The sequence below is a fragment of the Wolbachia endosymbiont (group B) of Longitarsus flavicornis genome (assembly GCF_964028135.1).
In the GTDB taxonomy this organism is placed as follows: domain Bacteria; phylum Pseudomonadota; class Alphaproteobacteria; order Rickettsiales; family Anaplasmataceae; genus Wolbachia.
In genome coordinates this window covers 345,804-576,489 of sequence record NZ_OZ034758.1, presented here as the reverse complement: position 1 = coordinate 576,489, position 230,686 = coordinate 345,804, and the positions used below count along the sequence as shown (strand labels likewise).

Genomic DNA, 230,686 nt, shown 5'->3' with positions numbered 1-230,686 from the left:
ATGAGATTTCTCGTCTGTTGTCTCCGTTATTAAATGGAAACCGTCTACTCGTGAACAATGAAGCTAAATTTCAGGCTTTGTTGCGTGGGATATTTCAAAGTTGCGATAATCCTGCCAAGGTAATTATTGAGTTCCAGCTACAGAGAGGAAGGAAAATAGACCTAGTATTATCAAAATCTGCGGAAAATGATGATACTCATCCAATTGGAATAGAGTTGAAGTATGCTAACACCGCAGAACAAGTTGAACGAAAAAGGGTGGAGGCAAATCGACAGTTAAGTGAATACGAATTTTGTGGAGGATGCAAGCGTATTACTGGGGGAGATGCGATGGTTTTGTTATACGCTATATTAAATGCTGTAGGACAAGAGCAGGATCTGATATTGATTGGTGGGCTTCGTAGAGCATCTGGGTTTTCTAGATGACTTGTAACTAATAAAAGTACCAAAGATAAGGTTGTTTATGGGTAAAATTATGCATTAAGCTAGAGTACGTTTGAGTAAGGTTGGAGAAAAAGCAAGGTCTTTGAGCAAGAAAATTTGATTTATGTTTTCTTAAGTTAAAGTTAACCTGATGAAGTTTGTATAATTTATTGTTGGAGTTTTTTTGTTCTATTTTTACTGTAAGTTCAATCTGCTCTATCTTTGGTCTTTTTTTCTTAGTTTTGCGGCAAGTCTAATATTTTTACTACTTAATGGAATAACTTGCAGAAAGTGGAGATATAATGCTAAGGCAGAGGAGCTCAGACAGTTGTCTTAAACAATAAAGAAATACTAAAGGCAAAAGATACGCTTGCGTAGTTCGAAAGCTTTCTATAGGATAAGCCTCACCTGATTTACAAATAGAATTGTTATGTTAGATGTTTGCTATTTATTCTTAAGCTCATTTTAACAGCATTTTGCTTTTTTTAGTATGTAGGGGTTTTCTAGGAATTATCCTACTGAATTCTATGATATTATTTTTTGTAACATTGTTATACATTATAATGCACCCATTTGTCTAGACCATTTTTTTCAAAGTGATCCGATTTTTAAAATGAATATGTTGATAAATACGTCGACACATATTTAAAGTATTTATGAATATATTCATTTACTGTTTATGATAATAGAGATCAGCAGGAACTTTATAATGTAGAGTCTGATGTCGCCTTCTATAGTTATACCAAGCAACAAAATCGTTTATTATAAGATTCAAATCTCTGATACTATTTGGTCTATAATAATATATAGCTTCTTGCTTTAAAGTTCTCCATAAGCGCTCAACAAATATATTGTCGAAGCAACGTCCTTTATGGTCCATACTGATTTTAATATTAGCACGCTCTAATTCCATAATAAAGTTGTAGCTAGTAAACTGCACCCCTTGATCACTATTAAAAATCTCAGGTTTACCTGTATCCGTTCAGAGGTATGGTAAGGATAAAAAAGAATTGACATAACATATCAAAGTAATAATAACAGAAAATGTTGATAGTAAGGTAAGGCTAGATGCTTCAATTGTTGATCAGTATTGTAGAGTTATGTAAAAACTTAGAGCAAAAAGTAGCAAAGCTTGAAGAAAAAAATAAAATCTTAGAAATAGAGAATGCTGAACTAAGAGAGAGACTTGGCTTGAACTCAAGGAATTCATCTTTACCAAGTTCAAAAGAGCTGTACAAAATAAAAAAAGACACACCAGAAGATAAGTCAGAGGGTGGCAGGAAGATAGGGGGTCAAGTTGGTCATAAAGGAAATTATCGGATAAAAATGGAAGCAGATGAAGTAATTAGAGTAAGATTACATGATACTTGTGAATGTGGTGGAGAAATTGCAGTATGCAACAAACCCTATATTCACCAGAATGTTGATCTCCCAAAAATTAAGCCTTAGGAGCTTCACGAACGGTAAAGGGTATTATAAAATCCGAGCCAATGATGTGGACATTTTTGGATGATCCAGAGAATATTCCATTAACGAATAATCATGTTGAGCGACAAATACGGCATTATGTTGTCTATCGTAAGAATTCATATTTTGCACAGTCAGAGCGAGGGAATAGATTCCTTGAGCGGATAATTTCGTTGTATCTCACTTGGAGGCAAAAAAAGTTAAATCCATTTCAAAACCTTCTATCTATTGTCTCTTAAGCCACACCTCTGAACGGATACGAGCCTTGGCTTTCTAATATACTGCTGAAGCTTTATGAGCTTGATCAATATGATGATGCAGAGCTGGTGAGAAAGAAAACTGCAGCAATGTTTGCTGGATTTATTACGAGACTTGATCCAGAAGCAAATATCATGGGAGAAGGTGAAGCAAGTGAGCAAGGAGTAGCACTATCTGGCCTGGAACCTGGAACAATGCAGCTTTTAGACCCAGGAGAGGACATAAAATTTTCAGAGCCATCAGATGTTGGAGGAAGTTATGAAGCGTTTATGAGACAGCAACTGAGGGCAATAGCAATAGGTACAGGAATAACATATGAGCAGCTAACAGGAGATTTAACAAGCGTTAATTATTCATCCATTCGGGCAGGGTTGATAGAGTTTCGCAGAAGGTGCGCAATGTTACAGCATAACGTGATAGTGTTCCAGTTTTGTAGACCTATTTGGAATAGATGGCTAGAATTAGCAGTGTTTTGTGGAGAACTGAGTATAGATGAAAAAGTAGTAAAAGCAGCGAAAGAAGAAGTAAAATGGATACCACAGGGATTTGATTGGGTGGATCCACTGAAAGACCAGCAATCGCAGCAAATGGCAGTAAGGAATAGATTTAAGAGTCGATCGGAAGTAGTATCAGAAATGGGTTACGATGTTGAAGAAATAGATCAAGAAATAGCAGAAGATCAAAAACGTGCAAATAGTCTCAACTTAATGTTTGACTCTGATTGTAAAGGATTATGATGCTCTTAGGAAAACCATTAATTCTTGAACCAAGGAGTTTTGAGCTATTGTCATTAAACAATCAAAAACATCCCACGTTTAAAAACATAAAGCACTCCATCAAAAGTAACGTAGAAAGAACTGCAATTATAGCAATACATGGAATCTTGACTAAAAAACCAGGTGCGTTTGATGAAATGCTCGGGATGACATCATATGAGCAAATAGAAGAACAAATCAAACAAGCATTAGCAGATAGTAGCATAGAGACAATTATGCTGGAAATAGATAGCCCCGGAGGAGAGGTAAACGGTATATTTGACCTAGCTGACTTTATTTATGAATCAAGAGCAAAAAAGAGGATAATAGCGATAGCAAATGATGATGCATACTCTGCTGCATATGCTATAGCTTCAAGCGCTGAGAAGGTATTTGTGAGCAGAACTTCTGGTGTTGGCAGTATTGGAGTAATAGCAAGTCATATAGATCAAAGTAGATTTGATGAAAAGCAAGGTGTTAAGTACACCACAATCTTTGCTGGTAGTCGAAAGAATGATTTAAACCCACATGAGCCAATGACGTCTGAAAGTCTGGGAAGCTTACAAAAAGAAGTAGACCGACTATATGAAATGTTTTTGCAGCTAATAGCAAGGAACAGAGGTCTTTCAATTGAAAAGATTCGATCAACAGAGGCAGGGCTATATTTTGGGGAGAAAGCAGTAGAAATAGGCCTTGCAGACGGAATGACAATTCTTTCATCTATTAATAAAAACAGGAGTATTACTATGAATGAACAAACTACAAATGACCTAGAAACTGATAATTTAACCAAGTATCGTACTGAAGTTCTTGAATTAATACGTTTATGTAATTTATCGAAGATGCCAGAAAAGATAGGAGAATTTATTGAGCAAAGTGTAAGTGTTGAGCAAGCTAGGGAAGTTTTAATGGAATTACTTGCAGAGAGAACAAAGAAGACAGAGATACTGAGTGCAATACCACAGAATTCAGGAGAAGAATTGATGATGCAGGTAGCGAAAAGTCGTAGGAGTTAAAGTATTTTTATAACCGCCGTATATAGCATTGATAAAAGCGGCGGTAAGCAGTTAAGGAGAGAAATTTATGAGTTGTATAAGCGAACAAAATAATCTGGGTGACTTATTAAAGTATGAGGCATCAAGTCTATATTCAAGAGATCAGATAACAGTAGCAAAAGGGCAGAACCTAAAGCTTGGTACAGTAGTGGCTCTCGATAAAGATAGCATGGTTAAGATAATAAATCCAACTGCCACAGATGGTACACAAACAGCGATAGGTGCAGTAGTAAGTGATGTAAATGCGACAGAAAATGCTAAAGCAGTAATTATTACTCGTTGTGCAATACTAGCAGATCATGCGGTTGTGTGGCCAGCAAATATCACTGAAGAGCAGAAAGCTGCAGCAATAAAGCAACTTGAAGCACGAGATCCGCAAGGGAGCTTAAAAAACTATTAAAAACACAAAAGGGGGAAAATAAAAAATGCAAAATCCATTTACAAATACAGCATTTAGCATGACGGCACTAACAAATGCGATGAATATATTGCCGATAAATTATGGACGGGTTGAAAATTTAAATTTATTTCCAAATAGGTCAGTAAGATTTAGACATATTACCATAGAAGAACATAACGGAGTTTTAAGTTTACTACCAACGCAAGTTCCAGGAGCACCAGCAACAGTAGGAAAAAGAGGAAAAAGAAAGGTAAGAACATTTACGATTCCACATATTCCGCATGATGATGTAGTGTTACCAGAGGAAGTACAGGGAATAAGGGCATTTGGATCAGAAAGTGAACTTAAAGCGCTAGCAGACGTAATAACTGACCATTTACAGCTAATGAGAAACAAACATGCAATAACCATTAGAGCATTTGCGAATGGGAGCGCTGAAGGGAATAATTTTAGATGCTGATGGGTCAGAATTATTAAATCTGTACAACGAATTTGAAATAACACCAAAAGTAGTAAATTTTGCCCTTGGAACAGCAACAACTGATGTAAAACGTAAGTGTCTGGAAGTATTGCGGCATATAGAAGATAACCTAAGTGGTGAATATATGACTGGAATTCATGCCTTGGTAAGCCCTGAGTTTTTTGATGCACTAACTTCTCATGCAAAAGTAAAAGAAGCATATGAAAGATGGCAAGAAGGAGCAGCACTTCGAAATGATATGAGGTCAGGGTTTACATTTTGTGGCATAACGTTTGAGGAATATAGAGGGCAAGCAACTGACCCTGAAGGAACGGTTAGAAGATTTATTGAGAAAGATACAGGGCACTGTTTTCCACTAGGAACAGCAAGCACGTTTACAACATATTTTGCACCAGCAGACTTTAATGAGACGGTGAATACTCTCGGACAGCCACTCTATGCAAAACAAGAGCCAAGAAGATTTGATAGAGGGACCGATTTACATACGCAGTCAAATCCTCTACCAATGTGCCACCGCCCGCCGTTTTGGTCAAGATCGTTGCAGCATAACAATACTGGTAGAGTAACTACAAGGTGGTGAGGCACAGAACGACTCTACCGGTATGCGCTTTCTTAGCATGTAAAGGTTAGTATATCAAAAAGAAATATGCAAGAGAATATTAAGCGATTATTAGAAGATTGTTTTGCCCATTTAGGAGAAGTGGCTTTATATAAATCAAAGGATAAGTCATATATGGTACAGGTGTTAAAGCAAGAGCCAGATAAATTATACGAGATTGGTGAAGGGCAATTTGTAGGAGAAACTTTAGTGTTGGAAATAAGTGCGTTTGATGTACTGCAGCCAATTGTAGGAGATATTTTTGTTATAGGTGACCGTAAATATAAAGTATATTCTCCACCGCTGCAAGATAATTCAGGAATGGTATGGAAAATTCGAGCGTCAGATGCGTATTAACACCGGTAGTATTATACAAAGTATAGATGCTGAAAGGAAAAAAGTGGAAAAAGTGACGGTGAGCGTATTAAACAAAACAGCAATATGGCTAAAATCACAAGCAGCTAAGGAAATCAGTGAAGAAAAGAAGATAAAATTAAGTTTGATAAGAAAGAGATTAAGAATTTTTAAGGCAAAAACAAGCAGTGTTAATTAGAGCAAATCTCTACGACATTAGAGCATCGACAATTGGCAAAATACAAAAAACAAGAAGAGGATCGAAAGTAGGAAAGCATGAGTTTATAGGAGGATTTGCAGCAGTTATGCCAAAAGGAAATAGCGGTATGTTTAAACGTGAAGGAAGGGCAGCATTGCCAATAAAGGAAGTTAAGTTGCCACTCGAACCTGAGGCTTCAAGGATAATAGGGAATCTTGTTAATTATGAAGTTGAAAAGGTATTTGAAAAATATTTTATACATTACATGAGTTAAATTATATGCATGACAAAGTTCTGGAAAGATTTACATAAAGCAATTTGCAGCACACTGAAGGAAGAAATACTGGCTATACAGACATGTGAAATTTATCCAGCAATAAGGAAAGAATTAGTAGCGCCAGCGGTGTTTGTAGAACTAACAAGTTTAGAACCAGGTAAAGATGCAGGTACTGATGAATTAGCATTGAAAGCCAGGTTTGAGGCGAGGATTGTAGTTGATGGAACAGTAGAGGATTCCTCGGTAGTTGTTAGAACATTAGCTGCTGAGGTTGCGAGAGTAGTAAATAAAAATACTTGGAATGTGGAAAATGTTTCACCAGGAGAATTTATCTCTGCGGAAATTGACGGATTTAGGCCAGAGCTCGATGCATATTTAGTGTGGATGGTTGATTGGAGTCATCAGCTTCATTTAGGTAAATCAGTATGGGAAGAGGGGAAAATTAAACCACATACAATAAACGTAGGAAATATAAATGTTGGATCATAGTTTTGCGATTTCAGAGCTGAATAGGAAGCTAGCAAACGTTATTCGTATAGGAATTGTAAAAGAAATAGATTATGAAAAAGCAAAAGTAAGAGTGAAAATAGGAGAATTTTTAACAGATTATTTACCGTGGATAACAAGTAAAGCAGGAAAAGATAGAGATTGGTCTCCGCCAGATATTGATGAACAGGTTATGATATTTTCTCCTCTTGGTGAACTATCATTAGGAGTGGTATTAGGAGGAATATATCAGGAAAAATACCCTGCACCAGAGAATAAAAAAGAAATAAATAGTGTGAAGTTTCAAGATGGAACAAGATTGTTATATGATAAGGAAAAACATCATTTAGAGATTGAAGTAGTAGATAAAATAACACTGAAAGCTGGGGAATCGAGCATAGAAATGACAAAAAGTGGAATAAAACTGAAAGCAGAAAGGATCGACTTAAATTGAACAAAGGAATAGTGAGGTTAGGAGACTACTGTGGAGAAGCTATACCACATTTCTGCATTAGCGGAAGTAATAATGTTTTTGTAAACGGTAAGTCAATGTGTAGACAAGGAGACAGTTTTAGTGAAGGAAGAGCATTAACTGAAGGATCAAAAACAGTGTTTGCAAATGGTCTTGGTGTAGGAAGAGTAGGAGATATAGTTTCATGTGGGTTTAAAGTAATAAAAGGCAGTGAAAGCGTCTTTGCAAAATAGAAATGAAGGGTATGGATGCTAAAACAGGAAAAACGTTAGAAGGAATAGAGCACTTAAAGCAGTCGATAATTGATATACTGACCACTCCTATTAACAGTAGAATAATGAGGAGAGATTATGGCTCAAGATTATTTGAATTAGTGGATAAACCAATCAGTAGAGATTTTACTTTGAAGATCTATGCAGCAACAGCAGAAGCACTGGGGAAATTTGAGAAGAGATTTAAGTTAGAAAAAGTAAAGATTGCTGAAGCTAAAGAAGGAAAAATGACTCTTGTACTTGAAGGTATGTATCTTTCAGAAGGCAAGTTCATAAATATTAGTGGAGTAGTTGTTTAGAAATGCAAACATCTAATATTATTGAAAAACTAAGCTATGAGGAAATATTTTCGAGAATGAAAGAAGAGTTAGTAAATCGAGACACAAGTTTTACAGCATTAGTTGAAAGTGATCCAGCGATAAAGATTCTGGAGGTGGCAGCATGGAGAGAGTTGTTACTCAGAGAAAGAATAAATGAAGCTGTAAAAAGTAATTTACTAAAATTTGCAACGGGAGAAGATCTTGGTAATTTAGCTGAATTTTATGGAGTAGAGAGAGAAAAAGAAGAAGAGGACGAACGATTTAGAAAAAGAATAAAAGCAAAAATAAAAGGCTGGAGTACAGGAGGAAGTAAAGAGTATTATCGTTATCAGGCACTGTCAGCAGATAGTAGAGTAAAAGATGCATTAGTAGAATCACCTATACCAGGGAAAGTACAAATTTCAATCTTATCAACACAATTATCCACAACTGGCATAGTGTCAGAAGAACTACTAGAAATTGTAAAAAAGCAGGTTACTAGAGATGATATAAGGGTTTTAACAGATACGATAACAGTAATTGGTTGCAATATTACGGAAATAGATATTCACAGCAGAATGAGCATGAGTCCTGTAATATCAGAGGAAGAAATCAAGAAGCAGTTTATTAAGAAGTTTGAATTAGTAAAAAGATTAGGGTGGAGTGTAACAAGATCATGGATAATAGCGAATCTATTTGTAGATGGTGTAGAAAATGTGGAATTGATCGAGCCAAGAGAGGATGTTGTGGTTCTGGGAAATGAATCTGCAAATTTGAAAAATTTAAAGATTGAGTTGAATTAATGTTATTGCCACCAAATGCAACAAAACAGGAAAAAGCGCTAGTAGATGCGATAGATTATAAGGTTGATCCAAGCTGTATTAGAGGATTTAAATTTAGATTGGAAGAAGAAACATTGCCGTGGATAATAGAAGAATATGGTTTAGAAGAAATACTACGCTGGGTAAAAGATAGAAGAAAAGCAGTAGTAGAAGGAGTAAAATTTCAAAGACTGCGAGGAACACCTAAATCACTTAAAATAGCACTCAAGTGGGCAAATATAGAAGACATTACAATCATCGAAGAACCACCCGGTAAACACTTTTTTGAGTTGCAAGTAGGGATAAAAGAGGTACTAAATGACTTCTTCGTAGATGCAGTAGTAGAGCTGGCAAAACTATCACTGCCTGTAAGATCGAGGTTGATGAGGATTTTTAACGATTATTATAATGTGCAGAGATTTATATTGGATGAGAGTTTATTTGGAGATCTTCTTTCTGATTATTCAGGGGTAAAAATAGAAAAAGATGGACCAGTGTTATCATTTGGAAGAGTAAATTTTTTCAGGTCTAGTGGTCCAGTTATTAGGATTATAGAAAACTATCTACGCGATCATTATGAACGAGCTTTAAGCAATGATATATATCGCCTAGATGTAGCAATCCTTGGAGAAACAGAGCCTCACACAAAGAATTATAACGGTATTTATGAAAGAAATCATTTGTGGTACAACTTAAAAGCACTATATCCATTACCACAGAGTTTATTACCATCGATTAAATTTGCAAAAGCGCAGATAGTATTATCAGACAGTTGGGATTTAGGAGACATAAATACGTGCTTTCCAGTTAGTAGCGTAGAAGAAAGAGGAAATAAATTTGTATTGGGAAGCGATAAACTTTCAGGGCAATATTGGAATTTAAAACACAAGCCAATTTTAGAAAGATTTAGCGTTACTCACAACTATAAAGTAGAAAATTATACAGATCAGAAGGTCAGAAAATATGTTTTAGCAGAACACAACGTTTACTATAAAAACGATTTAGATTCAGAGCAAAAAGACTCAATACACGAATTAGAAAAGCACATTTTAGTATTTTACCCGGGAGTACTGAAGTGGCACGAACATCGACATTTGCACAGAAGTTGGAAAGATAGTCGAATAATATCTATAATAAGTTAAGCACTTATATTTAGATCCTCATATATTATATTAATAATAGGTAAAAGTGTATGAAATAAAAAGAAAAGGACTTGCTTTCTCATGCTAAAAAGGACATGACTTGAATAGCAGCAGGTAAATATAAGAAATTTGTCTGGCGCTAGAAAAGCTAATTTTGTGAGGTATGAAATGAGTTTTAGCAAGAGTAAGTTTTTTAAAGAAGTATCAAGTAACGGGTTTAAAAACATTAATAAAAGAAATGAAGAAGGAGAGACGATCTTGCATCAAGCAGTAGAAATCTCCGATTACACAACAGTGAGGTTATTAATAAAAAAAGGGGCAGAGGTAAATGCAAGAGATAAAAATGGTTATACACCACTACACTGTGCAGTATTTGCAAAAAGCTTAGAAAATGTAAAAGTGCTGCTAAGGGAAGGAGCAGAAGTAAATGCCACTCAATATATCGGTGGATGTACGCCACTGCACTCTGCATGCAAAATAGGAGCAGGAGTTGAAATAATAAAAGAGCTAGTAAAGGCAGGAGCTGAAGTTAATCAACTAAATAAGTATGGTGCAACACCAATGTATTACATCTGGGAAAGTGAAAAGTATTGTCTATGTGATAGCAAAGAAAGTGAAAAGGCAAGTAAATTTCTCAGAGAACAGGGAGGAATAACAAAAAGTAGAGAACTGACGTGCTATGGAATAGAGAGGCTAGTGGGAGAAATAGTATCTATGTTGGATGGAAGCTATTTACCGGAGTTAAAAATAATAGAGATCGAAGAAATAAGGAAGAGAGACAAGTCGCTAATAAAGGAAGAATGTCGAAATTTAGCAAGCAAGATAATGAGCCAAGTAAATGAAATGATAGATGAGGTGGTGAGAAGGAAGGCTTAAAGAAGGTCAAAGAAAAGGTGGGGTAAGTTATGGTAAAGCTCGGTAAAAAAGAGGCATTTAATAAGTCAGCAAAAGAATTATTAGAGAACTCATTTAAAAGTGTTTATGAAAGAGACGAAAAGGGCAGAACAGTTCTACATTACGCAGTAGACGCAAAAACAGTGAGATTATTAGTTGAAAAAGGAGCGAATGTGAATGCAGCAGATGTAGGAGGGTATACAGCACTGCACCTAGCGGTAACGGAGAAAAGCCTAGAAACCGTGAGAGAATTGATAAAATCAGGAGCGAATGTAAATGCTGAGGAGTATGGAAGTAAATGCACTCCATTGCACCTTGCATGTATGGTAGGTGAAAGAGAAATAGTGAAAGAACTAGTAAAAGCTGGAGGAGAAATAGAGCAAGCAGATAAATTTGGAATGACAGCGATGGATTATAGCAAAGAGATAACCGAAATATTGAAGAAAGAAACGGACAGAATAGAAAAATTGTTTAGCAACAGCAAAGGAAGAGTTGAGAGAAATGGCTGGAAGAAAAGACAAGCATAGGTAGCAGTGTAATAATTGGTCTTTTTCACAAGGATTTATGGAAATAGGAACAGCCTAACCTATGAGGAAATTTTACAGGAGAAAAACGTGCGAGAAAGAATACTTACTATTCATCGTCATTATGAACCAAGTAAGTTATCAGATAAGTGTTTATCAGATGCTTATGGAATACTACTAAAACGATTGATGGAAAGAAAGAAAAAGGAATTTTTAAATAAGAAGGAGATTGAAAGAAATGACAACAGTAGCCTTATATGCAAGAGTTTCATCGAGGAAACAAGAGCAGAACAATACAATAGAGAGCCAAGTTGTAGAGCTTGAGCGTAGAATTGCTACAGATGGACATAAGTTGTTAAGTGAAAATAAATTTAAGGACAATGGCTTTAGTGGATGGAATTTAAAACGAGAAGGTTTAGATGAATTACGCGATAAAGTAGGAGAAGGTCAAGTTGATAAAATTTACATTCATTCACCTGATCGATTATCAAGGAAATCTTCACATCAAATGATATTACTTGAAGAGTTTGAGAAAGAAGGAGCAGAAGTAATATTTTTAAATTATAAGACTGAAAATAATCCAGAGTCAAAATTACTGTTAGGAGTACAAGGATTAATTTCAGAATACGAATGCGCAAAGATAATGGAAAGGAGTCGAAGAGGAAAGCTTCATTCAGCGAGGAAAGGATGTGTAAGTGTAATGGGAAACGCACCTTATGGTTACCGCTATATAAAGCATGTAGATAGAGAAAAGGCAAAATTTGAAATTGATGAAGAGGAAGCAGAAGTAGTACGTAAACTGTTTGAGTGGGTAGGTCAAGAAAGAGTGAGCTTAAAAGAAACTGCAAGAAGGCTAAAAGAGAGATGTATTACTACTCCAAAGGGCAGAAGAAATTGGCATCCAGGTACAGTGTGTAGAATATTGAGAAATCCAGCGTACAAAGGACAAGCAGCATTTGGTAAAACGAATGTAGGTCCAATAAAAAAGGAAGTGAGAGCAATATGGAAGGTGAGGAAAAAAAGTTACTCCATTTATCAAACTGAGAAAAAGAATTGGATTCATATAGAAATACCAAATATAGTTGAAGAGGAGTTGTTTGACATAGTACAAGAACAGCTATCTGAAAATAGAAAAAGAGCAAGAATGCAAAGAAGTGGAAGAAAATACTTATTACAAGGGTTAATGGTATGTCAATGTTGTAAATACACTTATTATGGAATGAGTAATGTTAAGGGAGGAAGAAGTTACTATCGATGCCCTGGAACAGATGCAAACCGTTTTGGTGGGAATAGGGTATGTAGCAGCAAATCAATACGCGCAGATATACTAGAAGAGGTAGTATGGGAAGAAGTGAAGATGGTACTCAAAGAACCAGAGGCAATGACTAAGGTTAGACTTTTAAAATATGAAAATAAGCAAACAAACGATGAGCTTGAAAAACGTGCAGATAAAATAGAACAAGGTATCGAAAGATTAGCTTATGTATATGCACGAGGTCATATAACGAAGGAAAAGTATGATGCAGAAGTTGAAGCAATGGAAAAGGAGTTAAAAGGAATCAGAGACCAAAAGGAAGAAGTGAGTGATGAAAAGAGGCTAAAGAAGGAATTAGATTTTATCACAAGTAGCATAGAAAATCTTTCCTCTGAGATTGAATCAGAACTTAATCAAGCAGATCATGAAACTAAACTTAATATAATAAGAAAATTAGTTCAACGCATTGAAATTGATGATGATAACGTGCATATAGTGTTTCGATTGAAAGAACTTGCCCTAGAAAGGCAAAAAAAAAGTGTTCAACATTGTATCGGGATTCCAGTGTCACGCACTGGGATGACATCTTCCAGCTGTGCATGTGAAGCTAAAATGGCATTCTTTTTTCTAGATTCCAACGGTCTTGATAACAGGCAAGAAGTATATTTTTCATTGCAACTAATTTCCAGCGATTTTTGTTTTAATGTAAATGGAATATAGTCCTATTGCTGCTGCGTTTGAAACATTTAGACTGTTAATTACGTTTGACATTGGGATTTTTAAAAGATAATCACAATTTTCTTTAACTAGTCTCCGCATTCCTTTCTCTTCAGAACCAAAAACAATTACTCTTTTTTGCCCAAAATTCTTTATTTCATCTATATTTTCCTTTGCATTGCAATCAAACCCATAACACCAGTAGCCTATCTTTTTTAAAGACTCCATCGTCTTTACTATGTTTGTAACGTATATTAGAGGGACAATATCCAGTGCTCCACTTGCTGCTTTTGCGATAGATGCATTTTCGCCCGGCGAATGGTGATGTGGTAAAACCAATGCATCAATGTTGAAACAAGCTGAGGTTCTTAAAATCGAACCTATATTGTGTGTATCAGTAATTTGATCTAAAATGACTATAGTAGAGTTTTCACCTGATCTTTCAGCTATTTCTTCAATATTTAAGCTGTGAAAAATAGGAGTAACTTTTAAAGCAATTCCTTGGTGATTTACACCTTTGGGTAAAACATCATTGAACATTTTGTTCTCTACCAGTCGAGCTTTAATGCCCTTACTATCTGCACATTGTTTAATTTCTTTCTCAAATTCTCTGTAGAAATTTTCTGTTACTAACAGTTCTATACACCGCCTATTTTTGTTTCTTAATGCTGAAATACAAGTGTGCTTTCCATATATCCAACAGTTTTCATTAGCTTTTGATGATTTCATCTCATTATTAAAAATCAGATTTTTATAGAGTAAGCAATATTTTACTGTGTTTATATATTGTTGTAAAATTATGCAGTTCAATTAATGAATTTATGTCAGATGATGAGTTAGATTGGCAAAAAAATGTTAAGCCAATAGAATGTGGAAAAGTTACTTTGAAAGTTGATCACAAAGTAAATATAAAATCTATGATTGATAAAGGTATCTCTGGCTTACAAGAAAATTTTCTTAATACTGATAATGGTGATTCATCATTTTGTCTTGACTACAATACAAAATTAAAGATCGATAGGGGCAAATATTTTATAAGCGATAAACTCGATTTGCATGGCTATAGTATAGATGATGCTTATTGTAAATTGATAGATTTTATTATCAAAAATTATCAAGCAAGGAATAGGTGCTTATTGGTAATTACGGGGCATGGTAATAGTACAGATAAAATAGACACTATAAAGAATAGCTTAAATAAGTGGTTGAATGATACAAAAGTTCGAAATATGATCTTATACTATCAGCAAGCCATAAAAAAACATGGTGGCAAAGGAGCTTTTTATGTCTTATTAAGAAGAAATAAAGGTTAATTTTAGAGTACCTATTTAGGAGTACCTTTCTTAGAATTCACGTTTTGAAGAATGATTTCTGCTAAACCTTTACTAATTCCAGGTACGTTTTGAATTTCAGCTAGAGAAGCTTTGCTTATATTTTCTACCGAACCAAAATGAGACATGAGTGCCTTCTTTCTTTTACTGCCAACACCGGATATTTTACTTAATTGTGAAGCAAAAAACTGTTTATCGCGTTTTTTTCTATGCGAAGTTATCGCAAAACGGTGAGCTTCATTACGCAGCAATTGTAAATAAAGCATGACCTTGCTGTCACTTGCTAGAGTAAATTCTTCTCTGTCCGGCACATAAAATCTTTCATTTCCTGCATTACGATCATGACCTTTCGCCATACAAGCAAAAGGAACTTTTATATTCAATATTTCCAATACATTCTGCACTATGGAAACATGTCCTGGACCGCCATCAATCAGTAAAAAATCAGGGATTATATCTTTTATATTGCCAGAGAAACGTCTAGTCAGCACTTCTCTCATCATTTTATAGTCATCACCTGAAATTTCTTCTTTTATAGTAAATTTTTTGTATTCACTTTTTAAAAAACCTTCCTGCCCTGCAACAATCATCACACCAACTTGTTGATTTCCAGATATATGGCTATTATCATAAACCTCGATACGCTTTGGAATATTTGGTAACAAGAAAATCTTCCTAAGCTCTTCGAGCTTTTCTAGGTTATTTCTATAATCAGTAAGCTTCTGCTCTAGGCTATGCTTAGAATTATTGTAAATAAAATTCAACAAATCACGCTCTTTACTATTTTTCGCATACAAAACTTTTATTGATTTTTGAGTAAGAGCATAAAGTGCTTGTTCTATAATTTCCTTATCCTTAATAAAATCGGGAACGTAAATTTGTGCTGGTGGTGTGCTAACTGGATTATACAAATTGACCAAAAAGGTGGATAAAATTTCATTATTTGGATGATCACTACAATTCTCAATGAAGTAAGGAATGCTTCCATAGTTACCTTTATCTCTGAAAGATAGTACACCAATGCATGCTAAGTCTGCCTCACGTACAATGCTGAAGAAATCTGCATCTTCTTCAAAAGAAAAATCCATTGGCTGCATTTGAATTTGCTGAAGAAATTTCAATCGATCTCTATAGACAGCAGCAAGCTCGTAGTTCATTTCCCTACTGCACTTTTCCATTGTAGAAAATAGCTGTCTTTGCACTTCTTTATTCCTTCCTAGCAGAGTATCTTGTGCTTGTTTTACTGATTTGCAGTAATCATCTTTTGTAATTTTATCTACGCATGGTGCTGAACAGCGCTTAACTTGATACTCAAGACATGGTCTTTTTGTTGAAGAGAAATATTGATCTGAACATACTCTTAAGAGAAAAGCTTTTTGCAATGATAATATAGTGTTCTTAACAGCAGCAGCAGATGGAAAAGGGCCGTAGTAATGAAACTCATTCTTCTTAAACTTACCTCTATATTTCGCTATTCTTGGATAATCATGCTTAGAAATTGTTATATAAGGATAAGATTTTCCATCCCTAAGCAAAATATTATAAGATGGTTTTAACGATTTTATTAACTGTGCTTCAAGAAGCAATGCTTCGATTTCATTCTCAGTGATGAATATTTCAACCTTAATAACCTGTGAGATCATTACTCTGATTCGTTCAGAAAGGTTTTCGAATTGAAGGTAGTCGGATAATCTCGACTTCAAGTTTTTTGCTTTACCAATGTATAAAACCTTACTCTTATCTCCAATCATCTTATAAACGCCACAGGATTGTGGAGATGATTTGATTTGTTCCTTATATTGCCTGAGCATTTATCAATTGTTTAACCTGTATAAGGTTAAACTCTGCTACTAAATGAAAGGTAGAAACAACATTTGCAAGCAAAGATAACCTGTTTATTCTAAGCTCATTAGAATCACAGTTAATCTTTACACTGTCCATAAATTGATTGATAAACGGAGCAAAACGAGCAAGTTCATCAAGCGCTGTATTAAAGTCGTTATTTTCTATCGCTTGTTTGATGTTTTTACAAGCAGCTATAGCACAATTTGATAGCGCAATCTCCTCATCTTCAATCAAAAACTTCTTACTGTAAGATGCATTATAAGTAGTGCCATCACTTTTTCTCACTTTGCTCATCATGTTACTGGCTCTTTTATAAGTGCTTAGAACCTGTTCACCTTCTTTTGTACTAAGATAACGATCCAATATCACAGTTTGCTTTTCCGCTTTCAGCAGATCATTAATATCGACTTTATATAGTATTGAATCTACAACATCTTGCCTTATATTTCTATTTTTTAAAATAATCTTGAACCTTTCTAAGCAGAATTTAAATACTAGTTCTGAAATTTGTTTTTCACTTGGCTTATCAACTGGAGTTATATTTTTATTCAATAGAAGCCTTGAACATAAAGATACTGACTTATCTATCAGCAATCTAATTGGAATATGCAAATTATTTTCAAGTATTGTTCTAATTATACCAATTGTCATTCTCCGCAAACCAAACTGATCATACGAACCAGAGATTTTCTCACCTGCTGCAATTAAGCCAACCAAACTATCCATTTTGTCTGCAATAGCTACAGCAATCGCAGTAGGAGATTTAGGGCATTCTTGGTCCGATCCAATTGGCTTATAGTGCTCAGTTATAGCTTCCACTACTTCTTTATCCTCTTGAAAATAAGAAGCGTAGTATCCACTCATTACTCCTTGCAATCCCGGAAATTCTTTCACTATCAACGTTGCAAGATCTGCCTTTGCTAAATATGCAGCACGTTCAACTTTAATTAATGAAGCATGTGGAATAAATATCGCTATATACTTTGAAAGAGCGATAATACGCTTCACTTTTTCTTCTACGCTACCGAGCGAAGCATGAAATGAAATAGAGCTCAATTTTTTGACATAGTAATCTAGGTTTTCCTTCTTGTCTTGAGATATCAAAAACTGGGCATCAGCAAGACGTGCTTCTAATATTCTTTCATGGCCTTTGACAACTTCATTGTTGTTAACATTTACAACAGTAACAAAATGTGATATTTTCTGTCCATCACTTAAAGCAAGATACTTTTGCTGCGTATTAATTATACTAAGTATTACTTCCTTCGGTAATTCTGATGATTTTACTTTACCAAATAATACTATTGGCCACTCTATAAGCCCTGCCAATTCATTAAGTAAATAATCATTTTTTTCAAGTTGTAAGTTCTCCTCTTTTGTAAACTTATTAATCTGATCTAGTATAAATTGCTTTCTTTTGTCCAACTGGAGAATGACATTATTTTTTTCTAACAATTCAAAATAGTCTTTGGGTGTTTTAACAGTAAGTACTGCATCACCTGAAAGAAACCTATGACCATACGTAACGTTGCATGCTGTAACCCCTGCAAAAGATATAGGTATTATTTCGTCATTTAAAATACATAGAATATTTTTAATTGGCCTAACCCATCTCTCTTTTCTTTCACTCCATCTCATACTCTTTGGCCAAGAAAAGTTTTTTAGCATTTCCTCCAGTTGATTTTTGAGAAACCCGTTGATGTTAAATAAGCAGCTTTCTCTCTTAATGAAGTAAAAATCTTCATCGTTTACTTTGCGAATGAGTAAATCTTCTTCACCTTTCCGATTTTTTCTCAAAAAACCTTCGATAGCACTTTTCGGTGCATTAACTCTTGGTCCTTTAATCTCATTGTTAGAATCTTTTAGCTCCAAAGCACTTATGCCATCAATAAAAAGAGCAATGCGACGTGCAGTCACATAAACTTCTATAGATGCAAATTTCACATTATTTTTACTAAAAGCATTAGTGATATAGCTCTTAACCTGAGCTGCAGATGAATTCTGCATTCTTGATGGAATTTCTTCTGAAAGACATTCAAACAATAATTGTGACAACATATTCTACTTTGCTCTATATAATTCACAGCATTTTTTTGTTAACTCTCTCACTCTACCAATATAGGCTGTACGTTCATTCACACCAAGCACACCTCTTGCATCAAGTAGATTAAGTAGATGGCTCGTTTTAATACATTGGTCATAAGCTGCTATCGGCAATTCTTTTTCAACAAGGAATTTACACAGTTTTTCTGTATCCTCAAACTGCTGTTGTACTACTTTAGTATCATAATAATCAAGTGCCAGGTAAGAAAACTCTCGCTCTCTTTGTTTAAAAATATCTCCATAAGTTGCACCGCTACCGTTCCACATTATGTCGTAAACATTATCTACACCCTGTATGCACATTGCTAAACGCTCTAACCCATATGCTACTTCACCAGGAATTATTCTGCAGTCAATACCTCCCACTTGCTGTATATAAGTAAGTTGTGTTACTTCCATTCCGTTGCATGTAACCTCCCAACCAAGACCGGATGCACCAACACTTGGGTTTTCCCAATCATCTTCAATAAACTTAATATCATATTCTTTTGTCGATACACCAAGAGCTTTTAAGCTATTTAAGTAAACATCTTGCAAATTGCTGCCAGATGGTTTTATTATAACTTGGTATTGATGATGCTGATATAAACGATTAGGGTTGTCGCCATAGCGTCCGTCTGCAGGTCTGATTACTGGTTGTAGATACGCAATTTTTGTTGATTTTTCGTCAATCGCTGACATGATTGTTGCGGGATGTAGTGTTCCAGCTCCAACTTCAGACGTATATGGATGAAGTATAGTACACCCTTCATCTGCCCAAAAATCTTGTAATCCCTTTATTATATCCTGTAGATTCACGCAAACTGTATATCTTTTAAACTGAATACATAAGCAAATAAGTACTATTCTATACTTATTTTTTTAATAGTGCCATGAAAATAGTCACTCAAGGCTATTGAACGTATCCGTTCAGAGGTGTGGCTTAAGAGACAATAGATAGAAGGTTTTGAAATGGATTTAACTTTTTTTGCCTCCAAGTGAGATACAACGAAATTATCCGCTCAAGGAATCTATTCCCTCGCTCTGACTGTGCAAAATATGAATTCTTACGATAGACAACATAATGCCGTATTTGTCGCTCAACATGATTATTCGTTAATGGAATATTCTCTGGATCATCCAAAAATGTCCACATCATTGGCTCGGATTTTATAATACCCTTTACCGTTCGTGAAGCTCCTTTTGCTTCAAGTATATAAGATATTTTTATCATGCAGTACTGCATAAATCTTCGTAACTCTTTAGCTTGCTTAGTGAACTTTGAAATACTAATTTCATTTTCTGACAAAGCGTTTTTTAATGTAAATAATCCATTAGCTGCATCTTTTAAACAATGGCCAAGTCTCATTACTTCACTATTCCAGCTATGAGATAACCTCTCGAAATTTCTCAATAAGTGAGCCCAACAAATTTGTCGTTTTTCATCACTGAAGTGGTTGTAAACTCCATATCTGTCGGTAATTACCCGATTTTTGTAATCACAAAATGCACTATTCTTTAAAAACTTCATTCCTCTTGTATCTGCTAACTTCATAAGACTTGCTTTATTGTTGGCAAACATCCAGCACCATTCCAATTTACCTTTGTTATAGTGACTGGTTTCATCAATATGCAAAATTTCGCTTGCTTTCATTTCTTCCTCTATTTGTTCATAGGCTTCTTTACATTTTGACGAGACCCTTGCTTCGCTATTGGACACACTACCAACACTTATACTCATGTTAAAGATGTCTTTCATGATATTCGCTATTTCTCGCTTTGAATTCTTATAAAACCCACTTAGTGATGCAACTACTGACTTAACTCTAGGACCAAAGGTATCAGGTGTAACTCCTTCTGGTAATTTGCTACTCCTTCTTTTTCCGCATTTACGACAGCGCCCATGTTCTAGTTGGTATTCCACTACGTAAGGCTTAATTTTTGGGAGATCAACATTCTGGTGAATATAGGGTTTGTTGCATACTGCAATTTCTCCACCACATTCACAAGTATCATGTAATCTTACTCTAATTACTTCATCTGCTTCCATTTTTATCCGATAATTTCCTTTATGACCAACTTGACCCCCTATCTTCCTGCCACCCTCTGACTTATCTTCTGGTGTGTCTTTTTTTATTTTGTACAGCTCTTTTGAACTTGGTAAAGATGAATTCCTTGAGTTCAAGCCAAGTCTCTCTCTTAGTTCAGCATTCTCTATTTCTAAGATTTTATTTTTTTCTTCAAGCTTTGCTACTTTTTGCTCTAAGTTTTTACATAACTCTACAATACTGATCAACAATTGAAGCATCTAGCCTTACCTTACTATCAACATTTTCTGTTATTATTACTTTGATATGTTATGTCAATTCTTTTTTATCCTTACCATACCTCTGAACGGATACTATTGAACTTTCTTTTACATACTCAAATATGCTTTTATTTAAAACAATCGCATCATGCATAGTCAGATCGCAGAATATAAATGCAGTCAAGTACAATAAAATCACTGCATAAAACACATGAAAAATCCCTTCAAATGTGATTGATATTGCATTGTTATAACTAAGCTGTATCGTACTTATCGGCCATGGTTTTATTACTTCTACAATATTAAAAAATAAATAAGGTATTATAAAGAAAAAGAACAAATGCATAAGATCATTAAACCAAAATGAACATTGAAGTATTGCTTTACATATACTTAGATAGAATTTACTTACAATATAATAAATTGACATTATTGCCGGCATCGAAAGCGCAACAGTCAGCACCTGTCCTGATGCTATTTGTATTACTATATTCTCATCACTGCTGGCTGAAGGATCTTGAGTATGAAAAATAGATATGCCAACTAATTGCAGCACTAACATAACTATTGCTAGCTTGGTAAAAATAGCAGCTACAACTATGCCTGAATTCGGCATTTTATATAGTATAAAATCACCTCCGTATGTAAGCATTAATATAATGTCAGTAATAAATAATATTAGAAAAGAAGACCAATAATGCTGCCAACCCGGTAAATATCCTACTCCTAAAAAAGAGCTTACTATTTTGGCAGGAAAAACCTTGCCTAGCACCTTACCCAAAAATTGAAAAAAAATCCCCATGTCCTAACTAACACTTGACTTATATTTTTCACAATACTGAATTGTAATGGACTTATCAATACACTTCTTGCATAGAAAAAAGGCAAATAGTTAAAAACGATCTAAATTTACCAATAACCGTTATCCCTTCTTTCTTCATATTAGTGCCTCTATCCCAGTGCTCCTTTTCCTGTCATTCAAGTAGCCCCTTTGCGTCATTAGATCTCTTGCATAACTGGAATTCAAAAGTTGATGTCATTCCAGCTCATGACGCTGGAATCTAGTCTTTATTATGATTCAATTTGCGGTTAGTTTTTCTGGATCACAGTGTCACGCACTGTGATATGATGTCAGTATGTATAGCTAATTCAAAATATTAAAAAATTTACCAGGCGAAAAAAAAGGCAAAAGAATCCCCCAGTAGTGAGTTTTATAATTTAAATTGTCGTTGTAATAATGTGCTAACAAGCGCGATTTGGCTGAACGTAGAAAAAATAAAAAAGACATGCAGCCGCTATAATTTTATGTAATCTGCCAATATATACCTGAATTTTTTACTGAATTTTTGTTGTTAAATCTGCAGAGATTAAAAACAAGGATAAATACTCTTATTGATATGATAAGGAAAGTGGGAAGGTTTGTCAAGTCACTTCGGCCAGCTACCTACTTAGATGTTCCACACTGCTAAGTAGATACTAAATTTTTTGCAACATCAAGTGCAGCATAGGTAAATATTGCACTTGCACCTGCACGTTTAAAACCAATTAAGGACTCATAAATCACTCTGTTATAATCCAGCCAGCCATTATTTGCTGCAGCTTTTATCATTGCGTATTCACCGCTTACTTGGTAAGCAAAAATCGGAAAATTAAACTTTTCACTTGCTGTTTTTATTACATCTAAGTATGGCATACCCGGCTTTATCATAATAAAATCTGCACCTTCATCTATATCCATTTCGATTTCGCAGATTGCTTCACGTGCATTTCTATAATCCATTTGATAACCACTTTTGTCGATGAAATTTGATGATGCGCACGAACCGACAACTTGCCTGAACGGCGCATAGAAGCTAGAACAGTACTTTACTGCATAGGACAATATTGACACATTCTGAAAGTTATTATCATCCAATGTTTTTCTTATTTTTCCTATCCTGCCATCCATCATATCAGAAGGAGCAACTATATCGCATCCTGCTTTTGCTAAAACAAGTGCTTGCTTACATAATGCTGACACAGTCTCGTCATTTTCTACATCTATCCTACTGCTTTTTAAAATGCCATCATGACCGTGAGTAGTGTATGGGTCTAGTGCAATGTCTGCAATAATGCCAATATCCGGTACATTTGATTTTACAGCACAAATTGCTTTACAGATTAAATTTTCAGGATTGTACGCTTCCTCGGCGTTTTCAGATTTTAGTTTACTATCAACTACAGGAAAAATTGCAACAGCATTAATCCCCGAGTCCTTAGCTTTCTGAATTATAGAAATTAATCCATCTATTGAATAACATTTGATATCAGGTAAGCCAGAAATTGGCTCAATTGTTTCTTCTCCGTCATGAACAAATAAGGGAAAAATCAAATCATTTACTGATAAAGTGCTTTCACTTGTTAAATTGCGAATCCACTTGCCTGAGCGCCTACGCCTTAACCTTGTATTTGGGAAATTAAACATTGGATCCAGGCAAATTCCCAGTAAAAAGCAACACTCCTGAAATGAGTATTACCCAAAGTACCGATATTGGCAAAAATACTTTCCAACCAAGACGCATTAATTGATCATAACGATAACGAGGTATTGTAGCTCTAATCCAAACAAATATAAACAAAAGTACAACTATCTTCAAAATAAACCAGATTAAACTAGGAATTTTATACAGCAAACTAAGCTCTAATGGAGGATACCACCCTCCTAGAAAGAATATTGTCATCATAGCGCTTGCTAAAATCATATTTGCATATTCTCCCAAGAAAAAGAGAGCAAAAGGCATTGATGAATACTCGACGTTATACCCAGAGACGAGCTCTGCTTCAGCTTCTGGTAAGTCAAATGGGTGACGATTAGTTTCGGCAAGCAAAGAAATAAAAAATATTATTCCTATAGGCATTAGTAATAAATCAATCCAAAATGGCATATTATGTTTCGCTACCACCATCTCTCCAAGATTTAATGTGCCAGTTGTAATAACAACTGTAGCAACTATTAGACCTATTGAAACTTCATATGAAATCATTTGAGCAGCTGACCTTATAGCGCCAAGAAATGCATAATTAGAATTACTAGACCAGCCTGCAATAATAATGCCATATATTCCCAAAGAGGATATAGCTAGCACATAAAGCACTCCAACATTAATATTTGCTATTACCTTAGGGATTATTACCTGCTGTCCATTTTCTGTAATTATTTCAGCTCCAAATGGTATAACTGCCCAGGAAATTAATGCTAAAATAAAGGTGAGCATTGGAGCCATAATAAACAGTATGGTGTTTGCTCTAAATGGTATTATCGGCTCTTTAATTATCAATTTGATAGCATCTGCAAATGGCTGTAGTAGACCAAATGGCCCTACTACACTTGGACCATGCCTTAGTTGAATTGCACCAATAACTTTACGCTCAAAGTACACTAAATATGCTACTGAAAGCAAAAGTGGAATAAGAAGAAAAAGAATATCAAATATCAAGTACATGCAACCCTAAATCAAAAAAATAGTTCATAATTGTGGCAATAAAAAATACAGCAAATGCTCTAGACACAAAAGACAATGTCCCTATTGAAATCAATAGGACAACACTTTTCTGTACAGCATTTAGCTTAATAGAATAGTAAAATGATATGCATATGAATGACACTAGTGACATCATAATTAAGATCATTGTAAGAGGCAAATAATTCCCTCTTCCCTCGGTAACTATAATAAATGTTATTGCCATCCATACATATCCTTCCGTAAATAGTGCAATAATATCATTGATAAAATCAACTAGCTTATAAACGAACTGTTTTTCTAATGTATTTTGTTCTTTACACAAAAATATAGAGTTTAATTTTCGTTGAAAATATACCAGAGTTATTAGTAATAATGGTGTTAGAATAAATAAAATATTAAGTAGAGTGTTCATAAAAATCCTTAGTACAATCTGCCATTATTTTTGAAGCGCGACCTATTGAGTCTGTCATATAAAAATTACACTCCTTTAAAGTAAAAGGCGTATTACTTAAATTTATTTTACCATTGCTGATTGGTACCCATGTATTTTTTACCACTTGATCAACACTTCTAAACTGTGGACCGATAGTATCTAATTTTTTTCTCACATCAAATAAACTATCATATAACAAGGAAAGGCTCAAATATTGGGATAAATTTTTAATAATCAACCAATCTTCCTTTGCTTCACCAGGAGGAAAAACAGCTAAATTTGTTCTCTGTACTCGCCCTTCAGTATTTACATAAGTTGCATATTTTTCTGTGTATGCAGCTCCAGGTAGAATGACATCTGCTATATGCGCTCCCCTATCACCATGGTGGCCTTGATAAATTACAAATATATTTTCTAATTTTGATGTATCAATTTCATCTGCACCAAGAAGATAAACAACTTCCACCTCGCCACTTTCTGCCTGTTTTAGCATCTGATTAATGTCTTTTCCACCTTTGCTAGGAACAAATCCAATATCGAGTCCACCAACCCTTGCTGCAGCCTTATGCAGTACGTTAAAGCCATTCCAGTTATCTCTGATCATGTTAAATTTTTCTGCAATTTTGCCAGTTAGCGCTAAAATTGATTCAGAATCATCTCTTACTAATGCATCTTGACCGATGATGAGCATCGGATTTGAGGCAACACTCAGCAGCTTGCAAAATTTATGATTTCCTTTTGCTATTTCGTCTAAGATATTTGGGTTATTGCCTAACCTCTCAACATGGTATAAATACTCAACGTTAGGGCCAATGCTTGCAATAGGAAAATTGCCTTGTAAATATCTCTTTCTCAATCTTGCATTAATGATTGGTGCTTCTATCCTTGGATTCGTATTGATTAGCAAGCATAAATCTGCACTTTCTATACCCTGAATAGTGGTATTGAACACATAAGATCCACGATTACTTGATATAAGATTTGCACCATCTTGCCTGCAGTCTATATTCCCCGAACCAAGCTTCTGCATCACTTCTTTGAGTAGAAGCATAGACTCACAATCTGCTAAATCACCTGCAATTGCAGCTATTTTGTTTGATTTCGTACTCTTTAATTTCTTTGCAGCAACAGTTAGTGCTTCATTCCAATCAACTGGGGCTAATTTACCATCTTTTTTTACATAAGGTTGATCAAGACGCTGAACTTTTAGTCCATCATAGGCAAAACGGGTTTTATCTGATATCCATTCTTCGTTCACTTCTTCATTGAGTCTTGGCAATATTCGCATAACTTCAGGACCACGACAATCAACTCTAATATTACTTCCCACAGCATCTAGCACATCTATAGTCTCACAATGTGATAGCTCCCATGGACGCGCTGTAAAGGAGTAAGGCTTTGAAGTTAAAGCCCCTACCGGGCAGAGATCTATGATATTTCCAGATAATTCAGAACTAATATGCCTTTTTATGTAAGTGCTAATCTCTACATTTTCTCCCCTTCCGATTCCTCCAAGTTCATTTGTACCTGCAACATCAGACAAAAATCTAACACATCGAGTACAATGAATGCATCTATTCATTGCAGTTCCAATCAGTGGACCAAAATGTTTTTTTGGCACAGCTCTTTTATGCTCATCAAGTCTGCTGGTTCCTTTCCCATAAGCCATCGTGATATCTTGCAAATCGCATTCACCACCTTGATCGCAAATTGGGCAATCAAGCGGGTGGTTAATTAGCAAAAACTCAAGCACACCTTCACGTGCTTTTTTAACCTTAGGGGTATCAGTGTGAATAACCATCCCTTCTGCAACTGGCATTGCACAAGAAGCTACTGGTTTTGGAGGTCCACCCTCCACTTCAACCAAACACATTCTACAGTTACCAGCAATTGCTAAACGCTCATGATAACAAAAACGTGGAATTTCAACGCCCACAACTTCACAAGCTTGAATTATAGTGAGCCCATGCTCTACTTCACATTCCTTAGAATTAATAGTAACTTTAACCACAACTATTATACAGCTTCCCACTTTATAGGATTGCCGCTCACCTCATCTTCAACCAGATTGCCGTTGTCATATTGAGCAGACATATAATTCATGCGCGAATCACGATCTATATATCTAACAGGTTTTACCGGTTTATCTTTATACATTTTTTGCTCGGCTTTCTTACGCTGAGTAGGGTTATTTTTACTAGCTGTCTTTGCTTTCCCACCTGCTGCCATATAAACTCCTAAAAACTTCTTATTTTATTTTAACACTTAAGTATACACCGTCAATGCTAAATAGCTTTAAAGTTTTAATAGTCCATCATTACAATCATCATTTGAACAAAATACTTTCTCTTGATGCTGCTCAAGTGTGTAACTTTAGAATCCCCAAAAAAGAAAATGTAAGTTACTTTGATGATATCATTTTCTACGTCTTATAAATAGACATTCATGTAGCCGTAAATTAAGCTATAAACTCAATACAAAGATCCTTAATTATTAATCTCATAGTACTTCTCAACCAACTTATTTAGCAACCTTACACCGAAACCTACTGCCCCTCTTGGAGAAATATCAGTGCCTTTTTCGTGCCAAGCAGTGCCTGCAATGTCTAAATGTGCCCAACAAGTGTCGTTTACAAAACGCTGTAGAAACTGTGCAGCCATTATACTATCTCCACCAGAACCTGCAGGAGCTATATTTTGCACATCAGCAATCGGCGAATCAATAATTTTGTTATAAGTTTCATTCATAGGAAAGCGCCATAATTTTTCATTTACTTCATTTCCTGCATCAATCAGATGATTTGCTAATTCATCGTTATTTGAAAAAAGACCAGCATATTCATTATTTCCAAGCGCAACCACTATAGCACCAGTTAAAGTTGCAAGATCAACCATAAATTTAGGTGAGAATCTGTCTTGCGTATACCACAAAGCATCTGCAAGTATGAGCCTTCCTTCTGCATCAGTGTTCAACACTTCTATCGTCTGTCCAGACATCGAAGTTACTACATCACTTGGTCTTTGAGCATTACCGTCCACTGCATTTTCTGCAAGTGCAACTACACCAACTGCATTTACCTTTGCTTTTCGTCCAGCTAGAGTACGCATCACCCCAACCACAGTAGCAGAACCCGCCATGTCATATTTCATTGACTCCATGCCACGCGAAGGCTTGAGTGACACTCCACCAGTATCAAACGTTATGCCTTTACCCACAAAAGCTACAGGCTTTTGTTCCTTGGAAGCTCCATTCCATTTGATCACTACTAATTTTGGCTCTTTACTACTTCCCTGTGCTACCCCAAGCAATGCTCCCATTTTTTTCTCTTCCATCTGTTTCTTACCAAGCACTTCGATTTCAAGGCCAAGCTTAGTAAGCTCGGTTTTTATATAATCAGCATAGGATTCTGGATATAAAACATTAGGTGGTTCAATGGTAAGAGTACGTGCAAGAAATATGCCTTCACCTTCTTGTCTTAAACGCTCAAATGATTTTTCAGCACTACTGAATTGCTCATCTTTCGTTAGCACTGTGATCTCCTCTACTTCTGTAACTTTTTCATCCTTTTTGGTTTTATACTTATCAAATTTAAAACTGCGCAAAAATGCACCGTATGCAACATTTGCTGCATTGCCTTCGATTGAGATTGCCGCTCGCTTGATTCTTAATCTGCTTAGCTCACAATATATTTTACCACCAATATTTAATCCTTTGCTTTCATCCCATTCATCTCTCATTCCAAGACCAGCAACTATAATATTTTTTCCCTCTGATGAAGTAATGGAGAAAAATTCACCAAAACCTCCATTAAAACCACTAAATTTCTTGATGTTATCTATAGCTTGCTTATCTTGTAGAACATTAGTTATAAACTTATCACCCTCAAACAAACCTACCACTAGCGTCTCAAAATCGGGTAAAGCTTTAGAAATTGTTATCTTCATCGTTGACATCTCCGTTGCAAATAATTGTAAGCTGCACATAAAATATAGTAAAAACATTAGTAAGATATTTTTCATATACATTTTAAGTACAATAGCGCTTAAGACTACTATGAACTCCCCTGATATGCAAGGGCTTTATCTTTTATCAGAAAATTTGTTATGCCCACCTAGGGTTATATTAAATGTGTAGGTCTTCATGGCCTGATTGTTATAAGTAAATGGTGCTATCAGAAGGCTTGCAAGTCCACTCTCAATAAGATTACCAAGAAGAAGATCATCACAGTTATCGCAATTATGATCAGCAAAAAACATTTGTGTTGTGAATTCTGGAAAATCTGGATGTTGGACCAAAAAGTTGATGTGTGGAGCCCTATCACCAATTTTACCTGGTACTATTGTAATAAAATTATAATAGCCAAGGTTATTTACTACAAATCTTCCTGATCCAGCAAAATTTGGATCAAGCTCCACATTTTCATCATAATAGCTCATGCCAAGTGAGTCTGCGTGCCATATAGAAACCACAGCATTTTGTATCGGTAAGCAATTTACATCAGTAACTCTACCCACTACATTTATTAATTCTCCTGCTGCATTATTTGGAGAGCCAGGTTTTCTTCTTAAATTATTTGAAGAGTTAAAGCTTTTTGGCCTTGTTTCAAGATCATAAATCCCTGGAGTTTCAATACAATTAAGCAAAATAGGATCAGCTGCAAATAATGACAAATCGAATATAAACTGTACTAAAAACGCTAATAAGATATTTTTTACATTCATTTTGTTTATAGTGCTTTTATCAGAATTATAGCAACCTTTTTCTTTTATTAAAGACAAGACTTTCTTTGAAGCCTCCTTAGAATCACAACTATCCTTTCAGTGTATGAGTTTTAGGTTTTAGTACTGCATACACAACTGCACGGACTTCCAATTTAGAAATTGCAAATCAATCCAAACACGCAAGTGTAATGTTACCGCCACATGCTGTAGTGTTGACACTTACAACCTTTTCTATAGAAAAACGTTGCAGATAATTAGGACCACCAGCTTTTGGTCCGGTACCTGACAGTCCTCTACCGCCAAATGGTTGTATTCCAACTGCTGCACCTATTTGATTGCGATTGATGTATACATTTCCAACTGATATTTTCTTGCTTATTAAATCGATCTGACTTTGTACACGGCTTTGCAAAGAAAACGTAAGTCCATATCCTGTATTGTTTATATCACTTATAACTTCATTTAACTGCGACTTATTAAAACGTATGATATGTAAAATAGGCCCAAACACTTCTTGCTTTAATTGCGAAATTTTTTGTATCTCATAAATGTACGGAGGAAAGAAATAACCATTATAAGAATTTGTATCCATGGGTACCTTGGACAAAAGGTTTGAATCTTCATCCCTTGATATCTTTTCCGTATGTTTAGTGAGCATATCAATAGATGCTTTGTCAATTATTGGACCAATATCTGTGCTCAGTTGTATTGGGTCACCTATCTTTAGTTCTTGAGCTGCATTGCATATCATTTTTATTTGTTTTTCTGCTATATCTTCTTGAATAAATAGCACTCTGAGAGCAGAACAACGTTGACCGCCACTGCGAAATGCAGAAATTAAAACATCCTTAGTTACCTGCTCTAAAAGAGCAGAACTATCAACAATCATAGCATTTAATCCACCAGTCTCAGCGATAAGTGGCACAATAGGACCATCTCTACTAGCAAGCATTCGATTAATTATTTGAGCAGTTTGTGTTGAACCAGTAAAAGCTACACCGGAAATTCTATTATCTGGCACTAATGTTTTACCTAAATACCAACCATCCCCTGGAATAAGGTGTAGCACATTTTTTGGTATTCCAGCTTCGTGTAGTATCTTAACGGCTTCACAGGCAATAATCGGCGTTTGCTCTGCCGGTTTTGCCAGCACTGCATTACCTGCTGCAAGTGCAGCTGAAACCTGTCCAATGAAGATAGCGAGTGGAAAATTCCACGGTGATATGCATAAGAAAACTCCTCTGCCTTCAAAAAAGATGAAGTTATCTTCACCTGTTGGACCTGGCAATTTTTTCCAGTCATTCAGTTCATTTTTTGCTATCATTGCATAATAGCGCAAAAAGTCGATTGCCTCTCTTACTTCTGCTATTGCATCGGATAAAATTTTTCCTGCTTCTACAATCAGAATATAAATTAACTCTTTCATCCTTTCCTCAAGCAAATCTGCAGCTTTTTCAAGGCATTTAGCGCGCTCTTCTGCTGAAACATTCTGCCACTTAGTAAAAGCACTATGTGCTATTTCAAGAGCATTTAAAGCCTGAGCACTTGTTGCACTTGACACTTCTCCAATTACATTTTCCAAATGTGCAGGATTCACTACTTCGGTAAATTCCGCACTGTCAAGAAACGACTCTCCATCAATTATTGGGCCAACTTGCCATTTCTTTTCACTAAATTCCCTTATATCATTTGCAAATTGTGAAACTGCAATTGAATCGCTAATATCCATCCCCAAGGAGTTTTTTCTTTCCTCTCCAAAAATATCTCTTGGCAACGGGATGCTTGGATGAGGCTCATATTCTAAGCTTTTAGCTTTTTCTAATGGATCTGAGACTAATTCTTCAATTTTAACGTCAGAATCATTTACTTGATTGACAAACGAGCTATTAGCTCCATTTTCAAGAAGGCGCCTAATAAGATATGGTAATAAATCACTATGTTTACCAACCGGTGCATATATACGACAATTGATGCTTGTTGCAAGTTCTGAAATTGCATAATCATACAAACTTTTACCCATTCCATGTAAGCGCTGAAACTCAAACCCAGGATGATTTTTATCGGCAAGCTCTATTATAGTAGCAAAAGTATAAGCATTATGAGTTCCAAAACATGGATAAAAGTGATTCTCTTTGCTTAAAAGTTTCTGCGCACAGGCAAGATAGCATACATCTGTGTGGCTTTTTCTAGTAAACACCGGATAACCAATTAACCCTAATTCTTGTGTGCGCTTGATTTCTGAGTCCCAATATGCTCCTTTTACAAGCCTCACCATAATTTTATGCTTTGATCGAATGGCAACATCTTCAACAAAATCAAGAACAGATAAAGCACGTTTTTGATACGCTTGCACAGCCAAGCCAAGCCCCTCCCACTTAGAAAGTGAATCATCAAGACGCAATTGCTCAAATAAAACTAATGACATCTCAAGTCTTTCTGATTCTTCTGCATCTATACAAAGTGAAATGTTATATTTCTTCGCTTCATGACACAGTTCCAGCAACTTAGCTCTCAGCTCTTCAGCTATATTACCAAATTGGCTAAATTCATAACGTGAGTGCAGTGAAGACAATTTGATTGAAACACCTTGAGATTTAAAGCAATCATTTATGTCAGCAGATTCACCTATGGCTTTTATTGCATGCATGTATAAATTAAAATACTCTTCCGCATCCTCAACTGTGCAAGCAGATTCACCAAGCATATCAAAAGAGCATAAATACTTACTGTAGTCATCTGATTTCACACTTTCCAATGCTTTTTCTATAGTTTCTCCAACAATAAAATGCTTGCCAAGAATGGATATTGCTTGTTTCACCGCTTTGCGGATTATTGGCTCTCCTAAATTTTTCAATAACCTGGAAATTATGTGATAGAATTTTGAATCCTCTTCATTGTTTCTCAATATACTGCTTCCTATAATTAAACTCCATGTAGAAGCATTAACAAACAATGAAGAGGAACGCCCCAGGTGTTTATTCCATTCTTGGTTGGCAATTTTATCTTTGATCAATTCATCTATTGTGTAATCGTCTGGTATTCTAAGTAATGATTCAGCAAGACACATTAGCGCTACTCCTTCTTCGTTAGAAAGTGAGTACTGTTGTATAAAAGAATCTATAATGCCTAATTTACTACCTCTAATCTTTTCGACAATTTGTTTTGCAATATTGTAAATTATGTTTTTTGAATCAGCCGAAAGTTCTGATTTTTCTACAAGATAGCGTACGTGACTTTTTTCATCAGCACGATAAAATGCCTGCAATCGTTTTCGTAATGCGTTAGGTTCTTGTATAGAACTGATCATAATTATCTACAAAACACCCTTTACCATATATAAGATAAGATTATATCATAACTTTACATCGAATAAATTACTATTTAAATAAAGAGCCAGAATCGATTCAAAAAACCTAGTTGATGACTGTGATAGCTCAAAAGGACTGCGCAAGTATATAGCTCAACACTCCACCACTAATCAAGTACTTAACCTCAGTTGCAGTTTGTACACAGCACTTGAGTTGAATGGATTGCTCTGAATCATCCTTTCTTTTAATGATACATTCTAGATTTCCATTTGGTACTACTTCACCTTTTATGCTCACTATCTCACTACCATCAAATATCTTTCTCGTTACTCCATCCTGAAATGCAAGTGGAAGAACACCCATACCGACCAAATTGGACCTATGTATGCGTTCAAAACTTTCTGCAATCACAGCTTTAATTCCCAGCAATGCAGTACCCTTTGCTGCCCAATCCCTACTTGAACCCGTACCATATTCTTTTCCTGCAATGACAACTAATGGAACAGCTTCTCTTTTATATTGCATTGCTGCATCAAAAATTGACATAGTTTCTTGAGAAGGAATATGTTTTGTATAGCCACCCTCAGCGCTCACCATTTTATTTCTTATTCTGATATTAGCAAAGGTTCCACGCATCATTACGTTGTGGTTACCGCGGCGAGATCCATATGAATTGAAATCTTGCGGTTCAACTCCAAGACCTTTTAAATATATGCCTGCAGGACTATTTGAGGCAATATTTCCAGCAGGGGAAATGTGGTCGGTAGTGACGCTATCGCCAAACATCGCTAGTATTTGCGCATTCTTTATATCAACTATGTTGCTTTTATTGTTCTTAGTCGATAAATTATCAAAATAGGGAGGGTTTTGTATATAAGTGCTTTTCGCGTCCCAATCATAGATTTCACTTTTCTCACACTTTATCTTTTGCCAATGCTCATCACCAGAAAAAACATCCTTATACTTTTGTATGAACATTTCACGCGTCACAACACTTTTAACACAGCTCTCAACTTCACTATTTGTTGGCCATATATCTTTGAGATAAACATCACTTCCATTCTTATCTTTGCATATAGGATCTTTTGTCAGGTCAATTTGTACAGTACCTGCAAGTGCATATGCAACAATAAGTGGCGGAGATGCCAAGTAATTAGCTTTGACTAAAGGATGGATTCTTCCTTCAAAGTTACGATTACCGGATAAAACTGCTGCAACAGTCAAGTTTTTATCCTTAATATCACTTTCTATATCTTCATTAAGCGGACCGGAGTTTCCAATACAAGTTGTACAGCCATACCCAACCAAATTAAAACCCAAAGCATTTAGATCTTCCTGTAACCCTGACTTTTCTAAATATTCTGTTACAACTTGTGACCCTGGAGCAAGAGAAGTTTTAACCCAAGGCTTTGATTTTAATCCAAGGTTGACTGCATTACGCGCTACAAGTCCAGCAGCAATCATTACACTTGGGTTTGAAGTATTAGTGCAGCTTGTTATTGCTGCAATAACTACACTTCCATCTTGGAGTTTATCGCTTTCCTCTGACTCATTAACTGGAAATGATTTAGAAAAAGATTCTGCCACTTGCGAAAGAAAAACCTTATCTTGCGGTCTTTTTGGACCGGCCATTACTGGCTCTACGCTCGATAAATCAAGCTCCAGTATGTCAAAGAACGCCAATTCGTCATTACTACGCCACAGCCCTTGTTCTTTTGCATAGACTTCAACCAATTTAACCAACTCTTTTGGCCTTCCGGTTAAGTTTAAATAATCTAGTGTCTTCTGATCAATTGGAAAGAATCCACAAGTTGCACCATACTCTGGAGCCATATTAGCTATGGTTGCTCTATCTGCCAAAGATAAACAATCTAAGCCATCACCATAAAATTCCACAAATCTGCCAACAACGCCTTTTGTTCTTAGGATACTGGTAACCGTCAGCACTAAATCAGTCGCAGTTACTCCTTCCGGTAGTCTGCCAATTAATTTAAATCCAACTACTTCTGGAATCACCATACTAATTGGTTGACCAAGCATCACAGACTCAGCTTCTATGCCTCCAACACCCCAACCAAGGACTGATAACCCGTTAATCATTGTAGTGTGACTGTCAGTACCAACTAAAGTGTCAGGATATATGACCCCATCATTATTACACACAACTTGCGCTAAATACTCAAGGTTTACTTGATGGCAAATTCCAGTACCTGGTGGTACTACTCTAAAATTTGTGAAGGATGACTCTCCCCACTTTAAAAATTGATATCTCTCCAAATTTCTTTTTACTTCTAGCTCAACATTTTTACTGAATGCGGAAGTGCTTCCATAACTATCTACTTGAACAGAGTGATCGATCACAAGATCAACAGTTACAGATGGATTTATTTTGCTTGGATTACCTCCGTTTTTCTTCACATAATTACGCATTGAAGCTAAGTCAACGACAGCAGGAACTCCTGTGAAATCCTGCATCAAAACCCTTGCTGGCTTGTAGCTAATTTCGTGATTAATGTGTTTCTTGACGCAATTTGCTAATATCTTTATGTCATCTAATTTAACGCTTACTCCATCTTCGTTGCGCAATAAATTTTCAAGCAATACCTTGAGTGAACAAGGCAATTTGGTTAAATTTACTCCTAAGAATTTACCAGCGTTACTTAGGTTAAAGTAGTTATATAACCTTCCATCAATATTTAAAGTCATCTTTGCATTTAAAGAATTGTTCATCCTGTATTAGTTAAAATTGGAATTACTAGCGCTACTTTTTTGTTGTTGACTTTGCTGCTGATACATAGTTTCAAAATCTATAGGATCTAGCATAAGTGGAGGAAACCCACCACTACTTGTAGTTCTTGCAATTATTTCTCTTGCAAAAGGGAAAAGAAAAGTAGGTCCACCAATAAATAAAGCTTGTCTCACCTCTTCTTCACTTAGCTCTGTAAAGTTTTCTATTGAAAAAATACCGCAATACTTTACCTCGCAAATGAAAGCTATATCATCTTTTACATCTTCATCTTTTACCGTTGCTTTGGCTTCTATATGCAAAGTAATTTCATGAAAAGGCTTTTCTTCACTTATTCCTTTTTTATTTTCTGTTCCTTCTAATTTTGCTGAATTAATATTAACCATTACATTAATATCAGGAGCTTTACTAGAAGGAAGGAATGGCGAATTTGGATTCTCAAACGAAAAATCTTTGACATACTGACCATGAATTTTCATTTTGTGTTGTAACATTTCTTACTTCTCCTTTAATTAAGTTGAGATATTTAATACTTTCTTATATAATATATTCATTTATAAACGAATAGCAAACCTAACTATAGGCTAATATGCAAAACATATTTTTATCAAAAATTAATAATATTTAGATACTTTATATACCAAGGGGTTAAGTTACCATGATAGAGCTTGTAATATATGCTTTACTAGCGGCGTTTATTTTTTCACGCTTATATAATTCTTTAGGAAAATCAGCCAGTCTCAACCTAAAAAAGCTAACAGGTGTATTGGATGTAAGTCAAAGTAAAGAGGATGTAGTAGAAAATATCGAAGATTATATTTATAGCAATGACAAAAATTCAATAGAAGCTACTTATGAACAAATATTACAAAAAAACAGAGAGTTCTCTATTTCCAATTTTATCGAAGGTTCAAACATAGCTTTTGAATTAATAATTAAATATTTTAACCAAGGAAATTTACCTCAATTAAAATCCCTTCTGGACAAAGATTTGTATAACAGCTTTGTGGACAAAATTAAACATCGTAAAGAGGTACACGAGTCTATAATTGTTTCTATCGTTTCACAAAAGATCTTAGAAATAAAACTAGTAAAAAACGTAATATTTGTTGCAGTATATTTCCTTTCAGAGCAAATTAACTTTGTTAAGAATAATGAAGGAGACATCATATCAGGTAGTATGTCTACCATTAACAAAGTTGAGGATGTATGGCAATTCAAAAAAAATATTAATTCATCAGACCCAACTTGGTTACTTGTTTCTATTAACTATAAGAAGGCAAGTAATGATAAAAATTTAACAACAAATGACAACTGATGGAAAGTAGGCTACGAGAAATAGTACTTGATACTGAAACTACAGGTCTTGACACTGAGTCTGGTCATCGAATTATTGAGATAGGATGTGTGGAATTAATTAATCGTATTCCAACAGGTAAAACATTTCATCGATATCTTAATCCAGAAAGAGATATACCTTACCACTCATTTAAGATTCATGGTATTAGTGAGGAGTTTTTGGAAGATAAACCACTATTTTCAGATGTTACACTTGAATTTCTTGACTTCATATCTAATGACATTTTGGTAATTCATAATGCTGAGTTCGATGTTAAGTTCCTTAATATGGAATTAGGCAAGTTAAATGCTAGGTTAATTTCCTCAGATAGAGTGCTAGATACATTGCCACTTGCAAGAAAAAAATTCATAGGGTCACCTGCTTCTTTAAATGCATTATGTAAACGTTTTGATATATCGCTGGAAGGTAGAGAGTTACACGGAGCATTAGTTGATGCTCAATTGCTTGCAAAGGTCTATGTTGAGCTTACAGGAGGATTGCAAACCTTTCTGTTTAATAATGAATGTGATCAGGACAATAACTCCACGTTTATCCAGCACAAAGTGCGAAATTTAGCTCGCAGAGAACACTCACCAAGTAGTGAAGAATTTGATGAGCATAAGAAACTGTTAGACAAAATTAACAATCCACTTTGGAAGGAATATGTTGAATCAGTCAACTAGTTAATATATGATTTAATTTTATTAGGAACGCTTTAATGGTAAAGTCTATAAGGTTATTGTCTAGTCTACTAATAGCATTAGCAGCTGTCTTCTTAGGTTATTGTTATTTTACTAAGAAAGGCATCTTTGTCCCATACAATACAGAAATTAAAATAGGTGGGGATTTTTCTTTGATTAACCAAAACGGGCAAATAGTACGCAGTAGTGATTTCAAAGATAAGTATATGATGATTTTTTTTGGATTTTCCTCATGTAAAAGAATTTGCCCTATGAACCTTGGAATAATTTCAGAAACACTTGCAAAGTTAGACGAGAAAACTGACAACAAGCTACAAACATTTTTTATCACAGTTGATCCTGAGCGCGATAATACAGAAAGGCTTAAAGAATTTCAGCAGCAATTTGACCATAGAATACAAATGCTCACTGGTGAAAGACAAAAAATAGATGAAGTAGTTGCAAAGTATAAAGTATATGCAAGTAAAGTAGATGGAGAAGAGGAAATTAACCATTCTTCAATGATATACCTTATTAGCCCTGAAGGAAAATATGTCACACACTTTGTAGCTGATTTAAATTCAGATGAAAGTCAATCTGATAAGATTCTGGCTGAGATAAAAAAATATGTAAGCTGAACTAAAGAGCTTAGCTTACTTTAAATTTATGCTAACAGCTATTTTGATTAAACTAAGTCGTTTTTTTAATTTTTTCTAGGATCAACTCAGCAGCTTTTTGTTCAGCAATTTTCTTACTAGGAGCGCATGCAGAAACTTTGTCATAACTCTCTATGCAAACTGATATAGTAAATTCAGGATTGTGTGCTGGTCCAGTTTGTTTTACAAGCTCATACTTCGGTAAAGGTAATTTATTTCTCTGAGTCCATTCTTGCAGTGAAGTTTTAGGATCTTGAGGAGGATCGAGGATGTCCTTAGCTAGCTTTTCCCAATGTCGGATAATAAATTTCTCAACACTCTCAAGTCCGCCGTCAATATAAATTGCACCTATTAGTGCTTCAAGCGAATTTTCTAAATTTTTTAAGTTACATTTTCCTCCGTTACAACGTTCACTATTATTCATGATAATAAAGTTACCTAACTCTATTTCTTTAGCAACATTAGCAATGGTACTGCCACAAACTAAATCCGTTTTTCTTTTTGCCAATGCTCCTTCTTTTTCTTCAGGAAACATTTTAAACAGCATAACAGACACAACCATATTCAAAACACTATCGCCCAAAAACTCTAGCCTTTCGTAGCTTACAACCTGGTCTTCGCTATTTCTCTTATTTACGCTTGGGTGGGTTAATGCCTCTTCTAATATTGCATAATCTGTAAATTTATAATTAATAACTTTAGATATTGTATCGTTCAAAACTCTCATATTAATCATTCAATAGAAAAGCACTCTCTATCATACCTCTACACTAAAAAGTTAGCTCTACTTTACTAAAACAATATCAATAACTTCCAAAATTAATGTATACAACCCACTGCTTCAGTAATGTTACTAAATCCATCTCTTTTTACCAATTCTGCAAGCTCCAGATTGATTTTGTTCACAACTTGATGCCCCTGGTATACAAGAGCAGTGTACAGTTGTACTAAAGAGGCTCCTGCCTTTATTTTTTCATATGCATCAACACCACTTGAAATTCCTCCGCATCCTATCAATAGAATTCTGCTTTTAGTAAGCTTGTACATGTCACTCAATAACTCGGTTGAAAGTTGAAATAATGGCCTGCCGCTCAACCCACCACTCTCATTATAGTAAGAATCTCGACTTATCGTAGTGTTGCTTACTATTAAGCCGTCAATTTTATATTCTAGTGTAAGCTCAGCGATATTTTCTTTTGTTTGCTGATCTATATCTGGAGAAATTTTTAATATTATCGGTATGGATTCAGAGCTATCGATTGATTTCCGGGTTAGAGTGATAGATTTCAACAATTTGGATAATTCTTGTTTATTGTGCAAATCGCGCAAGTTAGGTGTGTTTGGGGATGAGATGTTCAGTACTATATAATTGCTCTTTCCATATACTATCTTTATTAAGTCAACATAATCGCTGATTTGGTCCTTTGATGTACTGTTTCTTCCTATATTTATACCAAAAATACAATCACCAAGTTTAGTTTCACTTATCTGTTTAAGAAAATAGTCTACTCCTTTATTATTAAATCCCAATCTATTAATTATTCCTTCATCTTTAATTAATCGAAAAATTCTCGGTTTTTTGTTTCCATATTGGGGATGTTTAGTTACAGTACCAGCCTCAATAAATCCAAAACCAAATGAGAGCATCGGCTTTACAACTTCCGCATTTTTATCAAAACCTGCAGCAAGACCTACAGGACTCCTAATTTTATTACCAAAAAAGTTTACATTTAAAGACTTAGGTAGTTCTATAGGTTTCCTAGAGGGCATCTTTTTTAACGCCGTTATTACCAAGGAGTGAGCAATTTCAGGCGGCAGTAAAAACAATAAATTACGTAATATCATTTTGTAAAACACTTTGCTTATTTTTAGTTTATTTTTTACCATGCAACAAGAATAACTTAGAAAGCTTGAGGTTTATCAAAATAGTAAGTATATAGTTTCTATGAGTAGTAAAAACTAATTTTTCTGAAGGGAAACCAGAACTTGATCAGTATTTTTATCTACTAATTCGAGGTAGCCAAATTTGTTAATTTGAGATTTTATTAGTATAGGAATCTTATTTCGATTTAAATAAAATCCCTGTTTTGATTGTTTATTAATCCGCAACCTTACATCCCCATTTTTCCAAGCAAGCATCTTATTTATTCCAGATTTTTCTTTACAATTATCTTCATTTACAAATCCTAAGTATTCATCTTCTGAAGAAGATATTGCAATCTTGCATATTCTATACCCTATCCAATTCCCTAGATATGGATCAGTATCGTCTTTTTCGTGAAGCTTGAACTCTCCTTTGACATATTCCCATGGAGCTTTTGCATCACCTACCTTTTTTAGAAAGAGTACGTCCTGATCAAAGTTTATAATGGTCCTTGTATGAAATGTTGTTAAGCTTGTGTCCCATAATAGTTTTTCTGTGATGCTAAAATGCTCTTTATCCTTTTGCATATTTTGAAATGATACGATTATCACATCTGCTCCAACTTCTCTTCCATAGTTAACATATTGACTAGCACGCCCATGTTTGGCTGTGAATGATGACTTACCTATTAACAGAAAGTCATTAAATAACGCATTATATATAGTCTGTGCACTGTAAGCTGTACCGACGTAAACCGGCTGTTTGTTGGATGAAGGGTACTTTTCTGGTGCAAGATGAGTATACGAGCTCTTTAATAAATAGTGAAAAGTGCAACTGGTAAGCAAGAAGGGCAAACCAATCAATAATAAAACTTCTGTTAATCTCTTTGGCATTTTACTGCTTATATTTTGAATATAGTATCTTATTTTTTTAAATATTTCATTAAAAGCCACACTTCTTGTTAAAATTTCAGAAGAAAAAACGATCTAATTGGAGTAAGAGGCCGGGACCGGAATTGAACCGGTATAAAAGGATTTGCAGTCCTCCGCATAAGCCATTCTGCCACCCAGCCGTTTTTTATGCGTAGATATCCATTATATCTTTTAGCATAGATAAAGCATCCTCTCTTTTTCTTTGAAAAGTGTTACGCCCGATAATTGAACCATTACCACCGCCTTGCTTAATTTCTTTCGCTTCATTGCATATGTCATTCACTGATTTCGACTCGCCACCAGAAAAAACTACTATTCTTTTCCCTGCAAAACAAGATCTTTTAACATATTCAATTCTTTTAGATAATGACTCAATATTTTCTGTTTCTATTTTCTCCCTTTCCAAATAGTTAATTGGAAGTTTGACTTTGATTATATTAGCGCCAAGTAAAGCTGCTATGTGCGCAGCATAGGCAATAACATCAACTGCTGTTTCGCCTTCTTTGGAAATTCCTTCACCGCGTGGATAAGACCATAGCACTACGGCAAGGCCGCAAGACTTAGCCTCAGCTATAATTTCGCGAGCTTCTTCCATCATATCGAAGCACTTAGCAGAACCAGGATATATAGTAAACCCAACAGCTACGCAACCCAAACGCAGCGCATCTTTTACAGAAGCAGTTATTGCTTGATCAGAAGTTAAGTTTTTCGAGTGCAAGGAGTTAGCACTATTAAGCTTCAAAATAAGTGGTAGCATTCCAGCATAAGTTGAAGCACCAGCTTCGATCATACCAAGCGGAGCAGCGTATGCACTTACTCCTGAATCAACTGCAAGCTGAAAATGATAATGTGGATCGTAAGCATCAGGGTTAACTTCAAAACTTTTTATTGGTCCGTGCTCAAATCCCTGGTCTACAGGGAGAATTACTAACTTGCCAGTTCCACCAAGTTTCCCATGCATAAGAATGCGAGTAAGATTCGCTTTTACTCCAGGGTTTTCACTTTCGTAGTAACTTAGGATTTGTTTTACTTCTTCACTCATTAATATCTTCAAATTTACTCAAAGTGTAGCAAAAACTATAGTTGAAGCAAAGACCTTTTTATGCTCTTGTTCCTACGCCTATATTTAAAGGTGTAACTTTAGGATCAGTAGTATGCTGTTGTGGTTTTTCTTGAACTAAATCTTCAAAATACATTTTAACAATAGGAAGAACGAGCGGCATAAGTACTAATTTGTAGTCATACCATGCAAATTTTTCTTTATAACTAAATTCCGCATCTTCTTCATATAAACACTGGATACAGTATTCACCATATAGTTCAAAAGCTTTTATAAAAGTTCTAAGTAAAGCAATAAGTAATAAATCTAATACTAAATTAGCCATAAGCACCATTCCATATTGAACAGGCCAGCCATTTTGTGCAATTTCCGATACTAGACTGCACACAGCAAACGCTGCTGCTATACATAGCACATAATTATCAGCAGCAATAAGTAGATTGTATCTTCTATTTAACCTATCTAGATTTTCTTCTTGTGAGCCTCTTTGTTTACTTGCTGCATAGATAATACTACAAAAGGATATAATAAATAACCATGGCCAAACTCCGATGCTGAATGCATAAAATTTATAAGCAATATTTTGCACTTTGCCACTGTTAGCAAGTTGTGATAAGCAATATTTGACTTGAGGCGACGGACCAAGTACCACATTTGCTAATATAAAAAATAAACATGCTCTATTCACAGCTTTCTCTCTACGCAATAGAATCTCATTGATTCTCCTTTGTTTTTCCTGCACTTCTCGCTGTAATGTTATAGATATGCCAGCTGCTTTTAAGTCGTTAAGATATTTCTCTAGCTTATCTTTATCTGCACTAAGTTTTTTAAACTTTTCTTCAGCTATTTTTTTCTCTTTCTCTCCTACTACTTTATCAGGGTAACATTTTAATGAAGCTCTTCTAAAGCGCCGCTCAACTAACTTAAGTACATCATCAAACTCCTGGCTTATTACTTCTTCTGCTTTTATTCCCAGCCTTGAAAATAAGTTCTGTAAATCTTGATTACTGTAATATTGATTTCTGGTTAAACTTGCCACTATAGCCTCATTAAAAAATAGTGACTATACTACAAATTTAATACTCAAGCAAGAATTTAAACTATATCAAAAGCAATTCCGTGTTTACCAATATAAATCCTTAATTTCTTTCCTTTAATTAATCGACGATTCAGTATTTCTTCAGCCAAATGACTTTTTATCTCTTTTTCAATCAGCCTCTCTATTGGGCGTGCTCCCATTTCTTTGCTATAACCTGTTTGCGCAAGATAAGACTTTACTTCTTCTTCCACTGAGCAGCTTATACCCTTTTGCACAAGTTGTTTTTTTAATTCCTGAATAAATTTATCCACAATGTGCAAAATGACATCCGCATCCAAATCAGAAAAGGAAATGACTGCATCAAGACGATTACGAAATTCAGGGCTAAAAACCCGTTCCATTGCTTTTTCGCTGTCACTGATGTTAAAGTTTTTATACCCAAAGCCAATAGAACTTTTGTTACGTTCAAATGCCCCTGCATTGGTTGTCATAATTAAAATCGTATTGGAAAAATTAACCTTACGTCCGTAAGTGTCTGTAACACAACCATAATCCATGATTTGTAGTAATATATTATAAATATCACTATGAGCTTTCTCAATTTCATCAAGAAGTACTACGCTATATTGATTATTAGATACAGATTCTGTAAGCAATCCACCTTGGTCGTAACCCACATATCCAGGAGGGGAACCAATCATTCTAGATATTGTGTGAGGTTCCATATACTCAGACATATCAAACCGAATAAGGTTCATACCCATATTTTGTGCTAGTTGCTTCGCAAGCTCAGTCTTACCTACACCAGTTGGCCCTGCAAAAAGATACTTTGCCAAGGGTTTATTGTAACTTCTCAGACCAGATTTAGCAATTTTAATAGAATTAACGAGAAACTCTATCGCTTGCTCTTGACCAAAAATGGCCCTATTGAGATTTTCTTTCAAAGATTTTACTCTTTGCATATCATCAAACCCGCAAGGTACGTTTGTAATCCTAGCGATAGTACTCTTAATGTCTCTACTGTTTATAATTTTTCGCCTGCTTTTTTGTAACTTACAATATGCCCCTGCTTCATCTATAACATCAACTGCTTTATCAGGTAATATTCGCCCAGTAATATACTTGTGTGAAAGTTCAGCTGCAGATTTAATGGCATGTTTCGTGTAATATACTCCATGATACCTTTCATAGTAATGCTTTATACCATCTAGTATCTTTACTGTATCATTAATAGAAGACTCTTTTACATTAATTTTTTGAAACCTCCTTGCTAATGCTTTATCCTTTTCAAAGCTATTGCTATATTCTCTATATGTAGTTGCACCTATACAACGCAACGCACCTCTTGCAAGTGCAGGTTTGAGCAGATTGCCAGCATCAAGAAAGCTGCCACTTGTTGAACCTGCTCCAATAATAGTGTGTATTTCATCAATGAAAAGAATAGCGCCAGGTTTTGCCTCAATTACTTTTATTATAGATTTTATTCTCTCTTCGAAGTCACCTCTATAGCGTGTTCCTGCAAGAAGTGATCCTAAATCCAAAGCATAAATTATGCTGGATCTCAGTGCACTCGGAACACTACCTTCAATAATTTTCAATACCAAGCCTTCAACTATTGTTGTTTTACCAACACCTGGTTCTCCGACATATAAAGGGTTATTTTTTCTGCGTCTTAGCAAGATTTCTATAGTGCGATTTAATTCATAATCACGACCAATGACATAATCTATTTTTTTGCTTCTTGCATAATCATTTAAATTTCTACAATAATTTTGTAGAACTTCTTCATCTTTTAATAATTCACCTTTATTTGCTACAGTAGAGATATCGTTATTCTTATCAAGTTTTATCTTGCGATTAGTTACATATTCTTCTATATCACCTGAATATTTTATATTGGATATGTTATAAATCAAATTAGAATCCTTTGCATTCTGTTTGCATAATAGCTCTTCAATGTATAAATCTTGCTCAGACAGAATCTCTAATAGAATACTTGCTCCATTTATTTCTTTTCTTCCCAGACGATGAGCTCGTATCATGGCTTTATGTATTATGCGTTGAAATAGCACATCAGGCTCAACTTTATTGACAGTTAATTCGGAGTTGTCTTGTAAAAAACCTTTTGTATTATTACCACGATCATTCCTTAATATAATATTATCTATATTTATGATTTCACCAGCTCTGATGTTACATCTTGATAAAACATAATTTACATCCACATCTTTGGTTAATGCTAGCAACAAATGTTCCACTTTTGCATATTTAAGCTTACAATCAGAAGCAATCTGTAACGCTCTATTTAAACTTGCCTCTAAATTTTTAGAAATCATCTATTCTCTTTAAAAGTGTAAATTTATATATAATTAGTAGCACACAATTATTAAAAAAACTGAAATCTAGCAGCTCGTTGTAGCCAAATTGAATTAAGCTACAGATTATAGTCCACACAGCCTAACATTATACCGTTGTGATAATCTCAAAACGTTATAAGCAGCAGAATTAAGATTATCAAATTGTAGGTAAATCTAATTTGGGCTAGCTATATATTCTTTCTACCATCCTGCAATCACTTCACTTTGCAGCAAGCTTACTGGAGCTTTTAAAGAATAGAAGAATAGTTAAGTACATTAATACGCTTTTTCTAGTACTCTGCTTTTCTTCTTAAATACATTGATCTTTTTTCTACCGTATTTAGCCTTTAACGTACTTGGCCTTTTAAAGATCTTTTTGCTGTTACGTTTTTGAGATTGCATACTACAATCAAAATTTGGCTCTCCTTCTTTATCTGCTAGTGAAGGCAGTCTTCTCTTATCTTGAGGTGTAACAAAAGATAATGCAAATCCTTCAGCTCCCGCACGTGCAGTTCTACCTATACGATGAACATAATCAGCTTGCGATTGTGGTACATCATAATTGATAACATGTTGAATGTGCGGAATATCAAGGCCGCGAGAAGCAACATCTGTTGCAACCATGATTTGATTGCGGCCACGACGAAAAGAATCAATGACTCTTTCACGCTTGTGCTGCCTTAAATCACCATGAATTGCCAAAGCGCTATAGTCATCTTTGTGCAATTTGTCAGCTAGCTGATCCGCTCCTCGCTTTGTTTTGACAAAAATAATGATCGATCCTTTGCGCTGACATAATTGTGTAACAAGCTTGCCATATTTTTCTGATTCTGATGCATAAACAACTTCTTGTTTAATTTTTACAGAAGTTGTAGCCTGGCAATCGACAGAAACACGCTCTGGTTGATTAAGATATTTTTCAGTAAGTTTTACTATTTCTCCAGGAAGAGTTGCAGAAAACATAAGAGTTTGCCTTATTTTAGGCAAATGCTTCATAATTTCTTCAATCTGAATTCCAAAGCCCATATCAAACATACGATCCGTCTCATCAAGCACAAGAATACCAACATTCCGAGTAACTAAAGTTTTACGCTCAATATGGTCTATAATACGACCAGGAGTACCTATTATAATTTGTGGTTTTTTCTGAAGCTGATTTAGCTGCCTAAAAATAGGCTCGCCTCCGATCAACAAAGCAACTCTTAGTAAAGAACTTTGAGATAAGAGTTTTCTTATCTCACTTGTTACCTGATGAGCAAGCTCTCTGGTTGGCACGATGACTAAAGCTGAACCAATGCTTGGCTCATTCATCAATTTAGCAACCAGTGGAATAGCAAACGCTAAGGTTTTTCCAGTTCCCGTTTGAGCAGACCCAAGAATATCTTTGCCCTGAAGAGCTAGAGGAATCGCTTGCACCTGAATCGGGGTTGGAACACAAAGATTATTTTTACTTAGAGCTTGCCTAAGCAAAGTTGGAAGCCCCATTTCATGAAAATTACTCACAATACATTACCCTATTAAAAAGCTTCACGATAGACTAATCTTCCAATCTTAAATTTATTGCAGACTTTTTATCTTCTCCGTTCCTACCACGCTCTTCTTTAAGCTCATAACTTACTCTTTCCCCTTTCATTCCTCTCTTTTTATCCTCTCCTCGAAGTTCATCAGGTCTTATTCCTGAACGTTCTAATGTACTAACATGTACAAAAACGTCCTCACCTTTACCTTCTGGCTTGATGAAACCATAGCCTTTTTCAACATTAAACCATTTTATATTACCAAATTCCATATGGATAACTCCTAAACTACTAACTAACATTATTAATGTGATGAAAAACTTTGAAATTACGATTTAGAATGCTTTAAGCTTAGTTACTGCAACTAAACTTCTATACTCCATAGTCTATTCTTAACATTACATAGTAATAGTACACAATTATTGTACTTAATGCAACTAAAATTTTTAATCACTAAGTGAACCTGCTACTGTCATTTCGCTAACTTTAATCGTTGGTGAATTAAACTGCCCACAGAAAGTTAGGTCATTTGCAACAACTAAATTGCTAAACATATTTTTCAAATTGTCGGCAACAGTAATCTCGTGTATTGGATACGTTATTTTACCATTTTCTATAAAAAATCCGCATGCACCTTGACTATAATCGCCATTGATTAAATTAACACCAAAACCAAATAAATCAGTTACATATATTCCTTCTTTTACTTCCTCAATTAATTCCTTAAACGATCTATTACCATTTTTGAAATAGAAATTACTAGCTGAAGGAATAATTGCAGCATTACTTGCACGAGTTGCATTTGCGGTCGTTTCCAAGTTTAATTTCCTAGCCGAATATAGATCTAAAATCCAGTTTTGCAGTACTCCATTTTTTACAAATTCATTTCTTCTGCTCATTATTCCTTCCCCGTCAAACGGTCTTGATGTTATACCCCTTGGTAACAATGGGTCATCAATAATGCTAATCTCAGTATTAAAAATTTGATTATTTAAACTATTTCTCAAAAAAGAGCTATTATTTACAATATTGCTACCATTTATGGCAGAAGCAAAGCTCTTTACTAGCTCTTTTGCTGCTCTTTTTTCAAAAACAACCGGAAATTTGCCTGTCCTGATTGTACATGAACCCAATTGATCTATTGCTCTTTTTGCTGCTTCTTTCCCTATTGACTCCGGTGTTTTTAAATCACTGAAGTTGCATGCTACATCGTAATCGTAGCCTATTTTCATTTCACTCTTTTCTCCAGCAACAACAGAAACCTGATTAACAAAAGTTGACTTACTAAATGAACCAACAAAACCAGAAACGGTTGATAATAATGTATTTACTGAAGTATGTGAAGATGAAGCTCCTTCGGAATTAATAATATTTTTATGTGCAAGAGCTGAATTTTCTGTAGCTTCAGTAATTTCTTTTAATTTATCAATTGTTACAACATTATTATCTGAGATATTTAAATCTGCAGAAGAGATATAATTACTGCCATCTACAGCAAAACTAATATAAGGATCTTCCTGGGCATTCTTTGCCATTTCCACCACTTGGCTCACTGCACTACTAAGATTATTCAAATCGTTTGTGGAAATATACGCAGCTTTGTTCTTACCTGCTATAGCTCTAATTCCGACAGTACAGTTTCTAGATTGTGATATTTGTTCAATTTTTGATAGACGCTGAGAAACCGAGGTCTTATTAGTTTCATATATTGTAACTTCTGCGTCTTGATTCTGCTTTTTTATTAGTTTAGTGATATCTGCTGCAATATTTAATATATTCATTTTTCATTCCTTGAGTTTCTATAAAGATTCTGCACCACCTATAACTTCAATCAAATCAGTTGTAATTGCTGCTTGACGAGAACGATTATAAAGTAATGCTAGTTTATTTAGCATTTCTTTTGTATTTCTGTTTGCTGATTCCATAGCAACCATCCTAGCACTATTTTCACTTGCTGCACTTTCAAGTAAAGCAGAATAAAGAGCAGCTGTAACATAATCTTGAGTCAAAGATTTTAAAATAAACTCAATATTTTGTGGTTCATACTCATAGCTGTAATCTGTTAGAGGACTAACTACAGAATTATCAATTAATAATGAGTCTTTACTCCATGGTTTTATTGTTTCTAATATTGGCTTTTGCATGAAGGTATTATAGAATTTACTGTAAAAAACCTTAACTTTATTGTATTTACTTAGATCTATATCACTAACCAAGGCTTCCACACGCTTTAGTGTGATTCCCTTACTATTTTCAACCTTCAAGATATTTTTAGAATTAAATCTATTTTTGCCTGTCTCAAAAGCTTTCTTACCAAAAAAAACAATGTCTACTTTCTTATCATTTGCAATTAATTTGTTTATATGCTCCTGACTGAATTTAACAACAGAGGAGTTAAAGCTGCCACATAAACCACGATCAGATGCAATAATAAATACTAGGAAAGAATCTTCATTATTGATATTTAGAATTCTTGCTAGTAACTCTTGATCCGCTGATAGCACTAGTGAAGAAATAATGCTATGCAGCTTAGATATATGCAATTTTGAATTTGATAATTTCTTTTGGCTTTGTAATAATTTTGCTGCAGAAACCATTTGCATTATTTTCGTGGTTTTCTGCACAGACTTAATATTTTTAATTCTTAAGGATAATTCCTTTAAGCTCTTCATTTTGTATATAATTCTAATTTATTAAAATATATAACTGGTAATGTCTAAAAACAAGTTTTTTTGACATTGGAGTCAAACCTAACTAAGAAACTCACAGATTTACTGTTTTGAGATAGAGATTATATTAAAGCAATCTCGATGTAAAAGTATCAAACCTTATGGAGTCTTATAATATAAGGTAAATACAATTAAGACTATTGCAACTTGAGCACTTATAATCCCATTGCTTTAGCTCTTTATTACAATCAGCACATTTCCAACCTGGATCAGGCACAGCTTCTGAGTCCATCCTGTTTAACCAATAAATTGCTTGATCATACTCTTGCAACATAATCTTGAGCTGTACCATAACAAGGTAGATTGATATGTAATTAGCTTTTTTCATAGCAATATCTAAATGCTGACTTGCAAGATCATATTTCCCTAAGCTAATTGAAGACAAAGCAAGCAAGCAATAACTAAAATAATAATCAGGGCGTAAGTTATATAGTCTTTCAGCGCCTTTATTATTTAACTTGATATACATTCTAGCTGATTGAGGAGTAGGATTTACTCTATACTCTTCCTCTAATACTGTGGAAGCTTTTCTGATTTTTTCAAGCTTGATATATAATTCTGCCTTTAAATAATTGATGGGCTGAAAAGTTGCATAATAACTTTGTGCTTTAGCTAAATAATCTATAGCTTTGTAAAAACTTCCTTTACTTTCGTATTGCTTTGCTAAAGCGCAATAAAAAACCGCTAACATCTTTTTACGATCAAAGGGAAGAAAAATATTGAATTTGATAGCTTCCTTTAACTTTGAAATTGCATTTATCCAATCTTCTTGCAATATACAATGCTCTATTTGAAAGGGAATAGACAAAATTTTATCATTAATTGAACTAGAGCAATATTCTATAAATTTTTGAAAGACTAACCTTTCTTGCTTTAGGTGAATAATCAGTTTATTGATCAGAAGTAGAGCTAAGTTGCGATTTTTACTTGCAATACTCGTTAAATTATGGCTGAAAAAGCTGTAATTTCCCGTTTTACCTGAATTAAAGAGCTTTACTAAAGATAATTTATCACTTTCTTCATTTAGATTTTTAATTAGCTTATTGGTGTTCTCTATATTACCTAAGTCTAAGCTAAAGAAAGCTTCAAAGAGAAGCAATTCTTCCCTACTTCTTCTTCTATTTTTTATGTTAGCAAATGTTGATGAAATAGAAGAACAAAAACGTGCAACTGCAATCAATAAAAATAATAAGACTACGCAAGAAAGAATAACGAAATATAGATCAACACTTATAGTGTAATTGCCTAATTCCAGTTTTATTACTTCACCACTTACCTTGATCCATATACCAAATAAAAACGAAAAAGCAAAAATTATAAAATAAATCATGAGATGTATTGTAATAAGTGATGATATATTATTGAAGTATTCTTGAAAGCTACAATAAAATCATTCAATTTATTAAGCCATGGCTTGAATTCTGGGTATGTTAAGTCACTTATTGCGGTGGCTATGCTCTGCCAATCATTATCGCTTATTAATTCTTCAATTTCCGCAAGCTTTAACCTGAGTGGATCACTACGATCATCTATCTTTATCCAATTTGAAATGATTTTTTTAAACAAGTTACTTTTATTGTAGTTAATAACAGTCATGTTCTTCTCAAAAGACAATTTCAACCCGCGTAAAGTATCTAACTCTTTCAAATTTTCCAATTCATTTACTGCATTTTCTATCTCTGGATCGTCAAGCTCTGATATCAAAGGCTTTATTGAATTTATATGATTATCAAACTTGGCTTCTCGCAATAACGAATTCTTCATCTTAATCACAAGTAGCAGCAACTTTGCGAGGTTCTTATGCCTTAAACTACCATCACCTTGCTCACATTGAGTGTACAGATTTCTCTTTAAGTCAAATATCCTTTTCTCTACCCTAGATTGATTCACTTCAAGCAATACTCTAAGTTCATCCATCTTTTCCGTTAAACCATTTATACTATTTTCACTTTCTTGCTGATTTATTTTGAAAAATATTATGTTATTTATTGCAATATGGCTAACAAATAACAATATAATTAAGAACCAACCTATGCATTTTTTTCGAGTATCATTCATAACGTAATATCTCCGCTGGGTCTTGTGCAGCTGCCTGCAATACAGGAGGAATTGTTGCTAAAAATGACAAGAACAATGCAAGTGCAGAAATGTTCACTACATCTTGAGAAACTAATATCACTGGCAAACTTGAAAAAAAGTATATCATAGGATCAAATAGCTTGATGTTGGTAATGTTTTCTAAAAACACTCTAATATTTTCAATGTTGAGAGAAAAAATAACTCCTATAACAGAGCCAAGACAAGTTCCTGTAAAACCAATTAATAGCCCACAAGCACAAAATATGCGCATAATGCTTCCACTTGTTGCACCAAACGTACGCATAATTGCAATTACGGATTTCTTTTCTTGCACTATCATCATCAAACTTGAAACAATATTGAATGCTGCCACAACTATAATCAAAGTAAGAATTAAAAACATCACATTTCTTTCAGTTTTTAAAGCATTAACATAATGGCTTTGCTGAGATTGCCAACTTTCAGCTTTCATTCCTGTTTCTTCTACTATAGCATTTGCTAGCTTATTAGCCGCAGCAATATCGTCTATGAACACTTCTATATTTCTCACACTATCTTTATAATTAAAAAAAGCCTGAGCTGATTTCATGGGCATATACATCAAGGTATTGTCGTACTCAAACATACCCATATCAAATATTGCTACAACTTTATATTCTTTCATTTTTGGTATTTCACCAGACAGTGCGTCAAATCCTTCAGGTGATATAAGCATAATGTTATCACCATAATCAATATTCAAAGCTTCTGCTAATCTTGCCCCTATTATGATACCTTCATCGAATTTTTCCACGTTACCCATAATTACATTATTCTTAACGGTAGTATTATTAAGTAAGTCTTTAGTTGACACACCACGGACTACGCTACCCACAATTCCACCATTTGATGCAACGATCACTTGATCATTGGTCATAGAAGTAGCTTTTAATACACCTGGGATTTTCTCAATAGATTTTAACACTGCGTGGTAATCTGAACTTATGCTTCTATCAAAGTAAACATTAATATGGCCATTAATGCCAAGTACAGAGTCGAGCAGCTTTGCTCTGAACCCATTCATTACAGACATTACTACTATTAGCGTTGCAACTCCAAGAGCAATACCAATAATAGAAAACAAGGCCATTATAGAGCAAAATCTAGAATTCTTTGCTCGCAAATAACGAATAGCCATAGTAAATTCAAAGGCAATAGACATTATACTAAGATTTAAATATCATACTTTTTATGCTTCATATAACTGTAATTTTTCCTTTACCTCAAATTAGGTTGTCTAAATTTAGCAAGCTTATAGAATATATTCAATATTCTATATTAAGACCTTCCATATATATCGTCCAATCTTACTATATCATTATCAGATAAAAACTTTCCTACCTGAAACTCAACTATCTCAAGAGGAAATCTTGTACTTTTATTCTCAATTTTGTGAAACACCTTCCTTGGAATCTCTATTACATGATTTTTCGTTATAGCATATGTTTTGTCATCTAAACTCACGCATCCAACCCCTGATAGTATTATATGGTACTCATCTCTATAGTGGTGAAATTGCTTAGAAGTGCAGCTCAGTGGATTTATAAAAAGGTATTTTATAAGAAAATCCTTACCCATTAAAATCACACTATAAAATCCCCATGGCTTAATCTCTTTCCTTGTTGGCTTTGCTTCTTTAACTTTATTAATGAACAACATTAGGCTCTTATTTTGCCGTTTATAAACTCTACCTAATAAAATCTTTTCATCATTTTCTGTCATCAAAACTGGCTCTCTTCCTTTTGTTACATGCTGAAATGAAACTAAATTCTCACTAAATCTCTTACTCAGTTCTAAAACTGAACTCCAAGTACCAATATCCATCCAATCAAAATTAGCTTCTACCATTGCAATATTTTCTGCTTTTTCTATCACTAGGTGATCAATAGATGTATCACCCATTCCTGCACAATTTTGCTGTTCTAAATACAGAAATCTCTCTCGTGGTACAAAATGCTTCATACTTTCACAACATAAATTATAGAGAGTCGGAGCAATTTTTTTTATCTCATCTATATAGCGTTTTGCTCTAAACACAAATATTCCAGAGTTCCAATAATGATCGTTACTTACCTTACGCTCGGGTTTTTCTGTAAAATCTTTTACTATATGACATTTTTCTTTCTGACCATATACTGCATTTATATAGCCGTATTCAGAATTGAATTCATGAGGCTTTACCCCAAAAGTGACTATAGAGTCAGTTTCAGAGGCTAGCTTAGACGCTTTCTCAATAGAAACATAAAAACTATTCAAATCACCTATAAAATGGTCTGAAGGCAGAACTAAGATTGTCTCGTTCCTATCGCAGAGAAGCACAGCAATTAGTATTGCTGCCGCTGTCCCAATTTTAACTGGTTCAAAAACTACTTTACATTCCTGTAATGCATGTAATTCCTGCATCAATAATGACTCATATTGTATATTTGTGGTAATGATGGGTGGCATATAATCGCCTTTTAGCCTCAACAAAGTGTTGTGAAACATAGTATTCTGACTAAATATTTTCTGAAATTGCTTTGGCTTAGATAGAGGCCAAAGTCTGCTGCCACTACCACCACACAGTATTACAGGGCGCATTTAATTAAGATATTAACTATTTGATTAATATCTTATACTAACGGCAAAATGCATGCAAGTTTTTATTGTGAGATGATTAAAGTAAAAAGTAATTTAAAGTGATGGTTGACTACGAGCGTGATGGAGTCCCTACATTTCGTGATGAGTCTTGTCTTCTTTCTATCTCTCTATCAATATGAGGAGTGTTGCTTTTTTGATTAACGGCTGCAGCTATTTTTTCATCAGTTTTGTTTTGCAACTTTTCCTTTAAGCTTTCTCCAACACCTAGTTCTCTAGATTTATCTATACTTTCACTATTTTTGCTCAACCCCTTCTCTAAGTTTTTTTCAATATCTGATTTTCTAGCGTTAAGCTCTTTCCATGTACCCGCTATGCTAAGTGGCTTATGATCCTTCTGCTTCGGCTTTGGCCTTTCCCCATTTGTAACAACATTAAAGTCGCTTTTTACTTCTTTCCAACATTCTTTCAATTGATGTTTCCACATAGTAAGATAAGCATCACCATACTTTTTCTCATTTGCTACAAATAATAAAATTGGAACCTTAAGTATTGTAGCTCCCATATTTACTAAATTTTTTACTGCCACTGCAGGAGTGAAAAAAAGATAACCAAAAGATTTTGCAATTGGATTTTGTCTGCCTATCAAATTCTCCCCTAATTTCATAGGAATAAAAGTTAACAGTTTAGCGCAAATCTTAGCTAAACCCGCAGCAGAAACAATAGGAACAGATATAAGACTCTTATCCAGTTCTAGATTACCACTCTGGTCTCTAATTTCAGAAAAATGGGTGCTTAGTTTTTTATAATTACTAGTGTATAATAGCTTACCGTTTCTCCCTTTCTCATCTCTATACTCTTCATTAACCTTTCCTGTTTTATCATTGATAGAGCAGCCTTTTTTAGCAAGAAAAGAGGAATTAGTTAGCTCAAACTTATCATCTTTTTCCCGAGCTTCAAAAATTGGAATATGTTTTTCAAGATCAATTTTTGAAAACCCAAATGGTTTATAGTAGCTATCATAATGCTTAACATCCTTGTTTTTTTCCCGATTAACTAAAAAGTCAATGGTAAAATAGGACCTATCATCCGTTTTCTCGACAAGAGCTAATTCAAAAGTTTTCTTGTCATACAAAAGTTTATATATAGTCTCACCATCACTATTCTTACTTTCTATAACTTTCCAAGATTCTACAATCTGATCGTAATTCTTTGGATATTTGCATTTTCTTCCATCTGTATAGGTCATTACCTTTCTAAGATCCTTGACATAAATTTGAGATTCAGATGAAGCAAATAAACCTTTTGCTTTAAGTGTAAAATCTGTTACTGCTTTTTTTAACACTCCGAACATGTTGTCAAACCAAAATCGCTATAGTTCAATAATAAAACTAGTACACTAATAATATATTAACATAAAACTGGCAACTTTACAAGAAAATATGCCTATAAAAGAAAAAAGTCGTAAAAGCAAGGACTATATAAGTAATGCTTGATAAGTATTTCATGCATGTAATTGTAAAAATCCTTAGAGGTACGCTGTCTATATAATCTTCACACACTACCTGCATTCCAAGAACTGCATGCCAAAAAATGCAAAACACCAGTATAACAAAAAACAAAAGCTCTAGTGGATGATTAATAGCCTGAAATAATTTTTCATTAAAAGATAAAGGGCTATCAACATAAAATGTGCAAGAAAATGAGTAAATAAACCAAGGAAATAAAAATAACAAAATCACCGCAGAAACACGCTGGATCCACCAATGATGTACTGAATTTACAGATTGACTCATATAAATATAAATAAAAAAGCCATAGTAGAAAGAAATAGCATTATTGTTAGTAATATAGCACTTTTTAAAACACTAGCAATTTCTAAATTAAGCCCAGCATCCCACAATAAATGACGAATACCATTAAGAAAATGATACATAAAGCTTACAAAGCATAAGATATAAGCTAATTTAGCAACAGGAGTGAACAATAATGCATTTAAGCACCTTACTATAATTAACTTAGGGGAGTAAACATATAATATAAAATACCAAGAAAGTATGATTAATAAAAGAAATAGCAAGATACCAGTCAATCTATGCATAATAGAAAAAAAACTAGTAACTTGTACTTTATATATTTGTAAATGTGGGGAAAGAGGCCTGTTACTCATAAAATTTCGTTATCGAGAAATTAAAAAATAAAGTAGAAGTAAAGACAGCAGTATAGTACATAATGACACTATTATTTGAAATGGTGAATTACGTACAAAGCCTAAGGAGGTAATCCAGCTGCAGATTCCCCTACTGCTACCTTGTTACGACTTCACCCCAGTCACTGATCCCACTTTAAATAACTCCTTCCTTGCGGTTAGGCCATTAGCTTCGAGTGAAACCAATTCCCATGGCGTGACGGGCAGTGTGTACAAGACCCGAGAACGTATTCACCGTGGCATGCTGATCCACGATTACTAGCGATTCCAACTTCATGTACTCGAGTTGCAGAGTACAATCCGAACTGAGATGTCTTTTAGGGATTAGCTTAGGCTTGCGCACCTTGCAGCCCATTGTAGACACCATTGTAGCACGTGTGTAGCCCACTCCATAAAGGCCATGATGACTTGACATCATCCCCACCTTCCTCCAGCTTATCACTGGCAGTTTCCTTAAAGTACTCAGCATTACCTGATAGCAACTAAGGATGAGGGTTGCGCTCGTTGCGGGACTTAACCCAACATCTCACGACACGAGCTGACGACAGCCATGCAACACTTGTGTAAAATCCGGCCGAACCGACCCTATCCCTTCGAATAGGTATGATTTCCATGTCAAGAAGTGGTAAGGTTTTTCGCGTTGCATCGAATTAAACCACATGCTCCACCGCTTGTGCGGGTCCCCGTCAATTCCTTTGAGTTTTAATCTTGCGACCGTAGTCCCCAGGCGGAATGTTTAACGCGTTAGCTGTAATACAGAAAGTAAACTTCCCATATTTAACATTCATCGTTTACAGCGTGGACTACCAGGGTATCTAATCCTGTTTGCTCCCCACGCCTTCGCGCTTCAGCGTCAGATTTGAACCAGATAGACGCCTTCGCCACTGGTGTTCCTCCTAATATTTACGAATTTTACCTCTACATCAGGAATTCCTCTATCCTCTTTCAATCTCTAGATTAATAGTTTTAAAAGCAATTCCAAGGTTAAGCCTCGGGATTTCACTTTTAACTTATTAACCAGCCTACGCGCCCTTTACGCCCAATAATTCCGAATAACGCTAGCCCTCTCCGTATTACCGCGGCTGCTGGCACGGAGTTAGCCAGGACTTCTTCTGTGAGTACCGTCATTATCTTCCTCACTAAAAGAGCTTTACAACCCAAAGGCCTTCTTCACTCATGCGGCATGGCTGGATCAGGCTTTCGCCCATTGTCCAATATTCCCCACTGCTGCCTCCCGTAGGAGTCTGGACCGTATCTCAGTTCCAGTGTGGCTGATCATCCTCTCAGATCAGCTATAGATCATTGCCTTGGTAGGCTATTACTCCACCAACTAGCTAATCTAATATAGGCTCATCTAATAGCAATAAATTTTTCCCCCGTAGGGCGTATACGGTATTAGTTGCCGTTTCCAACAATTATTCCGTACTACTAGGTAGATTCCTATACATTACTCACCCGTCTGCCACTAAGTTATACCATAGCAAGCTACAGTATAACTCCGTTCGACTTGCATGTGTTAGGCCTGCCGCCAGCGTTCATTCTGAGCCAGGATCAAACTCTCAAATTTAGACTTCAACCTATAAAAGGTTGAGGGTACATCGGATAAATCCGACAAAAAATAATTTAGCTTAATACTGCTGTCTTTATTTCTACTTTAGAAATATTTTAATCTCCAACTATTCAAACAACTCTAAGAATATTATTATGTGATATAATCACTATGTCAATATGTTTTTGCAAATCAAAAGCATTAATGTATAAATATATAACTATTTGGAATATTACCATGAAAAAATACATCTTTCTGCTTGCACTCGCGCCAATGTTAGTTGGCATCACATTATACTTATTGCGCAACATTGATAACACAAAACAATCTATAACTGCAGGTGACAAGTTTTACGAAATATTATTCTTAAAAAAAGATAATAAGTCACTGCTAGAAGAAATAGATTCAAATTGGGAGTATTTAGCAAATTTTGAACGCGCATTCAATCATATCTCAGATTCAATGCCAATAGACACAGCATCTATTATTTATAATGATTTGGCAGACGATAAAGATGCTCCTGATGTTTTGCGTGAGTTAGCACAATACTTAGAAGTAATGAGCTTACTTCACTCCAGCGGTGAAAAAACAAATAGAGATAAAATTAGTAATTTAGAATCAAATGCAGTGTACCCTTATTCAAGCCAAGAAGCTATCGCTATAGTAAAGATACACAGTAACGACATTAAAGGTGCAATTGAAATATTGCATTCATTATTAAATGATAGAGAATGTCCGACTCTAATCAAGGCCAATGCACAAGAATTACTTCGGATATACGAAAACTAAAAAACTTGCTTGCATAACAATTTGGCAGCGCATCTGATGAAATAAAGAACTTTACTTGACAAACCTCCCTATTTTATTATGGCACTAAAAGTATTTATGACTCAAAATTTGTTTTTGACCTGCAGAATCAATCACAAAATCCAGTAAAAACTTAGGTGTTTATTGGTAGATTACGTAAAATTATAGCGGTTTTTTAATTTTTTCTATACTCAGCCAAGTCACGCTTGTTAGAACATCATTACAGCACCACTTACAGTAATATAGAGTCAAAACTTTACTACTCAGAGGTTCTTTTACCTTTTTTATTTAGTAAGACTTCTCTATATTTATAGTTAATATATCAAAGAATAAACTTCACTCGCAGAATGTCATTCTAGCACTAAAATGACAAAAAGAGGATAAAATCGCAATAGCTATGTATCAAGCACCGTTGTATTTTCTCTATATTTTAGATTACTTTGTTTACCCCCCTCCCTTTACCATTCAGCTACGCAGATAGTTACTACAAACCGTAAAGATGTTTAAAAGAAATCTAATTTTTTATCAACTCATACATTTCATTACCAACTTCACAATAAGGTTCTGCAGTTGGATAAAAATAATCAAAAAAGAAATAATCCTTTAGTATTTCTGTGCTGCATCCAGAATTATAGTAAGTATCAAGCCTTCCTTTAAATATCAACAAGAGTATCTTTATACTTTTTCCAAATCACCCTCCCCCAAACTGGTCTACGATGTTTGATAGGTATGCATCTCGATCATTTAACCCTTTGCTCTTATATTTACCAAGCATACTTTTCATTTTAGAATTAAGATCGAATGCTTTTATTTCAAGATCTGCACCTTTCTTCATATAATCTAAATCATTAGCTAATTTTGTATTGAAACTCTGTGTAAGCTTTGCAGCCAGCTCTCTTGCTTTTCGTCTTTATTAAATCTAGTATCAAACCAACCTCAGTCACATTTGCAACAATCACATGCTTTACACCATATTCATTTAGAACCAAATGCATTACATATTTCACTAACCCCTTTATTTCAATACTTTTTCTGCTTTAACATTGTTATAAGCAGTGGCACCCATAATATTATTTCCTCGATTATAATGAAAAATAAAATCTCCTTTACCTACGTCTGGATGATGTTTAATTACTGCGTTTAGCTGATTAACTAAACGAAATTTATTGAGGAAATAAGAAAAAATAGGGTTAAGAATTTCAGATGCTGTTGCATATAAAATCGCATAGTTATGACCTTACTGTTCATAGTATCGATCAAAAAATGAGCATCTCCATGATGACTTAAATTCTTCTAAACCTAAATACCTTGCTACATATTCAACAACAGTAAGGCCATTGCTAAAAATCCTCCTTAATAAAAAGGGGCATTAAGTTTCACGTTTCTTACAAAGGATAAGTTATTAAAATTTCAATAATTACACCATTATCAGATAAACTATCACCCAGAACACAAAAATTTTTACACTTTGAATTAGAGTTATTCTTTTCATTTGCCATAACATTCAATATCTAATCATACTGCTCTATGAAGCCTATAAAAAAAGAAAAATAGGGTAAAATTATAGAACTTTGGCTGAATTTTACCTATTTTTTGAGCAGCCCTTCTGCCTTAAAAGAAACCTCTAAGTTTTTTAGCACGGCTTGGATGTTTCAACTTACGTAGTGCTTTTGCCTCTATTTGCCTAATTCTTTCACGTGTAACATTAAAAATTTTTCCTACTTCTTCTAAGGTATGCTCCTTTCCATCTTTACCAAGGCCAAAGCGCATCCTTAGAATTCTTTCTTCTTTTGGTGTTAAAGTTGCAAGAACATTGGTCGTAATGCCACGCAAGTCGGCAAGTATTGCAGCATCCTCTGGTTTAGAAACTCGCTTATCTTCTATACAATCACCGAAGGTACTACTATCATCCTTTCCTGTTGGAGCTTCAAGACTTACTGGATCTCTTGCTATTTTCATAACTTTACGTATTCTTTCTATCGGCATTGCCAATTCTATACTTAATTCCTCTAATGTTGGCTCTCTACCCATTCCATGAGTCATCTTTCTTAATGCTTTATTGATTTTACTGATAATTTCCACCATATGAACTGGTATTCTAACTACTTTAGACTGTTCAGGTATTGCCCTAGTTATTGATTGTTTTACCCACCAAGTACCATAAGTCGAAAATTTATATCCACGTTTGTAATCAAACTTATCTACAGCCTTCATAAGACCAATATTGCCTTCTTGTATCAAGTCAAGTAGATCAAGTCCTCTTTTTGAATACTTTTTAGCAATTGAAACCACTAGCCTTAAATTAGCCTTTATCATCTCTTGCTTTGCTTCAGAGACTTCTCGTTCGTGTTTTTGTATTCTCTTGATTAGCTCCTTAAACTCTTGTACTTTATCTCCTTGTACATAACTCTTAATATTTCTTAAGGCACTAGCTATATATTCATAGTTATCGTTTATAAACCTTAAGAATTTATTTTTTAATTCACCTGTAAAAAGGGACTGCTTTTCATTCTTCTTTAAAAGACTGATTTCGCTCAATTCGTGCTCTAAAAGCACAGCACAATAAATATTATAGAAACTTTCTCTATCAATATCGTACTTTCTAGCCTCAGTAATAAGATTAGCTTCTTCAAACGTGATTAGTCTATTTATTTCGTAAAGTTTTTGTGTAATTCTGGCAATAGCAGCATCACTAAACTGAATTTGTAATGCTACAGACCATATTTGATTATATAAATTTTCTAGCTCATTAGAGAAATCTTTAGAATTTTTTTTCAATACCAATGCTTCATTTGTTAAAGTAATGATCTCATCCAATGCTGTGATAACCTTTGGCAATAAATCACTTTCCATTTCAAGAACAGAAATGTTTAAATTCGCTGAACTTATATCTTCACTCTCATTTCCCTTTTCATCGTTGCCTTTTTCCTCATCATCAACATAATCTTTAACATCTTCAGCTTCACTTTCTTCTTTGGCTACCATATTGAAATCAGAGTTATAAATTGCATCTAGATTTATCATTTCTCTCAGCAAAAAAGTTCCCCCACTTAAATCATCACGCCATGTTTTGATCATGTTGAATGCCACTGATGTTTCAATTATTGCACGTAACATGTTATGCTTTTCAGATTCAATTTTTTTTGCTATCTTAATTTCATCTGCTCGTGACAAAAGCTTTACAGAGCTCATATCTTGTAAATAAATCCTTACTGGATCATCATTTTGCACTAAAGTTGTAGTAGTATTCAACGATGTCTCATCATCAAGCTTATTACCATCATCATTAGAAGGAGCTTCTTCCTCATCTTCACTACTTTCGAGTATGTTAATTCCAGAGTCTTGCAATAAAGCTATAGTATCATCTATAAAATCAGGTGGAAAACTTTCATCTGACAACTTATCATTTATATCATCAAAAGTGATAAAACCGCCCTTTCTTATACTTTTGGTTACAAGATCTTTGATGATCTTTTTCCTATCTTCCGTACCATTAATAGTTGACATCATTACCTTTACAGTTTATAATTTTATTTCTTATTTATCAAATAAACTTACAATTAGCAAGCTTATAGTTTTATTCTTAATTTATAGTTACTTGCTACTTCATATAGTTTAAGATACTGTCAATTTATTCACACTCTTCTTAATTAACTAATCTCTCCATTCTTACTACTATGGACAATCCAACTGAAAATGTTGCAATTCCAACCACTATAGCAGTAAGCATTAAGACGTGAGGTATAGGATTGGTATATAAGTGAAAATTTGAAGTCAATATAGGAGGTAAAGAACTTTTTACATACCCTAAAGATATGTAAAACAACAAAACAGATGCTTGTAAGACACTTAATCCCATCATTTTTTTGATTAAGTTTTTATCATTTACAATGATATAGAAACCTAGCACCATCAATATAGTAATGCCTACATAATTATATAGAGTCATTGTTTTTTCTTGCGAGCAAAATTTATATATATGATTAACATGGAAGAAGAGACGGTAAGCAATACACCCAGCTCCACTAAGAAAATACCCAATTTTTGACCTGTTCTACCATCAGCTGACAATATACTATAGGATAAAAAATTTTGGCCAAATAAAACTGTTATAATACCAGCTCCTCCATAGGTTAAAATACCTAGTACGTTAGTAAATTTGATAATAGAGTAAGGTATTGCTTTTAAAGTTGTAGGTACATCAAATAACATAGAATATAATATTATCCCAGAAGCAATAATTATTCCCGCCTGAAAACCTCCACCTGGAGTATAGTCACCATGAAACTGTATGTATAAACCAAACAAAATGATAAAAGGTATCATCAAAAATGTTACTGCACTTAATACCGGATCTTTAATCACTTTCTTTCTCTTCTAATATTAACATTATACAAAGTGCAGCAGTAAAAACTACTATAGTTTCTCCAAATGTGTCATAGCCACGAAAGCTTGCTAAAACAGCTGTCACTATATTAGGAATACCAATAGCTTTTTCAGTATTTTCTACATAATAAGGAGCAACGTGCAAGTGAACTGGAGCATTATGACTGCCAAAATCTGGTAATTGAATCATAAAGTATGATAAACATGCAGTCAAAAATAACATAAAAAAAAGTGTTGTGGGGCTATGAGATAAATTTGCTTTGTAATTCTTTACCAAAGAGAGTGCTGCAAACGTAAAGACTGTGCTCAATCCTGCACCAACAGAAGCTTCAGTAATTGCAACATCTGGCGCATTCATAATCAAGTACATAAGTGCAATAAGTGCACTAAATACACACATTAGAACAGCACTTACAACCAAATGTTTCGAAAGAACTATAAAAACTGTAACCGTGAGTAACAGCAAAAGTAATATTAGATTCAGTATTTCTAGCATCTTAACCTTCTTTAATAGTCTTTACTTTTATAATAAGTACGCGCTAAAATATAACTGTTAGTTGAATTGGCTATCCATATTATAAAAATCAATAATATAACTTTAATAGTATTGATTGAAAATTCATTTTGCCAAGCAAAACCAATCAACAACAACATTGCGCCACTAGAATCTGCAATACCTGCAGCATGTAGTCTAGTATAGAAATCAGGAAATACTACTACTCCTACGCTTGAAATGACTATTAAACAAACACCTAAAAATATGAGAATGGATGCTACCATAAATTATCAAAACAACATTAATCTCATTAGCGCTATAGTTGATATAAAGCTGATGCTAGCATATAGTAATGCTATATCAATTAAAAAAAAATCATTCAGAATAATCGATATTGCTGTTATGAGTAAAACTACTTGTGTTGATAAACTATTGAATGCTAAAATCTTATTGTACACATCACTTGACCTAAATACTATACAACATAACATTACACTCATACAGAACAAAAGCGCATAGATAGCAATACTAATCATTTATAAGCTATTATAACCTCTGCAGATTTCTAAATCGGTACTTCTTCACCACTATCTTGATCATCTATTTCATCATCGTGGCTTTCTTGACTTACATCCAGACTTGTGTTAAGTTGATGATCAGAAAAATTTAACAAATTTGCTAGCTTACTTGGACTATTAATATAAGTATTATCTGTGTTTCCTTTCATGTGCTCCTTGCACCTTTTCACCAAAAGGTTAAACAATTCATGAGTATTCACCTTCTTTTCTGCTATTTCATATAAAGAAACTATCGTATCCTTATGATCTTTAAACTTAACCATTTCAACGGGATCGCTTGCCCCTGTACTCAAATCATGCGTTCTTTGACTTGCTAGCAGAACCAATTTAAAACGGTTGTGTACCTGTTCTACACACTTTTCTACAATAGACTCAATCATAAAATACTACCTTGATAAACTTTATACTATATCACAAAAAATAAGATGTCAACTTCGGATCTATTGAGATCCAATTCTACATTCTACTTTTTCTTCTTTAGCTTTTACTGATTGATTTTCTGTTATTGTAATTGTTATTTCATGATCAAGCTTTTTCAAAAAACCTAACAGTCTCTCTAAAGAAAAACCACTTGTCTTACCACTTTTAATTTGTGACACCTTTGGTTGATCAATACCAAGTTTCTCAGCCGCACAAGCTTGAGTCCAAGTATTTTTTCCTATAATTTTACTTATTATGCTCAGCAATTTTTTTTTTATTGCTTCACTATCCAGATTGTTTAATGATATTGTTTCCATAATTTTTACTCTCACATACCAACTAGCTTTATTAAATATTATATTATAATATTAATATTATATAATTTGTCAATAACTATAATGATATACTGATACTCAAAATTTTAAATTGACTATAATTTTTATCAAAATACTAGTAATTTCAAACTATTATTTTGTAAAAAACTTACTATTAAAGAGAATAAGTTGAAATTGCAAAGTTTAAAATACAGAAATAATCATTTTACAAACTCGTTTTAGAGACTGTACATGATCTCAAGAAAGGAATAAAGCAGGAGATAGAGTATGTAAATTATGAAAACAGAGCAAGATGAGTAGGAGAAAAACTGAGTAGAGTTCTGTAGAAAGAAACAAAATCAAGAAGATTTAGGATATATTTTACATAGTGTTACAGGTCCTAAAAAGTGGCTTCAGTGAATCAACAATGTTTTCAAAATGGCAAGATTATTTTAATAAATGAAGTAAAAAACATAGCGGAAGTAAAGAAAGTGTTTTGAAACATATATAAAAAAGTAATTGCAAAGAAACAAATAAAAGGATGTAACTGTAGAAATCTTTGCCGTATTGTCAAAAGGTAAGTCTCTAATACTCTTATAGAAAAGTGTAGACAATTGTGATAAGCAAAATTCAATACTAGCTTACAAATCGTCTTCTTGCTTCCACCGCTTTGCTTCTAAAAAGATTATGAATAGACCCTTATATCCGAAATTTATACCTCTATATTTTAATATAGGGATTCATTTCAATTTTTAAAGTTTCTATTTAATAAGAATGCTATATCATATTCGTAATTTAATTTAAATATCTGTTGCTTCTGAAATACTATTTGGTTAGTAAATAAAATCATGTCTAATACAGAAAAAATGAAAAAGGATGTTGCTGTAATTATGGGAAGCGAGTCGGATTATGGCACTATGGTGCATGCTATTAACCTATTAAAAGAATTGGAAATTTCACATGATGTATTTATAATATCCGCACACAGAACACCAGAGAGACTCTTTAATTTTACTAAGTCTGCTCAAGAAAAAGGCTTTAAGGTTATTATAGCTGGTGCAGGAGGAGCGGCTCATTTACCTGGTATGACTGCATCGCTTACTTATTTACCTGTTATCGGTATTCCTGTGCATAGCAAGCAATTAAATGGGCTAGATAGTCTATTATCTATAGTGCAAATGCCAAAAGGTGTTCCAGTTGCAACAATGTCTATAGGAGAGAGTGGAGCATGCAATGCCGCTATTACTGCTGCATCTATATTGTCGATTTCTAATAGTGAAATTGCAGATAGATTAAAAAAATGGAGAGAGGGGCAAACTAAAGCAGTAAAAGAAAAACCAACATTATAATGGCAATAGTTCTTTTAGATACAAAAACCATAAATCGTATAGCAGCAGGAGAGGTAATAGAAAGGCCTGCAAGTGTGGTAAAGGAATTAGTGGAAAATGCAATAGATGCCAGAAGCTCAGAGATAGAAATTAAGATAGAAAGTGGTGGGCGTAACCTCATTACTGTAATCGATGATGGTAGCGGAGTAAAAAAGGATGATTTAGAACTTGCGTTTATGCGCCATGCTACTTCAAAATTGAGTGACAGTGAATTGATAGAGATCAAGCATCTTGGCTTTAGAGGAGAAGCTTTGCCTTCAATTGCAGCAGTAAGCAGAATAAAATTATCATCTAAGGCAAGCAAAGCAGATCAAGCATGGTCTATAAGGTATGAGGGGGGAGAAAAAATAGGAGAGCTTGTTCCTTATCCTTTATCGATAGGAACATATATTGAAGTACGAGATTTATTTTTTGCCACACCAAATAGACTAAAATTTCTCAAAACCGAAAGGGCAGAAACACAAAGCATTGTTGATATTGTAAACAACTTAGCAATGATCAATTATGGAATTGAGTTTACTCTTATCTCCGATAATAAGAAGCTTCTTAAGTATGCTAAGCAGACCTCATTATTTAGCAGGCTATGCGAAGTAGAAGAAGAATTTCATGAAAACTCTTTGCAAATTAGTGAAGAAGAAGATGGCATTAGACTTACAGGATACATCTGTAAACCTACTGTCAATCGTAGCAATTCAACTCAGATCTATACATTTGTTAATGGTAGACCAATTAAAGATAATCTACTTATTGGTGCAATTCGTTATGCGTATCACGACCTTATTCCAAGCAATAGATATCCTTTTGCAGCGCTGCACTTAGAGATACCGTATGATCAAGTTGATGTAAATGTGCATCCAAATAAATCAGAGGTAAGGTTTCAGAACAAGAGGCTAATATATGAAATAGTGAGAAGAGGGCTAATAAAAGTGCTATCAAAGAGAATAGATCTTGCAGAAACTGTATTGGCCCAGAATGGAACAACAACGAATCATCTATCATCAGATCCTTTTAGTAGGTCTAGTCTTAAAAATGAATTTTATGGAAGAAGGTCGGATCCTTTTGAAAACCAGTTAATGAGAGAATTTACTTCTCCAAATATAGAGATAAAAAGCTTATCAGAACATTCAAAATCGTTTGATTATACTGGTATGCAAAAATCTCCTCCACGAGCAGAAACTACAATTTTGGAAAGGAAACAAACCGATCTAATAAGGGACTATCCACTTGGGTTTGCACACTGTCAAATCTACAATACTTATATTATTGCCGAGGTAAGAGACAAACTAATTATAGTAGATCAGCATGCAGCCCATGAAAGACTAGTATACGAGTGCTTAAAGGAGAAATCAAGTATAAAAAGACAAAAACTTCTTTTGCCTGAAATGGTTGAAATCAAAAGTCAAGCCGGTATGGAAATGATAGAAGTTTATAAGGATAAGCTTTTCGAAATGGGCTTTGATATCGAAATTAAATCAGAAAATGCGATCATAGTAAAAGAAATACCTGCAATCTTAGGGTCAATAGATGTGAAGAAAATGCTAATTGATATAGTGGATAGATTAATAGAAATAGAAGATACTCTACCTATAGAGGATAAAATAAATAAAATACTAGCTACAATTGCTTGTCATGGATCAATTAGAGCAGGTAGAAAGATGAAATTAGAGGAGATGAATGAGTTGTTGAGGCAAATAGAAAAAACACCATATTCTGGACAATGCAATCACGGAAGACCAACCTATATAGAAATGAAATTAAGCGATATTGAAAAGTTATTTGAGCGAAGGTAAGAAATTGTCACAAATGTGTATAGATTATACAACCCTAGTTTCGTCATCTCAAAACTCAGATACACAATTGTTCGAACATTGCAATTTGCAGGTAATTTGTATAGTGGATAATGTCATTCTATTACTTGACGATGATTTATTATGCAGCTACTTGATTAAAATTAAGTTTCCTAAATCCCAGGCATTGTCTTTTATGTTAATAATTAATATACAACTAAAGATACTTATCAAAAACGACAATAAAGAATTCAAAAAAAGCCAGAAATTCTGTAGAATTGACCATATCATATAGAGAAAAAGGAAGTGTATGATCACATCCTTCACTCCGATCATTAATCTGCAAACAAAATAGTTTTGCATTTTTTGATAAGATTAAGTAATATCAGCGTATTAGTTATACAATTAATAATTTTTATGGATGAGCGTAATCCTTGGAATCTTGGAAAGAAACCGTCAGGTTCAAGTAATGAAGATATTTTAAGTAAAGCTGTGTCTGATATAAGATGCTTTTTTAATGGCTTAACCAGAAATAGAGGGAAAAAACCTTATTTCATCATTTTTATTGTTTTGTTGTTTTATCTTTGTACTGGTTTCTATATTGTCCATCCGAGTGAGGAAGGTATAGAACTTACTTTTGGCAAATATTCCAATACAGAAACATCTGGTTTGCGTTATCACTTTCCCTACCCTATTGGTAAGGTTTTTAAAGTAAATGTTAAAGAAGTAAATCGTGAAGAAATTGGGATAAGCAGCTCTTATGGGCGAGATACAGATCGTGGTGAAGGAGTGATGCTTACCGGAGATGAGAACATAGTCAACGTTAACTTTGAGGTCCAATGGAGAGTCAGGGATGCTAAAGATTATTTATTCAAAGTGCGGGATTATAAACCTGGTTTTAGCGTTAAAAATGCTGCTGAAAGTGCTATGAGAGAAATAATAGGTAAGAATACGATCTCTTTTGCACTCGAAGGTCAAGGCAGAGCTGAAATTTCCAGAGATACTATAATTTTATTGCAACAGATTCTTGATGGATATCAAATGGGTATAGAGATTTTATCCGTTCAAATGAAAAAAATTGATCCACCAGAAAAGGTGATTAGCTCATTTAGGGATGTACAAAGTGCTCGCGCAGATAAGGAGCGTACCATAAACGAAGCATACGCTTACAGTAATGATATTATACCTCGTGCAAAAGGTGAAGCAATAAAGATAAAATTAGATGCAGAAGCATACGAGAATGAAATAATAAATGAAGCAAAAGGTAATGCAAATCGCTTTTTATCTCTTTACGAAGAATATAGACAAAATCCTTCTCTTGTTAAGAATCGTATTTATCTTGAAACTATGGAAAATATTTTCAGCAAGGTAGATAAGTTTGTTATAACAGACGATCTGAAAGGTATGTTCTCTTATTTACCTCTTACAAATTTAGGAAAATAGCCATGAGTAGTAATATAAAAATTGTTTTTGCTTTTATATTTGTTGTATTATTGATTGCCTTATCTAATTCAATCTTCGTTGTTCAAGAAACAAAACAAGCAATAGTTATACAACTCGGTAAAGTCGTAAAAGATGTTAGGGACAGTGGTTTATATTTTAAATTGCCATTTATAAATAACGTAGAATTTCTTGATAAGAGAATTTTAGATTTAAGTCCTGATAAAACTCCAAGGGAAGTGATAACTGCAGATCAAAAGCGTATTATAGTAGATGCTTATGCAAAATATAAAATAATAGATCCTATCACTTTTTATCAAACTGTGAAAAATGAATCAGGGCTAGTTAGAAGATTATATCCTGTCATAGAAGCTCACATAAGGGAGAATATAGGAAGATTTTCATTAATTAGTTTGTTGAATGAAAAGAGATCAGAAGTTATGCAATTAATTCAACGTGGAGTTTATTCTGAAGCTGGAAAATTTGGCATAGAAATAATAGATGTAAGAATTAAGAGAGCAGATCTACCAGAAGAAAATAGTTCTGCAATATTCCGCCGCATGCAAACTGAAAGAGAAAAGGAAGCAAAAGAAATTAGAGCAGAAGGAGAACAAGCTGGACAAGAAATTAGATCAAAAGCTGATAAATTAAAAAGGGGAATTGTCTCTAGTGCAGTAAAAGAATCACATGAAATAAGAGGCCGTGGTTATGCTGAAGCAACTAGAATCTATAATGAGGCATTCAAGGTTGATGAAGAGTTTTTTAACTTTTATCGCTCTATGAAAGCTTATAGTAAATCATTTGCTAAGGATAATACTAAATTTGTGCTTTCACCAAATAATAATTTCTTAGATATTTTGAACAAGGGATGGAAATAGTTTATGAAAAGTAAAGCATTTATTTTATCTATATTTGCATATTTTTTAATTTCATTTTCTTCATATGCTAATCTGTTTGCAAAAACAGTTGCAGATCCTGTATGTAGTTGTAATAAAGGGCTTGCTGATATAGTGGAAGAACTTATTCCCGCAGTTGTAAATATTTCAAGTGAGCAAATAGTTAAGCAAGAAAATAACAGTAGAACTAAAATTCCCTTTACGCCAAGAAATAATTTCTTTGATGACTTTAGAGAATTTTTCGAGCATTTTGATCAATTTTTCGATAGAGCTCCTAGCATTAATAGAGAAGTGACGTTACTTGGGTCTGGATTTATTATAGATAAAAGTGGAACCATAGTAACCAACTATCACGTTATTAAAAATGCCCAAGATATTACAGTTACTATGAACGATAATACTTATTTCAAAGCAGAAGTTTTAGGCTATGATGCAAAAACTGATCTTGCTGTGCTTAAGATTAATTCTGATAAAGATCTTCCTTTTGTTGAATTTGGTAATTCTGATAAAGCAAGAGTTGGTGATACAGTTATTGCAATAGGCAACCCTTTTGGTTTGGGTGGCTCTGTAAGTACAGGAATTGTGTCTGCAAGATCTAGAGACATTAGTATTGGTACTATGAATGAATTTATTCAAACTGATGCTGCAATTAATAGAGGTAACTCAGGGGGACCACTATTTCATCTAAATGGAAAAGTTATAGGTATTAATACTGCTATTTATTCCCCATCTGAGTCTGGCGGTAACGTGGGTATAGGCTTTGCTATACCATCTAATCTAGCTATTTCAATTATTGACACATTAAAAAGTGGTAAAAAAATAAAACATGGTTGGCTTGGCGTGCAAGTTCAGCCTATAACAAAAGAATTTGCTGAATCCTTGAGTTTAAAAGATATCAAAGGTGCATTAGTTGCAAGCGTAGTAAAGGGCAGTCCTGCAGAGAAAGGAGGAATCAAAGTAGGTGATATACTATTAGAGTTTGACGGCAAAAAAATTGATAGAATGACGCAATTACCTCATATGGTTTCACGAACTGAGCCCGGAAAGAAAGTACAGGTTAAGTTACTTAGAAAAGGTAAAGAAGTCAATATCAAGGTTGCAATCGAGGAATCTACAAATGATGATTCAGGTAATAATCAAGAAGAAAATAAATCAACATCTAGTTATATAAGTGGTTTAACCGTTTCAAATTTGCCAAAAGAACTAAAAAACAATGCACCCACAAAGGGTGTAGTAGTTACTAGTGTAGATAGTAGTAGTAATTCTACACTACGTGTTATTAAGAAAAGTGATATAATTATCCAACTAGATGGAATCGATATTGAAAATACTAATGATTTTCAAAAACAAATTGATTCAGCAGTAAAAAAAGACGGCAAAGATTCAGTAATGCTGCTTATTTACCGCAACGGCAATCAATTTTTCACCTCAATCAAATTGAAGAAGTAGCTATTTATCTAGCTGGTCATGAAAAAATTGCTTGACAAATTTAACTAGCTTCTTTATCCTGAGGGTAAGGGTGTTTCTGTAGATTAATAAAATTTATCCCTATACTGAAAACGTTTCCAACGAGATTATGGAAGAACTAGATTTCAGTATCAAGCACTGGAACATCATCATCTATAAGATGAAAGAGCTGTAGTGGTAAGAAACTGGATGATATAAAGGCTTTTTATAATCAGTTTAAAAAGGATAACTTTCTTTCACAAATTAATTTATAACTAAATTAGTATAAAGCATAATCATATTTACTTATCATCATTATTAATCAATAATTAATACCCATAAATTAATTATATCTAATCGCAAAGGGAGGTGGAGATGCGTTTTAAACTAGAAAAAGAAGATATTCCACAAAACGATTGTAATAATAGAATTGGTCGTAGGATACCTGCACAAATAAGATTAAATAACAAAACAACATTTAGCCTGCCTAGTGTATCTTACATTATTCAGGATGACGCTACTGGTCAGCGTTTTGAAATTTGGGATTTGAAGCATGACGTGGCAAGTATACTAAACGACTTATCTGAATGGCCACAATTAAAGCTAGAAAGGGTAGGAAATGATTACAAATTCGCTTTAGTTACTACCTCTGATCAACCTTATTATTATTACTATGATGGCAAAAATACTATGATAGATACTATTGATCGTATACCTCATGGTTACACAGATGGTTTCTATGTTAACGCATATAATCGTGAAAACTGTAGTATTTATTATGAACTGCTAGAAAACAGGAAGGTTTTAATAGATCCAAAAGACATAATTAGTAGCGAAAATATCAGTCTTATTTTGGAAGATCTTAAAAGTTCACCTGATAAAAGACTCAAAATAAAAATAGGAGACTATTTGTTTAAAGAATCAAGAAATATGTACAAAGGATATAGGAGCGCTCAGGTATATAATTTAACTGGTGGAAAAGTTGGCATATTGAATAATATCCTTTCAGCATTTACTCGTATAGACAATATATTCCAGCTATTCCCTTTTCATGAAATGGAGAGCTTGAAAGCACAAGATACCTATTTCGCAGTAAAAAAGTTAGGCAATAGTTATGTTGGTTGCATATCGTATGAAAATAGCACATGCAAAAATTTTTATAATTTTAACCCTAATTTTTTTGGGTATGAGAACGACAATAGACCAGGTCCATATCCTTATTATTATAACTTAGAAAATTTTGATAACTTTTTGGAGGTTGATGTGAATATTCAAGAACATATAAATTTAGAAACAGAAATTGAACTTTTAAAACGCAGAATAGACAGATTAGAACGTACTGGTGTACAAGGTCCTAAAGGTGAGCCAGGTGAAAGGGGACAAAAAGGTGATAGAGGCTTCTATGGAGAGCCTGGTCCTCAAGGTATACAAGGTCCTCCAGGACAAAAGGGCGAACTAGGTTATACCGGTGCACCCGGTGAACCGGGGTTCCACGGTAAACAAGGTTCCAGAGGTGATAAGGGTGACCGAGGTTTTCCTGGTCCTCAAGGTAACAAGGGGATACTGGATCGTCAGGTGCGCATGGATCAAAAGGCGATAAAGGACCTAAAGGAGAAAAAGGAAATCAAGGCACTAATGGAATAACTCCAAGTATTAATCAAGTTGTTACCGAATTTTCTTCTAACAGAGCCCATCTATATCCTTTAGCAGCAGCTATAATGGAAGAAGATAAGCGTAATTCCATGGGATTTTCAGAAAGAATAGCACATTTTTTTGGTGAGCGTGTAAAGCGAGAAGATTCTTTAAAAGCGTTAGTTAAAGGCGTACAAGGTCCTCCAGGCCAAAAGGGCGAACCAGGTCGTAACGGTGAACGGGGGTTAAAGGGCGAACAAGGTTCCAGAGGTAATAAGGGTGACCGAGGTTTTCCTGGTCCTCAAGGTAACAAGGGGGATACTGGATCGTCAGGTGCGCATGGATCAAAAGGCGATAAAGGAGACGCTGGATTGCCAGGTCCTCAAGGTAAACCGGGAGCAACTGGTGTAGGTCAGATAGGTAAAAAAGGTCGTGACGGCGAAAAAGGTGAGACTGGCGCACAAGGTATACCTGGTTCTAAAGGTGATAAAGGCGTACAAGGTCCTCCAGGCCAAAAGGGCGAACTAGGTCTAAAGGGCAACCAAGGTTTCAAAGGTGGTAAGGGTGAACGAGGTTTTCCTGGTCCTCAAGGTAACAAAGGAGATACTGGAGCGTCAGGTGCGCATGGATCAAAAGGCGATAAAGGAGACGCTGGATTGCCAGGTCCTCAAAGTAAACCGGGAGCAACTGGTGTAGGTCAGATAGGTAAAAAAGGTCGTGACGGCAAAAAAGGTGAGACTGGCGCACAAGGTATACCTGGTTCTAAAGGTGATAAAGGCGTACAAGGTCCTCCAGGCCAAAAGGGCGAACCAGGCCGAAATGGTCAAAAAGGTGAGCTAGGTCCTCAAGGTAACAAAGGAGATACTGGAGCGTCAGGTGCACCTGGACCAAAAGGTGATCAAGGTCCTCCAGGCACACAAGGACAAAAAGGTGATATCGGTCCTAAAGGAGAGCCAGGCATAAAAGGTGAGCCAGGTATAAATGGAACAAAGGGAGATATTGGTCCTAAAGGATTAGATGGAGCCATGGGAATAAAAGGTGATATGGGTGAGAAAGGAGAGATAGGTTCTAAAGGTGACAAAGGAGATACTGGGTCTAAAGGTAATAAAGGTAGAGATGCAAGTCCTGAAGAAGTTGCACAAAAATTAATTAATAATGGCACTATTGCTAATCAGGTGCTTGAATATCGTGACCAAGGCGGAGATTTAGTATTAGAGAAGCAAGTTGCAGGAAGAATTATTAGTAATCAAGATATTCAAACAGGAATAGCCATTGCATTAGCTGATAACAGAATGGAAGAGCTAGCAGATGTGTTACTAAGTGATGCTAATCATACATTAGTAGAAAACCTTGCAAATAATACCGAGCTCACACAAAGCATTGCAGAAGAACTAAGGAAAAATCCAGGAGAAGTCCAAGGTCCAAAGGGAGAAAAAGGAGATATTGGTCCTAAAGGATTAGATGGAGCCATGGGAATAAAAGGTGATATGGGTGAGAAAGGAGAGATAGGTTCTAAAGGTGACAAAGGAGAACCAGGTGCGAATGGGTTGCAAGGTCCAGAAGGTACTAAAGGATCAGATGGGTTGCCAGGTTCAAAAGGAGAGCCAGGTCTGAGGGGCTTCAATGGTACGCAAGGTCTTACAGGTAACAAGGGTGAGCCGGGTATAGACGGATTAAAAGGAGATATTGGTCCTCAAGGCATAAAAGGTGAGCCAGGTATAAATGGAACAAAGGGAGATATAGGTCCTAAAGGATTAGACGGAGCTATGGGAATAAAAGGTGATATGGGTGAGAAAGGAGAGATCGGAGCTCCAGGTGCAAATGGATTGCAAGGTCCAGAAGGTCCTAAGGGAGAGCCAGGTCTGAGGGGCTTCAATGGTACACAAGGTCTTACAGGTAACAAGGGTGAGCCCGGTATAGACGGATTAAAAGGAGATATTGGTCCTAAAGGCATAAAAGGTGAGCCAGGTATAGATGGAACAAAGGGAGATATTGGTCCTAAAGGATTAGACGGAGCCATGGGAATAAAAGGTGATATGGGTGAGAAAGGAGAGATAGGTTCTAAAGGTGACAAAGGAGAACCAGGTGCGAATGGGTTGCAAGGACCTAAGGGAGAGATAGGTTTGCAAGGACCTAAAGGTCAAGTTGGTAGATCTGGTCTTAAGGGTATGCCAGGTCCACAAGGTCCAAAAGGAGATACCGGAGCTCCAGGTGCGAATGGATTGCCAGGTTCCAAGGGAGAAGATGGAATAGGTGCTGACGTAGCTAATCAATTTTTACGTGAAATAAAAAAAGCAAAAAATGAAACTCTGGATGCTAAAAAAGCAGCAGAGATAGCTAAAAATGCTTCAGAAGGTTTTGCCAAAGGAGCTAAAGACGCTGAACATAATGTTAAAAGACTACATGACAAAACAGTGAATCTTACAGCACAAGCTAAAACTTTTAAAGAAGAGGCTGACAGTTTTGCTGATAAAGCATTTAGATCAGAAAACAATGCTAAAGTACTTCATGATAGAGTGCAAAATATATTTTGTAAGGCAGAACCCACAGATCAAATGTGTCCTAAATCTAGAAATATAGGAAAGAGGGAAATAAAAGAATTAAATAATCTACCAATAACAAATGGAGCAAGCAGGCCAACTTCATTTATATCGCAAGTAATAAATTTCTTTTATCCTTCTGTACGCCAAGGTGAGTATAAAGCAAAGAGTAAAATACAGGAGCTCAATCAAGCAGTAAAAACAATAAATGCAGCAGATATTATAGCAAAATTTGAAGAGGTGTTAGGAGAAACAGCTTTAAAATGCGGCATCGCAAAGAAAAGTCTAAATTTTGATCCAGTGAAACTACAGTTAATTATTGTAAGTAAATCATTATCTAATGATGAAAATCGTAACGAGCTGTTGAAGTTTTTACACTCAACGGCGAAAGAAGCTTGCCCACATTGTAGGCAAATTAAGAGTTTTTTAGTCAAATTTAGAGATGGTATGGAAAGAGGGTTAATAAACAACGAGCAGCAAAGGGATATCATTAATACTGAAAAAATAGTAGCAGATAGTGAGCAGCCAAGAAGTTTTATGAGTGATGTCCTTTCTCTAAACAGCTCCAGTGCCATTAATCAGAAAGTTGTTGGTTATTTAAGGTAATAGTATGGAAAAATATACATTTAAAATAGACGATAAAAATCCACTTTACAAAAAGCTGATTAATCTTCCTACTGCATATTACAGACTAGAGAGCAGCAGTAACGGGTATACTATCCATTCACAAAATGGTACAGCGGAAATAAAAGATATTCATGATGTAAAATTAAAGTGGGAGAATAATACAATAGTTTTGTATGAAGGAAATTTACCTCTGAAAGCGAGAAAACATGACGAACGCAATAATCTTATTGAAGAGGACTTTACTATAGCACAAGAGGCTATCACAAATGCAAACAGGAATGAAATTATAGAAAACCTTAAATCAAACCAAATGGGAGTTTTGCTTTATGAAATAAAAGGTAGTTCACATTTTGGTGCCAAATTATCCGTTTCTAGACACAATAAAACTGGTCTACTAAACTTTATTAATTTCATCGATTTTAATGATGAAAATGACCCAGTGCTGCAAATGATCAAGAAAGAAACAGATGGACTTTATTTTACAATAGAAGATGATAATATTTATATATCAGACAAAGAAGGAAACTGTCTTCCAGTGTGTGAAGATGGTAATTGCTATAAATACACAAAAAATGAACATGATATATTAGAAATAAGTGAGATATCAGCAATAATAGAAAACTTAACTAAGACTGAGCAGTGTGGTACATCAGAAGCAATAGAAAGCTCAACCAAGACCGTACAAGGTTTTACTTTGCAGAAGGGAAAAGAATTATCAGATGATATCTATGAAGCAGAAATTATGTCAAATGGTAAGCTTATAGCTGTTTTACCAAAAATTGGCTATCATATGTTCAATGGTGAGCTTGTAATATAATTATATTACAAAAGAAGAGGTAAGAATTCCTAAAGATTTTCATTACCTTAAAGTCGTTAAGCCCAGTAATAATGATGATTATCAATTAACGTTTTGTAATTTTTTAGGTAATGAGTTTTTTGAATATAAAAGGTATGATCCACAATACTCGGAGATCCCAGATGAATATCAGTATATAAGTTTAAACTATATGAAAAAGGAATATGAGCCAAATTTCTGCAAGTTGCTTGACCATAAACCATCGTTTTTTATCACAGAAGGAACTACTAATTCAGATTCTTTAAGTCACTGTCCAGCTGATGTATTTGAATTAACAAACAATGGAAAAGGTAAGAAAATGGCTACATTAATTGATCAATTTGGCTCTTTCAATAAAGAGGGTAAGTTTCAATATTGTGATTACCATAGAAAAGCAGATTACGATGTTTATGATTCTTATAAAATTAATAAAGAGTACAAAACAACAGATGAATTTCTCTTCAATGATGACATAGTTCTTTATACTATTCCAGAGATATCTTAACCACATACACGGTATATTATAATTGTTTCAATGATTGTTTTTAAAATTGAATTAAGTAGAATTCAAAGAAGTGTAAAAATGTATTCTTTTTAGTTTAGATTCGCTACCATTTTGCCGCTCGTTAGTACCGCAGTGGTTTTGTAATAGAACACAAGCTGCAAAAACTTAAGGAAAAAATGGGTCAGTGCTTGACACTGGCATCTAGTTCTTTCCATCAAAAATGCTGTAAAGTGTTTACCAATTTAGTTGGATCCCAGTACTCGGATGACAAGAAAAGAAACACTGGTTTCAATATTTGCATGCATCTGAACAGATACAGATGGCTAAAATGTTGAAAAAAGCATATGCGTCAAAAGTTTAAAGCTCGCTACCCTAGACTTCTTTGACTTGTTAAGAAAGGTACCATTTTCTTTTTTTCCCCAGATTCTATTATCACATGCTGAAATGACATCGAAGGATGCTCTTGTTTTTTCATATCATTATGCAAAAGTCCTTTGCAGCTTGAAAAATCTTTATAAAATTTGCTTTCTTTAAATGCTTTAACTTTCTCTTCATTATTTAGTGAGCCATGTTTAGAAAAATATTCATCTGTCGCTTGAATATATAAATTAATCAGCTCAGGAAAAGTGTAATCAGTTTTGTTGGAAGATTTTAAGCACGTAATTGGCAATTTATGTATATCTTTCTCAGCTTTTTTAGGATCAATATATTCATCATTTTTTCTTAATATTGTATACTGCTTGAAAAATTCTTCATATTCCTCAAAATCTTCAAATACTTCTTTTTTTTGGTAATCTTTTCTTCTACCGCTTTGATCTATTTTTTCTATTTCTGTTGCAAGTTGCGCTGGCTGTTTTATCGTTTTATCTCCCTCTCGATTAAAGTACATTGTATAAGGAGTAATTGAATTTACGATTTTATATGTCTTCCAGTGGCAGCCAAAAATCTTTAGTACCAATTTGATTATCGGAGCAAGAAAAATTTTTAATTTTGCTATGAATCCAAAATAATAAAGAGAAGCTTGTTTAAGTGAACTTGCAGCATTGCTAACGATGCATCTTAAATGTATATCCTTATACTTAAAATTTTTATGAACCTCTGCAGCCACATGTCCACCTAGGCAGTCTCCAAACAATATAATATCATCTGGCTTTATACCTTTTTCCAATAAGTTAATTACAACTGCTACACCAGATTTAACTCTATTACTACGTATCAATGAGGTATTTTTACTTAAACCAAGTCCAGGATAATTAAAGAGATGTACAGTAATGCCTTGTTCTGTAGCCCAATTCCAATTTTGGGAATAATCTTTACTAGGACTTAATGCTCTATTTCCACCAATAAAATATACCAGATGTTTTTCACTTAGATTATTTACATTTTTACCAGAAAGCGTAATTGTATGGATTTTCATCCCGTTTTGAGTTCTGACAAATTCTTCCTTAGTTTGTGTTTTAATTTTTCTCATATTTCAACCCTCAATAGCCTAATTTAATAATACATAAAATCTTAAAAAAATCAACAAATCTTAATTTTATGAACAATATAAACCTTCTCAAATTCATTGAATTATGCTTTCAAACGGTAGTGCCGGGGTGTGAGTATAATGATTATCAATATATAAAAGTCATAGCAGACAGGCTTGAAGCAGCAAGCGCTGGTGAAGCAAGAAGAATAATATTCAATATGCCGCCGCGTTCAATGAAGTCCATTTGTGTAAGTGTTGCATGGCCCGCATGGATACTAGGAAATCAGCCAACTGCAAGAATAATAGTTGCAAGTTACTCTCGTTTGCTCAGCGAAAAGCACTCACTCGATACAAGGTGCATAATGCAGTCTGATTGGTATAGAGAGCTATTTCCGAAAGTAGAATTATGCAAAGATCAAAACACTAAATATAAATTTCAAACAGTGCAGAGAGGATGTAGGATTGCAACATCAGTTGGGGGAACATTAACCGGTGAAGGTGGAGATTTCATTATCGTGGATGATCCACTAAGTCCCGCACAAGCTTTGAGCGAAACATTTAGAAAGCGTGCTGCAAACTGGTTTGATCAGGCTTTAGTAACCAGGCTCAACGACAGAAAAAAAGGAGTTATCGTTCTTGTGATGCACAGACTCCATTTAGAAGATTTAACTGGTCACCTCCTCTGTAAACCAAGAAACATATGGCATCATGTCTGTTTACCAATAATAGCTGAAGATAAGGAGATTATTTATTCAGTTAATAATCATATTCCAGAGCATGAACAGGAAATATACTCAAGAAAAGAAGGTCAATTGTTGTATTCCCTAACTGAAGGAAAAGAAGAAATTGAGATGATAAAAGCTGAACTTGGGAGTTATGGTTTTGCTGCTCAATACCAACAAAACCCTCTACCACTTTCAAGTGCTATAATTAAACGAGAGTGGTTGAAGCGCTATAAAAATTTTCCTGATAGCCTTTTGCATGTAACACAAAGTTGGGATACTGCAATTTCAACAAACAATACAAGTGACTTTAGTGTCTGCACTACCTGGACAAAAGTAGATAATACATTCTATTTACTCGATGTATATCGCGCAAAACTTGAATATCCAAAACTTAAAGAGAAAGTTCTGTCGCTGGCTGCAAGGTGGAAGCCACACGCAATTTTAATCGAAGCAAAAGCAAGCGGTCAGCAATTGGTTCAGGAGCTCAGGAAAAACAGTGATTTACCTATTATTCAAATAGTACCACATGATGACAAATTAACTCGATTTCACCGAATTGTCCCAATTATAGAATCTGAGCGGGTTTTTCTCCCTAACCAAGCAGTATGGCTTAGCGACTTTGAGTATGAGATTTTAATGTTTCCAGAAACCCGTCACGACGATCAAGTAGACAGTACCGTGCAATATCTTCAGTGGGTGAGAAATAATATTGCTAGAGTGGTAGCTATACGTTCATTGTAGCTTGAAAAGGTTCCTCGGAATTGTGTATAATTTTTTTAACTGAGCTTATTTAACTTATCCATTTTCTGAATGATATTTTAGGGTTTATTGAAATAAATACTACGCAAAAATTCTATCTCTGGGTGCTTAGATGAATATCTTTATATTAGACGAAAATCCTGTAACTGCAGCACAAATGTTATGCGATAAGCACATAGTAAAAATGCCGCTAGAAACTGCTCAATTGCTTAGCAGTGTTTTTTCAATAGCATTAAAAGAGCCAAATCCTTTAGTCAGCATTACAAACCAGAATATAGAAGTTCCATATAAACTTACTCACAAAAACCATCCTTGTTCTTTATGGGCTAGACAATCAAAAGGAAACTTTGATTGGTTAATAAAACATGGAAAAGAATTGTGTATAGAATATAGCTTGCGATACAAAAGAACGCATAAATCCGAAGAAGTTATAGATTGGTGCGATAATAACAAGGATTTGCTAATATTTCGATCAGCTGATATACAAGCTTTTACACAAGCGTTACCTGATCGATATAAATGTAGTAACCCAATAGAAGCATATAGAGAATATTACCTAAAAGAAAAGATGAGATTTGCTAAGTGGGAAAAAGATAGAGAAGCACCAGATTGGTTGCTAGACAAAATGCTATAGGTTATAAAATTATCCAAACCGATCATAAAAAAGGTAGAATTGAAGTTGCAAAAGCAATGCTGGCTGATAATGTTGATGTTTATCAAGTTTATTGATCTTTCTATTTGTGAGATTAAAGAATTCAGTAAACTGTTATTCCCAGTATATGGTAGGCTACTTGCACTATAGAGTGTCATGTACACATCTGTACTAACAAGCAGAGGTAAATCTAAGTCAGTTTAGATATAACATTTACTTTAAAAAACTTTATTTTACGCTGATATTCTAGCGCTCTTCTGTGGTATTTTGTTGGGGTATAATTTGCAAAACTATCTTCCTTATAGGTTAAAAAATTACACTGCTTTATATGTAACTCTATCCACTCTGAATAATCCTGATGATCAGTTGCAATAAATATTTCACCTGTGACAAGTATTTTTTTTGCTAATAAATTTAAAAATTCCGTATTAATTAACCGTCTTTTGTTGTGACTTCTTTTTGGCCATGGATCTGGAAAGAGAATAAAGAATTTTTCAACACTGTGGTCAGGAAAATTGACAATTAATTCTCTTGCATCTTCTGTCCATATTAAAATATTTTTTATGCTGTGTGCTTCTATGCTTTTTAGCAAGGAAGAGACCCCCTTTAAATAAGGCTCACATCCTATAAATAATAGATCAGATTCATTGAATGCCTGATGGAGCATATTTTCACCATTACCGAAACCTATTTCTACTCGTATTCTTTTTTGTAAGTCTACGATCTTTTTTATAGATTCCTTGCTGTTTTTAATAGAATACTTCTCCAAAACATTCAACTTCAACCTAGATCTTCTGGAAAATGACCTAATCCAATTATTATTCCTAGATAACATATCTTACATAACTTAATCTTTTATAGCTTAAACAATTCTCGAAATGAATTAATGAGAATTTACTTGTCACTAATTATTAATATTATATAATATATGAGTTCTAATGAAGTTAAAATTAAAAGGTATGGAAAGTACAGTTGCTATCAAGAGGCTATCATCAAATAGGTTCATAGAAGAGATATTTCAAGATCAATTTGATAATCAAGATAATAACTTTTGTGAAGATTCTTTTGCTAACAAAATCAAAGAAGGAGATGTGGTAGAAGGTATAATCACAAGAAGAAATTCTAATGATATTGTGGTTGATATTGGTTTAAAGTCAGACGGAAGAATTCTGATTAAGGAGCTCGGTTGTAATGATGATATCACTGTTGGCTCGAAAATTAGAGTTTATGTTGAAAGAATTGAAGATTACCATGGTAATGTTGTTCTTAGTCGTGAGAAAGCAATCAGAGACGAAAAATGGAATAAATTGGAAGAAAGCGCAGTTACAAAAGATGAAGTAACAGGAATCATTAAACGCTCAATTAAATGCGGTTTTATTGTTGATCTTGGTGATGGAATAAGTGCGTTTTTACCGCTGAGTCATGTGGATTTGAAGCAAATAAAAGATGCTAATCACCTTATTGAAACTGAACAAAAATTCATCGTGCTTAAAATGGATAAGAAGCAGGGGAATATTGTAGTATCAAGAAAGCTGGTATTAGAGAAATTGCATGCTGGTGAAAAAATTAAGTTTTTAGAATCTTTAAATGAAGGTGATGTAGTAGAAGGCAAAATAAAAAGCATCACTCACTACGGTGCATTTGTTGGCATTCATGAATCAGATACAGTGGGAGTTATAGATGGGCTGCTACATATTACAGATATCTCTTGGAGTAATGTAAGTCATCCATCTGCAATTTTTTCTTATGGTCAGCATATAAAAACTAAAATTATAAAAATAGATAGAGAAAATGGAAAAATCTCCCTGGGTGTAAAACAATTAGGAGACAATCCTTGGCAAGATCTAGAGTCAAAATGTCCAATTAACAGCGTACACAAAGGATGTGTAACGGGTATAAAAGATTGTGGATTCATTGTTGAGATTAAACCTGGGATTGCGGGTTTGGTACACTCATCAGAAATAACTTGGAGCAAGAGTAATTTACCAATCAGTAGTTTTGTAACAATAGGACAAGAAGTGGATGTAAAAATTCTCGGTATTGACATTATTAAAAATAAGATGAGTTTAAGCACAAAAAGGTGCGTAGAGAATCCTTGGCAAGTATTTATTGATAAATATCCTCTTGGTTCTATTGTTTCTGGTAAAGTTAAAAGCAACAATGGTTCACAAATATCTGTGACTTTTGATGATTCTGAGATATCTGAGGATGTAGAAGGAACAATTTATATGCAAAATCTAAGTTGGTCGAAAAACAATTCAGATGAGATAAAAAAGTATAATGTAGGTGATGAAATAGAAGCAAAAGTGATAAGGGCTAACGTAGATCGGACAAGAATTTATCTTGGAGTAAAGCAAATAGAGTATGATCCTCTTGAAGAACTGATAGAGAAAGTTAAAGTAGGAGATAAAATTCAGGTTACTGTAAGTAAGAGAGAGGAAAATGGTCTAATCGTTGAGGTTGAGAACAATGTAACCCTTTTAGTAGATCAAGAGCATTTACCAGAAAATAAAAAGTTTTCTATATCAGAAAAAATACAAGTTGAAGTAGTAGGTGTTGAAAAATATAATATAATATTATCTGCCAAATAACTTCTTGTGCTTCATATAAATGGCAACGAAATCTGATATAATAGCAAAAGTGGCAAAAAAACACCTTTTGTTAGATAAGGTCATTATAGCAGACATAGTTGATAGTTTCTTTCGAGTGTTTTCAAACACGTTGAAATATCATAATAGAGTTGAAATCAGGGGGTTTGGTTCTTTTTCAATTAGAAGCTATAACTTGAAAGAAGCAAGTAATTTGACGTCACAGAAGGTTGCAAAACATCAATACTTTAAAACTTATTTTCGTAGCAGTAAAAAGTTATCCCTCTTGATAAATGAATAAAAATCTATATTGTAAATTTGAAAGTTGTACAATATAGCATCATATGCAAGTAGTAGAAATAGTTATACATAATAACACATATAAAATATCTTGCGAAAGTAAAAAGAAGGACCATTTATTACAACTTGCTAATAGCTTCAACAAGCTAGTTAGCTCCATATCTCAAAGAACTGGAGGTAAGGGCTCAGATGCATTAAATTTCTTACTTGCAGCATTGACTCTCGAAGACAAAATTTTAGAATTAACAAAGCGATTAGACGAAATAAATCAAGAATGCAAAAAGTATAGGGAGGAAAAAAGAGTAGAATATGCTGAAGTATTAGATAGGGTAAACAAGATTATTGGGTGCATAAGTGATTAAAGCAAGCAATCAAATCGACTACCTCACTACTCAAATCAGGGGGGAGAAGTTTCTTACGAGTGATGTAACAATATAATTCGCAATCATCAAGATCAACTATTTTTTCGTATTCAATTAGTTCACTTAAGGAAAATTTATCAAGATATTTCAATGCAAAATGCCCTAAAAGTATATCAGTTTCTTTACAACCCCTATGCCAACTCCTATACATCAGTTTTCTTCTTAATAAGGAGATATCTATCATTGTCATTAAACTTTTTTTTAATTTAAAGACTAAACTAAATACTTGTCAAGCAAGGCACATTTTAATATACTCAACGTTTGATTAAGATTTAAAACATAGGTGGAATTAATTTCTCATCAACTTAGCGCTGGAATATATTATTTTTTATCGTTTTCTTTAATAATTTCTATCATAGTATTCGTGCATGAATGTGGGCATTATATTGTCGCTAAAGCATGCAAGGTTAAAGTTGAATCTTTTTCTATAGGCTTTGGTCCTGAAATTTTTGGTTTTAACGACAAGTCTGGAACTAGATGGAAATTAAGTGCCTTTCCATTGGGTGGCTACGTTAAAATGTTAGGGGATACTAATGCAGCAAGCGTTCCTGTTGATCAACAAAAATTAACTGAAGAAGAAAAATTATACTCATTCCATACAAAACCTCGATATCAAAAAGCAGCAATAGTTTTTGCAGGGCCTTTTGCAAACATGATATTTACCGTTATAGCTTTCACAATATTTTTCAGCGTGGCAGGTTATTATCGTACTCCACCAGTAATTGGTAATGTAATTGAAGAAAGTGCAGCAAAGCAAGCTGGCCTATTACCAGGTGACACTATTACACAGATCAATGAGTACAAAATAAAATACTTTGAAGATATTTCACGCGTGATAATGTCCAACCCTGAAACAAGAATAGAAATTAAGTATAGAAGAAATAACGAAGAGTACAGAACTATTCTAACTCCGTTTACAGTTGAGGATAGAGATGTCTTTGGTAACATAATAGAAAGAAAAACTATAGGAATTACCTCAATTAATATGATAGGGTTAAAACAGTCATCTTTTCTTGGAGCTGCTAGCCTATCAGTGAATGAAACCTACCACACTATGTGTTTAACAATCAAAGCACTCTTTCAAATTGTTGTTGGTAAAAGGAGTATAAATGAAATAGGTGGGCCAATAAAAATTGCAAAATATTCAGGGCAATCAGCTAAAAAGGGACTTATGATGGTTCTATATTTTATGGCAATTATTTCAGCTAATTTAGCTGCAATTAACTTGCTGCCAATACCACTACTAGATGGTGGGCATTTATTTCATTATATTATAGAAGCAGTTATACGTAGAGATTTGAGTTTGAAATATCAAAAATATGCAGTCACTTTTGGTGCTACCATACTGTTTTTGTTGATGGCAGTTGCAATCACAAATGATATTAGGCATCTTTTTTAAGATACATATGAAAAAGTTATTTCACATACTAATAATAATATTTATTTCTTTTCCCACTCTACTTGTTGCTCTAGAAAATAAAGAAAAAGTACAGATAAAAAATATTAAGTATATTGGCAATGAGCGAGTAAGTGATCAAACAATAAGGTTTTATACAAAATTAGAACCAGGTAGTCATATAAATGATGATGATGATGTAGATTCAATTATAAAAGATTTATATAAAACAAAGTTATTTGCTAGTATTAACGCCTATATCGATGATGAAAAAAACTTAGTAGTAAAAATTCATGAGAATCCATTGATTAACAAAGTAATATTGAAAGGCAATAAGTTATTTAACAGTAAAGAGTTGCTAAATAACGTTATCCAGTCAAAATCACTAACTATTTTCACTGAAACAAAATTACAAAACGATTTAATAAATCTAGCTACTCTTTATAGGAACAGTGGTAAAATTGGTGTTAAAATTGCATATGAGCTAGATAAGCTTGGTAGCAATAGGATAAACCTAATTTTTAAGATAAAAGAAGGAAGAACGTCTAAAATTAAGGGTTTACGATTCATAGGTAATAAAAACTTTTCAGCAAATGAGCTAGAGCAAGTTATCAAAAGGCATAGCAACGATATATTTAGTAAGTTATTTAGAGCCATTTTTAAAAGCGGAACTCATTATTCACCTCAATATCTACTGATTAACACAGAACTGCTTGATCGCTTCTATTCATCTAAGGGATATATTCAAAATAATATCCAACCAATTGTTGAGGTTGATAATAACAACCAAATAGAGTTAACTTTTTTGATTGATGAAAAGCAGCAATACTTATTTGGAAATAATGAAGTTGATATTGAAACTGAGATTCAGGATTTAAGTTTAAGGGAAGAAATATTAGAATTTATCAAAGAGGAAAATAATCAAATATTTAATAGGGTTAAAATTAACAATACAGCAGAAAAAATAAGTAAACATTTAAACGAAAAAGGATATATATTTGCAAAAGTTAATCCAGAATATACACAACGTAACAATATTGTGGATGTAACTTACAAAGTGCTACCAGGTAAAAAGATTTATATAAACCAAATTACTATTGATGGCAATGACCGCACTTTAGATAAAGTAATTAGAAGAAAACTTAGCATGGCAGAAGGCGACGCATATAACACATCTGAGATTCAAAAATCACGTAGAAAACTTATATATAGCGATTTTTTTGAAACAGTAAAAATAAATAGTTATATAGTGGATGAAAATGCAGTAAATCTTGATTTAAATGTCAAAGAAAAAAGAACTGCCTCGTTATCTTTAACAGGTGGCATGTCTCTTCCTGGTGGAGTATTTGTTAAAACCGATTTCACAGATCGTAATTTATTTGGTAGTGGTAAAGAGGTATCTTTTGCTCTTGAAAAAAGTCAATATGTTCTTTCTACTAGTATAGACGCTGTTGAAAATAATTTTAACGATTCTGATACGTCATTAGGCATAGGTATATTTTATGAAAAACAAGATAAGCCAAACACCACTTTTGATACTTGTGACTGGGGAGGAACAGTAAAATTATCTTATAAAATTTTAGAAAATCTAACCAACTCTATTCGCTATTCTTATAAATATAACCATATACATATGGACAATAAGAGTGGAAAAGATGAGGATATCTCTGAGATAATAAGAGATCAAAAAGGTGAGTATCAGATCTCATCAGTTGGATACACGTTAGCGTACAATAAATTGGATAATCTATATACTCCAAAGGAGGGGTACTTGTTGCGCTTAAATCAGGATATTTCAGGATTGGGAGGAAATGTAAATTTCCTAAAATCTGAGTTTTTGTCTTTTTATACACGCCCTATACTAAGCAAAATTGATGATGATATAACATTGCGCTTTAAAATAGCAGCAGGTCATATTTTCTCTTATACCGATAAAGAGCTAAATATTGGCCAGCACTTTTTTAAAGGTGGTAATGAAATTAGAGGATTTGACCTTTCCGGCATTGGACCAAGAGCAGAAGACAAAAATAAAAGCTCATTGGGAGGCAAAACTTATTTTAATTTAACACAGCAAGTAGATTTTCCACTATCTAAATTATACGACTATGCTGGTATCAAAGGCTCACTATTTGTTGACTACGCAACACTTTTTGGTTTAGATGAAAAGGAGATATATAGTGGAAAATATTACGATAGTAAGCTTATAAGAGTATCACCAGGTTTTGGCTTTTCAATGCCCTCTCCTTTTGGTAGACTTAGATTAGATTTTGGGTTTCCCTTAGTAAAGGAAACTTATGATATAATACCATCACCAAACGTTAAAATTTCTATTGAAGCGGGGATTTAAATGAAATATATACAGTTATTTACATCAGTCATTGCCTTAATTGTTTCCTTATTTGTAGGGTATAAGTTTGTAGGGTATCAACCTCAGAGCATGCTTAATACAAAGGCTGCCATTATTGATAGTGACAAAGTTATCAACGAATCTCTGGCTCTGCAAAATATACAACAACAAATAAAGGAGCAGAATTCTAGATTACAGCAAGAATTTGAAAATGAGTTAGAAAAATTTAAGCCATCGAAAGAAGAATTTGACCTTTTGTCAGAAGAAGCAAAAAAAGAAAAGACGGAACAATTTAGTAAGTACACTGTAAGCGTTAGGGATAATTACGCTAAGAAAATGTCAAATTTAGAAGAAAACTATAGAGAAGCAGTAGAAAGTGTCTTTAACAAAATAAAAGAAGTGGCTAAAAGAACGGCAGAAAAAAACAATGTAGATTTAGTACTATTTATTTCAAAAAAGAACCAAGTTCTATACTCTATGGATGAGGTTGATTTATCAGATGTGGTATTAAAAAATGTAAATAAGGAAATACCTGAATTTGCTTTGCAAAGCATTGAGTAGGCTTATGCAATTTAATATCAGTGATATTATAAAAATACTACCACATTCTTATCCTTTTCTCTTAGTAGATAGGGTTATAGAATGCGAACCTGGTGAAAGTATAAAAGCAATCAAAAATGTGACTTTCAACGAGCAATTTTTTATTGGTCATTTTCCTGGCCATCCGATAATGCCAGGAGTTTTGATAATTGAGTCTTTAGCTCAGGCATCTGCTATATGTGTCCTCGGTAAAGAAACAATAGAAAATAAAGTTGTTTACTTGAGATCCATTGAAAATGCAAAATTCAGAAAGCTAGTTACTCCAGGGGACACATTGATTATTCAAGCTAACATTCAAAGTGTGCGTTTAGGTCTACATAAATTTGAGTGTGTTGCATATGTTGGGGAAGAAAAAGCTGCAGAAGCAACAATCTTAGCAAGACTGCAAGACAAATAAAATCTTCATCTGCAAGAAACAGTATGTACACTATATAGTATAAAGATGCAACTGAATTTTAAAATCTCATTTTCAAACTTATACACTCGTAGTGGATTAATAAAGTTAGATGAGGCGTTTTTAGATTATATAAAATCGTGCGATGAAAGCTTGTTTTGTTCATTAATTGAAGCAAGAGAAAAAGCAGCTTCTTCTTTGATGTCATCCCAGTGCTTGACACTGGGATCCATAGAACAACCAATGTTGGCCTCTCAAATGACAGATAGTCAGTTAATAATAGACCTCTCATATTTACTTGATGAATTTATTGCAAAACTTTTTAATATTGGAAAAGAAGCAGAGGAGCTAAAGAAAAAGCACAACGACTTTGCTGCAATATATAAGTGTAAAAGGTTATTTGTTCAACGCTATGCATTAAAGAAGTACACTGATATAGCAGATATAGATATTGATTATGTTACCAGCAAATTAAATCGCTTTCTTGCCCTACCAACAACAGAAAAAAATTTTGCTGAGCAGATGATGCGTTGGTTGGAAAATAAAGAGGATCACAAAGAAGAAATAGAACTTGCAGCGCAATATGCAGCGTGGAGAGTGAAAAATAAACAGAGTATACTTTTTAGTATTCACAGAAAAATTGATCACGAAAATCTCGTATCGTTCTTCAAAAAAGAAGTAGACGAAGTTGAGGTATTGTATTCAAGCAAAACAAAAAGACGACATGGTTTTGATCTGACAAGTGAAAAGGTGAGTTTGAATAAAGCATTGGATAATGCTCATTACTGCATATTTTGTCATAAGCAAAATAAGGACAGTTGTTCAAAGGGGCTAAGTAATAACGACAATACCTTTAAACAGTCCCCACTCAAAGTTGAATTGCACGGCTGTCCACTAGAACAGAAAATATCAGAAATGAATCTGGTGAAAAGCGAAGGGTACAGCATAGCAAGCCTTGCAATTGTGGTAATAGATAACCCATTATGTGCAGCTACTGGGAAAAGAATATGCAATGATTGCATGAACTCATGCATATATCAGAAACAAGAGCCTGTAAATGTGCCAATGATTGAAACAAGGATTCTAGATGATGTGCTCAGTTTACCGTATGGATTTGAAATATATTCTCTGCTTAGCCGTTGGAATCCTTTAAATTTTCAGCGTTCATTGCCAAGAGAAAACACCGGAAAAAACGTTCTAGTTGTAGGCCTTGGTCCTGCTGGTTTTAATTTAGCTCATCATTTGTTGAATGATGGGCATAACGTTATCGCCATTGATGGACTAAAGATTGAACCTTTAATCGATAATTTCCAGCTAATTAAAGATTTTGAACACGAAAAATTGAGTGAACGCACGGCAGGTGGGTTTGGTGGAGTGGCAGAATATGGCATTACTTCTAGGTGGGATAAAAATTACTTAAAGATTATTAGATTACTGCTGGAAAGACGTGAGAATTTCGCACTTTATGGGGGCATTCGTTTTGGCAGCACGATAACTGTTGATGACGCATTTAACTTGGGTTTTGATCACATTGCCTTGGCACTTGGCTCTGGTAAGCCACGAATGATCAAAATAAAAAACATGCTAGCTCGTGGAGTGCGCATGGCATCTGACTTTCTTATGTCATTACAACTGACTGGCGCTCTTAAATTTGATTCTATAGCAAATCTGCAAGTTCGTATGCCGATAGTTGTTATAGGTGCGGGGCTTACTGCGATTGACACTGCCACTGAAGCTTTAGCGTATTATCCAATTCAAGTAGAAAAATTTCTTCTTCGTTATGAAATATTGGTTGATAAGTACGGAAAAGACTGTGTTGAAAAAGATTGGACAGAGGAAGAACACAAAATTGCAAATGAGCTGATATCGCATGCACAATTGATCCAAAAAGAGCAAGAATTAGCAAAAAAAGAGAATAGAGGAGCAAAAATACTGGAGTTAATGCAGAGCCTTGGGGGAGTGAAAGTTGTATATAGAAAAGAGCTAAAAGACTCACCAAGTTATCGATTAAATAGTGAAGAGGTGCAAAATGCACTGTCAGAAGGGATTTACTTTATTGAAAACTTAGAGCCAGTTGAAGTTGTGACGGATAAATATAACCATGCTGAATCAATAAAACTAATAGACAAAAAATCCGGCGAAATTAAATGCATGAAAGCACGTTCTATTTTTATAGCAGCAGGTACTGAGCCAAATACAGTTATTGCAACAGAAGATAAAAGGCATTTTAAATTAAGTAATGGGTATTTTACTCATTTGAATTCATCAGAAAAAGAAATAGATCCAATATTTTCTCCTAAGATGCAGAATAAAGACAGAATATTAGTATATAAACAAGGCAATAAAACAATTAGCTTTTTTGGTGATCTTCATCCTTCGTATAGTGGCAGCGTCGTGAAAGCTATGGCAAGTGCTAAGAACGGTTATCCTATTATTTCTCAGCTTTTGAGTAGAGTAGCTGACCAATACGCTGCAGAACATCAGACTAATGAAAAATTTTTTAATAGAATCAAAGAGCAATTCACTGCAAAGATTATAAAAATTCAATATTTAACTGACAAAGTTGTGGAAATAGTGATCAAAGCACCACTTGCGGCAAAAAATTTTAAACCCGGACAATTCTTTAGGTTGCAAAATTTTGCAACCAATAGCAGAAAAGCCAATAATACAAACCTTGCTATGGAAGGTATAGCCGTAACCGGCACTGAAGTAGACAAAAAAAAAGGATTTATTTCCACTATTGTGCTTGAAACTGGCGGTTCCACTAATTTATGTAAATGTTTTAAAGAAGGTGAACAAGTAATTCTTATGGGTCCAACTGGCAGCCCTACTGAGGTTTACTAAGTCTTGATATTAAAGTGATGCTAAATTTTATTTCAAAAAGTAAATAATTTACTAACGCTCGTGCACAAATTAAAAATAAATTATGCACGAGTGTAGCACTGTGAATTAGGAGTGCTATATTAAAGCTTACCTCACTATTAAAGCTATCGGTCAGATTAGATTAAAAACCTAATCTGACCGGTTTCTCTATAACCTTCTAAACCCTGATATAATTATATGGTAATTAGCTTAACTAGTGGTTAATATGCAAATTGATTTTATTTGTATGTTGAGGTAGCATAAACCATACTGTTTTACATCATTGTGCAACTTTATAAATTTTTATTGCTATTTCTGTTGACTACATTAATAGTGATAGTCCTAATATTACCTGAAAATTTAGGTACTACACTGAATTGCTCTCATCCAGTTCTAAATTTTGATTTATCTTTTCGTATCGTACTAATATCTTTTTTATCAGTTGCATTTTTAGCTGTTCTACCAGCACAAAATTTGACTTTTTCAGAGATGCTATCTTTTTTTGCTTATACTACCTGCTCACTCTGTGCAATTTTATCCAAGCAGATAATGTTGGTTATAATATTCTTTGAATTAATGACCATCAGTGCATTTTTTATTATCGCAGCTAGCTGTAGAGATAGTGGATCTGCAATAAGGTACGCTTGTGTACACTTTTTGGTTGGAGTTATATTGACAGCAGGATTGGCACTTCAAAGCACTAACCTGATAATTTTGGGTTTATTGATAAATTGCGCTTGTTTTCCTTTTTCGTTTTGGGTTGTTGATGCATATCCTGCTGCATCACTACATGGCACTACATATCTCTCTTTATTTACCACTAAAGTCTCTTTTTTAGTGATGCTTTTACACACTTATAACCTATGGCAAGATTGTACTGAAATATTAGCGCTTGTAGGCGCCATCACTGCAATTTACAGTATTATATTTGCTTCTCTTGAGCAAAATATTCGCAGATTTTTATGCTATAACGTTGTAGGACAAATGGGCTTGCTGATTATTGCAGGAAGTTTGCTCAGTCCTTCGGAAAAAGCAATACCAATTTTGATACTGCATATAATCTTCTCTCTTGTTTATCAATCATTATTGTTTGTGGTCAGTAATTCGATTATTTTACAAACAAAAACAATTAGTTTTAATCGAGTGGGTAAACTGATGTCAGTGGAAGGCATGTGTGCTATAATCGCAATACTTACAATGGCTGCATTTCCTGGAACCGTTGGATTTATCAGTAAATCATATATCACAGCTGAAATTGAAATGAACACTGTTGCCTTAAAAGGGTACAAAAATTTATATAAGGTTCTAAATTTGCTGCTTCATTTAAGCGTGGGACTCAAGTTTTTCTATTACATATTTATCGCTAAAAGCAAGTCCAAACCTTCAGAAGGGAAAGAAGGTAGAATAACAATGATTATTTTTGCATTCATATGTATAATTGCTGGCAACCCTTACTTGCCTATTTACAATAAACCTTCGATTTTCGATTTTGTGTACAACACAAAAAATATTTTGTCGCAATTTAATTTGTTACTATGTACCACTTTATTGTTTATTCCTTTACGCAAGTTATTTTACCCGAGAGTAAATTTTAAAATGGATGTTGATTGGATTTTTAGAGTTTTCATATCCTATATTGTCTTGCTGTTCAATCAATTGGTCTTTAAAGTGAGAGAAATGTCTGCCAACGTACTGCAAAACTTGACTAATTCACTTACTAATTTATACTTTAATAATATTACTAAACTTAAAGAAGTGCTAAGTTATAACTCAGTGAGTTTTGTTTCAGCTTCTTCTCTCTTTTTAATGAGTATTCTACTAATGCTATTATGTTTAAATCGTTAACTGAAAGTTTAAATTCTGTATTTAGTAAACTGAGAGGAAAGTCGATCATTTCTGAAGATGATTTTAATCTTGCCATGCGTGAAATACGTATAGCTTTAATTGAAGCTGACGTTTCACTTGAAGTTGCAAAAAAATTCATCAACGACATTAAAGATAAAGTGATTGGGGAAAAAGTCATAAAAAGTGTTTCCCCAGCACAAATGATAATTAAAATTGTGCAGGATAATTTAGTTGCAGTTCTCGGATCAGAGAAAAGTGACTTAAATCTAGCAGTTAAACCCCCTGCTGTGATTATGATGGTGGGCTTACAAGGTGCAGGTAAAACAACTACCTCAGGAAAGCTTGCTTTCAAGCTAAAAAAGCAAAAGAAAAAAGTGATGCTTGCCTCTTTAGACATTTATAGGCCGGCTGCCCAGAAACAACTTGAGGTGCTAGGTAAACAGATAGACGTACAAACTTTATCTATAGTAATAAATGAGGAGCCTATTGCAATTACAAAAAGGGCACTGGCAGCAGCAAAGAACGATAATTATGATGTATTAATACTAGACACCGCAGGCAGGCTTCATATTGACAATAATATGATGAATGAGTTGAAAGCCGTAAAGGAAATAGCTTCACCTGCAGAAGTTATTTTAGTAGCCGACGCAATGATAGGCCAGGATGCGGTCAACATTGCCAAATCATTCAATGAGGTAATAGGTGTAACCGGCATTATTCTCACCCGTGTTGATGGTGATGCACGTGGTGGTGCTGCTCTTTCTATGAAAATGATCACCGATTGTCCAATTAAATTTATTGCTTGTGGTGAAAAATTAAGTGACCTCGATGATTTTTATCCCGATAGAATTGCAAAAAGGATACTTAGCATGGGTGATGTTGTATCATTGGTTGAAAAAGCTGCTGAGATTGTTGGTCAGGAAGAAATTGATAAGTTACAAAAGAAAGTAAAAAAGGGTAAATTCGACCTAAACGACCTAGTGGGAATGTTAAAAACTCTGAGTAAAATGGATGGCATTAGCAACATAATGAAATTCATCCCTAGTTCATTCACAAAAAAGCTAAGTAGCAGTGTGCCAGACGACAATAAAGTGAAAAAATATATAGCCATCATAAACTCAATGACCGAAAAAGAAAGGCAAAATCCAGATATTTTAAATGGCAAAAGAAGACTTAGAATTTCTAAGGGGTCCGGAACAAGTGTAACTGACGTTAATCTTCTAATTAAGCAGTATAATCAAATGAGCTCTATGGTGAATAAATTCAGTAAAGTTGATCATAATAAACTCAAAGAATCTGATTTAATGGATATGCTGAGCAGAAAATAAATCAGCAGGTAGTAGAATGAAATAAAATCATCAGTTGTAATTGCTGTTGAGTAGTGAAGTAACAAATTCAATAAATTTCCGCAGTTGGAATTGGCATAATAATAAAAATTGATATAAGTTACTTTAGCTATATTTAATGCGTTGTTTTATAGCTAACACACCATACCACCGTGGCACTACACTAGTAACAGAACGACAATTGTCAGTAGCTCAAGTTAGGCTAGATATGGCATTCACAATATCGTTTGTAAACCTATAGCTATATATAATGAATGAATTTTTTTATATATTCGTTATTAGTATTTTGTATTTCTTGGACAGTTCCGTGGTAGATAATATTCCCTTCGTATAATACTGCTATTTTATCAGCTATTTTAAATGCACTATGAATATCATGTGTAATCGTGATAATTGTAGGGTTAAAGTCTTTAGATAATTTTATTATTATCTCATTTACCATATCTGACATAATTGGGTCCAATCCTGAAGTTGGCTCATCCAATACAATAATTTCTGGATTGTGCGCAATCGCCCTTGCAAGTGCTACTCTTTTTTTCATTCCGCCTGATAGCTCGATTGGAAACATATCTGCTATGCTTTCCTCCAGTCCAACATCATTTAACTTCTCGATTGCTAGCTGTTTTGCCTCCTTTTCGCTGATATTAAAGCGCTTTTTATAATTAAAAGATATATTTTCCCACACTGTAACGTAGTCAAATAAAGCAGAATTTTGAAATAAGACTCCAAACTTATTTTTGCTTTCACTATTTATTTTAATAGACCCTGAGTCTGGTTTTAGCAATCCAATGATTATTTTTGTTAATACAGATTTACCACTTCCTGAGCCGCCAAGTATGACTAATGATTCCCCCTTCGATATATTAAAACTTATGTTGTTTAATATCGTTCTATCATCAAAAGACAAGCTTAGGTTCAATATTGATATTATGGGGCTATACATGTATCAAAGTAATCAAGTAGTTTGCTAAAATGATCAATATGGACGAAAAAACAACAGTTGATGTTGTAGCAACACCTACTCCTCGTGCACCTTCTCTACAATGGTAACCGTAATAACAACTTGAAACAGAAATTATAGCACCAAAAGCAGTCGCTTTCATTAGCCCAACAACAAAATCGTTTATATTAAAGAATTGAGCTGTATATTTTATGTATATATTTAAATTGTGGTTAAATTCAAAGACTGCGGTGACATACCCTCCAAATATTCCTATTAGATCTGCACATACTGTAAGTATTGGAAATACTATAACTGACGCTAGAATTCTTGGTGCAATTAAATATTTGAAAGGATTGATGTCCAAAGTTGTAAGTGCATCTATTTGTTCAGTGATGCGCATCGTGCCAATTTCTGCTGCAATTGAGGACCCAACCTTTCCTACCATTATTAAGCTAATCAAAACTGGCCCTAACTCTTTAATGATAGTGATCGTAACAAGCTTAGGTACTACTTGTTCTTGATTAATCAATAGACCACTTAAGCTACTTTGTAAAACTATCACCGCTCCTATAAAAACTCCAGTGAGCCCAACAATTGGTAAAGAGAAAAAGCCTATCTCTATAATTTGTTTTGCTACATTGCTAAAATAATACGGTGGCACAAAGCAGTGGTATAGAGATTGAATAAAAAACACAAATGCGTTACCAAGCCTCAACAGAAAGTTGATAAAGCACCTACCGATTATTCTAACACTGTTTACATCAAAGGAACTCACTTTGCATTTATCTTAGCTAAAAATTAGTTTTACTGATTTTATTAAAATTTTTATTAACTCTATCGCAGAGTATAGTCAAGATATATCTTAAGTTCAATATACTTTGATCAAAATGCTTGAGTTTAAGTTTATAAGACTGAATTGTATAAGAAAACCTTACTTATTTCGCTATTTACTTCTTGTAAAAAACATGCTACTAATAAATTGTGTTATATAATTGAATTGGAGTAAGTTTTGGCAGTTCCGAAGAGAAAAAAGTCAAAGTCAAGGCGTAATATGCATCGTTCTCATCATGCTATTAAGCCTAAGAATATTGTGGTATGTGCAACAACTGGAGAATTCATGTTGCCTCACAACATAGCAGTTGACAATAGTTACAAAGGAAAACGTGTTTTCATTAAACAAAAGGCGGAGTAACTCATGATATGTTACCCACGGTCAACAACAACATAGTTATCGCACTTGATGCTATGGGAGGGGATTTTGCACCTCTTTCCGTAATTCAGGGTGCTAGTTTTTTCCTGGATAATCTTGTTGATCCAGGTGTTGAAGTTTTTTTTCATATTTATGGAGATCAGAAAGAAATATCTCCTTTGCTTTCAAAATACAAAAAAGTAATCGATAACTCCGAATTTACCCATTGCTCTGATAATGTTCTTCCAAATGATAAACCCTCTTTTGCACTGAAACATCGCAAAGATTCAAGTATGAAGGCAGCTGTTGAAGCAGTGAAAAAAGGTAAAGCTTTTGGAATGGTGTCTTCAGGCAACACTGGAGCATTGATGGCTATCTCCAGATTTATTTTAGGAACATTACCCAATATCTATCGTCCTGCTATTGCATCTGTCTGTCCAACTAAGACAAAAAGCTTTGCATTGCTTGATCTTGGTGCAAATGTTGACTGTAATACTGACTCATTATTTCAATTTGCATTAATGGGGAGTATATTTGCAAAAATAGCATTAAAAGTTGAAAATCCTGAAGTAGCTTTGCTAAACATTGGTACAGAAGAAGTGAAAGGTACTGACTCAGTAAGAGGAGCTTTTGAGTTACTCAAAAATGCTCCAAGTATTAACTTCAAAGGATATATAGAGGCAAGTGAATTTTTAGATGGTAATATAGACGTAATTGTTGCTGATGGTTTTGTTGGTAATGTAATGCTCAAGACAGCTGAGGCAACTGCTGGTACTTTTATCAGTCTAATAAAACAGGAAGTATTTAATTCATGGATGACAAAAATGCTTGTCGGCATATTGTTGAAATCCAAGCTAAATAAAGCATTAGAGCGTTTTAATCCTAAAATTAGAAGTGGAGCTATGTTTCTAGGGCTAAATGGTATCATTATAAAGAGCCACGGAAATTCTGATGCTATTTCTTTTGCTCACGCTATAAAATTTGCAGTAAATGCAATCAGTGAAAATTTAAACCAGAAGATAATTAACGGGGTAAGTCATATTGAATAAAAGTTTCATATTGAGCACTGGTTCTTACCTACCAAAAAAAATTTTGAGTAATAACGAAATTGCATCGATAGTTGAAACAAACGATGAATGGATAAGGCAAAGAACAGGAATAGTTCAAAGACATATAGCAGATGAAGGAGAACTAACGTCAGATTTAGCTGTTAATGCAGCGAAAAATGCTATAGAAAAAGCGAAAATTTCAATAGATGAAATTGGTTTGATCATAGTTGCAACAACAACACCTGACAAAACTTTTCCTAGCTGTGCAACGATTATACAAAGTAAATTAAAGTGTAAAAACGCATTTGCTTTTGATGTACAGGCAGCATGCTCTGGTTTTATATATGCAGTTACAGTTGCTGATTCACTTATAAAGTCTAACGATAGAATTAAATACGCGCTTGTTATTGGTGCTGAAATAATGTCTAGGATTGTTGATTGGGAAGATAGGTCAACTTGTGTACTCTTTGGTGATGGTGCTGGTGCAGTGATAATGAAATCAGAAATGAGTAGCAGTAGCATTATATCAACAAACTTACACTCTGATGGCAATGTGGACTTATTATGTACAAACGGAGGAATATCCTCTACTCGTGATTCTGGAAAGATACTTATGAATGGAAGAGAAGTGTTTAAACATGCAGTAGAGAAATTAACAGCCTCAGTAGAGGAAACTCTAAAATGCAATAGTTTGAAGATTACTGATATTGACTGGTTAATTCCCCATCAAGCAAACATTCGCATTATTGAAGCAGTAGTAAAGAAATTAGATTTTCCTATAGAAAAAGTAATTAATACAGTTGATAAGCATGCAAACACCTCAGCAGCGTCAATTCCACTAGCCTTAGACTATGCAGTACAAGAATCAAAAATAAAGTCAGGAAATCTGATATTGCTGATTTCAATAGGTGCAGGTTTAGCCTGGGGTTCTGTGTTACTGCGCTATTAGACTTCCTATTACCCACGCTTCTTTTTTCTCAGTTTTATCGTTACATGCTGTACTGACAAAGTTTTGAGATATTATCACAAACATTATATTCACAAGAAATACTTGACTTCACGTGTACTAAGAAGCATTTTATATATGATGTGTGCCCGTAGCTCAGTTGGATAGAGCAACAGCCTTCTAAGCTGTGGGTCGTAGGTTCGAATCCTACCGGGCACATTCTTCTATCAATGCTTTCTATAAATTTTCAAGTATTCTGGTACCACATTTTCAATTGCTAGTGGTCTAATTTTCATTGTTTCGAGATCATCTGACTTTTCGATTGAACTACTCATCATAACTTTCACCTGATCTCGAGTAAGTATAGGGCTTGCATCTCCAGTTATAGGTTTTAACAGCACAGAAACAACTTTACTTTCTAAGAAAAAGGCTATCAATCTTGCCATTGGAAAAGGTACATTGATCAGTAGACACTTTCTGTTAGTCACATTCAGAATAAACTTTAATAAGCTTTTAAAAGAGTAAACTTTTGATCCACCTATATTATAAATTTTTTTATCTTGCTTATTAAAGCTGATAATACGGTATACCACTTCAGCTAAGTTTGTTACACATATCGGCTGAAACTTCGTTATTCCACTACCGATCAACGGCAAAAAAGGAAGAATTGTTGCTAATCTTGCAAATTTATTAAAGAAATTATCTTCTTTACCAAATACAAGACTGGGCTTAATTATCATTGCTCCTTGAAACGCCGAAGCTACAGCTTTCTCACCTTTCAATTTACTTTGGGCATATTTTGATAACTTATCATTTTCTATTCCCATGGCAGAAAAATGTATCATCATGGATACATTTTTTATTTGCGCAGCTTTTGCTATTCTTTCAGCTATTCCAACATGAACTGTATAGAAATCGTATTTTCTTTTTTCATATAATATTCCTACTAAGTTTATAACAACATCACACCCCTCCATACTTTCTAAAATTGATTTTTCATTAAAAAAATCTCCTTCAAGTATTGATATTTGCCCTAAGTTGCCACATAACTTTAGACAAGCAGCTTTTTCCTGATCACGAGTAAATATTCTTATTAAATACCCCGCCGCTGCCAAGCGTCTTATGATGTGTTTTCCTATAAATCCCGTTCCACCAAAAATAACTATACGTTTTATCACAGTTAAAACTTCCAATAACTTAACTTTAAATTAATACAATAGTTTTATTTAATATTCTATTGTGAATTCCTGCACTATAAGGTCCATTCTCATTCCATGAGAACCTTTAACTAAAATTACATCATTACCTTGAACAATATTAGCTAAATTACTTTTCAATTGGTTAGAATCATCGAAATGCATGCCTTTTATATTCTCCGGTAAAAGTTTATTCAATTCTAACATAAATTTACCAACTGTATGAACTTTATTCACATTTTGTTCTACTATAGAGTCAAGCAATTCTGTATGAAATACTATGCTTTCATTACCAAGTTCTAACATATCGCCGAGTAGTGCCACTTTTCTTAAATTAGAATATGTACCTAAAGTTCTTATTGCAGCCTTCATTGAAGTAGGGTTAGCATTATAGGAGTCGTTAATCAAATGTACTAATTTTCCATTGTATTTAGCTTGATGAACATTACCTCTACCTTCTGTTACAGTAAAATTCTCAAGTGCTAGTGGTAATTTCGATAAATCAAGTCCTAGACTTTGCACAACTGCTGTCACAACTAATGCAGAGTATGTAAAATGCTCACCCCGCAAACGTAAATTACAGTTTATAATTTGACCGTTGTGCGGTTTAATTTTTAAATTTATACCGCTATCGTTTCTTATTAGGTCTAACAAACGAACAGTAGCACTTTCATTCTTACCAAAGCTCACTACATTTCTGTCAGCATTTGATAAAAGATAATCATAATGTTTATTATCCTTGTTCAAAATCAAAGTACCATTATTTTTCATACCACATAGGACTTCTAACTTCGCTTGCGCAATATCAAGTAGAGATGAAAAATTTTCAACATGCGCAGGTTCGATGTTGGTAATAACTGCAATATCCGGATTGCTAATCTTCGATAGCTCTTTTATCTCACCAGCTCTATTCATTCCCATTTCAAGGATTAAGTACTGGCAGTTTTTTGGGACTTTTAGAATAGTAAAAGGTAATCCTATACTATTATTCAAGTTATCTTTGTTTGCATAAGACGCTCCATATTGCGATAGAACAGTGTGCAGCATGTCCTTTGTAGTCGTTTTCCCGACACTACCTGTAATTGTAATAACTTTAGCATTAACAAGAACATTTCTAATGTAATATGATGCCATATTATGCAAAGCTTTTAGAGTATCTTGCACAATAATTAGAGGAAAATTTCTATATTTATCTTCGCTTACTACCGCAGCAACAGCTCCTTTTAAAAATGCTTCATGTAGAAAATCATGCCCATCAAATTTCTTTCCCTTGAGAGCAATAAATAAATCACCTTTTTTTATGCTTCTTGTATCCGTTGAAATATTTGAGCTATATACCGAATTACAAACCCCCTCCCCTCTTCCGCCAGTAGCATCGATAATATTATTTGCGTTCCATTTTAACATAATTTATCTTTAAAGGTAATTTGAACAAGAAAAGCAGCAAAAATACTACATACTTTGGTAATGTACAAATAATGATTGCTATCTCTATAATTTCATCTTATAATAGATATACAAGCTTAAATATTTTCGTCTATAATTGGGTGTATTTTACTATCTGATTGTAGAAAGTGACTTGGAGGTATGTATGGCAAAAGATGAGTCAAATAAAAAGTCTATTTTGGCTAAGATAAAAGGCGTGTTTTTTCTTGTGCCTAAAGCACTTATTTATCCTATAAAGAAACCGTTTGCTTCAATTGATGAAATGAAGCATGATGCTAAAGTTTCATTAAAAAAGGCTGTGAGTGATGTAACTAAAGAAGAAGAGAAATATGACCCACCTATAAAAACCACAGAAGCTAGTAAGTACCTTGGCATACAAATAACAAAACAAGAAAAAGGTAAGGTAAGTTTTTTAGCGTCAAGAACTTTAACGGGGGATATACCTTACTTGAGTCCAGAGAAATTAGATAAAATAAGGAAAGATCTGCCAAATATAACTATTTTTAGAGAAGAAAACAAAATTGTAATTGAAGTTGATGTTGAGAAGATTATCCAAGAAATAAAAGATAAAAATCCAGGTATAGACGAAAAAGTAATGAAAAAGTACGCTCTTGAAGGAATTTATAATAAAATTGATTATGATCTCAAAAATTTGGCAAAAATTACTGGTGGAGAGTTTAAAGTTCACACAGACCGAAAGTTGCTGTATGATATTGCAGAAAAGTTGTATAGTGGATACGATAGTAAAAAGCAACAGTCACAAGAAGTTATAAGGTCTATAGGTAAAGAAAAGTCATCAGAGAAAATTTTAAATAATTGGCAAAAAGCTATTAAACAAGATTTTGAAAGTTGCGAAAGCATAAGAGGTAGGGGGAAATAAATTATGGAGAGTGTTATGAAAGAAGTTAAAATAGAGGAAAGGTATCATAGCCTAACTGTTCCTGGAGATATGTATCATTTACAACCAGAAGTTATTGCTGCAAGAAGGGCAAAAAGAATAGAAACGTTTTCAAAAAGACACCAAATGGACTATGGGTCAGTTTTGCGTGGACAAGATATACAGCTAAAAGACGTTTCAAGTCTTGAAGATGCTTCTAGCGAAGTAGCAATAAGCCCACCTTCTACACCAAATCATAAGCAAAATAGAAGAGGACCAGGAATTTAATAAAGTATGGGTAGTACAGCTTATGATGACACTAATATTTTTGCTAAGATATTAAGAGGTGAGTTGTCTTATGAGGAAATACATAAAAATGAAAATGTGCTAGCTTTTCGTGATAAGTATCCTGATGCACCAGTTCATATTCTAGTTATACCAAAAGCTCAATACGTTTCATACGATGATTTTGTTCTGAAAGCTTCCGAAGAGGAAATAGTAAGTTTTTTTAAAACTGTTAGAGAAATAGCACATAAATATAACTTAGAAAAAACAGGATATAGATTAGTTACTAATCACGGTAAAGATGGAGAGCAAGTTATACCGCACTTTCACATACATATTTTAGGTGGTAAAAGATTAGGAAAGCATGTAAATTCATAGTGTTATATGTTTTTTAAATGAGTGAATATTTAACCATATTAATTTTTATCTGTGTATCAATTGTAGTATCCTTTACTTTAGGTGTATTACCTATGTTTCTTGCAGTCAGTAACCCAGATGGTGAAAAGCTTTCTACATATGAGTGTGGCTTTAATCCTTTATCAAGAGCCAGAAAAAGTTTCGACATAAAATTTTACTTAGTTGCAATATTGTTCATAATATTCGATTTAGAAATTGCTTTTCTTTTCCCTTGGGCCGTTTCTTTATCTAAAATAAGCTATTGCGGATTTTGGTCTATGATGATATTCCTTGCAATACTTACTATAGGCTTTATTTATGAGTGGTGTAAAGGTGCGTTGGAATGGAAGTAAATTTATCTAATGGCGACTGGAATCGTTACAAAAAAGAAGGTTTTCTTATCACTAAATTTGGCGATTTAATAGATTATATAATGAACTGGGCAAGGTCTGGTTCATTGTGGCCAATGACATTTGGTCTTGCATGTTGCGCAGTAGAGATGATGCACACTGCATCCAGTCGTTATGATCTTGATAGATATGGCATAATCTTTCGTGCAAGCCCAAGGCAAGCAGATGTTATGATTGTTGCTGGCACGTTAACTAATAAAATGGCAGCAGCATTGCGTAAAGTTTATGATCAAATGGCAGATCCCAAATACGTCGTTTCTATGGGAAGTTGTGCAAATGGCGGTGGCTATTATCATTATTCTTACTCAGTAGTCCGTGGTTGCGATAGAATTGTGCCAGTTGATGTGTATGTTCCTGGATGCCCTCCAACTGCTGAGGCGTTGCTATATGGAATGCTATGTCTACAAAATAAAATAAAACGAACTAAAAATATATAGCATGGATAAAACTGCAAAATACATACAAAAAAAGACTAAATGTGAATGTATTCAGAAAAATGATGGCACTATTGTAATATATTCAGCTTTGAATGACATTGAAAATCACTTACTCTTTCTACGTGATGATGAAAAGTGTAGGCTTGAATTATTAGTTGACGTTTTTGGAGTTGATTACCCAGATAGAGAAAAACGTTTCGAGCTAATATACAATTTGCTCAGCGTTGTACACAATATCAGAGTGCACATAAAGCTTCAGTTATGTGAAGGTGATATACCTCTAAGTGTAGCAAAGATATTTAACGCAGCTTCGTGGTTTGAGCGTGAAGTATTTGATATGTATGGAATAGAATTTTCTGATCACCCAGATTTACGTAGGATTTTAACGGATTATGGATTCAAAGGTCATCCAATGTTAAAAGATTTTCCTCTCACTGGCTACGAGGAAGTAAGATACGATATAGAGGCAAAAAAGGTTGTATATAATCCTATAGACTTACCACAAGATTTTCGTATGTTTGACAGCTTATCCCCTTGGGAAGGTAGTAAAGCCACAAAAGTAAATATAAAGGAGTAGAAAATGACAGCACAAAGAAAAAAAATATCTTTGATTGGTGCAGGAAATATCGGTGGGACTCTTGCCCATATGATTGCACTAAGAGAGCTAGGAGATGTTATTTTGCTTGATGTCAGCGATGGAATACCACAAGGTAAAGCGCTTGACATTACAGAATCATCTCCTATTGATCGATCTAATGTCAATATTACTGGTACAAATAGGTATGAAGATATAAAAAATTCTGACGCAATTATAATAACTGCTGGCATTGCCAGAAAACCTGGAATGAGCAGAGATGACCTTCTGCAAACTAATGCTGCAGTAATGAAAGAGGTTGGGGAAAATATTAAAAAACATTCTCCAAACGCATTTGTAATAGTGGTTACCAATCCTTTAGATGCTATGGTTTCAGTAGTATACAAATCTTCAAGCCTGCCAACTAATATGATTATTGGTATGGCAGGAGTGCTTGACTCTGCTCGTTTTCGTTATTTTCTTGCAAGTGAGTTAAATATTTCTGTCGAAGATGTATCTGCTTTTGTGCTTGGAGGACATGGTGACACTATGGTACCACTAATCAATTATGCTTCAATTGCTGGCATTCCACTTACCCAAATCATTGAGATGGGTTTGATTACGCGAGGAAAAGTTGATGAAATAGTTGAGCGCACTCGTAATGGTGGAAAAGAAATAGTTGATCTACTTAAATCTGGATCTGCATACTATGCTCCTGCATCTTCAGCCATAAGCATGCTAGAATCATACTTAAAAGATAAAAGGCGTATATTACCATGCGCTGCTTATCTTAATGGTGAATATGGTGTGAAAGACTTATTCATTGGTGTTCCTACTATTATTGGCAAAAATGGAGTTGAGAAAATTCTAGAAGTTAAAATGAACGATAGTGAACAAGAGATGTTTTATAAATCTGTAAGTGCAGTAAAAGAGCTCTGTCAGCTAAATTAATTGCCCTATAGAATTTCTTTGAGCTCAAGCTTCGAAAACAGTCTAAAAAAATTATTTGTAGTTATTTTTGCTACTTGTTCCGGCGATTCATTCCATAATTCTGCTAAACAATTCACAACATATTTCACCATTGCCGGTTCATTTTTTCTTCCTCTGTAAGGCTCAGGAGATAGATAAGGTGCATCAGTTTCAACTAAAACACGCTCACGTGGCACATTTTGTGCAATTTCTCTTAGTAAGTTCGCATTTTTAAAAGTAATAATTCCAGAAAATGAAATGTATAATCCCAAGTCCATAGCCTTATAAGCAAGCTCTTTAGAAGAAGCAAAGCAATGCATTACTCCACTAAAAGCGTCCTTCTTCATTTCTGAATTTAACATATCAATCATCTCACTATCAGCATTTCTAGTGTGAATAACTAAAGGTAATCCTGTTACTTTTGCCGCTTCTATATGTGATGCAAAACTTTTTTTTTGATTGCTTTTGTTATCAGATTTATAAAAATCTAATCCAGTTTCACCGATACTAATTACCTTTTTGCCCTTAGTAAATTCAATCAATTCATCAGCATTTATACATTCACCTTTTTCCACATTAGTATCAAGCGGATGTATACCAACGGAGCAGTAGACTTGATCATAGGATGAAGAGATTTTTAATAATTTAGGGATATCATTAATGCTTATACATATGTTATGCAAAATTCTCACACCATTTTGCTCTGCTCTTGAAATTACCTTTGGTATTTCATCATCAGAAAAATAAATTAGATGACAATGAGAATCAACTATCATAAATAGATCCTTTTATGATAGAAGAAAACTCTTCTATCACTTTTTTATAAACTTCTTTTTTGAACGGTATGGCACTGGCTACCAAATCATCCACATTTTGCCAACGCCACTCTTTGAACTCTGGATGATCAGTATAGTTAATATTAATATCCTTATCCTTCCCACAAAATTTCATTAAGAACCACCTTTGCTTTTGGCCAGAATATCTCCCATTCCAGCATATCGGTATAACTTCCTCGGGTAAGTTGTAATATATCCACTCTTTATTTTGAGCCACAACTTCTGCTTCATCAGTACCAACTTCCTCCAATAGCTCACGTAGCGCTGCCTGCTCTAGCTCTTCACCTTCATCAACTCCTCCTTGTGGCATCTGCCAATAAGAGTCACTATCAAAACGTTTTCCAATAAAAATATTTCCCTGTTTGTTAAATAACATTATGCCAACACAAGGGCGATACTCTTTCTCCTCACTAATCACAAATACTCTCTGTTGCTAAATTATCTATCATAGAAGTTCCAACTACTTTTTTACTATTCATTTTTTCAACAATTTTTTTTGCAACTTCTTTTGCGCTTAAGTTTGAGTTATCAATTTCAAGTGAACCTTGAGGCACAAATAGTTTCTTTCCTTTAATTCTTCTCATAGCAAAATCTGAATCAGTAATTTTTCTCTCCTGCTCTCTTTCCTTTAATTGAACGCGCTTTACTAGTTCTCCACTATTACAATATAACACCACAGGGAGAATCTCCACGTTCATTTTTTTACTTAAATTCACCACTGAGTTATATACTTTTTGATCATAGGAATCACCTTTTATCAATTCGTTTGTAAATATATAATGCTTTGATTCTATATGGTATTTTTCCAATATTGCTAACATATTCTCTCTAATCACAAAAATTTCTTCCCATATTTCACTTGTAACCTCAGCGTTTCTGAAATCAATCATATCAAATATAATATTATTAAACAGGTTATTGTCTACTATCACCCCATCAATAATATTACACAGCTCTTTTGCAATCGTAAGTTTGCCACTACCCGGAAATCCGATTAAGTAAATGATCATACCATCAGAAAACTATCATATATTACAAATATATGTATTATAAACGTTACACTAGAAACATATCAAAAATAGTTCATATTCAGAAATTTTGAGTGTATCATTACAGATAAATTATATAATTTAGAATAATGAATGGTGATACAGAATCAATAAAAAATACAATTGTAGATGTAATAGATCAAAACAAAGGTCAAGATATAGTTACTTTTGATGTACAGAATAAAACTGTCATTGCAAAATATATGATCATTGCATCCGGTGATTCGAGCCGCCATGTAAAAGCATTAGCTGAGCAAGTGATGAAAAATCTCAAGCAATATGATAAAATAGATGTAGAAGGTATGGATGAAGGTAACTGGGTGATTGTGAATTTTCAAGGTATAATGGTTCACCTATTCAGGCCAGAAGTAAGAGAATATTATAAGATAGAAGAGTTATGGAATTGATTATCCAGGTAGCTGGTATACACTTGCTCAAATGTTGTAATTTTGAAGGCAACCCTTATGAAGTTGGTGGTGTCATTCCAGTGCTTGACACTGGAATCTAGAAAACTTAATCATAAACGAGCACACTATACAACATTTTTGATGAAATTTCATAATAAACTGGATTCCAGCGTCAAGCACTGGAATGACGCCATCGTTAACAACACCGTTTACACACAAAATAACATATTATGAAACATAAATCCGAGTTTTTAAACTTCATTCAAGAAAGAGGATACCTATATCAATGTACAAACATTGATAGGTTAGACCAGCTATTATCACAAGATAATTATATAATTGCATACATTGGGTTTGATTGTACGGCACCAAGTTTGCATATTGGCAGTCTCATTCAAATCATGATGCTCCGTCACCTACAAAAATTCGGTTATAAGCCAATAATTCTACTTGGAGGTGGCACAACAAAAATTGGTGACCCATCTGGTAAAGACAAAGCAAGAAGCGTCTTGCCGATAGAAGATATCAATCAAAATATACTTGGTATCAAGAAAACCCTCGAGAAGATGATATCTTTCGATTATGGAAAAACTGGTGCAATCATAGTAAACAACGCAGATTGGTTAGATAACATAAAATATATAGACTTTTTGCGTGATATAGGGACACATTTTTCTGTAAATCGCATGTTAGGCTTTGATAGTGTGAAAATTAGGCTAGATAGGGAGCAAAATCTAAGCTTTCTCGAGTTTAATTACATGTTGTTACAAGCCTATGATTTTGTCGAGTTGAATAAAAAGTATGGCTGTCGTCTCCAGATTGGAGGGTCAGACCAATGGGGAAATATAGTAAACGGAATTGAACTTGGCAAAAAGTTAAATTTACCTGAGCTGTTTGGTCTTACCACACCTCTTTTATTAAACGCACAAGGAAAAAAGATGGGCAAAACTGAAAGTGGAGCAGTATGGCTTGATGGTAGCATGCTAAAGCCCTATGACTACTGGCAATATTTTCGCAATGTTGATGATCAAGATGTTGGTCGTTTTTTGAGACTTTTCACTGATTTATCAATTGATGAAATTAAAAAACTAGAGTCCTTGAAGGATCAAGAAACAAACGAAGCAAAAAAGGTCTTGGCAACAGAAGTGACAAAAATATGTCACGGTTGTAAAGAAGCGAAACTTGCACGATCTGCTGCAATCTCTGCTTTTGAAAATGAAGACAGTTCATTGCTTTCTGGTTACACTATCACAAGAGAACAAGTTGCAAATGGCATACTCCTGATAGACTTGCTTCATGACACCGGTTTTGAACCTTCAAAAGGTGCGGCAAAGCGTTTAATACAGGGCAATGGATGCAAAGTTAATGATAATACTATAAATGATGTTAACTATATAATAAATTCTGAGAGCTTCAAAGATCAGTCATTCATAAAATTGTCTGCAGGAAAGAAACGCCATATTAAAATTTTAGTGAGTGAAGTAAGAAAGTGAATTTGTATCTGTTCAGCAGAGTGGTAAAATAAGGTAGCCAAGAAAAGATAATTATAGGAACAAATGGATATCATTGAAGCAGCTGACACTGTGGCAGAATCGCTAGGCAATCCTACTATCGCTAGCAGTTTCTTGCTGTCGATTTGCTAAGATTGGTTTATCAACTTGAGTATCAGGCTTTGACAATTTATATATAGCATTGCCAACTATTAGTGCTGTTGCTGTAATTGCAACTACTGCTATAACTATAGGTATTAACTCAGCTGTAATTGCTCCGGCTGTAAAAAGTGCTATAGATATAGCAGTACCTAATAATGCAGTTACTCCACCGGGGCTTTGTTGCATCACTATCTATGAAAGGCTAACTATACAAGCAGCTTATTGAAAATCTTATTTTTTGCAATCAATCTGATCAAATTTAAGAATAGTAATTTATTGTTTGTACTAGTAAATTTAATTCTACTTAAAATAGCTAAAGCATTGAAATTCTTGAATTCTAGCTAGATTAGTGAATGATAGTAAAACTTCTTTTACTTAAATTTAGATATTTACTGACTGTCCTTACTATAAATGCTAGAATAATAAGCTATTGATATTCTACATTTTTATCTTTTATCCATCGTAGATAGCGATTCAACAAAGCCCAATGGCGTCAACTTAAGGAAAGATGTTAAGAAGTAAAATACTGTGAAAAATAGGACCTTTGGTTTCTATTTTATTTCAATAAAGAAGATATCAGTAAAGCTTATCTATTAAGGTGTCACATAGAGGAGTGCTATAAACGACTCAAAGTAGAAGGAGAATTAGAGAATTTTTCTGGGATAAATTTAGAAACAAGAATTTTGTGCAAACTTGGTCATGTGCAATACTTCATATGTGTGATGCACAAGAGCCTTGGAACCCAGATCAAATTGCTGAGTATCGTTTAAATTTTTCAGTTTTATTTGGTGTAATGAGACAGAAACTTTATCAGGTGCTTATTAGCACCAAAAAACTTTCAAGCCCTTTTTAAAATACGCACTAAAGTTAACGTGAAGATTGTATAGCCGCAATAAAGTAGATAAGCCTAAACGCCATAATGTCTTTAGGAGAGCTTGCTAATTTATTCTCTTAAGTTAACGCCATTGCCTGAACAGATACATAAAAAAGTAGTACTTGCAAGAAAGAGTTACTTAAGAAATTAATTGTATCCGTTCAGAGGTATGGTAAGGATAAAAAAGAATTGACATAACATATCAAAGTAATAATAACAGAAAATGTTGATAGTAAGGTAAGGCTAGATGCTTCAATTGTTGATCAGTATTGTAGAGTTATGTAAAAACTTAGAGCAAAAAGTAGCAAAGCTTGAAGAAAAAAATAAAATCTTAGAAATAGAGAATGCTGAACTAAGAGAGAGACTTGGCTTGAACTCAAGGAATTCATCTTTACCAAGTTCAAAAGAGCTGTACAAAATAAAAAAAGACACACCAGAAGATAAGTCAGAGGGTGGCAGGAAGATAGGGGGTCAAGTTGGTCATAAAGGAAATTATCGGATAAAAATGGAAGCAGATGAAGTAATTAGAGTAAGATTACATGATACTTGTGAATGTGGTGGAGAAATTGCAGTATGCAACAAACCCTATATTCACCAGAATGTTGATCTCCCAAAAATTAAGCCTTACGTAGTGGAATACCAACTAGAACATGGGCGCTGTCGTAAATGCGGAAAAAGAAGGAGTAGCAAATTACCAGAAGGAGTTACACCTGATACCTTTGGTCCTAGAGTTAAGTCAGTAGTTGCATCACTAAGTGGGTTTTATAAGAATTCAAAGCGAGAAATAGCGAATATCATGAAAGACATCTTTAACATGAGTATAAGTGTTGGTAGTGTGTCCAATAGCGAAGCAAGGGTCTCGTCAAAATGTAAAGAAGCCTATGAACAAATAGAGGAAGAAATGAAAGCAAGCGAAATTTTGCATATTGATGAAACCAGTCACTATAACAAAGGTAAATTGGAATGGTGCTGGATGTTTGCCAACAATAAAGCAAGTCTTATGAAGTTAGCAGATACAAGAGGAATGAAGTTTTTAAAGAATAGTGCATTTTGTGATTACAAAAATCGGGTAATTACCGACAGATATGGAGTTTACAACCACTTCAGTGATGAAAAACGACAAATTTGTTGGGCTCACTTATTGAGAAATTTCGAGAGGTTATCTCATAGCTGGAATAGTGAAGTAATGAGACTTGGCCATTGTTTAAAAGATGCAGCTAATGGATTATTTACATTAAAAAACGCTTTGTCAGAAAATGAAATTAGTATTTCAAAGTTCACTAAGCAAGCTAAAGAGTTACGAAGATTTATGCAGTACTGCATGATAAAAATATCTTATATACTTGAAGCAAAAGGAGCTTCACGAACGGTAAAGGGTATTATAAAATCCGAGCCAATGATGTGGACATTTTTGGATGATCCAGAGAATATTCCATTAACGAATAATCATGTTGAGCGACAAATACGGCATTATGTTGTCTATCGTAAGAATTCATATTTTGCACAGTCAGAGCGAGGGAATAGATTCCTTGAGCGGATAATTTCGTTGTATCTCACTTGGAGGCAAAAAAAGTTAAATCCATTTCAAAACCTTCTATCTATTGTCTCTTAAGCCACACCTCTGAACGGATACAATTAATTAACTTTGCTATTTTCTCTAACATACCTAGAAGAAATAGATACATTATCTAATGCAGTCCTAATACTAGCATTGTTCTCATTAACAACTACAGCTAGCTCACAAGCATTCAAAGTATATCTACCATATGGAAACAGTACAGTACTTACTTCAGTAAATGCATCTTGTAGCATGCTACTATTTTTAGCTCGTATTAAAATAGAATTGATAGATTCATTATTACCTTTATATATAGCAAAGGCAAATGGTTTAATGACATACGTCACGCCTGGAAGCTGCACAATATCTTTAGAAGTAAGGATATTTCGTAGTGTATCACTATTTTAAACTCGTATAAAAATAGAATTGATACACTTGTTATTGCCTTTATATATAGCAAAGTTAAGTGGCGTTAAAGTATACGCTATAATATTTAAATACTGTACAATATTTCTAGAAGCAAGGATATCTTGTAATATACCATTTTCCTGGGCTTTTGTTAAAATAACATCAACATATCTTTCCTTGTTGTAATGTATGGCAAAGCTAAGCGATGTTAAGTTGTACATCAAACCATCTTGATAATTTATAATATTTGGAGCAGTAAGAATATCTTGTAGTATACCATTGTTTTGAGCTTGTTCTAAATAGAATTAACACATTCATTATTGTCTCTATGTATAGCTAGGCTAAGCAGTATTAAAGTGCGTCCTCCATCTGTTGGAAATCGTGTAGTATATCCTATTGTAAGAACTTTTAGTAAATCATTCTCTGAGGCTACTTTCAAGATATTACTAATTCCCTCACCATTTGATATTACCTTTTTCAACTTAAAATGCAAATTTCGTTGTGCTTGTGTTAAGTTGTTATCATTTAGCATATTCTTGTAACCTCGTTTTAAAGTCAGTGCAGTTTAATTATTCTATGTTAGTATACACCAATAGAAAAAATTTCATCATATGTTCTGGAAAAAATTTACACAGGTTAATGAGGAAACCGTAAGAGAGAGCCTAAAAAAGGTTATAGAGAAGAAAAGTGGTAAGAATGTTGGTGTAGTATCCTCAATTGTTATTAAGGGTAAAGATGTTGCTTTTGCTCTTGAAGTTACTGAGCCAAATGAAGAATTAAGAAAAAATTGTGAGCAAGCTGTTAAGGCGATACCGGGAGTAGGAAAGGTTACTGTAGTTGCTACTGGTCAAAAACAAGCTAGGCAACAAAAAGCTAAACTTCATATCGAAGGAGTGAAAAATATAATTGTCGTTGCTTCTGGTAAAGGAGGTGTGGGTAAGTCGACAGTTGCACTAAATCTAGCTCTTTCGTTAGCAGAATTAAAACATAAAGTTGCGCTAGTTGATGCAGATATATATGGTCCTTCGATTCCTAAAATGTTGGGCACTGAGAAATTAAAACCAGAAATACAGAGTGGTAAAGCAATGCCTATAGAGAAACATGGTCTCTATACTATTTCAATTGGCTATTTTATTGATAAGGACCGCGCAGTAATATGGCGTGGACCTATGATCACAAAAGCACTTTACAATTTGCTAATGGGAACAAGGTGGTCTGATATAGAATATTTAATCATTGATACACCGCCTGGCACTGGCGATGTACATTTAAGTTTGATGGAGAATTTTAGTTTAACTGGAGCAATAATAGTTTCAACTCCACAGGAGCTTGCTTTAATCGATGCACAAAAAATTTATGATATGTTCACAAAGCTCAGCGTGCCAATTATCGGCATTGTGGAAAATATGAGCTATTTTGTTCAAGATAATTCAAAAATACACATATTTGGAAAAGGTGGTGCAAAAAAAATGTCTGAAGAGCTGGGAGTCAAACTCTTGAGCAGAGTTCCTCTAGATCCGCAAATATGTAGTGCTTCTGATTGTGGAAATCCTTCAATACTAAGTGAGGATTTAGTAAGGATTTATGAAGGCATTGCTAAAGATGTTAGGTCTTTTGTATGCAGTCTATAAAGTTTTTTTAAACTACTTTTAAAATAGGTAGAATGTAATTTTAGGTGAATAAAATATTTCAAATGGCAGCAGCTACCTCGTATCTGAACAGACAATAGACTTCTTGGATAACTTAAGAAACAAGTAGTAGAAGCAATATTAGGGAAGGTATAAATTTTGAGCAGGTAAGTAAACTTGATGAAGAGAAGCTTCGAAGACTAAGAGGAGTAAAAAGAAAAACATTGGAAAAATAATAGAAATTTTAATAGAGGAAGAGGCCAAGAAAAAGGCAAGAGGAGGAAAACCAAATATATTTATTAATAGCACTCGAATATTTGTGTAAATACCGTACATATTTCCATATAGTGCAAAGCTATGGAATAAGTGAAAGTTCTTGCTAACGGCTGAATAGAAGATGCATTGATAAAACATCCAGATTTCAGGAAGATAAAGAGCTATTAAAGTTAAATAGGAGTATGCAAAAGTTTTATAAAAAGGGAATGTTCAACTCCCCCATAGAAGATCAAAAAATATCCTTAGGTTATCCAAGAAGTCTATTGTTGGTAAACATAAAAGGCTATTTGCCTTTTTATCTAGTTTATGCAGGAGGTCTAATATTTATTGTTGAGTGTGATTTTAGGCATGTCTGCTAAAACGCAACTTTTAAATCGCCAAAATTTCTCCTTGCCTTTACTAATTCCGATTCTTGGAGTGCACACATAATCTGGTTTGAGGTGATATTCATAGAGACAAAATTCATGACTTATAGTAAGGTCTTGTTTATTATGTTCTTTTGTAATGTTTAATTTTTTGCACAGTATGCCTGGCCCGCCTAAATTTGCTTCAAGCGGTTCAGTGAGCTTTAATCCTCGTATTAACACTGCTGCTGGGAATCCTTCTGCTTCTGTTACAATATTTAGACAATAGTACATTCCATATATAAAATATACGTACGAAAACCCTGGCGTACCAAACATTACTGAGGTTCGATTAGTATAGCCTCTTGCTGCATGACAAGCTGGGTCATCCATTCCTATATACGCTTCAACTTCAGTTATTATTCCACTAAAATTAGAAAATTTCAGAATCTTCCCTAGCAGCTCCCCAGCTACGGTTAAAGTTGGCCGTTCATAGAAATTTCTTGGTAATATTGTGTTATTCATCATAGAAGTACAAGTTACTTACATTTGTAAGCAAGTTATACTATTTTTGCTTTTTCTTATTTATTTAGTCAAGAGCATCTCTGAGAAGTAGAAGTTGGTGTTGTTGTCACATTTGTTACATCTGTTGAAGGCTGCTGTAAAACCTTGACTGATTCAGAGCTCTTTTGTTGCAATTGCGGTACTAACGCTTCATATAAAGATTTTGGCTCACGTCTCTTACCTATTTTGACTTCTTTATTTGCACGCAACTGCTCTGCAGTAACACCGTTGCCTTCAAGGAGAGTTACACCATTCTTACCATCAATGTTAACTTTAACTTTGCATTCTCTTCCATCAACATACCACTTTAAAGTCATTTCATATAACCCACTAATTATTTCATAAACTCTTTCCTCATTATCACTATCATTATTAATATAGCAACATGCCCCTCTCTTTTTTTCTTGATTAGAATGACAAAATGTAATTGTTCTTACACCATACTCTTTACATATACTACCGCCTAGAAGTTTAGCTATATCTACTCCTTCTTTATTGGCATGTAGCACAACTCTCACGGTAGGATAAACAATATTCCCTTCCCTTTTGCCTTCTTTTATCATTATGGACCCTATAGTATGATTTTTCATACCTTCAGATATCTCTGCTTTAATTTGGTCAGCAATTTTACCTATGATCTCTTTGCCATGATAGTGAGATTCTCCTTTCTTCGGAGAAAAAGGCTCTTTGTTCGTAGTATTAGTGTCTGGATCATTCTGTAACTCAAAGAATTTATCCCATTCTTTATCACTGTCTAATTTGATATATCCACGCTTGTCCTTGCCTGATACTGCATTCTGAATACTAGACGATCCTTCTGTTACAGTTGTACCAGAGCTATTGCTTTTACCTTTTAGAAGAACAAGATGCTCTTCTGACCTTTCTTCCTTACTCAACTTTGAAGCTGCATCACCAAAAGAAGGTTTCTCTACTATATGCGTGTAAGAACTTTTAACTCTACTCTCATTATCAGGTACTGTAGTAGCCCACAAAAGCTTTTTAATATAATCTAACATATGCCACCTCTTACCATTAACTAAATATCAGTATGCAAACTTTGCTATAACTAATCAATAACTAAATTTACTCCAAATAAAATGAGCTGATAAAAAGGTATAAATTGAGATTAGGTAAAGCTTTTGGTATAATATCTAGTTAATTTTGAATAGGCAGGTGATCTCATCTACAAAGACGTTTTTTATCTCATTTATTTTTGGGTTTATTCTCTTTCCCTATTTTATAAAACTTCTAAAAAAGATAAGTAAAGATGGACAACCAATCAGATCATATGGACCAGAAAGTCATTTAATAACAAAAAAGAATATACCACCTATGGGTGGAATAATAATACTAACTTCTGCTTTATTACCAATCCTGCTTTGGACTCAATTAACACCAGAAATTTCATTGCTGGTATTTATAACTCTATTTTTTGCTCTACTTGGATTTATTGATGACTATTTAAAATTGAAGACAAATCACCACCGAGGTTTAAGTGCAAAAACCAAAATACTTATTCAGTTTGTCGTTACTCTGGTCTGTATGTTTATACTTAAGCTACAATCTGCTGAAGGTTTTACAAAAATTTCTCTATTTAGAGAAGTAGCAATCGACCTTGGCTATCTATATCTTCCGTTTGCTGCATTTGTAATTGTCGGCTCTTCTAATGCTGTGAATCTTACAGATGGCCTAGATGGCCTTGCTGCAACTCAAGCCATTACTTCCTTTGCTTTTTTGGGGCTAATTGCATACATAACTCAGGCAGATGTAAACATTACTTTATTCTGCATTGCATTTATAGGAGCTATTTTAAGTTTCTTGTGGTTTAACACACATCCAGCAAAAATATTTATGGGTGATGTTGGAAGCCTATCAATCGGTGCAGCTTTAGGACTCACTAGTGTTCTAATTAAAAAAGAAATGCTTTTTGCCGTTATTGGAATAATCTTTGTAATAGAGACTTTATCTGTGATTATTCAGGTATCATATTTTAAATATACAAAATTTAGATATGGAGCAGGAAGAAGAATTTTCCTTATGACACCAATACATCATCACTTTGAAAAGAAAGGGTGGTCAGAAAATACAATAGTTATAAAATTTTGGATAATTTCTATCGTTTGTTCGATTTTTGCTTTAACTTTCTTATTATAGGAACTATGAAATATCCAGATTTCACATTAGAAGATACATTATCAGGAATTATAGCAGGAGTAGATGAAGTTGGAAGAGGTCCGCTTGCCGGTCCAGTGATATCTGCAGCTGTAATATTTACTGATAGAGATACGGTTATTGATGGAATAAACGACTCAAAAAAGCTAACCCCTAAGTGTAGGCAAGTTCTATACGAAAAAATAACGTCTGTTGCAAAATTTGGTATAGGAATGGCAAGTGTAGAGGAGATAGACTCATACAATATCTTGCAAGCAACAAAGCTTTCAATGAAACGTGCGCTGGTAAATTTAGATTTAGAACTAGATTATGTGTTAGTTGATGGTAACCAACCACTTGAAGTGAAATGGCAAACAAAGTCTATAGTGAATGGTGATAGTTTAAGTATATCAATTGCAGCCGCTTCAATCGTTGCAAAAGTTACAAGAGATCGGCTTATGGAAGAATTGCATAATAAACATCCTCAATATAATTGGTATAAAAATAAAGGATATGGAACAAAAGAACACCTCAGCGCTATTGGCCTTCATGGAATTACGAAGCACCATAGAAAGAATTTTGCACCTATAAGAATACTATAGCCTTTAATCACTTACCTTTTTTGAAAGGTATGTTTTCATTAAACAGGCAGACTGTACTTGATCCGTTTCTTAAGGTAAATACCGAGCTTACTCTTTCAATTATCAGGTAGTCATCAACTGTACGAAAATTTATCAAGGATTCATATCCTGCAGAATCAACCATAAAAACTGCCGGGAAATCAGAGTTTATTTTATTAAATTGTAGATATGTAAATTTTCCGTCATCAAAAACCTTAATTGGTATTATTGATTGACTGCCTTTAACGTGCGAGATGGAATAGTTAAAATTCAAGCCTTTCTTTATAACCTCAATATCACTTATATCAGGGATAGTGGTATGACTAGCTTGCTCTAGAATATCACCGTTACTCGTTGAATAAATTTCATCACTGTTGAACAGTGGATAAAGAAACCTTACTTCATATGCTAACCTTGGATCATCTAGCCCGTTTGCTTCTTCAGCATGAAACTCGAAATAATAAACTCTTTTATTGGTAATTATAGTTGCATTAGTATCGGCAATATCATCTATAGGCTTAATAAATAATCTATTACCTTGAGGAAGGAGTTGCCAACCGGTTGCATCACCCATTGAAAGACTCTCTATTACCTCCCCTGGCTCAAACAATATGCTGGATTGATAACCATAAAAGCCCGTGTACTTATGTATAGCCTGTGGATTATAATTCATTACCTTTATGTGGTTATCACCAGCTATTGGTCGTGGTTCCTGTTTTGCAAGTGCATCACCACCACAAAAAAATAATAGTGCAACAAAGAGTACCCTAATCATAGTATCAAAATAAACTGATCTTCATTTTATCATTGATAGACATGCACTGCAACTGTTAAGCTCTCTCAGAGGAAAAACTTTCTACACTGTTTGTGATAAAATCTAATTCTTTCTGTAGCCTCTTTTCATCGATAGCTTCTTCCCTTTGATCTCTGATTCCTTTAACTCCTTTTCCATGCTCTCAACTTCTAAGTCATACTTTTCCTTCGTTATATGACCCCTTGCATATACATAAGCTAATTTTTCTATACCTTGTTCTATTTTATCTGCGCGTTTTTCAATCTCATCCTTTGCCTGCTTATTTTCATATTTTAAAAGTCTAACCTTTGTCATTACCTCTGGTTCTTTGAGTACCATCTTCATTTCTTTCCATACTGCTTCTTCTAGTATATCAACTCGTATTGATTTGCTGTTATACACCCTATTCCCACCAAAACGAATTGATTTTTTCTTTCAGTCCTCGGAAAAATCTTACTTAGCTTAGCTATAGATGTTTACAAAAGAAATTCAAGTGAGTGAAGAAAGAAAAATTATTTTTGCAATACCGTAGGTACGCTCCACAATTATATTGAAGTTTTTATTGCACTCAAAACCTTCATTTTTCCTCATTTCTAGAATTATTAACGCATTATCATTTAACCAGCCTGAGTGAGCTAACTCGTCTAAAGTTGAGTTAACCAGATTGATATTATAAGGTGGGTCCATAAAAACTATATCGCACTTTGAAATAGGTCTTGGTAATCCGTTAGCATTGCAACAAATTAACGTGATATCGCTCGTAATTCCAAAATCTTCTGCTGTTTTTTTAGGCAGTTGCAAATTGTAATAATCTGAATCTACCATGAATGCATGTTTAGCACCTCGAGAAAGTGCTTCAAATGAAAAAGAGCCACTTCCGCAGAATAAATCAAGTACATTTAGGTTATAAATAGGTTTTCTTGAAGAAAGTATACTAAATATTGCTTCTCGGACACTACTCATAGTGGGCCGTGCAGCTAAATTCTTGCCTGTAGTTATTTTTCTTCCACGATATTTACCCGCAATAACACGTAACATATAAAACAAGTTCGAAGTTAACTAATTATTTATAATACACATTTAATGTCAACATAGCTTCAGCAGTCTAATAGAAAGAAGGTTGCTTGTGGAGGAACGCAAGATCAATCGCTTTTCTTTGATTTATTTTCTATACTGATTGCACGACCAATCTCGTCTTGTAAATCATCATGGTTGTTTTTTTCATCATGACCCATCCCTTCAATTCTACTTTCTAACTCTAACTTAATTAAAGTATTGATTTTCTCTATACTATCGAGGAAATTGTGACACTCTTCATCACTATATTCCTCACCAGATGCTTTTTTTTCTATAAATAGACTTTTGAACCCTATTAGATCAGAACTCTGATCGGCATTCAACACAATATTTCTCTCTATAAAACTAAGATCTGATAGTAACAAACTAACCTCTAATAGATCTTCACTTTCAATGTTTGCAAGATTATCAAGATCGTCTAAAATAGAGAACATCTTAAGCTCCTTCTGTGCAATTTCTTTGTCTTCTTTGTCAAATTCTGACGATAGCCCTTTATCATCTATAAGTCTCTCATTCAGAGCTTTATTTAGCTTTGAAAGACTAACATCACCTTGCTTAGTGCTATCTAGTAACAAATCTACCCTCGCTCTGCGCGCATTTAAAACATCATTGTAATCGTTTAACTTGATATTACCATCTTCGTCTTGCTGAAGACCATAATAACTTAGCCCTTTGAAATTACGATTCTTCATCATTCTCTATGTTCTCATTCCTTTCATTATCTTGACGCTCTCTATCTTCTCCGGCACGTATAGCTTCTGTAGTGTTTTTTAGGGTTTCTGGTTCCGTACCTAATTTTCGATTTGATTGATTAGGCTTATTTTCTTTTGATGATTCATCTTCTTCTGGTTCTCTCTTGCGGCCAATAGTGTAGTCATGAAGCTTCTCAAGAAATTCCCGTCTATATGTTTTTGCTCTATAGAGTAGATTATGCTGGTAACCATCCTTTTCTCCTGTAGCAGGGTTAATTCCTATAGAGTCGAGACCATGTTCCCAAGTAAACTTCATAGCATCTTCTATTGTATAGCCCAAATGTGATCCTACATATCCTTTATAATATTCTAAATATTTATCAATTCTTCTATGTGCAATATCTTCTTTATCAATTCCAAACGCCCTGTAGATTTTTTCCTCAAGCTTATCAACATCATTTTTAGGTGATGTTGCAAATTTTGTTGCTTCAATAGTAGCACCTACAAGCTTACGTGGCACATTAATAGAATATTTCAGCACACCCCCAACTCCTGGTATTCTACCTAGCAAATTAGCTGTACCTCCAGCTAATCTGTCCGGTACATGAGTAGCCCAATTACCTAAAGACTCTAGCCCTCCACCAATTTTATCTTGCATCTGTTGTTTTAATCCCTGCATTAAACCAGTCACAGGTGATGCTTGATACATACTAGATATATTGTAAACACCAAACCCACCACCGGCAATGCTTGAGCCCATCTGTTGTACAAACTCCTTCAAAGAAAACATCAAAAACGAAAGCAAGAACAATACAAAGATCTCTCCTGCGTTGATTAAATAACCTCTCTGTATGTCTTGCACCCTTTGGTAATCACTATTTTCTTTATAATTTTTGCAATCCTCACAATCTTTACATTTCTGACAGTATTCACTGTTGGGATCCTTATATAAATCATGAAGTTTCAGTATTCTACAACCTTGTTTTTTTATCGCACTCCGCACTAAAGATCTTATTTCATTAATTATTTCCCTATAACTATTGCATTTATTTATATCTTGACAGTAGCGTTTTATTATTTCACTAACATCACCTATCCTTTTCTCTATATTGTTGATCAGTAATATAATGTCAGCCCTCTCTGATGCATGAGATAAACTATTTGTTAAGCGTACTAGATCTTTTGCACTACAGCCATTACTAACTATCATATCACTTTCCGCAATATAGTGGTCTGCTGGATTATCTTTAGTTCCAGGAATTGGATTAAAGAAAGGATAATCTATATAACGAAAACCTTTATTAATGTAATCTGGTGGAAGAGGGATATATCCAGCGCCACCAGTAAACTTTACTGTACCACCTATTCTGCTTAGTTTTTCTATACCTTCTATATTCTTATCTACGTTCAATGGAGAAGCCTCTCCAATAGCATAAGGTACAAAAATTTGCCCTGGAGTCCAGCTAAAGTATTCTTTATCAATTATACAAAAACCACCAAATACCCATTTTGGAGCACATAACTTTATTTCAAGCCATTTATTATAGCACACAGTAAAGCCTAACTGTTTATAAAAGGTATTCATTATCATCGCAGCAAGTAATGACAGCAGGGTAAATATCATAATTGATTGCAAACAGAAACTAATACAGAATTTTATCCAACCCTCAAATAGACTTTTCAGTGGTGAAAATAAAATAGAGATTAGGAATAGCGGCATTATAGCTACAAGAAAAGCTATACCCATAAAACCAGAAAGGAATATTATGTAAGCATACATACACAGCAGGAAATATAAGACAATCCCTATAAAAATTGCCGGTATCATAAGGAGACTTGCCCACATTTGATAATGTAAAAATGCTGCAAACTTTTTCCAAACAGAGTAAGCAAAAAACTTATTAAACATATCCTCCATGAAGCTAAACAATTTAGCTTCATTTCCTTGAGCAACGTTTGAATTACCTCCGGTGTTCATGTTGGGAGCAAAATTAGTAATTATGCTTATCAATTGTTCAAGACCTTTAACAAATAAAACAAGAAAATGATCATAGAAAAATCTAAAACTTCCAGGAGATATAAGCACTATTACTAGAGTGATTTTCATCATTCTGATGAGCATATCATGCTTAGTTTCTCTTATCATTCCAAAAAGATAAAGAAGCGATGAAATCACTATAAATAGAACAAGCAAGGAAAGAACAAAATTGTGAAAGCTCGTACTTTTTTCAGCTATATTTTGAAACATCGCTTGTGCAGCTGCAGGATCATTGCTATCAAAATGCTTTTTACAATTTTCGTTAATCAATAATACACATTTTAGATAGTTATAAACGTAATCAAAAAATCCAAAGTTACTTGGTTTCTGCACTCCGCTCAAAAATTCAAAAGAGTAGCCACCTGCATTATCTAGATAATATCTATCTAATATCTTTACATATATTTTCCATCCTTTTTCTAACCTCACCTTATTACAATTTCTGTCCTGTAATGTGGTGTTATCTCTGTCTAAAGTAAAAAGCCCACTTCCATCTTCCGCTACGGAATTGTAACCTAGATGTACAGTAGGAGACTCAGGGTTACGCATGGATTTTAAATTTTCGTTAGGACTAGAATCGCTAGGCCTTTTAAATAAAAGATAAGCACCATGGCCGTTATTAAACCAACATGGAGCACCACGTGATACTGTATTTGCGCTATCATCTTCATTAATGCACTTGCAATTTACAGTGCAACTTGCATTAGGCTTACTTGAAAATTTTTGTATGCTAGGTTTATAATCATTACAAACCAAGTGAAAGTCAGGCAGAATGTTGTCACCTTCCCCTCTTTCAAATTTGGTTGCATATTTTAACTGCTCCAAACTTTCCAAACTATAACTACTTTGAGATTTCTTCTTATTACTATTGCTCCAAGATGTCCATGCACCATTTACTCGTACTACTAAACTATCTCCATTGGTTTCAAATCCAGTATCTTTCCACTTCACCACTTGATTAGAGTGAAAACCATAATTGATTTCTCCGGTTTCAGGATCAATAGGTTCTCCACTTTCACCTTCTGGAAAAAACGCATCATGACCGATTGGAAAATGAGCACCAATTGCAATGGGTTCAGGACCAAAATAATCAGCAGATATACATCTTGGAAAAGGCATATCATTCTTACTACAACCTGTAACCAGAACACAGATTACCAAAATTAATAACCTAAACCAACATTTGCCTAAGCGTGATTGCATACCTAAACTTTTTCCAATACAGAATAAATTTCTAAAACCTTACTTCAAATATCTTTTTAATTAGTTACTCCATATATCTCATCAATCTTCCTTGACTTGTCCTTTTGTTTTATCAGAATCCTTTTGCTTATCTGGCTGGCTTAGTGTTTCAGATTTGCTCATTTCTCTGCCAGCACTCCCTTTCCCATCTGCTTGCTTTGGTGTATCAGGCAATTTAGCTTCAATTTTGCTACGATCTTTACTCATTCCCTGCTTGATGTTATGTATCATATTTTGGGTTCTATCATCAAGGCCAACAGTTGACAGCATAGCTTGTGATGCGCTCCTAGAAATATGACTAACACTTTGAGCAACTCCATAACCAGAGCTGAACAACGCCTGCGCCATAGTTTCTGATATAGAAACAAAAGCTTCCATTGCACTAGCAATGATGAGATATATAAATGCCTGGATTAGATCTATAGGTAATGCTGCAAAGTGCCCACCAGCCCTTTCTCCAGTACTGAGCGCAACATCAACACTAGTACCAGGACTATACCCAAGAGGTAATATTGATTTCATAAGACACAGATCATACGATAAAAAATTTACACTAATTAAGCATTGATAGCATGCAGAAAAATTTGTGAGGTTGTATAGAACTGAATACATTAACTGGTTTAAAAGAGACAAGGATGAAAATAAAATGACTGGTTGCAATGAAACATGAGCCAGCGTTTTTATCCAATTATCAAATAATGTTTTAGTTTGTTGAAATAGAATAAATACGATAAATAAAGGTGCCAATGACAATAAAAATGCCACTAAAACAGTAGATATTACATACTTAAACGTAGCACTAATAATGCATCTTAAAAACACAAAAGTAGCATAAAGTATTGCCAAAAATGCAATAAAGCCAAAAGGTCCTGATAGCATTAAAGACAAAAATTTCAGCCATGTTTCTCCTGTAAATAATACTCCCGCTGTTAAATCTAAGAATGCAAATTTTTTACCTCCTTCTCCTATATAGCCAGAAAAACTATCAACTAAATAAATGCTACCATCAACAAAAAGCCCAGACAAAGTTGTACCAAAGAATTCCCAACTTCTATCACTAAAAGCAAAAGCTATAAATGCTATTTTGAATATTCTTATAATAAAATCGAATTTACTTAATTGTATTGTTCCAAGCATATAGCCAACAACAGTAAATATAACGTATAGAATAAGCAAAGCTCTTATTCCTTGTAGAAGCCCCTTTCTATATCCTTCATATGGAATTTTAATTCCGTCTTCACCCCCGTCTGTTATGAAATCAAAAATCTTGTTTACAGTTGATGAAATAAAATCGTTTATTTTTCTTTTTAAAAATAAATTTACTGTGTATTTGTTATCTTCATAATATTTGCCTTCTTTGTCCGTAATATCATCTTTCTTTACGTTTTCTACATTAATACCAAAGTATATCTTTTTAGACTCTTTATCCTTTAAATGACTTCCATCTATTATGTAATAGTCTACATTATCCTCTGTTATTTTATCTAATTTCTTTACTTTTTTGAAATTATTAGTCTTTCGAGCAGATGGATCTTCTGGCGGGCTATCACCCAAGTACATATACAGTTTTTCACCACTATCGAAGTTACATGATCTAGTCACTGCAACATGATATCCACCTCTATGAAGAAAGTAATTGCCATTGCTTGCTATAGCAAGCATCACACTACTACCAGGTATTATATCTTTTTCATCTATTTTATAATCATGATTTAATTTCAAAGAAAAATGTTCAAAATTATCACCAATTTGTGAACACACACTATCTCCCTCCGCGCCTTTCTCATTTGGAAGACATTGAGTACCTTGAGCAGTATCCTGATCATCAAGATCACCAATTTTTGCAACAAGAGCTTCAGCCCAGGAAGTATCTTCTTCAGTGTTTAATGTAAAATCAATGTTAACCTGATTGAGATCCCCTTTGTTTTTCTTACTCTCCTCAAGCTTATCTTCAAGTCCTTTAAGGTGAGAATACATGTCACATTTATTGCCTTTATCGTACTTCTTATACCTGACAGAAGAAACGCAATTTTGTTTTCCTTCTGCACCCACCCCAAAACTCCATAAACCCTCTTTATTGTAGCATACGTTCTGATAGTAACAATTAAGCTCATAAGAACTGTACTTGTTCACCTCATTTAAATTACACCTTTTCCCATTACATAATTTATCCAGTCCTATTTTAGTTCGTCGTAAATCTAATAATGCACCATTTATCCATGAATTTTGAATATAATCCTTATTAAAATGTACCTTATTATCGTATGGAGTGTAGCTATTACCAACTAACACTTTTCTTTTTTCCATGTTTTCTTTGCTAAGTGACGGAAATTCTACTTTAGTCCTTTTACCACTTTCTCCACAAAAGAACTCTCCTCCGTTTAGCATGTCTTTTATTGTAGCTTTGTCTTTTTCATCCCCTTCTTCAGTTCTATAGCAATTATCATCAAAACTGATACCTTTTCCTTGTGGATTGTCATAATCAATCGTTATCTCTCTGGGAATTAAGCTAAAGCTTAACTTATCACCAGGATTTACTTTAATTCCAGTATCTACATAACGTCTATTGCTATAGAATTCATTATTTCCAAAGCCTATATCCCCACATATTTCTCGTTCATCAAGACTAGCATTATCAATTAACTTATTACTGTAATTTGGTATTAAATCATTAGCACAAAATACAGCGGGCACAAGTACTCTCTTTGGATTTTTCCCTTCTTTAAGAGGACAAAAATTTACTGACCCACCAAGAGTAAATTTGATTTTCTCATCCTTGCTAATTACTTGACCAGAATCAACCCAATGAATTTTAACTCCTTCGCCAGCTTCACGAACTGGAACATCTATACTGACACTAGTATTTCTGCTCTGCAACCCAGGTTCAACACAATCCATTGTGCAGCCAGTAATTACAAGACATAGTATCAATAATAATGATTTTCTGCTCATCATTGATTTCCTGTGTTTGTCGGTATTTTAGGTGCTGATCTTTGAGCTGATTGTGGTATTTGAGGTCTTCGACTTGGTGTACCAGATTGCTGACCTGCTCTTCTTTGGATACTTTGTTCATCTAAACCTACTGTTCCCATTAAGCTTTGCTGATATTGCCTTCCTGGTTCGCTTGCTACATAAACACCAAACAACGAATCAGATATTGTTGAAGATGCCTCAACTAAAGCTTTCATGGCATGTCCCAAAATCACAAAAGCCATCATAGCGGTAATATTAGGTACATGTTTGGAAGCATAACCGTAAAAAATACAAGGATTAAAAATCCTTAAGTTAAGATTAAGTATACATGTAGGGCAGACCTCAAAATTAAAGACCGAATACACAATATAATCCATAACCTGGCTTATTAATGATATAAAAATTAAAAGCACTACCGGATGAATTGCAAATCTTGCTAAATTTTTGACCCAATTGTGAAACATCTGTCTAGTATATCCAAATAGAAGGCAAATAATAAAAAGAGGCGCCAAGGAAAGCAATAATGCAACTATTGCTATAGATGTGATAAAAGAAAATAAGGCGTTAAACATCGATAAGCTCACTGTTATCAAACCCCAAATCACCAAGCAAAACGATACAATACCCAAAGGACCAGAGAATATAAGAGATACTATTAGTAACACTGAGTGTGCTGATAAAAACCTATTGAGCGGTAAATCAAGAAATTCAAAAACATTTGATGTTGTACCTCTGAAATTTGCTATTTCTATTAACTGTTTTGGAGCATTAACAAAAATAGAAAATGCATTGTTATAAAAAAAACTCCAACTGTTATCGTTCAGCAATTGGGTAATAACTCCTATCTTTACACATATAATTAAAAATTCATATGTAGAAGCATGAGACAATCCAAAAAAGTAATAAAGGGTATATAAAGTTATATATAACACTAATAACGACACTATTGTGGATCTGATAGTCTTTGTTCTATCTGACGCTACAAAACTTTGATAAATAGACTTTACGGGACTAGATTCAGAGTGATTCCATTCTGAATTTTTATAACTGGAACCAAAAAATGCAATTTTTACTTTTTCATCAAAAAAATTATATATCGCACTAAAAGTTCTTACAGGTGGCTCTTTAGTTGTAAGGTTAATGCTAAACTGACCTTCATTTTTCTTATAATCACAGCCATGATCTCTTATTCCGTAATATATAGTGCCACTCTTGTCTTTTAGCTTTTCTTTTAATCTTTCCATATACTCAGTATTATGAACTTCACTGATATCCACAGGTATATCCCCCAGAATTTCACCAGGATTGTGCTCAGGAAACTTATCAGAAACATGTATATATAAGTTTTTTGCTAGACTATGGCTCTTTGTGACCCTTATATTATATCCCCCTTTACCAGCATTCTTTTCTTTAGCATTTTTAAGTGTAAATACTAACTCTGTACCCTTATCATAGTTTTCTTTGATCTTATGATCAAAGTTAGTTCGTATACCATCACTCCTTACATATTTAAAACTTTCCTTTCCTCCTATCGACACCTTTAATGATGGAATGTAAGTCTTTATCCTCTTCATTTTCTTTTTTCTTATATCATCCACAGCTCCCTTGGTATTTTTTTCTGTATTTACTTTATCCTTTTCACCATCTGAACTATCGCTGTGTCCTTTAGCTATGTTGCTATCATCTAACACTCCCATTATACCATCTACAGCCTTCTTGATAGCTTCTTCCTTACTTACTTTTCCAACAGCTAGTTCGTTGGCAAGATTTTTAGCTACATTACGTTTATTGCCATCTATAGTATTAGATTCAATTTGCACACAATCTTGACTGGGATAATAACATGTATTCTCACACGCAAGATTTAAAAGGTACGTATCTATCTCAACTTTCTGACTGCTTGAAAGCCTCCTGCAGTCTATATTTTCTCCTTGTTTTATAGAATTAATGATATTTTCAATCTCCTTTTCATCTTGATCAGATTTTACAAAACTTGGATTCCAGTATTCTTTTCCATTCAACCATTTTGCGTTACCTATGATATATTTATTAGGGCATATTTCACCTTGACAATTCTCTTGATTTAAAACATGTGCAAAATACTCCGTCTCTCCTTCACCGCAACTCTCGTCAATTTTTTTATAGGTGACCGTGCCATTATCGTTTCTACACATTTTACTTCCAACAACACTAAAGCTTATAGCATCGCCAGCTTTAAGCGCAAACGGTAATGTAACGTTTCTTACTCCAGGTTCAATTACAAAATCTTTATATTGCGAACAAAAATTAACCTTATCAGGTATTATATTAATCTCTGTTACTTTTATTTTATTCGAAATATAGACTCCAGAATCAACCCATTTCTGCTCTGTTGACACTATATCCAATTTCTCACGCAAGCCTGATGAATCTTCTGGCTTAATACACCCGCACCCAGATAATAAAAAGAGTATCACAAAACTTATGCATAGCTTAACCAAGTTTTGGTTGCTCAAATGTTCAAACATCTGTTACTCACCTGCGCTCACTCTCCACCTGGTTTTATAGATTCACTAGAGGAAGATCCCGATCCCTTATTATCATCTCCACCTCCTCCAATAGCTCCTCTTGCCTTATTTACAGCCGCAGCAGCAACTTGACCAGCACCTCCAGCAGCAGCTTTGGCAGCAGATAAAGCTTTATTCACCATTTGTGCAGGAGTGCTACCTGAACCAAGTGCTGCCCTGTGATTACCAGCAAGCTCAGCAGCCATGCCGGGAAGAACGTTTAAAAAGTGGTAAAAGAGGAATAATACTAAACACAATTTTAATAATTCTCCGATTAGAGAGCTGCCAAACTCCATGTATGTAAAGTCGAATAGACCAAGTATGCTGCTCTTTTTAAAGCTATAATTTTGCATCATACATGCGAGAGTAGTTTCATTTTTATCACATTCCCCATCTTTCAATTTAAACCACTGTTTTTTCTTACTATATGAGATTTCTGCTTGTTTCTTTTCATATGACTTGTCTGGTTGTTCATTTTTATATGACTCGTCCAGTTTAAAATTTAAATTTTTAAAATAGATTTTATCACATGCTATGAACATAAAGGATAAAAACGCAAAAAGGATAACTGGGTATAAACTGTAGGTAATTAACTCTTTTAGCCAACCATCAAAATATCCCTTAGTATGTTGAAATAAAACCATAGGAATGAATAAAGGCGATAAGATGATAATTACACTAAGCGCAACTAAAGATAAGATAAATACATAGCACATCCACAAAATAACCATCATCAGCAAAATGGCCATAAATATACAGACAAGAGCTACTAAAATTTGTCCACCAGCGAAAATAATACCAATCACCGAACCTGCAACTAACAAGACAGGAGCAGCGCCAAGCAAAACCGCTAACGTTGCAACACCTCCAGTACCAATTTTGCCACCAATTCCATCTAAAGGTGCTCCTAAATAAAATAAAATTCTGCAATCAAGCCTATCCCAAGGTGCAAGATAACTGTAAGATACCCTCTTTCCTGCGCGATCGTATTCATAATCTTTACCTGCCTCATAATTACATATATTTTTACTCTCAGATGAAGCTTTAAGCACTATTTCTGATAAGCCGTTCGAAAGTTTTGTTAATTCCCCGTAATAATGAGACATAGTGCTACCTGTCGTAAAGTAAATCACTAAAGCGAATTTAATGATCAATATATACATTTCTTGTGGACTACGCATTCCACCAGACATGGCTTTTATAGAGAACAGTATTAAAGCCAAAACCAGGACAGCAGTTACGGTGTTTTTTAGCTTTTTCTGTGCCACAGACAAGAAACTGCCTTTGTTATTCCTATCCTTGTCTTTCAGTAGCTCACCACTTGAATCGATACCTGCCACTAAATTGTCTAACGATTCCTTAATGCATTGCACTATCATGGAAGTTATGGGAATAGGAGCTAATGATTTACTTCCTGCCTGATTGTAGCAGGCTTGTGAAACGTAATCTTGAAAACAACTCTTATTGTCATAACCTACAAAAGTTTTTCCTTCCTTTTCCTTGTCTTTTATCAGAGTTTTGTAATCTTTATCTTTATCGTCGTTAGGATCAACTCTATCTTCACCCTTACCATCTTTATTTTTGAATTTCATCACAGATTTTTCACACATAGGAGCAAGTGGGTCAGGTGGCAATTCCGTGCACCCCATATCAACCCCTTGCGGCCAAGGAGTCATTTCGATACCAAGCATTCTCACACTTGCTAACTCCACACATAATCTGCCCATTTTTTTCACTGCTTTAAATGTTGATCCATGTATGGGTTCGCTCTGTCCTGCTTTGAGAACTTTACATTTCAGCTCACCATCGACCGTCGGGGACCATGACCCATCTACATATCCAGTATCTTTTTCCCTTACATCAAAGTCTATGTATCCAGGTTTTTCTCTGGAATCAAAGTCTTTCTTGTTAAAAAGATTACCAAAAGTTAAAGGATTTCGATGACATATTTCTATATATTCACTGTATTGCACACCGTTTTTTGGCCAGTAATAACTTTCTGTACTCTCCTGAACGTTAGAATTTAAGGCTTCTTTTTCTACTCTTTTCCCGTCATAGTCTTTTTTGTTCACGTTTTCCCGAGCTTTATCTTGCAAACAAGAAAAATATTCATCTTCTGTTTGGTAATTTTTATTGGTGCAGCCATTATAACCTGTGTCTTCTTTAAAATTTTTGTATGTTCCATCATGACCACGTGCAACTGGGTGTTTAACAAAACTATGTTCACAAACAACAAGCCCCCCTATTGCTTTCCAGACTCCAACAATTGCAGCTATCATTCCAACGATAACAAGAGCAGTAAATAAACCAGCAGAAGAGACAATCAAAACAATACCAGTAAATATTGCACCAATAGCAATTGCTATCCCAGCAACTGCTGCAGCTGTTTTAAACGCCTTACAGTCAGGATTAGAGGCACGGCTAAAGCTACCAGTAGAATTAAATCTGCTAACAAATTCCGTTTTGTCAGTACCACTTACTGTATCTGCAAACACTGGATACGAGAGCAAAAAATCTATATTTAACAAAAATATCGCAACTAACAGTAATGACAGTTTAGTTTTAAACATTTTTCACCTTTTGATAAAACACAGGCAACCACATCTTTGGATCATCTCCGACTTCTTTCAGTATATCATATAACAATAGAACACTTTCCGCACGTCCAGATAACACGTTGACCACATCATCCAAATCTTTCAGATCTATTCTAGCTACTACAGCATTAACTCCCTGCTTTACTAAAAAGAATCTAGTACTTGGATCTGTGTGTTTGATCAGTATGTACTCACGTTCAGTTAACATAAAAACATCTCGATAGACACTAGTAGCTTTCAGATTTGGCAAAAAAATTTGTGTTGCTGTCTGCTGTACAAGCGTATCACTAATAGCACTTTTACTTGCATCTTCAACACTCTGAGTAGCAAAAACTACAAAAGCATTTAACTTTCTCAGCACTTTCAACCAGTCTTTTATCTTAGGTGCAAAAACTAGATTATCTATTAACGCCCATGCTTCATCAAGAACAATAATAGATGGAGTGCCATCAAGCGATATACTAATCCTATGAAACAAATAAATCAAGACCGGCCCAAGAGCAACAGGATCTTTTAGCAAGCTAGCCATTTCAAAGCCAAACACTCTTGCTTTTGAAAAATCTAGCAAATCTTCTTTATTGTCAAATATTGCAGCATGAGAGCCATCATCATGCCACATAGATATTGCTCCAGCTAGAGTATCAGGGCCCGCAAGTCCCAAAAATGGTACAAGATTTCTCAAAAATCTGTCTTCTTTTTTTAATTTAAAATTTCCCTCAATTGCATCATTAATTCTAGCAATATCTTCTGAAGTGAATTTATCGTTGTACACTAAAATTAAAGATTTTATCCATTCCATCAAAAATGTTTTATTATCAGGAGTATCGTCAAGTTGCAGAGGATTAAAATTTGTCTTAGTTCTTGGTTCTATTATAGTATAGATACCACCAAGTGCTCTTAAAAAAATTTCTGCACCGCGATCTTTATCAAAAAAGAATATTCTTGGAGAAAATTTCATTGCTTGACCACATAAAAAATTCATTAAAACAGTTTTGCCAGCACCTGTTGGCCCAATTATCATAGTATGTCCAACATCCCTTATATGAAAGTTGAAGAAAAATGGAGTGCCAGATGTTGTATCAAAAACTGTAACAGCATCTCCCCAGTGGTTATTGAATTTTTTACCAGTAGGATAATTATGTTGAGATGCAAAACCGGCCAAATTAAGACTACTTATTGTACCTTTTCTTACTATATAATCAAAATTACCAGGAATTTGCGCCCAAAATGCTGGTTCTAGATTAACCCTCTCACGAACAGGATAAACACCACAATTAGAAAGCTCCGATTCAACCAATGATAAAGCATTGTCCAATGATTTAGGGCTTTTTTCTATACATAAGATAGTTAAATGGTGTTCACCAAACGCAATTTTACCACTCATTGCATCATCAAGCGCATGAGAAATTTCTGCTATTTGAGAAATAGCTTTATCTGCAGATTGTATCATACGATTTTGCTGTATCTGCATTTTCGCAATTGCCATTTGCCTATTTGTAAATTGAAAAGACTGCGTGATAATAAATTCATAAGGAAGTTGTAAAAAAGAATCAAGCATTCCTGCGGAAGTATTATTTCCATATTCTTTGATACTAACTATTCCAGCATATTTACTTTCATTATGAGTCACAACCTGTATCATCTTATGGCCAAAAAATAACCTATGAACTGGTAAGTATCTTGATATTTCAGTTTTTAGTGGAAAAAGCGTATTTGTAACAAAGCCACAATTTACAATTCTAGACAGAAACTCCATTATTTCACAAAACAGTCCGTTTGGAGTTTCTTTTACTCCAAGGACTTTAGGCGAATAATTCCTAAGGCTTGTTACTATACGATTTGTCGTTTCCTCTAAATCTTCATAGGTATCACGCATATCACTTTCCCAAGCATGTTTTGAAGTTACATGCCCAAATTTTTTCAGTAGATGTGATAAAAATTCTACTCCCTTTGTATCTGCCCTACGAATAATCGTAATGTATAAATCATTAATAAAAGATTGCCTAGTTGCGTGTTTTTCTCTCCATTTTAGATTTACATGGTTAGCAAAAAAATTTGGTAAACTCTGGTTTGCAAATTCATCAGAAAAGATATTCTTCTTACGCCTGATGGTATGAAAGTACAAACTAAATGCTGGAGATGAAATGCTTCTTAGCATCTGATTTCTGATATTATTTTGTATCACCAAGTCTTCATCATCGGCCGTTTCAAACGCAAAGCCATTTAATTTTATAAATTTAACTAACCAATTCTGCTTTGTTATCAAGGTTGTACTATTCCAATAGCAAGAATAAGGTATAAATTCGGCAGCGTGAACCTCTCTACTTAGAATAGATTTATTCTTTGATTGAATAGCTCTAAATCTCAACATTGCATAACATCAAGTAATGTCATAAGAATTGGCTCCATGATAAAACCGATTTAAACATTTGGAACATTTTCCCAACTTTACCATAAATAACTCAATAAACAACGGTTCCTTTGCAGAAGCTATATAGCCAAGTCCATGTATACCTGGTAACATCAGGAGAATTACTCTAAGATCATTTGTATTAATGAAAATTAGCATGCAAATTAGAACGTTTAATATTGCAAACATATAACTCACACCAAAGAGCATTGCAGGTCTTGTAAGACCTTTAAATAATTGATTCGTTTGTATGCTGCCAGTAGACATATCTTTAACCTTCTAATAAGAGCTCTAACACTAATACTACATCATTAATTAAAAATCTATTGAAATGAATAGCACTTTAGGTAAGATAATTAATTTAAATTCAATGATTATAAGCTGGCCATTTCAAGAAGCAGAAAAAATACTACAAGAATTCCCTAATAAAAAAGAGATAATATTTGAGACTGGTTATGGTCCCTCGGGTTTACCACATATTGGTACTTTTGGGGAAGTGTTTCGTACCACAGTTATTGCAAACGCTCTAAAAAAAATAGCTCCTAGTATAAAAACCAAAATCATTGCAGTTTCCGACGATATGGATGGTTTGCGAAAAATACCAGATAATGTACCAAATCAGGAAATGCTAAGAGAGAATCTGAATAAGCCATTAACCATGATACCTGACCCATTTGGCACTCATGAGAGTTATGGTCATCACATGAATTCGTTGTTGTGTAAATTTCTTGATTTGTTTGGATTTGAATACGAATTTAGGAGTGCAACAGAGTGTTATAAATCTGGCGTTTACGATGAAAAACTTTTACTCCTGCTGAAAAATTATGATAAAGTGATGGACGTAATGCTTCCATCATTTCGGGAAGAAAGGCAGCAGACTTACAGTCCATTCTTGCCGATATGCCCAAAAACTTCCCAAGTTTTACAAGTTCCAGTAATTGAAACAAATACAGATAAAGGAACAATCACATATGAAGACCCAAACGGGGAAAAAATAGAAGTTCCAGTGACAAAAGGAAAATGTAAACTGCAATGGAAACCTGATTGGGGGATGAGGTGGGCTGCATTCGGAGTTAATTACGAAGCTCATGGAAAGGATTTGACTCCATCTGCTGTGCTTTCAAGTCAAATATGTAAAATACTTGGAGAAAAGCCACCGCTTTTGTTTTGCTATGAGTTATTTCTTGATAAAGAAGGAAAGAAGATATCAAAATCAAAAGGAAATGGTATTTCAATTGAGGAGTGGCTAACTTATGCACCCACAGAGAGTTTAGCGTTATACATCTTTCAGAGTCCTAAAAAAGCTAAACGTTTATATTTTGATGTGATACCAAAATCAACTGATGAATATTTAGAGTTTGCTAAGCGTTACAATGAGAGTGAAGAAAAGGATGTAAATAGCCCTGTATGGCACATCCACCAGGGTAAAGTTCCAAACGTAGAAACTTCAGGCATAAATTTTTCGTTACTTTTAAACCTGGCAGCAGCTTGTAATGCTGAAAATAAAGAGATTCTTTGGGGTTTTATATCAACTTATGCACCAAACGTTACACCAGAAAGCAACAAAATGCTAGATAGGCTTTCGGATTTTGCAGTTAGGTATTATCACGACTTTATCAAGCCAACAAAAGCGTATAAAGCTTCAAACGAAAAAGAGAAAGAAGCGTTACTAGATTTAAAGAACAACCTACATTCCCTGCCTATTACAGCCACTGCTGAAGAGATTCAATCTCAGGTTTTCTCCATCGGAAAAAAACATAATTACAATAACTTACGCGATTGGTTTCAGTTGCTATATGAAACACTGCTTGGCCAAAAAACCGGTCCTAGAATGGGATCTTTTATAAAGCTTTATGGGATAGATAATACAATCTCTCTTATAGAAAGTGCTACTGAACGTACACTTTAGAGTTTACCTTCTTCCATTTGAGCTCTCTAGTTTTATTACTTGACAAACCTTCCCACTTTCCCTTATTATATCAATAAGAGTATTTATCCTTGTTTTTGGGCTCAATGACAAAATTCAGATGTTTATTGGCAAATTACATAAAATTATAGCAGCTTTTTTTATTTTTTCTACATTCAGCCAAATCGCGCTTGTTAGCACATTATCAATTTACATTATTAAAACTCGCTATACGGGGATTCTTTTGTCTTTTTTTATTTAGTAAATTTCTTAATATTTACAACTAAAGTAATTTTAGAGAGCCAGCGCGTGACCAACCTGGTCAGTTTTCTGAATCCCAGTACTGGAATAACAAGAAAGAGGGCGCTGGGATGACACCATTTGCTGTCTTCAAAATGAATGTTAATACACCTAGGATGTTTAAACCTTAATTCTGTTTTGGTGTTAAGCAAGGTATCTAGATACCTTGCTAAATAAAAAATTGGAAAAAAAGGAAGAAGAGACTTCTTCCTTAAATAACGCAAAAACTTTTTGCCTTATTTATAAAACCTTTTACTGATGCCAGTAAGCGTGTTCCAGGATTTTCTAGACTACAATCAGGCTTACTATCCTCCACTGCACTATGCTTTGATATTGCTTTTGCAATAGCCTCCTTTAACTCATCACAAGGCTTCAACACTTCATATATAATGCCACCAGCAACAAGTCCTGTGAGTACAGCAGCAGCCACAGCTATCCCAGCCATAGCACCTACTGATAATGACACACCAATAAAATATGCAGAAGTAACTACTATAGCAGCTACAATAGATGTAATAATAAATATACCAACATCCAAGATTATTGCTATCATAATTGCTTTTTCAGTAAGTTCTTTATCTAGAGTTTTGTTATCACGATTATCTAATAAAGGATCAGCACCTTTGTCTAATAGAGCTATTACTATCTTGTGATGATATTCCCAAGCAGCAATGTACAAAGGAGTGTGTCCACATTTATTTGGAAGATTAATACTACTAAGGTTCTTATCTAATATAGCCTTTACTATCTCAATTTTGCCTTTCTCAGCAGCAAGATATAAAGGAGTTCTTTCACTTTTATCTCGCAAATTAACATCTATACCTTGTGCTGCTAATAGAGCGTTTACTATATTTTCGTTACCTTTTTCAATAGCCAAATGTAAAGGAGTTTTTTTATCGTTATCTTGCAAATTAACATCTATACCTTTTACTTTTAATAGAGCTTTTACTATTTTTTCATTACCTTTTTCAATAGCCAAATGTAAAGGAGTTTTTTTATCGTTATCTTGCAAATTAACATATATACCTTGTGCTGCTAATAGAGCGTTTACTATATTTTCGTTACCTTTTTCAATAGCCAAATGTAAAGGAGTTTTTTTATCGTTATCTTGCAAATTAACATATATACCTTTTACTTCTAATAGAGCTTTTACTATATTTTCGTTACCTTCTTTAATAGCCAAATGTAAAGGAGTTGCTTGAGATCGATTTTTCAAATTAACATCTATACCTTGTGCTGCTAATAGAGCTTTTACTATATTTTCGTTACCTTTTTCAATAGCCAAATGTAAAGAAGTTTCTTGAGATTGATTTTGCAAATTAACATCTATACCTTGTGCTGCTAATAGAGCGTTTACTACATTTTTTTGATTATCTAGAGATCCTATATGTAATAATATTAATTCTTCTTTGCCATAATAATAATTATTATTACTAAATTTATAATTTATATCAAAATTTTCCCTTCCCCATTCTTCATAAGTAGATAAGCCTCTTTCTTTTATTTGCCCTTTTATTTTTTCAACTATGTTATTACCATTCAAATCATTTGCACGATTTACTATACTTAATATCTGTTGCAACAATTCTAAATACATATCAAACTCTCCTATAAAAATAATAATATACTTTAATTATTATATACTTAAGTAATAAAGTCAAGAATTTAATTAACTATCATAAACACTCAAGCAAGAAAAAGGGGCTTTTGTGCGAGCGTTATTAATCTTCAGTTTAATAGGATAAGATTCGTCAACGTTTCTGTAAGTATCTTCTATATAGAAGAGTTGCTACCAATAAAGCCTAAGCTGACCAAATACATTTCTGTAGATTCAGATCTACTTGACTTTGGTTTGAAGTATCTTACTGTTTTAAACATTTTTTTTAGCTCATTGCAGAAATCTTTATCAGACTCTCCTTGAAAAATTTTTACTACGAACTTGCCATCATGATTCAAAAAATGCTTTGCAAAATTGAGCGCTGCTTCGCATAAAAGCATAATTCTGATATGATCTAACGATTTTAAACCGCAAGATTCTGGTGCCATATCAGATAAAATTACATCAAATTTGTGATCCTTGAATTTTTCTCTTAAAATTTCAAGTTCGCTGATAATATCACACTGTATACACTCTACTCCACTAATTGCGTTTATTGGTTTTATGTCAACAGCAATCACACTCGCTCCTTTCTTAGATGCAACTTGTGACCATCCACCAGGAAAAGCGCCAAGATCAATAATTTTTTGCCCTTGTTGGAGTAGTTTAAATTTATCGTCTATTTCTATTAACTTATATGCCGAGCGCGATCTATAACCGTCCTTATTGGTTTTTTGCACATACTGATCATTCAAATGGCGATGTAGCCATCTTGTTGAAGATAACTTTCTACCTCTAGCTGTTTTTACTCTGGTCTTTATACTAATAACCTACTTATTATTGATTATATCTTTGAGCTCTTTTTCAACTACTTCTTTTACCAATGCATGTAGATACTTATTCAGCCACTCTGAAAGCTGAGGTTTTAAAAGAGATACAACTAATTCTTCAACAGTAAGATCCGCTCTTTTTTGTTGTTTATGCCGTAGTTCGCTTTGCATCTTTTCAAGCAATGTTTTAATTTCCTCCATATTTTCTTTTAAAACTAAATGCTCGTTACTTTGTTCTTGATAGCTCACTTTGTTATTACTCATTTGGATATTATCATACAAATTTTTCTCTTCTGAGTTGTAACTATGGCTGTTAGATTGATTATTGTTAAAAGCTATTTTCTCACTTTGGCAATCGTTCTCTTCTTCACTATTTTCCTTTTTATCATCAACATCTTTTTCAATTTCTTCTAGGTATTCCTCTTCAAGGCATAATACGTCATCATCTTCATCTATTATTTCTGCTCTATCGCCACTTGGATTTTTACCCGATATAGCTTTTTTTATATCTTCTAGGATATCTTTTACAGATTGATTATCGCTCATACCATTAAATTTAAAGGTTTATACTATTTATCATAAAAAGCAAGTTGTAAACACTAATTACATAATTGCTTTTTGCTCCAACCAGATCGGAGCGTGCTTTAAATAATGCATCTTCAGTGTCCAAAAGGTCAGATGTACTCTTTAAACTTAAGTTTACCTCTTGCTTAACTCCTTCCAATGCTAAAGCTGCTGCTTTTTCCGCTTCTTGACTTGCTTTAATAATAGCTTTTGCTGTCAGCACGTTATTCCAAGCATTTACAACTGCTTCTTCTATATTTTTTACCGTTTCATAATAATCGTAGGTAGATTTTTTTGCATCCATTTTAGCTCTACTAACACCAAAAACATTAACTCCTCTTTTAAAGATCGGAATATCAAGAGTAAAGACAACATTCACATTTTCTAGTAACGTGTCCAATTTTATATTGTCCTCTCCAAAATTTTTACTTGCGCTTAGATTCAAAGAAGGAAGCCACTTGGAAGTTTCAGCGATCACTTCCATTCCGGCTGCTCTTTTTTGATAAACTGCTGCTTTTAGGGACAAGTTATTAGTTTTTGCTAATTGTAAACATTCATTTAGCTCTGGAACAGAAGGTAATTTATCATTAGCTTCAGAAAGTTCATCAGCATCTTCGCCAATCAAATGATAATAAGCAATATTTGCCAATTTTAATTTACCTTCAGCATCAACTCTTTCGGATATAGAAGACGAAAATTTTGCTTTTGCTAGCAAAACTTCAGCATTAGTAACTTCTCCAAGGGAAAAGCGTTTTTTCATAGCTGACAAATGCTCTAAAGAAACACGCTCTTTATGTTCTCTCAGTTTTAATATTTCTGCCTTTTGTAAAACATTAACATATGCTTTCACAGCGCTGAGTGCAACTTCTTGCTTTGACTGCTGAAATCTAATTTTTGCTGCTTTAAGAAGATGACTTGATCGGCTAAATGTAGCAAAAGTGCCCCCACCGTCTATTATTCTTTGGCTTAATGTTAGACGCTTTCCAGAGTTTTGTCGATCCTTAATAATATTAAAATTACTATCGAAATTATATTGTAAATTAATGTCAGGTAAAAATCCAGCCAATCCAGAAGATTTCAGCTGTTTTTCAGCACTCTTATATTGGTAAAACTGAGACTTTATTTTTGAGCTGTTTTTGATAGCTTTGCTTATGGCTTCTTCCAAATCGATTGCATAGCAACCTATAGTACCAAAAGCAATTATAAGTATAATAATCAATCGAAACATTTTGCTTTCTAGCATGTTGTTTAAGTTATTAGCATAAATTACTTTAATAATCAATAACTAATGTTGTTGACACTATCAAGCAACTCAGTGTATCATAATCTACTGTTATGTATTGATATATGAAAACTTTTTTCTTAAAAGAGAAACAAGTCGATAAAAAATGGCTTGTTATAGATGCAGAAGGATTAGTAGTAGGAAGGCTTGCAGCGTTTGTAGCAGCGCTATTGCGTGGAAAGCATAAGCCTGAATACACACCTCATATGGATTGTGGAGATAATGTAATTATTGTTAATGCAGAAAAGGTACATTTTACCGGAAAGAAACTTAAAGATAAAATCTACTATAGGCATACAGGTTATTCTGGTGGTTTAAAGAAAACTACTCCAGATAATATTTTAAATGGCAAATTCCCTGAGCGTGTGATAAAAATGGCAGTAAAAAGAATGCTTGATGATGGTCCTATGGCACGTAGACGGTTTGAAAATTTGTATGTTTATTCTGGTTCAGAACATAAGCATCAAGGACAGCAACCTGAAAAAATAGATTTTGCCTCTTTAAATCGTAAAAATAAGAAATAATGGAGTAAAAAGTGAAAATAAATAATAATGATCAGCCAAAAAAGGCAATGATTGACTCACTTGGTCGTTCATATGCTACAGGTCGAAGGAAAGAATCTGTAGCAAGAGTATGGATAAAGCTAGGAAGTGGAAAATTTAGTGTTAATAAAAAAGATGATTTAATTTCTTATTTTAAAAGAGAATCAGTGTGTCAAATGATTAAAGCGCCATTCATAGTAACTTCTATGTTAGATAGGTATGATGTGTTTGCAACTGTAAAAGGTGGAGGACTATCTGGCCAAGCAGGTGCCTTAGCTCATGGAATAAGCAGAGCTTTAAGTAGTATAAGTCAAGATCTACACTCTATATTACGTAAGGGTGGATTCCTAACTAGAGATTCACGTGTTGTTGAGCGTAAGAAATATGGTCAACATAAAGCTCGGAAAAAATGTCAGTTTTCTAAGAGATAATTGTTTCATAATGGTATTTTTTTGTAAATATTATACAAGTTCTTACAAGGGTTTATGACATTTTCTCTTTTTATGACGAATTTAGTTGACTATTGGCATTAGCATAATATGCTGTTTATGTAATTTTTCAATATTAAGGTAATTTATGAGTAAAGAAGATATAGTAAACCAACTGAGTCAAGAGTGCTCTAGTCAAGGTATAGATATAACAAAAGCTAGTTTGGGTAAGTTTTATGATATTTTTATGGAAATAATCAAGAACGATCTAAATCTTAAAGGTGAAATACGTTTACATGGAATAGGGACATTCTCTACTGCTATAAGTAAGGAAAGACAATGCCGTAATCCTCAAAATGGTGAGATTATGACCGTTCCTGAAAAGAAAAGAGTAAGGTTTAAAGCAAGTCAAGCTCTTTCAAGTACTTTAAATACCAAAGAGAAAGTATAAGCTACTTAGATATTGTCATTTTCATCTTTTTAGTTACACTATGTAAGCCATGAAATATAGCCTCGCTGATTAAAGAATGGCCTATATTAAGAGCTGAGATGTGAGGTATCTCTTTTATTCTTTTAGCATGTTTATAATTTATGCCATGCCCTGCGTGGCATTCTATTCCTAGCTTATTAATGTATTCTGCAGAGTTAGTAATAAGTTTTAATTTTTCTTCTGATGGATTATCACAGTAATCCCCTGTGTGAATTTCTATTATGTCAGGCTTTCTTTCTAGCTTCTCAAGATATTTTAGTTGATTAATATTTGGATCGATAAACAGTGAGACTTTTATGTCAAAGCTATGCATTTCCTCTATTATACCAGAAAGTTTACTGTGCATATTCACGATATTCAGGCCACCTTCGGTTGTTAATTCTTCTCTTTTTTCTGGTACTATACAAATCGAATAGGGTTTTACTTCTTTTGCTATTTTGAGCATTTCTTCCGTAGCTGCGATTTCAAGATTTAACTCAGTGCTAATGTTTTGTTTTAGATTGAATACATCCTCATCTCTGATATGCCTTCTGTCTTCTCGTAAGTGTACGGTGATAAAATCTGCTCCAGCATCAATAGCTATTTTTGCTGCTTTTAATGGATCTGGATAAGAAGCTCCACGTGCGTTGCGAAGGGTTGCAACGTGATCAATATTAACTCCCAATTTCACAATTTACCTCAAGAATTATTTATAAATTATACATATTATTAGATCTTATGCATGTCATTGTTTAATGCCATAGCTGAAAGACGGAGCTAGCAGTTATACCAATTCTCATTGTTGACAAGTCAAATAAGAAACATTCAAAATTGTTTGATTGTGGAAGTGGAAAGAGAAGTAATAAATTTGCATACACTTGCCCTTTTTTACAGTTAATCTAGTTTATAGAACTACTCGTGGTAATCCAAATAAGATTTTTTCTCATAATCAAGTTATAGTAAACGGGGAAAATTTTTCGCATCTAAAAAATTTTAGATTTAGGATTGAAATTAATAAGTGGAGTGATTATGTAGTTCATGTATTAGTAAAAGGAGGTACAACATGAGTAATATAGTTCATTTAAATAAAAACAATAATCGTGATAATTTTAGTGTAAGAGGGTTACAAAGAGCCGTTGATGACATATTTGATAGCTTTTTTACAGGATGGAACCCAGAGCTTTCCAAAAGAGGCAGTAGTCTACTACCAGTTTGTGATTTTTATGAAACAAAGGAAAGCTATTGCCTATCATTAGAGTTACCAGGTATTCCTAAAGAAAGCATAGACATTAGTATATCTGGCGATAACTTAATAGTGAAGGGTGAAAAAACATGTAATAATGAATCAAAAGATAAGCAGTTTTACCATAAAGAAAGGTACTATGGTTCTTTCTATAGATCTATTCAACTTCCAACAAATGTAGAGCAAGATAAGGTATCTGCCAACTTTTTAGATGGGGTATTGCATGTAACCATACCTAAGTCAGAGAAATACACCAAGAAAATTGATGTAAAGTAACCAGTAAGTAATAGCAGGCTTCTGACCTTGAGGCTTGCTATTTTAATATCTGTTCAGCAGAGTGGCAAAATAAGGTAAACGAGAAAAGACAACTAAATGAATGTCATGAAAGTAGCTGATGCTGGCTCCCTTATGAAGGTGTCATCTTAGCACCCAGACACTGATTTTTTAATTGAAAATGTTGTCTTGTTTGTGATAAATTTTGCTCGATGCCAGTGTCGAGCACTGGCATGACATTATAGAAGCTGGAATTACAGTGTCAGCTACTTGAATGACAATATTTGCTGTGTAATTTACCTTAAAAAATGAATATTCCTACAGCTACGTGTAAGCTACTTTCATGATACTCATTTACTTGTCTTTTTTGCCACTTTGCTGAACAGATATGCAAAATATTAACTTAGCAATACAAAAAATTATCTATAGATTAGACACACCATTAGATCTTATGCATAGTCATTTTTTAATTCCATAGCTGAGACGGAGCCTGCTCCCCTTATCATGAAACTGAAGTCTATATGGTACCACAGTATAATGATATAATAAAATATGAAAAAAATACCAATAAAAAAAGGCAAAAAAAGCCCGTATTAACTTTAACAATTTAAAATGATTTAATGTGAAAACCATAGGCGCCAATTGTTTTTTTAACTTAAAAATAAAAGTCAAGTATCAGGAATTCTAGACATAAACCCTCCTATATGAATAAAGAGCTAGCAAAAATAAACTTATATATTTTTTGCTGAAATTTGATTATTTGGTGAAAAAACCTGCAGGTGAAGATAGATTTTGGATCCTAAAAAATCTTCATTCTCCACTATAATGAAGCCACCAGAGTCTGTCAAGTAATTTTTTATTTAAACTGCTCGCAATCTTTTTATACACTCATCTTTACCAAGAATTACCATGATATCGATGATTCCAGGCGCATCCATTATTCCAGTTATTGGGGCGCGTAATGAGTGGTATATATCGCTCATTTTTATATTATGTAATTTTGAAAATTCCTTAATCTGAGAAGATAAAAAATTCTTATTCCAATCTTCACTACCTACACTCGAAAGAAATGATGCAAGTAACTTAATTACATCGAGGTTAGATTTGACAATTTGCTGAGCTTCTTCACTAAAATCAACTTGAATATAAAATTTTGCTAAATCCAATAATTCGGTCAGATAGTTTGCTCTTTTTTTCAGCTCTGTCAGTCCCTGCAGTAAATAGCCCTTTTTTTTGTCAGTTAGAGTATTTTCTCTAAGCATTAGAGTCAGAATATCTTCATTGCTCATATTACTAATATAGTGGTTATTCAAATGCTCCAGTTTTTTGAAATCGAGCCGTGCAGGTGAGCGACCGATGCTTTCTAAATTAAACCACTCTATTGCTTGCTCATCGCTAATAATCTCATCGTTGCCATGACTCCAGCCAAGTCTTAGCAAGTAATTACGCATTGCCTGTGGCAATATTCCCATCTTTTCATAATCGCAAACACTTGTAGCCCCATGCCTTTTAGATAGCTTATTCCCGTCTTCTCCATGAATTAGCGGTACATGTGCAAAGCGTGGAACATCAAAATCAAGAGCCTGATATATCAGTAATTGTTTGAAGGTATTAGTGAGATGATCAGAGCCACGTATAATATCGGTTATTCCAGCATCATGGTCATCAACCACTACAGCAAAAATATATGTTGGAGTATTGTCAGAGCGCAAGATTACTATGTCATCAAGCTGATCGCTACTTATTGTAACTTGGCCGTATATTTTATCGTCAACAACAATATCTTCTGAGTCTGGCACTTTGAAACGGACAACAGGGTTTGCGCTTGATGTCGAATGAGTACACTTATGCTTATATATTTTTCCTTCTTCCCTTGCTCTTATTTTCTTCTCCGCAACTTCATTCTCGGGGCAGTAACAATGATACGCCCTACCCTTTTCAACTAAAAGATTTGCAACTTCAATATGTCTAGCTATTCTTCTCGATTGGTATATTATTTCTCCATCATAGTTTATTCCAAGCCATTTTAGCCCATCTATTATTGCATCAATTGCTTCCTGTGTTGAACGTTTTCTGTCAGTATCTTCAATCCTTAGCAAAAACTCCCCACCATGACGCTGCGCATAGAGCCAATTAAATAACGCAGTACGAGCTCCTCCAATATGTAAAAATCCTGTTGGTGATGGAGCGAATCTAGTGACTATACCTGGCATATTTGTCTATTGTGATAACGTAACCGATGATAACTAAAATTTGTACTTGCAACAACGTGGAACTATAGTAAATTTGAAAGATCAATTTACATTTATTTTTAACAAACTGCATTGTATAATTTAATATTAGTGAATGCAGTGAGGTGTATATATGGATAATTTATTTGAAATTGCAAGAGGAGTTGTAACAAAAGAGGATGAAAATAAATTTATTGAAGCTTGCAAGAAAAGAGTTGCTTGTGTAGCTAAGAATAGAATTGATGAAAATGGAAACCCATTTCATATAGCAGCAAGTAAAGGGTTTCTATTATCTGCGTTACAGGGGATCATAAAGTATTTAGAAAAAGATACTGAGAGCAAAGTCAAGAAAGCAAAAGAAGCTAAAGATTGGGAAAAAGTAAAAAGATTAGAAAAGGAATTTAAGAATAACAAGAAATATATTAAGGAAGCACTCCTCGATAAAAGCTATATTAAGGATGAAGGGAAGAAGGCAGTATCACCCCTTTATTTCTTGGACCCTGCAGAGCGGAAAGAAGTTAAGCAAATTGCAGATATAAAATGTGGCTTTATATGTAATAAGAAGTTTCATCTATGCTTATATATAGCAGGGGCTATAGTGTGTGCTATCGCTATGTGTGTATCTTTGTATCTTCTATTTTCGGTTTCTCAGTCTCTTGCGTTGGCTTCAATAGCGACAATAGCTTCTGGAGGGTCTTCATATCTGTTATTTAAGGCATGTAACGAGGTATATGGCCTCTATAACGAAAGTACTATAGTGACAGATCCTAATGTTATGCAACTTTTAGAGGGTGGTTTAGCCCCAACATGAAGTACTTGCAAGGAATAATATAGAAATTTACTTTCTTAACTTAAGAAAGTATACTGATAAGATGATAAGAAAGAAGTATAGTAAAATTTTAATAGCAAATAGAGGAGAGATTGCTTGCAGGATAATCAAAACTGCGCGCAAGATGGGTATATCTTGTGTATGCGTATATTCAGATGCAGATGTAAATTCTGTGCATGTAAGGCAAGCAGATGAGTCGAAGTACATTGGTCCTTCACCTTCTTGCCTGAGTTATTTAAATATTGAAAAAATATGCGAGGTGGCAGTTGAAACAGGTGCTGAAGCGGTTCATCCTGGCTATGGGTTTTTAGCAGAAAATCCAGATTTTCCCCGTGCTCTGGAAAAACATAACATAGATTTCATTGGTCCAAGTGCAGAAACAATAGAAGTTACAGCCAATAAAATAACAGCAAAAGAAGAGGCAAGAAAAGCTGGAGTAAATGTAGTGCCAGGATATATGGGTAAGATCGAAGATGCTGCCCACGCAGCCATCGTTGCTGAAGAGATTGGTTTTCCCGTTATGCTCAAAGCTGCATCAGGTGGTGGTGGCAAAGGAATGCGAATTGTATATTCCAAAAAAGAAATTGAACTAGCATTTACATCAGCAACAAATGAAGCAGAGAAAAGTTTTAAAGATGGCAGTATTTTTATAGAGAAATATATAGAGCTGCCAAGACACATTGAAATACAAATCATAGCAGATAAATATGGCAATATAGTGTGTCTTGGAGAGAGGGAATGCTCGATACAAAGGAATAACCAGAAAATAATGGAAGAAACTCCAAGTCCATTTATTAGTGAAGAAGTAAGACAAAAAATGTATGCCCAATGTGTTTCTTTGGCAAAGCAAGTTGGTTATTTTTCAGCAGGTACTGTCGAGTTTGTTGTAGATAAAGACCAAAACTTCTATTTTCTTGAGGTAAATACGAGATTACAAGTTGAGCATCCAGTAACAGAATTTATAACTGGAATAGACATAGTAAAAGAAATGATTAGAACTTCCTGTGGAGAAAAATTGAGATTCAATCAGGATGATATTAAACTTACTGGTTCTGCAATAGAAAGTAGAATTTGTGCTGAAGACCCATCAAAGAAATTTTTTCCTTCCAGCGGAAGAATCAAATATTACGACAAACCAGATGAAAATGGTCATGTAAGAATAGATGATGGAGTAGCTAGCGGTTCAGAAATCAGCATGTTCTACGACTCAATGATTGCAAAAATTATAACCTATGGAAAAGATAGAATAGAAGCAATCAGCAGAATGCAAAAAGCATTGTCTGAATGTTATATAGAAGGAGTAACAAATAATATAGAATTTCTAGAATCCATCTTCCATAATCCAAATTTTATTGCAGCAAAGCTCCACACAAGATTCATTCCAAATCATTATCCTGGTGGGTTTCAAGGCGATCTTATTACAGAAGAATATATTAAAATATTTATCTTTACTGCACTGTATGTTCACTTAGAAAATGAGGGAAAGTATTACAGTAAGTCAACAGACGAAGCATTCATAGTGAAAATAGATGACAATGAGTACTCCGTAAATGCAAAGTATCAAGATAACACATTAACAACAGTATATAACCACAATAAATACTCCGTGGTGGGTAAGTGGAAATCAAGTTACAGATTACTATATATCACAATTAATGATGATACCAATATAGCACTTAAAATAGAAAGGCAAGGCAGCAAATACTTTATAAGACACGCAGGTATGAAAGCTAAATGTTGTGTATTGAAACCTCATGTAGCTGAACTAAGCAAATTAATGCTAAACAACAAAACAGAAGGGATTTCAGTAGACGCTGTAAAATCTCCAATATCCGGTTTATTGGTTAAATTACACGTCAATGCTGGAGATCAGGTAGAGGTAGGACAACCTCTATTTGTTGTAGAGGCAATGAAAATGGAAAATATCATATGTGCTGAATCAGAAATGGTGATAAAAAATATCCCTGTTACAGAGGGAAAAAATGTACATGCTGGTGATTTGGTATTAGATCTGATTTCTTAAATAACGCAAGCAGTATAAACCTGACCCAAATAAGATAAATGAAAACATTTGATGGGCTATGGCAATGGCCATTGGTATATGCAGCAACAAAGTGACTACTCCTAAAATTACCTGAATAATGACGGAGAGTAGCATAATATATACTGGTTTTACACTGGCATTTTTTATTGTGAGTATTGCTGTCAGAACTAATATCAGCAATGCCAATGCCCGGTGTATGAATTGCACTGTTACTCTATTTTCAAAGATATTTAGCCAAGCAGGCTGTAAGTAAAATAAATCTTCTGGAACAATTTGTCCATCCATCAGTGGAAAGGTATTATAAATTAAACCAGCATTTAGCCCTGCAACAAATGCACCGAAGATTATTTGTACTGTCACTAGGATTAAAATTATCCATATGTAACATGTACTAACCTTAAGTTTAGTTTGCCTTGGTTTGATTTGGTAATCAAAAAATTGATACGACAATAATGCAAAGATAACCAACGCAAGCAGTAAGTGAAGTGCAAGCTTATAGTGACTAACATGAGGATTGACTACCAAACCGCTTTTTACCATATACCAACCAGCAAAAGCTTGTAAAATTCCAAATAATAGTGCTGTAGATAACCTTATTACTGCATTTTTAGGTATTCTTTTTTTTAGTGTAAAGTATATAAATGGTAAGATAAAAACTAAACCTGTCAGCCTTGCAATTAACCTGTGCACATATTCTATTAAGTATATGGTGCGAAACTCTTCCATACTCATACCATAATTAAATGCTTTATATTCAGGTGTAGCTTCATATTTTGATTTTTCTTTTAGCCAGTCTTGTTCACTCAGCGGTGGCAATGTTCCGGTAATTGGTTTCCATTCCGTGATTGACAATCCTGCTTTTGAAAGTCTGGTAAATCCACCAATTCCCACCATGCAAATCACCATGAGAGAGCAGAGAAAAAGCCAAATAGCTACAGGTTTTGCTTCCATAATCCATGCTGAGTTTTATTCCATTGCTGAGGGTGAATAACAAATTCCCACAAAGCGAGAAAAGCTGCAACGCTATGTAGTAGACTATAGACGGGAAAAAATATTGATACTATATAAAAATAAAAAGGCATTTTTTGTTGTCTGATAGCTATTATCAAAAAAATCAAGTTAATACCGTATACTATTATAAAATAATATAAGAATAATTCATTCAAAATTTGAGTCAGCACCAATGAAAGTAACAAAAAAGGAGTCATGAAAAATATAAAAGCTGAGAAACCAACAAAAAGGTTTAATAGCAAAACTCCCTTAAGCCCAGTGTGCTTAAAAAGTAATTTTATATTTTTTAAATGAACGATATAAGTTTGCATATAACCTTTAATCCAGCGTGCTCTTTGTTTGATCCAAGCAAACACAGTAGTTGGTGATTCTTCCAATGTTTCTGAATCAATAATCCTGGTTTTATATCCCATTTGCGCAAGTCTCAAACCAAGGTCAGCGTCTTCAGTGACATTGTAAGCATCCCAAAAAAGCACTTTCTTTAAAATTTCCACTGAAAAATGGTTACTGCTACCACCCAAAGGTATTGGCATGTTCATTTTTTGAAATCCAGGCAAAAAATATTGAAACCAGTTCATATACTCGAGAGAAAAGAATTTTGTAAGAAAATTGCAACCAAAGTTATAGTAATTTAATTTCGCCTGTACACAAGCCAACTTTTCGTCGCCTTTATTAAATTCAATTAGTGCTTTTTTTAACTGCAACGGATCTGGCTTGTCATCTGCATCATATATTACCACATACTTTCCTCTAGCAAAGCTCATAGCATAATTGCATGACTTAGCTTTTGTTCTAGGCAGAGAATGAGGCACTTTTATTACTTCAAAATACTGTGGTAAAGTGCATTTTTCTATAGCTGCCAACATTTCTTGATCATCGCTCTCTATCACAAGCTTTACATCTAATTTTGATTTTGGATAATCCAAACTTTCAATGCTCTTAATCAATTGCTTTATAACCGCATTCTCTTTAAAAGCAGGCAATAAAATAGTATATATAGGTTCATTCATCTTATCATAATCTGCTTTTTGGTTAGAAATTTTACGCAAGCCAAAAATTTTAGTTACAAATTTGAATAAAGAACTAGAACATCCGATTATAAATATCAACACCAAAGCAAAATATGCATATTTTTTTGTCAGTGTTAAAGTCGAAATCATAACAAAGAAAGAGGAAAAAAAGATTGAACTGAGCCTAATGCTTTTAGCTGAAAAATTAGGATTCTTATAATATAAGTAGTTACTTGCGAATTCTGAAATACCAAAGTGTGAGTTAAGAAGATTTAAAATCTGTTTGCTATCTACTTTTATCAATACATATTCAATACCGTAATGAGATTCGACCCAAAGATTGATATCTTGGCTTATGTCTTCAACCATAAAAAAAGTAGTATCATTTAATTTTTGCCAAGGAATTATATTAAACCTATAGTAGAAAAGTTTCTCTTGTTCTTTGCATAAACTAGAATCAAATTTAATTTTTTCTACATTATCAGTTTGAAGTACAGGCATTAAACTTAATGCAACTTTTTGCTCAAGTCACGTGAAAACGAAGATATAACCTCACTACTACGCTTATCATCTTTACGTTCATGCATTATTTTTTTTACAGCATCAGCAGCTATACTCGCTGTGTTAGCTTGTAAATCCCCAAGAGCTTTTTCAACTTGGTCAGTAACTTTCTTCAAATTAGAATGGGCATTTTCATCTAACGTTTGATCGAGTTGCTGTCTATTATGCTTAATAATACTATTAGCCTTATCAAGTGCTTCATTCATCATTTTGTTAACTTCTGCATCTAATCTTTTGTATTTTTCAGAAGATTTTTTGTAATACTCCAACATATCTTTTCTGAATTTTTCAGTTTCTTCACTTGAAAACTTGCTTTTGTTACGTTTATTGTTAAGCGCGTTTTTTATTACCTTCCTTAGCAATTTATATGAGAGGATAAAACCTACTAAAAAAGCAAGGCTTATAACTAGTAATGTAGACATAAAAACCCTAAAATTCTTTGGATACCAAATCAGCAACAAATTCCTCTTCAATCTCAGAATTAGTTAACTTAGTATAGTAAATTAAAGCAATACTAGTAGCCATTTGTTTTAATTCACTAATATACTTAGATTTAAATTGTACTACCTTTTCTTCAACAAGTTTAATCATCTTCTTGTCTTCCTCTTCCAATATATCCTTAACATTCGCTCTCATTTCTTCTACTTGAGCAAATGCATCATCTATGATTTTTTTTGCCCGTACTCTAGCTTGATTTAAAGCTGCATTATACTTGGCAATTTGCTCTTCTGTAAGTCTTAAAAGGTGAATAGAACTATTAAATGAATCTAACACTTCTTTACTTCTAGTGCTTATTATTTCATCTAACTTCGGTAAAAACAAACAACTCACTACAAAAAAAAGTGAAGAGAAAAAAATTAAAAACCAAAAAATTTGAGAAGAGAAAGTTGAAACATCAAGCTGTGGCATCTGTTAAGCAGCAAATATTAATAACATTGCAAGTACAAACGCAAGCAACCCCATGATTTCAACCATGGCAGCACCAATATAAACGTAACTTTTCATTTTACCTTCTGACTCAGGATTTCTCGCAATCCCATTTAACATAGCAGAGAAGATATTAGCTATACCTAAACCAGCACCGAGCATTCCAAATACAGCCAAACCAATTGCTATAAATTTTAAAGCCACTAAATCCATATATTACCTTTAACTATTTCTTTATAATATAATTGTAAAATATTCTGCAAGGAAGTCAATTACTTTACTGCATCTGACAAATATACACATGTTAATATAGTAAATATATAAGCTTGCAAAACTGCAACAAATACTTCAAATCCTATTAGTGCAATTATAAACAAAAAAGGTGCAGGTGTAAAAAATATGTTCATATTTATGACGAATCCTGCTATCACTTTGATGATTGTATGACCTGCAATCATATTTGCTGCAAGCCTTATTGATAAACTAATCGGTCTTACTAAATAAGCAAATAATTTAATAATGATGATTATAGGTGCAAGCCACGAAGGAGTTCCTTTTGGTAGCAATATGCGTAAAAATTCTACTCCTCTTTCTTTAAACCCAACAATCGTTATATAAGTAAAAACCACCATTGATAAAGCGAAGGTAACTATCACATGACTTGTAACTGTGAAACTATAAGGAAGAACACCAACTAAATTACACGATAAAATGAAAATAAATACTGTAAATATCAAAGGAATGTGCTCCAAACCTTTGCTTCCAGTGTTACTTTCTATTATTGAAACAACAAAATCATATACATATTCAACTGCAGCTTGCAAATATCCTGGTATTACTGCACCTTTTCTTATTCCAAGGAGCAAAAACAGTATCATTAATACCACCAAGATCATCATAAAAAGAGATGAGTTGGTAAAGTTTATGTCATACCCAAATAATTTTGGTAGTTCTATTATTGTATATACTTTAAATTGTTCTAGCGGATTTAACGCCATTTTGACCCTGTATACTTAAACTGCAGCAGTAAATAAAGTATAAATTTTATAGAATAAAGTCAAGAATTAATATAAGGAGCTCTGTATTATTAACATATTAACAAAATATACAATTAAAATGCAAATTATAGTCAGCTACCAATCTTATTCTAAATTCTTGACTTAACATCTTATTTTAACTATAATTTAGTTTTAATATGAGGCAATTATGAACGAAATAGATTTTACTAATCCACCTTTAAATTTAGAACAGGAATGTGGTAACGGGTACATCAAGTTTACAGATTATTCTTCTAACTCAGACACTGGTCTTTTCCATATGGCAGGTGAAATGCTAAATGAAAGCCATGATGTTATAGGAAATTTCACTGGTGATGCTTACATTTATAATTTCCATATAGATGATCACAATATGAACATTCAACTCTGCATGGAAATGGACTGCAAAGGTGACATAAAGAAAATTCTTTCTTTGTAGAAAGAGTAGGCTTCTCTGTTGTTTCTTGCAATATAGAAGCCACTTATTACAACAAACTTTAAAAACATCACATTTTACATTACAATGAATTTTTGTTTCTTGTTAGATAAATGAAGTTCACATTATCTTGGTTACTAGAGTACTTAGAAACCAATGCTAGTTTAGAGGAAATTACTGATAAATTAACTCACATAGGGTTGGAAGTAGAGAATGTGATCGACAATTCCAGATTGGCCGGGTTTGTTGTTGCAGAAGTATTAGAAGTCGCACCTCATCCAAATGCTGATAAATTAAAATTATGTAAAGTAAATGATGGAAGTAAAGTTCTGCAGATAGTCTGCGGAGCAAAAAATGTTAAAGAAGACATGAAGACTGTACTTGCATCTCTTGGTAGCACATTGCCAGAAAGCAACTTTACAATTAAGCCTACAAAAATAAGAGGAGTGCTAAGTGAAGGGATGCTCTGCTCTGCCTCTGAGCTTTCGCTGACTCAAGATGAAAGTGAAGGAATAATCGAGCTTTCTGATGATTATAAAACAGGAGATAAATTTTTCAATTGCGATCCTATAATTGACATAAACATCACTCCAAACCGTGGAGATTGCCTAGGTGTTTATGGAATAGCACGTGATCTAGCAGCAACTGGAATTGGAACGTTAAAGACTTTAATCATTCCACAACTTACCGATTCTATGAACTCACTAATAAACGTCAAAGTCATCGATGGGGAGAGTTTTATTAGTGGAGTATATATCACTAATGTAAAAAATAAAGAGAGTCCAAAATGGCTAAAAGATAGTCTGGAATCGATAGGAATGCGCTCCATTTCTGCAATAGTTGATATTACTAATTACATCATGATATCCTTTAATCGCCCAATGCATGCATATAATGCAAAAAAAATAGAAGGAGAGCTCACAGTACGTAAAGCAAACGATGGAGAAAAATTTATTGGTTTAAATGATAAAGAATACTCATTAAATAAAGACATAAGTGTTATTTCTGATGATAAAAATGTTCATGCAATTGCTGGAATTATGGGCAGCAAGTATAGCGAATGTACACTTGAAACTACTGATATCTTTTTAGAGTCTACTTGGTTTGATCCTATCTCTATCACTAAATCTTCAAGGCAATTAGGCATCTCCACAGACGCAAGTTACAGGTTTGCACGTTCAATTGACCCTGAATTTACCCTTGATGGACTCAATCTTGCAGCCAAAATGATTTTGGATTTATGTGGCGGAGAAGTGTCAAGCATAGTGTCTGCTGGCAATTTGAATAAGGCTGATACCAAGATAAATTTTGATTATCAAGATGCAAACAAACTTGGAAGTGTATCTGCATCACCTAATGAGCTATTCGATATTTTAACAAAGCTAGGGTTTAGTATCGATAAAAAAACCGAAGGTAATTGGAATATACAAGTACCAAGCTGGAGACCGGACGTAACCATACCTGCTGACTTAGTTGAAGAGGCAGTAAGAATATACGGCTATGATAAAATAAAGGAAGAGCAACTAGCAGAAGACGTTACAGTAGAAGAAGAGACACAAGATGATTTGCGCATTTTAATGACAAGCAGAGGATTTCATGAAGTGATAACTTGGTCTTTTATGAGTGAATCAATAGCTGAAAAGTTTGGTTACTTGAATAAGTTATTCATTATCGATAATCCATTTAATAATAACTTCAATATAATGAGGCCAAGTGTCATACCAAATTTGTTGCAAGTCACTGCAGATAATATTGCTCACGGGATATCTGATCTCGCAATTTTTGAAATTGGACCAATTTATAATGGTGAGGCTCAGTCTAAGTACGTTTTAAGTGGAATTAGATCAGGAAATAATTCGCCGAAAAACCACTATAACACTGATAGAAAAATAGATATTTTTGACGCAAAGGCTGACCTCATAACAGCTTTGGAACTTTTTAATGTCAATTGTGATAATTTAGCAATAGAGAGAGCAGAAAAAGAATATTATCACCCAGGAAAATCAGGCTCCTTATCTTTTAGAAGTAAAATAGTTGGTTATTTTGGAGAATTGCATCCGAGTATATTGGATTTTTTTAACATCAAACAAAAAATTGTAGGCTTTGAGTTGATATTAGAAAATATCGAAAATTTACCTATAAGTAGAAAAAAATTTATCGATTATAAATATCAAAGTGTAAAACGCGACTTTGCATTTATTGTAAATAAAGATGTAGCAGCAGGCAGTATAATCAATATGGTGAAAAAAAGCTCAGAGCTCATCACAGAAGTTTTGATATTTGATGTATATCATGGAAACAATATAGAATCGAATAAGATGTCTATAGCATTTTCAGTTACTTTCTGCTCTCCAACTCACACTTTAACTGAAGAGGAAATCCAAAAAGAATCAAATATGATAGTCAACTTAGTGTGTGAAAATACTGAAGGAACTTTGAGAGCTCATCATTAAGCCGTAATCGCCGTTTCCTGATTTTGCTGTGTCACGTTTACTTCATCCAATTTATTTCCTATCTTGAATTCAATATCCTTGAAAAACCTATCCCACATTCCATGCAAATGCTCTTCTACTTTAGGCCATACATCATTTTTAAATGTCGTTCCATCATCAGAAAATAAATTACCCAAAAAAACTCCTACTTCCTCATAACTTGATTGAAAATGTTGAAGAAATGTCTCTACTTCCTTATGAGTATCATGTGCCACACTCAATGCTTTCCCTTCTGTGCTCTTATCCCCACGCATTGCAACGGCAAGACCTGTTTGAATATATCCCAAGCCTGTCCTAATAGCTTTTATAGGCTGCAGCCATGAACTCTTATCACTTTTTGGTACATTATTTACTATATTTTCCACCAACCTATTTATTAAAGGAGACAATAAATCTTGACAAAAATGTTTGATATTGTCTTTTGTCTTAATCACAGGACTTTTTATGCACTTTTCTGCAAAATAGTACTCAAGTTCTGCTCTCTCTAATAATTTCTTAATTGCTTCTTCGTTAAAAGTTTCATGCTCGAACGCCTTCAGTAAATCATCTTCTATTATTGCAAATTTTATTTTTTCACGAGATTCTAGTTCTTCTCTATAATCATTTATTGTTTTTTCATTTATCAATAATCCTTTTTCTTCCAATTTCAACTGTTCTAATGTTTTTAGAATTTCTTTGTTATTTTCTAAGTGCTTCTGTACTAGCTTTGTATTTGGATGCTTTTCTCCTCTTCTCTCTTGCTCATCTTTTAAGTACTTATTTAAATCCTTACTCCCTTCTATTATTTTTCTCAATAGCATAGGTTTTTCAGGTCTTTTTAAGTATTTTTCAATTCTCACTCGATGTGAATTAATCTTTTCTACTAGATCTGGTGCCTCCCTTTCTAATAACTTACATGAATTCTCTATACCCTTTGCTTGACCTTTAAATAAATTTTGCATTTTACATTTCGTTATTTCTAAATACATCTTTGCTATAAAATCATTCACTTTACCTGAAGCTTCTTCTAAACTTTCCCCATTCAAAGGACCTTTTATCTCCTCTTCTAAATCTCGAAACTGGTCTATTAAGCTTAATATTCCTAACAGGCTTAACTCACCCTTTGCTTTTCTCATTACTGATTTTACTAGTCTTCGCTTAACTTCTTGATTACCATATTCGAACTTAAAAAGACCTTCTAATCTTCTTCTTAAATTATCCTCCGCTAAGCTATTCTTTTTTATAATCTCGTATATTCCTTTCAATTTTGCATGTCCCTTATCTTCTCCTGCTTCTTTTAAAAAATCTCTTAATTTGCTTTCTAAAACACCATATGTTGAGTTATTCTCTTTTATATCCTTAAATATTTTTTTCAATTTTTCGTATATCCCATCTGGTCCCTCCTCTTCTAAAAAATCTTTTGATTTCTTTTCTAAATTATCGTTTGTGAAGTTATTTTTTTCTTCATCATATACTTTTTTCAGTTCTTTATGTATCTTAGTATATCTTTCTTCTCCTTTTTTCTTTAAATCCTCAATTCCTTTTTTAGCATTATTTAGAGCTTCTTCTGTTTTTTCAGGATTTATATCCTCATAAACATCAATAATTGCCCTCTCAGCTATTTTCCCTTCTTCTTTAAGCCGTTCCCATTCTGCTTTAAATACAGGAAGCTCACTATCTTCTAAGATATCTGGTACTTTTGCTCCTGCTTCTCTCAAATCTTTGATTATCACTTCTTTCTCATTTGGTAATTCCTTACCTTGACTTTCTAATTTCTGTTTCACTAAAGTATTTTTTAGCTCATCCTCCAGTGCAAAATCTTTTCCCCGTCTATTTTGCTGAAACTTAATTGCTTGTATAAAAGCAACTTGATAAGCATTTTCTATTAAGTGAGTTGTCAACTTAGAATCTATGCTACTCACCACTTTCAGCCTGAATTTACTCAATAATTCCTTCGGTTTATCATGTGTATCTTTCTTTTTTGGACTCACCAGCTTTCCCATAGTTCTTGCGCATTCTTGAATCGAAGTTGCAAGCACATTCTTGATTTCACTATGTAAGGGCTTAAGACCATTTTTTAAATTGATGTTAGTTGACAATTTTAGTACGATATTGCGCTCTGAATCCCGCGTTACACTAAACCACTTATTATCTTCATTCTCGCATAAATCTTTAAGTAATTGTTTAAATTGTGGTGGAAACTTTATTTCCATATCATATGCAATGCTTGACTCAGAAACCTCCATTTCATGAAAAGATACCTCTATATTTTGGTGCTTATTAGAATACTGCCCCATACTTATTTTAAGAGCAGTAACTAAAGAGTGAGATAACTCTCTATTTAAAAGATAAAAAGTAGCCAAAGCAACTGTTGCAGGAACGATTAAGGCTACAAGCACAGTCACATTAACAAAAATTGCCATTGCAGCAAGAGCGCCATATGCCAATCTTTTTGGCACACCTGTTTCACTCTTTTTTGTCTTATCTTCCACTACACCTTCTTGTGTCTTGCTATTTGCTTTAAATCTACTGTATATGACTAACCCCAGCGCAGTAAAAGCAATATAAGGGACCATTAAAACTGACAGAGCTAAATTTAATATTTTCTTCTCTGGGCAAGCTCTGTTTATCTCTTTCAATATTTCGCTTGACATATTATACCAGGAGGTAAAAAAGTCAGAATTATAATCTTTATAATGAAATATACTGAGTGGAATATCAAAAGTAGCAGCCTTGCTATCAAAGAATTCTTCCACTTCCTCTAAATCGTAAGTAGATTCTTGTTGTTCCATAGCATCAAAAAACTCTTCCTTCTCCTCTGAAGTAGCAAGACTTAAATTATTTCCTTCTTCTACATTAGAAACAGCTTCCACAGCATCAAAAAATTCCTCTTCTTCTTCCGAAGTAACATCGGAAGTAGATTTTACTTCACCTGAACCATCACTGTTGTTATTTAAATCAATAACTTCTCTATGACCATCTGCAACAACTTGATTCATATCACCACCCTACTTAAAGCAATTTAAGTATAGCATAAACATTACTAACTTTGCAACTTTATTAACTTAATACCAACTGTCAAACCTTGGTATTCCTTAGAATAGAAATCGGCCTCAATCTCTTTATTAGTGTCCAAAGATAAGGCAAGGGTCTGATCTTTTATATATTCAACCCATGTATTTATTGCTTCCTTAATTTTTTCATCTTCTGCTTTAATTATTACTCTGATTCTATCTGATATATGAAAATCAGCTTGTTTTCTAGTTTCTTGAATAAGCCTCACAACATCTCTCGCAAGCCCTTCTAGAATTAGTTCATCATCGAGCTCAGTGCTCAGAATAACAATCCCTTTATTGTTATCAAATACAGAAGAATATTCACTGTTTGCTTTTAACAATAGTTCATATTCACCTTTTTCTATAGTATAGTTCTCTGTTTCATCCCCCAGAAATATTTGCTCATTCTCAATTTGCTTCCACTTTTCTTCTTTGACATATTGAACTAGTTTCTTGATTTTATCTGCAACCTTCTTACCAAGTAGCGGAAAATTTAGTTTTAGCTCTAGTGACGCAACTTCTTTCAACTCACTTACTATTTCTAGTTCTTTTACATTCACCTCATCTCTTATTATCTCTTGATATTCATTTTCAAGGAAATCGCAGGAAGACCTATGATAAATGGTCATACTGCCAAGTGGCTGCCTGATGCGCATGTTAAACGTATTTCTGATGGATAATGCAGAGTTACATATCTCTCTTACCAAATCCATCTTGGCAATGAGTTCACTGTCATATCTATCTGATTGTGGAAAATCAGCCAAATGAACAGATGTTTCTTTGTACTGAAGCCCTTGCCATATAGTCTCTGTTATGAGTGGCAACAAAGGAGCTGCAGCTCGAAGCATGTAATAAAAAACTGTGTACAGAACATTATAAGCGTCCGTTTTATCTTGATCTAAGTCACTTTTCCAAAAACGCTCGCGACTGCGACGAATATACCAATTATTTAGCACTTCAAAAAAATCTGTCAAGATTTTGCAAGCTTCCTGAGAGTTATAGTTGTTCATAGAAGCTCGCATACCTTCCACAGCTTCAAAACATTTTGAAATCATGTAGCAATCAATAGTATTCTGATAATCCCTACAAATCTCAGCTTTAATTCCATCTGCATTTGCATACATAGTAAAAAAGTGATAACTGTTCCAAATAGGTTTTATTACGTTTTTCAGAACATCACGCACTAAATTTCCTTCTTTGTCGAGTAGTAAATTACCACCGCAGACAATGGAACCAGACAGCATAAGAAAACGCAGCGCATCAGAACCATATTTGTCAAACACTTCCATTGGGTCCGCATAATTATTCAGACGTTTGGATAATTTCTGCCCTTTCACATCAAGAACCACACCGTGGCATATGCAGTTCTTAAATGGCTCACTGTCAAATAAAGCAGTGGAAAGCACAAAAAGCGTATAGAACCATCCTCTTGTTTGTGCTATATATTCAGTGATAAAATCCGCAGGGAAATTTTTCTCGAACCATTCTTTATTTTCAAACGGATAGTGAACTTGCGCGAACGGCATCGAGCCAGACTCAAACCAACAATCAAACACATCAGGCACACGACGCATAACTGATTTTCCTGTTGGATCATCAGGATTTGGTCTCGTCAAAGTATCGATAAACGGTCTGTGCAAGTCATCTATCTTAACATTAAAGTCTCGCTCTAGTTCTGCTATTGAGCCATACACATCCACTCTTGGATATTTTGCATCGTCTGATTTCCACACAGGAATTGGAGTACCCCAGAATCGATTGCGTGAAATAGACCAGTCGTGCGCTCCTTCAAGCCATTTTCCAAATTGACCATCTCTTATATGATTTGGCATCCAATTAACTCTCTTATTTAGCTCTGTCATTCTTCCCTTAAACTTTGTCACAGCAACATACCAAGAAGGCATAGTGCGGTAGATTAAAGGAGTGTCAGTTCTCCAGCAGTGTGGATAATTGTGAATATATTGCTCAGTTTTAAACCAGCTCCCCTGCCTTTTTAATTTCTTGATTACTGTATCATTGGCATCAAAAACATGAACTCCTGCCAAATCTGAAACTTCAGTAGTAAATTTTCCAGCGTTATCAACTGGACAAACAGCTCGAATATCATGGCTTTGGCAAAGGTAAAAATCTTCTTCACCAAATCCAGGAGCAGTGTGCACAACACCAGTACCATCTTCTCCTGTAACATAATCAGCAATGAAAACACGGAACGCATTCTTTGTATCTTTAAAGTAATCAAACAGTGGTTTATAGGAAAGACCTGCAAGATCACTCGCTTTAAGTTTTGTATTACAGTTTTCATATTGAATATTGCTTTGTTCACAGTGGCTGACAAATTTCTCTAAATAACTTTCAGCAAAGATGCAGACTTCACCATTTACTAACACCATACAATACTCAATATCCTCCCCTACTGCCAGTGCAAGATTGCTCGGCAACGTCCAAGGCGTTGTAGTCCAAGCAAGTAATCTACATTTTTGTTTAAATTGCTTTGGATTTTCTAAAAGTTCAAAAGCAACAGTTACAGCTTTGCTAATTTTTTCTCTATATGCATTATCAAGCCTTGTTTCAAAATTAGAGAGTGGAGTTTCGCACGCCCAGCTATAGGGAACAACGCGTATTGATTCATACACCAGACCTTTATCATAAAGCTGCTTAAATGCCCACATGACCGACTCCATGAATGACTTATCCATAGTCTTATAGTCATTGTGAAAATCTACCCATCTTGCTTGTCTATTTACATACTTCTCCCATTCTGATGAAAATTTCATCACAGAAGTACGGCAATGATTATTGAATTTTTCAATGCCAAATTTCTCTATCTCAGTTCTACCAGATATTCTAAGTTCCTTTTCCGCGCCCATCTCAGCCGGTAGCCCATGGCAATCCCAACCAAATCTGCGTTCAACCCTTTTTTGCAGCATAGTTTGATATCTTGCAAATGCATCTTTTATAAAACCAGTAAGCAAGTGTCCGTAATGCGGAAGTCCATTTGCAAACGGAGGCCCATCATAAAATACAAAACAATGATCCTTGGAACGTTTCTCGACTGACTGCTCAAAAATTTTATTTTCCTGCCAAAATTTTATGATTTCCTTTTCTAGCAATGAAAAATCAGGACTGCTGCTTGTATCAGGATAATACTTCATATTCATTTTAACTGGATAAAATCAAAGAATATAGAGCTTTCCAGAAAATTACAAATCCAAAAACTCTGTTTCTATAAACATTGATAGGTGTTGACATTATTATACAGCATATTAATAAATCAGACTTATTTACTTAAGTTAAAGATGAATAAAGACAATAACAGTTGGCCTTATCAGAAATTTCACGATGCTAACAAAAATAATAGTAAAAGCAGCGTTATTTGGAGATCGCTTTCTTATGAATATAATAATTCTGGAAAGGTTGAAAAAGTACACTATCAGTGGGAAAAGAAAAAAAATCCCGCAAATCTATTATATCAAGTCTCATATGATTGCGTAACAGAGAGTTGTAGTCCTTTAAGGATTAAATCTAGATAGCTTATAAAACACACAAAGTGCTTCTACATGAGACCATGGGAGCACTTTTCTCTAATTAGGCAGCGCATCCCAACAAACTATTTTGCCGAGCTTCCAATATCCTTACATTTACTATTTTATCTTTGTATTTATCGTCAGGATCATCAACGCATACTGATTGCATGTATGGGCTTTTACCAATAATTTGATTTTGGTGTTTACCTTTTTTATCACTGAATAGAACAGGAATAGTTTTTCCTATCATACTCTGATTAAATTCAAGTTGTTGCTTGCTAATTAATTCCTGTAAACGAAGAAGGCGCTCTGTTTTAACCTCTTCTGGTACTTGATCTTTTCTTTCCGCCCCTGGCGTTCCTGGCCTTGGGCTATATTTAAAACTATAAGCCTGAGCATATTTTATTTTTTCTACTAATTTCATAGTTTTTTCAAAATCTTTTTCAGTTTCTCCAGGAAAGCCAACGATAAAATCAGAAGAAAATTCAATTTCAGGTTTCAATTTGCGCAATCTGTCTATTATTCCCAAATATTCCTCTGCCGTGTGTTTTCTATTCATTGCATGCAATATTTTATTCGAACCTGACTGCACAGGTAGGTGAACAAACGGCATGAGTTTTGATTCCTCCGCATGTACCAAGTAGAGAGATTCGTGCATATCTCTTGGATGAGAAGTTGTGTAGCGGATTCTTTCTAGCTTTTCAATTTTAGCAATGTGACTAATTAATTTTCCTAAATCCCACACCTCTCCTTCGCACTCTCCATGATAAGCATTAACATTTTGACCGAGCAAATTGATTTCCCTTGCCCCATTTGCAACTAACTTCAATGTTTCACGGAATATTTCATTTACTGGTCGTGAATACTCAGCCCCGCGTGTATATGGTACCACACAAAACGTACAAAATTTATCACAACCTTCTTGTATGGCAAGAAACGCAGAAGACCCCTGGCTATTGCCATAGCATTCATCTGGCAATTTATCAAACTTCGCAACTTCTGGAAAATCAGTATTTATTACATGACCTTTACTTCTGCTTGCTTTGACTATTAACTCCGGTAAAGCAGAAATACTCTGCGGACCAACAACAATATCAACAAAAGGAGCCCTTCTGAACACTTCTTCTCCCTCTGCTTGCGCTACACATCCAGCCACCACTATGGTCATTTCCTTATTTTTTTGTGATGAATGGATTCTTCCAAGCTCTGAGTAAAGCTTTTCTGCTGCCTTTTCTCTAATATGACAAGTATTTAATATCACCAAATCAGCTTGTTCTGCATCACTAACAACGTTGAACCCTAAAGGCTTAACTATATTCTCCATTAAAATGGAGTCATAAACGTTCATCTGACAGCCGTAAGTTTTAATATATAGGCCTTTCATATTTAAAATTCTTCACACAAATTCTAGCAAATTATACGAAAAACTGAATTCTAGTACAACAGCCAATAAAGATTGCTTGACAAACCTTCTCGCTTTCCTTACTCTAACAGTAGAGGTATTTTAAGAGCTCAAAAATCTATCTTCGTCTGCAGACTTTTCAGTCAATTTTTCAAAAAAAAACGTAGTGTATCTTCTTCAGCACGTGTTCAAATTCTGTTGTATGTGCGCTGCATTTTCTTTCTAATCTTTCAGGAGGATTTTATGTCCAGAATTCCAGATACTTAACCTTTATTCTTAAGCTAAAAACCGATTGGTACCTATGGTTTTTATAAAGAAAGTGCAAAAAATACTTTAAAGAATATGAAATAAAGGTAGAAAAGGTTTGAGTAACCAAAAACTGTTTCCAGGCATAAATTTGTCATGTATACCAAAAAGTAATTACACTAATATAATATTCACACTTATATGCTAATATAGATACAATACTAATTAAAGAGCATGTTATGCAAGAAGAAGTATCAGATTTTACAGATGCTCTTTGTCAAAATAAATGTGATTCCTTTCGAGTGACACTCTCCTATATCTTTCTTTAGGTTATACAGAAGTCTAACACAATTATAGAACAAGCGTAAAAGTTCTGGTAAAGTAGTTTTATTTACAAAAAATATGCTACTTGATATTGAAAAACGCAGCATAACAAATGCACTGTGGAAGTTACAAGAAGCAGATCAAAGGGAGATTTTTACTCTTATACAGAGATTTGAGTTGCCAGAAATATTAGCAAGAATATTAGTTGCTCGTGGTGTTAACATAGAAAATGCACATGACTTCTTACACCCACTAATCAGATCGCTATTACCAGATCCCTTTCACCTCCTTGATATGGATAAAGCTGTTTCTCACATAATAAAAGCAATAAACAATAATGAGAATATTGCAATATTTGGTGATTACGATGTTGATGGTGCAACGTCATCAGCATTGATTAATAGGTACCTAAGAGCGATTGGGACACACTCTATAATCTATATTCCAGATCGTGTTGATGAGGGCTATGGATTGAACACAGATGCTTTATTACAACTTAAAAAGAATGGTATTGATTTATGTATTTCTGTTGATTGCGGTACGCTTGCATATCAACCAATAGAAGATGCAAAAGTCTTTGGACTTGATATTATAGTTGTCGACCATCACCTTGGAACAGAAAAATTACCAAGTGCTGTAGCAGTTGTTAATCCCAACCGCCTTGATGAGAGCTCTCCTTATAATAACTTAGCAGCAGTTGGAGTGTCATTTCTGCTAATTGTTGCTCTTAACAGAATCCTACGTGAGCAAGGATTTTTTACCAACAAAAAAGAACCAGATTTATTTGATCTACTGGATTTGGTTGCTCTTGGAACTGTTTGCGATGTTATGCAGATTACAGGCCTAAATAGGGCTTTTGTTTTACAAGGATTAAAAGTTATGTCAGCAAGAAAAAATGTTGGCTTACGTGTTTTGTTTGACGCTTTGGGAATCCTTGAAAAACCAAGTGTTTCACGATTAGGGTTTAGTATTGGGCCATGTATAAATGCCGGAGGAAGAATTGGAGAAGCATCGCTCGGTGCAAGGTTGCTTTCCACCGATGATGATGATGATGCACATTCAATCGCGCTAAAACTAATAGATTTGAATAATGCAAGAAAAATGCTAGAAAATGAAGCTATTTTGGAAGCCACAACACAAGCGGAAAATTTTGCCCACTTAGGTGTAAATTTTATAATGGTAAGTGGTAATTGGCACCAGGGAATAATTGGTATCATTGCATCAAGACTAAAAGAGCAGTTTCACTTACCAACGATAGTGATATCTTTAAACAATGGAATAGGAAAAGCAAGCTGTAGGTCAATTTCTGGAGTAGATATTGGTGCTGCGGTTCTTTCTGCAAAATTTACCAACCTAATCATTGAAGGTGGTGGTCACAGTATGGCAGCAGGATTTTCGATTGAAGAAGATAAAATAAGTGATCTACATGATTTTTTTACTGAAAGATTTGCAAACTCCACAAACGATAAAACTATAAAAGCTGATGGTATAGTAACAGCTAAAGCAATAAACTTATCCCTTTGGAATCAACTGCAGCGCTTAGAGCCATTTGGAGCTGGCAATCCTGAACCGAGATTCATCATTCAAGGGGCAAAGATAAGAAAGCCGGAAGTTATAGGAGTTGATCATATAAAATGTTTTATTGCTGATGATAATGTTATGGTCAAAGCTATTGCGTTTCGCTGTGCAAATACTGAGCTCGGCTCTGCTATTATGCAGGGTAATGTTAAAGCCATTTTGGGTAAAATCTCTATGAATTACTGGAATGGCAATGAATTTGTGCAGTTTTTAATAGAGGATGTATTGACCATTAGTTGAGTTACTATTTTACAATAATTACCTATCAATCTCACCAAAGACTATGTCGAGTGAACCGATAATTGCTGCAATGTCAGCAAGCATGTGTCCTTTTGCCATGAAATCTAAGGCCTGTAAATGCGCAAAGCCAGGTGCTCTTATTCGACATCTATAAGGTCTATTGGTACCATCTGAAACTATATATACTCCAAACTCACCTTTTGGTGCCTCAACAGATGTGTAAGCTTCACCTTCTGGCACATGATATCCTTCTGAATAAAGCTTAAAATGATGAATCATAGCCTCCATAGATTCTTTCATTTCTGCTCTTGGCGGTGGAGAAATTTTTCTATCTTCAGTTTTTATTGGCCCTTTAGGAATTTTCTCTATGCATTGCTTCACCAAGCTAATAGATTGCCTAATCTCCGCCATTCTTACTAAATAACGGTCATAACAGTCACCATTTTGGCCGATAGGTATATCAAAATCTAACTGATCATATATCTCATATGGCTGGCTTTTTCGCAGATCCCAAGCAAGCCCAGCAGCACGGAGCATTGGTCCACTAAAGCCCCAATCAAGCGCCTGTTTTATTGATATTTCACTAATTCCTACAGTGCGTTGCTTCCATATCCTATTTTCCGTTAAAAGTTCATCAACATCATCTATATACTTTGGAAATTGCTCTATAAATTTTGCAATATCTTCAATCAAACCTTCTGGGATATCTGCTGCAAGTCCACCTGGCCTTATATAAGCTGCGTGAAATCTTGCACCTGAGGCCCTTTCATAGAACTCGAGTATTTTTTCTCTCTCTTCAAAGAGCCATAAAAGAGGAGTCATCGCCCCAACATCAAGTGCTTGAGAAGAGATATTTAGTAAATGATTTAGTATTCTTGTCAGCTCACAAAATAGAACACGCAAATATTTTGCCCTAATCGGAACTTCGCACTGCAATAATTTCTCTACACATAACGAATATGCATGCTCTTGTGACATTGGTGACACATAATCAAGGCGGTCAAAGTAAGGCAGAGCTTGAAGATATGTTTTATGTTCTATCAATTTTTCAGTGCCACGGTGCAAAAGCCCAATATGGGGGTCTGCTCTCTCGATCACTTCACCATCCATCTCTAAAACAAGTCGTAGCACCCCATGTGCAGCTGGGTGCTGAGGACCAAAATTTAGCATCATTGTCTTTAGATCAGGCATGCTTTGGTAGCTTAAGGTATTGGAATTGTATAGGGTAAAATGTGCTTAAAGTCAATAGGCTTCTTGTACAAGCTATAACTCATCGTTACAATAGAAAAACTCTCAAAAACTTCACCACTTCTTCATGATCTGATAGACAATGTTTATGTGTCACATACAATTATTGCACTTATGTTGATCAAGGCAGCGAAATTATGTATAGATAATTTTGATTGAGAAATAGTTTTTCTACTATATAAATTCTACTTTAGAGTAATCAAAATTAATGAAAGATAATAAATATAGTTTAGGTTTAAGGATCATTCATTGGTTAATGTCTGCTCTTATTATTGGTATGCTTTGTTCTGGACTATACATGAAAAATTTGCCGATTAGCAGTGAAATTAAATTCAGCATATACGCTGTTCATAAGGCTTGTGGTATCACCGTTCTTGGATTAATTATAGTACGTATATTTTTTCGCGTCTTTACTTATGTTCCGCCATTACCAGCCAATTTTTCTCGATTTGTAATCAATGCGAGCAAAACGATACACTTTGGTTTATATGCTTTGATGGTGCTAATGCCACTATCTGGTTATGTCATGTCTTCTGCTTCTAGCAAAGAGATCAAATATTTTTTCCATATCCCTTTATTAATCAACCATAATGAAGATCTAGCTAGTGCAGCTAATCAGTTACACTCGATACTTGCATATTTTATGATACTCTTTATAGCCTTGCATATAATTGGTGCTTTAAAACACACATTTATAGATAAACAAAACATTTTTAAACGTATGATATAGGTTATATGTTAAGTAGCCTCTGGAAAAAAGGAACAAATTTTCTCGGTAGTGAGTTTGCCATAATGGGTGGCGCTATGAGCTGGGTTTCAGAGAGAAATTTGGTTTCAGCAATCTCAAATGCTGGTGGATTTGGCGTGATTGCTTGCGGTGCAATGTTTCCAGACTTACTGAAAAAAGAAATCATAGAGACACAGAAATTAACTAACAAACCATTTGGTGTAAATCTAATTACTATGCACCCAAAGTTGAGTGAGTTGATAGATGTGTGCATTGAAACGAAAGTAAGCCATATAGTGCTTGCCGGTGGACTACCAACGAAGCCTAATATAGAAAAAATCAAGAGTGCGGGCATTGAAGTTATGTGTTTTGCACCAGCATTAAGCCTCGCGAAAAGGTTAGTAAAAATGGGAGTAGATGCGTTAATAATAGAAGGTATGGAAGCAGGAGGACATATCGGTCCTGTTAGCACTTCTGTTCTCGCACAAGAGATATTACCTCATTTTAAAAATGAGAAAACACCGGTGTTTGTTGCAGGTGGAATAGGAAGAGGCGAAATGATAGTGAACTACCTAGAAATGGGAGCAAGTGGCTGTCAAATAGGTACATTATTTGTCTGCACGAATGAGTCAATCGCTCACAAAAATTTTAAAGAAGTATTCATCAAATCAGCTGCGCGTAATGCTGTATCTTCTGTGCAGATTAGTGCTGATTTCCCTGTAATTCCAGTAAGGGCTATAGTTAACAAAGCAAGTGACGATTTTATGGAGCATCAAAGAGACATTATTGATAAATATCAAAATGGAGAAATCTCAAAAGAAAATGGGCAGCTTGAAATAGAAAAGTTCTGGGCTGGAGCCTTAAGAAGGGCAGTAATTGATGGAGATGTTGAAACAGGATCTTTAATGGCCGGTCAAAGTGTTGGCATGGTTGATAGAGAAAAGCCTGTAAAAGAAGTGATAGATATGTTAGTTCAACAGGCAAGCAATTATGTTGAAATGTAAAATCAGTAATCAGCAAAGAAAATAGTTAGCAAATTGCTATAATTATCCGCAATAAGGCATAACTGCCCAGTTTTAATCTAAAATTAACGCTAAAGAGGTATTCATACATTTTGTTATGTATGGAGAAATGTTATGCTAAGTCGTTTTGCAAAACATCAGAAGAGTAAAGAAGATATTAATCAACAATTGTACAATGCTATATACAAAAAGGTCACAAAAAAAACACATAATAATGAAAGTCCAAAAAAGGGAGATAGGACTATCACAGAATGCATAGAATTGTTCAACAAAGGAGCTGCTCCCAACGTATTAATTGAATTAGAAAAGTCATTGAGAAAACAAGAAGAATGTTATAAATATTATATTGACAACTTCCTTCCAGCATTGAAAACAAAAGTGATAGAGTCAGAGGAATTAATGAAATCTTCAGTACTTAACAATGAAGAAAAATCATCACAAAGATCACCAACAAGAAGAGGAAAAATATTAGAAATAATTTTAGAGATTACAGGGATTACTAATAAAAGTAGTGACAAAGATCATTCTAGTAGCACTATTCAAAATCAGAAAAGTCTTAGAAGTAATCAAGCAAATAGACAAAATAATACTATGGAACTATTTAACAAAAAAAGTCTTTCTGGTGAAGTTGAAATTCCCAAAAATTCAGGTATTAATCCTCTGGAAAAGGATTCTTTAGCTAAGGGTGTAAGTGGAAAAGGAACCCCTGGAATATATAATTCCTTGAGAAGTTCAGGTCGTTATGATGCTTCAACAATTCTTACATCAAAACAACCGCAAGCAAGAAAGAAGATCACACAATCACAATTGAATAGTCAATCTGATCTTTCGATTGATAGTAAAGATTTAAAAAATGAAAAGCCTAATATAACTGTGAATGCTGTAGAAGTGCCAAGTGGTGCAAATACTTCTAAACTCAGTAGTAGTAGTAGTGATTTAGATAGTGGAATAAATTCATCTAGCTTGGCATCAAGTAGCAGAAGGAACAGCTTAACTTCAGTAACAAGCATTTCATCTGAGGAAAGTGTACACTTAAAATTAAACCCTGCTGAGGAAGATAATAGTTTGCAACTAGAAGATGAAGGAAAAACAAAATTAGCACATCCGAACAAAACAAGGCCCAAAGGCCCAAGCGGAAGAAGATCCCCTTCTAAACATTATAAGAAGACTGAAGAAGGGCCTCATTGTGTGATCTCAGTGACAGGCAGTAAGGTAAAAGATACAATGCAATCCAATAATTATGAAAATAATAGTAAAATTAAACAACTCAATAACAAAAACCTTCACGTCGCACTTGTAACAAGTTCTGCTCTCTTAGCAATAGGGTGCATTTTTGCAGGAGCAATGACATCAGGATTAGTAGGAGCAGGACTGTTTGTGGTGGCTGCAGTGTTTGCTACAGCTGCAGCAGTTGAATTGCGTTCAAACTTTCTATCAAGTAAATTGACATCCATTAATGTGAGTCCTCTTGTTGACGATAAAAAGCTTGCGGCGTGGTAAAAATTAAATATGAGTTACTTATGGTGAGCAAGTGAATTCGGTTCTTGCCTATTGATGTAAAAATTGTTACAGTTAAGGAGTATCTTAAAGGTATTTAGCTGATGCGTATTCAATTGGGTAAAGTTTTTGCTATTGTAGCCCTGTTAAGTTTTATCTTCATGTCATGTTCTAGCAAAGCAAGTGATGAATTGAAAAATATACCAGGAACGTTGAAAGAACTTATTTCTTCATTTTCAGTTAAAGATACTATGGAAAATATGAATCCTTCGACAATTATAGGGTTATGTATAGCTACAGTGATACTTGCAGTAGTGTTCAGAGGTCTAATTTTCTTCATGATACTGTTTGGTGTACTGATCATGATGTTTGGGAGTACAGAAAAAGCAACAGATTACTTGAAAGAAAAATTCAACTTTGCAAAAGATATAAAATTACAGCCCGACAGCGAAAAAAAAGATAAAAATTAAGATAGTATTTTTATGTTTTTTAATTATCTTTTTATTGAATACACATAATGTTGTATGCAACCAAAAGTACCAGCCACTAGCTCTAATTCTGAAAAAAAGAACAATTTAGCGTTACTAGAAAGTATTAATTTAGATTTTATCCCTTATGCTTGCCACTACGATGAAGAAACTATACTAACAAAACAGGGGGAATTGTTAAAAATAATCAAATTAGAAGACTATTCTTCAGTTGATAACTATGGTGATCTTAGAACTGAAATTAGAAAAAGTATATCAAAAAATATCAAGAGTTTATATTTTACCGTTTGGATTCACACTGTCCGTAAGCGCAATAAACTGAGCTTACAGTGGAATAAAACTGCAGACTTTTCCGATCAGCTACACTCAACGTGGTTTAATAAACTAGTTGATAGTAAACTACAGTATATAAATGAATTGTACATTGTGGTGTTACTTAGTGATTTTGGCAAAAATATTAATAATGCATTTTTTTTTGGCGGGATAAAGAATAGGCACAAGTTATTTTTACAAAAAAATCATCAAGAATTACAAAAAATAACTGACCTGATTCAAAAAGATTTAGAACCTTTTGGAGCTAAAAAACTGGGCCTTAGGTCTAGTGAAGGCAAAATATATTCTCAAATGATGGAATTTCTCCATTACATTATTACATTAACGCACAAAGATTATCCAATATGTGAAAGGGATCTATCGCAGCATGTGAAAAACCTAAAAGTAGCTTTCGGTTTCAATAAATTTCAAACATCGTTTGAAGGTCAACAGAAGTTTGGTTCTATTTTTTGCATAAAGGAATATCGAGAAATCCCCTTAGAAAATATAGATAGGTGTTTGCAACTTGACTCTGAGCTTATCATCACAGAAATAATAATATTTACTAGTAATAATAAAGCAGTAAAAGAATTCAAAAAACAAATTAATATACTGCAAATCAGTGAGGACAATACCTTACTTCAAAACTCAGGAATAAATGAAATAATAGAGCTTGAAAAAATTTCTGCTATGGATTTTTGTCAACAGAAAATTATTGTTACAATCTTTGCAGATGATAAGAATAGGTTAGCTAAAAATATCAGCGATTTATCCTCTGTAATGTCGTTAATCGGGTTGATGATGTTTAGAACTGATCTGCACATGGAAAATCATTTTTGGGCACAGCTTCCTGGAAACTTTGCTTTTGTTACACAACCAAAAAATATATTAGAAAAATATGCTTGCAGCTTTGCTATGTTGCATGATTTTACATCAGGTACGTTAAAAGGAGGAAGATGGAAAGAAGCAGTAACAGTTTTTTTTTCAAAAAAAGGCAGTCCTTACTTTTTTAACTTTCATGGAAAGAAAAATAATGGTCATACCACAATACTTGGAGCTCCAAATTCAGGTAGAACCTCACTGATCAATTTCTTACTTTCGGAATCAAGAAAATTTAACCCTAGGATTGTTATATTGGATAATACTGGAAAATCAATAATATTTACTAAAGCAGTAAGCGGCCAATATTACATAATTGATCCAAAATATAAAGATAAAAGTCTAAAATTTAACCCACTGAACATTGAAGATAGTGCTTCTAATCGCAATATGCTTGTTGAATTGATCAAAAGGATGGTTGCAAATGCAAGTTTGGTAGACGTAGAAGAAAAGACAAAAAAAATTGTAGATTTTATATTTGCTATACCAAGAGAATCACGATCTATTTCTCAAATTTCTGAAGTGCTTTTACTTCTTGGAGGCAAAATAAGTAAATGGTGTGGTGAAGGTGAATTTGCTTACTTATTCCAAGATGGTGATGAGTCAGATATTGACTGGGGAACAAAAACTATATCCCTCAATACTGCAAATCTCACTAAGCAAAAAGAATGTATGTCCGTGATACTTTACTATTTCTTATACTCTTTCGAAGCAAAATGTGATGGCTCACCTGCAATACTTGTTTTGGATGAAGCATGGGAGATAAGTAATATTTTTCCTACAGAGGGAGAGTTTGACGACTGGATGCAAAGAATGACAAAGTTAAATGTTGTAGTAATTCTAAGTACTGAAAACTTAAACCTAGCATTTGCTAGCAAGTTTACTCAATATTTAGATAAGCATGTCGATACCAGGATTCTGATGCCGAACATCAATGCAAACAGATTATACATGAAGGCATTTTCTCTGTCGAAAGAGGAACTGAATGTCATTTTGCAAACACCAACACAGGAAGGTTTATTTTTGATAAAGCAATACAAAGGTTTAGTAACTTTAAATCTAGATTTGAAGAATATGAAAGAAATACATGTACTTTCAGCTAATAAAGAGACTATAAAGTATATGTATGAAGCAATAAAGGAAAAAGGCGAAAAAGTGAGTAGGTGGTTACCGGCGTTCTATGAAAAATGTAAAGCTTAATTTTTTATTGATATTCTCCTTGATATTTTGTCTTTCTTATCAAGGATATGCTGATTGTCCAACATTTGTAAAAAGTAATACTGAAATTGAAGCTACAGGAAGTAAAGCAGGAAAAGGTATTGCGAATTTTTTTAAAGGCAAGTGGAGCGATTTAGATTTTGACGAAAAATTATTGCAATTTATTAAAGTTACAGCAGTAAATAATCAGGGACCAGAAGGTTACTTCGATCCAAAGATTAAGGTCTGCGATTACGAAGGGAACGACAACTGTTATATATTATCCAGTGGAACATTCTGCCGCCAGATATATGGAACGCAGAGTACAGGAGCTGGAGTTTCTGCAGCAGCTTTTATAGATTGGGAAGGAGATAAAACAAAAGCTGGAGGAGAAATTGCCCAAGGTCTTGGATGGGAATGGGCAGATGGTGTTACTGATGAAGAAAAAGTAAAATTTGCTAATTCTCCTAAGATATGTGCTTGTAGTCAAAAAGGGGCTTGTATGTCAGGAATTTCTTCATGGGGCTCTAGAGTATTTTCTGGGGAAAATATTTTTCGTCCTGGAGAGATGGAAAAAGTTTGCGATACCTGCTATCAAACCAAAGTACAATGTGTGCCTGTACCACTTGCACCTGGCCCACCTCCATTTTGTGAACAACTTGCGATGTCACCACCACAAGTTAGAATTGTCCCTATAACAAATGAAGAAAATGATTATTTCCATCAAAGAGTTGGAGTCATTATTGGTGAGCTGAAGGAAAGAAGAGAGCTACCTTTTCCACGCGTTATTTCAAGTAATAAAAACATTCAAAGTGCTACATACTCTATTCCAGATAAAGATACCCACCATCACTTTAAAACTTATAGAAAAAAAGGTCAGCTCTGCACTGAATATTATGGTACTGAGAGAGAAGAGTCCAAAAGAAAATTACAATTTCCTGCTCGCTGCTTCCCAGCGCCACCTGCTCCAAAGATTGAAGAAGTGAGCATACCAAAGCCTAATGAGGGTAAAGGCGAAAATACGCTAAAAGTAAAAATGAAGATGAGTGAGAACGTTTGTACTTATGACGCACGTGGAACTCACAGTAATGGCATCTGTACTTTTTATGTTAATAAAAATTCTCCTACATATGTTGGCCATCTACCTTTAAAAGTAGTAAAGCCAGCAATAGTGGCAAAAACAACTGATAGCAGTAACAGTAAAAGCGACATCGATAGCGTAATAGAAGGTATATTAAAAAATAATTCGCAATTTGAAGTTCTAGAAAAATATGGATATGTTCCCGATATTGAAACAGAATGTAAAGAGCTTCAGAATGGTAAGTGCAAACTAGATGGCTCAGGATATCCAAAAGTAGAAATAAAATATAAAGAAAATCCTAAAAGTAAAATGCTATGCCTTTCTGGTTGGCAGCCAGAACCGGAGGAATTCGTTCTTGAAAAAGGAAGTGAGCTAATATCACTGAAGTCAATGAGAGCAAGCTATGCTAAACACAATACTGTTTACTCGAAAGAATCAAATCAATCTTATTATTTTCCTTGCAAAAAAGGGGGAATTATTGAATTAGTTGATGTTTTAGCAAAGCCACAAGATGCACTGAATAAAATAATATTCAATAAGAAAGGATATATTTCTATTCCTGAAGAAAATAAGCCTAGAGACAATTGCATGGCAAAAGAGGATAAAGAGGTAGATACAAAACAAAATTGTGACAAATGCAAAATAGTATATGAGTTAACAGATGGAAAGTATGAAGAAAAAAACTGTAATCACGGTGATGATGGTTGCCTCTGCTTTGATGGAGTATGTAGTCGCTCAACACAGTATGTAGATAAGAATGATAAACTATTTTACTTAAGATATGAAGAAGTGGATTGCAAGGATAAGGATGGTAAAACAGTAAAAAACGAGAAAGGTGAAATACAAAAGTGCACACAATTAAAAAATCAACCGATTAAAGCAAATAGAACAGAAGTCTTTTATGCTGATAAATTGTGTAGGTTCGATTTAGATGGTTTAAAAAAGAGATTGCGTGAAATAATAATAGCACAATTGAAACATAAGAAGAAGATTATTGAAGACAGGGATCAAAAACTTTATGAGCTTGGAGATGGCTATACAGATGATCTGTCAATGTATGATTACGTTGAAATAGAAGCATGGGGAGGTGGTGAAGCTGGTCATATAGCTGATAAAGCTCAGTCTACTGTAAGTAGACTAGGAATGCCAGGTGATTACATTAAAGCTAAACTGAGAGTCAACCCTAGTTATCCATATATTAAAGTAAAAGTGACAGAAGGAGGTGGTGGACAAGAAGATGATGAATCTAACAAGGATGGGAGACCAACTTTAATAAAAATGTGCAGAGACTCTTCAGAAACAATTTGTAAAGATTTAATTACTGTTGCAGGCGGAGGTACATACAGAACCTATGGGGGAAGGGATTACAAAGATACAATAATTCATGAACAAAGTTTAAAATTAAAAGAAGAAATTAAGAAAGGGGACAAGCTAAACTCTAGTAAAGATAATAAAATAGCATATATAGAAAATGGTGAGATTGGGTATAAAGATGTAACAAAATGTAGTAAAAACTACGTGAATAAAACATATGGTGCTGGTGGTTGTATCAACGAAAGCAGCAAAAGTTATAGCAAGGGCGCTCCTGGTTACGCAAACATTAAACCTATATTTGAGGAAATTAATGAAAAAAGAGTAAAAAAAATAGATGATGCTATTGAAAAAATGATACAAAATCCAGATGATATCACAGGTATTGATGATTCCTTAATAAATAAACTTGATCAAAAGATTATTGATACAATTAAAGAAGAAATTAGAAAAGAATTGTTAGGATTATAGTCAAAGGACCCTGATGGTTGCAAATGGGGTAAAGTTGAATTTACATCACTGAGAGTATCTGTTCAGATGCATGTCAAACCAGTGTTTCTTTTCTTGTATCTCAGTTCCCATAATGTCATCCCAGTGCGTGACACCCATTTCTTTCTAGTGCTTCCTTCCTTGTCATCACAGCTTCCATAATGTCATTCCAGTGCTTGACACTGGAATCCATGTAAATTTAACTGGACGCCAATGTCACAAACTAGTTTTCTCATCTATCTTATTTTGCTACTCTGCTGAACAGATACGTCAATTTTATCTACTGATGAGCTAGGTTTGTTGTTCTTCACATGTTGTGACAAAAGCTCCTTAACTCCTTTTTTCACAAGAAGTACTGAATTTGTATCCTTTTCAAGCATAAAAACTGTAGAGTTTTCAATTATCTCAGCTATTTGTAAAGGAGTATCTCCTGAATGGTTTTTAATATTAGCATCAGCTCCTTTTGCTAATAGTAATCTTGCTATTTCTTTGCGGCCTGTTATAGCTGCTATATGTAGAGGTGTATTGCCAATCTTATCGCCAATATTGACATTTATTCCTTCTATACTAAGTAATAACTCAACTATTTTCTTATGGCCATTCTTGATAGCTACACTTAAAGGATCTCTATCGACATTACAGCCATTGACCTTAGCACCATTATCAAGAAGCAACTTGACTACTGCTTCATGCCCATTCTGAGCAGCTAGATACAAGGGTGTGACATTATTTTTTTTATCTACTATGTTAACATCAGCATTTTTTGTGCTAATTAATAGTTCAACTATTTCAGTATGTCCGTTCTGAGAGGCTAAGTACAGAGCTGTTATACCAAATTCATTGTCTTTAGCATCAATCTCAATTTCTTGAGTATTAAGTAACACCTTTACAACTTCTACAAGTCCATTTTGAGCAGCAATATGTAAAGGTGTCTTACCATCAGTACAGTCTTTTATATTGGGATCAGCTCCCGCTTTAATTAACTCCTCTACTATAGCTTTGCTTTTAGCTACAACAGCAAAGTGTAAAACTGTACTGCCTTTAGTAGTTCTTGCATGAATATTAGCTTCTTTACTGATTAGTAACTTTACTACGTCTAAATGTCCTGAATAAACAGCAAAATGCAAGGCTGTAAATCCTTTTTTATCCTTGATATTGATATCAGTTTTTACATTAAGTAATAACCTAACTTCATTTATGTTACCATTATAAGCGGCTTGATGTAATAGAATATTTTCAACCGGGAGCGATTGAGTGCTGAACATATTTACCTCTATATAATAGTATGCCTAGTGGTACTACATCAAAACAAGGAACATTCAAGAAAAATTTTTTGCATCTGGCAATCTATTTTCTCTATTCTAATATATACAAACTCTTTAAACCCACCTTGTAATCAGGATAAACTAGAGAGACACCAAGGTCTTTTTTAATTTTAGTATTGCTTACTTTTTTTGACCCTAAATAAAAACCCCGTGCGTAATTTGGTACGGAAGAGATCTCAACTGGCTCTGGAGGGCTAATATTGAGAAGCTCGGCTGCATACGTGACCACTTCAGATTGCGTAGCAGGTAAATCATCTGCACAATTGTATATCTCATAAGGCTTTATATTTTGCATGGAAGAAAATAAAATATTCGATATATCTTCAACATGAACACGAGAAAAAATTTTTTTCACATTTCTTGCTTTGCCAAGCTGCAGGTCAATTAGCGCATTTCTACCAGGACCATATATCCCAGCCAAACGAAAAATATGTACAGGCAATTTGCTACTTAGCCACTTCTTTTCAGACTCAAGGCGCTTTTCTCCTCTAATTTCTATAGGCTTTGTTTCAGATTCCTCATTCACCCAATTACCACAGTGGTCACCATAAACATTAGTTGCAGACAGATAACCAAGCCATTTAATATTCTCCAGACAATGACCGTATCTCTCCATAACATCATCGCCGTCTGGAGGAATAGAAACTAAAACATGCGTTACGCTTTTAAGCAGATCTTGATCAACCTTTTCATAATCAAAAAGTTGTATATCTTTATTTCTTGATGTACCGTTAACTTTCCAGCCTAAATTTAGCAATTTTTTCGATAGAAATTTAGCTACATATCCGTAACCAAAGCAAAACAAGTGCATGGAAATTAATTTCCAAAATTCTTCTTGATAAACTCAACCCCTAACCTTATTCCTTCTTCATTAATAATATGGCCTAGTCCATGAATTGGGTATCCTTGAGCGTTTACTCCATTTTCTTTCAGAGCTTTAACCGCTAAATCAAGGGACGAAAAAGGTACCACATCATCAGCGTCACCATGAATAATACATATGTTAGGTTTTGATTTGATCTCCGGTGCAGTTTTTGAAGGCGAAAGAAATCTACCAGAATACGCAACAACTGACGCACAAGACTGAAGCCGGGTAAGAGCCACATGTATTGCAAGCATTGCCCCTTGAGAAAATCCAACTAAAGAAAGCTGAGTATCTTTTAAATTAAGCTCCTTTAATTTTGTATCAATAAAATGATTTACAATTGATGCAGCATTTTTCACCCCATTATATAGTGCTTCTTCACTACGATCCTCTAAACTAAACCACTGATAACCATCACCTATTTCCCTCTCAAACGGAGCATTCGGTACCACAAAACATGAATCGGGTAAAAATTTGCTCATAACTTTAGCAAGGTGAGCGAAATTATCGCCACTTGAACCCCAACCATGAAAAAAAATAATCAAATTTTTCTTATTTCCATTTGGACAAATTTCTTGGCTTTGTAGTTCAATCATCTCTTCATCCCTTTATGTTTATATTTAACTTTATGGTAATACTAAATTTGAGGAACAAGACCTCACTACTGCTATAGCTCTTTGATATGAATAAATACTACTTAGCTTCAACTTTCTCTATCAATTTCTTGACCAAGCCTCTCAATCTTCTGCTGGAATCATCAAGCTCTTGAATTTGTGAAGCATCTTTTCCCATGAGCTCTTTGTGATTACTCTTTATGTAATCATACATTTCCTTCATCTGAGCAATCATCTTGTTGATATCCATACCACCCATATCAGGTATCATGCTAGGCATATTTCCTTCTAGCATACCGCCAGCCATAAGTTGCTGAGACATTTGCATGAATGGCTTTAAGGTCTGTTGAAGCAAATTAGGGTCGCTTGCCAATTTTTCTATTTGCTCTTTGCAAGTATCCATGTACTGCTTCATAAATTCATCATCTTGCATTTTATCTGTCATAATTACACCTATTTGAAACTAATATTATATATTGTTTTTAATTAAAAACAATACAAGAACAACTATATTAATACTTTATTAAATGACAAATTAACTATTTTAAAGATTCACATACTCTCTTTAACCATTCCTTATCTTTTATACCATTTTCTATATTTTTATAAACAAATTGGTGATAGCTATTTATCCATTTAACTTCATCTTCAGTAAGCATTTGTATATCTATTAGCTTTTTATCATAAGGAACAGAGGTCAAGTGTTTAAAGCTTAAAAAGACGTTTTCTCGCCTTTCAATATACATCAGATTCTCAATTCTTATTCCATACTTTCCTGGAATATAATAACCAGGCTCGTTAGAAAGTATCATGCCTGGAATGAGTTCCACTTTATTTCCCCTTGATATTGCTTGCGGTCCTTCGTGTACCGAAAGGTAACTTCCTACTCCATGTCCTGTACCGTGCATGTAATCCATTCCAAATTTCCATAAATGTATACGCGCTAATATGTCCAATTCTCCACCAGTGGTGCCAGAAGGAAAGACTGCACTTGCTATCGAAATGTGAGCTTTTAGTACTATTGTGTAGTGAGCCCGTTGCTCATTAGTTGGATTGCCAACTGCTATAGTTCTTGTAATATCGGTTGTACCATCAAGGTACTGACCACCAGAATCGATCAAATATATTCCATCTTTTTTAATAGCTTTATTTGTCTTATTGCTTGCACGGTAATGAATGATTGCTCCATTCTCGTTGAATGCTGAAATTGTTGGAAAACTCGGTTGCTTAAACAAATTCTGCTCTTTTCTGTATTCTAAAACTTTTTCTTCAGCTTCAAGCTCAGTAATTTCACTGTCAATATTGTTTTCAAGCCAATATAGAAAATTTGTAACTGCTACTCCATCTTTGATGTGCGCAATTATAGCTCCAGTTATTTCAGTTTGATTTTTTACTGCTTTGTGAATCAAACAAGGATCCTCCTTTTCAATTATCTGCTTATTTTCTATTAGACCTCTTTCATTACTTATTGTCATCCCAGTGCTTGACACTGGGATCCATGCTTTTTTATTTCTGGTCAAGCACTGGGATGACACCGAAGCTGATTTTTCATTTAAATAATGGTTATACAAGGGATCTATTGCATTCATAATGCTCATTGGAGTCGTGCTTGGATCTATCACCACCAAATTTAACTTATGTAGTGAATTTTCTAGCTCACTAATATCAAAAACATTTATATGGTTATCAAAATTTGCTTCTATAGTTGAATGTTCTTTATCTTGAATAAATAAATCAACATTGGCATTTTTATACAATATAGCACGACCCAATATACAAGGAGTATATTCAGCACTTTCATTTCTTAAATTTAATAACCACGAAATTGAATTTGGATCAGTCAGAAGCACTGCTTCAGCCTCTATGTTTTTAGCTACTCTTTCACATTTATCCTTACCACTCTCACCAGATACATGTGAGACTATTGTTTGTGCTTTATGACTACTATCTTTTTTAATTAAGTATGGTACTAGTTTACAAATGCCTTCATATTTTCTTATGTCCTTCATAGTAAAATATTGCGGATAGTAACCCAGTGAGGTAGTCAATGTTAAGTTTGCTTTTACCCATTTGTGTGGATCCTCTTCTTGTATATTATATACTCGAAAACTGCCCTGATCGAGCTGACTGCGAGCTTGTATGATATAGCGTCCATCTGTAAAAAATGGGCACTTATTACTCTTTGTAACGATAAGTAGCCCATTTGTTCCCGTGAAGCCACATAACTCTGCTAACTCTTTTGAATATTCATTTAAATACTCGTCTTTAGTATGCAACATAAATGCATCAACATTTATTTCGTGCATAAAAGAGCGAAATTCTTCGATTTTTGACATGTTACGCAGAATTAGCAGCTATTTTCGTTTTCTTATTCCTAAGGTACACTAATATGCTAACTATTGCTGCTGGAGTGATGCCCTGTATTTGCTTTGCAATGCCAATTGTTGCTGGTTTTATTGATTGCAACTTCTCTATCACTTCAGTTGACAAGCCTTTAATCTGTGAGTAGTTGAAATTAGTTGGAATTTGAGTATTAACTTCCTCTTGTAGAAACTTCATATCGGCTTCTTGTCTTACTAAATAAGGCTTGTATTTTGCTTCAATTGCAACTGCTTCATATATTTCATTCTTGGCTATGCTATCAGTTATAGTGTTATTCCAGCACATGACGCTGGAATCTACATTTTTTTCAGTGTCAACTGCATCCATTCTATCATCATTCAAGTACTGGATTCCAGTGTCAGCTACTTGGATGACAGGAAGAGGTGCTTTGGTGTTATGCAAGTAGCTGACACTGGAATCCATGTTTAACTCTGGCCATATTTCTCGTAATTTATTCCAGTCAATATTTGGATAACCGAGCAAATCTAATGCTGTTTTTCTTATTCCATCATAAGATATTTTAATGCCATAGGACCTGAGCTGCTCAGGAGTAATTGTTAGGCTCTCTAATTTCTCCTCAAGTTGCTTAATGGATTTAAGTTTACCCTGCAAAACAGAGTATCTCTCATGCGACACAAGAGAGATGTCATAACCTTTTTGTGTCAATCTTCTATCTGCATTATCTGACCTGATTGCCAGTCTATATTCTGCACGCGAGGTGAATAATCTGTAAGGCTCAGCAATTCCCTTAGTGACCAAGTCGTCTATCATTACACCGATATATGAGTCTGTACGATGAAGAACAAAACTTTTTTGAGATAAAGAGAGTGCTGCATTGATTCCGACAATAATTCCCTGCCCGGCCGCTTCTTCATATCCAGTGGTACCATTAATTTGACCAGCAAAATATAGTCCTTTAACTTTCTTAGTTTCGAGAGTATGAAATAGCTCTCGTGGATCGATATAATCGTATTCAACTGCATATCCAGGTCTTAATATTTCTGCATTTTCAAGCCCTTTTATACTCTTTATCATTTCATACTGCACTTCGATGGGCAATGAATTTGAAATTCCATTTGGATATATAGTGTTATCATCAATCCCTTCTGGTTCTAGAAATATTTGGTGATTATTTTTTTCTGCAAATTTTTTAACTTTAGTTTCAATTGATGGGCAGTATCTTGGTGCAATAACGTTATCTAAATATGAAGAAGCTGATCTGTGAAGATTCTCTCGAATTACTTTGTGTGTATGTTCATTAGTATGAGTAATAAAACATGAAACCTGAGGCTGGTTAATTTTCTCTGTAAGATAAGAAAATGGTGTAGGTGGATTGTCACCCACTTGTTCTTGTAATACCGACCAGTTTATAGTGCCACGATCAAGCCTCGGTGGAGTTCCGGTACGTAATCTGCCCAGTTTAAAATCATACTTCTTTAGCGTGTTTGCAAGCTCTATTGCAGGTTTATCTCCCATTCTTCCAGAAGGAGTTGTTTGCTCTCCGATATGAATCACACCACGCAAAAAAGTTCCTGTAGTTAAAACAACTTTATTTGTCAGTATACGTTCACCCGAACTTGTTATTACAGCTTTTATATAAGATTCCCCGTTGTTGTCACTCTCTATAAGAAAATCGTCAACTGACTCTTCTTTTACCGTCAAATTGTTATAATTTAGAATAATTTCCTGTATTGCTTTTTTATATAATTTTCGTTCTGCCTGTGCACGTGGTCCCCATACTGCTGCACCTCTGCTGCTATTTAAAATGACTGAGTGTATGCTTGCTCGGTCGATAGCTCTTCCCATTATTCCATCAAGAGCATCAACTTCCCTCACCACAACACCCTTTGCAACTCCTCCAATTGCTGGATTACAGGACATCTCTCCTATAGTTGAAATTTTATGAGTTATAAGTAGCGTGTTTGCACCAAGACGAGCTGAAGCTGCGGCTGCTTCACACCCGGCATGACCGCCACCTACTACCACTACATCGTACTTATGCATCTTCTTGAGTAATTCCTACTCTATAATATTCCAACTATCAGTGATTGATGTCAAATTTTACAGATTACAACATTGCACACTAACTTAGCTCAAACTGCCGTCTCTCTCGCAGAAAAAACTTTTTCAACTTTGGGAAAGATGATACTTTTATTAACTTCTTCTTCCGGAAAGGTAATACATTCATCTACTTCTTCTTCCTGAGATATTTTGACATATGTAGAATCTGTAATAGAAATTGCACTTACTGCAGATGTAATTGCTGTTTTATCTACACAATGCATTATAGCTACAGTTGCAAAAAGCCCTAAAATCGGTGCTATTAGACCTATTATTGTACCTATAAATGTAAATCCTATTATTGGATTAGGAAAAATAGAAGCTGCACCTGCAGTAAGTGTAATTCCAATTATAGCACTTGCAGATATAGTAATACTCAAAAGAATTGCTGCTTTTTCATGCTTTTCCCCAACAGGATCTCTTTTGCAAAACTTATATAGCAAACATCCTACGTGAAAAACCGCAATCAATGCTGGAGCTATACAACCAGCAATTCCACCTATGGCTAAAGGTGATGAAGTGTCAAAACTTAACCACCAAGATAATACTCCTAGTGCTGACACTATACTATAAGCTAACAAACAAATATACATACAATCCCTCTCACTAATATTTTTACTCTAAATCGCAAACTTCCCCTCCGCCATCTAAATACTAGAGCAACAAGGAATGCTAACGGCCGTGCAAAAATATCTAATGTTTATATTTATGTAAAGTGGAAATTTTTAGTGGGGCGAGCGACCAGGATTGAACTGGCGACATTCAGTACCACAAACTGACGCTCTACCAACTGAGCTACGCCCGCCAAGGTATAAAATTTCTAACACACAAGCATAAATAGTCAATTAATTATTTAAGCTACCTACTTTTGCATAGAGTTTTAAGTTTAGCGAATAAACATTTTCATTTATGCTTTTAGCATTATAGTTAATCGTATTGAAATCGTGATATGTTTAAAAGTATTTTCACATTTAGTTTTTTTACAGCTATTTCAAGAATTTTAGGGCTAATAAGAGATGTATTGATTGCTACGGTTATTGGTGCAACTTCTCTTGCAGATATATTCTTTTCCTCGTTTCGCTTTGCTAATTTATTTCGATCGTTTTTTGCAGAGGGAGCATTTACTACCTCATTCATACCATTATACTCTGCAGAGTCATATGATAATAAAAAGGCATTTAATTTCGCAAGTAGTGTAATATCCATTACGTTTATTATTCTAGTAATTTTTTGCCTTATCACACAAACCTTCTTCCCTTACATGATCAAAATCTTCACTCCTGGATTTGACCAAAATAAATTTACCTTTACTGTAACTTTGTCGAAAATTATGATGCCCTACATAATCTTCGTGTCAATCGCATCACTTATTGGTGGAATGTTGCAAGTAAAACAGCATTTTGCTTCAACAGCTATTTCACCAATCATTTTGAACCTCTGTTTAATCATCAGTTTGTTTTTACCTTACATTGAAACACCGGCTCATAACCTTTCTATAGCCGTCCTGATTGGAGGGATTTTGCAGCTACTTTTAATAATATTTAGTGCATACAAATTAAAGGCTTTCTTTTCTTTTAGTTTAGAATTAAGTAACGAAGTAAAATTATTTTTTAAACGTGTGATACCTGCAATTATCAACAATTGTGTAATACAAATAAGTGTATGGATTGACACAATCATGGCGAGTTTTATACCAAATGCAGTTTCTTATATATATTATGCCGATAGACTAAATCAACTACCGCAAGGAGTAATTGGCACTGCAATTGGTACAGTACTTCTTCCTCTGATTTCAAAACGAATAAATGATACTGAGAATATAGTCAAAATACAGAACAAGGCCCTTAATATAGGGTTAATATTAATTATGCCAATAACTGCTGCTTTTATCATTATTCCTGACATAATTTTACTTACGCTTTTTTCTTACGGCCGATTTGATTATTATGCAGTGCAGCAAACTGTTCCTACATTAGTAGCATTTTCTCTTTCTTTACCCGCATTTATTATAAATAAAGTATTGCTACCCACATTCTTTGCTAGGGGAAAGCTAAAAATACCAACTATGTTCTCATTAACGTGCCTTGGAATTAATGTAATACTAAATCTCATATTAATGAACAAATACCAACATATAGGAATTGCTATTGCTACTTCCATTTCCACTTGGATAAATTCTATTTTATTGATTAATTATTTAACAATAAATAAGATGTATAAGATTAGCCAAGCATTATTACTAAATATTGTAAAAATTCTCACTGCAACATTGGTTATGTCAATAGTTCTTTATCTCTCTAATTACTTATCAGCAGGGTTGTTTTTCGATAGAGGGCTAGCTCGTATTGTTTATTTAGTAACTTTAATAGCTTTGAGTGTTATTATTTATTCTAGCACTCTTTACCTAATTTTGAGAGGAAATTTGAATAATTTGAAATATGTATAATATGTCATTTCAGCTACTATTCCAATATCCACTCCTTTCATCCCATAACCTATTCCTGTCATCCCAGTGCTTGACACTGGGATCCAGAAATTTTGTCGATTATATAATCTGGAAAACCTTATTTAAGTCACACTGGATCACAGTGTCACACACACAACTGTATGAGTGTTGTGGTTTGAGAGCAATTTCCACTGGGAACCCAGTGCTCATCAGACCAGCTTCTCATGTAAAAATGCTGTGTTTTAACATAAGAATAGCTACTTTTTTGCTAATTAACTTAATGTCTAATCAAATTTCCTGGACCCCAGACTGGGATGACAAGAAGAGAAGGGATGCTGGAATGAGAGGTCTATTATGAAACTTTCTTTATACTCCATATTATCAATCTCGTTGCTATTAATTCTCATGCACGTTGCTGCAACTTTTAAGGATTGGAGTGGCTACAGAGAATATATCGTAAAAGAGTTAGAGAAGACGTATGATGCTAAAGTACATGTTGGAGGAAAAATTGAAGTTTCGCTCATTACTCCAAAACTTACTATTTACAATGTATATGTACAATATAACAAAAACAAGGAACAAAAATTATCAGATTTAATTAGTGCAAAAAAAATTGAAATAAGGCCATCGTTGTTTTCATTTTCATTGCAACCAAAGTCAATCTCATTTTTGGGCATGAAAAGCAACAAAGAAAATTTACTTAATATTATAAATACGAAAGCCAATGATAATATAGTTGATATATTAATAAAGGACAGCCAAATAAGTTTTAACGCCGATACTATTAACATCAAGGAAGTTGCTATAAAAAAAAATAAGCAGTTTTTTGGTGAAGTACAGATTGGTGACAACAATTACGATTTTTCTGGAAAGGTTAATGTCACAAAAAATAATGTATACATTAGTGTTGATTCAAATTTTGCAAATTTGCTATTTAAAGGTAATAGAAATCAACAGGGTAATTTAACACTGACAATCAATAACAGTTCCGGTTCTGTGAGCAATTTAGCAAAAATCATTAATCTTAGCTTCCTTTCTTATGTGATTCCCAGCGAAAATATTGAGATATCATCCAATATCAATCTCAATGAAAGCGAGTTTACGGCAACTGATTTAAAAATTGAGTCCAAAAGCATGCAAGGCACTGGTATAATACAAAATGATAGAAAAAGTGATCATACTAATATCAATATTAGTTTTAGTAAAGTCGACCTAAAAAACGGCTCACACAAAACAACAGATATGAAGGGTCTTTTAGAATCTTTTAGAGAGGTTGTGCCAAAGAACCTGAGCTTGGATTTTAATATGGAAGCTTCAAATATTCAATATCAAAACAGGATATTGGACAAATTTCATGCTACGCTAAAATTTGCTAATGGCGAAATAAACGTTGATACTCTTCTTCAATTTCCTGGAACCAATAATATATCTCGCTTATCAGGAAGAGTTTCAAACAATGGCAACTTGTCTGAATTTAATGGTGATATATTGATAAAGGGTGAGTTGTTCATCTCACATATTTTACCTTCTATCAAGATGCAAGAAAGAGAGAAAAGTCAATTTACAGCAAGTTCTAAACTATATTTAGCACCTAGAATATTATCTCTTTCAGATATCAGATTGCTAAATAACAAAGAATCTTGGCAAGGATCAATTAAGGTAAATCACACAAAAAAACACAATATGATCGATAGTAAATTTAGCATACATAACATTAATATAGATAAATATGATTATTCATTATTCAGCAAAGTGCAATGGCTGAAAAATCTTAAATATGATGTAAATATAAGAACTAGTGTTAAAGATTCTATATTCAATGGTACAAAAATTGAAGATTTGGATTTTTCATTAAAAATACAAGAGAACAAGCTAGTTGCAGATAAAATAAAGTTATTCGGAGAAAATTTCGACATTACCGGTAGTGTAAAAATATTAGTGGATCAAAAATACACTAAGCCTTTATTAGACGTAAACCTTACAGGTAATAAATTTAATGGAAATATCTTTAAATTACCAAAACTATTAGAGGTAAAAAGAAACTCAAGAAATGAAATAAATCAAATTCAATGGTCAACAAAGCAGCTTAATTTTTTAGATGAGAAAGGAGATTTTGATGCAAACGTGCAAATCAAAACTACAGAATTTAAAATTGGGCAAAACGTCTTAAAAGATTTTAACTTGGATACAGTGATAAGAAACAACACTATCACTATCAAACAGATAAGTTACATACTAGAACATGGACAAATGTTTTTTCAGGGTTATCTAAAAGCAGGCTCAATTCACACAAAATTTTCTATTGCAAATTTGGACACCAAGGAAGTTATAGGAGTTAATAACATAAATGGCAAGATAAGCTTAAGTGGTGAAATCAAAACTCAAGGGACAAGCTTTGATGATTGGGCTAGTAACTTATCAGGAAATGTAAACTTTCAAGCACAGAAAATAGAGTTTACAAATGTGGATTTTAATTCATTCATCACTAAGTTGTTAAGCAGTAAGAATAAACCTGAAATTTCCAAGCTTGCTTACGTTGATATATATAATGGCAGTACGCTTTTTGAAAATATTAATGGAAAAGTAAGTATTAACAGTGGTGTATGTTCAACTAGTTCACAGTTTAGTACCGATCAAGCATCAGGTTCTATCTCTTCTAATTTAATCTTATCTAATTTCTCCTTAACTTCTATATTCAGACTCTTTTTCATACTACCAAATCATAATAGTCCTCTTTATATCGAGGCACACTTAGATGGCCCTATTTGGTGCCCTAAGATGAGTTTTGATGTAGACCAAATTTACAACACCTTAGTTAGCAAGAAAAATAGTTAACTCATTTAGATGTAGGATTTAAGGGACCATCTATCTTTAAGTTAGACCTTAGTAAAAGATGTTCTACTCTCACCAATGATAAAACTGATTGATTGTTTGTACATTCTCAATGCTTGCGTCGCTGCAGCTTGTGCTTGGACTCTCTGTCTCTCCAAGCAATAAACGTGTTATCTCCCTGTAGCCTTCACAAACAGACAAATGCAAAGGAGTAAAACCAGAATTGTCCACTGCATTAACATTTGCTCCGTTTTTAAGCAATAATTTCATTTCCTCTAAGCGGTTTCCGCAAGCAGCATAATGTAAGGGAGTAGCGCCATTATAATCTACTGCATTAACACTCGCTCCGTTTTTAAGCAATAATTTCATTTCCTCTAAGCGGTTTCCGCAAGCAGCATAATGTAAGGGAGTAGCACCCTTATGATCTGCTGCATTAACATTCGCTTTGCATGTCGATAACAATTCTATATGAGGAAGAGTAAATCGAGAATTACTTACTGAATTTCCTTGTTCTTGATACATAAAATACCCCCAGTTTATTACAGCTTAGTATAAATATCTACACTATATAAATATCAATTCAACTTATCACCACCGGGTAACGGTGGCAAGCCAAAAGCTTCTCTTTTTTCATTGAGCGTCATGAAGCTTGCGTTTTGCACGTATTTCCACATCTTTTGCCTTTTTTCCATGAGAATTTCTATCGTGTCTTTGTCGTACGATAAGCACAGATCTCCACCAAATTTGGGCACTAGCCAAGAATTTAGGTGACAGATAATATTTTCTAGCGTTGGTAAGACTGTCTGTTCCCAAAGGGAAAGACGTGCTTCGATCAAATTGCTATAAGTATTATCACCTGGTATGCCAAGCAACTGAGGCGGAACGCCAAAAGCTAGCGCAATATCACGAGCTGAGCTATGTTTTGACTCAATAAAATCCATATCCCTCGGTGATAAGCTCATTTCCTTCCACTCTAGGCCCCCTTCAAGCAATATAGGTCTTCCAGCATTGACAGGACCTGAGTAATGATCATTTATCTGTGCTTTTAAGCGTTGGTACTGCTCTTGACTTAAGTTTCCACCACTTCCATCCTTTTCTGATTTTACAACTATTGCACCACTTGGTCTTGCTCCATTTTGCAGCATTGCCTGATTCCAAGCTCCCGCTTGGTTATGCTGATCTATACTATATGCAGCTGCCTCAATTGGTGAAAGTCCATACCAATCATTCAAAGGGTTAAAGGTTTTAAGATGCAGTACTGTTGAACGCCCAGTCAATTTATCAACTTTAAAGTCATAACTGTTGTTATTTACGGTATAACGATAGGCATAAGGAACGTTACTTCTTCCTGGAACAATTTCAACTCTATCAGGGCGCAGAAGATAAAGCTCTGTTGGTTTGTTCTGCGCCTCAATCATCAATACATAAGAATTGCCGTTAACTAACCGATAAGTCACAATCCCCTCAATAAATTCCGATTTTGATGTCATTGGATTAGGAGAATAAAGTAATTTTAGTAAAGAATGTGTTTTTAGTTGTGACCTTCCCTGATCAGTAAGCTGGCAGAGAGTAAGAGGTACCGAAGATGCAGCACTTGCGATCATATTAATTGCTCAAAAGGCAATAACATTTTTTATGTAGCCTTCCTCGGCAAAACTTGCATAATCGCGCCTACTCCAACTTGGTTCCATCATTAGTTGCAAAGCAGAGTATTCACTGCTTTTTTTTCTTTGAAAAATGTTAAAATTCATATATGCCTCCTGAAAATTTTGTTAAAAATTTGAAATTGTAGTTGAATTATATCAATTAGTGTTACAAGAATGAGGAGAGTAGACCGGCGGAGCTTCCCCACCAGTCTCTCGCAGAACTGCACGGAAACCTCTCGACTTATACAGCTCCCATTATTTAGCCTTTTGATCCTAACCCAAGTGTCCAATGATAGAAAATACTTGGAGACCTCTTTCTCACTTTTCCTAGAAATTGCTTTGCTAGTCTTCCGTGATCACGAAGTTTCTTATATTTTGTCCTGACCCATCTTATGAGGTATCTCTCTATATTTCTGAGAGATGGATACATCTCTGATTTATAAAACCTGCCATAGTACTGAAACCAGCCTCTGACTATTGGATCTATTTTCTTCGATATTTCCTCTAGTGTGGTCCATGTAATCCGATGTATTCTCCATGACTTTATGGTTTTCTTGATCTTCTTCTTGGCTTTGTTACTAATTGCAGGTAGAAATGAGATGAAATAATTCCTCATCTTATTCTTTGCTACTCTAGGTCTAAAAGTATAACCTAGAAAATCAAAGCTTTGTTTAGGAAATTGTTCTTTTCTATCATCATCCTTACTGTACACAATCTGTGTCTTTTCAGGATGTAACTTCAATTTACACTTAGCCAATCTTTCTTCAATCATTACTTTCATAAATCCTGCCTGTCTTTTAGTTCTGCAGTGCACTATCGCATCATCTACATATCTTTCAAATGGTACTGTTGGATAATTTTGTTTCATCCACATATCAAACGCATGGTGCATAAATATGCTTGAAATGATTGGGCTTATTGAACCTCCTTGCGGAACTCCTTTATCCCTTGTTACCCTACTGCCATCTGCTTGCTGAATGGGGGCTTTCATCCACCTCTCAACATACAGTATGACCCATTTGCAGTCTGTGTGTTTCTTGATAGCCTGCAGTGCTAAATCGTGGTCCAGATTGTCGAAAAATCCAGATATATCAAGATCTACCGTCCAATCATTTTTCCAACATCTCTTCCGTGCTGTGTATACCGCATCCAGCGCAGACTTATTTGGTCTATAACCATATGAATCTTCGTGAAATTTCGGTTCTACTAACGGCTCAAGATACATTGTAGCTGCTGTTTGCGCTATTCTGTCGAATACTGAAGGCACACATAAAATTCTTTGCCCTCCTGTATCTTTTGGTATCGCAACAGCTTTTACCGGCTCTGGAAAATAACTTCCGGATGACATCCGATTCCATAATTTGTATAGATTATCCTTTAGATTTTCTTCAAACTTTGTTATCGAGACCTCATCTACACCTGCTGCACCTTTATTTTTCGATACTTGTTTATAAGCTCTCCAAATAAGTTGCTTCGGTATATCAAAAGACTTTGTTTTATTCATTAACTCCTCCCTTTCGGTTGATAAATAATTAAAACTAAATAACTTAGCCCCTTCACTCCATCACTGCCATTAAGTTAAGGGAAAGAGAAGTTAAGATTGGACAAAAAATTTGAAGTGATTGATAATTATGGTAAATACTAGGGTGAATTTTTAAGAAAAGGGAGTCTGAAAAGTGCAAGTTATTTAAAAAAGTAATAATTGCAGGTTATTTTGCAAAGAATGTACTAATGCAATGATACTGAAAAGATATCTTGAATTTAAAACACATGTTTTCTAGCTCTTTTCTGGTAGTTGAGTGAACGAATATCAGATATCTTATGACGATCAACTCTTCTCCCTTTTCTCACCACTAAAGTGTTCATCAAAAATAACTGTGATAGTCGATCCATAATGCAGTCTATGTCTGACTCTGTAGAAAAAATATCAAAGGCTAAGTTTTTAATCGCATTAAATGAGACAGATTTATTGATGCTTTTTTTTAGTTTACTATTCTGTGAGCTCAATGTCTCTTCATCATCTTCTATCATGATACTTTCTAGATTACTGATGAAGATAGTTGACCAAAAATCCTGCTTGATAGTTTCAATACTTTTTCCTGTGAAATTCTCTAAATTTAATCTTCCCTTCAGCCTAGAAAAAAATGTTTCTACTCCCCAGCGCAAGTAATATAATCTCTCAAACTCTTCAACTGTAAAACGTTTCTCATCTAACAGAGATGTTACTAACACTTCAACTTCGCCAGAAGAAAGTATTATTTTGACTAACCTGAATTTCATCTCATCAGGTAATCCTAGCTTTCGTAGCTGTCTTGCTACTTTAATAGGTGCGGTAGACACTACCACCGTACTAGATGGGCTTTCCGGCTTAAACATAGCGTTTATTTCATTGAAAGACGAACTTGAACAGCGAATTATATAATTGATTTTCCTTCCTGTAAGCTCAGCAAGAAATCGATAAGATACGTATCCTCTATCACAGATTAACAAATCGTCTGATTTTATGGATTCAAGCATACCGATTGCTAAATCAACCTCATAGCTGTCACCTCTACTTAGCACAGATTTTATTGCAATATTATTTAGCACATCGTAGCAAACTTCAAAGGTTGCACTTGTATAGTCTTCAAATCTCTGGATTCCATTCCATACTGCTCTTGAGCTAAACTCACCTATTATTTTGTCGCTCTTTGGCAGAATCAGTATTGAAGCATCAAATGCAAGTACTCTGAAGCCATGGTGGGTTTTAAATTCCTGATCTTGGTAGTATAGGGAAACTATATCATCATTTAACTCTGAAAACGCAGTATGTTTTAGCTTCTTTCTTGCTTGAGTAAATGCACTTGCCGTAATTGTATAATCTTTTCTTGTATGCAGAACAAACTCATTAAGCATCACTTGTAATGACTTTACACTCTTTCTAAAAATCAGGAGAAATACATTAACGAAGGGCAGCTTTCTTTTTCGTGAGAAGTCTTTTGAGGATGCTCTGTGTGCGTTTATAAAGTTTAAACTCATCAATTTATTTTTTATAAACATGATTATTCTTTTTTTTACTCATGTCATTACTTCTTTTAATTTGTGAATCTTACCTGATTTTATAATACAGTTCATCACTTTTCCTTAACTTAATGGCAGTGAGATCAGACCAGGGATATAGGAAACATTTAAGTAATATATTAAGCAATGATTTGCTAATATCTGATCTCGGTTATTTTGTGCCAAGTTCTTTTAAACAAATCAATGAAATAGGAGCTTATTTCATAAGTCGTTATAAATCCGATACCAACATATATGATGTAGAAACAAATCAAAAAATGGAGTTATTAGAATGTTTAGAGGATAAGTTATTTTTAGAAAACGAGGTATTGTTAGGAAAAGAAGCAAAAATTAGAGTAAGAATTATATGTCAGAAACTAACTGAAGAACAGTCTATGGCCAGAAGAAGGAAAGCTAATAGATTAGCAAGATCGCAGGGATATACATCCTCTAAAAGAAATCAAAAATTGTTGAACTGGTCAATATTTATAACTAATGTTCCAGAAAATAAAATTAGTGCTGAGCAAGTATTAACGATTTACAGAGTAAGGTGGCAAATTGAGTTATTATTTAAATTGTATAAAAGCCATATCAGGCTTGATAAGCTAAAAGGAAAGCCATGCAGAGTATTATGTGAACTATATGCTAAATTGTGCGCAATTCTTATATTTCACGGCATAGTTGGTTGCACAGAAGTGAAAAAGAATACAGAACTTAGCTTAACAAAGGCATTTATTGAGCTAAAAAGGCGGGTTAGAGAGTTATTTTTAGTATTAACCAAAATTAATAGTTTAAAAGCATTTCTTAAAAAACTCACTATAACTTGGTCGCGATTTTCATTAAAAGACAAACGTAGAAGGGCTAGAGTATCCACTTTAACCTCTCTAAATTTGCTCACAATCTCTTAACTTGACGCGTATGGTAAGGAAAACAGTGCAGATAGAAAGTACCGAAGCTACGAGCAAGTAAGAAAGTTACATGTTATGTTAAGTGTGAATAGTAAAAAAGCTATAGCTGCAAGATACAGTAATGGCGTCTACTCTGACCACTATGGAGCTTGCTTGAAGAAGTTAATTTTCAGCACAAAATAAAAGCATTATATGCAGATAGGGCATACGATAGGCAAAAACTTTATAAATTGTGTAAGAAATACGATATAAAAACAAAAGTTCTACCAAAAAAGGATGCAGCAGAACATTCAAAAATAGATTATATGTCTGACAGAAATGCTGCTATTAGGTTAATAAAATTATACGGTGAAGATGGCATGAAAGAATGGAAAAAGAAGTAAATTATGGGAAAAGATCTTATATAGAAGGATTTTTCTCAAGGTTGAAGCAAGTATTTGTTTAGGAATAAATCTGAAGTAAATCGTGAAAAAGAATTACTAATTAAGTGCTATTTGCTTAATAAATTCACTGATATTGGTATGGCTAAATTTGAAATCATTACATAAATTTGTCGTAAACCATCACTGCTTAAGGTGCTATGAAACAAAGCCATCCCAGACTGGGATGACAGAAGAAGAGTATTTTAGGTAACAGCTGTTTACTCCAAAGTAATGTTGCAAAAGGTCTAACATATAAATTATAAGACTAATATAGAATATACCTTGCTAAAAAAAAAAAAAAGTATAACCTTTGATAAGGTATGCAGGCAAAAATTCTGTAACTTGGTCAGGTCAGAAATGAAGCAACCATATCAGAATCTTTTTGGGTTGCATACCTATTTGTACTATTTGTTTTATTCTAGGCTATGAACATAGCATTAAAATATCGTCCTAGTAGCTTTAAAGATTTAGTAGGTCAAGATATATTGGTGCGTATACTAGAAAATGCTTTTACTCTCAACAAAATTCCACAATCTATACTGCTTTCTGGTAGCAGTGGAATTGGTAAAACCACCACTGCAAGAATAATAGCTTTATGTTTGAACTGCTCATTGGGGCCAACTTTTGAACCTTGTGGATCATGTACAAGTTGTCTGGCAATAAAAAATTCAAGCCATCCAGATGTAGTTGAAATCGATGCGGCAAGTCACACTAGTGTTGAGGATGTTAGAGCGATCTTGGGAGATATTTGCTATTTACCAATAAGTTCTAAATTTAAGGTTTACATTATAGATGAAGTACACATGTTATCCAGTAATGCATTTAATGCATTACTTAAAACTCTAGAAGAACCACCATCTAGCGTAAAGTTTATTCTAGCAACTACAGAAATAAAAAAGATACCAATAACTGTTATTGCACGTTGTCAAAGGTTTGACTTACATAACATTCCTTCAGCTAAGATAATGGAGCGTTTAAATGATATTGCACAAAAAGAAAATTATTTTATTGAAAAAGAAGCATCGGAATTAATTGCGCACCACTGTAGTAATTCAATGCGTAACGCTTTATTTTTGATGAATCAAGCAGTGCTATATAGCAAAGATGGTACAATATCCACTCAAAGTGTTACAGACATACTTGGTCTAGTAGATAGAAACGTTATATTTGATCTACTGGAAGCAGTATTAGATAGTGATTTACAGAAGGCTTTGTTAGTATTCGACAATGTGGTAAAAACAGCAAATCCGCTCAATATTTTTGAAGATCTGCTGCAAACAATCCAGTTAATATGCCGTTTTTTAATTACAAAAGAGATTGATACAGAATATGAGAAGAGCAGAGTAAAAGATTTGAGTGCGAAAAAGTCTTTAATATTTTTTTCGAGATTGTGGAAGGTGCTGCTTAAGGGTATTCAAGATATAAAAATTTCAACATGCAATGAGGTTGCTGCTGAAATGATGTTAATTAGCCTTTGTTATCTTTCTGATTTGCCTTCTCCGGAACAGGTGATCAAAAAAATTCTTTCACAGAATGTAGAGCAAGGAAATAGACAGGGCAGACCTGTTGCACCTTCCCCATCTGTCATCCAAGTAGCTGACTACTCGGATCCAAAAAAATATGTGGAAAAACCCCACTCTGTCATCCCAGTGCGCGACACTGGGATCCATGTGAAAAATAAACAACAAAATTACGATTTTGATAAGATTTTGCAACTATTAAGGCGGAGTAACCAAATTTATCTTTACAAACAACTGTGTAGTAATCTACAATTAATAGATTGTAAATTTGGGTATTTAAAATTAAAAGCTGTATCTAACTTGAACAATAATTTTTGTAATGACTTGAAAAGTTACTTAAATCAAGCTACTAATCAGGAGTGGGTTATTATAGTTGATACGAGTTATATGAATAGGGAAGTGAGCAATTTAAATTATGCACCTGTAGTTAAGGATATATTAAATACGTTTAAAGGTGCAAAGGTAGTTAATATAGAAAATAAGGAGTAGGTTGTGGATTTCAGTCAAATAATGAAGCAAGCGCAAGAAATGCAAAAAAAGCTTGCGGAAGCCCAAGAAAAATATATTGGAAAAGAGTTTCAAGGTATTTCTGGTGGTGGCAAAGTTTCTATATTAGTGGAAGTTATAAAAATAGGTGGCTATAAAGCTAAAAAGGTAAACATAGACTTAGAGCTTATGAGAAATGAAGAAAAAGACATAGTAGAAGATTTAGTGACAGCAGCGTTTAATGATGCCATTAAAAAAGCAGAAGAAGATATGGCAAATGCAACCTCTGATCTTGCAGGTATGATGGGGTTACCACCTGGATTTAAACTTCCTTTTTGAATTTATTTCTATACTACTGAAATTTCTTTTAGTGTAAGTATTTTTTTTCTAATATTTCCAACGCTAGTACTTTTTCATATAATGCACCTATAGCTAGCACAGCCCTACGTCATACCGCCGCGGTATAGATTCCGCTAACAAGTAGAGGAATGACGAGGTCTTTCGATAGTAAATCTTACCTATGTTAGCTATACCAAAAAATCAAGAGTAAAAAAAGTAGAGTAACTCTATTTATTAATTAATAAAATCTTTGTATTTTCCTAAAAGTTAGTTAAGATACAGAAGGTTTTGTGTTATTAAGTTAGCACTTGACTTAACTTTAGTTATTATTTAGACTGCTAAAGTGGAATTTTAATTTTTTTAACGAGGGCAATTATGCATTATAAAAAGTTTTTTTCGGCAGCTGCTTTAGTGACGTTGCTAAGCCTATCAAACTCTGCTTTTTCATCAGACCCTATTGGTCCAATAAGTGATGAAGAAACTAGCTACTATGTTCGTTTACAATACAACGGTGAAATTTTACCTCTTTATACAAAAGTTGATGGTATTACACATACATCAGGTAAAAGTCCCTTAAAAGCATCTTTTCTAGCTGGTGGTGGTGCATTTGGTTATAAAATGGATGACATTAGAGTTGATGTTGAAGGGCTTTACTCACAATTGGCTAAAGATGCAACTGTAGTATCTGATGACAAGGCTGCAGATAGTGTAACAGCATTTTCAGGATTGGTTAACGTTTATTACGATATAGCGATTGAAGATATGCCTATCACTCCATACGTTGGTGTTGGTGTTGGTGCAGCATATATCAGCAATCCTTCAAAAGCTAATGAAGTTAAAGATCAAAAAGGATTTGGTTTTGCTTATCAAGCAAAAGCTGGTGTTAGTTATGATGTAACCCCAGAAATCAAACTCTTTGCTGGAGCTCGTTACTTCGGTTCTTATGGTGCTAGTTTTGATAAGGCAAATAAGGATGATACTGGTATCAAAAATGTTCTTTACAGCACTGTTGGTGCAGAAGCTGGAGTAGCGTTTAATTTCTAGTCTATCTTTGTCTTATTATCCCAGTGGGTTTTTCTTGTCATTCAAGTAGCATGACACTGGGATCTAGAAAAAAGAAATGTGAATTCCAGTGTTTGAGCACTGGAATAACACATTATTTATTTAATGTAGTTTTTATAGTTACACGCTAGCAATTTTAATGATACATTTAGGTAACTGTTGTTAAGATCTCAATTAGATGTAAAATTGTGCTTTTTTAATTAAAGCTTGAATTTTTCACTGAAAATCAATATATTATATGTATAGAGTTTTAATTTAAGTTATTATGTTGACCCCAGTAGCAAATTTATGTGTTAATAGTAGCACTAATCTCATGCAATATATTGCTGAAGTGCGAAAATTTCCTATGCTTTCCCAAGAAGAGGAAGTGCGATTAGCAAAAAATTGGCAAGAATACCAGGATATTTCTTCTGCTCACAGGTTGATTACTAGCCATTTGAATTTGGTAGTAAAAATTGCAATGAAATTTAAGAATTACGGTCTATTGTTGATGGACCTGGTCATGGAAGGAAATATGGGTTTAATGCATGCAGTGAAAAAGTTCAATCCTGACTTGGGATTTCGTTTTTCAACTTATGCAGTATGGTGGATTGAAGCTTCAATGAAAGACTTTATATTAAAATCTTGGTCACTTGTAAAAATAGGTACAACGCAAGCACAAAGGAGATTGTTTTTTAGTTTACGTAAAATAAAAAAAAGAATTTTACAATACACAAACAGAGAAACTTTGAGTAAAGAAGAAATAAAAGCAATATCAAATGAGCTTTCTGTATCTGAAGAAGATGTTGTACAGATGAGCTATCGTCTGGCTTGTAAGGATCAGTCGTTAAATAATTGTATAAAAATAGGTGAAGACTCTAAAAAGGAGTTACAAGATATGATTCCGTGTAATTTAGTTAGTCAAGAAGTAGCTTACCAGAATCATGAAGAAAAGGCATTAAAAGAAACAATTTTAAGCAATGCGCTGGCAAGTCTTAATGAAAGATCAAGAGACATTTTCATTAGCAGATATTTATCTGAGAATACTCAGACTTTGGATGAGCTTAGCAAAAAATATTGTGTTTCAAGAGAAAGAATAAGACAGCTGGCTGAGCAAGCGATGAGTAAGGTAAAACAACATATAAAATCAGAGAGTTTGAAATTCGGTTTACATGCGTAGTCTTTTCGTATTTCTAATATTTCTTTCAATAGACACTCTTGCATCGGTTAGTAATGTACAACTGAGCGAAAAATATAAAGACTGGTTTGTGTATACTGCATTGGAAGATGGTGAAAAAGTGTGTTATATTGTATCTCATCCTAAGAAAAAAAGTGAACATTATACAGCCGATCGCAAGCCGTATGTAATGGTCAGTTACGTTGATAAAAAAGCAGATGAGGTGAGCGTCACTTCTGGCTTTCAGTATAATAATGAGCCTGTAGTTCTCAATATCGATAAAAAAATTAAATATCAATTGCCAATAATACAGGGAAGTCTTGCGTGGACAGATGATACAAAAATGGACCAAGATTTGATTCTAAAAATGAAGCAGGGATTATCAATGGTAGTTAATGGAAAAGTAAAAACAGCAAATGTTGATGATACTTATTCCTTGCTTGGCTTTCAAAAAGCGTACCAAAAAATGCATGACTTATGCCATACAAAGTAAATTATTGATCACTAAAGTATAAGATAGGCTGTTTTGTCTCTCAGACAAAAATATGGATATCACTTTACATAGAATATGAATATCATTTAAAATATATTTTTGAGAATTAATATGTCAAAAATTGTAGATATAGGAATCAAAGAACAAAGTTCTGTGTGTGAACAAATGCGTTTTAGTGTAAGTCGTGCAAGTCTTTTAAATACGCTATCCAGAGTGAGCGGGGTGGTTGAAAGGCGCAACGCGATAGACGTTTTAGCGTGTATAAATATCAAAGCACAACATGGCAGCATAAAACTAAAGGCTACCGATCTTGACATTTCAATATTTGCCTCACTTACTGCAAATGTATCAGCAGAAGGAGAAGTGAAAATCTCAGCACATACTTTACATGATATAGTGAAGAAATTGCCAACTAATTTGGATGTCTATTTCGAAATGAATAATCAAGGAAAATTATTGATATCCTGTGGAAATGCAAATTTTTCTTTACCGAACGTAGTTTCAAATAACTTCCCTGTTCTGGAAGAAGGTGATCATCAATACGATTTCACTCTACTAAGTGCAGATTTGGTAGACTTATTGACTAAAACGAAGTTTGCTGTGTCGCTGGATGATACAAGGTATAATTTAAACGGGATATATCTGCATACAGATGAGCAATTTCTGTACTGCGTTGCAACTGATGGCCACCGTTTATCATGTATAAAAAGGCCTAAACCTGAAGATATCAACGGCGAATTTGGGGTGATCATTCCACGTAAAACTATCATGGAATTATTGAAAGTATTGTGTGATTGTAATGAGATTAATATAAAACTTTCAGATAGAAAAATCAAATTTACATGTGGTGAGTATATTCTAATATCAAAATTGATAGATGGGACTTTTCCAGATTACAAAGCTGTCATTCCAACGTCTCAAGATAAACAAATGATTGTTGAGAGTAGTAAGCTTGCTAGCGTTATAGACCGAGTTTCCGTTGTTGTGTCCGATAAAATAAAATCAATTAAATTTTCATTGCAAAAGAATTTATTAACTCTGCATTCAAACTCTCAAGAGTGTAGTGATGCAACTGAGTCTATAGAGGTGGATTACGATGGAGCTCTTATGGAAGTAGGATTTAATTCTCGTTATTTGCTTGATGCTTTATCTTGTATAAAAAACAAATGTAAGGTCAGCCTATCAGATGGTAATAGCGCTACAATTATCACTGATGAAGATGATCCAAGTGCACTATATATAGTAATGCCAATGAGGACTTAAGCTAGTAATCTATCTTTACTAAGTATAAGCCGTGAGGCGGCGCAGTGACCCCAGCGGCGTTTCTTTTGCATTGACTTAATATATTTAGCATTTCTTGTGGATTAGTTCTATTTTTTCCAAATTCAACTAAAGTGCCAACAATAATCCTCACTTGGTTATGCAAAAAGGAAATCGCAGATATTTTGATGTATATGTGACTTCCATTTTGTACTATATCAATATCATCGATTGTTCTGACCGGATTTGTAGCTTGACAATCTTTTGAGCGGAAGCTTGAAAGATTATGTTTTCCAAGCAGGTGTCTAGCAGCTTCACGCATGATGTTTACGTCAAGTGGGTTAAATACTTGCCACACATAACCGATTTCCAGAGCTGCAGGAGCGTAGCGATTAATTATTCTATATTCATAATATCTTTTTTTTGCTGAAAATCGCGCATGAAATGCATCATCTACGGCTTCTGCACTAAGCACAACTATAGGAATAGCTTTTAAGTGATAGTTTATTCCATTTCTTATTCTGTAAAGCTCAAATTGCCTTTCCATATTGAAATGAGCAACTTGCCCTAAAGCATGAACCCCTGTGTCAGTTCTGCCACCACAATGCAAAGAGACTCTCTCGCCACTGAAATTAAATATAGCGTTTTCTATGGTTTCCTGAATTGAGTTAGCAGAGTGTTGTTGCTTTTGCCAGCCAGAGAAACCACTACCATTGTATTCTATCGTTATTTTGTATCGCACTACAAAGTCTATCTATCTAATTTTAGGTAACTAACGTTCTTCGTTATTAAAAAACCCTTGGCAGATTGGTTGCGTTCAATTACCATGGAGACTATACAAGTTAATAAATGATCCATGGCACATAATCCAGAAGAAAGAAATAATGATAAGCAAAAAGCACTAGATAATGCAATAAGTCAAATTGAAAAAGCATTCGGTAAAGGTGCAATAATGAAGCTAAAGCAAAACCCTGTAGAAAAAATAGACACGATATCTACAGGGTCGATTGCACTTGATTCAGCTCTGGGTGTTGGGGGATTGCCAAAAGGACGTATAATTGAGATATTTGGCCCTGAGAGTTCTGGTAAAACTACCCTTGCTTTGCATGTAATTGCTGAAGCACAGAAAAAAGGAGGTTTATGTGCATTTATCGATGCGGAACACGCACTGGATGTTATATATGCTCGTAAACTTGGAGTGAAAACTGATGATTTGGTAATTTCACAACCAGACACTGGAGAGCAGGCGTTGCATATTGTTGAGTATTTAGTGTGTTCTAGTGCAGTTGATGTAATAGTTATTGATTCTGTTGCAGCACTAACTCCAAGAGCTGAAATTGAAGGGGATATGGGCGATCAGCACATGGGATTGCAAGCAAGGCTTCTAAGCCATGGACTCAGGAAACTAACTTCTGTAGTTTCAAAAGCAAACTGTATATTGATATTTATCAACCAAATTCGTATGAAAATAGGAGTAGTATATGGAAATCCTGAAACTACCACTGGTGGAAATGCGTTAAAATTCTATACTTCTATAAGACTTGATATAAGAAAAGTTGGTGCGATAAAGGATAAAGAGAATATTACGGGTAATGAAACGAGAGTTAAAGTTGTAAAAAATAAAGTCGCTCCTCCATTTAGAGAGGCAAAATTTGATATAATGTATAATGAAGGCATATCAAAACTTGGGGAAATAATAGATATAGGAGCAAAACTTGGTGTCCTTGAAAAGGCAGGCGCTTATTATTCATATAACAATACGCGTCTTGGCCAAGGAAGAGAAAATGTAAAAAGTTACCTCAAGGCAAACAAAGAAATTGCAAATGAAATAGAAACAAAAATCAGAGATTTATTTAAAAATCACGATAATTCTATTGCAATAGAAGAGGAACGCGAACAACTTCTAGAAGAATCAGTATTCTAATCTAAATTAGTTTGTATTGGGCAGTATTCGTTTGCTATACTAAAGTTTCACTCTCAACCGAGTTGATAAAAGCTGTGGTATCTCCTTGCAGCATTAGGTGTATATTTTTTGCTATTTTTTCCACTAAGAGGATAACGTTATCAAAATTTTCAAATTTTGATAACACATAGTCTGCTAAGCTTTTCTGACCTTCAGGCCTGCCTACTCCAAATCTTAAACGCCAATAATCATTACCAATAAAGCTATCTATAGACTTAAGTCCATTATGTCCAGCAGAACTACCACCTTTTTTTACTTTTATTCTTCCAAATTTCAAGTCAGCATCATCATGTATGACAACAATATTGTCTAGCGATAATTTGTAAAAATTTTTTATTTTTGCAACAGGAATACCTGAATTATTCATAAACGAATAAGGCTTTATTAGCATAACTTTATTATTGTTAATTATGCCAGAGGTTATCAAGTAATCGGCTTTCTTAGAAAATGACTGAAAATTCCAATATTTGTAGATTGCGTCAATAACGATAAAACCAATATTATGATGAGTTAACTCATATTGACTACCAGGATTACCAAGCCCAGCTATTAAATGCACTACTCCTCTGTTTTTGTTTGAGTCTCTTCAACATCACTATCGGCAGCAGAGATTGTTACAATGGTGAAATTTTCTTCCTCATGAGCTACAAATTTAACACCTTCTGGCAATTTTACATCATTGATATGTATAGACTGACCAATCATTTTGCCAGACAAATCAATTTCTATGACTTGAGGTATTTTCTCAGGAGAGCATTTGACAGTAATAGAACGACACAGAACATTAAGCACTCCACCTAATTTGATTCCTGGTGATTTACTTTCATTGATGAATGATAAAGGTATATCTATTTTAATTTCACTACCTTTATCAACAAACTGAAAATCAACATGTTGCACAGTATCCTTTACTACATGCCATTGAATATCACGAACAAGAGCATATTCTTTTTTCCCTGAAATATCTAGTTCTATTAAATGTGCAGAAAGAGCACCTGATTTATATTGTTTAGTAAATTCCTTTGCAGACAATGTCAAATTTACGTTATCATGCCCTTTACCATATATAACTGCAGGTATACTTCCCTTCTCCCTCAGAGCCTGCATCGCTTTCTTTTTTTTTACATCACGTAACTCTGCATTAATTGTTACCATTTCTTGCTGTGCCATCGATTACTCCTATTCAGCTAATCCTTTTTATATAATTTAATAATATAACATAAAAATATTTATTTCAAACTTCATTCTTTCACACTAATTCTTTGTGGAAAAATTTATTTAGATATATACTTAAGATTACGTAGTAAGAGCTATGAGTATTAACGATCAAGTGGTTTTTAAGATTTATAAGCCAACAAAAACTGCAACACAATCTGGCTTAGGTAATACAAAATTCTGGTACCTAAAAATTGAGCCTTGTTCTTACTATATTGAACCTTTGATGGGATGGGTTGGCTCAAAAGATCCCCAAAAACAGATTGTATTAAAGTTTGATTCTCTTGAAAAAGCAGTATCTTATGCAAAGAAACACAACACAAAGTACACAATTGAAATGCCAAAAGATGTTAAAAGACTGCCAAAATCTTATGCGAATAATTTCGTATCAAAGTAAGTTTTATCGTAGTGTGTTTATCTAAAAACCTAAACCTAATCGTTACTATGATTTTGCTAACACACTAAGGTCATTTAGATAGTTGAACCTGGCTAGCTAGTATCAAAGAGTTATTTTTTAGGTATTTCTCCGTAAGACTGCAAGTTTTTTTGGATTACTCAAATAACTTCATTCTGCTTGAAGAACTTTTATGTTGCTTTGCACTAAATTAATTTCACGTTTTATTTGTGTTAGCTATTTATTTAGTGATTGGACATATAATTTTACCTTAAATAACCCTATAATAAAAACATAGTTATTGAAATAATAGAGAAGGTTCTCATGACAACCTCTGTATAGCTCTGAGTTTTGCTGAACGCGCACGCGGATTTGCATTTATTTCTTCCACACTTGCTTTAATCACTTTTTTGTTTAAAAGGGAGAATGTCTTTGTAGGTCCTGGTTCACACAAATCTTTAAAAAGGGTTTTAACTATACGATCTTCTAGAGAATGAAAGGTAACTACAATTAATTTGCCGTTTTCACTTAAAATCTCAGATGCAGCTTTAATACCCTTTTCAAGCTCTCCTAGCTCATCATTTACCCATATTCTGATTGCCTGAAATGTTCTAGTTGCAGGGTCAATCTTGCTTTTTCCACGAAACACTACAGAACGTACAATATCCGCAAGTTCAAATGTAGTTTTGATAATTTTCTTCTTCCGCGCATTTACTATCGCTCTTGCGATTTTACGAGAATGACGCTCACCCCCATAATTATATATAGTGTTCGCAATCTCTTCTTCACGTAAAGCGTTAACAAACGTCGAAGCATTCATATGAGAATATTTATCCATGCTCATGTTAAGTGGGCCATCACGTAGAAATGAGAATCCTCTATCTCCATTATCAAGCTGCATAGATGAAACTCCAACGTCGAAAACTATTCCATTGATACCTTTAATATTATTACTATCTAATAAATTTTTAATATTACTAAATTTCTCAATAAATAGATTTATTCTATCAGGGTATTTAACGTTCAGATCATCATAAAATTTGGTAACTGTTTCATCCCTATCAATTGCATACACTTTGCAATCAGCGGATTCCAATATTGCTTTGCTATATCCTCCAGCTCCAAACGTGGCATCCACATATATACCACCACTGTGTGGTGACAATTGCAGTAGCATCTCTTTTAACAAAACTGGAATATGTGTCATATCAAGAGACTTTGTGCACTTAAATTAAAATAACTTTCTCGCCAAAAAATATATGGAAATATATAGGTATAGTATAAGAATATTTAAATATAATCAACGATATAAAAATTTAATAAGATAATATTATTAATATAACATTTACATAATTCACGTTTGAAAAAGTAAGTAATATTACTATAATATCAAACAAATTACGGAAGATTTCGTGCAACAAATAACAAAAGTAATACTATCAAGTTTAATTTGTAACACTTTGTTGTGGTATGATCACATGCTTTTCAGCCATCTAATAAGCATAATCGGAGATGTGTTTTTTCCATCAGACGACAAATTAGTCAGCATACTTAAAGCTTTTGGAGTGTTTGCAGTGGGTTTCTTAATAAGACCAATTGGTGCTGCTATATTTGGCCACATTGGAGATAAATATGGAAGAAGGATTGCTCTATTTCTCTCTATCATATTGATGACTCTATCAACCGTACTTATTGCATTTGTTCCAGGGTATCAGAACATTGGGGTACTCGCATCAGTACTGGTGGTATGTTTAAGATTATTGCAGGGTATATCTCTTGGAGGAGAGGCAGGAAATGCCCCATTTTTAATAGAGCATGCTCCTAAAAATAAAAGAGGATTCTTTGGCAGTATTGAAGTATTGAGCGCAATTCTTGGCTCAATATTAAGTCTTATAGTGGTGCTTATATGCAAAAAAGTATCCGATTTTGAATCTTGGGGATGGAGATTGCCTTTTATTTTCAGTTTTGTAATAGGATTAATCAGTATATATATGAGATATATACTCGATGAAAGCCCAGAATATAAAAAGCAGGAAAAGCCACATGAATTACCGTTAAAAGAACTGTTAAATGGCTATAAAAAACCTTTTCTAATATCAATTGGAGTTGACATAGTTGAGAATGCATCTCTTTACATATATTTAGTGTTTTTTAATCTACTTGCATCAACAATAAACACTCACTTTAATCACGCAGTAGAAATATTAAATCAGGTTGCACTTGGAGGACTAACTGTACTATTTGCAATACTTTCTGATAAGATAGGAAGAGAGAAAGTCATGAAATTTGCATTTGTAACTTTTATAGTAGTAATTTATCCAGTTTTTTCAATGATACTAAGTGGTAATAATTCTCTAGCAATAATGGCACACGTTCTTTTATAATCCCAATAGCTGCTTCTCTTGGTCCTGTTAGCGCGTTTATGTGCGAATTATTCCCAACAAAGGTGCGATACAGTGGATTTGGTTTATCAAGAAATATAGCTTCGGGATTTTTTGGTGGCCTTGCACCATTTATATGCACAACTATTATCAAAGTTACAGGGCAAGGAACTTTAGCAAGTTTTTACATGATTTTCTGTGCACTAATTGGGTTAGTTGCTATATCACAAGTTAAGAGTTAGATTTTTTCAAAAACCAAGTGTTTAAAAAATCTAATCATAAGGTGGAAAATGCCAATTTTTAGGTGATAGTGTAAATATTTCAACTCCATCTTTTGTGACTCCAAGCGTATGCTCAAACTGTGCAGAAAGTGAAAGATCACGTGTTGTCACTGTCCAGCCATCTAGCTTGCTGAGCAGAGTTTCATGTTTTCCAGCATTGATCATTGGTTCTACCGTAAAAAACATGCCTTCTTTTAAGATAAGATCCTCACCTTCATCATAAAAATGTACAACATTTGGTGGAGCATGAAAAACCTTTCCTATGCCATGTCCACAATAATTGCGTACGATAGAATATCCAAAATCTTCAATATATTTTTCTATAGCAAATCCTATTTCATTTAACTTATTTCCGGGCTTAACTTGTTTTATCGCTTCCATTAGCGCATTGTAGGCAGCATTACACAAACGCTTTGCTTTTATTGAGGGTTTACCAGTCCAAAACATGCGACTTGTATCACCATACCAGCCATTTAAAATCACTGTAACGTCAATATTTAAAATATCTCCATCTTTAAGAGGTTTATCATCAGGAATACCATGACATACAACAGCATTTTTCGAAGTACAAATTGATTTCGGATATCCCTTATAATTCAGTGGTGCTGGAATTGCACCTGCATTGATTATAAAATCATGACATAGATCATTTAATTCATTAGTTGTTACGCCTACTTTGACGTATGGTGCAATGAAATCAAGGGTTTCAGCTGCAAGCCTGCCAGCTTTACGCATAAAGTCAAAATCTTCTTGTGAATGTATAGTTATGTTCATATTTTCCATTTCTTATTATAATTCACATCTTGCATAGTAGATAATGTCATTCCACTGCTTGACACATAATTGTACGAATATTGAATGCAAAAGTACAAAAAATAGTGTCATCAGAATGCCTTTTTTTCCTGTCATCCCAGTGTCACGCACTGGGATGACAAGGGGAGAGCTACTAAATGACATCTTCAATTTCTGTGTGTCAAGCACTGAAGAGGTCTCTCCTATTTTCTCTTGATGAATAAATCTAAGTAGAGTATAGTAAAAATGCATTTATGTAGCGGTTAATGAGCAATTTAGTTTTAGTCTATATAACTTTTTCAAACTTGAAAGAGGCTAAGGCTATTTCTGAAGAATTGTTAAACGAGAAGTTAATTGTGTGTGTAAATATATTTCCTGAAGTAAATTCTCTGTATTTATGGGAAGGTAAAATTAATAGTAATTGTGAAGTAGTGGCAATTATGAAAAGTAGGAATGATCAGGCTGATAAGATTGTAGAAAAAATCGAGGCAATGCATTCTTATGATCAACCAGCCGTTGTGATAATACCCATAGGAAAAGCGAATAAATCTTTTACTAATTGGGTTAATAATGTTATTGATATAAACAATATTGGGGTGTAGCCAAGTGGTAAGGCAGCGGTTTTTGATACCGCCACGCGAAGGTTCGAATCCTTCCACCCCAGCTTTATTGAAGTGTGCGTGAAATGATATCACTTTTTTATAAATTAAGGTTATTTAATTACATACTGGGCAGTTTGAAAGATATAGTTGTCAAGCTATTTCTTTTCACTTTGTATCTTTATACATCGAGCATTATGCTCATGTTTCTCACCAGTGGCTTTTGGTATGCTGTAGAATTTAGCTCTTTCAAAAATGCATTTTACCATTTATATCAATATTTAAAATGGTATTATGAAAATAGAGATGATTTGGGTTATGGAGTTTCTATTAGAATATTAGTAGCGTTTCTTACTCCGCATTTTCTCTACAAATTATTTTCTGGCACAGGCTGGAAGTCTTTTTTCAAGGAGAAGATAGTTCAGATACTCAGCACAAGAAGAAAAATGAGTAATAAACCAAATGGCAGTAGTTATGGTTATAGTAATAAGAACAGTTACGGTAACAATAATCTTCAAGAGGCAGAACGGAAAGTGAATATGATAAAGCAGCTATTAATCCAAGATATAGATGAAGCTATAGAAAAAAGATTAAATGATATTTTTCTTGGTGAGAGGGGTAAACCTCATTAAAAGGGCTTTATCTTTTTTAGAATTGGCTGTATTTTGTTTTTTACGTATAACGGATCGCAATCAGCCAGTATACATGTTTCAACAAAATCTTGACTGAAGTCTGATAGCCAGGAAATTGCTTTACGTTTCTCTACCAAGCTTTCTGTTTTTTTACAGTTACTTGCTGCATCAATCATTGCCTGTGATATCACTGATTGCCACAGTATGCAGTACCTTTGTATATCATCTAAAGTGCTATTTGCTTCGTGATGGTAAAAAAATTCTTTGAAATTGAAGTTATTTGACATTATGTACCTCTTTAAGTTGAAAATTAGAATTTGAAGTAGTGCGAAAGTTGTCTTGCTGAAGCGAGTAGCCTTTATGACAGTCAGACCGGGTTTTATGTGAGCTATAAATGTTTAAGAAATTATATCTGTTCAGATCTATGTGAAACCAGTGCTTCTTTTCTTGTTATCCGAGCTGAGATCCAGGTTGACAAAAGCGCTTTACAACGTTTTGTGTACAAAAACCAGTGTTGCATGACACTATTTGTTCTTATACCCTTTTTGTCTATCTTATTTTGTCACTCTGCTGAACAGATAATTTTCGCCAATAAGCTTTCTACTGAATTTTTGTTATTGAGCTCGCACAGATCAAAGACAAGTTTTGAGTCAAAAATACCTTAATATTATAATAAGGGGCTGGTAAAATGTGTCTAGTAAGTTTTCTTCTCTATGCAACTGCACCTCAAGCTAATAATGGACCATCAGGCGTATTACCAATTATATTGATCTGGTTTAATATTTTATTAGTGGGGTAAAAATAATTTTTTATAAACTCCTTATATATAGCTGTTAATTTATGTATATCGTCTATTGATACGCATTCATTTACCTGATGTGCGGTTTTGTTGATCATACCAAATTCAATTACTGGACAAATATCCTTAATAAACGCAGCATCAGATGTGCCACCATTTGTACTCAGCACAGCATCAATGCCGGTCATTTTATTTATCGCATCAAGCATAATATCAGTATTTCTATCAGGAGTAGAGAGAAAAACGTTTCTGCTGCTTTGCATAGAAAGTTTATAATCGTTAGTTACACTAGAGCATATTTCATCAATCAGCTTATATAAGCCGTCAAGCGTCTGTATGTTGTTATATCGAATATTGAAACCTGCTGCTATTGAGCTAGGTATTAGATTATTAGTATTATTTCCAACGTCGATAGTAGTAATTTCGCAATGTGAAGGCTGAAAATATTTGTTACCACTATCAAAAGTAGTATCTTTTATCTTACTTAATACCGATATCATTTTATATATTGGATTATCTGCTAGATCTGGGTAGGCAACGTGCCCTTGTTTACCATGGCAAATCAATTTAAATGTTGCAGAACCTCTTCTACCTATTTTTATGGTATCACCTAATTTCTCACTACTCGTTGGTTCTCCAACTATACAAAAATCTATCTTTTTTTGCTTGCTTTTCATCCATTCCAAAACGGCCTTTGTTCCATGTTCTTCAGCGCTTTCTTCAGCGCTGGTAATCAATGCACTGATTGAACCGCTGAATCGAAACTTACCTGCAACTGAATCTACGATAGCAGCAATAAATGCAGCTACTCCGCCTTTCATATCAGCTGCTCCTCTTCCATATAGCATTCCATCTCTAATTTCTGGCTTAAATGGATCAGATATCCAATCTTTTAACTCACCTGGTGGTACAACATCAACATGTCCAGCAAAACACAAGTTTGGTACTCCATTTATATATTTCGCATAAAGATTTTTAACTTTATCACCAAACTCTAAAATCTCACATTCAAAACCACTTTTCTTGAGAATGGCTGCTATATGCTCTATTGCCCCATCGTCTTTTGGTGTTATACTTTTAAAAGAAATTAATTTCTTAGTTAGTTCTACAGGGTCAATCTTCATACCAATCTTGAAATACTAACATTACCGTATTGTAAACATTCTATGCGATATTTAAAACAAATATTACAGCACACAGAACAAGTTCTTATTAGGGAAGTAACAGTACTTGCTGATAATATCTATGAAATATGTAGACAATATGGAAATGACATTTTTCTGATTGCAGATGAAAATACAGCAAAACTTTTAAACAAAAACATACTTAATAAAGTTTCTCATTTAATTATTCCAGCCACACCTGTCATTCCAGCGCGTGACTATGATGGATCGCAGTGTCACGCTACTTGGATGACACCAAATAGACTGAACAGAGCTGCTTCTCTCCAAACTGTAAACCTAGTTAGAAATAAAGCAAAAGATAGTGACTTAATGGTTGCATTTGGCAGTGGCACTGTTAATGATATCTGTAAGTACGCAAGCTATTTAGAAGGCAAAGACTACATATCCTTTCCAACAGCTGCTTCCATGAATGGATATAGCTCTGCAAACGCTTCAATATTAGTTGATGGATATAAAAAATCGTTCGGAGCACATCTTCCAAAGGCAATATACATTGATACCGATATAATTGCCAACGCACCACTACGCCTCACATTAAGTGGATTTGCAGATTTCATCTGCCGTTCAACAGTACAAGCCGATTGGCTATTATCTCATCTATTACTTGGCACAGAATATAATGAACTCCCCTTTAAACTTGTTCGCAATCTGGAGGAAATTTTGCTCAGAGAACACTTGGCACTTGCTAAAAAAGATAAAAGAGTAGTTTTATTACTTATGGAAGCCTTATTGATTTCAGGACTCGGAATGGTGATGTCAAAAGGCAGTTACTCTGCAAGTCAAGGAGAACATATGATAGCTCATGCAATTGAGATAGTAACACAGGATTATTCCTCCTCGTTACATGGGGAAAAAATTGCTGTGACAACGATTACCATGGCTAACTTGCAAGAGGAGATATTGTCAATACGAAACCCGATTACCAAACCGATCACTTTAGATGTAAAACATATAACTCAGTGCTTTGGTAATACCGAATTTATAAAAATTCTAAAGCAGAAGCAAATGATGCAGCAAAAAATTCAAGAGATTATTTGCAAAGAATGGAGTAATATTTCTAGTTTAATTAAGCAAAATTTACTATCTGCAAAACACCTGCAGAAAGTATTTGAAGATCTATCAATTCCGTACTTACCGGAGCATCTTAATTGGAACAAAGAGCAATATTGCAAGGTAGTCAATCTTACATTTGCAACAAGAGATAGATTCACCTTTCTTGACCTGGCTGGTTGTATAGAAAAAAGTTAGATTTTGTGTATTCGTTCAGTAGGGTAGCAAAATAAGATAGACAAAAACACAGTAACAAATGATGTCATGCAAGTAGCTATCCAGCCTTTCTTAACAACAAAAACTTAGCATGACTTTTGTGCTCAAAAAACTTCTGGATTCCAGCATCAAGTGCTGGAATGACATGGTAAAATATTATTCAAGTAGCCTCTGTCCCAATACCTATTCGGTGTCATTCAAGTCAACTCTTTTCTTGTCATCCCAGTGCCTAGACACTGGGATCCAGAAAACTTCACTTTAAATGAGTGCATTAGATTGTCTTTATATAGATGCCAGTATCAGCTACTCGGATGAAATTCATTTAGTTGTCTTTTCTCATCTACCTTACCACTTTCTTGAACGGATACCATTAGCCATTCCCCTGAATAGATACAACAAATGTTGTATCTTTATCACTTCACATACATTATTCCATATACTATATGAATAACTGAAAAAAAACTTCAGTTAATTGACAATGAATCACGTTATTTTGTCAAATGCGCTGCTATCGCCAAACCATAGCTTAGCTTGAGTGGCTGAGGAGGGATTTGAACCCCCGACCAAGAGATTATGATCCTCCTGCTCTACCACTGAGCTACTCAGCCTCATTAAAAACCTTGCTATATATATGATCTACATGTTTCGTATAATACTTCAAATCAAACAAAGATTCAAGTTTTTTAGAGTTAATAACTTCAAGTAAGGATTTATCTTGTTTCAGTTCGGCCAGAAAATCACTATTGTTTTGTTTCACTTTCATTGCATTGCTCTGAACAATTTTATACGCCTCTTCCCTCGCCAAACCACTATTTACCAACTCGAGTAATACTCGTTGTGAAAAAACCAAGCCTTTTGAAGAATTTAAGTTCTTTTCAATGTTTTCCTTATTGATCACCAATTTATCTATCAAATCTGTTAATCGTACTAAAGCAAAATCCATTGCTATACAAGCATCAGGAGCAATGCATCTTTCCACAGACGAGTGCGATATATCTCGTTCGTGCCATAATGCAACATTTTCTAATGCAGGAAAAACATAGCTGCGTATTAAGCGTGAGAGCCCAGTCAAATTCTCACTTAAAATAGGATTACACTTATGCGGCATAGCAGAACTTCCCTTCTGACCAGTGGAAAAATACTCAGAAATTTCTCCAACTTCAGTTCTTTGCAAGTGACGTATTTCAACGGCAATATTCTCTATTGAACTTGCAATCACTCCTAAAACTGAAAAGAATATTGCGTGTCTATCACGAGGAATGACTTGAGACGATATGGTTTCAGGTATAAGTCCCATTTCTTTCGCTACATACTCTTCAACAAACGGATCAACATTTGAAAAATTACCTACTGCACCTGATATTTTACAAATCGAGATCTCTGTTTTCGCGCTAATTAATCTCTGATAATTGCGTTTAAATTCAGCATAAAATCTAGCAAATTTTAATCCAAGAGTTGTTGATTCTGCATGCATTCCATGACTGCGCCCAACACAAACAATATTTTTATAGTCCTCAGCCTTTTTTTTCAGTGCTGCAAGTATATTTTTTAAATTTTCGAGCAAAATATCACATGATTCCTTTAACTGAACCGCAAGGCATGTATCTAAAACGTCAGAACTTGTCATTCCATAATGAAGATAACGAACATCAACTCCCGCTTCTTCAGCAACATATGTTAAAAAAGCTATAACATCATGTTTTACAATGGATTCAATTTCGTTAATACGTTCAATATCAAATTCAATAACATCAGAGAGCTTCTGAGCAACACTATTTGGAATCACTCCTAACTCTGCTTGAGCTTCACACGCTAATTTTTCTATTTTGAGCCATATATTAAACTTATTTTTTTCTTCCCAAATGGAAGACATTTCTTTGCGGCTATAGCGTGGGATCATTAGATGATCCCTGTCTTATCTTTGAACATGCTAGACCCCAGTGTGTAACACTGGGACGACAGAAAAAAAAGGCACTGGAATGACAAGAGTAGTTGAAATATTTTATTCACTGCTATTCGTTATTTGTATCTTCTTGTTGCTCAGATTTCTGATTTTGCAACTTTACTTGCCTCAATTCATGTGCATCTTTTTCAGATCTTACAACGTATATAGTAATTGGAACTATCACTTTACTATGTAATTCTATATTTACTTGATACTCGCCCAAATTTTTGATACTTATTCCACCAAAAGATAAACTATGATGACTTATATTATATCTTTCTTGTAATAAAGTTTTTGCAATTTCACGTGTGGTTACAGAGCCAAAAATCTTTCCATCCTCTGAAGCTTGCTTTATTAATATAATAAATTTATCATGCAGTGATGATGCAAGCACTTTTGCTGCATTTAATTTTTTGATATTTTCTTCTTCCAATAATAAACGCTGTTCCTCTAACTTTATTAAATTTTCCTTAGTGGCTTTCATCGCCTTTTTTTGTGGAAAAAGAAAATTACGTGCATAACCTGGCTTAACTTTGACAACTTCACCAAGCTTACCTAAAGTTGTTATATTTTCCTTTAAAATTATTAACATAAATTACCTAACTTTTTTAGTACAGTAAGGAGCAAGAGCTAAAAAGCGTGCTCTTATAATTGCTAAGCGCAACTTTCTTTGTTTTCTTGCGCACACACCTGTTAACCTTCTAGGTAATATTCTACCATAGTCAGAGGTGAATTTGGACAATAAATCTATATTCTTATAGTCTATGTCCTCATCTTTAGATGCAGTAAGAGGACAGACCTTAGGACGCCTAAAGCCAGTTCTGTTATTTACAGACACGTAAGAATTATTAAAACTATTTCGTCTTTTCATCATTATGCACTTTTCTCCTCAATTTGTTTATCCAGCATGTAAGATTTACCTTTAAAAAACTCATTAACCCGTACAGACAAGTGGCGAATAATATTCTCATTCAGTTTTACTCTACGCTCAAATTCATCCATAATGCTTGAAGTAAAACTTATACACATCATACAGTAATGACCACTTTTCATCTTATTTATTGGGTATGCAAAATCCAATAGACCCCAATATTCATATTTTATCAATCCTGAAGCTTCAATATTTTTCAAAAGCACTTCCAGCGTTTTACTCAATTGATTTGAGTCTACTATTTTAAAACTTTTTAAAACCTCTTGAAGGGGCTTTATTAGATGTTGTGAAATATTTTCCTTAAAAGCATTTACTACATTATAGATAAATGCACTTTTAGTGTTAGCTCCTGGAAGGTCCATAAAATTTTGTTTTATTCCCGTATCACTTAGTTCATTTTTCAATTCTTTATCGATTCTTGACTTTATTTCTTTTAAATTTGAAAAATCTTCTTCCAATTCAACCCATAAAATTTTTGTCAGAGTTTCCAAAAAATCAGAGTAAACAATCAGACTTTTTTTAATGCTTTCAGTACTTGCCTCTAGCTCTTGTTTTGTAACTCTGCTATGTTCTCTTTCTATGAGACCTTTAACCTCCTGAGAAATAACATCTGCTTTAATATTTTTTAACAAAATAGCCAATTCTTGGACCATTTCTTCTACTTCTTGCTGCAATAAGTTCGGTTGTGCTATAAAAGTAAATTCATAGAGATTCACTATATCTTCCTTTAATATCAATTAAACACTTTATTATATAAAACTTTTTTATATAAGCAAGTTATTTGTATTAATTTCTACGCCTTCAATCCAACTTAAGTGAGATATTTCATAAATAGCTTGGGGGGTGATTGAATATGTACCTGGCAACAAGATGCTGACTTTATGTTTTTCGAGAAGAAACTTTAGCATTATTTTGGTTTTGCCTCCATTTTTCAACACTGAATTCAACTCCTCAGCAACTTTTTGCGAGTCTGCACATACAGAAGTTAAAACTAATCCTTTCATTAGAGAAGTAACCTTTTCTGTAAATTCAGATATGTCCTTTCCTGATAGTCTCGTTGTGTTTTCTGAAATTTCAAGATCAATTATCACAAATGCTCCAGGTGAAAATAGATTCCTTTTTTCTTCTATTATTTCATTATTGTAGAATGCTATTTCAGAAACATTGTGGGGATCAGAAAGTGTTAGGATAACAAATCTTCCACGTTCTGAGGTTCTCATACGCACATTTAATATTACACCAGCAGTTTTTATCGTTTTACTCTCTCCGATAAACCCAATATTTAATTTTTTCAAGAGAGTTCTAAACTTTTCAAGTGGATGATTAGTTAAGTAAAATCCCAATGAAAATAACTCATGCTCTAATTTTTCCTCTTCATTAAAATCTTCCACGTTCTCAAGTTTTGGCTTCAGAATATCAAGATTACCAAATAAAGCAGCTTGATTTGACTGCCTATTTTTATTTGCAAAGTAAATCAATGTGTCTATTGACTCGTATAACTGCTTTCTATTTTTGTGCACACTATCGAAAGCTCCAGATTTAATTAAGCTTTCTAGCGCCCTCTTATTTATCATATGACCAGAATTTTGAATAAATTCCCATATGTCCTTATAAGGTGCATTTACTATTCCTTCTGCTATAGCAAAACCAACATTACGCAAAGCAGCAATTCCGTAGCGTATGTGCTCACCCTCTATTGAAAATTCAGCCTTAGATTTGCTGATATCAGGCGAAAGAACAGCAGCTCCACTGAATTTTGCAGCATGATAAAACAAATTCAGTTTGTCTCTATCATCAATGTTGAGATTCATCAAGGCCGTAAAAAATTCTAGCGGGTAGTTAGCCTTAAGGTAAGCTGTTTGGTAAGATATAATCGCATATGCTGCAGCGTGGGATTTATTAAATCCATAACCAGCAAATTTTGCAACAAGATCAAAAATATAACTTGCCCTGTCGTAATCAACACCGTTTTTTGTTGCTCCTTGAACAAAAAGTTCACGTTGTTTATCCATCTCTGCCTTAATTTTCTTACCCATGGCACGTCTGAGTAAATCCGCCTCTGCTAAGCTATATCCAGAGAGAATACGCGCTATTTCCATTACCTGTTCTTGGTAGATTATTACTCCGAATGTTTCTTTTAACACCTCCTCAAGCAATGGATGAATGTAATCTGGCTTTTCAAGTCCATGCTTTCTTGCAACATAAGTTGGAATGTTATCCATAGGCCCTGGGCGATAAAGAGAAATTAAAGCGATGATATCTTCAATGCAGTCTGGCTTTAGTTTGATTAAAGCTTCTCTCATTCCCGAACTTTCAAGCTGAAACACTCCGATTGAATCACCTCTTGAGAGCATTTCATAGGTTCTTTGATCAATCAAAGAAACCGAGGAAATATCAAATTTTTTTTCATCACGATTAATTAAACGACATACATGATCTATTAGTGTTAGCGTACCAAGTCCAAGAAAATCAAATTTTATTAACCCAGCTTTCTCTACATATTTCATACTGTATTGAGTGATTGGCAGAGCCGAATTTGGATCATAATAGACGGGAACAAAATTTTCTAATTTTTGATCGCATATTACAATTCCAGCAGCATGAGTTGAAACGTGACGATATATTCCTTCGAGCTTTAGAGATATATCAAGAAGTTTGGCAATTACTTCATCACTATCCCTTTCTTTCTGAAGATTTTGATCAAACTCTATCGCTTGCGATAAAGTTACAGGATTTACTGGATTAAATGGAACCATTTTAGATATTTTATCCACTTGAGAGTAAGGCATTTGCAATACTCTACCAACATCACGCAATACTGCCCTTGCTTGCAATTTTCCAAAAGTGATTATTTGAGCAACATAACCGTACTTTTTCTGAACATAATCAATAACCAGGTCCCTTTTCTCTTGGCAGAAATCGATATCAAAGTCAGGCATCGATACACGATCAGGATTTAAAAATCTTTCAAAGATCAGACCAAACTTTATTGGATCAAGATCTGTAATTTGTAAGCTCCAAGCAACAATCGATCCAGCACCAGAACCTCTTCCCGGTCCAACTGGAATGCCATTTGCTTTGCTCCAACGAATGAAATCAGAAACTATCAAAAAGTAGCCAGCGTAGTTCATCGAAGTTATTACGCTTAGTTCGTAATTCAGCCGATCGTAGTATTGTTTAAGGTCTATGTCCGTTTCATTTGCAATGCGGAATTCTAATCCTGCAATTGCCTGCTCCCTCAGTTCTTCATTCTCAGTTTTATTTTCTCGACAAGGAAATTTAGGCAAGATAGGCTGCCTGCTTCTTGGCATATAAGAGCACCGCTTAGCTATCACTGAAGTGTTATGAATTGCTTCGGGAATGTCGCTGAACAGTTCCTCCATTTCTGCTACAGATTTGAAGTAATGCTCGGTAGTTAACTTCTTTCTGTTATTCTCCAGGGCATAACTGCCCTCCGATATGCACGTTAATATATCATAAGCTTCATAATCAGATCTATTTGAAAAAAACACATCATTCGTTGCAACTAGTGGTATATTGCGCTGATAAGCAAAATCTATTAAAGCTTCTTCAAGCTCTAGCTCTTTATTCAGCCCATGACGCTGCAATTCAACATATAAATGACCATCGAATGCTGAGAGCAGTCTTTTTATCGTTTCTTTATCTTGCTTCAATAACAGTTGAGCCAATATGCCGTCATATCCACCAGTTAAGGCGATTAGGCCTGAACTTAAATTTAATAGCTCATCAAAATCAACGTAAGGAATATCGCTGTTATTCTTGCGCTTTTTAAAAGACTCACTCACCAAGGTGACTAAATTAGTGTACCCTTGTTCATTTTTTGCAAGTAGGAGTATTGATAAATTTTGTTCTAAGTGTCGAACGATAATATTGCATCCTATTATTAGCTGTATTCCCCTACTTGCTGCATATTCTGCAAATTCAAGTGAGCCAAATAAGTTACCTGAGTCAGTAACTGCAACTGCCGGCATTTTGTTCTGCAAACAAAGACCAATCAGCTCCTCAATTTTAACCGAACTCTCAAGCAGAGAATAAACGCTATGAACACGCAAGTGTATGAACATAAAAAACTTTAGATTAGCAATAAAAGGATAACATTAATTTGCTCGTAGGGATATGAAAAGGTCTAACACTGAAATAACACAAAGAGGCTATTTGAATCTAATTTACTATTCACAATCCCGGTTATTAGCTTGTTTTAATTGACTTTTTATCATAATTATGTAATAATTAAATAACTCTTTTAATATTGAAGGTAAAATCATGACAGGAGAATATGAATCACTGAAAAAAGTACTGAGTACGATTGAGGCTGAGAAAGATTTAAATAAAAATAATATAATTAAGAAAATAAAAACAGAACTAGAGGAACAGGATCAAGGTCTATATAAAGATTGGGAGGAAGGTAAATTTGATGTAAATCATGGATTTAGCTTAAATATTTCAAGGATAGAGTACTCAAAGCTTCCATTATTAATAATAGCTGCTCAGAATGGTTACACAAAGACAGTAGAGGCTTTAATTCAAGCAGGAGCAAATGTTGACGCAGTGGATCAATGTAAAAGGACTCCTTTACATCATGCTGCTTTGAATGGTTGCGTAGACACAGTAGAGGTTTTACTCAAAGAAGGAGCAAAAGTTGATTCAGTAGATCAATATGAAATGACTGCTTTGCATAATGCTGCTGAGAATGGTCACAAAGAGATAGTAGAGGTTTTAATCGAAAATAAAGCTAATATTGATGCGAAAAATTGCAATGGTAGCACTGCTTTGCACTATGCTGCTTTTTATGGTCGCAAAGAGATAGTAGAGTTTTTAATCTTAAAAGAAGCAGATGTTAATGCGAAAGATAGTTCGAATCGCACTGCTTTGCACCATGCTGCTTTGTGTGGTCGCAAAGAGATAGTAGAGTTTTTAATCTCAAAAAAAGCAGATGTTAATGCGAAAGATAGTTCGAATCGCACTGCTTTGCACTATGCTGCTTTGTGTGGTCGCAAAGAGATAGTAGAGTTTTTAATCTCAAAAGAAGCAGATGTTAATGCGAAAGATAGTTCGAATCTCACTGCTTTGCACTATGCTGCTTTGTATGATCACACAAAGATAACAAAGGCTTTATTCAGAATAGAAGCAGATTTTGATGTAGACGAACCTCTTTTTTTACATCATGCTGCTAAGAATGGTCACGTAGATATAGTAAATGCTTTAATCAAAGCAGGAGCAGATGTTAATGCAGTAGATAAATATGGAAAGACTCCTTTAGATTATGCTAAGAATCAAGACGTAGTAAAAGCTCTATTAGACGCAGCTTTTGTGAAAGCACGTAATAAGGCAATGATTGCTGGTGGAGTGAATACATTATTAGGCACTGCTATAGCAGTGGCACTTTTTACAACTGGAACAATTACAGCTCAGTTGATACCTATCGTTATAGCAGTGGTTGCAGTTACAGCAGCAGCACTGGTAGTTGGTTGTGCTACATATGCATTACTAAAGCCTAGTACTAAAGTTGATGGAGCAGAGAAATCATCTGCCGCCTTAATAAATGGACAGCAGGGAGTTACTAGCATTCCTTCATAGTAGAGCGCGTGACGCAGGTTCCTGGATCACAGTGTCTGGGCACTGGGATGACAACGAAGGGGCTGCTTGAATAACAACGAAGGGTTATTTGGATAATAGCCGTACTTGATCTGGATCCCAGTGTCTAGGCACTGGGATGACAAGGGGGGATACTAGGATGACAACGAAGGTGCTGGAATGAAAGGAGTGTTAGATAAAGCTACTTGTATAACTGTTGCACATCCATAAACTCCTTTTCGTTTTGAATGCTGATGATAGTGTGAGTGTTGAGAGGTAAAGGGTCATTTCTATGTCCATGTCCTACCCCTTTTATTGTAAATACTGGAAAGTTAACACTTTTTGCAAACCTTTCTTTTACAATTTCAACAAGATTATCATTATAACAGTTAACAAAGTCACCGAATATTACTGCATCTACTCCATCAAAAATATGAGCTTGTTTTAGGTGATCTAAACTTCGCTCAATTGAATATGGATAAACTCTTATGTCTTCTAAAAATAGAATTTTGTTTTTTGCGTTTATTTGCCAAGCAGTTCCTATGCTATTTTCAACCAAAGTCATATTACCACCGATGATTTTAGACTCTAATTTGCCATTTTTTAGTCTAACTCCATTATTTATCATCTTTAAGTTGTCAAATCTGATAGAGTTGCGTTGGTTAAGAATTAATTCTTTTAATTTTTCAACAGAGCTTTCAGCAACAGAGTTATTTACTATCATTTCCAACATGGTGCCGTGGAGGGTTTGCCAGTCGTATTTAACTTGCAGATAAATATGTAAAGCAGTGATATCACTATAGCCTATAAGAATTTTTTTGTTTTGAGCAATTCTTTCTTTTTTATCATTGGGCAGCTTTTCTAGGTAAGGAATTAGCCGAGAAGCCCCTTCTCCTCCTCTGATACACCAAATTATTTTGCTATCATCAGTGAGCGCATTAACCAAATCATTCGCTCTAAACTCATCAGAGTTAGAATAAAATGGGTTGTCATTACTGTATATTTTCTCCGAAATGTGAGGATTAAAATCCAAAGTTTTTACGTATTCTCTTATAGTAGGCAGATCTGATTCTTTTCCTTTCGAAGAAGGAGCAATAATATCAACTTGATTTGCAGGATTAGTGAGTAAAAGGCATAGAAAATAAAGAATAAAGGAATACATTAAAATATCTTATGAAACTCTTGCTTTAATATATCATCTAATTCGCAAAGAGAAACTTTTACTCCTAGTTTTTCCATTGATGTAACGCCGTAATCTTTTAGTCCACAAGGAATAATACCCTTATAGTGGGAAAGATTCGGAGAGACATTAAGCGCTATGCCGTGATAAGTTATCCATTTTCTCAAGCGAATGCCAAAAGCTGCTATTTTTTCTTCTACTCCATTATTGTTTACCCAGATACCTATTCTATCTTCCTTAAATTCCCCAAGTATATTAAAGTGTTTTAAAACATTTATGATCCAATTACTTAGGTCTCTAATGTAGAGCTTTATGTCGCATTTGTTTCTTTTTTTAAGGTTTAGCATTAAGTATATAATGCGCTGCCCTGGTCCGTGATATGTATATTTACCACCCCTACCTGTTTTATATATAGGAAATAATTTTTCAATAATGTCATCATCTGTTGCACCGATTCCTGCAGTATAAAGTGGAGGGTGCTGGAGTAGCCATACTAGCTCATCAGATAAATTATTGTAAATTTGTTGAATTTTTGCTTCCATGAATTTCACAGAATGGTTATAATCAGCAAATTGGTTAGATATTAGCCATTCTGTCATATTCTATTTCTTTAGGTCTATCAATGTCATTCCAGTCTGGAATCCAGAAATTTGATTGTAGATAGCACACTGAACTGGTAAGCATAGCTGTTTTACGCTAAAAGGAACGTATTTGACTAAATTGTATAAAAAGATGGATCCTAGTGTCAAGCTACTTGGATGACAAATATGGGCTACTTGAATGGCACTATCGCAAACGAACTAGTGTCAGCTACTTGGATGACAGTGCGCCGTAGAAACACGGAAAGTGTTGAAGCTGTGCAGTAGATGAGGGAGGGCCCCTCGGAGCCGGTTTGCAAGAGCAGGCTTCAAACAGCCATAAGCTGCTTTGGTAAAGAGCTAAGGTAGTGAGCGTTATGGAAAAGGCACAATTATGTGTCATGTATGAAATAGAGAGACGAACGCAAGTGAACCACTGATGAAGTGTCGAAAGCGTAGAGACGACGTCAAAACCAGGGGGTAGTCGTTAACCTGGGATGAATCTACTGGGAGCTTGTTTACTGGGTAGGTGGCGTCCGGCATAAAAGTGGCGTGAATCTATTTTAGGCTATTGCATGGAACTACGGGAACCTGTCGTTTCGATGAAAAGGGAGAAGTCCAAAGAGCTGATCTCTGAGGATGAGAGTACCGATGCGAAAAACAGGGGCGGATTAGCTCGTAGTAGCGAAGAAGTTTCTGTAATGGAAATGGAGTGAACACTGCCATTAAGTTAAGGAAAAGTGATGAACTGTATTATAAAATCAGGTAAGATTCACAAATTAAAAGAAGTAATGACATGAGTAAAAAAAAGAATAATCATGTTTATAAAAAATAAATTGATGAGTTTAAACTTTATAAACGCACACAGAGCATCCTCAAAAGACTTCTCACGAAAAAGAAAGCTGCCCTTCGTTAATGTATTTCTCCTGATTTTTAGAAAGAGTGTAAAGTCATTACAAGTGATGCTTAATGAGTTTGTTCTGCATACAAGAAAAGATTATACAATTACGGCAAGTGCATTTACTCAAGCAAGAAAGAAGCTAAAACATACTGCGTTTTCAGAGTTAAATGATGATATAGTTTCCCTATACTACCAAGATCAGGAATTTAAAACCCACCATGGCTTCAGAGTACTTGCATTTGATGCTTCAATACTGATTCTGCCAAAGAGCGACAAAATAATAGGTGAGTTTAGCTCAAGAGCAGTATGGAATGGAATCCAGAGATTTGAAGACTATACAAGTGCAACCTTTGAAGTTTGCTACGATATGCTAAATAATATTGCAATAAAATCTGTGCTAAGTAGAGGTGACAGCTATGAGGTTGATTTAGCAATCGGTATGCTTGAATCCATAAAATCAGACGATTTGTTAATCTGTGATAGAGGATACGTATCTTATCGATTTCTTGCTGAGCTTACAGGAAGGAAAATCAATTATATAATTCGCTGTTCAAGTTCGTCTTTCAATGAAATAAACGCTATGTTTAAGCCGGAAAGCCCATCTAGTACGGTGGTAGTGTCTACCGCACCTATTAAAGTAGCAAGACAGCTACGAAAGCTAGGATTACCTGATGAGATGAAATTCAGGTTAGTCAAAATAATACTTTCTTCTGGCGAAGTTGAAGTGTTAGTAACATCTCTGTTAGATGAGAAACGTTTTACAGTTGAAGAGTTTGAGAGATTATATTACTTGCGCTGGGGAGTAGAAACATTTTTTTCTAGGCTGAAGGGAAGATTAAATTTAGAGAATTTCACAGGAAAAAGTATTGAAACTATTGTAAGTTAAAAATGTGATATAAAGGAAACAAGAGGGAAGATAACTCTAATCACTATAGGAATAGAGTTATCACGGGTGTGTGCGACCGGTGAAACAATTGGTATTACAACCGTATTGATCAAGGTACACTAGCCCTATCTCTCGATACGTTTGAATAGTTGCGTGGGACATATGTATGCACCCGTTTACAATCTTAAATTAATTAAACTATCGAGGTTATCATGATTACATCTTATCAAAATTTTATAGGCATTGATATCGGAAAATTTAAAAATGTTGTTGCAGTTCACAATCAGAAAAACGCTGTTACATTTAACAATAATACTGCTGGTTGGCAACAATTGTTTAAAGAGTTTTCAAATATCTTACCTGATTCTTTAGTAACTTTGGAGAACACAGGAAAGTACGAACTTGGCTTAGCACATTTTCTTGTTGATAAGAATATTGCTGTACATCGAGCTAATACTCGCAAAGTAAAAAGCTTTACCTTATCTCATGGAACTTTAGCAAAGTCTGATCAATCAGATGCAAAAGCTATTGCTCAATATGGATTTGAACGCTATAGTACTCTACCTCTATTTGTACCTATGTCAAAGGAACAAACAACTTTAGCTGCACTTTGCCAACGTCGTGATGATCTTACGCAAATGAGAACTCAAGAGAAATGCAGATTAGAAGCACCTGAAAACAGCTATGTAAAAGAAAGTTGCCAAAAAACTATTGACTTTTTTAACAGTCAGATAAAGGAGCTCAACGATTCCATACAAAAGATTATCGATGAAAATCCAGAGTTACAGAAGCGCCAAAAAATCCTTAGAACAGTGCCAGGAATAGGTCCAAAATTGTCTCAAGACTTTGTATGTCTAATGCCAGAACTTGGCTACTTAAACAAAAAAGAAGTCGCAAGTCTTGCTGGAGTTGCGCCACATCCAAAGGAAAGTGGAAAAACTATTGGCTATCGAAGAATAACAGGTGGTAGAAGCAATGTTCGTACAAAGCTTTTTACAGCTGCGATGGCTGCTACAAGATCTAAATCTGCACTTGGTACTTTTTACTCTGATCTTATTGGTAGAGGTAAAAAGAAGATGGTGGCTATAACAGCTCTAATGCGAAAGATCATAGTAATTGCCAATGCACGACTTAAAGAAGCAATTAATATGAAATAAAAAAGCTGCATAGAAAATAGGTTAATGAATATGTGCGCCCACACAAACTGAAAGCACATATTCATTAATCATAAGATCTAAGCAGTAACAGCTGTTTGATATAAAATTCTTTTTCTGTAATAAATTAGATTTTTTATTGCCGAAAATACATTTTTTAGTTGAGTAGAAATACAAAATTATAAACAAGAGTTGTAATAAAACTAAACTCAAAAAATTAAAAAAAACATAGTTGATCAAGCAGGATTTTTGGTCAACTATCTTCATCAGTAATCTAGAAAGTATCATGATAGAAGATGATGAAGAGACATTGAGCTCACAGAATAGTAAACTAAAAAAAAGCATCAATAAATCTGTCTCATTTAATGCGATTAAAAACTTAGCCTTTGATATTTTTTCTACAGAGTCAGACATAGACTGCATTATGGATCGACTATCACAGTTATTTTTGATGAACACTTTAGTGGTGAGAAAAGGGAGAAGAGTTGATCGTCATAAGATATCTGATATTCGTTCACTCAACTACCAGAAAAGAGCTAGAAAACATGTGTTTTAAATTCAAGATATCTTTTCAGTATCATTGCATTAGTACATTCTTTGCAAAATAACCTGCAATTATTACTTTTTTAAATAACTTGCACTTTTCAGACTCCCTTTTCTTAAAAATTCACCCTAGTATTTACCATAATTATCAATCACTTCAAATTTTTTGTCCAATCTTAACTTCTCTTTCCCTTAACTTAATGGCAGTGGTTCTACCTTCTCCCTTTCTTTTTGAACCTGTAATTTTAACTCATCAACTTCTGCTTTTGCTGCCTCAGCTTCATTCTTAGTTTGTTCTACCTTCTCCCTTTCTTTTTGAACCTGTAATTTTAACTCATCAACTTCTGCTTTTGCTGCCTCAGTTTCATTCTTAGTTTGTTCTACCTTCCCTTTCTCTTCTTGAACCTGTAATTTTAACTCATCAACTTCTGCTTTTGCTTCCTTAGCTTCATTCTTAGTTTGTTCTACCTTCTCCCTTTCTTTTTGAACCTGTAATTTTAACTCATCAACTTCTGCTTTTGCTGCTTTAGCTTCATTCTTAGTTTGTTCTACCTTCTCCCTTTCTTTTTGAACCTGTAATTTTAACTCATCAACTTCTGCTTTTGCTGCCTCAGTTTCATTCTTAGTTTGTTCTACCTTCCCTTTCTCTTCTTGAACCTGTAATTTTAACTCATCAACTTCTGCCTTTGCTGCTTTAGCTTCATTCTTAGTTTGTTCTACCTTCTCTCTTTCTTCTTGAACCTGTGACTTTAATTCACTAGCTTCTGCTTCTAATTGTGTAATTTCTCTTTGTGATTCCACAGCATCTTTTTTACACTGCATTAACTTATCTTTTGCCTTCTTAGTTTCATCTCTACAGTCACGAAGTAAATCTTCTTCTGATTTATCATCCTCTTTTCCCGCAACCTGATCTCCTAGATTTTCGACTTGCTCACCCTCTTCACCATAAAAAAGTTTGTTGGCATATAAATTACTATTATTAACTTGATCGCTATAGATATTGTTTGACATTGTGACATCCTATACAGTCAAAACTGGAATTAAATTAGAGTATAAAAGCTAGGAATTCAACATGGGTAAAAGAAACCACAGCTCAGGAAATCTAAGGTTAACTCAGAAATTATTATAAGCCAAGTAGATCTAGCATGATAACCAACAATTAGATTTTCTTTCAATTTCCACCTTACTCACCAGCTTGACACAGTCCATCTTTATTCATTAGAGAGCCGTGATTCCTCTACTCTCCAATGATTAACACTTGTCAGTTTTGAGTGTAGTAGTTGATAGCCTGTACGTAAATACGTTGCTTTTGTCCTTTAGAAATTTTTAGTCTACTATCTTTATCCAGAAAAAAATTGTAAAATTTCTATAGTTATGGTATAATTGTAAATACCGCTTGCCAATAAGCTGAGTATAAAAATGCCGTTCGGACAAATCATTACATATAGCACGATATTACTTACTATAATTGCAGTATTTCTCTTTTTGAGAAAAATATACAAAAATCATATTAGAAAAATTATATTTCCTCTAAAAGTTCTCAAAGAAGAGTGGGAAGAAAATAGAAGATTTAATGAATTGTATCAAAAAAATAAGCAAAAAGAGTTGATGAAACAACAGGAAATGCTAAGGGAGAAACAAAAGAATATGCAAGTTTACAAAGAAGATCTAGAAATAGTTGATATAGCAAAACCGTTAGGTAAATGGACAAAGATGGTTATGATGGGTAATAGTTTAATGAAACATTTTGCACAATTGATAAACAGAGAAGGTGATAAGAAAGGATTTTGGGAGCTATTTATAAAAGCTCAGTCTTCAACTAAGGGTAAATATAAAGGAAAAGGCAGATAATCCATGCTTGAATGTAAAAATCTATCCTGTGCTCGTAATAACAAAGTATTATTTAAAAACCTCAATTTTAAAGCTGAGCCAAAATCAAAAATCTTAATCACTGGTCCAAATGGTAGCGGCAAAACCAGCTTAATCAGAAGTTTATCTGGACTCTTACCACCAGTATCAGGCAATATAAGATACTGCGGAAAAGACATATATGATGATCCAAAATCCTTTATATCTTCCATGGTTTACGTAGGACATAAAAACGCCTGTAAAGATAGTTTAACAATTGGTGAAAACATAGAATTCTGGGCAAGAATACGGAACACTAGAGAATCAGTTATGGCAGCTGCTTATTGTTTAGAGTTGCAGCCTGTATTTAACATTAGATATGGTGAACTTTCTGCAGGCTGGAAAAGAAGAGTTGCGCTTGCTCGCCTTTTAATTTCTAATGCAAACATTTGGCTGATAGATGAACCATTCTGTAATCTTGATAGCACAACATGTGAATTAGTATTGAACCTAATCTCAATACGCTCTGAGCAGAACGGTACAGTAATTATTACAGGACATAGCTCTACAGAACAATTGTGTGACTTCAAGACAATCGACATACGTGATTTTAACAGACCTCTTGTATAATTTTTGGCCTTATTGTATTTACATCAATAATTTATTATCACATTTAATATTACGCATTAAAATTAACTCATCTCTTTCAAAGGCTCTATATTAAAAATCGAAAGTCCAGAAGCAATGACGTGTGCTAAGGCTTGGACGAGAAACATTCTTGCAGCGGTGAAATTTAAGTTATTCTCCAGTATAAACCTCATATTTAAATCACTTTTGCCATATC

198 protein-coding genes, 5 tRNA genes, 1 rRNA gene, 1 other RNA gene and 14 pseudogenes (2 of these 219 only partly in view) are annotated in these 230,686 nt (G+C 34.3%); 104 read left to right on the top strand and 115 right to left on the bottom strand.

All coding sequences use genetic code 11. The annotated features are described in order from the left end of the window. Positions 1-425 carry the end of a hypothetical protein gene (locus ABWU45_RS02775; protein ID WP_353278931.1) on the top strand. The gene continues 1,666 nt to the left of window position 1, outside the view, so the window shows 425 of its 2,091 coding nt (coding positions 1,667-2,091); the start codon falls outside the window, past its left edge; the stop codon is at positions 423-425. Between the two features lie 667 nt (positions 426-1,092). Here the strand turns inward: ABWU45_RS02775 and ABWU45_RS02770 are convergent. Beyond that, positions 1,093-1,395 (bottom strand): annotated as a pseudogene (locus ABWU45_RS02770) (transposase); the annotation flags it as partial. Positions 1,396-1,502: 107 nt separating this feature from the next. Here ABWU45_RS02770 and ABWU45_RS02765 point away from each other — a divergent pair. From ABWU45_RS02765 to ABWU45_RS02685, 17 genes and pseudogenes are all read left to right on the top strand, one after another. Beyond that, a pseudogene (locus tag ABWU45_RS02765) lies at positions 1,503-2,128 on the top strand (IS66 family transposase). Positions 2,129-2,149: 21 nt separating this feature from the next. Further along, positions 2,150-2,884: pseudogene (locus tag ABWU45_RS02760) on the top strand (phage portal protein); the annotation flags it as partial. After that, complete coding sequence (locus tag ABWU45_RS02755; protein WP_353279067.1) at positions 2,884-3,918, top strand: S49 family peptidase; 1,035 nt, start codon at positions 2,884-2,886, stop codon at positions 3,916-3,918. The pseudogene ABWU45_RS02760 and the gene ABWU45_RS02755, both read left to right, overlap by 1 nt. A 67-nt stretch (positions 3,919-3,985) precedes the next feature. Continuing rightward, positions 3,986-4,357 (top strand): head decoration protein, encoded by a 372-nt coding sequence (locus ABWU45_RS02750; protein ID WP_353278929.1) that lies wholly within the window; start codon positions 3,986-3,988, stop codon positions 4,355-4,357. Positions 4,358-4,382: 25 nt separating this feature from the next. Further along, positions 4,383-5,387, top strand: a pseudogene (locus ABWU45_RS02745) (major capsid protein). Between the two features lie 97 nt (positions 5,388-5,484). Further along, the gene (locus ABWU45_RS02740) at positions 5,485-5,793 is read left to right on the top strand and encodes a hypothetical protein (protein ID WP_353278927.1); all 309 of its coding nucleotides are present in this window, start codon (positions 5,485-5,487) and stop codon (positions 5,791-5,793) included. Beyond that, positions 5,783-6,263: pseudogene (locus ABWU45_RS02735) on the top strand (phage tail protein). The gene ABWU45_RS02740 and the pseudogene ABWU45_RS02735 overlap by 11 nt, the downstream one beginning before the upstream one ends. Before the next feature lie 9 nt (positions 6,264-6,272). Continuing rightward, positions 6,273-6,755, top strand: coding sequence for a hypothetical protein (locus ABWU45_RS02730; protein WP_015588266.1), 483 nt, complete (start codon positions 6,273-6,275; stop codon positions 6,753-6,755). Continuing rightward, a complete protein-coding gene (locus ABWU45_RS02725; RefSeq protein WP_015588267.1) occupies positions 6,742-7,206 on the top strand; it encodes a phage baseplate assembly protein V in 465 nt (154 codons plus the stop codon). The genes ABWU45_RS02730 and ABWU45_RS02725 overlap by 14 nt, the downstream gene beginning before the upstream one ends. Beyond that, the gene (locus ABWU45_RS02720; protein ID WP_015588268.1) at positions 7,203-7,457 is read left to right on the top strand and encodes a PAAR domain-containing protein; all 255 of its coding nucleotides are present in this window, start codon (positions 7,203-7,205) and stop codon (positions 7,455-7,457) included. The genes ABWU45_RS02725 and ABWU45_RS02720 overlap by 4 nt, the downstream gene beginning before the upstream one ends. A gap of 2 nt (positions 7,458-7,459) precedes the next feature. Next, on the top strand, positions 7,460-7,795 hold the full coding sequence (locus ABWU45_RS02715; RefSeq protein ID WP_015588269.1) for a GPW/gp25 family protein: 336 nt from the start codon (positions 7,460-7,462) through the stop codon (positions 7,793-7,795). 2 nt (positions 7,796-7,797) lie between these two features. Continuing rightward, entirely contained in the window at positions 7,798-8,598 is an 801-nt protein-coding gene (locus ABWU45_RS02710; RefSeq protein ID WP_353278925.1) for a baseplate J/gp47 family protein, read from the top strand. Next, positions 8,598-9,758, top strand: coding sequence for a phage tail protein (locus tag ABWU45_RS02705; protein ID WP_353278923.1), 1,161 nt, complete (start codon positions 8,598-8,600; stop codon positions 9,756-9,758). The genes ABWU45_RS02710 and ABWU45_RS02705 overlap by 1 nt, the downstream gene beginning before the upstream one ends. Before the next feature lie 168 nt (positions 9,759-9,926). After that, a complete protein-coding gene (locus tag ABWU45_RS02700) occupies positions 9,927-10,634 on the top strand; it encodes an ankyrin repeat domain-containing protein (RefSeq protein ID WP_353278921.1) in 708 nt (235 codons plus the stop codon). Between the two features lie 29 nt (positions 10,635-10,663). Further along, positions 10,664-11,179 (top strand): ankyrin repeat domain-containing protein, encoded by a 516-nt coding sequence (locus ABWU45_RS02695; protein ID WP_353278919.1) that lies wholly within the window; start codon positions 10,664-10,666, stop codon positions 11,177-11,179. A gap of 15 nt (positions 11,180-11,194) precedes the next feature. Then, the gene (locus ABWU45_RS02690) at positions 11,195-11,500 is read left to right on the top strand and encodes a hypothetical protein (protein ID WP_353278917.1); all 306 of its coding nucleotides are present in this window, start codon (positions 11,195-11,197) and stop codon (positions 11,498-11,500) included. After that, positions 11,415-13,151: a recombinase family protein gene (locus ABWU45_RS02685; RefSeq protein WP_353278915.1), complete on the top strand. Its 1,737-nt coding sequence runs from the start codon at positions 11,415-11,417 to the stop codon at positions 13,149-13,151. Before ABWU45_RS02690 ends, ABWU45_RS02685 begins: the two co-directional genes overlap by 86 nt. Here ABWU45_RS02685 and rlmB read toward each other — a convergent pair. Further along, positions 13,110-13,877, bottom strand: a complete 768-nt coding sequence (rlmB, locus tag ABWU45_RS02680; RefSeq protein WP_264682622.1) for a 23S rRNA (guanosine(2251)-2'-O)-methyltransferase RlmB — start codon at positions 13,875-13,877, stop codon at positions 13,110-13,112. The genes ABWU45_RS02685 and rlmB overlap by 42 nt on opposite strands. Positions 13,878-13,969: 92 nt before the next feature. On the opposite strand from rlmB, the gene ABWU45_RS02675 reads away from it, so the two are divergent. Next, positions 13,970-14,461 (top strand): Smr/MutS family protein, encoded by a 492-nt coding sequence (locus ABWU45_RS02675; protein ID WP_029237658.1) that lies wholly within the window; start codon positions 13,970-13,972, stop codon positions 14,459-14,461. An 11-nt stretch (positions 14,462-14,472) separates the two neighbouring features. Here ABWU45_RS02675 and uvrC read toward each other — a convergent pair whose 3' ends face one another. The 14 genes from uvrC to secB all read right to left on the bottom strand — a co-directional run bounded on the left by uvrC (position 14,473) and on the right by secB (position 35,919). Further along, positions 14,473-16,290 carry an excinuclease ABC subunit UvrC gene (gene uvrC / locus ABWU45_RS02670; protein ID WP_353278913.1) on the bottom strand — a complete coding sequence of 606 codons (1,818 nt, stop codon included), beginning with the start codon at positions 16,288-16,290 and terminating at the stop codon, positions 14,473-14,475. Next, positions 16,274-18,382, bottom strand: a complete 2,109-nt coding sequence (glyS, locus tag ABWU45_RS02665; protein ID WP_064085630.1) for a glycine--tRNA ligase subunit beta — start codon at positions 18,380-18,382, stop codon at positions 16,274-16,276. The genes uvrC and glyS overlap by 17 nt, the downstream gene beginning before the upstream one ends. 3 nt (positions 18,383-18,385) lie before the next feature. Then, the gene (locus ABWU45_RS02660) at positions 18,386-19,225 is read right to left on the bottom strand and encodes a glycine--tRNA ligase subunit alpha (RefSeq protein ID WP_353278911.1); all 840 of its coding nucleotides are present in this window, start codon (positions 19,223-19,225) and stop codon (positions 18,386-18,388) included. 124 nt (positions 19,226-19,349) lie between these two features. Continuing rightward, complete coding sequence (gene tnpC, locus ABWU45_RS02655; RefSeq protein ID WP_353279066.1) at positions 19,350-20,702, bottom strand: IS66 family transposase; 1,353 nt, start codon at positions 20,700-20,702, stop codon at positions 19,350-19,352. Between the two features lie 61 nt (positions 20,703-20,763). Further along, entirely contained in the window at positions 20,764-21,516 is a 753-nt protein-coding gene (locus ABWU45_RS02650; protein WP_353278909.1) for a phosphatidylglycerophosphatase, read from the bottom strand. Between the two features lie 663 nt (positions 21,517-22,179). Next, positions 22,180-23,178, bottom strand: a complete 999-nt coding sequence (hemB, locus tag ABWU45_RS02645) for a porphobilinogen synthase (RefSeq protein WP_353278907.1) — start codon at positions 23,176-23,178, stop codon at positions 22,180-22,182. Continuing rightward, positions 23,171-24,196 (bottom strand): NADH-quinone oxidoreductase subunit NuoH, encoded by a 1,026-nt coding sequence (nuoH, locus tag ABWU45_RS02640; RefSeq protein WP_353278905.1) that lies wholly within the window; start codon positions 24,194-24,196, stop codon positions 23,171-23,173. The genes hemB and nuoH overlap by 8 nt, the downstream gene beginning before the upstream one ends. A 416-nt stretch (positions 24,197-24,612) precedes the next feature. Then, positions 24,613-26,661 carry an NADH-quinone oxidoreductase subunit NuoG gene (nuoG, locus tag ABWU45_RS02635; RefSeq protein ID WP_353278903.1) on the bottom strand — a complete coding sequence of 683 codons (2,049 nt, stop codon included), beginning with the start codon at positions 26,659-26,661 and terminating at the stop codon, positions 24,613-24,615. Between the two features lie 5 nt (positions 26,662-26,666). Next, positions 26,667-26,879: a hypothetical protein gene (locus ABWU45_RS02630; protein ID WP_006279675.1), complete on the bottom strand. Its 213-nt coding sequence runs from the start codon at positions 26,877-26,879 to the stop codon at positions 26,667-26,669. Between the two features lie 257 nt (positions 26,880-27,136). Continuing rightward, positions 27,137-28,594 carry a leucyl aminopeptidase gene (locus tag ABWU45_RS02625; RefSeq protein WP_264682614.1) on the bottom strand — a complete coding sequence of 486 codons (1,458 nt, stop codon included), beginning with the start codon at positions 28,592-28,594 and terminating at the stop codon, positions 27,137-27,139. Positions 28,595-28,729: 135 nt separating this feature from the next. Beyond that, positions 28,730-29,371, bottom strand: a complete 642-nt coding sequence (locus ABWU45_RS02620; protein ID WP_064085711.1) for a protocatechuate 3,4-dioxygenase — start codon at positions 29,369-29,371, stop codon at positions 28,730-28,732. Positions 29,372-29,537: 166 nt separating this feature from the next. Continuing rightward, positions 29,538-32,678 carry a bifunctional proline dehydrogenase/L-glutamate gamma-semialdehyde dehydrogenase PutA gene (gene putA, locus ABWU45_RS02615; RefSeq protein WP_353278901.1) on the bottom strand — a complete coding sequence of 1,047 codons (3,141 nt, stop codon included), beginning with the start codon at positions 32,676-32,678 and terminating at the stop codon, positions 29,538-29,540. 127 nt (positions 32,679-32,805) lie between these two features. Then, complete coding sequence (gene acnA / locus ABWU45_RS02610) at positions 32,806-35,409, bottom strand: aconitate hydratase AcnA (protein WP_353278899.1); 2,604 nt, start codon at positions 35,407-35,409, stop codon at positions 32,806-32,808. 6 nt (positions 35,410-35,415) lie between these two features. Further along, positions 35,416-35,919: a protein-export chaperone SecB gene (gene secB, locus ABWU45_RS02605; protein ID WP_264682611.1), complete on the bottom strand. Its 504-nt coding sequence runs from the start codon at positions 35,917-35,919 to the stop codon at positions 35,416-35,418. A gap of 164 nt (positions 35,920-36,083) precedes the next feature. Here secB and ABWU45_RS02600 point away from each other — a divergent pair, with 164 nt between their 5' ends. From ABWU45_RS02600 to ABWU45_RS02590, 3 genes are read left to right on the top strand one after another with little or no spacing between them, the layout of a single operon-like run. After that, positions 36,084-36,743, top strand: a complete 660-nt coding sequence (locus tag ABWU45_RS02600) for a Tim44/TimA family putative adaptor protein (RefSeq protein ID WP_353278897.1) — start codon at positions 36,084-36,086, stop codon at positions 36,741-36,743. Continuing rightward, complete coding sequence (dnaQ, locus tag ABWU45_RS02595; protein ID WP_264374568.1) at positions 36,743-37,447, top strand: DNA polymerase III subunit epsilon; 705 nt, start codon at positions 36,743-36,745, stop codon at positions 37,445-37,447. Before ABWU45_RS02600 ends, dnaQ begins: the two co-directional genes overlap by 1 nt. Positions 37,448-37,482: 35 nt before the next feature. Then, a complete protein-coding gene (locus tag ABWU45_RS02590; protein WP_264682609.1) occupies positions 37,483-38,082 on the top strand; it encodes an SCO family protein in 600 nt (199 codons plus the stop codon). A gap of 52 nt (positions 38,083-38,134) precedes the next feature. Here ABWU45_RS02590 and rnc read toward each other — a convergent pair whose 3' ends face one another. The 19 genes from rnc to ABWU45_RS02495 form a co-directional block, all read right to left on the bottom strand. Next, the gene (gene rnc, locus ABWU45_RS02585; RefSeq protein WP_012481989.1) at positions 38,135-38,827 is read right to left on the bottom strand and encodes a ribonuclease III; all 693 of its coding nucleotides are present in this window, start codon (positions 38,825-38,827) and stop codon (positions 38,135-38,137) included. 92 nt (positions 38,828-38,919) lie between these two features. Beyond that, complete coding sequence (locus ABWU45_RS02580) at positions 38,920-39,987, bottom strand: quinone-dependent dihydroorotate dehydrogenase (RefSeq protein ID WP_353278895.1); 1,068 nt, start codon at positions 39,985-39,987, stop codon at positions 38,920-38,922. 72 nt (positions 39,988-40,059) lie between these two features. Further along, positions 40,060-40,857 carry a hypothetical protein gene (locus ABWU45_RS02575; protein ID WP_353278893.1) on the bottom strand — a complete coding sequence of 266 codons (798 nt, stop codon included), beginning with the start codon at positions 40,855-40,857 and terminating at the stop codon, positions 40,060-40,062. Positions 40,858-40,964: 107 nt separating this feature from the next. Continuing rightward, a tRNA-Cys gene (locus tag ABWU45_RS02570) sits at positions 40,965-41,036 on the bottom strand. A gap of 5 nt (positions 41,037-41,041) precedes the next feature. Next, positions 41,042-41,938, bottom strand: a complete 897-nt coding sequence (locus ABWU45_RS02565; protein WP_353278891.1) for a class I fructose-bisphosphate aldolase — start codon at positions 41,936-41,938, stop codon at positions 41,042-41,044. A 58-nt stretch (positions 41,939-41,996) separates the two neighbouring features. Continuing rightward, complete coding sequence (locus tag ABWU45_RS02560; RefSeq protein WP_353278889.1) at positions 41,997-42,995, bottom strand: molecular chaperone DnaJ; 999 nt, start codon at positions 42,993-42,995, stop codon at positions 41,997-41,999. Positions 42,996-43,051: 56 nt separating this feature from the next. After that, positions 43,052-45,331, bottom strand: coding sequence for an AAA family ATPase (locus ABWU45_RS02555; RefSeq protein WP_264682605.1), 2,280 nt, complete (start codon positions 45,329-45,331; stop codon positions 43,052-43,054). Positions 45,332-45,628: 297 nt separating this feature from the next. Then, positions 45,629-46,855 (bottom strand): DEAD/DEAH box helicase, encoded by a 1,227-nt coding sequence (locus ABWU45_RS02550; protein ID WP_353278887.1) that lies wholly within the window; start codon positions 46,853-46,855, stop codon positions 45,629-45,631. 34 nt (positions 46,856-46,889) lie between these two features. Continuing rightward, a complete protein-coding gene (locus ABWU45_RS02545; protein ID WP_007302456.1) occupies positions 46,890-47,141 on the bottom strand; it encodes a cold-shock protein in 252 nt (83 codons plus the stop codon). A 174-nt stretch (positions 47,142-47,315) separates the two neighbouring features. Further along, positions 47,316-48,650, bottom strand: coding sequence for a TldD/PmbA family protein (locus tag ABWU45_RS02540; protein WP_353278885.1), 1,335 nt, complete (start codon positions 48,648-48,650; stop codon positions 47,316-47,318). Between the two features lie 18 nt (positions 48,651-48,668). Next, positions 48,669-49,541 carry an ATP synthase F1 subunit gamma gene (gene atpG, locus ABWU45_RS02535; RefSeq protein WP_353278883.1) on the bottom strand — a complete coding sequence of 291 codons (873 nt, stop codon included), beginning with the start codon at positions 49,539-49,541 and terminating at the stop codon, positions 48,669-48,671. Between the two features lie 166 nt (positions 49,542-49,707). Then, entirely contained in the window at positions 49,708-50,928 is a 1,221-nt protein-coding gene (locus ABWU45_RS02530) for a tetratricopeptide repeat protein (protein WP_264682602.1), read from the bottom strand. Further along, positions 50,925-51,656 carry a hypothetical protein gene (locus ABWU45_RS02525; protein WP_353278881.1) on the bottom strand — a complete coding sequence of 244 codons (732 nt, stop codon included), beginning with the start codon at positions 51,654-51,656 and terminating at the stop codon, positions 50,925-50,927. Before ABWU45_RS02525 ends, ABWU45_RS02530 begins: the two co-directional genes overlap by 4 nt. Next, complete coding sequence (locus tag ABWU45_RS02520) at positions 51,649-52,878, bottom strand: lipoprotein-releasing ABC transporter permease subunit (RefSeq protein WP_353278879.1); 1,230 nt, start codon at positions 52,876-52,878, stop codon at positions 51,649-51,651. The genes ABWU45_RS02525 and ABWU45_RS02520 overlap by 8 nt, the downstream gene beginning before the upstream one ends. A gap of 116 nt (positions 52,879-52,994) precedes the next feature. Next, complete coding sequence (locus ABWU45_RS02515; RefSeq protein WP_353278877.1) at positions 52,995-54,296, bottom strand: sugar phosphate nucleotidyltransferase; 1,302 nt, start codon at positions 54,294-54,296, stop codon at positions 52,995-52,997. Between the two features lie 109 nt (positions 54,297-54,405). Then, positions 54,406-55,647, bottom strand: a complete 1,242-nt coding sequence (locus tag ABWU45_RS02510; protein ID WP_353278876.1) for a hypothetical protein — start codon at positions 55,645-55,647, stop codon at positions 54,406-54,408. Between the two features lie 76 nt (positions 55,648-55,723). Then, a complete protein-coding gene (sdhD, locus tag ABWU45_RS02505) occupies positions 55,724-56,089 on the bottom strand; it encodes a succinate dehydrogenase, hydrophobic membrane anchor protein (protein WP_010407127.1) in 366 nt (121 codons plus the stop codon). Continuing rightward, a complete protein-coding gene (sdhC, locus tag ABWU45_RS02500) occupies positions 56,086-56,463 on the bottom strand; it encodes a succinate dehydrogenase, cytochrome b556 subunit (protein ID WP_010407125.1) in 378 nt (125 codons plus the stop codon). The genes sdhD and sdhC overlap by 4 nt, the downstream gene beginning before the upstream one ends. A gap of 102 nt (positions 56,464-56,565) precedes the next feature. After that, positions 56,566-58,069, bottom strand: a 16S ribosomal RNA gene (locus ABWU45_RS02495). 153 nt (positions 58,070-58,222) lie between these two features. On the opposite strand from ABWU45_RS02495, the gene ABWU45_RS02490 reads away from it, so the two are divergent. Next, the gene (locus ABWU45_RS02490; protein WP_353278875.1) at positions 58,223-58,840 is read left to right on the top strand and encodes a hypothetical protein; all 618 of its coding nucleotides are present in this window, start codon (positions 58,223-58,225) and stop codon (positions 58,838-58,840) included. Between the two features lie 709 nt (positions 58,841-59,549). Here the strand turns inward: ABWU45_RS02490 and ABWU45_RS02485 are convergent. The 10 genes from ABWU45_RS02485 to ABWU45_RS02440 form a co-directional block, all read right to left on the bottom strand. Then, positions 59,550-59,693, bottom strand: coding sequence for a hypothetical protein (locus tag ABWU45_RS02485; protein WP_029237693.1), 144 nt, complete (start codon positions 59,691-59,693; stop codon positions 59,550-59,552). 13 nt (positions 59,694-59,706) lie between these two features. Continuing rightward, on the bottom strand, positions 59,707-59,853 hold the full coding sequence (locus ABWU45_RS02480; RefSeq protein ID WP_341810917.1) for a GDSL family lipase: 147 nt from the start codon (positions 59,851-59,853) through the stop codon (positions 59,707-59,709). Positions 59,854-60,469: 616 nt separating this feature from the next. Beyond that, positions 60,470-62,365, bottom strand: coding sequence for an RNA polymerase sigma factor RpoD (gene rpoD, locus ABWU45_RS02475; RefSeq protein WP_353278873.1), 1,896 nt, complete (start codon positions 62,363-62,365; stop codon positions 60,470-60,472). 139 nt (positions 62,366-62,504) lie between these two features. Further along, positions 62,505-62,807: a cation:proton antiporter subunit C gene (locus tag ABWU45_RS02470; protein WP_353278871.1), complete on the bottom strand. Its 303-nt coding sequence runs from the start codon at positions 62,805-62,807 to the stop codon at positions 62,505-62,507. Next, positions 62,804-63,223, bottom strand: coding sequence for a Na(+)/H(+) antiporter subunit B (locus ABWU45_RS02465; RefSeq protein WP_264682594.1), 420 nt, complete (start codon positions 63,221-63,223; stop codon positions 62,804-62,806). Before ABWU45_RS02465 ends, ABWU45_RS02470 begins: the two co-directional genes overlap by 4 nt. Next, positions 63,216-63,740, bottom strand: coding sequence for a DUF4040 domain-containing protein (locus ABWU45_RS02460; protein ID WP_213863894.1), 525 nt, complete (start codon positions 63,738-63,740; stop codon positions 63,216-63,218). The genes ABWU45_RS02465 and ABWU45_RS02460 overlap by 8 nt, the downstream gene beginning before the upstream one ends. A gap of 11 nt (positions 63,741-63,751) precedes the next feature. Then, on the bottom strand, positions 63,752-64,024 hold the full coding sequence (mnhG, locus tag ABWU45_RS02455; protein ID WP_012481981.1) for a monovalent cation/H(+) antiporter subunit G: 273 nt from the start codon (positions 64,022-64,024) through the stop codon (positions 63,752-63,754). A 6-nt stretch (positions 64,025-64,030) separates the two neighbouring features. Then, positions 64,031-64,276: a monovalent cation/H+ antiporter complex subunit F gene (locus ABWU45_RS02450; RefSeq protein ID WP_319606842.1), complete on the bottom strand. Its 246-nt coding sequence runs from the start codon at positions 64,274-64,276 to the stop codon at positions 64,031-64,033. A gap of 29 nt (positions 64,277-64,305) precedes the next feature. Continuing rightward, positions 64,306-64,698, bottom strand: coding sequence for a DNA-directed RNA polymerase subunit omega (gene rpoZ / locus ABWU45_RS02445; RefSeq protein ID WP_264682592.1), 393 nt, complete (start codon positions 64,696-64,698; stop codon positions 64,306-64,308). A 60-nt stretch (positions 64,699-64,758) separates the two neighbouring features. Next, entirely contained in the window at positions 64,759-65,055 is a 297-nt protein-coding gene (locus ABWU45_RS02440; protein ID WP_064085421.1) for a helix-turn-helix domain-containing protein, read from the bottom strand. An 845-nt stretch (positions 65,056-65,900) separates the two neighbouring features. On the opposite strand from ABWU45_RS02440, the gene purE reads away from it, so the two are divergent. The 8 genes and pseudogenes from purE (at position 65,901) to ABWU45_RS02395 (ending at position 78,148) form a co-directional block, all read left to right on the top strand. Further along, positions 65,901-66,401, top strand: coding sequence for a 5-(carboxyamino)imidazole ribonucleotide mutase (purE, locus tag ABWU45_RS02435; RefSeq protein WP_007302433.1), 501 nt, complete (start codon positions 65,901-65,903; stop codon positions 66,399-66,401). Further along, positions 66,401-68,230, top strand: a complete 1,830-nt coding sequence (mutL, locus tag ABWU45_RS02430; protein ID WP_353278868.1) for a DNA mismatch repair endonuclease MutL — start codon at positions 66,401-66,403, stop codon at positions 68,228-68,230. Before purE ends, mutL begins: the two co-directional genes overlap by 1 nt. Before the next feature lie 414 nt (positions 68,231-68,644). Next, the gene (gene hflK / locus ABWU45_RS02425) at positions 68,645-69,670 is read left to right on the top strand and encodes an FtsH protease activity modulator HflK (RefSeq protein ID WP_264375971.1); all 1,026 of its coding nucleotides are present in this window, start codon (positions 68,645-68,647) and stop codon (positions 69,668-69,670) included. Positions 69,671-69,672: 2 nt separating this feature from the next. Continuing rightward, positions 69,673-70,545, top strand: coding sequence for a protease modulator HflC (gene hflC / locus ABWU45_RS02420; RefSeq protein WP_264374549.1), 873 nt, complete (start codon positions 69,673-69,675; stop codon positions 70,543-70,545). Positions 70,546-70,548: 3 nt separating this feature from the next. Beyond that, complete coding sequence (locus ABWU45_RS02415) at positions 70,549-72,012, top strand: DegQ family serine endoprotease (RefSeq protein ID WP_353278867.1); 1,464 nt, start codon at positions 70,549-70,551, stop codon at positions 72,010-72,012. A 372-nt stretch (positions 72,013-72,384) separates the two neighbouring features. Beyond that, positions 72,385-76,787, top strand: a pseudogene (locus ABWU45_RS02405) (hypothetical protein); the annotation flags it as partial. 4 nt (positions 76,788-76,791) lie between these two features. Then, positions 76,792-77,625 (top strand): hypothetical protein, encoded by an 834-nt coding sequence (locus ABWU45_RS02400; RefSeq protein WP_353278861.1) that lies wholly within the window; start codon positions 76,792-76,794, stop codon positions 77,623-77,625. A gap of 190 nt (positions 77,626-77,815) precedes the next feature. Further along, positions 77,816-78,148 carry a hypothetical protein gene (locus ABWU45_RS02395; RefSeq protein ID WP_353278860.1) on the top strand — a complete coding sequence of 111 codons (333 nt, stop codon included), beginning with the start codon at positions 77,816-77,818 and terminating at the stop codon, positions 78,146-78,148. A 367-nt stretch (positions 78,149-78,515) separates the two neighbouring features. Here the strand turns inward: ABWU45_RS02395 and ABWU45_RS02390 are convergent, their stop codons facing one another. Beyond that, a complete protein-coding gene (locus ABWU45_RS02390; RefSeq protein ID WP_353278859.1) occupies positions 78,516-79,619 on the bottom strand; it encodes an alpha/beta hydrolase in 1,104 nt (367 codons plus the stop codon). A gap of 68 nt (positions 79,620-79,687) precedes the next feature. On the opposite strand from ABWU45_RS02390, the gene terL reads away from it, so the two are divergent. Together terL and ABWU45_RS02380 are read left to right on the top strand one after the other, a co-directional pair. Beyond that, positions 79,688-81,085, top strand: a complete 1,398-nt coding sequence (gene terL / locus ABWU45_RS02385; RefSeq protein ID WP_353278857.1) for a phage terminase large subunit — start codon at positions 79,688-79,690, stop codon at positions 81,083-81,085. A gap of 130 nt (positions 81,086-81,215) precedes the next feature. After that, on the top strand, positions 81,216-81,737 hold the full coding sequence (locus ABWU45_RS02380) for a pyrimidine dimer DNA glycosylase/endonuclease V (protein WP_353278855.1): 522 nt from the start codon (positions 81,216-81,218) through the stop codon (positions 81,735-81,737). Positions 81,738-81,945: 208 nt separating this feature from the next. Here the strand turns inward: ABWU45_RS02380 and trmB are convergent, their stop codons facing one another. After that, entirely contained in the window at positions 81,946-82,590 is a 645-nt protein-coding gene (trmB, locus tag ABWU45_RS02375) for a tRNA (guanosine(46)-N7)-methyltransferase TrmB (RefSeq protein WP_353278853.1), read from the bottom strand. A 103-nt stretch (positions 82,591-82,693) separates the two neighbouring features. On the opposite strand from trmB, the gene ABWU45_RS02370 reads away from it, so the two are divergent. The 3 genes from ABWU45_RS02370 to ABWU45_RS02360 are packed head-to-tail and all read left to right on the top strand — an operon-like array spanning position 82,694 to position 85,005. Further along, on the top strand, positions 82,694-84,346 hold the full coding sequence (locus ABWU45_RS02370) for a 30S ribosomal protein S1 (protein ID WP_353278851.1): 1,653 nt from the start codon (positions 82,694-82,696) through the stop codon (positions 84,344-84,346). Positions 84,347-84,365: 19 nt separating this feature from the next. After that, on the top strand, positions 84,366-84,644 hold the full coding sequence (locus ABWU45_RS02365) for an HU family DNA-binding protein (RefSeq protein WP_010404234.1): 279 nt from the start codon (positions 84,366-84,368) through the stop codon (positions 84,642-84,644). A gap of 43 nt (positions 84,645-84,687) precedes the next feature. Next, a complete protein-coding gene (locus tag ABWU45_RS02360) occupies positions 84,688-85,005 on the top strand; it encodes a cell division protein ZapA (protein ID WP_010404232.1) in 318 nt (105 codons plus the stop codon). On the opposite strand, the gene ABWU45_RS02355 is transcribed toward ABWU45_RS02360, so the two are convergent. After that, positions 84,983-85,249: a succinate dehydrogenase assembly factor 2 gene (locus ABWU45_RS02355; protein ID WP_010404229.1), complete on the bottom strand. Its 267-nt coding sequence runs from the start codon at positions 85,247-85,249 to the stop codon at positions 84,983-84,985. The two genes, ABWU45_RS02360 and ABWU45_RS02355, sit on opposite strands and share 23 nt — an antisense overlap. A 99-nt stretch (positions 85,250-85,348) precedes the next feature. Here ABWU45_RS02355 and rseP point away from each other — a divergent pair, with 99 nt between their 5' ends. The 7 genes from rseP (at position 85,349) to ffh (ending at position 95,837) form a co-directional block, all read left to right on the top strand. After that, positions 85,349-86,464 (top strand): RIP metalloprotease RseP, encoded by a 1,116-nt coding sequence (gene rseP, locus ABWU45_RS02350; RefSeq protein WP_010404225.1) that lies wholly within the window; start codon positions 85,349-85,351, stop codon positions 86,462-86,464. Positions 86,465-86,471: 7 nt separating this feature from the next. Continuing rightward, positions 86,472-88,808 carry an outer membrane protein assembly factor BamA gene (gene bamA / locus ABWU45_RS02345; RefSeq protein WP_353278849.1) on the top strand — a complete coding sequence of 779 codons (2,337 nt, stop codon included), beginning with the start codon at positions 86,472-86,474 and terminating at the stop codon, positions 88,806-88,808. Continuing rightward, positions 88,809-89,369: an OmpH family outer membrane protein gene (locus ABWU45_RS02340; protein ID WP_353278847.1), complete on the top strand. Its 561-nt coding sequence runs from the start codon at positions 88,809-88,811 to the stop codon at positions 89,367-89,369. It abuts the gene before it with no gap. A gap of 4 nt (positions 89,370-89,373) precedes the next feature. Further along, complete coding sequence (gene fabZ, locus ABWU45_RS02335; protein WP_353278845.1) at positions 89,374-89,805, top strand: 3-hydroxyacyl-ACP dehydratase FabZ; 432 nt, start codon at positions 89,374-89,376, stop codon at positions 89,803-89,805. A 45-nt stretch (positions 89,806-89,850) separates the two neighbouring features. Further along, a complete protein-coding gene (locus ABWU45_RS02330; RefSeq protein ID WP_353278844.1) occupies positions 89,851-92,646 on the top strand; it encodes an FAD-dependent oxidoreductase in 2,796 nt (931 codons plus the stop codon). Positions 92,647-92,949: 303 nt separating this feature from the next. Next, positions 92,950-94,509 carry a proton-conducting transporter membrane subunit gene (locus ABWU45_RS02325; protein WP_353278842.1) on the top strand — a complete coding sequence of 520 codons (1,560 nt, stop codon included), beginning with the start codon at positions 92,950-92,952 and terminating at the stop codon, positions 94,507-94,509. Next, the gene (gene ffh / locus ABWU45_RS02320; protein WP_052264999.1) at positions 94,494-95,837 is read left to right on the top strand and encodes a signal recognition particle protein; all 1,344 of its coding nucleotides are present in this window, start codon (positions 94,494-94,496) and stop codon (positions 95,835-95,837) included. The genes ABWU45_RS02325 and ffh overlap by 16 nt, the downstream gene beginning before the upstream one ends. Positions 95,838-96,096: 259 nt before the next feature. Here ffh and ABWU45_RS02315 read toward each other — a convergent pair whose 3' ends face one another. Both ABWU45_RS02315 and ABWU45_RS02310 read right to left on the bottom strand, forming a co-directional pair. Continuing rightward, on the bottom strand, positions 96,097-96,798 hold the full coding sequence (locus ABWU45_RS02315; RefSeq protein ID WP_010405332.1) for an ABC transporter ATP-binding protein: 702 nt from the start codon (positions 96,796-96,798) through the stop codon (positions 96,097-96,099). Beyond that, positions 96,791-97,573: an MlaE family ABC transporter permease gene (locus ABWU45_RS02310; RefSeq protein ID WP_029237671.1), complete on the bottom strand. Its 783-nt coding sequence runs from the start codon at positions 97,571-97,573 to the stop codon at positions 96,791-96,793. Before ABWU45_RS02310 ends, ABWU45_RS02315 begins: the two co-directional genes overlap by 8 nt. Before the next feature lie 234 nt (positions 97,574-97,807). On the opposite strand from ABWU45_RS02310, the gene rpmF reads away from it, so the two are divergent. From rpmF to ABWU45_RS02290, 4 genes are all read left to right on the top strand, one after another. Then, positions 97,808-97,990 (top strand): 50S ribosomal protein L32, encoded by a 183-nt coding sequence (gene rpmF, locus ABWU45_RS02305; protein WP_006014434.1) that lies wholly within the window; start codon positions 97,808-97,810, stop codon positions 97,988-97,990. Positions 97,991-97,998: 8 nt separating this feature from the next. Beyond that, positions 97,999-99,036 (top strand): phosphate acyltransferase PlsX, encoded by a 1,038-nt coding sequence (plsX, locus tag ABWU45_RS02300; protein WP_264682563.1) that lies wholly within the window; start codon positions 97,999-98,001, stop codon positions 99,034-99,036. Further along, on the top strand, positions 99,029-99,985 hold the full coding sequence (locus tag ABWU45_RS02295) for a beta-ketoacyl-ACP synthase III (RefSeq protein ID WP_264377619.1): 957 nt from the start codon (positions 99,029-99,031) through the stop codon (positions 99,983-99,985). Before plsX ends, ABWU45_RS02295 begins: the two co-directional genes overlap by 8 nt. 142 nt (positions 99,986-100,127) lie before the next feature. After that, positions 100,128-100,201, top strand: a tRNA-Arg gene (locus tag ABWU45_RS02290). 8 nt (positions 100,202-100,209) lie between these two features. Here ABWU45_RS02290 and ABWU45_RS02285 read toward each other — a convergent pair. Next, the gene (locus ABWU45_RS02285; RefSeq protein WP_353278839.1) at positions 100,210-101,175 is read right to left on the bottom strand and encodes a complex I NDUFA9 subunit family protein; all 966 of its coding nucleotides are present in this window, start codon (positions 101,173-101,175) and stop codon (positions 100,210-100,212) included. A gap of 33 nt (positions 101,176-101,208) precedes the next feature. Then, entirely contained in the window at positions 101,209-102,585 is a 1,377-nt protein-coding gene (locus ABWU45_RS02280; RefSeq protein ID WP_353278838.1) for a UDP-N-acetylmuramoyl-tripeptide--D-alanyl-D-alanine ligase, read from the bottom strand. A gap of 184 nt (positions 102,586-102,769) precedes the next feature. On the opposite strand from ABWU45_RS02280, the gene ABWU45_RS02275 reads away from it, so the two are divergent. The 7 genes from ABWU45_RS02275 to mdh are packed head-to-tail and all read left to right on the top strand — an operon-like array spanning position 102,770 to position 106,554. Next, positions 102,770-103,504: a hypothetical protein gene (locus ABWU45_RS02275; RefSeq protein ID WP_265030669.1), complete on the top strand. Its 735-nt coding sequence runs from the start codon at positions 102,770-102,772 to the stop codon at positions 103,502-103,504. Positions 103,505-103,507: 3 nt separating this feature from the next. Then, positions 103,508-103,789: a hypothetical protein gene (locus ABWU45_RS02270; protein WP_353278836.1), complete on the top strand. Its 282-nt coding sequence runs from the start codon at positions 103,508-103,510 to the stop codon at positions 103,787-103,789. 6 nt (positions 103,790-103,795) lie between these two features. Then, complete coding sequence (locus ABWU45_RS02265) at positions 103,796-104,164, top strand: HIT domain-containing protein (protein ID WP_006014413.1); 369 nt, start codon at positions 103,796-103,798, stop codon at positions 104,162-104,164. Positions 104,165-104,181: 17 nt separating this feature from the next. Continuing rightward, on the top strand, positions 104,182-104,535 hold the full coding sequence (locus tag ABWU45_RS02260) for an NADH-quinone oxidoreductase subunit A (protein WP_006014410.1): 354 nt from the start codon (positions 104,182-104,184) through the stop codon (positions 104,533-104,535). After that, the gene (locus tag ABWU45_RS02255; RefSeq protein ID WP_264330817.1) at positions 104,526-105,029 is read left to right on the top strand and encodes a NuoB/complex I 20 kDa subunit family protein; all 504 of its coding nucleotides are present in this window, start codon (positions 104,526-104,528) and stop codon (positions 105,027-105,029) included. The genes ABWU45_RS02260 and ABWU45_RS02255 overlap by 10 nt, the downstream gene beginning before the upstream one ends. A 1-nt stretch (position 105,030) precedes the next feature. Continuing rightward, the gene (locus tag ABWU45_RS02250; RefSeq protein WP_017532371.1) at positions 105,031-105,606 is read left to right on the top strand and encodes an NADH-quinone oxidoreductase subunit C; all 576 of its coding nucleotides are present in this window, start codon (positions 105,031-105,033) and stop codon (positions 105,604-105,606) included. Between the two features lie 3 nt (positions 105,607-105,609). After that, entirely contained in the window at positions 105,610-106,554 is a 945-nt protein-coding gene (mdh, locus tag ABWU45_RS02245; protein ID WP_353278833.1) for a malate dehydrogenase, read from the top strand. A gap of 5 nt (positions 106,555-106,559) precedes the next feature. Here mdh and ABWU45_RS02240 read toward each other — a convergent pair whose 3' ends face one another. From ABWU45_RS02240 to ABWU45_RS02230, 3 genes are read right to left on the bottom strand one after another with little or no spacing between them, the layout of a single operon-like run. After that, on the bottom strand, positions 106,560-107,348 hold the full coding sequence (locus ABWU45_RS02240; RefSeq protein WP_010403563.1) for a TatD family hydrolase: 789 nt from the start codon (positions 107,346-107,348) through the stop codon (positions 106,560-106,562). Beyond that, complete coding sequence (locus ABWU45_RS02235) at positions 107,338-107,826, bottom strand: RNA pyrophosphohydrolase (RefSeq protein ID WP_007302261.1); 489 nt, start codon at positions 107,824-107,826, stop codon at positions 107,338-107,340. Before ABWU45_RS02235 ends, ABWU45_RS02240 begins: the two co-directional genes overlap by 11 nt. Beyond that, positions 107,819-108,418, bottom strand: coding sequence for an AAA family ATPase (locus ABWU45_RS02230; protein WP_064085464.1), 600 nt, complete (start codon positions 108,416-108,418; stop codon positions 107,819-107,821). Before ABWU45_RS02230 ends, ABWU45_RS02235 begins: the two co-directional genes overlap by 8 nt. Positions 108,419-108,546: 128 nt before the next feature. On the opposite strand from ABWU45_RS02230, the gene rsfS reads away from it, so the two are divergent. Continuing rightward, positions 108,547-108,864 (top strand): ribosome silencing factor, encoded by a 318-nt coding sequence (rsfS, locus tag ABWU45_RS02225; RefSeq protein WP_064085463.1) that lies wholly within the window; start codon positions 108,547-108,549, stop codon positions 108,862-108,864. Between the two features lie 230 nt (positions 108,865-109,094). Beyond that, on the top strand, positions 109,095-110,357 hold the full coding sequence (gene tyrS / locus ABWU45_RS02220) for a tyrosine--tRNA ligase (protein WP_264336526.1): 1,263 nt from the start codon (positions 109,095-109,097) through the stop codon (positions 110,355-110,357). A 102-nt stretch (positions 110,358-110,459) separates the two neighbouring features. Here the strand turns inward: tyrS and ABWU45_RS02215 are convergent. Continuing rightward, positions 110,460-110,687 (bottom strand): annotated as a pseudogene (locus ABWU45_RS02215) (ankyrin repeat domain-containing protein); the annotation flags it as partial. A gap of 389 nt (positions 110,688-111,076) precedes the next feature. Between ABWU45_RS02215 and ABWU45_RS02210 the strand changes: the two are divergent. Both ABWU45_RS02210 and tnpC (ABWU45_RS02205) read left to right on the top strand, forming a co-directional pair. Next, positions 111,077-111,458: pseudogene (locus ABWU45_RS02210) on the top strand (IS4 family transposase); the annotation flags it as partial. 191 nt (positions 111,459-111,649) lie between these two features. Continuing rightward, a complete protein-coding gene (gene tnpC / locus ABWU45_RS02205; protein WP_353279066.1) occupies positions 111,650-113,002 on the top strand; it encodes an IS66 family transposase in 1,353 nt (450 codons plus the stop codon). A gap of 23 nt (positions 113,003-113,025) precedes the next feature. On the opposite strand, the gene ABWU45_RS02200 is transcribed toward tnpC (ABWU45_RS02205), so the two are convergent. Beyond that, positions 113,026-113,310: a hypothetical protein gene (locus ABWU45_RS02200; protein WP_353278830.1), complete on the bottom strand. Its 285-nt coding sequence runs from the start codon at positions 113,308-113,310 to the stop codon at positions 113,026-113,028. A 341-nt stretch (positions 113,311-113,651) separates the two neighbouring features. Beyond that, a complete protein-coding gene (locus ABWU45_RS02195; RefSeq protein ID WP_264686899.1) occupies positions 113,652-113,888 on the bottom strand; it encodes a hypothetical protein in 237 nt (78 codons plus the stop codon). Positions 113,889-113,967: 79 nt separating this feature from the next. Here ABWU45_RS02195 and ABWU45_RS02190 point away from each other — a divergent pair, with 79 nt between their 5' ends. Together ABWU45_RS02190 and ABWU45_RS02185 are read left to right on the top strand one after the other, a co-directional pair. Beyond that, positions 113,968-114,987, top strand: a complete 1,020-nt coding sequence (locus ABWU45_RS02190) for a P-loop NTPase (protein WP_353278828.1) — start codon at positions 113,968-113,970, stop codon at positions 114,985-114,987. A 149-nt stretch (positions 114,988-115,136) separates the two neighbouring features. After that, a pseudogene (locus tag ABWU45_RS02185) lies at positions 115,137-115,364 on the top strand (IS5/IS1182 family transposase); the annotation flags it as partial. 213 nt (positions 115,365-115,577) lie between these two features. Here the strand turns inward: ABWU45_RS02185 and ABWU45_RS02180 are convergent. Both ABWU45_RS02180 and ABWU45_RS02175 read right to left on the bottom strand, forming a co-directional pair. Beyond that, positions 115,578-116,129, bottom strand: a complete 552-nt coding sequence (locus ABWU45_RS02180; protein WP_353278826.1) for a DNA-3-methyladenine glycosylase — start codon at positions 116,127-116,129, stop codon at positions 115,578-115,580. 68 nt (positions 116,130-116,197) lie between these two features. Continuing rightward, positions 116,198-117,184, bottom strand: a complete 987-nt coding sequence (locus tag ABWU45_RS02175) for a hypothetical protein (protein ID WP_353278824.1) — start codon at positions 117,182-117,184, stop codon at positions 116,198-116,200. Positions 117,185-117,341: 157 nt separating this feature from the next. Between ABWU45_RS02175 and mraY the strand changes: the two genes are divergently transcribed. Together mraY and ABWU45_RS02165 are read left to right on the top strand one after the other, a co-directional pair. Then, a complete protein-coding gene (gene mraY, locus ABWU45_RS02170; RefSeq protein WP_264685519.1) occupies positions 117,342-118,322 on the top strand; it encodes a phospho-N-acetylmuramoyl-pentapeptide-transferase in 981 nt (326 codons plus the stop codon). Between the two features lie 5 nt (positions 118,323-118,327). Next, positions 118,328-118,921, top strand: a complete 594-nt coding sequence (locus ABWU45_RS02165; protein WP_353278822.1) for a ribonuclease HII — start codon at positions 118,328-118,330, stop codon at positions 118,919-118,921. A gap of 7 nt (positions 118,922-118,928) precedes the next feature. Here ABWU45_RS02165 and virB9 read toward each other — a convergent pair whose 3' ends face one another. From virB9 to ABWU45_RS02115, 10 genes are all read right to left on the bottom strand, one after another. Continuing rightward, on the bottom strand, positions 118,929-119,714 hold the full coding sequence (gene virB9 / locus ABWU45_RS02160; RefSeq protein ID WP_265014869.1) for a P-type conjugative transfer protein VirB9: 786 nt from the start codon (positions 119,712-119,714) through the stop codon (positions 118,929-118,931). 102 nt (positions 119,715-119,816) lie between these two features. Continuing rightward, positions 119,817-120,134: a hypothetical protein gene (locus tag ABWU45_RS02155; RefSeq protein ID WP_353278820.1), complete on the bottom strand. Its 318-nt coding sequence runs from the start codon at positions 120,132-120,134 to the stop codon at positions 119,817-119,819. Between the two features lie 87 nt (positions 120,135-120,221). Continuing rightward, positions 120,222-120,770 (bottom strand): 16S rRNA (guanine(966)-N(2))-methyltransferase RsmD, encoded by a 549-nt coding sequence (gene rsmD / locus ABWU45_RS02150; protein WP_264375818.1) that lies wholly within the window; start codon positions 120,768-120,770, stop codon positions 120,222-120,224. Positions 120,771-120,874: 104 nt separating this feature from the next. Beyond that, on the bottom strand, positions 120,875-121,504 hold the full coding sequence (locus tag ABWU45_RS02145) for a hypothetical protein (RefSeq protein ID WP_064085846.1): 630 nt from the start codon (positions 121,502-121,504) through the stop codon (positions 120,875-120,877). Then, positions 121,488-124,742 carry a type IV secretion system protein gene (locus ABWU45_RS02140; RefSeq protein WP_353278818.1) on the bottom strand — a complete coding sequence of 1,085 codons (3,255 nt, stop codon included), beginning with the start codon at positions 124,740-124,742 and terminating at the stop codon, positions 121,488-121,490. The genes ABWU45_RS02145 and ABWU45_RS02140 overlap by 17 nt, the downstream gene beginning before the upstream one ends. An 81-nt stretch (positions 124,743-124,823) precedes the next feature. Next, on the bottom strand, positions 124,824-127,736 hold the full coding sequence (locus tag ABWU45_RS02135; protein ID WP_353278817.1) for a type IV secretion system protein: 2,913 nt from the start codon (positions 127,734-127,736) through the stop codon (positions 124,824-124,826). Then, positions 127,733-130,261, bottom strand: a complete 2,529-nt coding sequence (locus ABWU45_RS02130; protein WP_353278815.1) for a type IV secretion system protein — start codon at positions 130,259-130,261, stop codon at positions 127,733-127,735. The genes ABWU45_RS02135 and ABWU45_RS02130 overlap by 4 nt, the downstream gene beginning before the upstream one ends. A 17-nt stretch (positions 130,262-130,278) precedes the next feature. Further along, complete coding sequence (locus tag ABWU45_RS02125; RefSeq protein ID WP_353278814.1) at positions 130,279-132,870, bottom strand: type IV secretion system protein; 2,592 nt, start codon at positions 132,868-132,870, stop codon at positions 130,279-130,281. Further along, a complete protein-coding gene (locus tag ABWU45_RS02120) occupies positions 132,863-135,268 on the bottom strand; it encodes a VirB4 family type IV secretion/conjugal transfer ATPase (RefSeq protein WP_353278812.1) in 2,406 nt (801 codons plus the stop codon). Before ABWU45_RS02120 ends, ABWU45_RS02125 begins: the two co-directional genes overlap by 8 nt. Before the next feature lie 9 nt (positions 135,269-135,277). Continuing rightward, positions 135,278-135,574 carry a type IV secretion system protein VirB3 gene (locus ABWU45_RS02115; protein WP_006015054.1) on the bottom strand — a complete coding sequence of 99 codons (297 nt, stop codon included), beginning with the start codon at positions 135,572-135,574 and terminating at the stop codon, positions 135,278-135,280. Between the two features lie 64 nt (positions 135,575-135,638). Between ABWU45_RS02115 and ABWU45_RS02110 the strand changes: the two genes are divergently transcribed. Then, positions 135,639-137,216, top strand: a complete 1,578-nt coding sequence (locus ABWU45_RS02110; RefSeq protein WP_353278811.1) for a lysine--tRNA ligase — start codon at positions 135,639-135,641, stop codon at positions 137,214-137,216. 508 nt (positions 137,217-137,724) lie between these two features. Here the strand turns inward: ABWU45_RS02110 and ABWU45_RS02105 are convergent. The 4 genes from ABWU45_RS02105 to ABWU45_RS02090 all read right to left on the bottom strand — a co-directional run bounded on the left by ABWU45_RS02105 (position 137,725) and on the right by ABWU45_RS02090 (position 141,732). Beyond that, positions 137,725-139,110, bottom strand: coding sequence for an ankyrin repeat domain-containing protein (locus tag ABWU45_RS02105; RefSeq protein ID WP_353278810.1), 1,386 nt, complete (start codon positions 139,108-139,110; stop codon positions 137,725-137,727). Positions 139,111-139,286: 176 nt separating this feature from the next. Further along, on the bottom strand, positions 139,287-139,865 hold the full coding sequence (locus tag ABWU45_RS02100) for an RlmE family RNA methyltransferase (protein WP_064085440.1): 579 nt from the start codon (positions 139,863-139,865) through the stop codon (positions 139,287-139,289). Between the two features lie 75 nt (positions 139,866-139,940). Then, positions 139,941-140,486 (bottom strand): PopZ family protein, encoded by a 546-nt coding sequence (locus ABWU45_RS02095; protein WP_264682966.1) that lies wholly within the window; start codon positions 140,484-140,486, stop codon positions 139,941-139,943. Between the two features lie 10 nt (positions 140,487-140,496). After that, positions 140,497-141,732: a TolC family protein gene (locus ABWU45_RS02090; protein WP_353278808.1), complete on the bottom strand. Its 1,236-nt coding sequence runs from the start codon at positions 141,730-141,732 to the stop codon at positions 140,497-140,499. Between the two features lie 119 nt (positions 141,733-141,851). Between ABWU45_RS02090 and rplM the strand changes: the two genes are divergently transcribed. From rplM to ABWU45_RS02075, 3 genes are all read left to right on the top strand, one after another. Next, the gene (gene rplM / locus ABWU45_RS02085; protein WP_006014941.1) at positions 141,852-142,310 is read left to right on the top strand and encodes a 50S ribosomal protein L13; all 459 of its coding nucleotides are present in this window, start codon (positions 141,852-141,854) and stop codon (positions 142,308-142,310) included. 47 nt (positions 142,311-142,357) lie between these two features. Then, on the top strand, positions 142,358-142,759 hold the full coding sequence (rpsI, locus tag ABWU45_RS02080) for a 30S ribosomal protein S9 (protein ID WP_410541955.1): 402 nt from the start codon (positions 142,358-142,360) through the stop codon (positions 142,757-142,759). Between the two features lie 145 nt (positions 142,760-142,904). Beyond that, a complete protein-coding gene (locus ABWU45_RS02075; RefSeq protein ID WP_353278804.1) occupies positions 142,905-143,207 on the top strand; it encodes an HU family DNA-binding protein in 303 nt (100 codons plus the stop codon). 1 nt (position 143,208) lies between these two features. Here ABWU45_RS02075 and ABWU45_RS02070 read toward each other — a convergent pair whose 3' ends face one another. Then, positions 143,209-143,916, bottom strand: a complete 708-nt coding sequence (locus ABWU45_RS02070; protein ID WP_010402508.1) for a pyridoxine 5'-phosphate synthase — start codon at positions 143,914-143,916, stop codon at positions 143,209-143,211. Between the two features lie 372 nt (positions 143,917-144,288). On the opposite strand from ABWU45_RS02070, the gene ABWU45_RS02065 reads away from it, so the two are divergent. After that, on the top strand, positions 144,289-144,744 hold the full coding sequence (locus ABWU45_RS02065) for an Hsp20/alpha crystallin family protein (protein ID WP_353278802.1): 456 nt from the start codon (positions 144,289-144,291) through the stop codon (positions 144,742-144,744). Positions 144,745-145,601: 857 nt separating this feature from the next. On the opposite strand, the gene gltX is transcribed toward ABWU45_RS02065, so the two are convergent. Beyond that, positions 145,602-146,954: a glutamate--tRNA ligase gene (gene gltX / locus ABWU45_RS02060; RefSeq protein ID WP_353278800.1), complete on the bottom strand. Its 1,353-nt coding sequence runs from the start codon at positions 146,952-146,954 to the stop codon at positions 145,602-145,604. 151 nt (positions 146,955-147,105) lie between these two features. Between gltX and ABWU45_RS02055 the strand changes: the two genes are divergently transcribed. Beyond that, the gene (locus tag ABWU45_RS02055; protein ID WP_353278798.1) at positions 147,106-147,783 is read left to right on the top strand and encodes an ankyrin repeat domain-containing protein; all 678 of its coding nucleotides are present in this window, start codon (positions 147,106-147,108) and stop codon (positions 147,781-147,783) included. A 61-nt stretch (positions 147,784-147,844) separates the two neighbouring features. Further along, complete coding sequence (locus ABWU45_RS02050; RefSeq protein WP_353278796.1) at positions 147,845-149,824, top strand: acetyl-CoA carboxylase biotin carboxylase subunit; 1,980 nt, start codon at positions 147,845-147,847, stop codon at positions 149,822-149,824. Here the strand turns inward: ABWU45_RS02050 and ABWU45_RS02045 are convergent. Genes ABWU45_RS02045 through ABWU45_RS02020 form a run of 6 tightly spaced genes read right to left on the bottom strand, consistent with a single transcriptional unit; the run spans position 149,807 to position 154,352 of the window. Next, on the bottom strand, positions 149,807-150,796 hold the full coding sequence (locus tag ABWU45_RS02045; protein ID WP_265042051.1) for a COX15/CtaA family protein: 990 nt from the start codon (positions 150,794-150,796) through the stop codon (positions 149,807-149,809). The genes ABWU45_RS02050 and ABWU45_RS02045 overlap by 18 nt on opposite strands. Further along, positions 150,778-152,367: a glycosyltransferase family 2 protein gene (locus tag ABWU45_RS02040; protein WP_353278794.1), complete on the bottom strand. Its 1,590-nt coding sequence runs from the start codon at positions 152,365-152,367 to the stop codon at positions 150,778-150,780. The genes ABWU45_RS02045 and ABWU45_RS02040 overlap by 19 nt, the downstream gene beginning before the upstream one ends. A gap of 5 nt (positions 152,368-152,372) precedes the next feature. After that, entirely contained in the window at positions 152,373-152,849 is a 477-nt protein-coding gene (locus ABWU45_RS02035) for a hypothetical protein (protein WP_353278793.1), read from the bottom strand. Positions 152,850-152,856: 7 nt separating this feature from the next. Continuing rightward, entirely contained in the window at positions 152,857-153,336 is a 480-nt protein-coding gene (locus ABWU45_RS02030; RefSeq protein WP_007302046.1) for an ATP synthase F0 subunit B, read from the bottom strand. 3 nt (positions 153,337-153,339) lie between these two features. Further along, entirely contained in the window at positions 153,340-153,567 is a 228-nt protein-coding gene (locus ABWU45_RS02025; RefSeq protein WP_006014985.1) for a F0F1 ATP synthase subunit C, read from the bottom strand. Between the two features lie 59 nt (positions 153,568-153,626). Then, on the bottom strand, positions 153,627-154,352 hold the full coding sequence (locus ABWU45_RS02020) for a F0F1 ATP synthase subunit A (RefSeq protein ID WP_353278791.1): 726 nt from the start codon (positions 154,350-154,352) through the stop codon (positions 153,627-153,629). Between the two features lie 208 nt (positions 154,353-154,560). Here ABWU45_RS02020 and ABWU45_RS02015 point away from each other — a divergent pair, with 208 nt between their 5' ends. Together ABWU45_RS02015 and pheT are read left to right on the top strand one after the other, a co-directional pair. Further along, positions 154,561-154,830, top strand: a complete 270-nt coding sequence (locus ABWU45_RS02015) for a hypothetical protein (protein ID WP_010402566.1) — start codon at positions 154,561-154,563, stop codon at positions 154,828-154,830. A gap of 110 nt (positions 154,831-154,940) precedes the next feature. Further along, on the top strand, positions 154,941-157,280 hold the full coding sequence (pheT, locus tag ABWU45_RS02010; protein ID WP_353278790.1) for a phenylalanine--tRNA ligase subunit beta: 2,340 nt from the start codon (positions 154,941-154,943) through the stop codon (positions 157,278-157,280). Here the strand turns inward: pheT and ABWU45_RS02005 are convergent. Beyond that, entirely contained in the window at positions 157,277-160,297 is a 3,021-nt protein-coding gene (locus ABWU45_RS02005; RefSeq protein ID WP_353278788.1) for a hypothetical protein, read from the bottom strand. The genes pheT and ABWU45_RS02005 overlap by 4 nt on opposite strands. A gap of 44 nt (positions 160,298-160,341) precedes the next feature. Then, positions 160,342-163,512 (bottom strand): isoleucine--tRNA ligase, encoded by a 3,171-nt coding sequence (ileS, locus tag ABWU45_RS02000; RefSeq protein WP_353278787.1) that lies wholly within the window; start codon positions 163,510-163,512, stop codon positions 160,342-160,344. Positions 163,513-163,650: 138 nt separating this feature from the next. Here ileS and ABWU45_RS01995 point away from each other — a divergent pair, with 138 nt between their 5' ends. Then, positions 163,651-163,884 carry a hypothetical protein gene (locus ABWU45_RS01995; protein ID WP_010402600.1) on the top strand — a complete coding sequence of 78 codons (234 nt, stop codon included), beginning with the start codon at positions 163,651-163,653 and terminating at the stop codon, positions 163,882-163,884. A gap of 55 nt (positions 163,885-163,939) precedes the next feature. On the opposite strand, the gene miaB is transcribed toward ABWU45_RS01995, so the two are convergent. After that, positions 163,940-165,262, bottom strand: a complete 1,323-nt coding sequence (gene miaB / locus ABWU45_RS01990; RefSeq protein ID WP_264682955.1) for a tRNA (N6-isopentenyl adenosine(37)-C2)-methylthiotransferase MiaB — start codon at positions 165,260-165,262, stop codon at positions 163,940-163,942. Positions 165,263-165,928: 666 nt separating this feature from the next. Between miaB and recJ the strand changes: the two genes are divergently transcribed. Beyond that, positions 165,929-167,668, top strand: coding sequence for a single-stranded-DNA-specific exonuclease RecJ (gene recJ / locus ABWU45_RS01985; RefSeq protein ID WP_019236680.1), 1,740 nt, complete (start codon positions 165,929-165,931; stop codon positions 167,666-167,668). Between the two features lie 18 nt (positions 167,669-167,686). Here recJ and ABWU45_RS01980 read toward each other — a convergent pair whose 3' ends face one another. Further along, a complete protein-coding gene (locus tag ABWU45_RS01980; RefSeq protein ID WP_353278784.1) occupies positions 167,687-168,859 on the bottom strand; it encodes an NADH-quinone oxidoreductase subunit D in 1,173 nt (390 codons plus the stop codon). A gap of 265 nt (positions 168,860-169,124) precedes the next feature. Between ABWU45_RS01980 and ABWU45_RS01975 the strand changes: the two genes are divergently transcribed. From ABWU45_RS01975 to ABWU45_RS01950, 6 genes are all read left to right on the top strand, one after another. Then, positions 169,125-169,646: a cytochrome b gene (locus tag ABWU45_RS01975; protein ID WP_353278783.1), complete on the top strand. Its 522-nt coding sequence runs from the start codon at positions 169,125-169,127 to the stop codon at positions 169,644-169,646. 5 nt (positions 169,647-169,651) lie between these two features. Continuing rightward, the gene (locus tag ABWU45_RS01970; RefSeq protein ID WP_007302056.1) at positions 169,652-170,647 is read left to right on the top strand and encodes an NAD(P)H-dependent flavin oxidoreductase; all 996 of its coding nucleotides are present in this window, start codon (positions 169,652-169,654) and stop codon (positions 170,645-170,647) included. 132 nt (positions 170,648-170,779) lie between these two features. Beyond that, positions 170,780-172,165 (top strand): DUF350 domain-containing protein, encoded by a 1,386-nt coding sequence (locus ABWU45_RS01965; RefSeq protein WP_353278781.1) that lies wholly within the window; start codon positions 170,780-170,782, stop codon positions 172,163-172,165. 101 nt (positions 172,166-172,266) lie between these two features. After that, positions 172,267-172,632, top strand: a complete 366-nt coding sequence (locus tag ABWU45_RS01960; protein ID WP_264682951.1) for a hypothetical protein — start codon at positions 172,267-172,269, stop codon at positions 172,630-172,632. 54 nt (positions 172,633-172,686) lie between these two features. Continuing rightward, positions 172,687-175,041 (top strand): type VI secretion protein, encoded by a 2,355-nt coding sequence (locus ABWU45_RS01955; protein ID WP_353278779.1) that lies wholly within the window; start codon positions 172,687-172,689, stop codon positions 175,039-175,041. Further along, positions 175,022-177,901, top strand: a complete 2,880-nt coding sequence (locus ABWU45_RS01950) for a hypothetical protein (protein ID WP_353278777.1) — start codon at positions 175,022-175,024, stop codon at positions 177,899-177,901. Before ABWU45_RS01955 ends, ABWU45_RS01950 begins: the two co-directional genes overlap by 20 nt. Positions 177,902-178,155: 254 nt before the next feature. On the opposite strand, the gene ABWU45_RS01945 is transcribed toward ABWU45_RS01950, so the two are convergent. The 8 genes from ABWU45_RS01945 to ABWU45_RS01910 form a co-directional block, all read right to left on the bottom strand. Beyond that, positions 178,156-179,184 (bottom strand): ankyrin repeat domain-containing protein, encoded by a 1,029-nt coding sequence (locus ABWU45_RS01945; RefSeq protein ID WP_264375802.1) that lies wholly within the window; start codon positions 179,182-179,184, stop codon positions 178,156-178,158. A gap of 91 nt (positions 179,185-179,275) precedes the next feature. Continuing rightward, positions 179,276-180,055 carry an SDR family oxidoreductase gene (locus ABWU45_RS01940; RefSeq protein ID WP_007302062.1) on the bottom strand — a complete coding sequence of 260 codons (780 nt, stop codon included), beginning with the start codon at positions 180,053-180,055 and terminating at the stop codon, positions 179,276-179,278. Positions 180,056-180,060: 5 nt separating this feature from the next. Beyond that, a complete protein-coding gene (locus tag ABWU45_RS01935) occupies positions 180,061-180,705 on the bottom strand; it encodes an alpha/beta hydrolase (protein WP_149168658.1) in 645 nt (214 codons plus the stop codon). 97 nt (positions 180,706-180,802) lie between these two features. Then, a complete protein-coding gene (locus ABWU45_RS01930; protein WP_264330946.1) occupies positions 180,803-181,168 on the bottom strand; it encodes a hypothetical protein in 366 nt (121 codons plus the stop codon). Positions 181,169-181,262: 94 nt separating this feature from the next. After that, positions 181,263-183,059 (bottom strand): aminopeptidase P family protein, encoded by a 1,797-nt coding sequence (locus ABWU45_RS01925; RefSeq protein WP_353278775.1) that lies wholly within the window; start codon positions 183,057-183,059, stop codon positions 181,263-181,265. A 1-nt stretch (position 183,060) separates the two neighbouring features. Then, the gene (gene mnmG, locus ABWU45_RS01920; RefSeq protein ID WP_353278773.1) at positions 183,061-185,109 is read right to left on the bottom strand and encodes a tRNA uridine-5-carboxymethylaminomethyl(34) synthesis enzyme MnmG; all 2,049 of its coding nucleotides are present in this window, start codon (positions 185,107-185,109) and stop codon (positions 183,061-183,063) included. Between the two features lie 89 nt (positions 185,110-185,198). After that, positions 185,199-185,759, bottom strand: a complete 561-nt coding sequence (locus tag ABWU45_RS01915; RefSeq protein ID WP_353278771.1) for a hypothetical protein — start codon at positions 185,757-185,759, stop codon at positions 185,199-185,201. Positions 185,760-185,895: 136 nt separating this feature from the next. Then, a tRNA-His gene (locus tag ABWU45_RS01910) sits at positions 185,896-185,971 on the bottom strand. A 144-nt stretch (positions 185,972-186,115) separates the two neighbouring features. On the opposite strand from ABWU45_RS01910, the gene murJ reads away from it, so the two are divergent. Together murJ and ABWU45_RS01900 are read left to right on the top strand one after the other, a co-directional pair. Beyond that, positions 186,116-187,612 carry a murein biosynthesis integral membrane protein MurJ gene (gene murJ / locus ABWU45_RS01905; protein WP_353278770.1) on the top strand — a complete coding sequence of 499 codons (1,497 nt, stop codon included), beginning with the start codon at positions 186,116-186,118 and terminating at the stop codon, positions 187,610-187,612. A 354-nt stretch (positions 187,613-187,966) separates the two neighbouring features. After that, complete coding sequence (locus ABWU45_RS01900; protein WP_353278768.1) at positions 187,967-190,447, top strand: AsmA-like C-terminal region-containing protein; 2,481 nt, start codon at positions 187,967-187,969, stop codon at positions 190,445-190,447. 69 nt (positions 190,448-190,516) lie between these two features. Here ABWU45_RS01900 and ABWU45_RS01895 read toward each other — a convergent pair whose 3' ends face one another. The 4 genes and pseudogenes from ABWU45_RS01895 to ABWU45_RS01880 all read right to left on the bottom strand — a co-directional run bounded on the left by ABWU45_RS01895 (position 190,517) and on the right by ABWU45_RS01880 (position 195,129). Next, a complete protein-coding gene (locus ABWU45_RS01895) occupies positions 190,517-190,966 on the bottom strand; it encodes an ankyrin repeat domain-containing protein (RefSeq protein ID WP_264682940.1) in 450 nt (149 codons plus the stop codon). 53 nt (positions 190,967-191,019) lie between these two features. Continuing rightward, positions 191,020-192,195: pseudogene (locus ABWU45_RS01890) on the bottom strand (phage portal protein). A gap of 154 nt (positions 192,196-192,349) precedes the next feature. After that, on the bottom strand, positions 192,350-193,594 hold the full coding sequence (gene ltrA, locus ABWU45_RS01885) for a group II intron reverse transcriptase/maturase (RefSeq protein ID WP_007302363.1): 1,245 nt from the start codon (positions 193,592-193,594) through the stop codon (positions 192,350-192,352). Positions 193,595-193,851: 257 nt separating this feature from the next. After that, complete coding sequence (locus ABWU45_RS01880) at positions 193,852-195,129, bottom strand: IS4 family transposase (RefSeq protein ID WP_353277994.1); 1,278 nt, start codon at positions 195,127-195,129, stop codon at positions 193,852-193,854. A gap of 83 nt (positions 195,130-195,212) precedes the next feature. Between ABWU45_RS01880 and ABWU45_RS01875 the strand changes: the two are divergent. The 9 genes and pseudogenes from ABWU45_RS01875 to dnaN form a co-directional block, all read left to right on the top strand. Next, a pseudogene (locus tag ABWU45_RS01875) lies at positions 195,213-196,037 on the top strand (IS4 family transposase); the annotation flags it as partial. 149 nt (positions 196,038-196,186) lie between these two features. After that, positions 196,187-196,420: a hypothetical protein gene (locus ABWU45_RS01870; protein WP_353278766.1), complete on the top strand. Its 234-nt coding sequence runs from the start codon at positions 196,187-196,189 to the stop codon at positions 196,418-196,420. 349 nt (positions 196,421-196,769) lie between these two features. Then, positions 196,770-196,868: signal recognition particle sRNA small type (gene ffs / locus ABWU45_RS01865), an RNA gene on the top strand. 16 nt (positions 196,869-196,884) lie between these two features. Further along, positions 196,885-198,468 carry a DNA polymerase III subunit gamma/tau gene (gene dnaX / locus ABWU45_RS01860; protein ID WP_265041798.1) on the top strand — a complete coding sequence of 528 codons (1,584 nt, stop codon included), beginning with the start codon at positions 196,885-196,887 and terminating at the stop codon, positions 198,466-198,468. Between the two features lie 21 nt (positions 198,469-198,489). Then, a complete protein-coding gene (locus ABWU45_RS01855) occupies positions 198,490-198,804 on the top strand; it encodes a YbaB/EbfC family nucleoid-associated protein (protein ID WP_007302329.1) in 315 nt (104 codons plus the stop codon). A 375-nt stretch (positions 198,805-199,179) separates the two neighbouring features. Then, positions 199,180-199,848, top strand: coding sequence for a P44/Msp2 family outer membrane protein (locus tag ABWU45_RS01850; protein ID WP_280143588.1), 669 nt, complete (start codon positions 199,180-199,182; stop codon positions 199,846-199,848). A gap of 283 nt (positions 199,849-200,131) precedes the next feature. Further along, positions 200,132-201,025 (top strand): RNA polymerase factor sigma-32, encoded by an 894-nt coding sequence (locus ABWU45_RS01845; RefSeq protein WP_353278764.1) that lies wholly within the window; start codon positions 200,132-200,134, stop codon positions 201,023-201,025. Next, a complete protein-coding gene (locus ABWU45_RS01840) occupies positions 201,018-201,515 on the top strand; it encodes an invasion associated locus B family protein (RefSeq protein WP_019078627.1) in 498 nt (165 codons plus the stop codon). Before ABWU45_RS01845 ends, ABWU45_RS01840 begins: the two co-directional genes overlap by 8 nt. A gap of 111 nt (positions 201,516-201,626) precedes the next feature. Then, complete coding sequence (dnaN, locus tag ABWU45_RS01835; RefSeq protein WP_353278763.1) at positions 201,627-202,778, top strand: DNA polymerase III subunit beta; 1,152 nt, start codon at positions 201,627-201,629, stop codon at positions 202,776-202,778. 1 nt (position 202,779) lies between these two features. Here the strand turns inward: dnaN and truA are convergent, their stop codons facing one another. Continuing rightward, the gene (gene truA, locus ABWU45_RS01830) at positions 202,780-203,517 is read right to left on the bottom strand and encodes a tRNA pseudouridine(38-40) synthase TruA (protein WP_264336495.1); all 738 of its coding nucleotides are present in this window, start codon (positions 203,515-203,517) and stop codon (positions 202,780-202,782) included. Between the two features lie 114 nt (positions 203,518-203,631). On the opposite strand from truA, the gene recA reads away from it, so the two are divergent. Continuing rightward, positions 203,632-204,699, top strand: a complete 1,068-nt coding sequence (gene recA, locus ABWU45_RS01825) for a recombinase RecA (protein ID WP_264376085.1) — start codon at positions 203,632-203,634, stop codon at positions 204,697-204,699. Positions 204,700-204,733: 34 nt separating this feature from the next. Here the strand turns inward: recA and pth are convergent, their stop codons facing one another. Both pth and ABWU45_RS01815 read right to left on the bottom strand, forming a co-directional pair. Then, positions 204,734-205,297 (bottom strand): aminoacyl-tRNA hydrolase, encoded by a 564-nt coding sequence (gene pth / locus ABWU45_RS01820; protein WP_007302322.1) that lies wholly within the window; start codon positions 205,295-205,297, stop codon positions 204,734-204,736. Then, positions 205,297-205,908: a 50S ribosomal protein L25/general stress protein Ctc gene (locus tag ABWU45_RS01815; protein ID WP_007302321.1), complete on the bottom strand. Its 612-nt coding sequence runs from the start codon at positions 205,906-205,908 to the stop codon at positions 205,297-205,299. The genes pth and ABWU45_RS01815 overlap by 1 nt, the downstream gene beginning before the upstream one ends. A 142-nt stretch (positions 205,909-206,050) precedes the next feature. On the opposite strand from ABWU45_RS01815, the gene ABWU45_RS01810 reads away from it, so the two are divergent. Beyond that, positions 206,051-206,350 (top strand): ETC complex I subunit, encoded by a 300-nt coding sequence (locus ABWU45_RS01810; protein ID WP_353278761.1) that lies wholly within the window; start codon positions 206,051-206,053, stop codon positions 206,348-206,350. A gap of 319 nt (positions 206,351-206,669) precedes the next feature. On the opposite strand, the gene rsmH is transcribed toward ABWU45_RS01810, so the two are convergent. After that, positions 206,670-207,554 carry a 16S rRNA (cytosine(1402)-N(4))-methyltransferase RsmH gene (rsmH, locus tag ABWU45_RS01805; RefSeq protein ID WP_353278759.1) on the bottom strand — a complete coding sequence of 295 codons (885 nt, stop codon included), beginning with the start codon at positions 207,552-207,554 and terminating at the stop codon, positions 206,670-206,672. 205 nt (positions 207,555-207,759) lie between these two features. Between rsmH and ABWU45_RS01800 the strand changes: the two are divergent. Beyond that, positions 207,760-208,970: pseudogene (locus ABWU45_RS01800) on the top strand (MFS transporter). A gap of 30 nt (positions 208,971-209,000) precedes the next feature. Here the strand turns inward: ABWU45_RS01800 and map are convergent. Further along, positions 209,001-209,783 carry a type I methionyl aminopeptidase gene (map, locus tag ABWU45_RS01795; RefSeq protein WP_010403864.1) on the bottom strand — a complete coding sequence of 261 codons (783 nt, stop codon included), beginning with the start codon at positions 209,781-209,783 and terminating at the stop codon, positions 209,001-209,003. Positions 209,784-210,067: 284 nt separating this feature from the next. On the opposite strand from map, the gene cutA reads away from it, so the two are divergent. The 3 genes from cutA (at position 210,068) to ABWU45_RS01780 (ending at position 211,032) form a co-directional block, all read left to right on the top strand. After that, a complete protein-coding gene (gene cutA, locus ABWU45_RS01790; protein WP_264682928.1) occupies positions 210,068-210,403 on the top strand; it encodes a divalent-cation tolerance protein CutA in 336 nt (111 codons plus the stop codon). After that, positions 210,394-210,465 (top strand) — tRNA-Gln (locus ABWU45_RS01785). The genes cutA and ABWU45_RS01785 overlap by 10 nt, the downstream gene beginning before the upstream one ends. A 21-nt stretch (positions 210,466-210,486) precedes the next feature. Beyond that, entirely contained in the window at positions 210,487-211,032 is a 546-nt protein-coding gene (locus ABWU45_RS01780; RefSeq protein ID WP_015587954.1) for a hypothetical protein, read from the top strand. Here the strand turns inward: ABWU45_RS01780 and ABWU45_RS01775 are convergent. After that, positions 211,029-211,319 carry a hypothetical protein gene (locus ABWU45_RS01775; protein WP_353278758.1) on the bottom strand — a complete coding sequence of 97 codons (291 nt, stop codon included), beginning with the start codon at positions 211,317-211,319 and terminating at the stop codon, positions 211,029-211,031. The two genes, ABWU45_RS01780 and ABWU45_RS01775, sit on opposite strands and share 4 nt — an antisense overlap. A 439-nt stretch (positions 211,320-211,758) precedes the next feature. Beyond that, positions 211,759-212,955: a succinyl-diaminopimelate desuccinylase gene (dapE, locus tag ABWU45_RS01770; RefSeq protein ID WP_353278757.1), complete on the bottom strand. Its 1,197-nt coding sequence runs from the start codon at positions 212,953-212,955 to the stop codon at positions 211,759-211,761. 42 nt (positions 212,956-212,997) lie between these two features. Between dapE and ABWU45_RS01765 the strand changes: the two genes are divergently transcribed. Then, the gene (locus tag ABWU45_RS01765; protein WP_353278755.1) at positions 212,998-214,263 is read left to right on the top strand and encodes an iron-containing alcohol dehydrogenase; all 1,266 of its coding nucleotides are present in this window, start codon (positions 212,998-213,000) and stop codon (positions 214,261-214,263) included. 554 nt (positions 214,264-214,817) lie between these two features. Here ABWU45_RS01765 and ABWU45_RS01755 read toward each other — a convergent pair. The 6 genes from ABWU45_RS01755 to dnaE form a co-directional block, all read right to left on the bottom strand. Further along, positions 214,818-214,889 (bottom strand) — tRNA-Met (locus ABWU45_RS01755). Next, a complete protein-coding gene (purB, locus tag ABWU45_RS01750) occupies positions 214,880-216,181 on the bottom strand; it encodes an adenylosuccinate lyase (protein WP_264682931.1) in 1,302 nt (433 codons plus the stop codon). Before purB ends, ABWU45_RS01755 begins: the two co-directional genes overlap by 10 nt. Positions 216,182-216,293: 112 nt before the next feature. Then, positions 216,294-216,818 (bottom strand): 50S ribosomal protein L9, encoded by a 525-nt coding sequence (gene rplI / locus ABWU45_RS01745; protein WP_353278754.1) that lies wholly within the window; start codon positions 216,816-216,818, stop codon positions 216,294-216,296. 3 nt (positions 216,819-216,821) lie between these two features. Beyond that, positions 216,822-217,100 (bottom strand): 30S ribosomal protein S18, encoded by a 279-nt coding sequence (gene rpsR, locus ABWU45_RS01740; protein ID WP_010402759.1) that lies wholly within the window; start codon positions 217,098-217,100, stop codon positions 216,822-216,824. Beyond that, positions 217,100-217,873, bottom strand: a complete 774-nt coding sequence (rpsF, locus tag ABWU45_RS01735) for a 30S ribosomal protein S6 (RefSeq protein WP_353278752.1) — start codon at positions 217,871-217,873, stop codon at positions 217,100-217,102. Before rpsF ends, rpsR begins: the two co-directional genes overlap by 1 nt. Before the next feature lie 48 nt (positions 217,874-217,921). After that, a complete protein-coding gene (dnaE, locus tag ABWU45_RS01730) occupies positions 217,922-221,242 on the bottom strand; it encodes a DNA polymerase III subunit alpha (RefSeq protein ID WP_353278750.1) in 3,321 nt (1,106 codons plus the stop codon). Positions 221,243-221,441: 199 nt separating this feature from the next. On the opposite strand from dnaE, the gene ABWU45_RS01725 reads away from it, so the two are divergent. After that, entirely contained in the window at positions 221,442-222,755 is a 1,314-nt protein-coding gene (locus ABWU45_RS01725) for an ankyrin repeat domain-containing protein (protein ID WP_353278749.1), read from the top strand. Between the two features lie 199 nt (positions 222,756-222,954). Here ABWU45_RS01725 and ABWU45_RS01720 read toward each other — a convergent pair whose 3' ends face one another. After that, positions 222,955-223,914, bottom strand: a complete 960-nt coding sequence (locus ABWU45_RS01720) for an LD-carboxypeptidase (protein WP_353278748.1) — start codon at positions 223,912-223,914, stop codon at positions 222,955-222,957. Continuing rightward, the gene (lipB, locus tag ABWU45_RS01715; protein WP_353278746.1) at positions 223,914-224,531 is read right to left on the bottom strand and encodes a lipoyl(octanoyl) transferase LipB; all 618 of its coding nucleotides are present in this window, start codon (positions 224,529-224,531) and stop codon (positions 223,914-223,916) included. The genes ABWU45_RS01720 and lipB overlap by 1 nt, the downstream gene beginning before the upstream one ends. A gap of 554 nt (positions 224,532-225,085) precedes the next feature. Between lipB and ABWU45_RS01710 the strand changes: the two genes are divergently transcribed. The 4 genes and pseudogenes from ABWU45_RS01710 to ABWU45_RS01695 all read left to right on the top strand — a co-directional run. After that, positions 225,086-225,226 carry a hypothetical protein gene (locus ABWU45_RS01710; RefSeq protein WP_019078704.1) on the top strand — a complete coding sequence of 47 codons (141 nt, stop codon included), beginning with the start codon at positions 225,086-225,088 and terminating at the stop codon, positions 225,224-225,226. A 102-nt stretch (positions 225,227-225,328) separates the two neighbouring features. Then, positions 225,329-226,288: pseudogene (locus tag ABWU45_RS01705) on the top strand (IS4 family transposase); the annotation flags it as partial. Positions 226,289-226,509: 221 nt separating this feature from the next. Continuing rightward, the gene (locus ABWU45_RS01700) at positions 226,510-227,454 is read left to right on the top strand and encodes an IS110 family transposase (RefSeq protein WP_353277894.1); all 945 of its coding nucleotides are present in this window, start codon (positions 226,510-226,512) and stop codon (positions 227,452-227,454) included. A 232-nt stretch (positions 227,455-227,686) separates the two neighbouring features. Further along, positions 227,687-228,007 (top strand): annotated as a pseudogene (locus ABWU45_RS01695) (IS4 family transposase); the annotation flags it as partial. Between the two features lie 179 nt (positions 228,008-228,186). Here ABWU45_RS01695 and ABWU45_RS01690 read toward each other — a convergent pair. After that, entirely contained in the window at positions 228,187-229,005 is an 819-nt protein-coding gene (locus ABWU45_RS01690; RefSeq protein ID WP_353278745.1) for a hypothetical protein, read from the bottom strand. A gap of 408 nt (positions 229,006-229,413) precedes the next feature. Here ABWU45_RS01690 and ABWU45_RS01685 point away from each other — a divergent pair, with 408 nt between their 5' ends. Together ABWU45_RS01685 and ccmA are read left to right on the top strand one after the other, a co-directional pair. Next, positions 229,414-229,845: a hypothetical protein gene (locus ABWU45_RS01685; RefSeq protein ID WP_264682413.1), complete on the top strand. Its 432-nt coding sequence runs from the start codon at positions 229,414-229,416 to the stop codon at positions 229,843-229,845. A 3-nt stretch (positions 229,846-229,848) separates the two neighbouring features. Then, positions 229,849-230,472, top strand: coding sequence for a heme ABC exporter ATP-binding protein CcmA (gene ccmA / locus ABWU45_RS01680; RefSeq protein ID WP_064085635.1), 624 nt, complete (start codon positions 229,849-229,851; stop codon positions 230,470-230,472). A gap of 62 nt (positions 230,473-230,534) precedes the next feature. Here the strand turns inward: ccmA and argS are convergent, their stop codons facing one another. Beyond that, positions 230,535-230,686, bottom strand: partial view of an arginine--tRNA ligase gene (gene argS / locus ABWU45_RS01675; protein WP_353278742.1) — the final stretch only. Its footprint extends 1,555 nt past the window's final position; 152 of the gene's 1,707 nt are visible here — the last part of the coding sequence; its start codon lies off the right edge, out of view; its stop codon occupies positions 230,535-230,537.

Bases quoted from the DNA above. Each gene is read 5' to 3' on its own strand.
- glyS (WP_064085630.1), bottom strand. From the start codon at position 18,382: ATGTTGTCACAATTATTGTTTGAATGTCTTTCAGAAGAAATTCCATCA.
- terL (WP_353278857.1), top strand. From the start codon at position 79,688: ATGAACAATATAAACCTTCTCAAATTCATTGAATTATGCTTTCAAACG.
- ABWU45_RS02755 (WP_353279067.1), top strand. From the start codon at position 2,884: ATGCTCTTAGGAAAACCATTAATTCTTGAACCAAGGAGTTTTGAGCTA.
- ABWU45_RS02490 (WP_353278875.1), top strand. From the start codon at position 58,223: ATGTCAATATGTTTTTGCAAATCAAAAGCATTAATGTATAAATATATA.
- lipB (WP_353278746.1), bottom strand. From the start codon at position 224,531: ATGACAGAATGGCTAATATCTAACCAATTTGCTGATTATAACCATTCT.
- ABWU45_RS02625 (WP_264682614.1), bottom strand. From the start codon at position 28,594: ATGAAGATAACAATTTCTAAAGCTTTACCCGATTTTGAGACGCTAGTG.
- ABWU45_RS02130 (WP_353278815.1), bottom strand. From the start codon at position 130,261: ATGTTTGAACATTTGAGCAACCAAAACTTGGTTAAGCTATGCATAAGT.
- ABWU45_RS02120 (WP_353278812.1), bottom strand. From the start codon at position 135,268: ATGTTGAGATTTAGAGCTATTCAATCAAAGAATAAATCTATTCTAAGT.
- ffh (WP_052264999.1), top strand. From the start codon at position 94,494: ATGTTTAAATCGTTAACTGAAAGTTTAAATTCTGTATTTAGTAAACTG.
- ABWU45_RS02280 (WP_353278838.1), bottom strand. From the start codon at position 102,585: ATGTTAAAATGGAACGCAAATAATATTATCGATGCTACTGGCGGAAGA.
- ABWU45_RS02400 (WP_353278861.1), top strand. From the start codon at position 76,792: ATGGAAAAATATACATTTAAAATAGACGATAAAAATCCACTTTACAAA.
- ABWU45_RS02090 (WP_353278808.1), bottom strand. From the start codon at position 141,732: ATGTTTCGATTGATTATTATACTTATAATTGCTTTTGGTACTATAGGT.
- nuoH (WP_353278905.1), bottom strand. From the start codon at position 24,196: ATGTACTTGATATTTGATATTCTTTTTCTTCTTATTCCACTTTTGCTT.
- ABWU45_RS01690 (WP_353278745.1), bottom strand. From the start codon at position 229,005: ATGTCAAACAATATCTATAGCGATCAAGTTAATAATAGTAATTTATAT.
- ABWU45_RS02340 (WP_353278847.1), top strand. From the start codon at position 88,809: ATGAAATATATACAGTTATTTACATCAGTCATTGCCTTAATTGTTTCC.
- miaB (WP_264682955.1), bottom strand. From the start codon at position 165,262: ATGAAAGGCCTATATATTAAAACTTACGGCTGTCAGATGAACGTTTAT.
- ABWU45_RS01810 (WP_353278761.1), top strand. From the start codon at position 206,051: ATGAGTATTAACGATCAAGTGGTTTTTAAGATTTATAAGCCAACAAAA.
- ABWU45_RS01765 (WP_353278755.1), top strand. From the start codon at position 212,998: ATGCGATATTTAAAACAAATATTACAGCACACAGAACAAGTTCTTATT.
- ABWU45_RS01840 (WP_019078627.1), top strand. From the start codon at position 201,018: ATGCGTAGTCTTTTCGTATTTCTAATATTTCTTTCAATAGACACTCTT.
- bamA (WP_353278849.1), top strand. From the start codon at position 86,472: ATGAAAAAGTTATTTCACATACTAATAATAATATTTATTTCTTTTCCC.
- ABWU45_RS02330 (WP_353278844.1), top strand. From the start codon at position 89,851: ATGCAACTGAATTTTAAAATCTCATTTTCAAACTTATACACTCGTAGT.
- ABWU45_RS01945 (WP_264375802.1), bottom strand. From the start codon at position 179,184: ATGTTCAGCACTCAATCGCTCCCGGTTGAAAATATTCTATTACATCAA.
- ABWU45_RS02105 (WP_353278810.1), bottom strand. From the start codon at position 139,110: ATGTATTTAGAATTGTTGCAACAGATATTAAGTATAGTAAATCGTGCA.
- ABWU45_RS01960 (WP_264682951.1), top strand. From the start codon at position 172,267: ATGCGTATTCAATTGGGTAAAGTTTTTGCTATTGTAGCCCTGTTAAGT.
- ABWU45_RS02135 (WP_353278817.1), bottom strand. From the start codon at position 127,736: ATGATGAGCAGAAAATCATTATTATTGATACTATGTCTTGTAATTACT.
- ABWU45_RS01900 (WP_353278768.1), top strand. From the start codon at position 187,967: ATGAAACTTTCTTTATACTCCATATTATCAATCTCGTTGCTATTAATT.
- ABWU45_RS02360 (WP_010404232.1), top strand. From the start codon at position 84,688: ATGCAAGTAGTAGAAATAGTTATACATAATAACACATATAAAATATCT.
- ABWU45_RS02030 (WP_007302046.1), bottom strand. From the start codon at position 153,336: ATGCCACAGCTTGATGTTTCAACTTTCTCTTCTCAAATTTTTTGGTTT.
- ABWU45_RS01880 (WP_353277994.1), bottom strand. From the start codon at position 195,129: ATGTTTATAAAAAATAAATTGATGAGTTTAAACTTTATAAACGCACAC.
- dnaQ (WP_264374568.1), top strand. From the start codon at position 36,743: ATGGAAAGTAGGCTACGAGAAATAGTACTTGATACTGAAACTACAGGT.
- mnhG (WP_012481981.1), bottom strand. From the start codon at position 64,024: ATGGTAGCATCCATTCTCATATTTTTAGGTGTTTGTTTAATAGTCATT.
- ABWU45_RS02355 (WP_010404229.1), bottom strand. From the start codon at position 85,249: ATGATAGATATCTCCTTATTAAGAAGAAAACTGATGTATAGGAGTTGG.
- purB (WP_264682931.1), bottom strand. From the start codon at position 216,181: ATGATCCCACGCTATAGCCGCAAAGAAATGTCTTCCATTTGGGAAGAA.
- ABWU45_RS02040 (WP_353278794.1), bottom strand. From the start codon at position 152,367: ATGCCTGTACTTCAAACTGATAATGTAGAAAAAATTAAATTTGATTCT.
- dnaN (WP_353278763.1), top strand. From the start codon at position 201,627: ATGTCAAAAATTGTAGATATAGGAATCAAAGAACAAAGTTCTGTGTGT.
- ABWU45_RS02675 (WP_029237658.1), top strand. From the start codon at position 13,970: ATGTCAGATGATGAGTTAGATTGGCAAAAAAATGTTAAGCCAATAGAA.
- ABWU45_RS02515 (WP_353278877.1), bottom strand. From the start codon at position 54,296: ATGCGCCCTGTAATACTGTGTGGTGGTAGTGGCAGCAGACTTTGGCCT.
- ABWU45_RS02710 (WP_353278925.1), top strand. From the start codon at position 7,798: ATGCAAACATCTAATATTATTGAAAAACTAAGCTATGAGGAAATATTT.
- ABWU45_RS02510 (WP_353278876.1), bottom strand. From the start codon at position 55,647: ATGTTCGGAGTGTTAAAAAAAGCAGTAACAGATTTTACACTTAAAGCA.
- ABWU45_RS01725 (WP_353278749.1), top strand. From the start codon at position 221,442: ATGACAGGAGAATATGAATCACTGAAAAAAGTACTGAGTACGATTGAG.
- ABWU45_RS02265 (WP_006014413.1), top strand. From the start codon at position 103,796: ATGGGTAGTACAGCTTATGATGACACTAATATTTTTGCTAAGATATTA.
- rpoZ (WP_264682592.1), bottom strand. From the start codon at position 64,698: ATGATTGAGTCTATTGTAGAAAAGTGTGTAGAACAGGTACACAACCGT.
- pheT (WP_353278790.1), top strand. From the start codon at position 154,941: ATGAAGTTCACATTATCTTGGTTACTAGAGTACTTAGAAACCAATGCT.
- putA (WP_353278901.1), bottom strand. From the start codon at position 32,678: ATGATCAGTTCTATACAAGAACCTAACGCATTACGAAAACGATTGCAG.
- ABWU45_RS02700 (WP_353278921.1), top strand. From the start codon at position 9,927: ATGAGTTTTAGCAAGAGTAAGTTTTTTAAAGAAGTATCAAGTAACGGG.
- ABWU45_RS02460 (WP_213863894.1), bottom strand. From the start codon at position 63,740: ATGCTAGAAATACTGAATCTAATATTACTTTTGCTGTTACTCACGGTT.
- ABWU45_RS02035 (WP_353278793.1), bottom strand. From the start codon at position 152,849: ATGTCTACATTACTAGTTATAAGCCTTGCTTTTTTAGTAGGTTTTATC.
- mutL (WP_353278868.1), top strand. From the start codon at position 66,401: ATGGCAATAGTTCTTTTAGATACAAAAACCATAAATCGTATAGCAGCA.
- ABWU45_RS02730 (WP_015588266.1), top strand. From the start codon at position 6,273: ATGACAAAGTTCTGGAAAGATTTACATAAAGCAATTTGCAGCACACTG.
- map (WP_010403864.1), bottom strand. From the start codon at position 209,783: ATGAACATAACTATACATTCACAAGAAGATTTTGACTTTATGCGTAAA.
- ABWU45_RS02095 (WP_264682966.1), bottom strand. From the start codon at position 140,486: ATGAGCGATAATCAATCTGTAAAAGATATCCTAGAAGATATAAAAAAA.
- recA (WP_264376085.1), top strand. From the start codon at position 203,632: ATGGCACATAATCCAGAAGAAAGAAATAATGATAAGCAAAAAGCACTA.
- ABWU45_RS01970 (WP_007302056.1), top strand. From the start codon at position 169,652: ATGTTAAGTAGCCTCTGGAAAAAAGGAACAAATTTTCTCGGTAGTGAG.
- ABWU45_RS02520 (WP_353278879.1), bottom strand. From the start codon at position 52,878: ATGTCTATTGCCTTTGAATTTACTATGGCTATTCGTTATTTGCGAGCA.
- ABWU45_RS01995 (WP_010402600.1), top strand. From the start codon at position 163,651: ATGAATAAAGACAATAACAGTTGGCCTTATCAGAAATTTCACGATGCT.
- sdhD (WP_010407127.1), bottom strand. From the start codon at position 56,089: ATGAGTCAATCTGTAAATTCAGTACATCATTGGTGGATCCAGCGTGTT.
- ABWU45_RS02050 (WP_353278796.1), top strand. From the start codon at position 147,845: ATGATAAGAAAGAAGTATAGTAAAATTTTAATAGCAAATAGAGGAGAG.
- cutA (WP_264682928.1), top strand. From the start codon at position 210,068: ATGAGCAATTTAGTTTTAGTCTATATAACTTTTTCAAACTTGAAAGAG.
- ABWU45_RS01845 (WP_353278764.1), top strand. From the start codon at position 200,132: ATGTTGACCCCAGTAGCAAATTTATGTGTTAATAGTAGCACTAATCTC.
- ABWU45_RS01780 (WP_015587954.1), top strand. From the start codon at position 210,487: ATGATATCACTTTTTTATAAATTAAGGTTATTTAATTACATACTGGGC.
- dapE (WP_353278757.1), bottom strand. From the start codon at position 212,955: ATGAAGATTGACCCTGTAGAACTAACTAAGAAATTAATTTCTTTTAAA.
- ABWU45_RS02480 (WP_341810917.1), bottom strand. From the start codon at position 59,853: ATGCATTTGGTTCTAAATGAATATGGTGTAAAGCATGTGATTGTTGCA.
- ABWU45_RS02715 (WP_015588269.1), top strand. From the start codon at position 7,460: ATGAAGGGTATGGATGCTAAAACAGGAAAAACGTTAGAAGGAATAGAG.
- ABWU45_RS02175 (WP_353278824.1), bottom strand. From the start codon at position 117,184: ATGTTAGATTATATTAAAAAGCTTTTGTGGGCTACTACAGTACCTGAT.
- ABWU45_RS02270 (WP_353278836.1), top strand. From the start codon at position 103,508: ATGGAGAGTGTTATGAAAGAAGTTAAAATAGAGGAAAGGTATCATAGC.
- uvrC (WP_353278913.1), bottom strand. From the start codon at position 16,290: ATGCTCAGGCAATATAAGGAACAAATCAAATCATCTCCACAATCCTGT.
- ABWU45_RS01940 (WP_007302062.1), bottom strand. From the start codon at position 180,055: ATGCACTTGTTTTGCTTTGGTTACGGATATGTAGCTAAATTTCTATCG.
- ABWU45_RS01775 (WP_353278758.1), bottom strand. From the start codon at position 211,319: ATGTCAAATAACTTCAATTTCAAAGAATTTTTTTACCATCACGAAGCA.
- ABWU45_RS02020 (WP_353278791.1), bottom strand. From the start codon at position 154,352: ATGGCGTTAAATCCGCTAGAACAATTTAAAGTATATACAATAATAGAA.
- ABWU45_RS02195 (WP_264686899.1), bottom strand. From the start codon at position 113,888: ATGCTAAATGATAACAACTTAACACAAGCACAACGAAATTTGCATTTT.
- ABWU45_RS02115 (WP_006015054.1), bottom strand. From the start codon at position 135,574: ATGTCTACTGGCAGCATACAAACGAATCAATTATTTAAAGGTCTTACA.
- ABWU45_RS02250 (WP_017532371.1), top strand. From the start codon at position 105,031: ATGGATAAAACTGCAAAATACATACAAAAAAAGACTAAATGTGAATGT.
- dnaX (WP_265041798.1), top strand. From the start codon at position 196,885: ATGAACATAGCATTAAAATATCGTCCTAGTAGCTTTAAAGATTTAGTA.
- gltX (WP_353278800.1), bottom strand. From the start codon at position 146,954: ATGCCAGGTATAGTCACTAGATTCGCTCCATCACCAACAGGATTTTTA.
- rsmH (WP_353278759.1), bottom strand. From the start codon at position 207,554: ATGACACATATTCCAGTTTTGTTAAAAGAGATGCTACTGCAATTGTCA.
- ABWU45_RS01980 (WP_353278784.1), bottom strand. From the start codon at position 168,859: ATGCCTGATCTAAAGACAATGATGCTAAATTTTGGTCCTCAGCACCCA.
- rpoD (WP_353278873.1), bottom strand. From the start codon at position 62,365: ATGTCAACTATTAATGGTACGGAAGATAGGAAAAAGATCATCAAAGAT.
- ABWU45_RS01700 (WP_353277894.1), top strand. From the start codon at position 226,510: ATGATTACATCTTATCAAAATTTTATAGGCATTGATATCGGAAAATTT.
- ABWU45_RS02045 (WP_265042051.1), bottom strand. From the start codon at position 150,796: ATGGAAGCAAAACCTGTAGCTATTTGGCTTTTTCTCTGCTCTCTCATG.
- ABWU45_RS02065 (WP_353278802.1), top strand. From the start codon at position 144,289: ATGAGTAATATAGTTCATTTAAATAAAAACAATAATCGTGATAATTTT.
- trmB (WP_353278853.1), bottom strand. From the start codon at position 82,590: ATGTTATCTAGGAATAATAATTGGATTAGGTCATTTTCCAGAAGATCT.
- dnaE (WP_353278750.1), bottom strand. From the start codon at position 221,242: ATGTTCATACACTTGCGTGTTCATAGCGTTTATTCTCTGCTTGAGAGT.
- ABWU45_RS01955 (WP_353278779.1), top strand. From the start codon at position 172,687: ATGCAACCAAAAGTACCAGCCACTAGCTCTAATTCTGAAAAAAAGAAC.
- ABWU45_RS01950 (WP_353278777.1), top strand. From the start codon at position 175,022: ATGAAAAATGTAAAGCTTAATTTTTTATTGATATTCTCCTTGATATTT.
- ABWU45_RS02165 (WP_353278822.1), top strand. From the start codon at position 118,328: ATGAAATATCCAGATTTCACATTAGAAGATACATTATCAGGAATTATA.
- ABWU45_RS02580 (WP_353278895.1), bottom strand. From the start codon at position 39,987: ATGGTAAAAAATAAACTAAAAATAAGCAAAGTGTTTTACAAAATGATA.
- ABWU45_RS01930 (WP_264330946.1), bottom strand. From the start codon at position 181,168: ATGACAGATAAAATGCAAGATGATGAATTTATGAAGCAGTACATGGAT.
- ABWU45_RS02695 (WP_353278919.1), top strand. From the start codon at position 10,664: ATGGTAAAGCTCGGTAAAAAAGAGGCATTTAATAAGTCAGCAAAAGAA.
- ABWU45_RS02180 (WP_353278826.1), bottom strand. From the start codon at position 116,129: ATGAATAACACAATATTACCAAGAAATTTCTATGAACGGCCAACTTTA.
- plsX (WP_264682563.1), top strand. From the start codon at position 97,999: ATGTTACCCACGGTCAACAACAACATAGTTATCGCACTTGATGCTATG.
- ABWU45_RS02470 (WP_353278871.1), bottom strand. From the start codon at position 62,807: ATGACTCTATATAATTATGTAGGCATTACTATATTGATGGTGCTAGGT.
- ABWU45_RS02260 (WP_006014410.1), top strand. From the start codon at position 104,182: ATGAGTGAATATTTAACCATATTAATTTTTATCTGTGTATCAATTGTA.
- ABWU45_RS02485 (WP_029237693.1), bottom strand. From the start codon at position 59,693: ATGAAGAAAGGTGCAGATCTTGAAATAAAAGCATTCGATCTTAATTCT.
- ccmA (WP_064085635.1), top strand. From the start codon at position 229,849: ATGCTTGAATGTAAAAATCTATCCTGTGCTCGTAATAACAAAGTATTA.
- ABWU45_RS02315 (WP_010405332.1), bottom strand. From the start codon at position 96,798: ATGTATAGCCCCATAATATCAATATTGAACCTAAGCTTGTCTTTTGAT.
- ABWU45_RS02275 (WP_265030669.1), top strand. From the start codon at position 102,770: ATGGCAAAAGATGAGTCAAATAAAAAGTCTATTTTGGCTAAGATAAAA.
- ABWU45_RS02125 (WP_353278814.1), bottom strand. From the start codon at position 132,870: ATGTTTAAAACTAAACTGTCATTACTGTTAGTTGCGATATTTTTGTTA.
- ABWU45_RS01965 (WP_353278781.1), top strand. From the start codon at position 170,780: ATGCTAAGTCGTTTTGCAAAACATCAGAAGAGTAAAGAAGATATTAAT.
- ABWU45_RS02005 (WP_353278788.1), bottom strand. From the start codon at position 160,297: ATGAATCAAGTTGTTGCAGATGGTCATAGAGAAGTTATTGATTTAAAT.
- ABWU45_RS02525 (WP_353278881.1), bottom strand. From the start codon at position 51,656: ATGAATGATACTCGAAAAAAATGCATAGGTTGGTTCTTAATTATATTG.
- ABWU45_RS02440 (WP_064085421.1), bottom strand. From the start codon at position 65,055: ATGGAAACAATATCATTAAACAATCTGGATAGTGAAGCAATAAAAAAA.
- atpG (WP_353278883.1), bottom strand. From the start codon at position 49,541: ATGAAGAGCTTAAAGGAATTATCCTTAAGAATTAAAAATATTAAGTCT.
- rplI (WP_353278754.1), bottom strand. From the start codon at position 216,818: ATGTTAATAATTTTAAAGGAAAATATAACAACTTTAGGTAAGCTTGGT.
- ABWU45_RS01925 (WP_353278775.1), bottom strand. From the start codon at position 183,059: ATGTCAAAAATCGAAGAATTTCGCTCTTTTATGCACGAAATAAATGTT.
- ABWU45_RS02025 (WP_006014985.1), bottom strand. From the start codon at position 153,567: ATGGATTTAGTGGCTTTAAAATTTATAGCAATTGGTTTGGCTGTATTT.
- ABWU45_RS02255 (WP_264330817.1), top strand. From the start codon at position 104,526: ATGGAAGTAAATTTATCTAATGGCGACTGGAATCGTTACAAAAAAGAA.
- ABWU45_RS02395 (WP_353278860.1), top strand. From the start codon at position 77,816: ATGAAAAAGGAATATGAGCCAAATTTCTGCAAGTTGCTTGACCATAAA.
- ABWU45_RS01850 (WP_280143588.1), top strand. From the start codon at position 199,180: ATGCATTATAAAAAGTTTTTTTCGGCAGCTGCTTTAGTGACGTTGCTA.
- mdh (WP_353278833.1), top strand. From the start codon at position 105,610: ATGACAGCACAAAGAAAAAAAATATCTTTGATTGGTGCAGGAAATATC.
- virB9 (WP_265014869.1), bottom strand. From the start codon at position 119,714: ATGATTAGGGTACTCTTTGTTGCACTATTATTTTTTTGTGGTGGTGAT.
- ABWU45_RS02015 (WP_010402566.1), top strand. From the start codon at position 154,561: ATGAACGAAATAGATTTTACTAATCCACCTTTAAATTTAGAACAGGAA.
- ABWU45_RS02450 (WP_319606842.1), bottom strand. From the start codon at position 64,276: ATGATTAGTATTGCTATCTATGCGCTTTTGTTCTGTATGAGTGTAATG.
- recJ (WP_019236680.1), top strand. From the start codon at position 165,929: ATGCTACTTGATATTGAAAAACGCAGCATAACAAATGCACTGTGGAAG.
- ABWU45_RS02565 (WP_353278891.1), bottom strand. From the start codon at position 41,938: ATGAGTGAAGAAGTAAAACAAATCCTAAGTTACTACGAAAGTGAAAAC.
- murJ (WP_353278770.1), top strand. From the start codon at position 186,116: ATGTTTAAAAGTATTTTCACATTTAGTTTTTTTACAGCTATTTCAAGA.
- ABWU45_RS02740 (WP_353278927.1), top strand. From the start codon at position 5,485: ATGCAAGAGAATATTAAGCGATTATTAGAAGATTGTTTTGCCCATTTA.
- ABWU45_RS02540 (WP_353278885.1), bottom strand. From the start codon at position 48,650: ATGAATATATTAAATATTGCAGCAGATATCACTAAACTAATAAAAAAG.
- ABWU45_RS02230 (WP_064085464.1), bottom strand. From the start codon at position 108,418: ATGATCATTTACTTAATCGGATTTCCGGGTAGTGGCAAACTTACGATT.
- ABWU45_RS01855 (WP_007302329.1), top strand. From the start codon at position 198,490: ATGAAGCAAGCGCAAGAAATGCAAAAAAAGCTTGCGGAAGCCCAAGAA.
- ABWU45_RS02555 (WP_264682605.1), bottom strand. From the start codon at position 45,331: ATGATTTCTAAAAATTTAGAGGCAAGTTTAAATAGAGCGTTACAGATT.
- ABWU45_RS02365 (WP_010404234.1), top strand. From the start codon at position 84,366: ATGGCAACGAAATCTGATATAATAGCAAAAGTGGCAAAAAAACACCTT.
- hflK (WP_264375971.1), top strand. From the start codon at position 68,645: ATGGATGAGCGTAATCCTTGGAATCTTGGAAAGAAACCGTCAGGTTCA.
- rnc (WP_012481989.1), bottom strand. From the start codon at position 38,827: ATGAGAGTTTTGAACGATACAATATCTAAAGTTATTAATTATAAATTT.
- ABWU45_RS02390 (WP_353278859.1), bottom strand. From the start codon at position 79,619: ATGAGAAAAATTAAAACACAAACTAAGGAAGAATTTGTCAGAACTCAA.
- purE (WP_007302433.1), top strand. From the start codon at position 65,901: ATGTCTAATACAGAAAAAATGAAAAAGGATGTTGCTGTAATTATGGGA.
- ABWU45_RS02415 (WP_353278867.1), top strand. From the start codon at position 70,549: ATGAAAAGTAAAGCATTTATTTTATCTATATTTGCATATTTTTTAATT.
- rpsI (WP_410541955.1), top strand. From the start codon at position 142,358: ATGATTGACTCACTTGGTCGTTCATATGCTACAGGTCGAAGGAAAGAA.
- ABWU45_RS02110 (WP_353278811.1), top strand. From the start codon at position 135,639: ATGAATAGCACTTTAGGTAAGATAATTAATTTAAATTCAATGATTATA.
- ABWU45_RS02630 (WP_006279675.1), bottom strand. From the start codon at position 26,879: ATGGCAGCAGGTGGGAAAGCAAAGACAGCTAGTAAAAATAACCCTACT.
- ABWU45_RS02725 (WP_015588267.1), top strand. From the start codon at position 6,742: ATGTTGGATCATAGTTTTGCGATTTCAGAGCTGAATAGGAAGCTAGCA.
- mnmG (WP_353278773.1), bottom strand. From the start codon at position 185,109: ATGCATAAGTACGATGTAGTGGTAGTAGGTGGCGGTCATGCCGGGTGT.
- ABWU45_RS01975 (WP_353278783.1), top strand. From the start codon at position 169,125: ATGAAAGATAATAAATATAGTTTAGGTTTAAGGATCATTCATTGGTTA.
- ABWU45_RS02055 (WP_353278798.1), top strand. From the start codon at position 147,106: ATGGATAATTTATTTGAAATTGCAAGAGGAGTTGTAACAAAAGAGGAT.
- acnA (WP_353278899.1), bottom strand. From the start codon at position 35,409: ATGAACAATTCTTTAAATGCAAAGATGACTTTAAATATTGATGGAAGG.
- ABWU45_RS01685 (WP_264682413.1), top strand. From the start codon at position 229,414: ATGCCGTTCGGACAAATCATTACATATAGCACGATATTACTTACTATA.
- ABWU45_RS02075 (WP_353278804.1), top strand. From the start codon at position 142,905: ATGAGTAAAGAAGATATAGTAAACCAACTGAGTCAAGAGTGCTCTAGT.
- ABWU45_RS02380 (WP_353278855.1), top strand. From the start codon at position 81,216: ATGAATATCTTTATATTAGACGAAAATCCTGTAACTGCAGCACAAATG.
- ABWU45_RS01915 (WP_353278771.1), bottom strand. From the start codon at position 185,759: ATGTATATTTGTTTGTTAGCTTATAGTATAGTGTCAGCACTAGGAGTA.
- hflC (WP_264374549.1), top strand. From the start codon at position 69,673: ATGAGTAGTAATATAAAAATTGTTTTTGCTTTTATATTTGTTGTATTA.
- ABWU45_RS02240 (WP_010403563.1), bottom strand. From the start codon at position 107,348: ATGATAGTTGATTCTCATTGTCATCTAATTTATTTTTCTGATGATGAA.
- ABWU45_RS02750 (WP_353278929.1), top strand. From the start codon at position 3,986: ATGAGTTGTATAAGCGAACAAAATAATCTGGGTGACTTATTAAAGTAT.
- ABWU45_RS02620 (WP_064085711.1), bottom strand. From the start codon at position 29,371: ATGAATGTAAAAAATATCTTATTAGCGTTTTTAGTACAGTTTATATTC.
- ABWU45_RS02370 (WP_353278851.1), top strand. From the start codon at position 82,694: ATGAAGTTAAAATTAAAAGGTATGGAAAGTACAGTTGCTATCAAGAGG.
- rplM (WP_006014941.1), top strand. From the start codon at position 141,852: ATGAAAACTTTTTTCTTAAAAGAGAAACAAGTCGATAAAAAATGGCTT.
- ABWU45_RS02190 (WP_353278828.1), top strand. From the start codon at position 113,968: ATGTTCTGGAAAAAATTTACACAGGTTAATGAGGAAACCGTAAGAGAG.
- ABWU45_RS02705 (WP_353278923.1), top strand. From the start codon at position 8,598: ATGTTATTGCCACCAAATGCAACAAAACAGGAAAAAGCGCTAGTAGAT.
- secB (WP_264682611.1), bottom strand. From the start codon at position 35,919: ATGTTACAACACAAAATGAAAATTCATGGTCAGTATGTCAAAGATTTT.
- ABWU45_RS02650 (WP_353278909.1), bottom strand. From the start codon at position 21,516: ATGGGGATTTTTTTTCAATTTTTGGGTAAGGTGCTAGGCAAGGTTTTT.
- tyrS (WP_264336526.1), top strand. From the start codon at position 109,095: ATGAAACATAAATCCGAGTTTTTAAACTTCATTCAAGAAAGAGGATAC.
- rsmD (WP_264375818.1), bottom strand. From the start codon at position 120,770: ATGTTACGTGTTATTGCGGGTAAATATCGTGGAAGAAAAATAACTACA.
- ABWU45_RS01895 (WP_264682940.1), bottom strand. From the start codon at position 190,966: ATGTATCAAGAACAAGGAAATTCAGTAAGTAATTCTCGATTTACTCTT.
- ltrA (WP_007302363.1), bottom strand. From the start codon at position 193,594: ATGAATAAAACAAAGTCTTTTGATATACCGAAGCAACTTATTTGGAGA.
- ABWU45_RS02590 (WP_264682609.1), top strand. From the start codon at position 37,483: ATGGTAAAGTCTATAAGGTTATTGTCTAGTCTACTAATAGCATTAGCA.
- rpsR (WP_010402759.1), bottom strand. From the start codon at position 217,100: ATGATGAAAAGACGAAATAGTTTTAATAATTCTTACGTGTCTGTAAAT.
- ABWU45_RS02530 (WP_264682602.1), bottom strand. From the start codon at position 50,928: ATGATTTATTTTATAATTTTTGCTTTTTCGTTTTTATTTGGTATATGG.
- hemB (WP_353278907.1), bottom strand. From the start codon at position 23,178: ATGTTTAATTTCCCAAATACAAGGTTAAGGCGTAGGCGCTCAGGCAAG.
- ABWU45_RS02140 (WP_353278818.1), bottom strand. From the start codon at position 124,742: ATGCAATCACGCTTAGGCAAATGTTGGTTTAGGTTATTAATTTTGGTA.
- rsfS (WP_064085463.1), top strand. From the start codon at position 108,547: ATGAATGGTGATACAGAATCAATAAAAAATACAATTGTAGATGTAATA.
- ABWU45_RS02575 (WP_353278893.1), bottom strand. From the start codon at position 40,857: ATGCCAAAGAGATTAACAGAAGTTTTATTATTGATTGGTTTGCCCTTC.
- ABWU45_RS02685 (WP_353278915.1), top strand. From the start codon at position 11,415: ATGACAACAGTAGCCTTATATGCAAGAGTTTCATCGAGGAAACAAGAG.
- rlmB (WP_264682622.1), bottom strand. From the start codon at position 13,877: ATGAAATCATCAAAAGCTAATGAAAACTGTTGGATATATGGAAAGCAC.
- ABWU45_RS02600 (WP_353278897.1), top strand. From the start codon at position 36,084: ATGATAGAGCTTGTAATATATGCTTTACTAGCGGCGTTTATTTTTTCA.
- ABWU45_RS02145 (WP_064085846.1), bottom strand. From the start codon at position 121,504: ATGATGAAGAATCGTAATTTCAAAGGGCTAAGTTATTATGGTCTTCAG.
- ABWU45_RS01935 (WP_149168658.1), bottom strand. From the start codon at position 180,705: ATGATTGAACTACAAAGCCAAGAAATTTGTCCAAATGGAAATAAGAAA.
- ABWU45_RS01720 (WP_353278748.1), bottom strand. From the start codon at position 223,914: ATGTATTCCTTTATTCTTTATTTTCTATGCCTTTTACTCACTAATCCT.
- ABWU45_RS01710 (WP_019078704.1), top strand. From the start codon at position 225,086: ATGGAACTACGGGAACCTGTCGTTTCGATGAAAAGGGAGAAGTCCAAA.
- ABWU45_RS01815 (WP_007302321.1), bottom strand. From the start codon at position 205,908: ATGGCACAGCAAGAAATGGTAACAATTAATGCAGAGTTACGTGATGTA.
- sdhC (WP_010407125.1), bottom strand. From the start codon at position 56,463: ATGAGTAACAGGCCTCTTTCCCCACATTTACAAATATATAAAGTACAA.
- ABWU45_RS02545 (WP_007302456.1), bottom strand. From the start codon at position 47,141: ATGGAATTTGGTAATATAAAATGGTTTAATGTTGAAAAAGGCTATGGT.
- fabZ (WP_353278845.1), top strand. From the start codon at position 89,374: ATGCAATTTAATATCAGTGATATTATAAAAATACTACCACATTCTTAT.
- ileS (WP_353278787.1), bottom strand. From the start codon at position 163,512: ATGAATATGAAGTATTATCCTGATACAAGCAGCAGTCCTGATTTTTCA.